At 68.0% G+C, this 225035-nt stretch carries 224 protein-coding genes, 2 tRNA genes, 1 other RNA gene, 1 pseudogene and 1 riboswitch (2 of these 229 only partly in view); of the genes and pseudogenes, 99 read left to right on the plus strand and 129 right to left on the minus strand.

All coding sequences use genetic code 11. From position 1 onward, the window contains the following. Both cysD and cysC read left to right on the plus strand, forming a co-directional pair. Positions 1-183, plus strand: partial view of a sulfate adenylyltransferase subunit CysD gene (gene cysD / locus KB221_12000; GenBank protein WIY68801.1) — the end only. It extends 723 nt beyond the left edge of the window; the window shows 183 of its 906 coding nt (coding positions 724-906); the start codon falls outside the window, past its left edge; its stop codon occupies positions 181-183. Further along, the gene (cysC, locus tag KB221_12005; protein ID WIY68802.1) at positions 183-2033 is read left to right on the plus strand and encodes an adenylyl-sulfate kinase; all 1851 of its coding nucleotides are present in this window, start codon (positions 183-185) and stop codon (positions 2031-2033) included. Before cysD ends, cysC begins: the two co-directional genes overlap by 1 nt. A 4-nt stretch (positions 2034-2037) precedes the next feature. On the opposite strand, the gene KB221_12010 is transcribed toward cysC, so the two are convergent. From KB221_12010 to KB221_12030, 5 genes are all read right to left on the minus strand, one after another. Then, a complete protein-coding gene (locus tag KB221_12010; GenBank protein WIY68803.1) occupies positions 2038-3357 on the minus strand; it encodes a tyrosinase family protein in 1320 nt (439 codons plus the stop codon). An 85-nt stretch (positions 3358-3442) separates the two neighbouring features. After that, on the minus strand, positions 3443-3718 hold the full coding sequence (locus KB221_12015) for a SemiSWEET transporter (GenBank protein ID WIY68804.1): 276 nt from the start codon (positions 3716-3718) through the stop codon (positions 3443-3445). Continuing rightward, a complete protein-coding gene (locus KB221_12020; GenBank protein WIY68805.1) occupies positions 3715-4182 on the minus strand; it encodes a low affinity iron permease family protein in 468 nt (155 codons plus the stop codon). The genes KB221_12015 and KB221_12020 overlap by 4 nt, the downstream gene beginning before the upstream one ends. A gap of 6 nt (positions 4183-4188) precedes the next feature. Further along, a complete protein-coding gene (locus KB221_12025) occupies positions 4189-5679 on the minus strand; it encodes an amidase (GenBank protein ID WIY68806.1) in 1491 nt (496 codons plus the stop codon). Between the two features lie 68 nt (positions 5680-5747). Next, on the minus strand, positions 5748-8006 hold the full coding sequence (locus tag KB221_12030; GenBank protein ID WIY68807.1) for a S9 family peptidase: 2259 nt from the start codon (positions 8004-8006) through the stop codon (positions 5748-5750). A gap of 424 nt (positions 8007-8430) precedes the next feature. Here KB221_12030 and KB221_12035 point away from each other — a divergent pair, with 424 nt between their 5' ends. Continuing rightward, a complete protein-coding gene (locus tag KB221_12035) occupies positions 8431-9246 on the plus strand; it encodes a ferredoxin--NADP reductase (GenBank protein ID WIY68808.1) in 816 nt (271 codons plus the stop codon). A gap of 43 nt (positions 9247-9289) precedes the next feature. Continuing rightward, positions 9290-9562: a chorismate mutase gene (locus tag KB221_12040; GenBank protein ID WIY70920.1), complete on the plus strand. Its 273-nt coding sequence runs from the start codon at positions 9290-9292 to the stop codon at positions 9560-9562. Here the strand turns inward: KB221_12040 and KB221_12045 are convergent. Both KB221_12045 and KB221_12050 read right to left on the minus strand, forming a co-directional pair. After that, positions 9559-9912: an Hpt domain-containing protein gene (locus KB221_12045; protein WIY68809.1), complete on the minus strand. Its 354-nt coding sequence runs from the start codon at positions 9910-9912 to the stop codon at positions 9559-9561. The genes KB221_12040 and KB221_12045 overlap by 4 nt on opposite strands. Then, positions 9912-11363: an amino acid permease gene (locus KB221_12050; protein ID WIY68810.1), complete on the minus strand. Its 1452-nt coding sequence runs from the start codon at positions 11361-11363 to the stop codon at positions 9912-9914. The genes KB221_12045 and KB221_12050 overlap by 1 nt, the downstream gene beginning before the upstream one ends. Before the next feature lie 201 nt (positions 11364-11564). Between KB221_12050 and KB221_12055 the strand changes: the two genes are divergently transcribed. Both KB221_12055 and KB221_12060 read left to right on the plus strand, forming a co-directional pair. After that, positions 11565-11640 (plus strand) — tRNA-Lys (locus KB221_12055). A gap of 164 nt (positions 11641-11804) precedes the next feature. Next, positions 11805-17528 carry a cadherin domain-containing protein gene (locus KB221_12060; protein WIY68811.1) on the plus strand — a complete coding sequence of 1908 codons (5724 nt, stop codon included), beginning with the start codon at positions 11805-11807 and terminating at the stop codon, positions 17526-17528. 6 nt (positions 17529-17534) lie between these two features. Here KB221_12060 and KB221_12065 read toward each other — a convergent pair whose 3' ends face one another. Beyond that, positions 17535-18431: a FecR domain-containing protein gene (locus KB221_12065; GenBank protein WIY68812.1), complete on the minus strand. Its 897-nt coding sequence runs from the start codon at positions 18429-18431 to the stop codon at positions 17535-17537. Positions 18432-18447: 16 nt separating this feature from the next. Beyond that, a complete protein-coding gene (locus KB221_12070) occupies positions 18448-19776 on the minus strand; it encodes a hypothetical protein (GenBank protein ID WIY68813.1) in 1329 nt (442 codons plus the stop codon). A 167-nt stretch (positions 19777-19943) separates the two neighbouring features. Between KB221_12070 and KB221_12075 the strand changes: the two genes are divergently transcribed. After that, on the plus strand, positions 19944-23282 hold the full coding sequence (locus tag KB221_12075) for an amidohydrolase family protein (GenBank protein WIY68814.1): 3339 nt from the start codon (positions 19944-19946) through the stop codon (positions 23280-23282). Between the two features lie 50 nt (positions 23283-23332). Here the strand turns inward: KB221_12075 and KB221_12080 are convergent, their stop codons facing one another. The 12 genes from KB221_12080 to KB221_12135 form a co-directional block, all read right to left on the minus strand. Further along, positions 23333-24079, minus strand: coding sequence for a peptidase (locus KB221_12080; protein ID WIY68815.1), 747 nt, complete (start codon positions 24077-24079; stop codon positions 23333-23335). A 92-nt stretch (positions 24080-24171) separates the two neighbouring features. Beyond that, positions 24172-24999, minus strand: a complete 828-nt coding sequence (locus KB221_12085; protein ID WIY68816.1) for a transglutaminase family protein — start codon at positions 24997-24999, stop codon at positions 24172-24174. Between the two features lie 3 nt (positions 25000-25002). Continuing rightward, positions 25003-25935 (minus strand): alpha-E domain-containing protein, encoded by a 933-nt coding sequence (locus tag KB221_12090; protein ID WIY68817.1) that lies wholly within the window; start codon positions 25933-25935, stop codon positions 25003-25005. Next, positions 25935-27347 (minus strand): circularly permuted type 2 ATP-grasp protein, encoded by a 1413-nt coding sequence (locus KB221_12095; GenBank protein ID WIY68818.1) that lies wholly within the window; start codon positions 27345-27347, stop codon positions 25935-25937. The genes KB221_12090 and KB221_12095 overlap by 1 nt, the downstream gene beginning before the upstream one ends. Positions 27348-27442: 95 nt before the next feature. Continuing rightward, entirely contained in the window at positions 27443-27820 is a 378-nt protein-coding gene (locus KB221_12100) for a hypothetical protein (GenBank protein ID WIY68819.1), read from the minus strand. Between the two features lie 79 nt (positions 27821-27899). Continuing rightward, positions 27900-30356 carry a prolyl oligopeptidase family serine peptidase gene (locus KB221_12105; GenBank protein ID WIY68820.1) on the minus strand — a complete coding sequence of 819 codons (2457 nt, stop codon included), beginning with the start codon at positions 30354-30356 and terminating at the stop codon, positions 27900-27902. A gap of 226 nt (positions 30357-30582) precedes the next feature. After that, the gene (locus KB221_12110; protein ID WIY68821.1) at positions 30583-31080 is read right to left on the minus strand and encodes a hypothetical protein; all 498 of its coding nucleotides are present in this window, start codon (positions 31078-31080) and stop codon (positions 30583-30585) included. Between the two features lie 15 nt (positions 31081-31095). Then, positions 31096-32502 carry an MBOAT family protein gene (locus KB221_12115; protein ID WIY68822.1) on the minus strand — a complete coding sequence of 469 codons (1407 nt, stop codon included), beginning with the start codon at positions 32500-32502 and terminating at the stop codon, positions 31096-31098. Beyond that, positions 32503-33750 carry a GDSL-type esterase/lipase family protein gene (locus tag KB221_12120; protein WIY68823.1) on the minus strand — a complete coding sequence of 416 codons (1248 nt, stop codon included), beginning with the start codon at positions 33748-33750 and terminating at the stop codon, positions 32503-32505. 2 nt (positions 33751-33752) lie between these two features. Next, entirely contained in the window at positions 33753-34649 is an 897-nt protein-coding gene (locus tag KB221_12125) for a DUF459 domain-containing protein (GenBank protein ID WIY68824.1), read from the minus strand. A 106-nt stretch (positions 34650-34755) separates the two neighbouring features. Then, positions 34756-35169 carry a DUF2177 family protein gene (locus tag KB221_12130; GenBank protein WIY68825.1) on the minus strand — a complete coding sequence of 138 codons (414 nt, stop codon included), beginning with the start codon at positions 35167-35169 and terminating at the stop codon, positions 34756-34758. Positions 35170-35181: 12 nt separating this feature from the next. Next, complete coding sequence (locus KB221_12135; protein WIY68826.1) at positions 35182-36228, minus strand: cyclopropane-fatty-acyl-phospholipid synthase family protein; 1047 nt, start codon at positions 36226-36228, stop codon at positions 35182-35184. 115 nt (positions 36229-36343) lie between these two features. Here KB221_12135 and KB221_12140 point away from each other — a divergent pair, with 115 nt between their 5' ends. The 5 genes from KB221_12140 to KB221_12160 all read left to right on the plus strand — a co-directional run bounded on the left by KB221_12140 (position 36344) and on the right by KB221_12160 (position 40213). Then, entirely contained in the window at positions 36344-37714 is a 1371-nt protein-coding gene (locus KB221_12140) for an FAD-dependent oxidoreductase (protein ID WIY68827.1), read from the plus strand. After that, complete coding sequence (locus KB221_12145; protein WIY68828.1) at positions 37711-38508, plus strand: DUF1365 family protein; 798 nt, start codon at positions 37711-37713, stop codon at positions 38506-38508. Before KB221_12140 ends, KB221_12145 begins: the two co-directional genes overlap by 4 nt. 117 nt (positions 38509-38625) lie before the next feature. Continuing rightward, entirely contained in the window at positions 38626-39330 is a 705-nt protein-coding gene (locus tag KB221_12150) for a CoA transferase subunit A (GenBank protein ID WIY68829.1), read from the plus strand. Next, positions 39330-39563, plus strand: a complete 234-nt coding sequence (locus KB221_12155; GenBank protein ID WIY68830.1) for a YdeI/OmpD-associated family protein — start codon at positions 39330-39332, stop codon at positions 39561-39563. The genes KB221_12150 and KB221_12155 overlap by 1 nt, the downstream gene beginning before the upstream one ends. Next, entirely contained in the window at positions 39563-40213 is a 651-nt protein-coding gene (locus KB221_12160; GenBank protein ID WIY68831.1) for a 3-oxoacid CoA-transferase subunit B, read from the plus strand. Before KB221_12155 ends, KB221_12160 begins: the two co-directional genes overlap by 1 nt. Positions 40214-40219: 6 nt before the next feature. Here KB221_12160 and KB221_12165 read toward each other — a convergent pair whose 3' ends face one another. Continuing rightward, positions 40220-41398, minus strand: coding sequence for an FAD-dependent oxidoreductase (locus KB221_12165; protein WIY68832.1), 1179 nt, complete (start codon positions 41396-41398; stop codon positions 40220-40222). Positions 41399-41573: 175 nt separating this feature from the next. Between KB221_12165 and KB221_12170 the strand changes: the two genes are divergently transcribed. Continuing rightward, positions 41574-42419, plus strand: coding sequence for a hypothetical protein (locus KB221_12170; GenBank protein WIY68833.1), 846 nt, complete (start codon positions 41574-41576; stop codon positions 42417-42419). A gap of 15 nt (positions 42420-42434) precedes the next feature. Here the strand turns inward: KB221_12170 and KB221_12175 are convergent, their stop codons facing one another. From KB221_12175 to flgK, 8 genes are all read right to left on the minus strand, one after another. Then, positions 42435-43049 (minus strand): ABC-type transport auxiliary lipoprotein family protein, encoded by a 615-nt coding sequence (locus tag KB221_12175; protein WIY68834.1) that lies wholly within the window; start codon positions 43047-43049, stop codon positions 42435-42437. Next, positions 43046-43984 carry an MlaD family protein gene (locus KB221_12180; protein WIY68835.1) on the minus strand — a complete coding sequence of 313 codons (939 nt, stop codon included), beginning with the start codon at positions 43982-43984 and terminating at the stop codon, positions 43046-43048. Before KB221_12180 ends, KB221_12175 begins: the two co-directional genes overlap by 4 nt. 14 nt (positions 43985-43998) lie before the next feature. Then, entirely contained in the window at positions 43999-44799 is an 801-nt protein-coding gene (locus tag KB221_12185; GenBank protein WIY68836.1) for an ABC transporter ATP-binding protein, read from the minus strand. Then, the gene (locus tag KB221_12190; protein WIY68837.1) at positions 44796-45908 is read right to left on the minus strand and encodes an ABC transporter permease; all 1113 of its coding nucleotides are present in this window, start codon (positions 45906-45908) and stop codon (positions 44796-44798) included. The genes KB221_12185 and KB221_12190 overlap by 4 nt, the downstream gene beginning before the upstream one ends. Positions 45909-46026: 118 nt before the next feature. Then, positions 46027-47457: a UdgX family uracil-DNA binding protein gene (locus KB221_12195; GenBank protein WIY68838.1), complete on the minus strand. Its 1431-nt coding sequence runs from the start codon at positions 47455-47457 to the stop codon at positions 46027-46029. Next, positions 47458-48699 (minus strand): putative DNA modification/repair radical SAM protein, encoded by a 1242-nt coding sequence (locus tag KB221_12200; protein WIY68839.1) that lies wholly within the window; start codon positions 48697-48699, stop codon positions 47458-47460. 62 nt (positions 48700-48761) lie between these two features. Continuing rightward, the gene (locus tag KB221_12205; protein ID WIY68840.1) at positions 48762-49691 is read right to left on the minus strand and encodes a flagellin; all 930 of its coding nucleotides are present in this window, start codon (positions 49689-49691) and stop codon (positions 48762-48764) included. Then, positions 49691-51805: a flagellar hook-associated protein FlgK gene (gene flgK, locus KB221_12210; GenBank protein ID WIY68841.1), complete on the minus strand. Its 2115-nt coding sequence runs from the start codon at positions 51803-51805 to the stop codon at positions 49691-49693. The genes KB221_12205 and flgK overlap by 1 nt, the downstream gene beginning before the upstream one ends. A gap of 408 nt (positions 51806-52213) precedes the next feature. Between flgK and KB221_12215 the strand changes: the two genes are divergently transcribed. The 6 genes from KB221_12215 to KB221_12240 all read left to right on the plus strand — a co-directional run bounded on the left by KB221_12215 (position 52214) and on the right by KB221_12240 (position 58101). Continuing rightward, positions 52214-53563 (plus strand): flagellar hook-length control protein FliK, encoded by a 1350-nt coding sequence (locus tag KB221_12215; protein WIY68842.1) that lies wholly within the window; start codon positions 52214-52216, stop codon positions 53561-53563. A gap of 4 nt (positions 53564-53567) precedes the next feature. Further along, entirely contained in the window at positions 53568-54329 is a 762-nt protein-coding gene (locus KB221_12220; protein WIY68843.1) for a flagellar hook capping FlgD N-terminal domain-containing protein, read from the plus strand. Between the two features lie 13 nt (positions 54330-54342). Then, positions 54343-55797 (plus strand): flagellar hook protein FlgE, encoded by a 1455-nt coding sequence (gene flgE / locus KB221_12225; protein ID WIY68844.1) that lies wholly within the window; start codon positions 54343-54345, stop codon positions 55795-55797. A gap of 163 nt (positions 55798-55960) precedes the next feature. Further along, on the plus strand, positions 55961-56248 hold the full coding sequence (locus KB221_12230) for a DUF1153 domain-containing protein (protein ID WIY68845.1): 288 nt from the start codon (positions 55961-55963) through the stop codon (positions 56246-56248). A gap of 106 nt (positions 56249-56354) precedes the next feature. Next, positions 56355-57554 (plus strand): tRNA 2-thiouridine(34) synthase MnmA, encoded by a 1200-nt coding sequence (mnmA, locus tag KB221_12235; protein WIY68846.1) that lies wholly within the window; start codon positions 56355-56357, stop codon positions 57552-57554. Next, positions 57547-58101 (plus strand): hemerythrin domain-containing protein, encoded by a 555-nt coding sequence (locus KB221_12240; protein ID WIY68847.1) that lies wholly within the window; start codon positions 57547-57549, stop codon positions 58099-58101. The genes mnmA and KB221_12240 overlap by 8 nt, the downstream gene beginning before the upstream one ends. Here KB221_12240 and KB221_12245 read toward each other — a convergent pair. Next, positions 58098-58937: a thioesterase family protein gene (locus tag KB221_12245; GenBank protein WIY68848.1), complete on the minus strand. Its 840-nt coding sequence runs from the start codon at positions 58935-58937 to the stop codon at positions 58098-58100. The genes KB221_12240 and KB221_12245 overlap by 4 nt on opposite strands. A 169-nt stretch (positions 58938-59106) precedes the next feature. On the opposite strand from KB221_12245, the gene KB221_12250 reads away from it, so the two are divergent. The 5 genes from KB221_12250 to KB221_12270 all read left to right on the plus strand — a co-directional run bounded on the left by KB221_12250 (position 59107) and on the right by KB221_12270 (position 64885). Further along, positions 59107-59610, plus strand: a complete 504-nt coding sequence (locus tag KB221_12250) for a helix-turn-helix domain-containing protein (GenBank protein ID WIY68849.1) — start codon at positions 59107-59109, stop codon at positions 59608-59610. Positions 59611-59679: 69 nt separating this feature from the next. Then, positions 59680-60861: an acetyl-CoA C-acyltransferase gene (locus KB221_12255; GenBank protein ID WIY68850.1), complete on the plus strand. Its 1182-nt coding sequence runs from the start codon at positions 59680-59682 to the stop codon at positions 60859-60861. 61 nt (positions 60862-60922) lie between these two features. Next, positions 60923-61909, plus strand: coding sequence for an alpha/beta hydrolase (locus KB221_12260; protein WIY68851.1), 987 nt, complete (start codon positions 60923-60925; stop codon positions 61907-61909). A gap of 73 nt (positions 61910-61982) precedes the next feature. Further along, positions 61983-64388 carry a M1 family metallopeptidase gene (locus KB221_12265; protein WIY68852.1) on the plus strand — a complete coding sequence of 802 codons (2406 nt, stop codon included), beginning with the start codon at positions 61983-61985 and terminating at the stop codon, positions 64386-64388. After that, entirely contained in the window at positions 64388-64885 is a 498-nt protein-coding gene (locus KB221_12270; GenBank protein ID WIY68853.1) for a hypothetical protein, read from the plus strand. The genes KB221_12265 and KB221_12270 overlap by 1 nt, the downstream gene beginning before the upstream one ends. On the opposite strand, the gene KB221_12275 is transcribed toward KB221_12270, so the two are convergent. Further along, on the minus strand, positions 64882-65118 hold the full coding sequence (locus tag KB221_12275; protein WIY68854.1) for a helix-turn-helix transcriptional regulator: 237 nt from the start codon (positions 65116-65118) through the stop codon (positions 64882-64884). The two genes, KB221_12270 and KB221_12275, sit on opposite strands and share 4 nt — an antisense overlap. Next, entirely contained in the window at positions 65118-65618 is a 501-nt protein-coding gene (locus KB221_12280; GenBank protein ID WIY68855.1) for a DUF2975 domain-containing protein, read from the minus strand. The genes KB221_12275 and KB221_12280 overlap by 1 nt, the downstream gene beginning before the upstream one ends. A gap of 104 nt (positions 65619-65722) precedes the next feature. Here KB221_12280 and KB221_12285 point away from each other — a divergent pair, with 104 nt between their 5' ends. From KB221_12285 to KB221_12295, 3 genes are all read left to right on the plus strand, one after another. Beyond that, positions 65723-66670, plus strand: coding sequence for an ABC transporter ATP-binding protein (locus KB221_12285; protein WIY68856.1), 948 nt, complete (start codon positions 65723-65725; stop codon positions 66668-66670). Continuing rightward, positions 66670-67410: an ABC transporter permease gene (locus KB221_12290; protein WIY68857.1), complete on the plus strand. Its 741-nt coding sequence runs from the start codon at positions 66670-66672 to the stop codon at positions 67408-67410. Before KB221_12285 ends, KB221_12290 begins: the two co-directional genes overlap by 1 nt. 80 nt (positions 67411-67490) lie before the next feature. Beyond that, positions 67491-67919 (plus strand): YkgJ family cysteine cluster protein, encoded by a 429-nt coding sequence (locus KB221_12295; GenBank protein ID WIY68858.1) that lies wholly within the window; start codon positions 67491-67493, stop codon positions 67917-67919. 7 nt (positions 67920-67926) lie between these two features. On the opposite strand, the gene KB221_12300 is transcribed toward KB221_12295, so the two are convergent. From KB221_12300 to thiE, 5 genes are all read right to left on the minus strand, one after another. After that, the gene (locus tag KB221_12300; protein ID WIY68859.1) at positions 67927-68943 is read right to left on the minus strand and encodes a hypothetical protein; all 1017 of its coding nucleotides are present in this window, start codon (positions 68941-68943) and stop codon (positions 67927-67929) included. A 159-nt stretch (positions 68944-69102) separates the two neighbouring features. After that, positions 69103-70137: a cytochrome d ubiquinol oxidase subunit II gene (gene cydB / locus KB221_12305; GenBank protein ID WIY70921.1), complete on the minus strand. Its 1035-nt coding sequence runs from the start codon at positions 70135-70137 to the stop codon at positions 69103-69105. After that, a complete protein-coding gene (locus KB221_12310; protein ID WIY68860.1) occupies positions 70134-71552 on the minus strand; it encodes a cytochrome ubiquinol oxidase subunit I in 1419 nt (472 codons plus the stop codon). The genes cydB and KB221_12310 overlap by 4 nt, the downstream gene beginning before the upstream one ends. A gap of 92 nt (positions 71553-71644) precedes the next feature. Beyond that, complete coding sequence (locus tag KB221_12315) at positions 71645-73327, minus strand: ATP-binding protein (protein WIY68861.1); 1683 nt, start codon at positions 73325-73327, stop codon at positions 71645-71647. Positions 73328-73394: 67 nt separating this feature from the next. Next, the gene (gene thiE / locus KB221_12320; GenBank protein WIY68862.1) at positions 73395-74054 is read right to left on the minus strand and encodes a thiamine phosphate synthase; all 660 of its coding nucleotides are present in this window, start codon (positions 74052-74054) and stop codon (positions 73395-73397) included. A 116-nt stretch (positions 74055-74170) separates the two neighbouring features. Here thiE and KB221_12325 point away from each other — a divergent pair, with 116 nt between their 5' ends. The 5 genes from KB221_12325 to KB221_12345 all read left to right on the plus strand — a co-directional run bounded on the left by KB221_12325 (position 74171) and on the right by KB221_12345 (position 77260). Then, complete coding sequence (locus KB221_12325; protein WIY68863.1) at positions 74171-74356, plus strand: (2Fe-2S)-binding protein; 186 nt, start codon at positions 74171-74173, stop codon at positions 74354-74356. Between the two features lie 159 nt (positions 74357-74515). Then, positions 74516-75016: a bacterioferritin gene (gene bfr / locus KB221_12330; protein WIY70922.1), complete on the plus strand. Its 501-nt coding sequence runs from the start codon at positions 74516-74518 to the stop codon at positions 75014-75016. 45 nt (positions 75017-75061) lie between these two features. After that, positions 75062-75607: a tryptophan-rich sensory protein gene (locus KB221_12335; GenBank protein ID WIY68864.1), complete on the plus strand. Its 546-nt coding sequence runs from the start codon at positions 75062-75064 to the stop codon at positions 75605-75607. A 105-nt stretch (positions 75608-75712) separates the two neighbouring features. Then, positions 75713-76282, plus strand: coding sequence for an elongation factor P (gene efp, locus KB221_12340; protein WIY68865.1), 570 nt, complete (start codon positions 75713-75715; stop codon positions 76280-76282). Positions 76283-76456: 174 nt separating this feature from the next. Then, positions 76457-77260, plus strand: a complete 804-nt coding sequence (locus KB221_12345; GenBank protein ID WIY68866.1) for an inositol monophosphatase family protein — start codon at positions 76457-76459, stop codon at positions 77258-77260. A 347-nt stretch (positions 77261-77607) separates the two neighbouring features. Here the strand turns inward: KB221_12345 and KB221_12350 are convergent, their stop codons facing one another. From KB221_12350 to KB221_12380, 7 genes are all read right to left on the minus strand, one after another. Next, the gene (locus tag KB221_12350) at positions 77608-78315 is read right to left on the minus strand and encodes a hypothetical protein (protein WIY68867.1); all 708 of its coding nucleotides are present in this window, start codon (positions 78313-78315) and stop codon (positions 77608-77610) included. Beyond that, positions 78312-78899: a hypothetical protein gene (locus KB221_12355; protein WIY68868.1), complete on the minus strand. Its 588-nt coding sequence runs from the start codon at positions 78897-78899 to the stop codon at positions 78312-78314. Before KB221_12355 ends, KB221_12350 begins: the two co-directional genes overlap by 4 nt. Continuing rightward, the gene (locus KB221_12360; GenBank protein ID WIY68869.1) at positions 78896-80104 is read right to left on the minus strand and encodes a 2Fe-2S iron-sulfur cluster-binding protein; all 1209 of its coding nucleotides are present in this window, start codon (positions 80102-80104) and stop codon (positions 78896-78898) included. The genes KB221_12355 and KB221_12360 overlap by 4 nt, the downstream gene beginning before the upstream one ends. Before the next feature lie 486 nt (positions 80105-80590). After that, complete coding sequence (locus KB221_12365; protein WIY68870.1) at positions 80591-81085, minus strand: thioredoxin family protein; 495 nt, start codon at positions 81083-81085, stop codon at positions 80591-80593. A gap of 195 nt (positions 81086-81280) precedes the next feature. Next, complete coding sequence (locus KB221_12370) at positions 81281-81904, minus strand: class I SAM-dependent methyltransferase (protein WIY68871.1); 624 nt, start codon at positions 81902-81904, stop codon at positions 81281-81283. Positions 81905-82023: 119 nt separating this feature from the next. Then, positions 82024-83724, minus strand: coding sequence for a DNA repair protein RecN (gene recN, locus KB221_12375; GenBank protein WIY68872.1), 1701 nt, complete (start codon positions 83722-83724; stop codon positions 82024-82026). Positions 83725-83868: 144 nt separating this feature from the next. Further along, on the minus strand, positions 83869-84714 hold the full coding sequence (locus KB221_12380; protein WIY68873.1) for an outer membrane protein assembly factor BamD: 846 nt from the start codon (positions 84712-84714) through the stop codon (positions 83869-83871). Between the two features lie 221 nt (positions 84715-84935). Here KB221_12380 and KB221_12385 point away from each other — a divergent pair, with 221 nt between their 5' ends. From KB221_12385 to ychF, 7 genes are all read left to right on the plus strand, one after another. After that, positions 84936-85871, plus strand: coding sequence for a ribose-phosphate pyrophosphokinase (locus KB221_12385; GenBank protein ID WIY68874.1), 936 nt, complete (start codon positions 84936-84938; stop codon positions 85869-85871). An 85-nt stretch (positions 85872-85956) separates the two neighbouring features. After that, positions 85957-87063, plus strand: coding sequence for a hypothetical protein (locus tag KB221_12390; protein WIY68875.1), 1107 nt, complete (start codon positions 85957-85959; stop codon positions 87061-87063). Positions 87064-87217: 154 nt separating this feature from the next. Continuing rightward, entirely contained in the window at positions 87218-87880 is a 663-nt protein-coding gene (locus tag KB221_12395) for a 50S ribosomal protein L25/general stress protein Ctc (protein ID WIY68876.1), read from the plus strand. A 78-nt stretch (positions 87881-87958) separates the two neighbouring features. Next, a complete protein-coding gene (gene pth / locus KB221_12400; GenBank protein ID WIY68877.1) occupies positions 87959-88600 on the plus strand; it encodes an aminoacyl-tRNA hydrolase in 642 nt (213 codons plus the stop codon). 73 nt (positions 88601-88673) lie between these two features. Beyond that, on the plus strand, positions 88674-89144 hold the full coding sequence (locus tag KB221_12405; GenBank protein ID WIY68878.1) for a copper chaperone PCu(A)C: 471 nt from the start codon (positions 88674-88676) through the stop codon (positions 89142-89144). Positions 89145-89162: 18 nt separating this feature from the next. After that, positions 89163-89984, plus strand: a complete 822-nt coding sequence (locus tag KB221_12410; GenBank protein ID WIY68879.1) for a DJ-1/PfpI family protein — start codon at positions 89163-89165, stop codon at positions 89982-89984. Positions 89985-90047: 63 nt separating this feature from the next. Further along, the gene (gene ychF, locus KB221_12415; protein WIY68880.1) at positions 90048-91142 is read left to right on the plus strand and encodes a redox-regulated ATPase YchF; all 1095 of its coding nucleotides are present in this window, start codon (positions 90048-90050) and stop codon (positions 91140-91142) included. Here the strand turns inward: ychF and KB221_12420 are convergent. After that, positions 91139-91630: a hypothetical protein gene (locus KB221_12420; protein WIY68881.1), complete on the minus strand. Its 492-nt coding sequence runs from the start codon at positions 91628-91630 to the stop codon at positions 91139-91141. The genes ychF and KB221_12420 overlap by 4 nt on opposite strands. Before the next feature lie 130 nt (positions 91631-91760). Between KB221_12420 and KB221_12425 the strand changes: the two genes are divergently transcribed. Then, positions 91761-92024, plus strand: a complete 264-nt coding sequence (locus tag KB221_12425) for a hypothetical protein (GenBank protein ID WIY68882.1) — start codon at positions 91761-91763, stop codon at positions 92022-92024. A gap of 78 nt (positions 92025-92102) precedes the next feature. On the opposite strand, the gene KB221_12430 is transcribed toward KB221_12425, so the two are convergent. Further along, positions 92103-92633: a porin family protein gene (locus KB221_12430; GenBank protein ID WIY68883.1), complete on the minus strand. Its 531-nt coding sequence runs from the start codon at positions 92631-92633 to the stop codon at positions 92103-92105. A gap of 183 nt (positions 92634-92816) precedes the next feature. After that, the gene (ppdK, locus tag KB221_12435) at positions 92817-95507 is read right to left on the minus strand and encodes a pyruvate, phosphate dikinase (GenBank protein WIY68884.1); all 2691 of its coding nucleotides are present in this window, start codon (positions 95505-95507) and stop codon (positions 92817-92819) included. Between the two features lie 365 nt (positions 95508-95872). On the opposite strand from ppdK, the gene KB221_12440 reads away from it, so the two are divergent. The 3 genes from KB221_12440 (at position 95873) to KB221_12450 (ending at position 100437) form a co-directional block, all read left to right on the plus strand. Then, on the plus strand, positions 95873-96952 hold the full coding sequence (locus tag KB221_12440) for a site-specific DNA-methyltransferase (GenBank protein WIY68885.1): 1080 nt from the start codon (positions 95873-95875) through the stop codon (positions 96950-96952). A gap of 134 nt (positions 96953-97086) precedes the next feature. Continuing rightward, the gene (locus KB221_12445) at positions 97087-98202 is read left to right on the plus strand and encodes a glycosyltransferase family 4 protein (protein WIY68886.1); all 1116 of its coding nucleotides are present in this window, start codon (positions 97087-97089) and stop codon (positions 98200-98202) included. Between the two features lie 87 nt (positions 98203-98289). Next, on the plus strand, positions 98290-100437 hold the full coding sequence (locus tag KB221_12450; GenBank protein ID WIY68887.1) for an amylo-alpha-1,6-glucosidase: 2148 nt from the start codon (positions 98290-98292) through the stop codon (positions 100435-100437). On the opposite strand, the gene mutY is transcribed toward KB221_12450, so the two are convergent. The 3 genes from mutY to KB221_12465 form a co-directional block, all read right to left on the minus strand. After that, positions 100434-101447, minus strand: a complete 1014-nt coding sequence (gene mutY, locus KB221_12455) for an A/G-specific adenine glycosylase (protein WIY68888.1) — start codon at positions 101445-101447, stop codon at positions 100434-100436. The two genes, KB221_12450 and mutY, sit on opposite strands and share 4 nt — an antisense overlap. 53 nt (positions 101448-101500) lie before the next feature. Continuing rightward, positions 101501-102418, minus strand: coding sequence for a hypothetical protein (locus KB221_12460; GenBank protein ID WIY68889.1), 918 nt, complete (start codon positions 102416-102418; stop codon positions 101501-101503). Between the two features lie 101 nt (positions 102419-102519). Then, on the minus strand, positions 102520-102882 hold the full coding sequence (locus KB221_12465) for a hypothetical protein (protein WIY68890.1): 363 nt from the start codon (positions 102880-102882) through the stop codon (positions 102520-102522). Positions 102883-103053: 171 nt separating this feature from the next. Here KB221_12465 and KB221_12470 point away from each other — a divergent pair, with 171 nt between their 5' ends. The 4 genes from KB221_12470 to KB221_12485 all read left to right on the plus strand — a co-directional run bounded on the left by KB221_12470 (position 103054) and on the right by KB221_12485 (position 108481). Beyond that, entirely contained in the window at positions 103054-103620 is a 567-nt protein-coding gene (locus KB221_12470) for a DciA family protein (GenBank protein ID WIY68891.1), read from the plus strand. A gap of 102 nt (positions 103621-103722) precedes the next feature. Then, complete coding sequence (locus tag KB221_12475; protein WIY68892.1) at positions 103723-104379, plus strand: thioredoxin domain-containing protein; 657 nt, start codon at positions 103723-103725, stop codon at positions 104377-104379. Between the two features lie 8 nt (positions 104380-104387). Further along, positions 104388-105026, plus strand: coding sequence for a DsbA family protein (locus KB221_12480; protein WIY68893.1), 639 nt, complete (start codon positions 104388-104390; stop codon positions 105024-105026). 14 nt (positions 105027-105040) lie between these two features. After that, entirely contained in the window at positions 105041-108481 is a 3441-nt protein-coding gene (locus KB221_12485) for an AAA family ATPase (GenBank protein WIY68894.1), read from the plus strand. Here KB221_12485 and KB221_12490 read toward each other — a convergent pair. Next, positions 108478-109203 (minus strand): WecB/TagA/CpsF family glycosyltransferase, encoded by a 726-nt coding sequence (locus KB221_12490; GenBank protein WIY68895.1) that lies wholly within the window; start codon positions 109201-109203, stop codon positions 108478-108480. The two genes, KB221_12485 and KB221_12490, sit on opposite strands and share 4 nt — an antisense overlap. A gap of 48 nt (positions 109204-109251) precedes the next feature. On the opposite strand from KB221_12490, the gene KB221_12495 reads away from it, so the two are divergent. Continuing rightward, on the plus strand, positions 109252-109698 hold the full coding sequence (locus KB221_12495) for a hypothetical protein (GenBank protein ID WIY68896.1): 447 nt from the start codon (positions 109252-109254) through the stop codon (positions 109696-109698). On the opposite strand, the gene murG is transcribed toward KB221_12495, so the two are convergent. From murG to KB221_12545, 10 genes are all read right to left on the minus strand, one after another. Further along, complete coding sequence (murG, locus tag KB221_12500) at positions 109695-110783, minus strand: undecaprenyldiphospho-muramoylpentapeptide beta-N-acetylglucosaminyltransferase (GenBank protein ID WIY68897.1); 1089 nt, start codon at positions 110781-110783, stop codon at positions 109695-109697. The two genes, KB221_12495 and murG, sit on opposite strands and share 4 nt — an antisense overlap. Before the next feature lie 227 nt (positions 110784-111010). Next, a complete protein-coding gene (gene ftsW / locus KB221_12505; GenBank protein WIY68898.1) occupies positions 111011-112192 on the minus strand; it encodes a putative lipid II flippase FtsW in 1182 nt (393 codons plus the stop codon). 6 nt (positions 112193-112198) lie between these two features. After that, the gene (gene murD / locus KB221_12510) at positions 112199-113563 is read right to left on the minus strand and encodes a UDP-N-acetylmuramoyl-L-alanine--D-glutamate ligase (GenBank protein ID WIY68899.1); all 1365 of its coding nucleotides are present in this window, start codon (positions 113561-113563) and stop codon (positions 112199-112201) included. A gap of 4 nt (positions 113564-113567) precedes the next feature. Then, the gene (mraY, locus tag KB221_12515) at positions 113568-114677 is read right to left on the minus strand and encodes a phospho-N-acetylmuramoyl-pentapeptide-transferase (GenBank protein WIY68900.1); all 1110 of its coding nucleotides are present in this window, start codon (positions 114675-114677) and stop codon (positions 113568-113570) included. Further along, positions 114677-116086, minus strand: a complete 1410-nt coding sequence (murF, locus tag KB221_12520; protein WIY68901.1) for a UDP-N-acetylmuramoyl-tripeptide--D-alanyl-D-alanine ligase — start codon at positions 116084-116086, stop codon at positions 114677-114679. The genes mraY and murF overlap by 1 nt, the downstream gene beginning before the upstream one ends. Continuing rightward, on the minus strand, positions 116079-117548 hold the full coding sequence (locus KB221_12525) for a UDP-N-acetylmuramoyl-L-alanyl-D-glutamate--2,6-diaminopimelate ligase (protein ID WIY68902.1): 1470 nt from the start codon (positions 117546-117548) through the stop codon (positions 116079-116081). The genes murF and KB221_12525 overlap by 8 nt, the downstream gene beginning before the upstream one ends. Further along, positions 117545-119188 carry a penicillin-binding protein 2 gene (locus KB221_12530; GenBank protein WIY70923.1) on the minus strand — a complete coding sequence of 548 codons (1644 nt, stop codon included), beginning with the start codon at positions 119186-119188 and terminating at the stop codon, positions 117545-117547. The genes KB221_12525 and KB221_12530 overlap by 4 nt, the downstream gene beginning before the upstream one ends. A gap of 89 nt (positions 119189-119277) precedes the next feature. Continuing rightward, positions 119278-119685 carry a cell division protein gene (locus KB221_12535; GenBank protein WIY68903.1) on the minus strand — a complete coding sequence of 136 codons (408 nt, stop codon included), beginning with the start codon at positions 119683-119685 and terminating at the stop codon, positions 119278-119280. Then, complete coding sequence (gene rsmH / locus KB221_12540; protein WIY68904.1) at positions 119682-120635, minus strand: 16S rRNA (cytosine(1402)-N(4))-methyltransferase RsmH; 954 nt, start codon at positions 120633-120635, stop codon at positions 119682-119684. Before rsmH ends, KB221_12535 begins: the two co-directional genes overlap by 4 nt. After that, on the minus strand, positions 120632-121066 hold the full coding sequence (locus KB221_12545) for a division/cell wall cluster transcriptional repressor MraZ (protein ID WIY68905.1): 435 nt from the start codon (positions 121064-121066) through the stop codon (positions 120632-120634). The genes rsmH and KB221_12545 overlap by 4 nt, the downstream gene beginning before the upstream one ends. A gap of 320 nt (positions 121067-121386) precedes the next feature. On the opposite strand from KB221_12545, the gene KB221_12550 reads away from it, so the two are divergent. Further along, positions 121387-121560, plus strand: coding sequence for a hypothetical protein (locus KB221_12550; GenBank protein WIY68906.1), 174 nt, complete (start codon positions 121387-121389; stop codon positions 121558-121560). Between the two features lie 105 nt (positions 121561-121665). Here the strand turns inward: KB221_12550 and rnpB are convergent. From rnpB to sppA, 4 genes are all read right to left on the minus strand, one after another. Beyond that, an RNA gene (gene rnpB, locus KB221_12555) (RNase P RNA component class A) lies at positions 121666-122040 on the minus strand. A 36-nt stretch (positions 122041-122076) separates the two neighbouring features. After that, a complete protein-coding gene (locus KB221_12560; protein WIY68907.1) occupies positions 122077-122838 on the minus strand; it encodes an N-acetylmuramoyl-L-alanine amidase in 762 nt (253 codons plus the stop codon). A gap of 7 nt (positions 122839-122845) precedes the next feature. Next, positions 122846-123163: a hypothetical protein gene (locus tag KB221_12565; GenBank protein WIY68908.1), complete on the minus strand. Its 318-nt coding sequence runs from the start codon at positions 123161-123163 to the stop codon at positions 122846-122848. 104 nt (positions 123164-123267) lie between these two features. Beyond that, on the minus strand, positions 123268-125058 hold the full coding sequence (gene sppA, locus KB221_12570) for a signal peptide peptidase SppA (protein ID WIY68909.1): 1791 nt from the start codon (positions 125056-125058) through the stop codon (positions 123268-123270). Between the two features lie 223 nt (positions 125059-125281). Here sppA and KB221_12575 point away from each other — a divergent pair, with 223 nt between their 5' ends. From KB221_12575 to KB221_12585, 3 genes are read left to right on the plus strand one after another with little or no spacing between them, the layout of a single operon-like run. Beyond that, the gene (locus KB221_12575) at positions 125282-125638 is read left to right on the plus strand and encodes an aspartate 1-decarboxylase (GenBank protein WIY68910.1); all 357 of its coding nucleotides are present in this window, start codon (positions 125282-125284) and stop codon (positions 125636-125638) included. A 48-nt stretch (positions 125639-125686) separates the two neighbouring features. After that, positions 125687-126433, plus strand: a complete 747-nt coding sequence (locus KB221_12580; GenBank protein ID WIY68911.1) for an SIMPL domain-containing protein — start codon at positions 125687-125689, stop codon at positions 126431-126433. A 52-nt stretch (positions 126434-126485) separates the two neighbouring features. Then, positions 126486-126761: a hypothetical protein gene (locus KB221_12585; GenBank protein WIY68912.1), complete on the plus strand. Its 276-nt coding sequence runs from the start codon at positions 126486-126488 to the stop codon at positions 126759-126761. A 103-nt stretch (positions 126762-126864) separates the two neighbouring features. Here the strand turns inward: KB221_12585 and KB221_12590 are convergent, their stop codons facing one another. Beyond that, positions 126865-127626 carry an SIMPL domain-containing protein gene (locus KB221_12590; protein ID WIY68913.1) on the minus strand — a complete coding sequence of 254 codons (762 nt, stop codon included), beginning with the start codon at positions 127624-127626 and terminating at the stop codon, positions 126865-126867. Between the two features lie 209 nt (positions 127627-127835). Here KB221_12590 and KB221_12595 point away from each other — a divergent pair. Beyond that, positions 127836-127911 (plus strand) — tRNA-Ile (locus KB221_12595). 60 nt (positions 127912-127971) lie between these two features. On the opposite strand, the gene KB221_12600 is transcribed toward KB221_12595, so the two are convergent. Together KB221_12600 and KB221_12605 are read right to left on the minus strand one after the other, a co-directional pair. After that, positions 127972-129462 (minus strand): hypothetical protein, encoded by a 1491-nt coding sequence (locus KB221_12600; GenBank protein ID WIY68914.1) that lies wholly within the window; start codon positions 129460-129462, stop codon positions 127972-127974. 13 nt (positions 129463-129475) lie between these two features. After that, positions 129476-130960, minus strand: a complete 1485-nt coding sequence (locus KB221_12605) for a tetratricopeptide repeat protein (protein ID WIY68915.1) — start codon at positions 130958-130960, stop codon at positions 129476-129478. Positions 130961-131225: 265 nt separating this feature from the next. On the opposite strand from KB221_12605, the gene KB221_12610 reads away from it, so the two are divergent. The 5 genes from KB221_12610 (at position 131226) to KB221_12630 (ending at position 135026) form a co-directional block, all read left to right on the plus strand. Then, positions 131226-131717, plus strand: a complete 492-nt coding sequence (locus KB221_12610; protein ID WIY68916.1) for a GAF domain-containing protein — start codon at positions 131226-131228, stop codon at positions 131715-131717. 93 nt (positions 131718-131810) lie between these two features. Next, the gene (locus tag KB221_12615) at positions 131811-132488 is read left to right on the plus strand and encodes an SDR family NAD(P)-dependent oxidoreductase (protein WIY68917.1); all 678 of its coding nucleotides are present in this window, start codon (positions 131811-131813) and stop codon (positions 132486-132488) included. Between the two features lie 56 nt (positions 132489-132544). Further along, positions 132545-133396 carry a CoA ester lyase gene (locus tag KB221_12620; protein ID WIY68918.1) on the plus strand — a complete coding sequence of 284 codons (852 nt, stop codon included), beginning with the start codon at positions 132545-132547 and terminating at the stop codon, positions 133394-133396. A gap of 77 nt (positions 133397-133473) precedes the next feature. Beyond that, on the plus strand, positions 133474-134595 hold the full coding sequence (locus tag KB221_12625; GenBank protein ID WIY68919.1) for a beta-ketoacyl-ACP synthase III: 1122 nt from the start codon (positions 133474-133476) through the stop codon (positions 134593-134595). Further along, complete coding sequence (locus KB221_12630) at positions 134595-135026, plus strand: hypothetical protein (protein ID WIY68920.1); 432 nt, start codon at positions 134595-134597, stop codon at positions 135024-135026. Before KB221_12625 ends, KB221_12630 begins: the two co-directional genes overlap by 1 nt. Here KB221_12630 and KB221_12635 read toward each other — a convergent pair. From KB221_12635 to petA, 8 genes are all read right to left on the minus strand, one after another. Continuing rightward, on the minus strand, positions 135010-136239 hold the full coding sequence (locus KB221_12635; protein WIY68921.1) for a M48 family metalloprotease: 1230 nt from the start codon (positions 136237-136239) through the stop codon (positions 135010-135012). The two genes, KB221_12630 and KB221_12635, sit on opposite strands and share 17 nt — an antisense overlap. Before the next feature lie 84 nt (positions 136240-136323). Beyond that, positions 136324-136752 (minus strand): thiol-disulfide oxidoreductase DCC family protein, encoded by a 429-nt coding sequence (locus KB221_12640; protein ID WIY68922.1) that lies wholly within the window; start codon positions 136750-136752, stop codon positions 136324-136326. A gap of 51 nt (positions 136753-136803) precedes the next feature. Beyond that, positions 136804-137193, minus strand: a complete 390-nt coding sequence (locus KB221_12645; GenBank protein ID WIY68923.1) for a RidA family protein — start codon at positions 137191-137193, stop codon at positions 136804-136806. Further along, positions 137190-138812 carry a M28 family peptidase gene (locus KB221_12650; GenBank protein WIY68924.1) on the minus strand — a complete coding sequence of 541 codons (1623 nt, stop codon included), beginning with the start codon at positions 138810-138812 and terminating at the stop codon, positions 137190-137192. The genes KB221_12645 and KB221_12650 overlap by 4 nt, the downstream gene beginning before the upstream one ends. Before the next feature lie 84 nt (positions 138813-138896). Further along, positions 138897-140573 (minus strand): M28 family metallopeptidase, encoded by a 1677-nt coding sequence (locus tag KB221_12655; GenBank protein WIY68925.1) that lies wholly within the window; start codon positions 140571-140573, stop codon positions 138897-138899. A 142-nt stretch (positions 140574-140715) separates the two neighbouring features. Continuing rightward, the gene (locus KB221_12660) at positions 140716-141561 is read right to left on the minus strand and encodes a cytochrome c1 (GenBank protein WIY70924.1); all 846 of its coding nucleotides are present in this window, start codon (positions 141559-141561) and stop codon (positions 140716-140718) included. 35 nt (positions 141562-141596) lie between these two features. Beyond that, positions 141597-142895: a cytochrome b N-terminal domain-containing protein gene (locus tag KB221_12665; protein WIY68926.1), complete on the minus strand. Its 1299-nt coding sequence runs from the start codon at positions 142893-142895 to the stop codon at positions 141597-141599. Positions 142896-142906: 11 nt separating this feature from the next. Then, positions 142907-143449, minus strand: a complete 543-nt coding sequence (gene petA / locus KB221_12670) for a ubiquinol-cytochrome c reductase iron-sulfur subunit (protein WIY68927.1) — start codon at positions 143447-143449, stop codon at positions 142907-142909. 195 nt (positions 143450-143644) lie between these two features. On the opposite strand from petA, the gene KB221_12675 reads away from it, so the two are divergent. Further along, positions 143645-144085, plus strand: coding sequence for a tRNA (cytidine(34)-2'-O)-methyltransferase (locus KB221_12675; GenBank protein ID WIY68928.1), 441 nt, complete (start codon positions 143645-143647; stop codon positions 144083-144085). 23 nt (positions 144086-144108) lie between these two features. On the opposite strand, the gene KB221_12680 is transcribed toward KB221_12675, so the two are convergent. Beyond that, positions 144109-145377 carry a dipeptidase gene (locus tag KB221_12680; GenBank protein ID WIY68929.1) on the minus strand — a complete coding sequence of 423 codons (1269 nt, stop codon included), beginning with the start codon at positions 145375-145377 and terminating at the stop codon, positions 144109-144111. Positions 145378-145676: 299 nt separating this feature from the next. Between KB221_12680 and hemF the strand changes: the two genes are divergently transcribed. Continuing rightward, on the plus strand, positions 145677-146555 hold the full coding sequence (gene hemF / locus KB221_12685) for an oxygen-dependent coproporphyrinogen oxidase (GenBank protein WIY68930.1): 879 nt from the start codon (positions 145677-145679) through the stop codon (positions 146553-146555). On the opposite strand, the gene KB221_12690 is transcribed toward hemF, so the two are convergent. Further along, positions 146552-146956: a DUF3052 domain-containing protein gene (locus KB221_12690; protein ID WIY68931.1), complete on the minus strand. Its 405-nt coding sequence runs from the start codon at positions 146954-146956 to the stop codon at positions 146552-146554. The two genes, hemF and KB221_12690, sit on opposite strands and share 4 nt — an antisense overlap. Before the next feature lie 12 nt (positions 146957-146968). Further along, the gene (locus KB221_12695; protein ID WIY68932.1) at positions 146969-147658 is read right to left on the minus strand and encodes a type 1 glutamine amidotransferase; all 690 of its coding nucleotides are present in this window, start codon (positions 147656-147658) and stop codon (positions 146969-146971) included. Positions 147659-147731: 73 nt separating this feature from the next. Between KB221_12695 and KB221_12700 the strand changes: the two genes are divergently transcribed. Continuing rightward, entirely contained in the window at positions 147732-148034 is a 303-nt protein-coding gene (locus tag KB221_12700; GenBank protein ID WIY68933.1) for an antibiotic biosynthesis monooxygenase, read from the plus strand. Between the two features lie 3 nt (positions 148035-148037). Here KB221_12700 and rlmJ read toward each other — a convergent pair whose 3' ends face one another. Beyond that, entirely contained in the window at positions 148038-148859 is an 822-nt protein-coding gene (rlmJ, locus tag KB221_12705) for a 23S rRNA (adenine(2030)-N(6))-methyltransferase RlmJ (protein WIY68934.1), read from the minus strand. Positions 148860-149002: 143 nt separating this feature from the next. Here rlmJ and KB221_12710 point away from each other — a divergent pair, with 143 nt between their 5' ends. Beyond that, on the plus strand, positions 149003-149389 hold the full coding sequence (locus tag KB221_12710) for a hypothetical protein (protein WIY68935.1): 387 nt from the start codon (positions 149003-149005) through the stop codon (positions 149387-149389). Between the two features lie 4 nt (positions 149390-149393). Here the strand turns inward: KB221_12710 and KB221_12715 are convergent, their stop codons facing one another. The 5 genes from KB221_12715 to ispH all read right to left on the minus strand — a co-directional run bounded on the left by KB221_12715 (position 149394) and on the right by ispH (position 154113). After that, positions 149394-149846, minus strand: a complete 453-nt coding sequence (locus tag KB221_12715; GenBank protein ID WIY68936.1) for an opioid growth factor receptor-related protein — start codon at positions 149844-149846, stop codon at positions 149394-149396. Positions 149847-149857: 11 nt separating this feature from the next. Beyond that, entirely contained in the window at positions 149858-150910 is a 1053-nt protein-coding gene (tdh, locus tag KB221_12720) for an L-threonine 3-dehydrogenase (protein ID WIY68937.1), read from the minus strand. Beyond that, entirely contained in the window at positions 150910-152100 is a 1191-nt protein-coding gene (locus KB221_12725; GenBank protein WIY68938.1) for a glycine C-acetyltransferase, read from the minus strand. The genes tdh and KB221_12725 overlap by 1 nt, the downstream gene beginning before the upstream one ends. Before the next feature lie 46 nt (positions 152101-152146). Beyond that, a complete protein-coding gene (locus KB221_12730) occupies positions 152147-153070 on the minus strand; it encodes a DUF4232 domain-containing protein (protein WIY68939.1) in 924 nt (307 codons plus the stop codon). A 71-nt stretch (positions 153071-153141) separates the two neighbouring features. After that, on the minus strand, positions 153142-154113 hold the full coding sequence (ispH, locus tag KB221_12735; GenBank protein WIY68940.1) for a 4-hydroxy-3-methylbut-2-enyl diphosphate reductase: 972 nt from the start codon (positions 154111-154113) through the stop codon (positions 153142-153144). A gap of 149 nt (positions 154114-154262) precedes the next feature. Here ispH and KB221_12740 point away from each other — a divergent pair, with 149 nt between their 5' ends. Both KB221_12740 and argS read left to right on the plus strand, forming a co-directional pair. Then, complete coding sequence (locus KB221_12740; protein ID WIY68941.1) at positions 154263-154961, plus strand: Tat pathway signal sequence domain protein; 699 nt, start codon at positions 154263-154265, stop codon at positions 154959-154961. Further along, positions 154962-156764, plus strand: coding sequence for an arginine--tRNA ligase (gene argS / locus KB221_12745; GenBank protein WIY68942.1), 1803 nt, complete (start codon positions 154962-154964; stop codon positions 156762-156764). 4 nt (positions 156765-156768) lie between these two features. Here argS and KB221_12750 read toward each other — a convergent pair whose 3' ends face one another. Beyond that, positions 156769-157365 (minus strand): CPBP family intramembrane metalloprotease, encoded by a 597-nt coding sequence (locus tag KB221_12750; protein WIY68943.1) that lies wholly within the window; start codon positions 157363-157365, stop codon positions 156769-156771. Between the two features lie 118 nt (positions 157366-157483). On the opposite strand from KB221_12750, the gene KB221_12755 reads away from it, so the two are divergent. From KB221_12755 to KB221_12780, 6 genes are all read left to right on the plus strand, one after another. Then, complete coding sequence (locus KB221_12755; protein WIY70925.1) at positions 157484-158497, plus strand: adenosine deaminase; 1014 nt, start codon at positions 157484-157486, stop codon at positions 158495-158497. Between the two features lie 29 nt (positions 158498-158526). Continuing rightward, a riboswitch (glycine riboswitch) is annotated at positions 158527-158624 on the plus strand. Between the two features lie 149 nt (positions 158625-158773). After that, the gene (gcvT, locus tag KB221_12760; protein ID WIY68944.1) at positions 158774-159889 is read left to right on the plus strand and encodes a glycine cleavage system aminomethyltransferase GcvT; all 1116 of its coding nucleotides are present in this window, start codon (positions 158774-158776) and stop codon (positions 159887-159889) included. Between the two features lie 11 nt (positions 159890-159900). After that, positions 159901-160263, plus strand: coding sequence for a glycine cleavage system protein GcvH (gene gcvH / locus KB221_12765; GenBank protein ID WIY68945.1), 363 nt, complete (start codon positions 159901-159903; stop codon positions 160261-160263). Positions 160264-160293: 30 nt separating this feature from the next. Then, positions 160294-161637: an aminomethyl-transferring glycine dehydrogenase subunit GcvPA gene (gene gcvPA, locus KB221_12770; protein WIY68946.1), complete on the plus strand. Its 1344-nt coding sequence runs from the start codon at positions 160294-160296 to the stop codon at positions 161635-161637. Between the two features lie 12 nt (positions 161638-161649). After that, positions 161650-163221 carry an aminomethyl-transferring glycine dehydrogenase subunit GcvPB gene (gene gcvPB / locus KB221_12775; protein WIY68947.1) on the plus strand — a complete coding sequence of 524 codons (1572 nt, stop codon included), beginning with the start codon at positions 161650-161652 and terminating at the stop codon, positions 163219-163221. Between the two features lie 118 nt (positions 163222-163339). Then, positions 163340-163804 (plus strand): hypothetical protein, encoded by a 465-nt coding sequence (locus KB221_12780; protein ID WIY68948.1) that lies wholly within the window; start codon positions 163340-163342, stop codon positions 163802-163804. Positions 163805-163863: 59 nt separating this feature from the next. On the opposite strand, the gene KB221_12785 is transcribed toward KB221_12780, so the two are convergent. From KB221_12785 to KB221_12845, 13 genes are all read right to left on the minus strand, one after another. Continuing rightward, positions 163864-164376 carry a F0F1 ATP synthase subunit B gene (locus KB221_12785; GenBank protein ID WIY68949.1) on the minus strand — a complete coding sequence of 171 codons (513 nt, stop codon included), beginning with the start codon at positions 164374-164376 and terminating at the stop codon, positions 163864-163866. Further along, a complete protein-coding gene (locus tag KB221_12790) occupies positions 164376-164963 on the minus strand; it encodes a hypothetical protein (protein ID WIY68950.1) in 588 nt (195 codons plus the stop codon). Before KB221_12790 ends, KB221_12785 begins: the two co-directional genes overlap by 1 nt. A gap of 94 nt (positions 164964-165057) precedes the next feature. Next, complete coding sequence (locus KB221_12795) at positions 165058-165324, minus strand: F0F1 ATP synthase subunit C (protein WIY68951.1); 267 nt, start codon at positions 165322-165324, stop codon at positions 165058-165060. 47 nt (positions 165325-165371) lie between these two features. Next, positions 165372-166163, minus strand: coding sequence for a F0F1 ATP synthase subunit A (locus KB221_12800; GenBank protein ID WIY68952.1), 792 nt, complete (start codon positions 166161-166163; stop codon positions 165372-165374). A gap of 7 nt (positions 166164-166170) precedes the next feature. Next, complete coding sequence (locus KB221_12805; protein ID WIY68953.1) at positions 166171-166530, minus strand: AtpZ/AtpI family protein; 360 nt, start codon at positions 166528-166530, stop codon at positions 166171-166173. A 149-nt stretch (positions 166531-166679) separates the two neighbouring features. Further along, positions 166680-167138 (minus strand): hypothetical protein, encoded by a 459-nt coding sequence (locus KB221_12810; protein ID WIY68954.1) that lies wholly within the window; start codon positions 167136-167138, stop codon positions 166680-166682. Positions 167139-167499: 361 nt separating this feature from the next. Beyond that, positions 167500-169410, minus strand: coding sequence for a 1-deoxy-D-xylulose-5-phosphate synthase (dxs, locus tag KB221_12815; protein ID WIY68955.1), 1911 nt, complete (start codon positions 169408-169410; stop codon positions 167500-167502). A 118-nt stretch (positions 169411-169528) separates the two neighbouring features. Further along, positions 169529-170398 (minus strand): polyprenyl synthetase family protein, encoded by an 870-nt coding sequence (locus KB221_12820; protein WIY70926.1) that lies wholly within the window; start codon positions 170396-170398, stop codon positions 169529-169531. A gap of 53 nt (positions 170399-170451) precedes the next feature. After that, the gene (locus tag KB221_12825) at positions 170452-170802 is read right to left on the minus strand and encodes a tRNA-binding protein (GenBank protein ID WIY68956.1); all 351 of its coding nucleotides are present in this window, start codon (positions 170800-170802) and stop codon (positions 170452-170454) included. Beyond that, positions 170802-171050, minus strand: coding sequence for an exodeoxyribonuclease VII small subunit (locus tag KB221_12830; protein ID WIY68957.1), 249 nt, complete (start codon positions 171048-171050; stop codon positions 170802-170804). The genes KB221_12825 and KB221_12830 overlap by 1 nt, the downstream gene beginning before the upstream one ends. 54 nt (positions 171051-171104) lie before the next feature. Continuing rightward, positions 171105-171716, minus strand: coding sequence for a peptidylprolyl isomerase (locus tag KB221_12835; protein WIY68958.1), 612 nt, complete (start codon positions 171714-171716; stop codon positions 171105-171107). 16 nt (positions 171717-171732) lie between these two features. Continuing rightward, positions 171733-172371 (minus strand): histidine phosphatase family protein, encoded by a 639-nt coding sequence (locus KB221_12840; protein ID WIY68959.1) that lies wholly within the window; start codon positions 172369-172371, stop codon positions 171733-171735. Positions 172372-172432: 61 nt separating this feature from the next. Further along, positions 172433-173353, minus strand: a complete 921-nt coding sequence (locus tag KB221_12845; protein ID WIY68960.1) for a histone deacetylase family protein — start codon at positions 173351-173353, stop codon at positions 172433-172435. 215 nt (positions 173354-173568) lie between these two features. On the opposite strand from KB221_12845, the gene KB221_12850 reads away from it, so the two are divergent. Next, positions 173569-174096 carry a GNAT family N-acetyltransferase gene (locus KB221_12850; protein ID WIY68961.1) on the plus strand — a complete coding sequence of 176 codons (528 nt, stop codon included), beginning with the start codon at positions 173569-173571 and terminating at the stop codon, positions 174094-174096. 18 nt (positions 174097-174114) lie between these two features. Here KB221_12850 and KB221_12855 read toward each other — a convergent pair whose 3' ends face one another. Further along, the gene (locus tag KB221_12855) at positions 174115-175302 is read right to left on the minus strand and encodes an aspartyl/asparaginyl beta-hydroxylase domain-containing protein (GenBank protein WIY68962.1); all 1188 of its coding nucleotides are present in this window, start codon (positions 175300-175302) and stop codon (positions 174115-174117) included. A 110-nt stretch (positions 175303-175412) separates the two neighbouring features. On the opposite strand from KB221_12855, the gene KB221_12860 reads away from it, so the two are divergent. The 3 genes from KB221_12860 to KB221_12870 all read left to right on the plus strand — a co-directional run bounded on the left by KB221_12860 (position 175413) and on the right by KB221_12870 (position 177634). Then, complete coding sequence (locus KB221_12860) at positions 175413-176591, plus strand: VWA domain-containing protein (GenBank protein WIY68963.1); 1179 nt, start codon at positions 175413-175415, stop codon at positions 176589-176591. A gap of 34 nt (positions 176592-176625) precedes the next feature. Continuing rightward, the gene (locus tag KB221_12865) at positions 176626-177147 is read left to right on the plus strand and encodes a hypothetical protein (GenBank protein WIY68964.1); all 522 of its coding nucleotides are present in this window, start codon (positions 176626-176628) and stop codon (positions 177145-177147) included. Between the two features lie 76 nt (positions 177148-177223). Beyond that, entirely contained in the window at positions 177224-177634 is a 411-nt protein-coding gene (locus tag KB221_12870) for a hypothetical protein (protein ID WIY68965.1), read from the plus strand. Positions 177635-177703: 69 nt separating this feature from the next. Here KB221_12870 and KB221_12875 read toward each other — a convergent pair whose 3' ends face one another. The 5 genes from KB221_12875 to KB221_12895 form a co-directional block, all read right to left on the minus strand. Continuing rightward, positions 177704-177889 carry a CsbD family protein gene (locus KB221_12875; protein ID WIY68966.1) on the minus strand — a complete coding sequence of 62 codons (186 nt, stop codon included), beginning with the start codon at positions 177887-177889 and terminating at the stop codon, positions 177704-177706. 89 nt (positions 177890-177978) lie between these two features. Continuing rightward, positions 177979-178431, minus strand: a complete 453-nt coding sequence (locus tag KB221_12880) for an NUDIX domain-containing protein (GenBank protein ID WIY68967.1) — start codon at positions 178429-178431, stop codon at positions 177979-177981. A gap of 2 nt (positions 178432-178433) precedes the next feature. Further along, positions 178434-179492 (minus strand): histidine kinase dimerization/phosphoacceptor domain -containing protein, encoded by a 1059-nt coding sequence (locus KB221_12885; GenBank protein WIY68968.1) that lies wholly within the window; start codon positions 179490-179492, stop codon positions 178434-178436. Then, complete coding sequence (locus tag KB221_12890) at positions 179489-179914, minus strand: response regulator (protein ID WIY68969.1); 426 nt, start codon at positions 179912-179914, stop codon at positions 179489-179491. The genes KB221_12885 and KB221_12890 overlap by 4 nt, the downstream gene beginning before the upstream one ends. Continuing rightward, positions 179911-181443: a CHASE3 domain-containing protein gene (locus KB221_12895; protein WIY68970.1), complete on the minus strand. Its 1533-nt coding sequence runs from the start codon at positions 181441-181443 to the stop codon at positions 179911-179913. The genes KB221_12890 and KB221_12895 overlap by 4 nt, the downstream gene beginning before the upstream one ends. Positions 181444-181560: 117 nt before the next feature. Between KB221_12895 and KB221_12900 the strand changes: the two genes are divergently transcribed. After that, positions 181561-182271, plus strand: coding sequence for a hypothetical protein (locus KB221_12900; GenBank protein WIY68971.1), 711 nt, complete (start codon positions 181561-181563; stop codon positions 182269-182271). Here KB221_12900 and KB221_12905 read toward each other — a convergent pair whose 3' ends face one another. The 11 genes from KB221_12905 to fliQ form a co-directional block, all read right to left on the minus strand. Then, positions 182272-182826, minus strand: a complete 555-nt coding sequence (locus KB221_12905) for an SRPBCC domain-containing protein (protein WIY68972.1) — start codon at positions 182824-182826, stop codon at positions 182272-182274. Positions 182827-182879: 53 nt separating this feature from the next. Next, on the minus strand, positions 182880-184973 hold the full coding sequence (gene flhA, locus KB221_12910) for a flagellar biosynthesis protein FlhA (GenBank protein ID WIY70927.1): 2094 nt from the start codon (positions 184971-184973) through the stop codon (positions 182880-182882). Positions 184974-184993: 20 nt separating this feature from the next. Then, the gene (gene bla / locus KB221_12915; GenBank protein ID WIY68973.1) at positions 184994-185893 is read right to left on the minus strand and encodes a class A beta-lactamase; all 900 of its coding nucleotides are present in this window, start codon (positions 185891-185893) and stop codon (positions 184994-184996) included. Between the two features lie 2 nt (positions 185894-185895). Further along, the gene (locus KB221_12920) at positions 185896-187290 is read right to left on the minus strand and encodes a sigma-54 dependent transcriptional regulator (GenBank protein ID WIY68974.1); all 1395 of its coding nucleotides are present in this window, start codon (positions 187288-187290) and stop codon (positions 185896-185898) included. Positions 187291-187331: 41 nt separating this feature from the next. Further along, complete coding sequence (gene fliN / locus KB221_12925; GenBank protein WIY68975.1) at positions 187332-187664, minus strand: flagellar motor switch protein FliN; 333 nt, start codon at positions 187662-187664, stop codon at positions 187332-187334. Continuing rightward, positions 187664-188335 carry a flagellar assembly protein FlbE gene (locus KB221_12930; GenBank protein WIY68976.1) on the minus strand — a complete coding sequence of 224 codons (672 nt, stop codon included), beginning with the start codon at positions 188333-188335 and terminating at the stop codon, positions 187664-187666. Before KB221_12930 ends, fliN begins: the two co-directional genes overlap by 1 nt. A gap of 1 nt (position 188336) precedes the next feature. Further along, positions 188337-189371 (minus strand): flagellar motor switch protein FliG, encoded by a 1035-nt coding sequence (gene fliG, locus KB221_12935; GenBank protein WIY68977.1) that lies wholly within the window; start codon positions 189369-189371, stop codon positions 188337-188339. Further along, complete coding sequence (gene fliF / locus KB221_12940; protein ID WIY68978.1) at positions 189371-191017, minus strand: flagellar basal-body MS-ring/collar protein FliF; 1647 nt, start codon at positions 191015-191017, stop codon at positions 189371-189373. Before fliF ends, fliG begins: the two co-directional genes overlap by 1 nt. 95 nt (positions 191018-191112) lie before the next feature. Then, a complete protein-coding gene (gene flhB, locus KB221_12945) occupies positions 191113-192189 on the minus strand; it encodes a flagellar biosynthesis protein FlhB (protein ID WIY68979.1) in 1077 nt (358 codons plus the stop codon). Continuing rightward, positions 192182-192952, minus strand: a complete 771-nt coding sequence (gene fliR, locus KB221_12950) for a flagellar biosynthetic protein FliR (protein ID WIY68980.1) — start codon at positions 192950-192952, stop codon at positions 192182-192184. The genes flhB and fliR overlap by 8 nt, the downstream gene beginning before the upstream one ends. Before the next feature lie 20 nt (positions 192953-192972). Then, positions 192973-193236 carry a flagellar biosynthesis protein FliQ gene (gene fliQ, locus KB221_12955; GenBank protein WIY68981.1) on the minus strand — a complete coding sequence of 88 codons (264 nt, stop codon included), beginning with the start codon at positions 193234-193236 and terminating at the stop codon, positions 192973-192975. A 265-nt stretch (positions 193237-193501) separates the two neighbouring features. On the opposite strand from fliQ, the gene folE reads away from it, so the two are divergent. The 5 genes from folE (at position 193502) to KB221_12980 (ending at position 198045) form a co-directional block, all read left to right on the plus strand. Beyond that, positions 193502-194077 carry a GTP cyclohydrolase I FolE gene (gene folE / locus KB221_12960; protein ID WIY68982.1) on the plus strand — a complete coding sequence of 192 codons (576 nt, stop codon included), beginning with the start codon at positions 193502-193504 and terminating at the stop codon, positions 194075-194077. Position 194078: 1 nt separating this feature from the next. Next, a complete protein-coding gene (locus KB221_12965) occupies positions 194079-194780 on the plus strand; it encodes a hypothetical protein (GenBank protein WIY68983.1) in 702 nt (233 codons plus the stop codon). A 65-nt stretch (positions 194781-194845) separates the two neighbouring features. After that, on the plus strand, positions 194846-195964 hold the full coding sequence (locus KB221_12970) for a pentapeptide repeat-containing protein (protein WIY68984.1): 1119 nt from the start codon (positions 194846-194848) through the stop codon (positions 195962-195964). 45 nt (positions 195965-196009) lie between these two features. Further along, positions 196010-197161: an acyltransferase gene (locus tag KB221_12975; GenBank protein ID WIY68985.1), complete on the plus strand. Its 1152-nt coding sequence runs from the start codon at positions 196010-196012 to the stop codon at positions 197159-197161. A gap of 44 nt (positions 197162-197205) precedes the next feature. After that, the gene (locus KB221_12980; protein ID WIY68986.1) at positions 197206-198045 is read left to right on the plus strand and encodes a 2OG-Fe(II) oxygenase; all 840 of its coding nucleotides are present in this window, start codon (positions 197206-197208) and stop codon (positions 198043-198045) included. A 20-nt stretch (positions 198046-198065) separates the two neighbouring features. Here KB221_12980 and KB221_12985 read toward each other — a convergent pair whose 3' ends face one another. Genes KB221_12985 through flgB form a run of 3 tightly spaced genes read right to left on the minus strand, consistent with a single transcriptional unit; the run spans position 198066 to position 199217 of the window. After that, positions 198066-198365 carry a flagellar hook-basal body complex protein FliE gene (locus KB221_12985; protein WIY68987.1) on the minus strand — a complete coding sequence of 100 codons (300 nt, stop codon included), beginning with the start codon at positions 198363-198365 and terminating at the stop codon, positions 198066-198068. Between the two features lie 10 nt (positions 198366-198375). Further along, on the minus strand, positions 198376-198795 hold the full coding sequence (gene flgC / locus KB221_12990) for a flagellar basal body rod protein FlgC (GenBank protein ID WIY68988.1): 420 nt from the start codon (positions 198793-198795) through the stop codon (positions 198376-198378). Between the two features lie 14 nt (positions 198796-198809). Beyond that, the gene (gene flgB / locus KB221_12995; protein WIY68989.1) at positions 198810-199217 is read right to left on the minus strand and encodes a flagellar basal body rod protein FlgB; all 408 of its coding nucleotides are present in this window, start codon (positions 199215-199217) and stop codon (positions 198810-198812) included. 129 nt (positions 199218-199346) lie between these two features. Between flgB and KB221_13000 the strand changes: the two genes are divergently transcribed. From KB221_13000 to KB221_13010, 3 genes are all read left to right on the plus strand, one after another. Continuing rightward, a complete protein-coding gene (locus KB221_13000) occupies positions 199347-199625 on the plus strand; it encodes a flagellar biosynthetic protein FliO (protein WIY68990.1) in 279 nt (92 codons plus the stop codon). A gap of 20 nt (positions 199626-199645) precedes the next feature. Further along, positions 199646-200446, plus strand: a complete 801-nt coding sequence (gene fliP / locus KB221_13005; GenBank protein ID WIY70928.1) for a flagellar type III secretion system pore protein FliP — start codon at positions 199646-199648, stop codon at positions 200444-200446. Between the two features lie 118 nt (positions 200447-200564). Then, entirely contained in the window at positions 200565-200843 is a 279-nt protein-coding gene (locus KB221_13010; GenBank protein ID WIY68991.1) for an HU family DNA-binding protein, read from the plus strand. Positions 200844-200872: 29 nt separating this feature from the next. On the opposite strand, the gene KB221_13015 is transcribed toward KB221_13010, so the two are convergent. After that, a complete protein-coding gene (locus KB221_13015; protein ID WIY68992.1) occupies positions 200873-203725 on the minus strand; it encodes a hypothetical protein in 2853 nt (950 codons plus the stop codon). A 112-nt stretch (positions 203726-203837) separates the two neighbouring features. On the opposite strand from KB221_13015, the gene KB221_13020 reads away from it, so the two are divergent. From KB221_13020 to KB221_13045, 6 genes are all read left to right on the plus strand, one after another. Beyond that, positions 203838-204203 (plus strand): hypothetical protein, encoded by a 366-nt coding sequence (locus tag KB221_13020; protein WIY68993.1) that lies wholly within the window; start codon positions 203838-203840, stop codon positions 204201-204203. 85 nt (positions 204204-204288) lie between these two features. Next, a complete protein-coding gene (locus tag KB221_13025; protein WIY68994.1) occupies positions 204289-204696 on the plus strand; it encodes a DUF983 domain-containing protein in 408 nt (135 codons plus the stop codon). 363 nt (positions 204697-205059) lie between these two features. Then, positions 205060-206346: an integrase arm-type DNA-binding domain-containing protein gene (locus tag KB221_13030; protein ID WIY68995.1), complete on the plus strand. Its 1287-nt coding sequence runs from the start codon at positions 205060-205062 to the stop codon at positions 206344-206346. Between the two features lie 74 nt (positions 206347-206420). Then, the gene (locus KB221_13035; GenBank protein ID WIY68996.1) at positions 206421-207209 is read left to right on the plus strand and encodes a hypothetical protein; all 789 of its coding nucleotides are present in this window, start codon (positions 206421-206423) and stop codon (positions 207207-207209) included. 100 nt (positions 207210-207309) lie between these two features. Further along, positions 207310-207516: a helix-turn-helix domain-containing protein gene (locus tag KB221_13040; GenBank protein ID WIY68997.1), complete on the plus strand. Its 207-nt coding sequence runs from the start codon at positions 207310-207312 to the stop codon at positions 207514-207516. Then, positions 207516-208142: a hypothetical protein gene (locus tag KB221_13045; protein ID WIY68998.1), complete on the plus strand. Its 627-nt coding sequence runs from the start codon at positions 207516-207518 to the stop codon at positions 208140-208142. The genes KB221_13040 and KB221_13045 overlap by 1 nt, the downstream gene beginning before the upstream one ends. Here KB221_13045 and KB221_13050 read toward each other — a convergent pair. Beyond that, the gene (locus KB221_13050) at positions 208139-208489 is read right to left on the minus strand and encodes a DUF2958 domain-containing protein (GenBank protein WIY68999.1); all 351 of its coding nucleotides are present in this window, start codon (positions 208487-208489) and stop codon (positions 208139-208141) included. The genes KB221_13045 and KB221_13050 overlap by 4 nt on opposite strands. Positions 208490-208538: 49 nt before the next feature. Between KB221_13050 and KB221_13055 the strand changes: the two genes are divergently transcribed. Genes KB221_13055 through KB221_13070 form a run of 4 tightly spaced genes read left to right on the plus strand, consistent with a single transcriptional unit; the run spans position 208539 to position 210476 of the window. Continuing rightward, a complete protein-coding gene (locus KB221_13055) occupies positions 208539-208886 on the plus strand; it encodes a hypothetical protein (protein WIY69000.1) in 348 nt (115 codons plus the stop codon). Continuing rightward, a complete protein-coding gene (locus KB221_13060) occupies positions 208886-209173 on the plus strand; it encodes a hypothetical protein (GenBank protein ID WIY69001.1) in 288 nt (95 codons plus the stop codon). The genes KB221_13055 and KB221_13060 overlap by 1 nt, the downstream gene beginning before the upstream one ends. Continuing rightward, positions 209173-209463, plus strand: coding sequence for a hypothetical protein (locus KB221_13065; GenBank protein ID WIY69002.1), 291 nt, complete (start codon positions 209173-209175; stop codon positions 209461-209463). Before KB221_13060 ends, KB221_13065 begins: the two co-directional genes overlap by 1 nt. Continuing rightward, complete coding sequence (locus KB221_13070) at positions 209460-210476, plus strand: hypothetical protein (protein WIY69003.1); 1017 nt, start codon at positions 209460-209462, stop codon at positions 210474-210476. Before KB221_13065 ends, KB221_13070 begins: the two co-directional genes overlap by 4 nt. Positions 210477-210596: 120 nt before the next feature. On the opposite strand, the gene KB221_13075 is transcribed toward KB221_13070, so the two are convergent. The 5 genes and pseudogenes from KB221_13075 to KB221_13095 form a co-directional block, all read right to left on the minus strand. Beyond that, positions 210597-210740, minus strand: a complete 144-nt coding sequence (locus KB221_13075) for a hypothetical protein (GenBank protein ID WIY69004.1) — start codon at positions 210738-210740, stop codon at positions 210597-210599. 384 nt (positions 210741-211124) lie between these two features. Then, positions 211125-212933: a DUF885 domain-containing protein gene (locus KB221_13080; GenBank protein WIY69005.1), complete on the minus strand. Its 1809-nt coding sequence runs from the start codon at positions 212931-212933 to the stop codon at positions 211125-211127. Between the two features lie 68 nt (positions 212934-213001). Further along, positions 213002-213505: pseudogene (locus tag KB221_13085) on the minus strand (NAD-binding protein). Between the two features lie 534 nt (positions 213506-214039). Further along, positions 214040-215305, minus strand: coding sequence for an SHOCT domain-containing protein (locus KB221_13090; protein ID WIY69006.1), 1266 nt, complete (start codon positions 215303-215305; stop codon positions 214040-214042). Then, positions 215302-215778 carry a hypothetical protein gene (locus KB221_13095; protein WIY69007.1) on the minus strand — a complete coding sequence of 159 codons (477 nt, stop codon included), beginning with the start codon at positions 215776-215778 and terminating at the stop codon, positions 215302-215304. Before KB221_13095 ends, KB221_13090 begins: the two co-directional genes overlap by 4 nt. A 70-nt stretch (positions 215779-215848) precedes the next feature. On the opposite strand from KB221_13095, the gene KB221_13100 reads away from it, so the two are divergent. Further along, positions 215849-216082, plus strand: a complete 234-nt coding sequence (locus tag KB221_13100; protein WIY69008.1) for a helix-turn-helix transcriptional regulator — start codon at positions 215849-215851, stop codon at positions 216080-216082. Here KB221_13100 and KB221_13105 read toward each other — a convergent pair. Beyond that, on the minus strand, positions 216031-216837 hold the full coding sequence (locus tag KB221_13105; protein WIY69009.1) for a hypothetical protein: 807 nt from the start codon (positions 216835-216837) through the stop codon (positions 216031-216033). The two genes, KB221_13100 and KB221_13105, sit on opposite strands and share 52 nt — an antisense overlap. Before the next feature lie 16 nt (positions 216838-216853). Further along, the gene (locus tag KB221_13110) at positions 216854-217786 is read right to left on the minus strand and encodes a hypothetical protein (protein WIY69010.1); all 933 of its coding nucleotides are present in this window, start codon (positions 217784-217786) and stop codon (positions 216854-216856) included. Between the two features lie 633 nt (positions 217787-218419). On the opposite strand from KB221_13110, the gene KB221_13115 reads away from it, so the two are divergent. The 5 genes from KB221_13115 to KB221_13135 form a co-directional block, all read left to right on the plus strand. Beyond that, positions 218420-219211, plus strand: coding sequence for a DNA-binding response regulator (locus KB221_13115; protein ID WIY69011.1), 792 nt, complete (start codon positions 218420-218422; stop codon positions 219209-219211). Beyond that, positions 219208-219789: a hypothetical protein gene (locus KB221_13120; protein ID WIY69012.1), complete on the plus strand. Its 582-nt coding sequence runs from the start codon at positions 219208-219210 to the stop codon at positions 219787-219789. The genes KB221_13115 and KB221_13120 overlap by 4 nt, the downstream gene beginning before the upstream one ends. Before the next feature lies 1 nt (position 219790). After that, complete coding sequence (locus KB221_13125) at positions 219791-223180, plus strand: ATP-dependent helicase (GenBank protein WIY69013.1); 3390 nt, start codon at positions 219791-219793, stop codon at positions 223178-223180. 80 nt (positions 223181-223260) lie between these two features. Continuing rightward, entirely contained in the window at positions 223261-224013 is a 753-nt protein-coding gene (locus KB221_13130) for a multiubiquitin domain-containing protein (protein ID WIY69014.1), read from the plus strand. Further along, a protein-coding gene (locus KB221_13135) for a ThiF family adenylyltransferase (GenBank protein ID WIY69015.1) crosses the window boundary here: on the plus strand, positions 223988-225035 show its 5' portion. The gene runs 146 nt beyond the window's last position; the window shows 1048 of its 1194 coding nt (coding positions 1-1048); its start codon is at positions 223988-223990; the stop codon falls past the right edge of the window. Before KB221_13130 ends, KB221_13135 begins: the two co-directional genes overlap by 26 nt.

Consider the following 225035-nt stretch of genomic DNA (forward strand, 5'->3'; position numbering starts at 1 on the left):
CGCGTCCGGTTCCGGACCCTGGGCTGCTGGCCTCTGACCGCGGCGGTCGACAGCGAAGCGGACACACTGGAGGCGGTTGTTCGCGAAGTGCGGGACGCCTCCGTGTCCGAACGGCAAGGCCGGGCCATCGACCACGATCCGTCGGCCTCGATGGAGCGGAAGAAGCGCGAGGGCTATTTCTGATGCCGCCGCTCCCCGACACCGGACCGAAGGAACTCGTCCGCCTGATCACCTGCGGTTCGGTCGACGACGGCAAGTCGACCCTGATCGGCCGCCTGCTGTTCGACGCCGGAGCCATCCCGACCGACCAGATCGCGGCCCTGCCCGATCTCGACGGTGCCCCGGATATGTCCTTTCTCGTGGACGGCCTGTCCGCCGAGCGCGAGCAGGGCATCACCATCGACGTCGCCTATCGCTTCTTCGACATCGGCGAGCGCCGCTTCGTCCTGGCCGACACCCCGGGCCACGAGCAGTACACGCGCAACATGGTCACCGCCGCCTCGACCGCGGACCTGGCCATCGTGCTGGTCGATGCGCGCAAGGGCCTGCTGACCCAGACGCGGCGGCACAGCCGGCTGCTGGCGCTGCTTGGCGTCCGCCGGGTCGTGCTGGCCGTGAACAAGATGGATCTCGTCGAAGGCTCGCAGGCGCGTTTCGACGTCATCGTCGATGACTATCGCGCTTTCGCCGGGCAGATCGGCCTGACCGATGTGACCGCCATCCCGACCTGTGCGCGCACGGGCGGCAACGTCTCTTCGGCGGATGGCCGTATGCCCTGGTACAACGGGCCCGACCTGATGACCTGTCTGCGGACGGTCCATCTGGCCGAGGCAGCGCCGGCACCGATGCGCATGACCGTCCAGGGCGTCAGCCGCCCCCACGCCGACTTCCGCGGCTTCGCGGGCCGGATCTTGGCCGGCTCGGCCCGTCCGGGCGACGCCGTACGTATTCTGCCGTCAGGCGTCAGCGCCCGGATCGAGCGCATCGTCACCCTGGACGGCGACCTCGACCAGGCCGACGCGGGCCAGTCCGTGACCCTGACCCTCACGCCAGACGTGGATGTCTCGCGCGGCAATCTGATCGCCGCCGCCGGGGCTCCCCCGGAGGTCGCGGACCAGTTCGAGGCCCATCTGGTCTGGATGTCCGAACGCCCCCTGCTGCCGGGCCGCTCCTACTGGCTCAAGCTGGGTGCCGAGACGATCGGGGCGCGGATCAGCGATCTCAAGCACAAGGTCAATGTCGATACCGGCGAGATGCTGGCCGCCCCGACCCTGGCCCTGAACGACATCGGCCTGTGCACCCTGGCGCTCGACGCCCCCGTCGCCTTCGAGCCCTATGCGCTGAACCGCGACCTCGGCGGCTTCATCCTGATCGACCGGATGACGAACGAGACCGCCGGCGCCGGCATGATCCGTTTCGCCCTGCGTCGGGCGGCAAACATTCATCCGCAGGCCCTGACCGTCAGCCGGGCCGACCGCGCAGCGCTCAAACGCCAGTCGCCGCTGGTGCTCTGGTTCACCGGCCTGTCCGGCGCGGGCAAGTCCACCATCGCCGACCGCGTCGAGCAGCGCCTGCTCGCCGAGGGCCTCCACTCGGTGATGCTGGACGGCGACAACGTGCGTCACGGGCTGAACCGGGACCTCGGCTTCACGGACGCCGACCGCGTCGAGAACATCCGACGGGTGGCCGAGGTGGCGCGGCTGATGACGGACGCGGGCCTCATCGTGCTGGTCTCCTTCATCTCGCCCTTCCGCGAGGAACGACGGATGGCGCGCGAGCGGATGGAGCCGGGCGAGTTCCTCGAGATCTTCATCGACGTCCCGCTGGAGGTCGCGGAGGCGCGGGACGTGAAGGGGCTCTACGCCAAGGCGCGGGCCGGGCAGTTGAGCCATTTCACGGGCATTGACAGCCCCTATGAGGCGCCGGAAGCGCCGGACCTGCGGATCGACGCGGCCGGCTGTTCGGTCGATGAGGCAGCGGATCGCATCATCGCCCTCGTCCATGCGGCCCAGGCGACCCGAGCCGCGGACTGAGGGGTCAGGCGGCGTACTCGGTCACTGTCATCGTCGCCTCCAGAGACACCGCCCGTACCGGCGGCCGCTGCTCTTCGGGCCGCAGGTCCTGGGCTGTCGATACGATCGCCAGCGGCCCGGTCGTCAGCCTGGCCAGCTGGACCACCGCGCTGTCGAAGGTGAAGACATGGGCGTAGTCGCCGTGCCCGCTATGGCCCGCGTGCGCGTCATCCTCGCCGCCGCCGAAATGGACGAACGTCGGGGAGACGCCCAGATCCACGCGGCCCTTCGCAGCGAACACGCTGGTGGCCATGCCGCGACCGGTCAGGTTCTCCGACCGCTCATAGGCAACGACCCCGGTCCCCTCGACCGTCACCCGGCCGGGAGCCTCGCGGAGCAGGCGGACGATCTCGGCGGGTAGCTCCAGCCGGACCGAGCCGTCCGTGGAATCAGCATCGACCCGGATGGAGACCTCGCTGGTCGACACGGGCGGTCCGCCGAGCGCCCCCGGCGGAAGGGCGAAGACCAGGGGCGCATAGAGGGCGTCGTAGCGATAACCCAGACCCCGGGTGGAGGTGATGCGCGACGCGACCCACCGTCCGGTCTGCCGGCCGTCGGGACCGGTGAAGCCCGACATGGAGACGTCCTTCCACGGCCGCGGATACGCCAGGTCGCCGTTCTTCTGGTGCCAGGTCGCCCAGACCCGGTCGACGTTGCAGTGGTGCAGCCAGAAGACGGGGTCCAGCGCCGCCGTGCGGGTGCTTCCCATATAGCCGCCGACCAGCATGTGGATGATGTTGTGGCCATAGGCCTCGACCCGGCCCGCGGCGCGCTCGCGACCGCAGAAGGCGTCGAAATTGTCGTCCGAAACACGGGCCACATCGCGGCTCTGGGCGAAGCGGGCCTTCTGGAAATCGAGGGTCTCGGCCGCCGGATCGCGCTGACGCTCATAGAGCGGCGACGTCGGGTCCAGCACCCACGGCGGCAGGAACCGGTCCACCTGCCAGTCCCAGTAGGGCATGGCGAAATTGGCGTGGCCGGTCACCTGGGCGATGATCCGCTCCATGTGGGCGACCTGCAGCCGGTGCCAGGGCAGGAAACGCCAGTTGCCGTGCTCGGCGCGCTGGGCGTGGAGGCGGTTCTGGGCCTCCCATGAGAGGGCGTCCGAGCGGCGCTTCATCAGTTTGACGCCCTCGGCGAAGGCGAGGATGTCGTCGTCGGCGGAGCTCAGGGAAGAGGCGGCCTTGCGGACGCGCCGGGCGTCCTGCGCCCAGGCCTCGCCAGTCGCCAGGGCCGTCATCAGGCCGCCTGCGCCGGCCAGCGCGCCTCGTCGGTTGAGCAACATCGATCGGCCCCCGCCTCACATAGCCGCGTTACGCTTTCAGACCCCCGCCCGTCTGTCCATCGCCATCACCCGCAGGTTGACGGGCTCAGCGCCCCGAAGCCTCGCGGAACCGCCACTTCATCACGAGGACACCCGAGGCCATAACCAGGGCGCAGGCATTGGCGACGATGATCGGCCAAGCCCCTGTCAGCACGCCGTAGGCCGTCCACAGCACGAAGCAGATCACCGTCAACGAATAGGTTTTCAGCGACACCGATGAGGCGTCGCGTTCCTTCCAGATCTTGATCATCTGCGGGGCGAAGCTGGTGATCGAACAAAGGGCCGCAAGAGTGCCCACGACATTGGCGGCCAGATCGCTCATGCGCCTGGCTTGCCGGCCTTGCGCGGACTGGCCTTCTTCGGCTGGGCCGCCTCGACCGCCTCGGGCCGGGCGCGCTTGCCGGGTAAGGCCCGCGCCGGCTTGCCCGCCTGGATGGCCAGGGCTCGGCTCTCGACCTCCATCAGAATGGCGTCCAGCTCGAGCTCGGTCAGATGTTCGATGCCGATGAACCGGTCATCCGCCTGTTTCACCGCGAACAGCAGCTCATCCAGCTTGGCCTGCATCGCCGCACCGTCACGGTTCTGGGTGTTCTGGATCAGGAACACCATCAGGAAGGTGATCACCGTCGTCCCGGTGTTGATCACCAGCTGCCAGGTCTCGCTGAATTTGAAGATCGGCCCGGTGGCTGCCCAGCCCAGGACGATCGCCAGGCAGGCGATGAAGGTCCAGGGCTTGCCGGCGACCTTGGCGGTCGCGGTGGCGAATTTGACGAACTCCCGTTCCATCTCGCCTCAACCGCCGTTCTGGGCCGAAGGTTGCACCAGCGTCGGCGGGCGTCGTTCATGGGTCCGCTGCTCATAGGCGTGGCCCAGCGACAGGATGTGGGCGTCGTCCCATTTGCCGCCAATGAAGCTGATCCCGACCGGCATGCCGCGGTCGAAGCCCATCGGCACGGTCAGGTGCGGATAGCCCGCCACCGCCGCGAGAGAGCTGGACGATCCCTGCGACCGGTCGTCATCGGCTGGATCATTGGTCCAGGCCCGCGACGTCGTCGGCGCGACCAGGGCGACCACCCTGTGCGTGGCCATCATCCGGTCGATCCCCTCCGGCCCCGCCGCCCGGAACGAACGCTCGCGCGCCTCGATATAGGCCGGGTCCTCAAGACCGGTCGTGGCCTCGGCGCGGATGAACAGCTCCTGGCCGAACAGCGGCGTCTCACGCGGCTCGGCGGCGTTGAAGGCGATCAGATCGGCCAGGGTCCGGGTCGGCACCTGCGTCGGGTCGGTCGAGGCCAGATAGGCGTTCAGATCGACCTTCAACTCGGTCATCAGCACCTGGAAACTGGCCCCGACGGCCTGCATGTCCGGGCCCTCGGTGATCTCGACCAGTTCGGCCCCCGCGTCGCGCATGGCCTGCAGGGCCCGCTCGAACTCGGCCTGGGTCTCTGCCGAATAGTTGGCGATCAGGAACCGCATGACCCCGATCCGGGCACCGCCCAGCGACCCGGCGTCCAGCGCGGCGCGATAGTCGACCTTGCGCGCATCCGCCTCGACCGTGGCGGGGTCCAGCGGGTCCGAGCCGGCGATGACGGTCAGCACGATGGCGGCGTCCTCTACCGTGGTGGTGATCGGGCCGGCGGTGTCCTGCGAGTGGCTGATCGGCACGATATGGGTGCGCGACACCAGACCAACGGTCGGCTTGAACCCGACCACGCCATTCACCGAGGCCGGACAGACGATGGAGCCGTTGGTCTCGGTGCCGATGGCGGCGGGCACCAGACCCATGGCGACCGCCGTCGCGCTGCCTGCGGATGAACCACAAGGGGTCCGCGCCGGATCATAGGGGTTCAACGTCTGGCCCCCGACCGCACTCCAGCCGCTGATGGAATTGGTCGACCGGATGTTGGCCCATTCCGACAGATTGGCCTTGCCGAGGATGGCAGCACCGGCCTCGCGCAGGCGGGTGACCAGGGGCGCATCCCGGCCGGGCGCGTTGTCGACGAGGGCCAGAGAGCCGGCCGTGGTCGGCATGTCGGCGGTTTCGATGTTGTCCTTCAGGAGGACCGGCAGGCCGCGGAGGGGGCCATCGGGGATCGGCCAATCGTCCGCCATCATGGCGGGGCTGGTTGCGATCACGGCGTTGAAGGGCTCTGGCCCGACGGTGTCCACACTGGCGATCAGGGTGAGCGACCCTTCAATGGCGGCAGCACCGGGGAAATGCCCGTCCACCACGGCGGCGGCCGTCGGCGGCTGATAGATGCGACCGCCGTCCTCGCCGGCCATAGTCCAGCTGCCGTCGCCGTTGGGCGTCGCACAGGCGCCCAACGAAAGCGCCGCAACCGCCCCCGCGATCAGTCCTGCGCGGCGGGCACCCGTGACCCGATCGTGCGGTCGAGGAAGTCCAGATAGGTTCGCCATTGCTGCAGCTGCCTTTCATTGCCCCGGACGCCGTGGCGCTGGCCGGGGAAGAGCATCAGTTCGAAGGGGATGGACGAGGCCTGCAGCGCGTCGATGACCCGCGTCGAGTTCTCGAGGATGACGTTGTCGTCGGCCATGCCGTGCATCAGCAGCAGACGGCCGGTCAGGTTCGGCAGGCGCGGAATGGCGTCCGAGGCGGCGTAGCCGGCGGCGTTCAGTTCCGGCGTCGACATGAACCGTTCGGTGTAGTGGGTGTCGTACAGGCTCCACTCGGTCGGCGGGGCACCGGCGATGGCCGAGGCCAGGCCCATATCGGGCTCGGTCAGGGCCATCAGGCTCATGAAACCGCCATAGGACCAGCCCATCATCGCGATGCGGTCGTCAGCAACATAGGGCAGCGATCTCAGATAGTTCGCCGCCAACACCTGATCTTCGATCTCAGGTTGGCCCATGCGCAGATACAGGGCCTGTTTGAAGGCCGCGGAGCGGTCGCCCTCGCCGCGGTTGTCGAGCCTGAAGACGATGTAGCCAGCCTCGGTCAACAGTTGATTGGTCGAGCCCTGCCAGCTGCGACGGACGCCGCCGCCGGACGGTCCGCCATAGACCTGCATGACCACCGGATACTGTTTCGACGGGTCGAAGCCCGGCGGCGTGGTCATCTGCCAGACCAGGGTCTCACCATGGCTTTCCAGCGTGCCGAAGGTCACTTCGCCCCGACGCGAGACATAGGGATAGATCGGGTGATCGGCGTCCAGCCGGTTCTCCTCGATCCAGCGCACGAAGGTCCCGTCGGCGCGATACAGGCCGGACTGCGTCGGCGTGTTCAGGTCGGTGTAGTTGCCGACATAGGCCGTGCCCGTCTTGTTCATCGACGCGCCCCACCAGCCGCCGCCCGGCGTTACCGCCACGGGCGTCACGGTCCGGCGAAGGCTGGCGCGGAACATCTGCTGTTCGATCGGCAGTTCCCGGCCATCGCGCATCGAGGCGGTGAAGAAGACCTCGCCGGTCTGCTGATTGACGCCATTCAGGCTCTTGACCGGATAGTCGCCCGAGGTGATCGCCCGGATGCGGCGGCCGTCACGGCTGTAGAGGTACAGGTGCTTCCAGCCGGTCTCTTCCGACGACCAGATGAAGTTGCCGTCGTCGAGCGGCTTGAAGTCGTGGGTCAGCGGAACCCAGGCGTCCGAGGTCCGCGACAGGATCACGCGCGAGGCACCCGTGGCCGGATCGACGCTCAGCAGGTCGAGCGTCTTCTGGTCGCGCGACTGGCGCTGGACATAGAGAGTCCGGCCGTCGGCCGACCAGTCGACGCGGGCCAGATAGATGTCTGCATTGGTGCCCAGATCGACCCTGGTCCGTTGTCCCGTCTCGCGGTCGTGGACATACAGGTCGACCACCGCATTGGGCCGGCCGGCGCGCGGATAGCGCTGCTCAATCACCCGGGCTCCGCCGCCGGTGATGTCCAGCCGCGGGATGATGTCGACCGTGCTTTCGTCGGTGCGCTGCAAAGCGATGTAGCGTTCGTCCGGGCTCCACCAGTAGCCGGTGTCGCGGTCCATCTCCTCCTGGGCGATGAACTCCGCCGTGGCCCAGGTGATCAGGCCGTCGCCGTCCGTGGTCACCGCCGTCTCGCGGTTTCCGTTCAGCTCGAGGACGACCAGGTCCTGATCGCGGACGAAGGAGACGAAATTGCCCCTGGGCGAGACCTTGGCGTCGATCTCGTCGGCCGGGGTTTCGGTCAGGCGGCGCACGGCCCCGCCTTCACGCTCGGCGAGGAAGATGTCGCCCTCCAGCGGGGCGAGGATGTAGCGCCCCTGCTGGTCCCAGGAATACTCGACCACGCCGCGCTGGCTGATCCGCATCCGCTCGCGCCGCGCCTTCTCGGCCTCCGACAGCTCGCCCGCGTCCGGCACCAGCGCCCGGGCATCGATCAGTTTGAACGGCTCGCCCTCACCGGTCGGCGCGGCCCACAGATCCAGCACGTCGACGTCGTCCTCGCGCGAGCGGAGGAAGGCGACCAGTTCGCCGTCGGGCGACAGGCTGACGCCCCGCGCTACGGGCCCGGCCAGCGACGGATTGGCGAACACCCGCTCGGGGGTCAGGACCGCCGGGTCCGCGGTTTGCGCCATCACGGCGGTGAACGGCGAAAGGGCCGCGAGAAACAGGGTGGAGGCGAGGAGTTTGTTGCGCATGGCGCGGACGCTAGCGGTCGTTTCGGCCGGCGTCATCCCCGATTCCGCCCCTGCGCCGACAGGGTCGAGATTACACTGTGAGGACCGGAAAAATTCGACCCGAAGGGTGCCCCGCCGGCGGGTCGCCGTTGAACAGGTCCGACGTTCCGGATCCCGATGCCCTGCTGTGTGTCGAACCGCCAAAAATCCTTGTCCCCGCCGCCACTTCACATAGAGGCACATGGGTGCGTCAGCTTTGGTCGCAGGTCCCTGAACCGGGATCGAATGAGGGCGGAGCGAGGGGTGAGAAGGCACCTTTGGGGGCGAAAAGGGATGCGATGATCAGGGGCGAAAAGACAGCTTCGGGACGGACGCCGGCGGAACATCCCCCGCGCGACATCCGCATCCCTTCCCCCCTCGCCTCTCACCCCCTAAGAAGCGCGCAATGACCGACGTCGCCGCCCCTCCGCCGCCCGCGAAAGCCTCCGCCTTCCATGAGCTGGAAGTGCTGTGGGTGCGCCACTGGACCGACCAGCTGTTCAGCTTCGCCATCGCCCGGCCCGAGGATTTCCGCTTCCGTTCGGGCGAGTTCGTGATGATCGGCCTGCCGGGAGCCGACGGCGGCAAGCCGATCCTGCGCGCCTATTCCATCGCCAGCCCCGGCTGGGCCGAGGAGCTGGAGTTCCTGTCGATCAAGGTGCCCGACGGCCCCCTGACCTCGCGCCTGCAGAAGATCCAGCCGGGCGACACTGTCCTGATGGGCAAGAAGCCGACCGGCACCCTGGTGCTGGACGCCCTGACCGGCGGCGAGCGGCTGTGGCTGATCGGAACCGGCACCGGCCTGGCCCCCTGGCTCAGCGTGGCGCGCGACCCCGACACCTACAGCCGGTTCGGCCATGTCGTGGTCTGCCATACCGTGCGCCACGCCGCCGACCTGACCTATCGCGACTTCCTGACCTCAGGCATCCACGACGATCCCCTGATCGGCGAGGAGGCAAGGGCCCAGCTGACCTACTATCCCACCGTCACCCGCGAGCCCTTCGAGCACGCCGGACGGATCACCGACCGGATCAAGTCCGGCACCCTGTTCGACGACCTGGGTCTGCCGCACGGCTTCTCGCCCGGGCGCGACCGGGTCATGCTGTGCGGCTCCATGGCCATGATCAAGGAAACCGCTGAACTGCTCGAATCCTTCGGCATGAAGGAGGGCTCGAACGCCGAGCCGGGCGACTATGTGCTGGAGCGTGCCTTTGTCGGATAGCGTCACCATCGATCCGCGCACCGCGCCGGAAGCCTGTGCCTCCATGGCCGAGGTGCGCCAGGGCGTCGACGCGCTCGACCGCGCCCTCGTCCAGCTGCTGGCCGAGCGCCAGCGCTATATGGACGCCGCCGCCCGCATCAAGCCGGACCGGTCGGTAGTGCATGACGAGGCCCGCATCGAGGATGTGGTCGCCAAGGTGCTGGCCGCCGCCGGCCCCGCCGGCCTGTCGCCGGCCATCGCCGAGCCGGTCTGGCGCACCCTGATCGACCGCTGCATCGCGCATGAATTCGGGGTCTGGGACCGCACGCGCGGCTAGGCCCTCAGCGACCTCAGCATCAGGGCATGCCGGTAGGCCGCCACATCGGCCAGGGCGATCTCCAGCGCATCCCGCACCCGGTCGAGCAGCGGCGGGGCCACTGCCTTGTCCGCTGCCTCGGCGCTCTGGCAGGCCGCCGCCAGGGTGTCGGCACCGATGCCCGCGGCCGCGCCCCGGATGGTGTGCACGCCATCACGCCAGCCGTCCTCGCGCACGTCCAGCATGGGCGACCACATCGCGGCCTGCTGGACGAACAGGCCCAGTACCTCCTCGGTGATGCCGTCGTCGCCGCCGGTCATCCGCTCCAGGACCGTGAAGTCGACGGCACCGGACAGATCGCGCAACGCCATCAGCCGGCGGTCTCCTCGCCCTTGGCCAGGCGCGAGTTCCAGGCCGACCAGCCGAAATAGACGACGAGGCCGACGGCGTTCCAGATCACGAACCACATCTGGGTCGAGGCGCGCAGGCTGAAGAAGAAGACGATGCAGCCGATGATGGTGATCGCTCCGACCAGCCACCACAGCGGTGCCTTGAAGACGCGCGGGCGGTGCGGGTCGCGGATGCGCAGGACGATCAGGCAGACGCCGACCGCGGCGAAGGCCGCCAGCGTCCCGGCATTGGCCAGCGAAGCCAGTTCGTCCAGCCGCATGACGCCGGCCAGGCCCGCCACCACGATGGCGGTGAAGACGGTCACCACCGCCGGCACGCCGCGCGCCGACACCTTGGCCAGTTTGCGCGGCAGCAGGCCGTCGCGCGCCATGCCGAGGAAGATGCGGCTCTGGCCGAACAGGAAGGCCAGCAGGACGGTCGGCAGGGCGACCACGGCCGAGACCGCGATCCACTGCGCCGCCGTCCCCTGCCCCATTTCGCGCAGGATCAGGGCCAGGGGCTCGGGGCTTTCAGCGAAGCTGGCGACCGGACGGGCACCGATCGCGGCGGCCGCCACGACCAGATACAGGGCCGTGCAGACGACCATGGAGCCGACGATGCCGATGGCCAGATCGCGCTCGGGCCGCTTCGTTTCCTCGGCCGCCGTCGAGATGGCGTCGAAGCCGTAGAAGGCGAAGAAGATGATCGCCGCCGCCGCCATGACCCCGGTCTGGACCACGGGCTGGCCGGTGATCTGCTCGGCGAACGGCAGGGCCGGCGAGCCGAAGCCATTGGGCATGAAGGGGGTGAAGTTGGCGGCGTCGAAGGCCGGCAGGGCGATGGCCACAAAGGCGATCAGGGCCACGATCTTGATGACCACGAGGATGGCGTTGAGCGTGGCGCTCTCGCGGGTGCCGAGCAGCAGCAGGCCCGTCACCACGGCGATGATGAACACTGCCGGCAGGTTGATCAGCCCGCCCTCGACGTGCGGTCCCGCCGCCAGCATGGCCGGCAGCTCGACGCCCATCCCGGCGAGGAAGCCGGTCGCATAGCCCGACCAGCCCACCGCCACGGCGGACACCACCAGCGAATATTCGAGGATCAGGCTCCAGCCGACGATCCAGGCGATCAGCTCGCCCAGCACGGCGTAGGAATAGGTATAGGCGCTGCCTGCCGCCGGCATCATGGTCGAGAGCTCGGCATAGGCCAGGGCGGCGCAGGCGCAGACCAGACCCGCCAGGGCGAAGCTGATCATCACCGCCGGACCCGCCAGGCCGGCCCCGACCCCGATCAGGGTCAGGATGCCGGTGCCGACGATCGCGCCGACGCCGAGGGCCATCAGATGCGGCCAGCCCAGCGTCTTCTTCAGCGCCGGCCCGTCGTGCGGGGCCAGCATGGCGTCGATCGAGCGCCGGCGGTTCCAGAAGGCCATGGTCGTTTCCCCCGTCGCCGCTCCCCGGCGGCTGATTCACCGGACCCTAGCCCGTCCTGCGACAAACCGAAACGGAACCGTGAATCCCCTTGCACGCGAGGGGCATTCCCATTAGGTACGCCCCCTCGCTGAAACCGGTCCAAGACCGGCGCACGCGCAGACGGCACAGGCCTTGCGAGGCTCCGTGCAGACGAATGGTCCGGGTGATTAGCTCAGTTGGTAGAGCAGCTGACTCTTAATCAGCGGGTCGTAGGTTCGAACCCTACATCACCCACCATCGTCTCAATCCCGAAAATCTGAGCCGGTCCTCGACCGCTTTCAGCGTGAACGCTGATTTCACGCGTGGGGGTTTGCCATCCGACCACGCTCGCCGCACAGTGTTCGGCGGGTTTGGGGCAGGAGCGCGCGACGGCCGCCGCAGCCAGACCGCGGGGGGACGGCATGGCCATTCGGAACACCTATACGAAACCTGGTCTGGTCGAACCCGGGCCCCGCGCCCGCTCCGCTTCGGCGCTGCAGGTCTTCGACATCGACCGCGTCGAGGGCGCTGACCATCTGCTGGACGAAACCGTAACGTCCGCACCCAGGCCCCTGACAGCCGAGGTTCTGCCGCCCGCGCCGGAGGGGACCGCCCCGCTGCGCCCGGTCGACCAGATCAGCCCCCCTGTTCTCGACGCGCCCCGACCGGTGTCCGCCGGCAATGACACGGCGAGCGCGGTCGAGGACGGCCCGGCGGTGGTCATTTCCGTGCTGAACAACGACGTCGGGGCCGCCGCAGTGGCCCGAATCAACGGCGCTGCGGTGACGGCCGGCAGCATCATCACCCTGCCCTCGGGCGCGCGGGTGATCGTCAATTCAGACGGCACCCTGTCCTATGAGGTCGGCACGGCCTTCCAGAGCCTCGGCGCCGGCCAGACGGCCCAGGACAGCTTCACCTATGCCGCGGGAGACGGCGGCGGATCGCCCCTCGCCCCGGAGGGCGTGTTCAACGCCGCGTCGATCAATGGAACGAACGGCTTCGTGATCCACGGCGCCGCCGCGGGCGACCGCAGCGGCTATTCCGTCGCGGGCATCGGCGACGTCAACGGCGACGGGCGCGACGACCTGCTGATCGGAGCCCTGTCGGCGGATCCGACCGGCCGCACGGACGCCGGTGCCAGCTATGTGGTGTACGGCCGCCAGGGCGGTTTCGGCGCATCGCTCGACCTCGCCAACCTGACCGCCGCGCAGGGCTTCGCCCTCACCGGCGTCAACGCCTTCGACTTCAGCGGCGCCAGCGTCCAGGCGGCGGGAGACGTCAACGGGGACGGGCTGGCCGACTTCCTGATCGGGGCACCGTGGGGCGAGGCCGCGCAGGGGTCCAATGCCGGCGAGACCTATCTGGTCTTCGGCCGCGCGGGCGGCTTCGGCGCCGGCCTTGACCTGTCCACACTGAACGGCACCACGGGGGTGACCTTCCGGGGTGGCGCGGCGGGAGACGGGCTCGGCTTCGCCGTCTCGTCCGCGGGCGACATCAACGGTGACGGCTTCGACGACCTGATCCTCGGCGCGCGGGAAGCGAACGGCGGTGCCGAGGCCGACGCGGGAGCCAGCTATGTGGTGTTCGGCCGGGCCGGCGGTTTCGCCGCCGAGCTCGACGTGGCCGGGCTGACCGGGGCCAACGGCTTCGCCATCCTCGGGGCCGATGCGTCCGACCGGAGCGGCTATTCCGTCGCGGCGGCGGGAGACGTCAACGGCGACGGTATCGACGATCTGATCATCGGGGCCCCCCAGGGCGATCCGGGCGGGCGGGCCAATGCCGGCGAAGCCTTTGTCGTGTTCGGGCGCGTAGGCGGTTTCGGCGCGACCCTGGACCTGGGTGCCCTGGGCGGTGCTGACGGCTTCACCATCTCTGGCGTGGACGCCGGGGATCACGCGGGCTGGTCGGTCGCCTCGGCCGGCGACCTGAACGGCGACGGGCGGGCGGATCTGGTCATCGGTGCCCTCTATGCCGATCCGGCCGGGCGCGAGAACGCCGGCGAGACCTATGTCGTGTTCGGCCGGGCGGGCGGTTTCGGGGCCAATCTGGACCTGTCGTCCATGCCCGCCGCCATGGGCTTCACCATCACCGGCACGGCCGCGCTGAACCTGACGGGGCATTCGGTGGCCTCGGCGGGGGACGTAAACGGCGACGGCATCGACGACCTGTTGATCGGTGCCCTCTACGCCGACGGGACCGGGGGAGCCGATGCCGGTGAGACCTATGTCGTCTTCGGCCGCACCACCGGCTTCGGGAATGTGCTGGATCTGGCGTCCCTGAACGGTCAGACCGGCTTCCTCATCGGCGGTGTCGCAGCGGGCGACTTCACCGGGCAGTCCGTCTCGGCGGCCGGCGATGTCAACGGCGACGGTTTCGACGACCTGATCATCGGCGCGCCCCATGCCGACCCGTCCGGCCGCGTCAACGCCGGATCAAGCTATGTCCTGTTCGGTGCGGCCAACGTCACGCGCCTTACCAATGACGCGACGGTCACGGTGACGGTGACCGGGACCAATGACGGACCGGTCATCACCTCCAACGGCGGCGGCGCGACGGGTGGCTACACCATCGTCGAGAATACGACGGGACCGAACACGGTCACCGCCTTCGACCCCGACGCCGGGTCCAACCTGACCTGGTCCATCATCGGCGGGGCCGACGCCGCCCTGTTCGCCATCAATGGCGCGGGCGTGCTCAGCCTGATCAACCCGGCCAATTTCGAGGCCCCGGCCGATCAGAACGCCGACAATATCTATCAGGTGATCATCCAGGTTTCCGATGGAACGCTGACCGACACCCAGACGCTGAACGTCACGGTGACCAACGCCAATGAAGCCCCGGTGATCTTCTCGAACGGCGGCGGGGCCGTCGGCACCTACACCATTGTCGAGAACACGCCCGGGGCCAATCCCATCGGGGCGAACGACCCGGACGCCGGGGCGAACCTGACCTATTCGATCATCGGCGGAGCGGACGCGGCCCGGTTCACGATGAACAACGGCGTCCTCAGCCTGATCAATCCACCGGATTTCGAGGCCCCGACCGACCAGAACGGCGACAATGTCTATGAGGTCATCGTCCAGGTCTCGGACGGGACGCTGACCGACACCCAGACCATCAATCTCACCGTCACCAACGCCAATGAGGCACCGGTCATCACCTCGGGCGGCGCCGGACCGTCGACCGTCATCACCGGCGTCGAAAACAGCACGACCGTGACCACGCTGGTCGCGGCGGATCCCGATGCGGGCGCCAACCTGACCTGGTCCATCATCACCGGCCGGGACGGCGCGCGGTTCGCGATCAACCCGACGACCGGCGTCCTGACCTTTGTGGCGGCCCCGGACTTCGAGGCCCCGACCGACCAGAACGCCGACGGTGTCTATGAGGTCGACGTCCAGGTGTCCGACGGCCAGGGCGGGACCGATGTGCAGACGGTCTTCGTCAACGTCGGCAATGCCAATGAAGCCCCGGTCATCACCTCCAACGGCGGCGGAGCGACGGGCGGCTACACCATCTTCGAGAACACCCTGGGTCCCAATACGGTCTCGGCATCCGATCCCGACGCAGGCTCCAACCTGACCTATTCGATCATCGGCGGGGCCGACGCCACCCTGTTCACGATGAACGGCGCCGGGGTCCTGAGCCTGATCAACCCACCCAATTTCGAGGCCCCGACCGATCAGAACGGCGACAATGTCTATGAGGTCATCGTCCAGGCGTCCGACGGAACCCTGACCGACACCCAGACCATCAGCCTGACGGTGATCAACGCCAATGAGGCACCGGTGATCACCTCAAACGGCGGCGGTGCGGTCGGCGGCTACACCATCTCGGAGAACACGACCGGTCCTACCACGATCACCGCCTTCGATCCCGACGCCGGCGCCAACCTGACCTATACCATCGTCGGAGGAGCGGACGCCGGCCTGTTCGGCATAAGCGTCGCCGGGGTCCTGAGCCTGATCAACCCGCCCGATTTCGAAGCGCCCGCCGACCAGAACGGCGACAATGTCTATCAGGTCGTCGTCCAGGTCTCCGACGGAACCCTGACCGACACCCAGACCATCAATCTGACGGTCACCAACGCCAATGAGGCACCAGTGATCACCTCGGACGGCGGCGGGACCAACGGGACCGTGTCCGTCGCCGAGGGATCCAGATCGGTGACCACCGTGTCGGCCATCGACCCCGACGCCGGGGCCACTCTCACCTACGCCATCGTCGGCGGCGCGGATGCGGCCCTGTTTTCCATCAATCCGGCGACGGGGGCGGTCGGCTTCATCACGCCGCCCGATTTCGAAAACCCGCTCGATGCCGGCGGGGACAACAACTACGACATCGTGGTCCAGGCCTCGGACGGGGTGAACAGCGACACCCAGAACCTGCGGGTCACGGTCACCGATGTCGCGGAGAACACGCTCAGCCTGACGGACGTCGTCGGCACTGTGGCGAGCAACGAGGGCGACCCCGCCGTCCAGATCGACGCGGACGTCACCTTCGTCGATTCAGGCGTCGGCTATGGCGGCGGCAATCTGAGCATCACGGGGCTGAACCCCACCGATCTCATCTCGATCCGGCACGTGGGGATCGGTTCAGGACAGATCGGCATCGAGTTCGGCGTGGTCAGTTTCGAAGGCGTCGATATCGGGACGGTCGCGAGTCCGCCGCCGACCGGGGCGTATGTCATCAACTTCAACAGCAGTGCGACGCGGGCCGCGATCGAGGCCCTGGTCGAGGCGCTGCTGTTCCAGTCGACCTCCGACATCCCGGTGTCGACCCATGCCCTGACCCTCCAGATCACCAATGCCGCCAGCGAGACGTCCGCGCCGGTGACCGTCGCGGTCCAGTTCACCGCCGACATCCTGAACGGCTCCGCGGGGAACGACATCCTGTCGGGCCTGCGCGGAAATGACGTCATCAACGGCTTCGACGGGATCGACACCCTGTCCGGCGGCGCCGGCGACGACCGCATCTTCGGCGGCCTCGGCAACGACGATCTGGACGGCGGGGACGCGGACGACGTCCTGGAAGGCGGCCAGGGGCTCGACACCCTGAGAGGCGGTGACGGGCGCGACGTCCTGCGTGGTGACGAAGCCGACGACACCCTGTTCGGCGAAACCTCCGATGATTTTCTGCAGGGGGGCGACGGCAATGACACCCTGGACGGCGGCAGCGAGGACGACAGGCTGCTCGGCGACACCGGGATCGATACGTTGTTGGGCGGCGACGGCTTCGACCGGCTCAGCGGCGGCGACGGCGATGACTTCCTGTTCGCCGGAAACGGGGAGGATATTCTCACGGGCGGGATCGGCATCGACGACATCCAGGGCGAGGACGGCGACGACCAGCTCAGCGGTGACGGCGGCGACGACCGGATCGACGGCGGGGCGGGATTCGATACGGCGATCTTCAAGGGACCGCTGACCTCCTACACGATCCAGCTCATCACCGCGGGCGTGGTCCGGGTCGTCGGTCCGGACGGCGACGATCTGGTGCTGAACTGCGAGTTCCTCCAGTTCGACGACCAGACCGTCAATCTGGTGTTCGCCAACAATGAGCCGCCGCGGATCACCTCGGACGGCGGCGGGGCGGAGATCGGCATCGACGTCGACGAGGGCCAGACCACCGTCACAACGATCGTGGCGACGGACGTCAATCTGAACACGGTCACCTACAGCATCGCCGGCGGCACGGACGCGGCCATGTTCACGATCGATCCGGCGACGGGGGTCCTGACCTTCGTCACGGCCCCGGACTTCGAGGCCCCGACGGATCTGGGCCGCGACAACACCTATGACGTCATCGTGTCGGCGTCGGACGGTCAGCTCCGCGACCTCCAGGCGGTCACGGTGACGGTGCTCGACATCGCCGGCGGTGCCACGCCTTCAACCAAGGGCGGCGGCCCCGAGATCTGCTACGGGCCCGATGACGTCGACGGCGGCGAGGCCGGGTCGCCGCAGGTTCTGCCCGGGCTGTTCGACAAGGCGGACACGCCGCCGGTGCTGGACGACCTCGGAGACCTGCGCGAAATGCCCGACATCTTCCCGCAGCAGGACCCGTTCGACCTGTCGCCGTTCCGGCTGACGGACACCCTGCCGCATGAGCCACCGCCGTTCATCGTTCGGGACGACGGCTTCTCCTGAGCGGGATCAGGGGTTGGGCTGGGTCGGCGGGAAGAAGGGGAAATTCCCCTGGTCATCCTCCGCAGGCAGCGGCTCATAGTCGTCCGCCGGATCCAGGGGCGGCAGGGTGTCGGCGAAGACAGAGGTGTCGTCGGCCTCAACCGCCGCGGCGATCTCGATCTCGGCCCCGCCCGGATCCGCGCCGGGGTCGGGCGTCGGGCTGAGCAGGTCGCCGAGCGCAGACGAAATGTCGTCCGGCACGAAGAACGGACCGAACATGCCGTCGCTGCTGACCAGCAGCGCCTGACCCGGGTGCTCCAGCGACACCGTCACCCCGTCGCGCTCGATATCGACCGCGCCCGGGGTGTCGAACGTCCGGGCGTCGCCGGCCGGACCCCGCAGGACGACCAGCAGCATGGTCTCCTCATCCCCCGTGAACGGCGGGACGTCGGGCTGGGCCCGGAGGAAGCCGAGGATATCCGGGCCGACCACCCCTTCGACGATGGTGCCACGGACGCCGATCGAGCCGACCGGGGTGGCGATCGCCTCGCGCGACGATGACCGGGCGGTCCGGCCCGAGACGAAGCGGAAGGCACCCCGTGCCACCGACACGGCCGAGCCGCCACTTTCACTGACCACGAACCGGTCGACCGTCATGCGGGCGTTGGCCCCGACGGTGAAGGTCGAGCGGTCCCGCAGCAGCACCTGGACCTGGCTCTGAGGGCCGGTCACGAACTGGTCGCCGAGGCGGACAGGCGCGCGAAGCTGGGCCGGGCGGAGCGGCCCGCTGGCCGAACTGCGCGTCTGGACAGAGTTGCGGATGGCCGCGTTGACCCCGACGGAATCCTGGGCCTCGACCGGGACGGCCAGCGCAAGCCAGCCGCAAAGGGCGAGGGCGGGAGCCAGGGACGCGAACTTCCTCATGACCGGGTTCCTGACATCAATCGCGCGCGCCGAAACGCCAGATCAGCCGAAGCTCGGCACCCCAGCCGTCAAAATCGGCCAGGGGCGGCGAGGAGCCACGGCGGCTGTAGTTCAGGGCGCCTTCGAGGGTCACATTCTCACGCACGTCGCCGGTGGCCCCTCGCGCCGTAAAGGCGCTGAGCGGCGCGCCGACGGCGAGCCGGGCGTGGGTCCTGACATCGTCGCGGGTCGCACCGCCGAGGAAGACCGCATCCGGTTCGTCATACTCGATCCAGCGCGCGGAGCCGCTGGCGAACACATAGATGCCCTTGTCGAAGCGCTGGTCCAGGCTGAGGCCGAGCCGCGGACCGGAATAGCCGAACGGCTCGTAGCCGGCGGACTTGATTTCATGGTCGAGGCTGGCGTCGAAGGTCGTGCGCGACGTGAATCGATGGCTGACACCGATCCCCACGGAATAGCGGGCACCGTCGCGGTCGCCGCCGAGAACGCCTGACAGGGCGTCGATTCCGGGCTCATCATAGTCCTGGCTGACAGCTTCGCCACGCAGTCTCAGGGTGGTGGCGTTGGTCATGCGCCAGCGCGTTTCGCCCCTCACACCGGCTTCTGTCAGCTGCGGCTCGCCCATCAGGCGGACGTGGCGCAGCACGGCGCCGAAGCGGGATTTGCTCAACCGGGTGTTCCGGGCGAGGCCGAACTCAAGCCCCGCGCGCCGGAAGTCGATCGCCGCGCCGGATTGGGCGGTATGGTCGTAAAGCAGGCCAGTCCCGTAGACCTCCCAGACCTGGCTGGTTCCGATGTCGGCGCGCCCTTCGAGGACCAGCGACACCTCGCTGGACACGCCTTCTTCCGGGGCCGGTGCACCGAGCAGTTCAAAGGCCGTGAAATAGGCACCTGCCGCGTCATCCTCATAGGCGACGCCGGCGCTGAGGCTGCCCGAGAAGGAGCGGGTCGCGAGGCCCCGGTCAATCCGCCGTGAATAGCTCTCGGCCTCTGCGCGCTGCATCGGCGTGAGTTGTACGGCCTCAAGCCGGCGCAACTCGTCCTTCGCGCCCTGCAGATCACCCAGCCGGTACAGCACCACGGCATGGAACAGCCGCGCCGAATGCCGGTTCGGCTCAAGGATCAGGATCCGTTCAAGCGCCGAGGCGGCGAGCGCCAGATTGCCGAGTGCCGCCTGTTCCCGCGCATAGGCCATGTTTAGGGCCTCGTCGTCGGGCGCGGCGAGGATGGCCTCAAAATCCTGGGCCGCGGCCGTCGTGACCGGCCCCACCAAGGCGACGGCAAGCGTCAGCGCAAGGGACGCCGCCCGGGCTGTTGACCGACGGTTACCGGACATCGCAGCCATCGAACAGCGTTCCCCAATCCTGACCGGACGGTAGGTCGGGGCCCGGCCATGGTCAAGCTGGCCGCGCGGCTGGACTTCCGCCGCGCGACAATGTTCATCTGCGCCCACCAAGGACGCAGCCGCCGACGGCGCGAGACGTCCGAAGATGTCCCCGGGGATGACACACCATGAAGCGCGCTTTTCTGACCACGGTCGCCCTGCTGGCGCTCGCCTGCCCCGCTGCCGCCCAGACGCCCGAGCCGGTGTCGCCGCTGGCGGCGCCGCCGGTGCCCGGCCCCGTTGACCCGCAGGCGGTGCCCGCTGCGGTCGTCGCGCCCGCCGCCGCTCCGGCCGAGACGCCCAAATGGGATGTGCAGAACCCGCCCGGACCGTCGCGCGACATCCCGATCGATGTGACCCGCGGCACCTGGATGTCGCTGGACGTCAGCCCGGACGGTCAGACCATCGTCTTCGACATGCTGGGTGACATCTATGTCATGCCCGTCAGCGGCGGCGAGGCCCGCGCCATCGCCTCGGGCGTGGCCTGGGACATGCAGCCGAAATGGTCGCCGGACGGGCGCTCGATCGCCTTCACGTCGGACCGGGCGGGCGGCGACAACATCTGGGTCATGGACGCCGACGGCTCCAACCCGACGCAGGTGTCGAAAGAAAGCTTCCGCCTGCTGAACCAGCCCGAATGGTCGCCCGACGGCCAGTTCATCGTGGCACGGAAGCATTTCACCTCGTCGCGCTCGCTGGGGGCGGGTGAGCTGTGGATGTACCACCGCTCGGGTGGAAGCGGCGTGCAGATGACCGAGCGCCGGACCCAGCAGAAGGACACGGGTGAACCCGCCTTCTCGCCGGACGGCCGCTACATCTACTTCAGCGACGACGCCACGCCGGGCGCGACCTTCGAATATTCCAAGGACGTCAACGACCAGATCTACATCATCCGCCGGCTGGACCGCGAAACCGGCGAGATCGATCCGTACATCACCGGCCCCGGCGGCTCGATCCGCCCGACGCCCTCGCCCGACGGCAAGTCGATCGCCTTCATCCGCCGCGTTCGCTACCAGTCGGTGCTCTACGTCATGGACATCGAGTCCGGGCGTGAGACGCCGGTGTTCTCGGGTCTCGACCGCGACCTGCAGGAAACCTGGGCCATTCACGGCGTCTATCCGGCGATCAGCTGGACGCCGGACAACCGCTCCATCGTCTTCTGGGCCGACGGCCGTATCCAGCGTGTCGACGTCGGCACCCAGGCCGTCGCCGAGATCCCCTTCCACGTCGCCGATACGCGTCGGGTGCAGGACACGGTCCGCTTCCCCGTCGAGGTCGCGCCGGACACGTTCGACGTCCGCATGATCCGCTGGGCCCGCCCCTCGCCGGACGGGACCAAGGTGGTGTTCGAGGCACTCGGCAATCTGTGGATCCGCGACCTGCCGACCGGAACCGCGCGCCGGCTGACGCGGCAGAGCGACCATTTCGAGCTCTATCCCAACTGGTCCCGCGACGGCCGGTCGATCGTCTACACCACGTGGGACGACCAGGAATTCGGCTCGATCCGCGTCGTCCCGGCCTCGGGCGGCACCGGTCGCGTCGTGACCACCAACCCCGGCCACTATATCGAGCCGACCTTCTCGCCGGACGGACGGACCATCGTCTATCGCACCGTCAGCGACGGCTTCCTGACCAGCGCCCTGTGGAGCCGCGACCCGGGAGTCTATCGCATCCCCGCCGCGGGCGGCGCGCCGGTCTTCATGACCGACGACGGCTCCAGCCCGCAATTCGGCGCCGCCAATGACCGGGTCTTCCTGCAGGGCCGCGACGGCGACAAACAGACACTGATCTCGGTCAATCTGGACGGCGAGGACGAACGCACACACCTGACCTCGGAATGGGCCAGCGAGTTCGCCGTCTCGCCCGACGGAAACTGGATCGGCTGGACCGAGCGGTTCAACGCCTATGTCGCGCCCTTCGTCATGTCGGGCCGCCCGGTCGCGATCAGCGCCGAAGGCAAGTCCCTGCCCCAGGCCCGGGTCACCCGTGACGCCGGAGAATGGCTGAGCTGGTCGGGCGACTCGCAACGCCTGCAATGGTCGCTGGGGCCCGAGCTGTTCACCCGCGACCTGAACCAGGCCTTCACCTTCGTCGACGGCGCGCCCGACGAACTGCCCCGCCCGGATGAGCACGGGATCAATATCGGGTTCACCGCCCAGGCAGACGTGCCCGAGGGCCGTATCGCCCTGACCGGCGCGCGCATCATCACCATGAACGGCGCCGAGGTGATCGAGAACGGCGTCATCGTCATCGAGGGCAACCGCATCGTTGCGGTCGGCCCGCTGGCCGCCACCACCATCCCGGCCGGGACGCCGACGCTGGACATGACCGGCAAGACCATCATGCCGGGTCTGGTCGATGCCCACTGGCACGGCTCGATGGGATCGGACGAGATCATCCCCGAACAGAGCTGGGTCGACTACGCCTCGCTCGCCTTCGGCGTGACCACGATCCACAATCCGTCGGCCGACACGAGCGAGATCTTCGCCCACAGCGAACTGGCCCGCACCGGCCGCATCATCGCGCCGCGCATCTTCTCGACCGGCACCATCCTGTACGGGGCCAGCACGGCCTTCACGGCCCAGGTCGACGACCTCGACGACGCCCTGTCGACCCTGCGGCGGATGCAGGCGGCGGGTGCCTGGAGCGTCAAGAGCTACAACCAGCCCCGTCGCGAGCAGCGTCAGCAAATCATCGAGGCGGCGCGCCAGCTGAACATGATGGTGGTGCCGGAGGGCGGTTCGCTGTTCCAGCACAACATGTCGATGATCGTCGACGGCCACACCACGATCGAACACTCGATCCCGCTGGCCCGCCTGTATGACGACGTTCACCAGCTGTGGCGGCAGACCGGCGTGGCCTACAACCCGACCCTGGTCGTGGCCTATGGCGGCAGTTACGGCGAGAACTACTGGTACCAGGAGAGCGAGGTCTGGAACAATCCGATCCTGACCCAGTACGTCCCGCGCCGCATCCTCGATTCCCGCGCGCGCCGGCCGGAAACCCTGCCCGACAACGAGTGGAACCACATCTCGATCGCGCGTGAAGCCACCCGGCTGTCCGAACAGGGCGTCAGCGTCTCCATCGGGGCCCACGGCCAGCGCGAGGGTCTGGCCGCGCACTGGGAGCTGTGGAGCCTCGCCCAGGGCGGTATGGCACCGATCGATGTGATCCGCGCCGGCACCCTGAACGGCGCACGGTCACTGGGTCTGGACCGCGACATCGGCTCGCTGGAGGTCGGCAAGCTGGCCGACATGGTGGTGATGGACGCCAACCCGCTGGACAACATCCGCAACACCACCTCGATCAGCTACACGATCGCCAACGGTCGGGTTTACGACTCCGGCATGAACGAGGTTGCGCCGCGTCAACGCGCCCGTGCGCCCTTCTGGTTCGCGCAGGCGGGCGGCGAGGGCTGGGCTGCAGGGGCGACGGAAGCCGACTCCGAGGGCGATCACGGCCACTGATCGGACGGACGATCGCGAGGCGGAACCGTTCGCGGTTCCGCCGACGCGGCTCAGCCCTCGACGGCGGTTGGCCGGGCCCGCTTCATCCAGGGCGGCTCGGGCATCGACCGGCGCGCGGCCGCCTGGGCCTGGGTCCAGCGCAGGTGCAGGTCGGCGAAATAGGAGTCGTCCTCCTCGATCCGCCGCTGGTCACCGCTGAAATAGTCCCGGCGCAGGGTCAGCACATCGAACGGCGCGCCGACCCCGACGTTCGACCGCATGGTGGTCGAGAACGAAATCAGCCCCAGCTTGACCGCTTCCGCGAGCGAACTGTCGTGCGCCAGCCCGCTCTCCAGGATGGGCTTGCCGTATTTCAGCTCGCCGATCTGGAGGTAGGGGGTGTCAGGGCCGCACTCGATGAAATTGCCCTGGCTGTAGATCAGGAACAGCCCCATCTGGCCGCCGTTGATCTGGCCACCCAGCAGCATGGAGGCCGAGGTGTTCAGGCTGTCCGCTTCCAGCGCCGGGGCGATCGACAGGCGCACGCTGCGCAGGGCGTGGCCCAGGATCTGGGCGCAGCGGAACAGGGTCGGTGCCGTCTCCAGCGTCTCGGCCGGCTCGCCGACGTTGAGATGGACTCCCTCGCGCGCCATGGCGAGGGCCGTCTGGGTGACGGACAGATTGCCGGCGGTGCAGATGCCCAGCACCCGCTCGCCCGGCCGGTCGACGACATGCAGCTTGCGATAGGTCGAGATGCTGTCGACGCCAGCATTGGTCCGGGTGTCGGCGATCATCGCCAACCCCTCTTCAACCAGCATGCCCACGCAATAGGTCATGCGGCGCGCAATCCCCGATGCCCGTCCGTCATGGCGCTCACGGTAACAGATTCCCCCGTCCGGTAACCCAAAGCCTAAGCCTGTTGCTGTCCCTGTTGCATGTCGGCATCACGCACGTTCAGCCGCACGGCCAGCCGCTCGCCCCCGCCGCCGTAGCTGGCGCCCCGCACGGGCGCCGCGCCGCGATAGTCCAGTCCGGCCGCAACCCGCACATAACGGTCGGTCGAGCAGATGCCGTTGGCCGGATCGAAACCGACCCAGCCGAGATCCGGAATCCAGGCCTCGGCCCAGGCATGGGCGGCCTCCTGATCGTCCTTGCCGTCGCGGCGCAGCAGATGGCCCGAGACATAGCGCGCCGGCGTGCCCATCTGACGGGCGCAGGCGATGAAGACGTGGGCGTGGTCCTGGCAGACGCCGCGTCCGAGCGCGAGCACCTCCGCCGCCGTGTGGGTGGGGGTCGTCACCCCGACCTCGAAGGCCACCGAGCCGTGGATGCCCGCCATCAGCCGGTGCAGCCGCTCCAGCGGCGGATGGGCCGAAAACTCCGAGGCGAAGACCGAGATCAGCTTGTCCCGCCGCGTCAGGGCGGTGTCGCGCAGGAAGACCAGCGGCGACAGCGTCTCCTGGCCCGCGGGCACGACGCCGGCGGTGTCGGTGGTGACCACCTCGCCCGAGACCCGGACGGTCAGGCTCTGGGTCGGCTGCTCGGTGTAGAGGGTGTGGACGATGTTGCCGAAGGCGTCCTCGGACTTGCGCAGGCGCGCGTCGACATCGGTCTCGACCCGCCAGTTGCGGACCTGCTGGGCCTCGGACGAGCGGGGCGTCAGCCTGAGAGTCTGGATGATGAAGCGCGCCGCCCGGTCGTAGGCATAGGTGGTCGCATGGTCGATACGGATGCGCACGCGTCAGCTCAGATACTGGTCATGGATGGCCTGTCCCAGCCGGCCGTTCTCGCCGAGGAAGGCCTGGATGTATTCGTGCAGGCCCGACTGGAAGATGTCTTCCATACGCGAGTTGTCGAAGGCGCGCATCCGGTCGGCCGCCAGCCGCTGGGCCGGGCCGCGCCGGCCGTAGTCGCTGGCCAGCCGCTCCAGATAGCGGACGATCGAGGCCTGGCAGCTGGCCAGCGACCGCGGCATCTGGCGGTTCAGCACCAGCAGGTCGGCCACCAGCCACGGCTTGACCGAGTCGCGATAGACCCAGCGATAGGCGGTCAGGGCCGAGACCTCGCGCAGCAAGGTCGTCCATTGGAAATAGTCCAGCTGACCCCCGACGCGTTCGCCCTCGGGCAGCAGCAGATGGTATTTCACGTCCAGCAGCCGCGCCGTGTTGTCGGCCCGCTCGATAGCCGCGCCGAGCCGCAGGAAATAGTAGCCGTCGTTGCGGAGCATGGTCCGCGAGGTCGCGCCCTCGACCGACAGGGTGACCGTCTTCACCCATTCGAGGAAGCGGGCGAACTCGTCGCGGCGGGTCGGCTGCCCCTGCTCTTCCAGCCCGTTCCAGGCGCCGTTGATGGCCTCCCAGAGCTCGACCGTCAGGGCCGTGCGGACCGAGCGGGCGTTGGTGCGGGCGCGGGTGATACAGGCGGTGATCGACGAGGCATTGTTCGGCGCGAAGGCCAGATATTCGCGCACCGACTTCTCGGTCGGCGACCGGCCGAGCGCCTTGGGCGCGCCGGCGGACGCGAGGGCGCTGGCCCAGACCGTCTCGGCGTCGCCGTCGCCGCGCGTCGGAATGGCGGCGAGGCGCAGCGTCGCCTCGAGGATGCGGGCGAGGAAGTCGGCCCGCTCGATATAGCGGCCGGTCCAGTAGAGGCTGTCTGCGGTACGACTAAGCATCAGACGTCCAGCACCCAGGTGTCCTTGGTCCCGCCGCCCTGGCTGGAGTTGACCACCAGCGAACCGGGCTTCAGCGCCACGCGAGTCAGGCCGCCCGGGGCGACCTTCACGCCTTCGGGGCTCGACAGCACGAACGGCCGCAGGTCGACGTGGCGACCGTGCAGCTCACCCTTGTCGAGCGTCGGCGCGGTCGACAGGTCCAGCGTCGGCTGGGCGATGAAGTCGTCGGGGTCGTTGATCAGCTTCTTCCGGAAGGCCTCGATCTCGGCCTTGGTCGAGGCCGGGCCCACCAGCATGCCATAACCGCCCGAGCCTCCGACCTCCTTGACCACCAGCTGATCCAGCTTCGACAGCACCTCCTTGAGCGCCTCCGGCTCGCGGCAGCGCCAGGTCGGGACGTTCTTCAGGATCGGCTCCTCGCCGGTGAAGAAGCGGATGATCTCGGGCATGTAGGTATAGACGGCCTTGTCGTCGGCCACGCCCGTGCCGACCGCATTGGCCAGGGTCACGGTCCCGTTCTGGTAGGCCGTCATCAGACCCGGAACGCCCAGGGTGGAGTCCGGGCGGAAGGTCAGGGGATCGAGGAAGTCGTCGTCGATCCGGCGATAGATGACATCGACCTGCTGACGGCCCTGGGTCGTGCGCATGAAGACCTTGCCGTCGTCGACGAACAGGTCGCGGCCCTCGACCAGATCGACGCCCAGTTTGTCGGCCAGGAAGGAGTGTTCGTAATAGGCCGAGTTGAACGGCCCCGGCGTCAGGACGACGATAGTCGGGTCGCCCCCCGCCGCCTCGGGCGCCGAGCCACGCAGGCTGGCCAGAAGCATGTCGGCATAGGTCTCGACCGGCCGCACCGGATAGTCGGCGAACAGGTCGGGGAACAACCGCATCATCATCTCGCGGTTCTCCAGCATGTAGGAGACCCCCGAGGGCGTACGGCAGTTGTCTTCCAGCACGTAGAAGCCGTCCTCGCCCGTGCGCACCAGATCGACGCCGGCGATGTGGACCCAGACCCCGCGCGGCGGCCGCCGGCCCTGCATCTCCGGCACATAGTGGGGATTGGTCAGGATCAGCTCGGCCGGGACGATGCCGGCCTTCAGACACTCCTGCGGGCCATAGACATCGGCCAGGAACAGGTTGATCGCCCGGACGCGCTGGGTCAGCCCGGCCTCCAGCCCCGCCCACTCGGAAGCGCCGATGATACGCGGCACGACGTCGAACGGGATCAGGCGTTCACTGGATTCGGCGTCACCATAGACGGCGAAGGTGATCCCCATGCGGCGGAAGAACAGCTCCGCCTGACGCGAGCGCGCCTGCAGCAGCCCCTCGGGGGCGTCCGCCAGCCAGCGCGCGAGTCCGCGATAGCTGTCGCGGACTCCCCCGCCGTCACCTGACATTTCGTCGAAGGCCATGCTGCTCCCGCTGCAACGATCTTGCAGCGTGGCCCGACAAGCGGCGCTGGCGCAACAGGAATGTTGCGCCGCCGCAAAGGTTCAGCGACCGCGCGCTATCGCGATTGCAGCGTGGTGGTCCGTCCGGGGACGACCGTCACCTTCGCATAGCCCTCGGTCCAGGTATTCTGGCTCAGGACCTCGCCGGCTCCCACGTCCCAGCACCCGGCGGAGAGGGTGAAGGTATAGCTGCCGCCCGGCGGGATGCTGTAGCCCGACGGCAGGCGGTTCAGACCGTAGGTGGACGCGCTGCAGTCCGAGACAAGGACGACATCGATGGAGTTGGTCCGCGAGACGTTGCGGATCTGCAGGCCGCCCGTGGGCTCGCCCGGCCGGATCAGCTCGCCGCCGGTGATCAGCGAGGCGCAACCGCCGAGCCCGCCAGCCAGGCCGATGATGCTTGCCGCAACGGCGGCCCGAAGAAGCGTTTTCATGGAATCTCCCTCCTGTTCCCGCGCGCAGATCACCACGCGCGGGACGAGTCCGGGACTTACGATTCCTGACGTACGGCGATCAGGGAGCCGCGGGAGGTGCCACCCGCGGCCCGGCGTTCTTGAGATACTGATCCAGCCAGCGAGTCATCTCCCACTGGGTGTGGCCGACCGATTCCCGCGCCCGGTAGCCGTGGGCCTCGAGCGGGAGGACGACGTAGCGGACATTGGCACCGTTGCCCTTCAGGGCAGCGTAGAACCGCTCGGACTGGACCGGGAAGGTGCCGGAGTTGTCGTCCGCCTCGCCGTGGATCAGCAGGATCGGCTCATTGACCCGGTTGGCGAAGGTGAAGGGCGACATCTCCGTATAGGTGTCGCCGGCCTCCCAGTAGGTGCGCTGCTCGGCCTGGAAGCCGAACGGGGTCAGGGTGCGGTTGTAGGCGCCCGAGCGGGCGATGCCGGTGCGGAACAGGTCGGTGTGGGCCAGCAGGTTGGCGGTCATGAAGGCACCGTAGCTGTGCCCGCCGACGGCGATCCGGTCGCGGTCGGCCACGCCCATTTCCACCACCGCATTCACCGCCGCCTCGGCGCTGGCGGTCAGCTGCTGGATGTAGGTGTCGTTGGGCTCGGCCCCGTTGACGCCGACGATCGGCATCGACGGATCGTCCAGCACGGCATAGCCCTGGGTCAGCAGGAAGAGGTGGCTGATGCCGCCCGGCCGGGTGAAGCGGTTGGCGGTGTCGACCACCTGGCCGGCCACGGCGGCGTCGGTGAACTCGGCCGGATAGGCCCACATCACCAGCGGCAGCGGTCCGTCGCGGTCCTTGTCGTAGCCGGCAGGCAGATAGAGCGTACCCGACAGCTGGACCCCGTCGGCGCGGGTGTAGCTGATCAGCTGTTTGGTCACCCCGGCCATCTGCGGGGCCGGGTCCGCGAAGGTGGTCAGGGGCGTCGCCTGGGCGTCGAGGTCGCGGACGAAGAGGTTGGGCGGATCGTTGCGGGTCTCGCGTCGCGTCACCATTCGGCGACCGTCCTCATCGAGGATGCCCACCACAGTCTCATAGGTACCGTCTTCCGCCGTCCAGACCCGCTCGGTCGCGCCGGTGGTCAGGTCCATGGTCGACAGGAAGGGATATTCCCCTGCCCGCGTCGCCCCGGCGCCGGTCATCAGCACCCGGGAGCCGTCGGCGGTGAACTGCATCACCGGGAAGCCGCTGGCGTTGGCCTCGGTCAACGGGAAGCCGGGATCGTTGTAGCGATCCTGATAGTTCCGCTCCAGCAGGACGCGGCCCTCGCCGGGGTTGGACGGGTCGACCAGATAGCGGGTCTCGCGCCGGCTGTTGAACTGCCGGCTGACCACCAGCGCGGTGTCTGCGTCACCCCAGATCATGCCGCCGTAGCGGTCCTTGAGGTCGATCAGCGAGGTTGGCGCGGCGTCGAACGGGGCCTCGAGGGTGAAGACCCGGTCGCGGACCTCGGCGGGGGTGCGCGGATCGCCGCCGTCCTGGGCCTCGACCCAGACCAGGGTCGAGGGGGCGTCGGCCCGCCACTGGGCCGAGCGCGGACCGGGCGCGACGGCGTCGAACGGGGTCGGGATGTTGTCGCGCAGCGGCAGGTCGGCGACCCGGTGCACGATCACGCCCTCCATATCCGTCACCAGAACATCGGCCGGGAACAGGGCCGCCGGGACCACGTAGCTGTAGGGCCGCCGCACCCGCGTCTGCAGGACATAGCGACCATCGGGCGAGACGCCCGAACCCAGAAAGACGGCAGGGGCCCCCAGGGTCCGCGCCTGCCCGGCCAGCGGAACCAGCGTCAGCTGGGAGGTGAAATAGTATTCGAACAGGGCCTCGTCGCCGGCGTTGGACAGCAGGTCCTGATAGGTCCGGGCGGGGGCGGTACGGCCCAGGCTCTCCTCGACGATCGGACCCTCGGGCGGACGGCTGACGTCAGGGGCCGGGCCGCGGCCCGCCGGGGTCATCCGGACCAGAAGGCCCGAGCTGTCCGGCAGCCAGTCGAAGGCACCGCCGCCCGCGGCATTGACCCGGGCGTCCGTCAGTTTGCGCGCCACACCGCTGGCCACGTCCACGGTCCAGAGCTCCAGGCCGGTCGGCGCATCCATCAGCAGGGCCACCGAGCGGCCGTCCGGCGACCAGCCCGGCGAGACGAAGCGCGCGTTGGCCGGCAGGCTGACCGTCCGGGCGGGCCCGCCCGCGACAGGCTGGAAGCTGAGGCCGGTCAGCCAGGTCACCCGGCTGTTGGCCTGGCCGTTGTTGCGCGGATTGATCCGGTATCCGGCCAGTCGCAGCATCGGCTCGGCGAGTTCGGCGATCGGCGGCAGATTGGCGCGGTCGAACAGGGCCAGGGTCGTCCGGTCCGGCGACAGGCTGGGCGTCGGGGTGGGTTTGGTGTCGAGAATATCCGCGATCGGCGCCGGCGGCTGCTGATAGGTCCGGCCTTCCTGCGCCATGACGGGTCCGGCCAGAACGGCCAGCAACACAAAGGCGGGCAGAGCCCGGCCAAGCAGACGATGACGCATGATCAATTCCCCAAACCCTCAGACCGAGCGGTGGGGAACGCTAGCGTCGGCGCTGCGCAATTCAAGCACATCCCTTTCCTCCGCTCATCCCGGCGAAAGCCGGGACCCAGTTCTGTCCAGCTTGACGCAAGTGTTTGAGGACGACCGTGATGCTACTCGGTCCACAGATTCCATCACCCAGAACACTGGGTCCCGGCTTTCGCCGGGATGAGCGGAAATACTGAAATCAGCCCGCGGGTGGCGCCGGCTCCTGGCCCACGAAGCGCGCCTCCCGCACCGCCATCCAGACCTCGCGGGCACCCTGTCGGGGGATGTCGACGCCGAACACGGCCAGCTGGCCGACCCAGACCCCGGAGATCTGCTGGACTGTGCCCTGCAGCCATGACGGGGCCTGCTGCCGCGACCAGTTGAGCGGCGAGACGGCGTTGAAGACGAGCAGGAAGGCGGTCACCACCACGATCGTGCGGCTGGTCCAGCGCCGGTCGCGGGCGGCGATGCCTTCATCGTCCAGCGGCGGGGCGGGCGGAAAGGCGAACCGTCCGAGCGCCGCCAGCCGGTTCTCGCGCGTCGGCAGGTCGTGGGCGTCCGCATTCTGGTTCCAGTCACTGTGCGGATCGGCCGGCCCCGGCGGCAGGCTTTCGTAGAGCGGCGGAAACGGCGACTCCTGCCGGTGAACCGGAAACGGCTCCAGCGGGATTTCGGGAGGATCGCGGTGGTCGTTCATCGCCGGCTCAACGCCTCAGAACTGGAAATAGATGAAGGGGGCGACGCCGTCCGGACGCACCGCCTCGATGAGCAGGAAGGCCGCTCCGATCAGCAGGCCAAGGGTGATCGACGGCGCCGCCTTGAGCCGCTCGGCCACGCCCTCGATCGCGCGCGGCGGCAGCCAGTGCATGGCCAGACCCCCGACGATCAGGGTCAGCAGCAGCGGCGTGAGCGCCGTCACCGGACCGATCCGGCCCAACCCCTGCAGCATGGCCATGGCCAGGTCGAAAGTCTCGGCCCGGAACAGGATCCAGCCGAGGCAGACGATGTGGAAGGTGACCAGCACACCGATCACCGTCGGGATCACCTTGCGGTCGCCGAAGACCGCCCGACCCAGCCGTTCAATCACCTGCACCCCGCCGTGGAGCGCCCCCCAGGCCAGGAAGGTCCAGGCCGCCCCGTGCCACAGCCCGCCCAGCACCATGGTGATGAAGACATTGATGCAGGACGCGGCCAGCCCCTTACGACCGCCCCCCAGCGGCACATAGAGGTAGTCGCGCAGCCAGCTGGACAGGCTGATATGCCAGCGTCGCCAGAAGCTCTGCATCGACGAGGCCCGGTAGGGCTGGTCGAAGTTGCGCGGGAAGGAATAGCCCAGCAGGGCGGCGATCCCGATCGCCATGTCCGAATAGGCCGAGAAGTCGCAATAGATCTGGACCGCATAGCCATAGACCGCCGCGGCGATGTCGAAGGCCCCGTAGGCGGATGGATCGAAGAACACCGGATCGACCAGGTTCACCGACAGTTCCGAGGCGATCACCGTCTTCTTGAACAGGCCCCAGACGATCAGCAGCAGGCCGTGGGTGGCCATGGCTCGCGTCAGGCGGGGGGCGCGGTCGAACTGCGGCAGCAGGTCCGAGGCCCTTACGATCGGCCCGGCCACCAGATGTGGGAAGAAGCTCATCAGCAGCATGACGTCGAGCAGGCTCTTCGCCGGCGGCGTCTTCCCGCGATGGACGTCGACGACGTAGCTAATGCCCTGGAAGGTGAAGAAGGAAATCCCCACCGGCAGCACGATCTGCAGCAGCGGCAGATCCCGCTCCCAGCCGAACCGCATCAGCAGGTCGCCGGCCTGTTCGATGAAGAAGCCATAGTATTTGAAGAAGCCGAGGATCAGCAGGTTGGCTGCAACCCCGAGGCCGACCATCCAGGCTGTCTTGCCGTCCTGTTCCCGCGCCCGGGCGATCAGCGCCCCGACGCCCCAGTTCAGCACCGCCGAGAAGATCAGCAGGGCGACGAACCGCCAGTCCCACTGGGCGTAGAAGAACCAGCTGGCCAGCAGCAGGAACAGTTTGCGCCGCCCGTTCTCGCGATCCAGCGACCAGGCGGTGAAATAGACGAACAGGAAGAAGACGCCGAAGGCGAGCGTAGGGAACAGCATCTATTGGCCTCCCCCGCGCCGGGCCGACCAGGCGTCATAGGCCGTCATCAGATCGGCATTGAGCGCTCCGCCGATCCAGTCGGCGCCGGCGGAACTGAAATGCACCCGGTCGCGCAACATGAAGGGCTCGCCCCGCGTCGCCAGCCGGTCCGCTGAACAGTCTCCGCCCATCCGCCCGTGCCAGTCCCAGAAAGCCACACCCACATCGGCAGCGACACGGCGTTGCACGTCCCGCACCACGGCGAGAGACGGCGGCGGGCTGCGTCGGCCGTCGGCGCTGCAGCCGTTGGTGACGCCATTGCGCAGGGCGTCCGGCGCGCCGAGGATCATCAGCGAAGCCCCCGGCGCCAGCCTGCGCAGGCGCACGATCTGGCCGCGCAGCAGCGCCTCATAGGCCCGCGGATCGAGGCCGTCGTCGAACCCCTCATTGGTGCCGAAGGCCAGAACGATCAGCGCCGGCTGCCAGGCCGCCAGCTCGCGCGCCACCACCCGCTGGTCGCGCGCGGCCAGATCCCGGATCGTCGCCCCGACCACCCCGAGATTGGACAGCTCCACGCCCCGATTTATGTTGCTCAGGCGGACATCGTGCAGGGACAGGACATCGTCCAGCGCGCGGAGCTGGACCTGTCGCGGGCTGCGGTTGCTGTAGAGGATTGCGCAGCGCGCCTCCCCGAAATCCACCGTCCAGCGCTCGTCATCCGCGGTCACCTCGAGGCGTCCGGGCCCCTCCCCGCACAGGCCGATCTGCACGAAGGCGGGCGAGACGGTCTCGCGACGGAATGTCAGGGCGCTACCCGGCCGCACCGTGACGGCCTGCACGCCGGAAAGACCGACACCGGCGCGGACGTAGCCCGCATTGCCGGCCAGTGGCGCGAGCGTGGTCGCCCAGCCGTCCGCCGTCACCTCGACCTGAAGGGGCGCATAGCCGGCATAGGGTATGCCGGGCGGCAGGACGCCGCGCCCGCCGTCACCGAACCGCGCCTGCAAGGCGGCCCTGAGCTTGCCGGTGATCCGGTCGCCGGCCGTGTGGCTGTCGCCGATCTGGAGGATGTGGACCGGAGCCGTCCCGAGGCCTGCCTCGGTCCGCGCGAGGGCCTCGAATACGCCGTTCAGCGCCTCGGGCTGGCACAGGCCGGAAGGACAGACGGAGGTGCCGGGCGCGGGCGCGTCGGTCGGCCCATAGGGCACCTGGGCGGCGGCCGCGGACGCCAGAACAGCCGCGACAAGGGCCCCGGCGAACGCCTTCATGGTCAGGCGGCGGGCGGTGCGGCGGGTGCCGGACGATCCAGCCCGGCGTCGCGCTTCAGCCGGGCGGCGACCGGGGCGCTCATGCGCAGATAGCCGGCCATCGACATGTGGATTCCGTCGCCGGCGCGCATCAGGACCCGGCGTCCGCCGGCGGTCGGCAGATAGGCTTCATAGCCGCCCTCGCCGTTCGAGGTCAGGCCCACGGTCTCGATATACGGCACGCCCAGCGCCCGCATCCGGGCCTCGACCACGCCGTTGATCAGCATCATCTTGTCGTCGAAGGTGTCGCGTTTCATGCGCGGCAGGCCGACCCAGTAGACCGCCACATTGCGGCTGCGCAGCAGGGCGACCAGGTCGTCGATCCGCTTGCCATAGGCGGCCTTCCAGCCTTCCGTGCCGAACATGTGCACCACGCCGCCGGTGTCGATGCCCTGGGCGTCATTGGTGCCGAACAGCATGACCGCCGCGTCGACCGGCTGCTCGTCGAGCTGGGCCTGGGTCCTGGCCTGGATGTTCACATAGTCGTAGCGGCTCAGGCCGGTCGAAACCTGCGAGAATTTGGTCACCGTGACGTTGGGCTGGTCCTGCAGGTCACGATACAGGCCCGCGTACAGGCCGTCGGCCATGGAGTCCCCGAAGACGCCGATCCGCAGCGGCCCCTGCGCCAGCCGGGCGTTCAGCGGCGTCACGCGAACCATGGCCGGCACCGGCCCGGCGGCGGGTGCCGCCACGGGGGCCGGAGCGACGGGCGCAGCAGCCGGCGGCGCGGAGGCGGCGGCCTTGTCGCCGAGCATGATGGTGGGGTTGCGCAGCCATGCCCGTCCGTCCGGCGTCAATGCCAGTCCGGCCAGAACGCCGACCACGAAGATCGCCGTCAAAGCGTTGATACCAGCGCGCAAAGCGTCCCCCGACGGAACCAGGTCCAGTCGGACCTTTTACCCTATCGCTGCGATCTGGCCACCTCGCGCCCGTGTCGCGGGAAGAAAAAGGTTAATCGCGCGGGCCTTAGCCGAACCGGCGCTCGGCCCACCGCGCGCTGAAATAGCCGCCCAGTGCCGAAACAGTCGTCAGGGTCGTGCCCCAGGCCAGGTCGATCAGCGTGAGGTGAAGCGACCAGACCTTCAGCGTCGCCTGGTTGGTCAGGTCATAGGTGGCATAGGCCACGAAGCCGAGCACCGCACCGTTGATCGCCGCCCGCTGCCAGGCCCCGTTGCGCAGGGCAGGCGCGATGGCGAGGAAGACCGTCCCGAAGATGGAGATCAGATAGAAGGCGACCGCCGCCTGCATGTCCGGCTTGTCGGCCAGGATCGGCCCCAGCACCGGCCTGTAGAGTCGGTCGGTCATGGTGGTCAGCCAGACCGCGTCGATAGCCGCAAAGCTGAGGCCGGCCCCGAGATAGGCGATGATGTATTTGATCATGTCTTCAGGTCCTCAAGCCGGTTTCAGCAGATAGTGGGTGACTGCCCAGGTGTTTCCGCCATCGTTGCCGAACAGGCCGGCCGTGGCCAGATAGAACCGCCGCCAGCGCCGGCGCCACAGGGCCGCATCGGCCCCGTAGGTCCCGCGCATCAGCTCCATCACGCGGTCGCCGTTGGCGTCCATATTGGCCAGCCAGTGGTCGGCGGTGCGTTGGTAGTTGACGCCGCTCCAGGTCCATTCGCGCTCGACCCGGAACAGGTCCGGAAACTGCCGCATCAGGCCGCGGCTGGGCATGACGCCGCCGGTGAAGAAATGCTGGGCGATGAAGTCGCCGCTGTCGGTGTGATCGAACCGGTAGGGCGCGTCGCGGTGTGTGAAAATGTGGATGAACATCCGGCCGTCAGGCTTGAGCCAGCCATGCGCCCGCGTCAGCAGCGCCCGCCAGTTGGACATATGCTCGAACATCTCCACCGAGACGATCCGGTCGTAGACCCCCTCCGCTGCCGGCTTGAAATCGTTCATGTCGCAGGTGACGACCGTCAGATTGGTCAGGCCCCGTGCCGCGGCCTGGGCTTCGATATGCCCTCGCTGGCCATGGCTGTTGGACACGGCGGTGATGGTCGAATTGGGATAGCGCTCGGCCATCCACAGGCTCAGCGAGCCCCATCCGCAGCCGAGTTCCAGCACCGTCTGGCCGTCGCTCAGTCCGGCGTGTTCGCAGGTCTCCGCCAGCGCGGCCTCCTCGGCCTGGTCCAGCGTCGTGTCAGCGGCCGGATAGAGGCAGCAGGAATATTTCAGCCGCTTGCCGAGGCAGATCTGGAAGAACTCCGGCGGCAGCTCATAGTGCTGGGCGTTGGCCGCGTCCGTATGTTCGGCGATCGCGCGTTTCGCCATGTCGCGGGCGAAGACGGCCTCGTCGTGCGGGCCCTCGCGGTCCAGCCGCCGCCGCGCCTCGCTGACCAGACTGTTGATCGCCGGCCGGGCGATGAAATCCGGGAACGGGGCATCCTGCAGCCGCCGTATGGCATCCGTGACGAGAGAGGTGGGCGCGAAAGACATGGGCGTTCCTGACAGACCTTACTATGCCATAGCTACGCCTCAGCGTAGCATCCGGATGAAGGCATCCGACGTGCGGTTTCCGCCGTAGCTCTTCTGAACCATAGTTGGAGTCGGCATGCCCCCTCACCTTGTCGCAGAGACGCCCGCCTCGCCAGCCGGACAGCGCATCGCTGTCGTCGGTTCCGGCATATCCGGGTTGTCCTGCGCCTGGCTGCTGTCACAGGCGCATGACGTCACCCTGTTCGAGGCCGACGACCGGCTGGGCGGGCACTCCAGCACCGTCGACGCGCCCTCGCCGCAGGGACCGATCGCCGTCGACACCGGCTTCATCGTCTACAATGAGGCCAACTATCCCAATCTCAAGGCCCTGTTCGCGCACCTTGAGGTGCCGACCAAGCCGGCCATGATGTCCTTCGCCGTCTCCATCGACGACGGAGCCTTCGAATATTGCAGCCAGGGCCTGGGCGCCCTGTTCGCCCAGAAGCGCAACTACGCCAGCCCCCGGTTCTGGCGCATGATCAGCGACCTGCTGCGGTTCCAGAAGCAGGCACCGCGCGATCTGGCCGAGCTTGAACGGACCGGAGAGACGCTGGAGGCCTATCTGGTCCGCGGCGGCTACGGCCCGCTGTTCAAGGAGGCCCACCTCCTGCCGCAGGCGGCCGCGATCTGGTCCTGCACCATGGGTCAGATGGCCGACTATCCGGCGGCGTCATTCGTCCGGTTCTACATGAACCACAACCTGCTCAAGCTGGATCTGAGGCCGACCTGGCGGACGGTCGATGGCGGAAGCCGGTCCTATGTGACCCGGCTGGCGGACGCCTTCCGGGGCCAGGTCGTCACCAACGCCGGCATCACCGGCGTGCTCCGCGGCCTCGATGGTGCCGCGCTGCGGTTCGAGGACGGCCGGATCGAACGGTTCGACGCCGTGGTTCTGGCGACCCATTCCGATCAGGCCCTGAACCTGCTGGAAGCGCCCTCGGCCGATGACCGCCGCCTGCTGGGTGCCATCGCCTACCGGCCCAACAAGGTGATCCTCCATCGGGACACGTCGCTGATGCCGAAGCGCCGCAAGGCCTGGGCCGCCTGGACCCACATGGGCTATTCGGAGCGCGCGGGCGAAGGCGGGGTGACCTACTGGATGAACGAGCTCCAGTCCCTGCCCGGCCCTCCCCTGTTCGTCAGCCTGAACCCGGCCAAGGCACCCGATCCGGCGCTGATCATCGGCGAGTGGGACTATGAGCATCCCGTGTTCGACCGGGCGGCGGTGGCCGCCCAGTCCGAACTCTGGTCTTTGCAGGGCCGCCGCAATGTCTGGTTCGCGGGGGCCTGGTTCGGTTCGGGCTTCCACGAGGACGGGCTGCAGGCCGGACTGGCCGTGGCCGAACAGCTGGGCGGGGTGCGCCGGCCGTGGTCGGTCGAGAACGAGAGCGGCCGGATTCAGGTGCGCGCGCCCGGGGATGCAAACCGGATGACCGAGGCGGCGTGACCACGACGCCAGCCCTCGCCTCGTCTTCGGCCCTCTATGTCGGCGAAGTCGTGCACCAGCGGTCGCGGACCTTTGACCACCGGCTGCGCTATCGGCTCTGGATGGTGCTGGCCGATCTGGATGAGCTGGACGGGCTGCAGGCGCGTCTTCGCCTGCTCGGCCGCGCGCGTTTCGGCCTGATCACCCTGCGCACCGGCGATCACGGCGACCGCTCCGGCCGCCCCCTGCGCGCCCAGGTCGAGGGCCATCTGGCGGAGGCGGGCATCGACATCGCTGGCGGGCCGATACGCCTGCTGACCATGCCGCGCATCCTTGGCTACGGCTTCAACCCGATCAGCGTCTTCTTCTGCCACACGCCCGACGGTGCCCTGGCGGCCCTGCTCTATGAGGTCACCAACACCTTCCATGAGCGCCACAGCTACCTCGTCGCGGTTCCGGCGGACCGGACCGGCGCGGTGCGCCAGACCGTGGAAAAGCAGCTGTTCGTCTCGCCCTTCATGGACCGCGATCTGACCTACGACTTCACCGTCCGACCGCCCGGCGAGGCCGTGTCCGTCGTGGTGGCGGTGCGTCGGGGCGACACGCCGATCCTGACCGCCAGCTTCGCCGGCCAGCGACGGCCCCTGACCGACCGCCAGCTGCTCCGCGCCTTCCTGACCCACCCCCTGCTCACGTGGAAGGTCACCTGGGGCATCCACTGGGAGGCGGCGAAGATGATGCTCAAGGGTGCCCGCTATCGCCATCGCGGTGCTCCGCCAGATCAGCCGGTGACCGAGGGGTCGGTCCGGGCCTGAATCAGCGGATGCTCCGGAGCGTGTTTTTTTCGGCTCGCCTTGCCCGTGTCGCAGCGCCGCGTTAGGGACGAACAAGCGCCGCCAATATTCATCAGGTGGTGAAAATATGAGGAAGCGATGCGGAAAATCTTCCCCGACGCGGCGTCCGCCCTTGAGGGCCTGACCTTCGACGGCATGACCGTCATGTCCGGTGGCTTCGGCCTGTGCGGTATTCCCGAGCATCTGATCGCCGCCCTGCGCGACAGCGGGACCAAGGGCCTGACCGTCATCTCCAACAACGCCGGCGTTGACGGCTTCGGCCTCGGCCAGCTGCTGGAGACCCGCCAGATCGCCAAGATGATCTCGTCCTACGTCGGCGAGAACAAGGAGTTCGAGCGTCAGTATCTGGCCGGCGAGCTCCAGCTCGAGTTCAACCCCCAAGGCACCCTGGCCGAGCGCATTCGTGCCGGCGGGGCGGGCATCCCCGCCTTCTTCACCGCCACCGGCGTCGGCACCCTGGTCGCCGAGGGCAAGGAAGTCCGCAACTTCAACGGCCGCGACTATGTCATGGAGACCGGCCTCATCGCCGACCTGTCGATCGTCAAGGCCTGGAAGGCCGACGGCCGCGGCAATCTCCAGTTCCGCAAGACCGCCCGCAACTTCAACCCGATGATGGCCACGGCCGGCAAGGTCACCGTCGTCGAGGTCGAACACATCGTCCCGACCGGCTCGATGGACCCCGACCAGATCCACACCCCCGGCATCTATGTCGACCGCATCGTCCTGACCGTGCCCGAGAAGCGCATCGAACAGCGGACGGTCCGCCAGCGGGAAACGGCGTGATGGCGGCGTTCCAGACCAAGAAGGGTGAGCCGGTTCCGGAAGAACTGGCGGGTGCCATCCAGGGCGACCCCCGGCTCAAGGCGCTGTGGGACATCGCACGGCCCTCGTGCCAGGCGCGGTACGCGACCCACATCGATGATGCGAAGAGCCTCGAGACCCGCTCGCGCCGGGTGAGCTCTGTTCTGACCATGATGGCCAAGACCTACGGCCCTAAACTGAGGGAGACCGCCTGATGGCCCGGACCCGCGAACAACTGGCCGCTCGCGCCGCCCACGAGCTGCAGGACGGCTTCTATGTGAACCTGGGGATCGGCATCCCGACCCTGGTCGCCAACTATATTCCGCACGGGATGGAGGTGACCCTCCAGTCCGAGAACGGCATGCTCGGCATGGGCCCCTTCCCCTATGAAGACGAGGTCGACGCCGACCTGATCAATGCCGGCAAGCAGACCATCACCGAGATTTCGGAGAGCAGCTATTTCAGCTCGGCCGACAGTTTCGCCATGATCCGCGGCGGCCACATCAACCTGTCCATCCTCGGGGCCATGGAAGTGGCCGAGAACGGCGACATCGCCAACTGGATGATCCCCGGCAAGCTGGTGAAGGGCATGGGCGGCGCCATGGACCTGGTCGCGGGCGTCAAGCGTGTGGTCGTGGTCATGGATCACGCCAACAAGCACGGCCAGTCCAAGGTGCTGAAGGCCTGCACCCTGCCCCTGACCGGAACGGGCGTCGTCAGCCGTGTCATCACCGACCTGTGCGTCTTCGATGTGAAGCCGGACGGGACCGGGCTGGAGCTCATCGAACTGGCCGAGGGGGTCACCCTTGAAGAGGTCGCGAGCAAGACCGAGGCGACCTATACGATCGCGCCCGGCCTGGCCTGACCGGCGTCAGGCGCTCGCGTACAGTGTCGCGAGCGCCGCCAGCGCCTGCTCCGCCTCGGCGCGGTCGGGCGTCTCGTCCTCGACGCCATAGCCGACCATCTGGCTCGCGCCATTGGCCTGGATGACGATGCCGTCGTGGCGCGGCACCATGCTGATTGCCCGGAAATTGACGGCGTAGGTCAGCTCGGGCTGCGGCGTCAGCCAGGCGATCTGGCCGCGGACCGGGACGACGCTCTCGTCCCCGAACAGGGCACGCGCGCCATAGCCCGTGCAATTGACCACCACCGGCTCGGCGAGGTCGGCCAGTTCCGACGGCTGGTGGAACACCCGCTGCACGATCCGCCCGCCCTCCATCAGGAAGGCCTCGGTCAGTTGCCGCGCATACTCCGCCACATTGAAGGTCATCTGCGGCACCACCCGCGCGGAGGCCACCGGGAACGGATGCTCGCCCCGCCCCAGTTCGCGTGCGTGGGGGACCAGGTCGGCCAGCCGGTCCGCGTAATGCGCGAAGCCGACCCGCCCCGGCGTCGGCGCCGGACCGACCGCACCGTTGCCACCCCGCTTGGCCGACAGATTGTACTGATCGATGAACCGCACGGGGTCGCCGTCGAGGCCCACGAAGGCATGGTGATCGACCCAGGACCGCCGCGCCATCGCCTCCCACCGCGCGGGGAAGTCTGCGGAGACCGAGGCCTCCGCTGCGATCCGCGAGTCCGGCGACCATACGCCGGTGGCCCGGGCGGACCGGGTGTAGGGCGTGCGCTCTGCGGCAAAGATAGTGACCCGCGCGCCGGCTCTCAGGATCTGAAGCGCCGCCGTGAGGCCGAGCGCACCGCAGCCGATGACGGCCACGTCCCGCTGCCCTCCGGCCAGCGCCAGATCGCGCGCGGCCGCAGCCGATCCCCAGGCCAGGGACCAGCCCGATCCGCCGTGGCCGTAGTTGTGAACCACCCGCTTGTCGCCAACCGTCTCCACCTCGATGCGCGGTCCCTGCGCCCGGAACGGCCGGGTGCAGACGGTGATGCGGCTGAGCCGGCCCGGGTCGGTCAGCAGCGGCGCGAAGGTCTGGCGCTGGAAGACAGGCCGGGTGGTCGTCGCGAGACGCGCCGGTGCCGAGGCGCAGCCAGCAAGGCCGACATAGCCCAGGCCGGCGAGGACCCTCCGACGGTGCAGCTGAACGTCCAACAGGGTTCCCTCGAGACAGTCGGCTGACCGGCCTAACATCCGGTCCCGGACGGGGCAATCCGGGCCCCGCGTCGGCCCGCCATACAACCGGGACAACCTGTACCGTTGCCGCGGGGGCGAAGTCGTAGTCATACTCTTTCACCGGTCGCAGAACCGGAGGGGTGGAGTGAGTGTGATGGCCGACGGCGCCTATCGCTGGCAGGGCAACTGGCCTGCGCCTGACGCGGCGCGCGTCGCAGAAATCGACGCCGCCTGGGATGATACCCAGGTGGAAGCGTTCGCCGAGCCCGCGAGGCTTGCCGCGGTCGAGCGTATCGAACGCGCCCTCGCCGCCGCGCGCACCGGCGATCTGACCGAGGCCTCGGCCCAGCTGACCCACGCCCGTTCGGTGCTGGATGGTCTGGACCCGGGCGCGCTGGAGCCCCGTCGCGGGCTCGCCGGCCTGTTCGACAGCCGGGGCGGAAGGCTGAAGCGCTTCCGCGAGACCTGGACCCGCGCCGCCGCCGGACTGACCGAAACCGCGAGCGAGCTGGCGGGTCGGGTCGAGGGCGCCGCCCTGCGCTCAGGCGCGCTCGACAAGGCCTGGATCGAGATCCGGGACGCGCTCGCCGACCTTGACGCCCACCTCGCCGCGGCCGCAGCCCGGCTGGGCGGTCATGCCCCCGCAGAGGGCGAGGTGCCGCATCCGCTGGTCGCGCGGCGCGCCACGCTGGACGCCTGCCGGGCCGCCGCCCTGCAGGCCCTGCCGCTGATCCGCAGCGCCCAGAACGCGGACGCCCGCGCCGCCGAGGCGCTCAAGGCCTGCGCCGACGGCCTCGCCTCATGGCGCGATGACTGGAAGGACGCGCTCGGGCTCAACGCCAAACGGCCAAAGACCGTCCGCCCCGACCGCGACCGGATGGGCAAGGTGCGCGCGGACCTCAAGGCGCGCTTAGACCGGGCCCTGGCCGAACTGACCGCGTCCCGCACCCGCCGCGCCGAGGTCGAAAGCCGGATGGCGGACCTGCGCCGCCCTCTTTGATTCAGGCCGCTCTGATCAGCCCGCGCTGGCGTCGGTCCAGGCGACGATCTGCGTATTGATATCCCGCGTCGCCAGATCGAAGGCCTCAACGATCGAGGAAACCCGATTGGCCGTCGCCGGCTGTTCCACGGTGAACACCCGTTCCGCGGAGACCGTCCGCTCCGGCAGGACGAGCATACGGGCGCGGGCCGTCACCACGATGGTGGGTGCCAGACCCGGCGCGTCATAGCGGGCCTCGAACGAGCGGATGTCGATATCGAGCGACCGCTGGCCCCGGGTCAGCTCACGGGCACCGATCAGCCGAACGCGCGTCGCCTGGGCGGCGAAGGCGTTCTCGATGCTCTCCATATAGAGGTCCGACGCCGGCGAGACCCAGCGGGCGCCGGCGATATAGGCGGCCTCGGTCCCGGTGACGCCGAGCAGCTTGTCGCCCTCGACAGCCTCGGGGAACTCGACCCGGCGCAGGGTGACCTGAACCGGGCTGGCGACCACGGCGGCGGAGGTGGCGGCAGCACCGCCTCCGAACCGGTAGGTCTGCACCGGGTCGGGCGTCGACAGCAGGGCGCAGGCCGAGAGCGCCATCATGGCCACGGTCGCCGCGAGCGGGCGGATCAGCGAGAAGCGGGTCAAGGTTGGACCTCCAGTTCCTTGGTCGGCGGGCGGCTGATGAAATCACGGGGGCTGGAGCGGACCTCGTCGATCAGTCCTTCGAGTGACCGAGTGGCGTCTTCCAGTCCCTGGATCGACTGCTGCAGCTGCGGCAGGCCCGTGGTGGCGAACTCGTTCATGGGGCCTTCGACGTTGGTGGCCGTACGGTTGATCGAGGCCACCGCCGCGCGCGCCTCTTCGGCAGCGGCGTTGATGTTGGCCACGGCCTCGCGCCCGTCGCCCTCGATGATGCCGCGGGTGCTGGCCGCCAGGGCCTCAAACTCACCCACCGCGGCATTGGCCTTGGTCAGTGCCTGTTCCAGCTGTTCCAGCATGCCCTTGCGGGCTTCCAGCTCGGTGGTCAGGGACTCGATATTCTTCAGGCTGGTGGAGAACGAACGCACATTGTCGTCCGACAGCACCCGATTAATCCGGTTCAAGGCATCCACCGTCTGTGCCAGCACCGTGCCGGAGCCGCTGAGCAGCTCGGCGATCGGCGACGGCTGGCTCTGGATCACAGGCACCACATTGTCCGGATACTGCTCCTTGAGAATGGCGCTCTGCGGATTGCCGGCGGTGATCTGGATATAGTTCAGGCCGGTAATGCCCTGCGGCTCCAGCTGGGCGCGCGAGGTGACGCGGACCGGCGTGGTCGCGTCGACGCGGATGCGGGCGATGACCTGGTCGCCCTTGTCAGGGTCGAGATTCAGATCGGTGACCTCGCCGACGCGGATGCCGTTGAAATGCACCTCGCCGCCTTCCGAGAGGCCGCGCACGGGGCCGTAGAAGACGATGTCATAGACATCGTAGTCGTTGTTGAAGGACAGGCGGGCCAGCCACATGGCGAACACCACCGCCGCCGCCAGAAGGGCGATGGTGGCGATGCCGACGGCGGCGTAGTGGGCGTCTCGTTCCATCTCGTCCGCTCTCCTCAGGCGGCCTTGTCGGCTGCGCGACCGCGCGGCCCAAGGAAATATTCCCTGATCCAGGGATGGTCTGAACGCTCGAGTTCCTGAACCGTCGCCTTGGCGACGATCCCTTTCTCGGCCAGCACCGCAACCTTGTCGGTGATGGCGTAGAGGCTGTCGAGGTCGTGGGTTATCATGAACACCGTCAGGCCGAGGTCATCTGATAGCTGACGGATGAGGGAGTCGAAGGCCGCGGCGCCGATCGGGTCGAGCCCGGCCGTGGGCTCGTCGAGGAACAGCAGCTCCGGATCCAGCGCCAGTGCGCGGGCCAGCCCGACGCGCTTGCGCATCCCGCCCGACAGTTCGGCCGGCTTCAGATGGTGGGCTTCAGGCTTCAGCCCGACCATGGCGATCTTCATCTCGGCCAGTTCACGGATCACGTCCGCCGACAGGCCGGTGTGCTCGACCAGGGGCGAGGCGACGTTGTCGATGACGCTCAGGGACGAGAACAGGGCGCCCTGCTGGAACAGGATGCCGGTGCGCCGCTGGACATCCGCCTCGTCGGCCTCCGTCATGGTCGCCCGGTCATAGCCGAGGATGCTGACCGTTCCGCCCTCGGGCTCCTTCAGGCCGATGATCGAGTTAAGGAGCACGGTCTTGCCCGTGCCCGAACCACCGACCACGCCGAGCACTTCACCGCGCTCAAGCGTCAGGTCGAGGTCCTGGTGGATGACGCGTTCGCCGAACTGGCTGAGCAGGCCGCGAACCTCGATGAGGTTTTCCGGGGCTGTGGCCGGAGCCGCCGGCGTATGGGCGGCGGTCACAGGTTCAGCTCCAGGAAGATCATGGCAAACACGGCGTCCAGGAAGATGATCGCGAAGGTCGCCTGCACCACAGCGGCTGTAACCCGCCGGCCCAGACTCTCGACGTCGCCCGCGACCGCCATGCCCTGGCGGCAGCCGATGGCAGCGATGACCACTGCGAAGACGGGTGCCTTGATCATCCCGACCATCAGATGGGTGCCCATCTTTGCGTCCTCGCCGATGCGCTGGATGAAGAACGACGGGCCGTAGTCGAGCTGTGACCAGGTCACCAGCATCCCACCAAACAGGCCCGCGACCATGCCGATGAAGGTCAGGAGCGGCATCATCAGCACCATGGCGGCGAGCCGCGGGATGACCAGCGCCTGGAACGGGTTCACCCCCATGACCTGCATGGCGTCAACTTCCTGGTTCATCCGCATCGAGCCGATCTCGGCCGCGAACGATGAGGAGGAACGACCGGCCAGGAGGATGGCGGTGATCAGGACGGCCAGCTCGCGCAGGGTCGCCACGGCCACCAGCTGCACGGTGTACACGCCGGCCCCGAACTGGGTCAGCAGGTTGGCACCGAGGTAGGCGATGACCGCCCCGATGAAGAAATTGGTCGCGGCGACGATCGGGATGGCATCCAGCCCGGCCCGTTCGCCCTGGCTGAACCAGGCGGCCCAGCGGATGCGCCCCGGGCGAAGCGCCGACCCGGCGGCAACCATCAGCCGCCCGAGGAAGGCCATGGACAGGGTCGCTTCGTCCATAATGTCGTGAACGCCCCGGCCGACCTTGCCGAACGTCCGCACCCAGCCGGGCGACCGGCGCGGCGGACCGGCGCTTTCGCGCTCCAGCTTTTCGACCATCGCATAGGTGCGCCCGGCCTCCGGGCGCTGCCTCCAGGCCGACGGAGGCAGGACGCAGTTGGAGGCCTGAACGATGGCAAGAGCACCCGCTGTGTCGAACCTGCCCAGATCTGTCAGGTCAACCGACTCGACGCACCGCTCCCGTAGTGCGTCATCAAGCCGAAGTGAGATCCGGCCCAGCTCGGTTGCTGTCCAGTCGCCGGTCAGGCGCAGGGTGAGCCCAGGCCACCCGTCCTCAATCTGGAAATCCGCTGCGGCCATTCCCCAACCTAAATCGCCCCGCCCGTTTTGCCTACGCCGGCCACACGGCAAAGGTGAAGCAGACCTCAGAACGCGGCCGTGCCGTATTCGTTCAGCCACGGTTTCAGCTGTTTACGGTTCAAAGCAGTGCCCGGATGCGCTTCAGGTCCGCAACGAAGCGGCCACGTTCCTCAATCCGGGCGGCTTCATCCGTCAGGCGGAGGAGGTAGGCGGGATGCACGGTCGCCACGACCCGGGCTCCACCGGCCTGATGCATCGGCTGTCCGCGTTCCTGCATGAGGGCGATTTTCCGGTTCAGGACCCCGAGGGCCGCCGTGGTTCCCAGCGTCACGATCACCTTCGGCTTCACCAGCCGGCGCTCCGCGTCCAGCCACCAGCGGCAGGCGCTGATCTCGCTGGCGAGCGGGGTCTTGTGGATGCGCCGCTTGCCGCGCGGCTCATGCTTGAAATGCTTCACCGCATTGGTGACGAAGGCGTCCTCCCGCCGGATGCCCGCCTCCACCAGCGCCTCATCCAGCAACTGTCCCGCCGGCCCGACGAAGGGACGACCGGACAGATCTTCCTGGTCGCCCGGCTGTTCGCCGACGATCATCAAGGGCGCGGCTTTCAAGCCGGTGCCGCAGACGCCCTGGGTCGCATCCCGCCACAGGGGGCATCGGCGGCAGGCCTGGACCGCCTGTCCGAGTTCTTCCAGCGACGACGGGACGAACCCTTCGTCGAAGGCGTGGTCGCGATTGATCCGGGACAGGGTCTTCGCAAGCCGGGCGTTGGGTTCCGACGCCGGTGCCGCGACCATTGTCTCGGTGCGGGCCAATGATTGCGCCGTCAGCTGATGGATCAGCGCCGCCTCGGGCAGGTTCTTCCAGTAGCGTTTGGGCATCTCGCCCTGCATGGTCTTCAGCTTCAGGCGCGCCGGATTGAAGGTCGAGGCGTAGTAGGTCTTCCAGAAGTCCTCGACCTCATCCTCGCCCGGAGCCATGTCGCGGGTCGCCGGCGGACCGAACGCCAGCGTATCCCCGTCCCAGATCGCTGACCCGTCCGGCGTGAGGATGGTCCAGTGCATGTTGGCAAACCGGCGGGCGAAGAAGGGTGCCGTGCGTTCCAGCACCCGATGTGCGGGCTCGAACCACGCCGCCCACCGCTCCCCGTCCGCCGCATCAATCCGCCGGAAGCGGACGAAGGCCTTCATCTTGTGGCTGGCGCGGCTGACGTTTTTGGCGCGTTCCATGGCATCGGCCACATCGACGTCGGTCACGACCCGGATCAGGTCGGGTTCGGCCTTCAACCGCCAGAGCAAGCGGTACAGCAGATCAAACCGGTCCCCGGAGCGATGCAGGATCACCGACTGCGCCAGATCGACGAAGGCGCGCGCCGTGTGAAAGCCGGTGTCCGGCGTCAGTGCAGGCAGACCGTCGTCGAACAGACCCGGCCCGCTTCCCCCGACCCGGAAAACCGCCTCCCCCGGCGCAACGCCCGCCTGACGGAACGCCCGCGCGCCGGCCCGCCAGCCATCGAAATCGGTTTCCCCGGCCAGGGTCGCGACGCGCATTCAGAACAGGCTCAGCTGGACCGGCTGGACGGTCGGCGTCATCCGGGCGCGCAGATCGGCTGCGTCCGTCAAGCCTCCCGGAGTCCAGTCCAGCGCCGTGATGAACGGCCGAACCTTGTCGATGCCCCGGCAAAGACGCCCGATGTCCTCAAGCCTCAGCGTGCGCCAGCGACGGACCTGAAGGATGCGGTTCACAGACTTCACGCCGAGGCCCGGCACCCGCAGCAGCATCTCGCGCGCGCCGGTGTTCACATCGACCGGAAACTGCGCCCGGCTGTTCAGCGCCCAGGCCAGTTTGGGGTCGATGGCGAGGTCCAGCATGCCGTCATTGGCGGCGTCGCCGATCTCTCCGGGCGAAAAGCCATAGAAACGCATCAACCAGTCCGCCTGGTAAAGCCGGTGCTCGCGCATCAGCGGCGGCTTCGACAGCGGCAGGATGCTGGACGAATCGGGGATCGGGCTGAAGGCCGAATAATAGACCCGCCGCAGGCCGTAGCCGGCGTAGAGCGAGGCGCTGCGGTCAACGATTTCGGTATCGGACGCGCCGTCGGCACCGATGATCAACTGGGTGCTCTGGCCGGCCGGGGCGAATTTCGGCGGCTTGGCCCGGTCCTTCCTGGCCGGACGCGCGGCCTCGACCTTCAGACGCACCCGGCCCATCGCCTGTTTGATGACGCCCACGTCCTTCTGTGGGGCCAGCCGCTTCAACGCCTCGTCGCGCGGCAGTTCGATATTGGCGGACAGCCGGTCGGCGTAGAGGCCGGCTTCCTCGACCAGAAGCGGATCGGCCTCGGGGATCAGCTTGAGGTGGATGTAGCCGCGGAAGTCGTGCTCTTCCCTGAGCTTCTTCGCGACCAGCACCAGCTGCTCCATGGTGTAGTCGCCCGAGCGGATGATGCCGGAGGAGAGGAACAGGCCTTCGATGTAGTTCCGCTTGTAGAAATTCAGCGTCAGCTCGACCACCTCATCGACGCTGAAGCGGGCGCGCTGGACGTTCGAGGACGCCCGGTTGATGCAGTAGACGCAGTCGTAGATGCAGAAATTCGTCAGCAGGATCTTGAGCAGGGACACACAGCGGCCGTCCGGTGTGTAGGCGTGGCAGATGCCCATACCTTCCGTGGAGCCGATCCCCTTGCCGCCGGACGAGTCGCGCTTCGACGTCCCGGACGATGCACAGGAGGCATCATATTTGGCCGCATCCGCGAGGACGGCGAGCTTGCTGCGGAGATCGAGAACGGCCATTCGTTCACTTTATGTTCTCAGCGACATGCCTGTCGAGCGTAGCCGGTGCATAAAGTGCACTGTCAGTTCAGATAGTTGAGCAGGGAGACCTGGCGCAGCTGGCTGATCACCTGGGCCGACGCCTGGATCGCCACCTGGGACAGCTGCAGATCGGTGATCGCCTCCGCCATGTCGGCATCCGTGCGGCTGGCCAGCAGTCCGTCGAGGGCGATCTTCTGCGCCTCATGGCCTTCTGTGATGTTTTCCACCTGTTTTGCGAGCGACCCGGTCCGGGCCATCTTGTCGACCACGGCCGTTCCGGCCTGCTCAAGCCGACCCAGCTGCGTCGTCAGGAAGGTCTTCTGCGTCGCGGTGAGTTTGCCGGTCAACGGACCGAGGCCGGGCGTCGCATGGTAGGTCTGGATGTCCCGCAGGACGCTCAGGATGTCCGTGCCCAGTTCATCGGCGAGGAAGCCGGTCTCCAGGGTCGTGCCTTCAGCGACGCGGCTCGCCGTCTTCAGGGTGTCATTACTGAAAAGGGAAGCCACGTCCGGCGCGGCCGCCAGTTCGGCGAGGCTGGTTGCGGCGAGGGGGGTGGTCGAGGTCGAGGCACCGGCGAACAGATAGCCGCCGTGGTGCCGCATGTTCAGCCCGCCGCGCGCCGACTGGAAATGAGAATCCAGCTCCAGCATCACCAAGGTGCCGGAATCCGTCGAAATCGCGCTGCCCAGCGAATCGCGCACGCCGGTGATGGCGTCCTTCACCTGGCCCAGCGCCAGGTCCTGCGTGGTCAAGCGGGCGCTGACGGCGGCGCTGGTGTCGATGAAGCCCTGGATCCGGTTCTGCGAACCCTTGATGGCGGTCAGGGTTTCGGACTGGCGACCGAACCCGGTCAGGTCCGTCGCCACCTTCTGGGTCGAGACCCGCTGCTGGGCGTCGGTCGCCCGGCTCTGGGCGTTCATCAGGTCCAGCAGGGCCGACTGGTAGTTTCCGAAGGTTGCGACGCGGGTCATCAGACCATCCCCATCAGCGAGTCATACATATCCTTGGCCGCCTGGATCAGCCGGGCCGAGGCGTTGAAGGCCTGCTGATAGGTCGTCATCAGCACGAGCTCCTCGTCCAGGTTGACGCCTTCATGCGCCGTCTGGCGTGAACCCGCTTCAGTGTAGAGTGCGCTCGCCGTCTCCATCCGGTTTTTGGATGCGGCCGCCTTGCCGCCGATCTCGCCGGACAGCTCCGCCGCGTAGCGGGAGACCGAGATCGCGCCGCCCGATGATCCACCGGCCGCCGCGAAATTCGCCGTGCGCTCACCGGCATCGGCGAGGACCAGCGCCCCCCGGCCGTCGCCCGTGCTCAGGGAGGGAGTCCCGACAGCGGCGGACAGGTTCAACTGGGCGAAAGCGAGTTTGGACGGGCTTTGCCGGATGTCCGCCCGCAGGGCGAAGTCGTCCGCGCGCGAGGCACGCACCCCGCCGCCGAGGCCGAACAGCTCCGTCACGGATACGCCGGAAGGCACCTGGGTGGTGCGATCCTCAAGCACGGTCAGCGTCGGAGCCGGATTGCCGTAACCGGTGAAGGACAGGGAACCGTCCGCGGCCAGCGAATAGGCCCCGAGGCGGCCAACACCGGTTGCGGGATCATTCAGTGCTGCAACCAGGTCGCCGACCGTACCGCCTGCAGGAATAACGATCTCCACATCCCGCAGCCGCGAGCCGGTCTCGCCAGTGAAACGGAGCTTCAGTGTCTCGCCGGCGGTGAAGCCGTGCGGCGAGGCGGCCGTCAGACCGTTGTCGTAGAAGGCGGGCCGATCCGAGGAGACCAGGTCGTTGAGGCCAAAATAGTGCGAGAACCCCCGACCGGCCTTTGCCGAAGGCGTCGTGGCGCTGTCCGCCACCGCGACGCCGTTGCTGCCAGTGGCCGCGATGCTCAGCCGTCCGTCGGTGAAACTGGCCGTCGCCGCTCCGCCCAGCTGGGCGTTCAGGACGCTGAGGAAGGTCGCCGGTGTCGCCGCGGCGCCGTTGACCGTCATGGTCGCGCCCGAGAAGACGATGTCGGCCCGCGTCTGGATCACCCCGGCGGCATTGGTCACGGCGACCGTGGCCTGCCCGGAGAAGCCGGCGATGGCGCTCTCGAACGACTGGCCGACATTGCGCCCGGTCAGCCTGGTCGGGGCGGGTACGGCGGAATTGGCGTTGTGCGCGCGGTTCAGTTCGTCCGCCGCATGGGCCACCAGTTCGGCCAGCCGTTCCGCCGCCGCTGGTGCCTCGATATCCCTGAGCTCAACCAAGCCCTTGATCTCGCCTGAAACCAGGCTGTCCAGCAAGGGCCGCTTCTGTCCGCCGGGTTCGGTCACGAGGACCTCACCGAAAGCGGTTGCTCCGGTGACCGTCCCGGCGCGGCCATACTCAAGGACCGCAGCACCCTGCCCGGCCAGGAGCGCACCCACGCCAGTGCGGATCGACACACCGCCCACGGGTCGCGGTGCAATCCGGATATCCATCAATTGCGCTAGCTGGCCGACCAGGGCCGACTGGGCGGTCTCTGCGCCCGAGGCGTCTCCGTCAACGGCTGTGGCGCGCGCGATCTCGAGATTGAGGCCCTCAATCTGCTCAAGCAAGCCGTTGGCCCGTTCGACGGCACTCTGAATCCGGCTGTCGGCGTCCTGGCGCACGGCCTGGATCTGGCCGGCGATGCGGCTGGCCTCGTCAAACAGGGCCTGTGTCCGGAACAGGGCGTCCTGACGTCGGGGCGAGGAGGTCGGGTCCTCGGCGCTGGCCGCGAAGGCGGAGAACACGGCGTCGACCTGGGAGAAGAAACCTGTGTCGCCGCCCGGATCGCCGAACAGGGACTGGATTCTGTCATACAATTCGTGGCGCACGCCCATGCGCGCCGACTCGGCCCCTGCGTTCAGGGTGGCCGCCTGCAGGAACCGGTCGGTGGCGAGCCGAACGCGCGCCACCTCGACGCCGGAGCCCATGCCCTGGCCGGTCAGGGTCCGCTGCTCCCCGATCTTGCGGACATAGCCGGGCGTGTTGACGTTGGAGACGTTGTCCGAAACGATACGGAGTTGGGTCTGGGCCGCCTGGAGGCCCGAACTCGCCGTGTTCATGATGGCGTTCAGGGACATCCGAAGGCCTCCAAAGTCGCGGCACCCGGCAAGCCCTGCCAGCCGACGCGCGCTTTTTGCCCGGCATCGCGCGAAGGCGGGCCGTACAAGTTACTGAAATTACGCGCTCTTGCGTTTCGCGCCTGGGTCATGAGCGGCAAGGGGCGCAAACGCCGGGCCAGTTGCGCGGCGGGCCTTCGTCAGGGCTGAACGTTCCACGCCGGGCGCCGGGCAAGAATCGTCTCCACGCGGCAAGTTTCGACTGAGGCGCCGCCACGAAGCATTCGACGGACACGATATTTTCCTATTCCTGTTCAGTGACTTATGGCCACCTGATCAGTTGGCCCGCGACTTGCGCCAGAGGTTCCGAATGTCCGGCGCAGGAAGCGCCCTCGTCCCCCTCGCTTCGGCGAACCGCTCCCCGGCACAATGTCCGCCCTCCCCCTCATGTCCGTCATCGCGCCATCCGTCGCCAGCGCCCCGCAAGGGTCGCCGGGCGAAGACGCGTCCGGATTCCAGGACCTGCTGACGGCCCTGTCGGGAGAGGACGCCGCCGCGCCTACGACCAAGGGTAGCGTCAGCGAAGCAGAGACGACCGCCGACCCGAAAGCAGAGGCGAGCGACACCGCCGGCTTCCTGGTCGCGCCAACCCAGCCCCCGGTCCCCCTGGTCCTGCCCATAGTACCGGACGCGCCGGCCGGAAGCGACGTGAAGGCCTCGACGGAAAACGGCGACGAAGAGCGTCCCGTCGTCCTGCCGCCCGTGCCAGCCGGCCCGTCCGGGACGTCGGACGATCCACCCGTCATGCCGTTGCAGCCGGTCGACAAGAACCCCGGGCCCAAGACGACCGACCCGCAGACACCGCCGGTCGTGCATGAGTTCTACCGGGACCAGGGTCACGCCCCGTTGCTTGTCACGGCCGCCCAGACGGCCGCCGCCCTGGAAGCCATCAACGCCGAGGCGCGGGCCGGTGCGCCCGCCGCCTCGTCCGCGCCCCCGGTCCCGCCTCCGGTCGTTCCTTCGCCGGCACCGATGCGCGCCCTGGCCGAGCGCACCTCCCGTCCCGTGGAACCGTCGGTCGGCAAGACCGGCGAAGAGCCCCGGGCCGCGGGTGCGTCTCCCGCAGCTCCGGCCGCCGCGACCGCGGCTCCGGCCGTCGCCTCGGGTCCCACGCCGGGCGCGGCTGACCTCCTCGCCGCCGCCGCAGCCGCCCGCGACGCCGCCGCCGACACGGGCGAAACCGGAGAGCCGACGTCCGACCTGCCGCCCCCCGGAGAAGGCGCTTCGACGCAGACCCAGGCCCCCGCCGCTGCGCGGGAGACCGGCGTGTCCCAGCTGTCCCGGGCCACCATCGAGGCGACGGCCCAGATCGCCGCCCAGATCCTGCGCCGGCTCGAGGGCCGCTCGACCCGGTTCGAAATGGCCCTGACGCCCGACGAACTCGGCCGGGTCGACGTCAAGCTGGACATCGATTCCGAGGGGCGACTGAACGCCCGCCTGGCGTTCGACAACCCCGCCGCGGCCACGGATCTGAGAGGCCGCGCCGACGAACTGCGCCGGGAGCTTGAGGATGCCGGCTTCCACCTGGCCGCCGACGCCTTCGAGTTCGCCGAGCGGGACAGCGGGTCCAGCGCCTTCGACCGCGGTCAGGATGCGCGGAATGGCTCGTCGCGCGCCTTCGCCGCCGCCTCGCGTCTCAATGACGAAATCGATGTCGCCCAGCCGCCGCGCTGGCTGGCGCTCACCCTCTCGCCTTCGGGCGTGGACATGAAGGTCTGATCCGATGGTCGACTCTGTCGCCAACACGACTGCCAGCGCCACCAACCGGATCGGTGCCGGCTCGACCATGCTGGCCTCGAATTTCGAGACCTTCCTGACCCTGCTGACCTCGCAGTTGAAGAACCAGGACCCGCTGTCGCCGGTCGATTCCAACCAGTTCACAGCCCAGCTGACGCAGATGGCCGGGGTGGAGCAGCAGCTACTGACGAACGACCTGCTCAAGGGCCTGCTGGCCGCCCAGGGCGGCGGCGACCTCGCCGGCGCCGCCACCTATATCGGCAAGGAGGCCACCGCGGTCTGGTCGGCCACCAAACTCACTGGTGGTGAGGCGACCTGGAGCTATGAACTGGCCGCCAACGCCACCTCGGCGCGGCTTGAGGTGCTGGACGGCGCGGGCAAGGTGGTCTGGTCCGGCGATGCGCCCGACCGCACGACCGGCGTCCACGACTTTACCTGGGACGGCAAGGCCACCAGCGGCAATGATGGTCAGGACGGCCAGGTCTATTCGCTGCGGGTCGTGGCCAAGGACGCCGCCGGCGGCGCTGTCGACAGCCAGGTCCTGACTCGCGGCCGGATCACCGGCGTCGAGATGTACGACGGCGAACCATATCTCACCGTCGGCAACTCCATACTGCCGCTCTCCACCGTGATCGCGCTGGAAGAGGCCCGGGCCGCCGCGACGCCGCCGCCCGCCAATGACGACAGCGAGGAAGGCCTGATGGCCGCCATCGCCTCCTCCCTCAATCCAATGAAACTGTTCTCGTAAGGAGTCTGACGCCATGAGTATCAACAGCGCCATGCTGGCCGGCGTGTCCGGCCTGACCGCCAACTCCGCCGCCCTCGCGGCGATCTCGCAGAATATCGCGAACGTGAACACCGTCGGCTACAAGCGCACAGTAGGTGAGTTCTCGACGGTAATGAACAGCAGGTCGCAAGGCGCGGGCTATTCCGCCGGCGGCGTGCTGGCCACCGCACGCCACTTCACCAGCCAGAACGGCCAGTTGCAGCGCACGACCTCGAACACAGACCTCGGCATCGCCGGCCAGGGCTTTTTCGTGGTCACCGAGCGGGCCGAGAACCTGGAAGTCACCGATACCCGCCTGTTCACCCGCGCCGGCGCCTTCAGCGTCGACAACCTGGGCTATCTCAAGAACACATCCGGGCTTTACCTGCAGGGCTGGCCGGTCGATGCGGACGGCAATATCGCCACCGACCCCTCCGACCTGAACCGCCTCCGCACGATCAACGTCGGCTCGGTCGGCGGCACGGCGGAAGCCACCACCCGCATCCAGCTGAACGCCAACATCAAGTCCAGCCAGACGGTCACCCCCGAGGCCACCGACGCCGCAGCCGTGCCCCCCGGCACCAATGCCTACGACCCCGCGACCAACTCGATGGCGATGTGGGACGTAGAGACCGGTGCGGGCGTAAAGCCCGACTTCGAACTGACAATCCCGCTGTCGGACTCCAAGGGCGGGCAGCGGACTGTGGCGGTCTCCTTCCTGAAGAGCACCGTGCCCAACCAGTGGTACGCCGAAATCCGGGCCATCCCGGCCTCTGACGTCACTACCGGAGCCGGACTCTCTAACGGCCAACTCAGAAGCGGCCTGGTCGCCTTCACCCAGGACGGCCGACTTGACGTCGCCGCCATGGCAGGCCTCGGCGCCAGCGCCCTGTTCCCCGACGTGAACAACGCCACCATCAGCTTCGGCTCATCCAACTCGGGCCCGCCTGCCGCCGGAGCGGCGGCCTGGGCTTCTGATCTCGGCATCGAGAGCCAGACACTGACCTTCGACCTGACCGCTACAACGGGTGGCCTGACGCAGTACGACAGCGGTTCGGTGGTGCAGGCCGTGCTGACCAACGGTACCGCCTTCGGCAATCTGTCCGAAATCAGTATCGACGACACCGGTTTCGTCACCGCCATCTTCGACAATGGCGTCACCCGGCAGATCGCCCAGATCGCCTTGGCCACCTTCCCCAGCCCGGACAACCTGACCCAGACCTCGGGCAACGCCTACTTTGTCGCCCAGGCCTCCGGCACCTTCAATCTGAAGACGGCCGGCACGGGCGGCGCCGGCCTGATCGGGGCCTCCCAACTGGAGGCCTCCACGGTTGACCTGTCGGCCGAGTTCACCGGCCTGATCACCACCCAACGCGCCTATTCCGCATCGTCCAAGATCATCACCACCGCGGACGAAATGCTCGCAGAACTCATCAGCATCAAACGCTGATACTTGAGTAACAAGGCGTAAACCTCAATGAATCATTCGTTGAATATTGAGATGGTGGACGGACGGCATTTTAGCCTTTCCTTCACCACGACGCTTAAACGGCCCTTAGCCGCCGACCGCTATCGTTCACTCCTAGTGGTGGTGGTCAATGAGGCATAAGCCCATGTTGCAAGAGCGACGCCTTAATAATCGAGGCGAACAATACGTGGTCGGGCCGACGGGCACTCCCCTGACGCTGCACGACCTCCCTCCGGCCAATACGGACCGTTGGGTGATCCGCCGCAAGGCAGAGGTTGTGGCCGCGGTACGCGGCGGACTGATCAGTCTGGAAGACGCGCTCGCGCGCTACCGTCTGACGGCCGAGGAATTCCTCGCCTGGCAGAAGGCGATCGACAAATGGGGCATGCAGGGCCTGCGCACGACGCGCATCCAGCACTACGGCCGCCCCTAGGGCGACCGCTCCGAAGAGATCACGGCCGCTCCCGGCGAAGGGGGCGGCCGTTTTCGTTTCCGGACGGGCCTCGAATTCGCGCCGCTTTCGCACTACATGGCCCGCCATGACCCTCACTGAGGACATCTGCCCGGTTCCGACCATCGCCCGCACCGACATGGATGCGGCGGTCGAGTCCGCGCGCGCGGCGGTCGGCCTCCCGGTCGGCTCGCGCGTCGTGGCGGCCATGTCGGGCGGGGTGGACTCCACCGTCGTCGCGGCCCTGCTGCACAAGGCCGGCTATGACGTCGTGGGCGTGACGCTGCAGCTCTATGATCACGGGGCGGCGCTCAAGAAGAAGGGGGCCTGCTGCGCCGGCCAGGACATCCACGACGCCCGTCTTGCGGCCGAGATGCTGGGCATTCCCCACTATGTCCTCGACTACGAAAGCCGGTTCCGTGACGCGGTGATCGACCAGTTCGCGGATGCCTATCTGGCCGGCCAGACGCCGGTGCCCTGCATCCGCTGCAACCAGACGGTCAAATTCCGCGACCTGCTGGACGTCGCCCGCGATCTCGGTGCCGAGGCCATGGCCACGGGCCACTATGTCCGACGCGCGGTCGTCGATGGCCGCGCCCAGATGCGCAAGGCGATCGATCATTCGCGCGACCAGTCCTATTTCCTGTTCGCCACCACGGCGCAGCAGCTCGACTATCTGCGCTTCCCGCTGGCCGATCTGGAAAAGCCGCAGGTGCGTGGCGTCGCCGCCGAACTGGGCCTGCGCATCGCCGCCAAGCCGGACAGCCAGGACATCTGTTTCGTCCCCAACGGCGACTATCGCACCCTGATCGACAAGCTGCGGCCGCAGGGGCGCGAGGCGGGCGAGATCGTGCATATGGACGGCCGGGTGCTGGGCGGCCATGCGGGCATCACCGACTATACGATCGGCCAGCGCCGCGGCCTGAACGTCGCCGTGGGCGAGCCCCTGTTCGTGACCCGGCTGGATCCGGTGAAGCGCCACGTCATCGTCGGCCCGCGCGAAGCCCTGCTGACCGCGTCCCTGACGCTGGACGAGACCAACTGGCTGGGCGATGAGGCCTCGATCGAGGCGGCGGCTGACGCCGGGGCTCCGGTGCTGGCCCGCGTGCGCTCGACCCGTCCGCCCTCCCCCGCCCGCCTGTCGATGGTCGACGGTGCCGTCGCCGTGACCTTCGCCTCGGGCGAGGAAGGCGTGGCCCCCGGCCAGGCCTGCGCCCTCTATGACCCGGCGGATCCGGACCGGCTTCTGGGCGGCGGCTTCATCAAGACGACCACCGCGGTTGTCTGAGGCCCTCGCCTCGCGGACCGGGCTGCCGTCCCGTTTCCGCTACCTGCTGGAAGAATACCCGCGCGACCGCTGGACCGCCGCCCTCGACGAGACCGCGGCCTTCTGGCTGCAGATGCACGGCAGCTTCCGCGGGCACCAGGCCCATATGGACGGCCTCGTCGGCCAGTGGCGGGCGAATGGCGACCTGACGACCCTGCATCGCCAGCTGATCCCCGCCCTCCAGTCCTTCCTTCAGCACCTCGACGGCCACCACCGGATCGAAAGCGGCCAGTATTTTCCCATGATGCGGAAGATCGAGCCGAAGATCGGCGCCGGCATCGACCTGCTCGACCGCGACCATGACGCCATCCACGAGACGCTGGAGGCCCTGTTCCAGGGCGGTCTGGCCTTTCATCAGGCGGTGACCGGCAACGCCCCGGATGCGGCGGACAAGGCCGCCCGCCTGTCCGATCTGATCGCGCGCGGGGCCCGTCCCCTGCTGCGCCATCTGGAGGATGAGGAGGACATCGTCATCCCCCTGATCCAGTTGCGTGGCCTGCACGGCTAGCCGCGCGTCGGCATCAGCTTCCTGCGTTGCCGCACCAGGGCCAGCGGCCGGCCGTCCGGAGCACGCGCCACCCCGTCCTCGACCGCCCAGCCCCCGCCGACATCCCGGCTGGTGAAGTGGAAATACGCCCAGCCTTCCGGCGAGGTATCGGGCGTCAGTTCCGTGAGCAGGTCGGCGCGAAGATCGACACTGGCCGAGACATTCGGCGGGGCCGGGAAGGCCGTGAAATAGGTCGGATAAAGCCCGTCCAGCAGGAACAGCAGCCGCGCCTCGTCCAGCGGGGCGGCGTCAAGGGTCCGCATCCAGCAGCTGAGCTCGGGCGTCCGGCCCGCGTTCTCGCCGAACAGCTTCGGGCCGGCGTCGAAACGGTGATCGATGTGGCGGGTAAACCAGGGCCCGAAGAGCGGATCCAGAGGTGTCGAATCCAGATCCTCGACCGGCGTCGGCGAGGCTGCCAGTGGCGTCAGCACCGGCCCGGCCACATCACGACCATAGGTCCCAAGCGCCTGTATCGCTGGCCGGTCGGCCTGCCCACCCGTGACCGAGGCATAGGCGACGTTGCGGCCGCCACGGTTCATCGTCGGGGTGAAGACCGCTTCCTCGAAACGGGCGGCGGCGAGATACTGAATGGTCAGCGACTGCAGCGGCGTCTCGATACCCAGCCCCTGCCGCATGGCACCGGCGGCCAGAGCGGCCATCAACCCGCCGAAGGGCGCGCCGCGTTCCTGGGGCGCGGACTGCGGCGCATTGGAAAATCCACCGGTCAGCCGGGCGGTCAGGCCGCCGGCACCATCATCGGTCAGGGCCAGGGCTTCGGCGAGGGTCTGCTCGGTCATGCGGCCTTGCTACCGTGCGGGAAAGGCGGGCGGAAGCGCTGAGGCCTCCGCCCGGAGTCAAGGGATCCGGAAACGCCGCGGCGCGTCCGTAGCTAAACAAGACTGACCTAGTCCGTTCAGATTGGCAACCCTCTTGCCAAACGGCTGACGCAGGGTCACTTTCGGCAACATGGGACGCACCGCAGACTATTCTCGACAAAGCTGTTCGATCGCCGCCACCCTTGAGGTCATCGGCGATCCCTGGACGCTGCTGGTCATCCGCGACGCCTTCAACGGCGTCAGCCGGTTCGAACAGTGGCAGGAGCGGCTGGGCGTCGCCCGCAATGTGCTGGCGGCGCGATTGAAGAGCCTCGTCCAGCACGGGGTGCTGGAACCCCAGCTCTATTCGGAGCGCCCGCCCCGCAATGAGTATGTCCTGACCGCCAAGGGCAAGGACCTGTACGGCGTGCTGGTCACCCTGCATGGCTGGGGTGCCAAACATGTCTATGGCGATGCCGATTCCGGCGTCTCCATGATCCACAAGGCCTGCGGCCACGACCTGGCGCCGCGCATCGCCTGCGGTCACTGCAACGAGATCGTCAAACCCCGCGACATCCTGCTGACCCGGGCAGAGAACCGGCCGACGGTCGGCGAGATGATGCCCCGGGAACGGACCGACGAAGAGGCCGCCTGAGCCTCTTGCCTTTCCCGGCGCAGCGGCCCATCCACCCGCGCAATTCCTCCTCCCAAGGGTAGTTTTTCCATGTCCGATCCCGTCGTCATCGTCTCCTTCGCCCGCACGCCCATGGGCGGCTTCCAGGGTGCCCTGTCCGGCGTCAAGGCGACCGAGCTGGGCGCGACGGCGGTCCGGGCCGCGGTCGAGCGTGCCGGGATCGCGGCGGACAAGGTCGAGCAGATCTACATGGGCTGCGTCCTGCCCGCCGGCCTCGGCCAGGCCCCGGCGCGCCAGGCCGCCATCGGTGCCGGCCTTGGCCAGCATGTCGAGGCGACGACCGTGAACAAGATGTGCGGCTCGGGCCTGCAGGCCGTGATGATGGCCTCTGACAGCCTGATGGCCGGCAGCGCGGATGTCATCGTCGCGGGCGGCATGGAGTCGATGTCGGGCGCGCCCTATCTGATGACCAAGCACCGCGGCGGTGCCCGGATCGGCCACGATGTCATCGTCGACAGCATGTATATGGATGGGCTGGAGGATGCCTATACGCCCGGCAAGCTGATGGGATCGTTCGCCGAGGACTCGGCGCGCACCTACCAGTTCACCCGCGAGGCCCAGGACGAATATGCGCTCGAAAGCCTGAGCCGGGCGCTGGAAGCCATTGCCTCGGGTGCCTTCAAGGCCGAGATCACCCCGGTCGAGGTCACCTCGCGCAAGGGCGTCGTCACCGTCACCGAGGACGAACAGCCCGGCAAGGCCATGCCGGAGAAGATCCCGACGCTGAAGCCCGCCTTCTCGAAGGACGGCACCATCACCGCCGCCAACGCCAGTTCGATTTCGGACGGCGCCGCGGCCTTGGTGATGACCCGCGAGAGCGTGGCCAGGGCCATGGGACTGCCCATCGTCGCGCGCGTCGTCAGCCACGCCGCCCACGCCCATGAGCCGGGCCTGTTCACCACTGCACCTGTGCCGGCCATGCAGAAGGCGCTGAAGAAGGCCGGCTGGACGGTCGACGACGTCGATCTGTGGGAGATCAACGAGGCCTTCGCCGTGGTCGCCATGATCGCCATGCGCGACCTCGGCATCGACCGGGCGAAGCTGAACGTCAACGGCGGGGCCACGGCCCTGGGTCACCCGATCGGAGCCTCGGGTGCCCGTGTCCTGACCACCCTGCTGTCGGCGCTTCAGGCGCGGGGCGGCAAGAAGGGCGTGGCCAGCCTGTGCATCGGTGGCGGCGAGGCCGTGGCCGTGGCGGTCGAACTGGTCTGATCCGGGCCGCCTTGGCGGACGACGACTGAAGGCCTAGCTTCGGCTTCAGGAGCCCCGCCTCATGACCCTCAATCGCCGAGCCGCGCTGGGCCTCGCCGCCCTGGCCGCGACAGCCCGACCTGCCGCTGCGCTGACACCGGTATCGTTGCAGGTCGCGCCCTCCGATCCGGCCGAGGTCATCCGGCTATGGCCCGGCGCGGCACCGGGCGGAGAACGGGTCACGGTGACGCCGCAGGTGACCGAGCGCTCGACCGATCCTGCGTTCCACGATCGTTTCGCCCGCTACACCACCGATCCGATCCTGACGGTGCTGCGGCCCGACCGGCCCAACGGGGCGTCGCTGCTGCTGATCCCCGGCGGCGGGTACAAATGGGCGGTCGTGGACAAGGAAGGGCTGGACTGCGCCCGGGTGTTCGCCGCGGCCGGGGTGACCTGTTTCGTCCTGCGCTACCGTCTGCCGGGCGACGGCTGGGCCGCCGGGCCCGACGCGCCGCTACAGGATGCCCAGCGCGCCCTAAGGCTGGTGCGGTCACAGGCCGCCGCCCGTGGACTGGACCCGACGCGGGTCGCGGTGCTGGGGGCATCCGCGGGTGGGCATCTGGCTGGTATGCTGACCGCACGCACGGACGCGACCTATGCCGCCGTGGACGCCGCCGACACCGTGTCGCACCGACCGGACCTGTCGATCCTGCTCTATCCGGTCGCCACCATGGCGGACTCGCATGTCCATGCCGGGTCGCGGCTGGAGCTTCTCGGCGACACGCCGACGGCGGAAATGATCGCGCGCTACTCGCTGGAGCGGATGGATTGGACCGCCCGGCCACCGACCTTCCTGCTGCACGCCATGGATGACGCGTCCGTACCCGTCGAGAACAGCCTGCAACTGCTGACAACCCTCAGGGCCGCCGGCGTGCCGGCCGAGGCGCATCTGTTCCAGGAGGGCGGCCACGGTTTCGGCATTCGGCTGATTGCGGGCCGGCCGGCCGCCGTCTGGCCCGAACTGGCGCTGGCCTGGGCCGCGCGGCACGGCTGGATTACGCAGACTTAATCTTCGCTGCCTTGTTACATTATCCGGGCGGACTAAGGTCCGCGCGGGCTTTCAGTTGGGGACGGTGTTTCGAATGCGGATCGGTATATTGCTGGCGTCGGTTGCCGGCGTCTCCCTCATGGCCACGGCCGCCCTAGCGCAGCAGAGCGTTGGCCCGGTCGACCAGTCGCGCGGCACCTTCGAGGACAAATTCCGCCAGTTCGAGGGCGAGGACTGGCCGACCCCGACCGATTACCGCAACGCCTCGGGAGCCCCCGGACACCGCTACTGGCAGCAGCAGGTCGACTATGACATCGACGTCAGCCTGAACGAGGCCAACCGCACCCTGACGGGGCGCGAGGCGGTGACCTACACCAACCATTCGCCGGACTCGCTCGGCTATCTGTGGCTGCTGCTGGATCAGCAGAACTACCGCCGCGACTCCCTGGCCGAACGCAGCCGCACCTACACCGCCTCGGACACGGTCAGCGTCAACGAGGTGCTGCGCGTGCAACGGATGCAGGGCTGGGAGGGTGGCTTCAACGACCTGAAGGTGACCGGTCCGGACGGCCGCGACCTGCCCTTCACCATCGTCGATTCCATGATGCGGGTCGAACTGCCGCGCCCGCTCGCAACCGGCGAGAGCTTCGCCTTCACGATCGACTTCAGCCTGCCCCTGCCGGAGACCAATGTGGTCGGCGGCCGCAGCGGCTATGAATGTTTCACCAAGCCCGGCGAGGACGGCAACTGCCTGTTCCTGGCGGCACAGTGGTTCCCGCGTCTGGCGGTCTATTCGGACTATGAGGGCTGGCATAACGCCCAGTTCCTGGGTGCCGGGGAGTTCACGCTCGAGTTTGGCGACTACGACGTTTCCATCACCGCACCCGCCGACCATACGGTCGCCGCGACGGGCGAACTCCAGAACACCGACATCCTCAGCGCCGAACAACGGGCCCGCCTCGCCGAGGCCCGCACCGCCGACGCCCCGGTCTATATCGTCACGCCCGCCGAGGCCGCCGCGGCCGAGTCCCGCCCGGCCCGCTCCGGCACGCGCACCTGGAATTTCAGCGCCGACAATGTGCGTGACTTCGGCTGGGCCTCGAGCCGCAAATTCATCTGGGACGCCATGGGCGTCGAACAGGAGAGCGCCGAACACCCCGTGGTCATGGCCATGTCCTTCTATCCGAAGGAGGCCCGCCCGCTGTGGGACGCCTATTCGACCCGGTCGATCGCCCACACCATCGACGTCTACAACCAGTTTGCCTTCACCTACCCCTATCCCACGGCACAGTCGGTCAACGGTCCGGTCGGCGGGATGGAATATCCGATGATCACCTTCAACGGGCCGCGCCCGGTGCGGGGTGACGACGGCCGCCTGACCTATACCGAGCGCGCCAAGAACGGCCTGATCGGCGTGGTCATCCATGAGGTCGGCCACACCTATTTCCCGATGATCGTCAATTCCGACGAGCGTCAGTGGACCTGGATGGACGAGGGGCTGAACAGCTTCCTGCAGTTCCAGGCCGAGAAGCTGTGGGATGCCGACTTCCCGGCGCGCGGCGAGCCGTCCAGCATCATCGAATACATGATCAGTCAGGACCAGGTGCCGGTCATGACCCAGTCGGACAGCCTGCTGCAGTTCGGCAACAACGCCTATGCCAAGCCGGCCACCGCCCTGGTGATCCTGCGCGAGACGGTGCTGGGCCGCGAACTGTTCGACCGCGCCTTCCGCGAATATTCGCAGCGCTGGGCCTTCAAACGTCCGACGCCCTATGACTTCTTCCGTACCATGGAGGAGAGCTCCGGCGTCGATCTCGACTGGTTCTGGCGCGGCTGGTTCTATTCGACCGACCACGTCGACATTTCGCTGGAGAGCGTCACGGCGGCGACGCTGGACTCTCCCGACCCCGAGGTCCGCAACCGCGCCGCCCGCGAGCGGTTCGAACAGGAGCCGGTCTCGCGCACGGTCGAGAACAACCGCGGCATCGAAACGGTCGTCGAACGCGATCCGGCAACGCGGGACTTCTACAACGAGACCGACCGGTTCACGACGACGGCCCAGCAGCGCCGGGACGCCGAAAGCGCCGCCCGCCGCGCCGACGCCGACCGCCGCGCGGCCCAGGGCTTCGACGACAACATCTACCGCTTCACCTTCAAGAACGTCGGCGGCCTGGTCATGCCGGTGATCCTCAAGCTGACCTATTCGGACGGCTCTGACGAGACGATCCGCATCCCCGCCGAGATCTGGCGGCGGAACAGCCAGCAGGTCATCTGGCAGCACGTGTCCTCGAAGACCCTGGTCTCGGCCGAGGTCGACCCGCTGCGGGAAACCGCCGACGCCAACCTGGCCAACAACCACTTCCCGCGCCGCATCGACGAGCGGACGCTGCGCCTGTCCCCGCCACCGCCGCCCGGCGAGAATCGCATGCGCGACTCCGACGTTGAAGTCAGCCCCGACTCGACGGCGACCCGGGTCCGTCGTCCGGCGGCGAGCCAGTGATGAAGCGGGCCCTGCTGGTCGCGGCCCTGGTCGGCGCCCTCGCCTCTCCGGCGTTGGCGCACCGCGGCCACGCAGGCCTGACCGTGGTCGAGATCGATCCCGCCTCGGGCGCGGTCAGCGTGGTGCATCGCTTCTCCGCCCATGACGTGGAGCCCGCCCTGGTCTCCATCGCCCCGGAGGCCCAGCCGAGCCTCGACGACCCCCGGGCCGTGGCCGACCTCGAGACCCATCTGCGCCAGCGGTTTCGTCTGGATATCGACGGTGCCGCCATCCCGGTGACCCACGCCGCCACCGATCTGGCCGGCGACAACGTCCGCGTCGCCTTCAGCGGCGAGACCACCGACCGGGACATCGCCGCCGTCACGATCGACCTCGACTTCTTCCCCGGCGTCCACGACGACCAGGAACAGCAGGTCAATGTGCGGATCAATGGCGTGACCCGGACCGTGGTGTTCCGGCCGGGCTCGCAGGCGCAGACGGTGACCTTCGGCGGCTAGTCCTCGTCGACGGCGGCGAGATCCGCCGGGTCGAAGTCATAGTCCAGCAAATCCCCGGGCCGGCACTCCAGCGCGGCACACAGCTTCGCCAGCGTGCGGAAGCGGATGCCCTTCACCTTGCCCGAGCGGAACAGGGACAACTGGGTCTCGCTGAGGCCGACCTCGGCGGCGAGGTCGCGGGCCTTCAGCCCCTTCTTCACGATCAGATGGTCGAGGGTGACGCGGATCGGCATCAGATCATCTCGTCCAGCTCGGCCTGGACCTTGCCGGCCTGTTCCATGACACCGCCGAGCAGGAACAGGGCCCCGCCGATCATGCCCAGGGTCATGCCCGCCACATCGAAATAGGCGAAGCCGCCCCGGCCGCCCTCGATCAGGCGGATCACATTGGTGACCCCGAACACGCTGAACAGCCCCCCCAGCCCGAGGGACAGGCCGACGCGTCGAAGGGCGTGGACAAGGATCGGCTGGATCAACCGCCCCTTCGACAGCTGCCCCATGGCCGCGCCGATCGCCCAGACGGCGAACAGGTAGAAGACGGTCGGCAGGGCCCAGACGACGTCCGAGATCCAGCCACCCGGCGTTCCGTCGTAGTCGCCGCGGGCCAGCATCACCCCGGGGGCGACGAAATGTATGAGGGTCAGCAGGGCGCCGACGCTGATGACCATGAAGACGGCCAGCCGGCGGAACCAGGCACAGCGTTGGCGGAAGCGGTCAATGTCAGTCTGGCTCACGGGTCGGTCTCCGGGGTCGGAACTCTGTCTGATCTTTAATCTTGACTTAAAGACACGAGCTTCGCAACTTTATATGCGAGTTAAACGAACCCAGAGCGCCGCCCATGTCCGCCGCCATCGAGACAACCGAACTCACCCGGCGCTTCAAACGCCATCTGGCGGTGGATGCCGTGTCGATGACCGTGCCGGAGCAGGCCGTCTACGGCTTCCTGGGCCGCAACGGGGCCGGCAAGACGACGACGCTGAAGATGCTGCTGGGCCTGATCCGGCCGAGCGGCGGCACGGCGCGGATCTGCGGCGTCGATGTCGGCGGCGACCGGCTGGGCGCGGCGCGCAAGGTCGGGGCCCTGCTGGAGGCGCACGGTTTCTACGGAAACCTGTCCGGGCGGGAGAACCTGGACCTGACCCGTTGCCTGGTCGGCCTGCCCCGGACCGAGATCGATCGCGTACTGGAGGTGGTTGAGATGTCCGAACACGCCGGGCGGCGTGTCTCCGACTATTCGCTGGGCATGCGCCAGCGGCTGGGGCTGGCCCGGGCCATGCTGGGGGCACCGCCGGTGCTGATCCTCGACGAGCCGACCAACGGGCTGGATCCGGACGGCATCGCCGACATGCGCCGCTTGCTCGGCGAACTGCCGGCCCGGACCGGGGCGACGGTGCTGCTGTCCAGCCACCTGCTGGGGGAAATCGAACAGACGGCGACCCATGTGGGCATCATCCATCAGGGCCGGCTGGTCCTGGAGGGCGAACTCGCCCGGCTCAAGGCCGAGCTGGCGCCGGAGATTGCGGTCGAGACCGACGACCCGGCGCGCGCGGCCGAACTGGCTGCGTCGCGGGGGTTCACCGTGGCGCGGTCAACCGACCGGGTCGTGGCCAGCCTCAAGCCCGGCGAGGACGCCCGCGCAGCCGCCGCCGCCCTGAACCGCGCCCTCGTCGAAGCCGACATCGCCGTCTTCGCCATCGGACCGCGCGCCCGGACGCTTGAGGGGATTTATCGCGACGTCTCCGCCCCGCCCCCTGCCCAACCCCTCATGCAGCCGGAGCACATCTGATGTCCGCCGCCCCCTTTTTCGCGCCCTTCGCGGTCGAGGCCCGCAAGCTGAACCGTTCGCTGGCGGCCCTGCTCGCGGTCGCCGCACCGTCCCTGATTGCCGTGTTCGGCTTCTTCATGCTTCTGCGGTCCGGCCGGTCGGCGACCTGGGACATGTGGATGACCAGCGCGGCGGGCGTCTGGGCCTTCTTCATGTTGCCGATGAGCGTGACGGCCCTGACCGCCCTGGTCGCCCATATGGAGCACGGGCCGCGCAGCTGGGACCATCTGCGCGCCCTGCCCGCACCGCGCTGGCGTCTGTACGCGGCCAAGGCCGTCGCCGTACTGGCTGTCGTGGCCCTGATGAGCGTCGCCACACTGGCGATGAACTGGGCGGCGATCAGCCTGGCCGGCGCCATCAAGCCGGAGTTCGCCGCCACGGGCCCCTTCAACCTGGCGACCTATGCGGAACTGATGGGGAAGATCTTCCTCGCCAGCCTGCTGATGATCGCCCTGCAGCTCTGGACCGCCCTGCGCTTCGCCAGCTTCGTGCCCGGGCTGGTGCTGGGCATCGGCGGGACCTTCTTCGCCGTCGTCGCCACCTCGGCGAAGGAGGGCGTGTTCCTGCCGTGGCAGATGCCCGTGAACATGATGGCGTCAGACGCCTGGCGGGTTAACACCGCCCTTGGACTGGGCTGCGGGCTCGGCCTGGTCGCCCTGATCCTGATGACGATCCACCTGTCCCGGCGGGAAGTGCTGTGACGATCCATCCCGCCGCATGAGGCGGGCCAGCGACACCCGGCCCGTGGTAGGCAGGATCATGGACGTTCGGAGCCTCCCCCATGCGTGAAGACGGCCCGGCCCCCGCCAGGAGCTGCGGCGATTGCGGCCTGTGCTGCAAGCTGATGGGCGTGACCGCGCTGGACAAGCCGTCGGGCAAATGGTGCAGGCATTTCAGCAAGTCCGCCGGCTGCGCCATCTATGAAGACCGGCCTGCCGACTGCCGCGTCTTCAACTGCCTGTGGCTGCTGACCGATGCGCTGGACGAAAGCTGGAAGCCGACCACCGCCGGCTTCGTCCTGCACAGCGAACAGGGCGGTGCGCGGCTGGTGGTGGAATGCGACGCCGCCCGGCCGCACGACTGGCGGCGCGAGCCCTATCAGGCGACGCTGCGCCGCTGGGCCGCCGCGCCCGGGCAGGAGGTGCTGGTCTTCGTCGGCGCGCGCGGCGTGCGTCTGGGTGACCCGGACACAGTGGTCCGCCGGGTCTGAGGTCGCGCTAGCGGACGTCGACCGACTGGGCGATCTGTTCGGCCAGGTCGCGATCGGCGCCGTCCAGACTCATGGTCCAGACGTGGACTTCGCGCGGCGTGGCCGTCCGCTGGAACAGGTGCTCCACCGCATGGCGAACGCCGTCCTCGGTCGAGAGGATGGAGGCGCGTCCGGCGGCCTCGACCATCTGGCCGCTGTAGATCGGGAACTGCGACGCCGGGCCGGCATAGACCATCACGAACGACTGGCCCCCGCGCCGGATCGTATAGATGCGGAAGTCCGGACCCGGACGGCCGGTGACGATCTCGAAGCCCGGCGGCAGGTCGGCGGTGAACGGCAGGGCCGCACGGGCGGCGCTGTCCAGAACGGTGACGGCCGGAGCGGCGGGAGCAGCGGGCGGCGCGGTGACGACCTCCAGAGGGACCGTAGGCGCCGGAGCCGGGGGCGCGCCCGGCGGCGTGAAAGGCGCAGAAGGCGGCAAGACAGGGCTGGGCAGGGAAGATCCCGGCGGCGTGATCGGCGCCATCCTCGGCTGGGGCGCGGGTGTGGTGGGTATCGGGGTCAACCGCGGTGTGATCCCGCCGGGCGGAGGGGTGAAGGGTGCTGACGGCGGCAGGACCGGGGTCGGCGCGACGGAACGCACTGGCGGCGCAGGCGTCGGTGCGGGAACCGGGGCAGGCGCGGCAGCAGGCGGCGCGACCGTCGTCGCCGACGCCGGAGCAGTCTCGGGAGCCGGAGCGGGCGCCGGGGCCAGATAGACCGCCGGGGCCGGCGGACCGCTGTTCAGGTCACGGGTCAGGCTGCTGACGGGCGGTGCGGGCGCGGCCGGAGTCTGGGCCGGTGGAGTCTGGGCCGGTGGAGTCTGGGCCGGTGGAGTCTGGGCCGGTGGAGTCTGGGCCGGTGGAGTCTGGGCCGGTGGAGTCTGGGCCGGTGGAGTCTGGGCCGGTGGAGTCTGGGCCGGTGGAGTCTGGGCGTGCGCGGCTCCGGCGAGCAGCAGGGCGGCGGCGGCAACGAGCATTTTCATGGGACGACAATCCCCCCTCAACCCGCGAACGGCAAGGCCCTGAGCACATAGGCGACGATGGCCGTCACGGTCGAGGCGGCCACGGCCAGCCCCGCGAACCAGGCCAGCCGCTTCCACAACGGGCCGGGCGCCTCTTCGGTTTCAGGCGGAGGTACGGGCTCAATGATGATAGCCGGACTCCGTGTCGACCTTGCCGCGGAACACCCAGTAGACCCAGGCCGTGTAGCCGAGGATGGCCGGCAGGATCGCGACCGTGCCCACCAGCATCAGGCCCAGCGCGTTGTCCGGCGCCGCCGCCTGACGGAAGTCGAGGGCGTAGGGCACGACATAGGGCATGAAGCTGACGGCCAGGCCGAAATAGCCGGACAGGAAGACGACGAGCGCGCCGATGAACGGCCAGAGATGCGAGCCCTTGCGCGCCATGACGAAGATCGCCGCTAGGCCCGCCAGACCCAGCGCCGGAATGGCCAGGCGCGGCAGGAGCATGTCCCAGGCGATCTGCACCTCGGCCGTATCGATCCCCCAGCGCATGCCGATGCGGTGGTGAACCAGCAGGGTGGCGACACTCACCGCAGCCAGCAGGAAGGCCACCGCGGCCGCCGATATCAGGCTCCAGCGACGGGCGTCGCCGTGCAGGTTGTCCCTGGTCTTCATCATCAGCCAGGTCCCGCCGAGCAGGGCGTAGCCCGCGACGATCCCCGCCGAGACCAGCAGGGTGTAGGGCGTAAGCCAGTCGAACGGCCCGCCGGCGAAGCGGTCGTTCTCGACCGTCACCCCCTGGATGAAGCCGCCGAGGATCAGGCCCTGGGCGACCGCGGTCAGGATGGAGCCGCCGGCGAACATCTGGGTCCAGAATTTGCGGCCGCGATTGCGGGCGCGGAAGCGGAACTCGAACGCCACGCCGCGCAGGATCAGCCCGGCCAGCATCAGCAGGACCGGCAGGTAGAAGGCGGGCATCAGCACTGAATAGGCCACCGGGAAGGCCGCCAGCAGGCCGCCGCCGCCCAGCACCAGCCAGGTCTCGTTGCCGTCCCAGACGGGCGCGACCGTATTCATCATCACGTCCCGGTCTTCCTTCGATCTCGCGAAGGGAAACAGGATGCCGATGCCCAGGTCGAAGCCATCAAGGGTGACATAGAGCAGGACGGCTGTGGCGATCAGCCCGGCCCAGATCAGTGGCAGGTCCAGCATCAGGCGTCTCCCGGCGTGGTGTCTTCGGGAGCCTTGGCCAGCGGCGATCCCGGTGCCCGATCTCCGCGCGGTGCGTGTTCGGCCAGGGCCGCAACCGGCCCCTCGGCCATGAGCCGGAGGATGAAGAGAGCCCCGGCCGTGAACACAACCGAATAGACCACGACATAGGCGATGAGACTGGTCGCGACCTCGCCGGCGGTGACGGGCGAAACGGCATCCCGCGTCTTCAGCACGCCATAGACAACCCACGGCTGGCGACCGACCTCGGTGACCATCCAGCCGGCGAGCACGGCGATGAAACCGGACGGGCCCATGGCCACGCAGAAGCGCAGGAACCACGGCGTCTCGAACAGTTTGCGACGCCAGATCAGGAACGCGCCCGCCGTCCCGAGGACGATCATCAGCAGGCCCAGGCCCACCATGATGCGGAAGCCGAAGAAGGGAATGAAGGGCGGCGGCTGATCCTCGCGCGGCCAGGCGTCCAGACCCTGGATCACCTCGTCGCGCGGCAGGTTCTGGACGGCGTTGCCCAGCCCCGGGATCGAGACCTCGAAATGGTTCTTCTGCGCATCCCGATCGGGGATGCCGAACAGATGCAGCGGCTGGTCGGACCGGGTCTCCCAATAGCCTTCGATCGCCGCCGTCTTGGACGGCTGGTATTTGTGCGTCACCTCGCCGGACAGGTGGCCGGCGACCAGTTGCAGGGGTGCGAGGACCGCGACCAGCCCGACCGCCATGACGAGCGCGATCCGGCTCTCGGTCCAGCCCGTGACGGCACCCTTCGCCCGGTCCTTGAGCACATGGAAGGCCGAAACCGCCCCGACCACCAGACCGGTGGTCAGGAAGGCCGCCAGCAGCATGTGGGCCAGCCGGGTGGGCAGGCTGGGATTGAAGATGACGGCCATGAAATCCGTGGCGCGAAGCGTGCCGTCGGCCAGGGTCTCGAACCCCTGCGGCGTCTGCATCCAGCTGTTGGCCGACAGGATCCAGAAGGCCGAAATGGTGGTGCCGACCGCGACCAGAACCGTGGCGAGGAAATGCAGCCTCGGCCCGACCTTCTTCCAGCCGAACAGCATGACGCCCAGGAAGGACGCTTCAAGGAAGAAGGCGGTCAGGACCTCATAGGCGAGCAGGGGTCCGATGACCCCGCCGGTCAGGCGGATGAACTCCGACCAGTTGGTGCCGAACTGGTAGCTGAGCACCACGCCGGAGACGACGCCCATGCCGAAGCTGAGAGCGAAGATCTTGACCCAGAACAGGTAGAGGACCTTGAAGGCATCGCGCTTCGTCCAGAGCCACAGCCCCTCGAGCACGGCCAGAAAAGCCGCCAGCCCGATGGTGAAGGCCGGGAACAGGATGTGGAAGGCGATGGTGAAAGCGAACTGCAATCGCGAAAGCAGCAGTGCGTCGAGTTCCACAGCGGTTGGTCCTCACAGGGTCGGGGGGCTTGTCCTGCGCCCCGGTCCGGCCCGTGTCCATGCACCATCCGCCGCGCGGCGGAACGCCGCGATCAGGCCGCCGGAAGTTCGACCCAGAAGGTGGCACCCTCGCCGGGTGCCGAGGTCACGCCGATGGAACCACCCTGCAACTCGACCAGCCGCTTGGCCAGGGCCAGGCCGATGCCGTGCCCCTCGACCGTCGAACGTTCGAGGCCGAGCCGATTGAAGGGTTCGAACAACTGGGTCTGCTTTTCGGCCGACAGGCCGCCGCCTCGGTCGATAACCTCAATCCGGACGCCGTCGTAGACCTTGCTGGCGCGGAAGATGACCACCCCGCCGGCACCCCCGTATTTGACGGCATTGGAGGCGAGGTTGGCGATCACCTGGGTCAGGCGCTGGGAGTCTGCGAGCGCGACCAGGCCGTCGCCTTCGCTGATCACGTCCAGCCGGATTCCGTGGGCGTCCGCCCGGAGCGCCGTCGTCCGGCGGACATCCTCGAGCACGCCGGGCACATCGGTCGGCCGCAGCTCGACCTTGACCGCGCCGGACTCGGCGCGGGCGACGTCCAGCAGGTCATGCGCCAGGGCCTCGACCTGCCGGGCGGTCTTGACCAGCATGTCCGCCATCTCGGCCTGGGTCTCCGAGACGGGGCCCAGTTGACCGGCCTTCCACAGCTCGCCGATGCCGATCACACCGCCGACGGGGCTCTTGATCTCATGGGCGACGTTGGCGAGCAGGCGCGACTTGGCCTCGGACGCCTTTTCGGCACGGACCCGACCCAACCGGGCCCGGTCGGCGAAGCGGTCGCGCTCTTCCAGCAGGGCGGCGACGAGCATGATCGGCAAATAGCCGAACAGCACGAGCAGCTGGGCCATCAGGGCCCGGTCGGCGCCCTCGAACGCCACGGCATAAGGACCGAAGCCTCGCATGCTGCCGCCGACAGCCAGTATGGAAATGATGATCAGCGCCGCAGTCACCCCGAGCATGCGGAGTCTGACGGCGATCAGCAGCAGCACCGGCATGGTGACGAAGCCGATCGGCAGAAGCTGCTGCGAGAAGACGGCGTAGCAAAGGCCTGTCAGCCCGCCCAGCAGGACCACGGCCTCGATGGCCCGGGCAGGGACGCGGTAGCGGGCGATTTCCCGCCTGTTCAGAGCCAGGCCAAAGCTCGACAGAACGGCGATGCTGAGCGCATGACCGAACCACCAGGTCTGGGCGGAGGCCATAAAATCAGCACCGGTCATCCACCACAGCATGCCGCTGGCGAACACCGCCGCGGGGATGGGGGCGATGACGGCGGCCGCCAGCAGGAAGCGGCAGGCGCCCTGCACAGAAGCCAGATTCAGGGTCGGGGCGAACCGCCGCGCCAGCAGAACGGCGAGGCAGATCTCCAGCATGTTGGCGACGGTGAACATCACCGTCAGCCCGATGGAGTTGCCAGCCAGCAACTCGCCGGCCGCGATCCCGGCAGCAATCAAACCGCCGAAAGACAGGTCATAGAGCTGGCCCCGCGACGTTCGCAGCCAGACAGCGACCGCGACCCCGGCCGCTCCCCAGAGCGCCGCCACTACGCCGGCGGACCGCGCAAATGTCAGGGACAGAACCACCAGAACCAGGACGGCCATGGCTGTGAAGATGGGTGCCATCGGCTGACCGAGGCCCGCCGGGCGCCCGGCGGCGCGCGCTATCGTCTTCGCCGCAACTTCGGCGCCGACGACGGGCTCAAGCGGGTCGAGCGCGCGGCTCATGGTCATCTACGGGTCCGAGCGGCGGGATGTCAGCGGACTTCCTAACCCGTCGCATCCTAATATCCCCTGAAGGTCAACCGGCTGTGGCGATAGACTGACACAACTCCCGGGCACCCGCCGCAGGTCCGTCCGGATGGTTCCAGACGGCGGCGCTCACCGCGACAAAGTCGGCCCCGGCCCGCGCCAGGTCCCCGGCAGTGGCAGCGGTGATCCCGCCGATGGCGACACAGGGGATCTCGACCGTCTCCTGCCAGATGGTCAGGATTTCCGGATCGGGTCGGTGGATCGTCTCCTTGGTCGCGGTCGGGAAGAAGGCCCCGAAGGCAACATAGTCCGCGCCCGCCTCGGCCGCGTCCATGGCCAGTTCCCGGCTGTCATGACAGGTCACGCCGATCATGGCGTCCCGACCCATCATGGTCCGCGCCGCACTGACCGTGCCGTCGGACTGCCCCAGATGGACGCCGTCGCAGCCCGATCGCGCCGCCAGATCGGCCCGGTCGTTGAGGATCACGGCCACGCCCCGCGACTGCGCCAGGGGCTTCAGTACCGCGACAGCGGCCAGCACGGCCGCATCGTCCGCGTCCTTGAGCCGGATCTGCAGCGCCGCCACGTCACCCGCGTCCAGGGCCGCCTCGAGGTCGCGCGCAAAGGCGGCGAGATCCGGGATGACCGGGGGTGTGATCAGATAAAGCCGGCAGGGCGGGCGCTCGGGAATGACGGGGGGTCTGGCCATGGCCCGGAAGTGCGACGGATGGACCGATCGGTCAACCGCACACTGCGAACGACTTGCATTCTCCACACGCCAACTGCTATAGCGAACCATTCGCAATCAGTCGGGTCCGCCCTTCCGTGTACGTCTGCAACTGCAACGGCCTTCGCAAACGTGACGTCGCCGCCGCCATCGAGGCAGGCGCGACGCGGCCGCGTGATGTCTTCGCCCGCAACCAGTGCGCCGTGCAATGCGCCCGCTGTGTCTGCGAAATGCGCGAGATGATCCAGGAAACGCGCCAGTCCTTCGCCATGGCTGCTGAATAGTCCCTGCCCTCCCTCACGGGAGATTCATTCGCATTTTCAATGTCGTGAGAAGTGTTCGCAGGTGAACATTTCCCGGTTTTGCGTGTTAAGACAGGCGCTCACAGACGGTGATTCATGACGGTCGGGCTGACCGCCGCGCCGCTGACGGAAAGAATGACGATGAAGGGCGATCCCGCGATCATCCGCACGCTCAACGCGGTGCTGACCAACGAACTGACGGCCGTGAACCAGTATTTCCTGCACGCCCGGATGTTCGAGAGCTGGGGCCTGAAACATCTCGGCCAGATCATCTACGACGAATCGATCGGCGAGATGAAACACGCCGACATGCTGATCAAGCGGGTGCTGTTCCTCGACGGCCTGCCCAACCTGCAGGACCTGCACAAGCTGAAGATCGGCGAGACCGCCGTGGAATGCCTCGGCGCCGACCTGCAGCTGGAGCTGGGCGGGCGCGAGACGGTGAAGGCCGGCGTGGCCCAGTGCGAGGCCGCCCAGGACTTCGTCAGCCGCGACCTCCTGATGCGCATCCTCAACGACACCGAGGAACACATCGACTTCCTCGAGGCGCAGTTCAAACTGATCGAACAGCTGGGCGAGCAGAACTATCTGCAGTCGGCCATGACCGAAATCGCTCCGGACAAGAGCGCGACCGGGAACTGACGACCGGGCCCGCTCATTCCGCTCCCGCTACGTGAGGGAGCCGGAATGACCACGATCGACGACGCACTCGATGACGTCCAGAACGCCGCGACCGACTTTCTCAACATCGGCGAGCGCAACGCCGGCCATGTGGCGCTGGGCGTGGCGGTGACCGTCGGCTTTGCGCTGGCGGCGACCCTGTTCGCGAGCCGGACCGTGCAGCCCCGCCCGCAGACGCTCGCCGATGATGACGCCCCCATCACCGAACGGCCGCGCGGGCCGTTGAGCCTGATCCTGCCGGCGGTGTTCTCGGTCACCACCCTGTCGGCCGTCCGTGTCTGGAACGCGCCATCGAGGCCTGAGCGTACGGCCGCGCTGGGCCTCTGGGCCGCGGCCCAGGCGTTGAATGCGGTGTGGATCGCCATGCGGCCTGCCAGCCGGGGCCTGCAGATCGCGGCGGCCATGTCCTCGGCGGGGCTGGCGGCGGCCTTCGCCCACGAGGCCCGCAAGCTGGACGAGGGTGCGGGCAAGCTGGCCTCTCCAACCGGCGGCCGCGTCCGCTTCGCCAACTTCATCCAGCGCAGGACCGAGCACCGTCCGACGGTCCATTGAGCGCCCGCATACGGCCCACGCCTTGCCGGATGACGCGGCTTCCTCTAGGGACTGCGCCCGTTCGCGCGCCGTCGCAGGCTGCGCCCAATCCCTTCCGAGACACCCATGGCGAAGATCAACGGCAACACCATCAAGCCCGGCATGGTCCTTGAGCACAACAAGGGCCTGTGGGTCGTGACCAAGGCCAGCCACGTCAAGCCCGGCAAGGGCGGCGCCTTCGCCAACGTCGAGGCCAAGAACCTCGAGACCGGCAACAAGCTGAACGAACGCTTCCGGTCGGAAGACAAGGTCGAGCGCGTCACGCTGGAGCAGAAGGAGTTCTCCTATCTTTACGAGCAGGGCGACGCCCTGGTCTTCATGGACGACGCTACCTACGAGCAGACCGAGCTGCAGAAGGACTGGGTCGGTGAGGACCGCGTCGCCTACCTCCAGGACGGCATGAAGGTCGTCATCGAAATGCACGAGGACCGGCCGATCGGCCTGACCCTGCCCGACCAGGTCACGCTGGAAGTCGTCGAGACCGAGCCCACCGTGAAGGGCCAGACCGCCTCGTCGTCCTACAAGCCCGCCATCGCCAACAACGGCGTCCGCATCATGATCCCGCCTTACATGGGCGTGGGTGAGCGGATCATCGTCGACACGACGACGGGCGAGTACGTTCGCCGCGCCGAGTAGCCGCTACGCGGGTGGTTGGTGATTGGTGGTTGGTGGTTGGTTGCGTCCTCGGCGGCGCCTGACCTGCAATCACCAATCACCAATCACCAACCACTCGGCCCCATCCGGGGCCGTTGAACTTCTCCGCATCTCCGGGCTGAGCGCCTTTCAGGACATGCGGACCAGGAGATCCCCATGGCCCTCGCCTCTGCCCTCGTTTCCGTCATGATCGACGCGGTCCGCAAGACCGCCCGGCCGATGCTGCGCGACTTCGGCGAGGTCGCCCAGCTGCAGGTGTCGCGCAAGGGGCCCGGCGACTTCGTCACGGCCGCCGACATCAAGGCCGAGGACACCCTCTACGAACTGCTGATGAAGGCCCGCCCCGGCTACGGCTTCCTGGGCGAGGAACGCGGCATGATCGAGGGGACCGACAAGTCCCACCTGTGGATCGTCGATCCGATCGACGGCACCACCAACTTCATGCACGCCATGCCGCATTTCGCGATCACGGTCGGGCTGCAGCGGACCGCGCCGGACGGCAGTTCCGAGATCGTCGCGGGCGTGACCTACAACCCCGTCATGAACGAGCTGTTCTGGGCCGAAAAGGGCAAGGGCTGCTATCTGAACGACCAGCGCATCCGCGTCGCGGCGCGCCGCGACCTGTCGGAAAGCCTGATCGCCACCGGCCTGCCCTTCATCGGCAAGACCGGCCACGCCCAGGCCATCAAGGACATCCACGCCATCGGCCAGCGCGTCGCCGGCATCCGCCGTCTGGGCTCGGCGGCGCTGGACTTCGCCTGGGTCGCGGCGGGGCGGTACGACGCCTACTATGAGCGCAACCTCCAGCCTTGGGACGTGGCGGCGGGCATCCTGTTCGTCACCGAGGCCGGCGGCATCGTCACCACCATCGACGGCGAGGGCCGCCCCGAGACGGGGGCCCAGATCCTGGCCACGAACTCGGACCTGCACCCGCAGCTGCTGAAGGTCCTGCGGGGCTAGTTCGCGGGGGGCGATAGTCTCGCTTTCCCGACAAAAAAGTCGCCGACAATCCCTGCCGGACCGGCCGGGCCTGTGAGACAGGGTTCGCCGGCCCCTGGACGGTGGCGGCGGCGGGTTCGGCAATGTCAAAGACCCAGGCCCGGCGGGCATTTCACCACTATGCACGCGCCTGCGTCAGAAACGGTCGTCGGGGCGGTTCCGGCGCGGTGATCGCACGCCCCCAAGGGTCGAAAGTCGACGATCACGGTCCTCAAGGGGCGAGAAGACACGGGGCGAGAAGACACACCCGGACGGTGGGGTTGCGGACGCAAGCCCTGGAGCCGGCGATGGCCTGGCCGACCCGGCGATCAGTCGTCGTCCTCGCCTCCCACTGACCGTCCCCCCCGGTGGCAGCGCGCACAATCGCTGATGTCGCGGATGCCCTCGTTCCTGTGTTCAGCCAGAATCTGGTCGGGCCGATGCTCATGGCAGCTGAAGCAGGTGTAGCGGCTGAGATCTCCGCCCGTATGGCAGGTCGCACAGCGCACATTGTGCGGGCCGGTCAGGGGGAAGAAGCGCTGGTGATCGAAGGTGGCGGGGGTCCAGGCGTCCGGCGTGTGACACGACGCGCAATTGCCCTGCACCGTGCGGTGAAAATCGTTGGCGGGCGGAACATGGCAGGTTGCGCACCGCGGACGAATGTCCGCCTTCAGCAGGTCATGGGAAAAGCGCGGCCGGCTCGGGTGACTGAGCTGAGGTTGGGCATGCACCGTGTGGCAGGCCAGGCAGTCCGTTGTGGCCAGGGCCTGGTGGAAGGGCGTCCTCGCGCGGGGCTGCATCAGGGTCTCGCCGGCGCTGGTCGACACGCCGATCGCCGCGACCGCGTGGCAGCCTGTGCAGCTTTCGGCGGGCACGGCCCGAAACGGCAGGTGGCAGGCCGCGCAGGCGACGGGTGGGTCTGAATGTCCCGCAGACAGCCGGCCGGGGCTGATCATGGCGTCCGGATAGAGGAATATGAGGGCGATCAGCACCGCAAGGTTGGCCGCGATGATCGCCAGTATCCATGGCCGCTTCATCGCCAGTTCCAATGCCAGAAGACGGCCAGGATATGGGCCAGGGCAAGCACCGCGAAGGCCAGCGTGACCGGATAGTGGACCGCCCGCCACCGCTTGACGACGTCAAACGTCAGGGTGTCCCAGTGGAGGCTCTGTTCCAGTTCCACGTCGGAAAGCCCCTGCGCCTGCAGCCGGGCACGCGCTGCCTCAAGCCGTGACCGCGCACGCTTCATGAGGAATTTGCCGGTCAGGCCGCTGGCGATGTTGATCAGCATGGCCCACACGGCCAACCAGGCGAGGATGGCGTTGAAATGGATGCCCGCGTGGACCAGCACCAGCAAGGAACCGGCCCAGGCCATCCGTTCGTGCAGCCGGAGCAGTCCTGCGGGCGAGGCGACCTTGATCCATTTCCGGCGGGCCGCTGAGTAGCCGAACGACCCGATGATCAGCAGCGTCCCCGGAATGCCCAGCCACCGACCGATCCATACCAGGTGGAGAAGATGCAGCAGGGCATCGATGAGAAGCGCCCCGCCACCCAGCATCAGCAGGGCAAGGTAGAAGGGCAGCACCTCGCGGCTGACCAGATGCGCGCGCCAGCCGGTCATGCGTCCAGCTCCAGGGCCGAGGACGGGGCGCAGACGCAGGGCAGGCAGTAGCCCTGCGCCACCTCCCAGTCCGGACGTTGATGGTAGCTGACCTCGCCCGAGACGAGGCGGGTCTCGCAACTGCCGCACTGGCCCGCCCGACAACCGGCGTCGATGGCGATACCGTTGCTCTCCGCAAACTCCAGCAAGGTGCCGGCCTGGCCGGTCCAGTCCACCGTGCGGCCCGACCGCAGGAAGCGCACCGGCAGGCGGACGACCGGGAGGCCCCCCGCGTCAGCCGGGATGTGGGCCGGGCGCGGCACCGAGGCCGGGCCAAAGGCCTCATAGTGCAGGTCGGCCTCGGCGACCCCGGCACGGCGCAGGGCGGGGACCAGGGCTTCCATCATCGGCGGCGGACCGCAAACATAGACGGCGCAGCGGCCAAGGGTCTGCAGGACCGGCTCTACCAGCGCCTGATCGACAAAGCCTTTCCGGTCGTAATCCTGACCCTCCACATCGCCTGGCAGGGGCCGGGCATAGACGACGGTCTGATCAAGGGCCGGACAGGACTGGAACAGCGTGCGGAGTTCCAGCCGGAAGGCGTGCACGGCGCTGTTCTGGACAGCATAGAAGAGATGGGCCCGGCGCTGCGGCGTCGTGCTGGCCAGCCAGCGCAACATGCTGACCATCGGCGTGACCCCGATGCCGCCCGCGATCATCACCACCGGCAGGTCGGGGTCCGGGTCGAGGTAAAAGGCACCTGAAGGCCCTCGCACCCGGATCGTGTCGCCGACCTGGACATGGTCATGAAAATAGCCGGAGCACCGACCCGGCGGCAGATCCGGTCGCTCCGGGGGAGACGGGACACGCTTGATCGTGATCCGATAGAGACCGGGTTCCGGCCGGTCCGACAGCGAGTAGCACCGGACCACCGGACACGCCTCGCCCGGAGGGGTCAGGGACACCGTCAGGAACTGACCGGGGTGAAAATCCGGCAGGGGTCGACCGTCGACCGGAGCGAGGTGAAAGGAGCACTGGGACCCGTCCGGGTCCTCAAGGGTTCGTCGCACGATCCGGAATGCGCGCCATGGCGGCCCCGCAGCGGGTTCCGGCGATGCCCGGGGGCTGACCTGCCGACGGCTCAACCAGGCCCCGAGACCGCCCCAGATGATGATCTGGATCAGCGCCGCCCAGCCAATATATCCGAGCAGCTGGGACGCGGTCATCGGTGGTCGGGAACCACCGGCAGGCCAGTGAGAGACCCGTCAGCCGCGGAACAGCCAGTCACTGGATAGCCGTGAACCGGCCGGCGCGGTTCTGATCGGGCTCGGAAACGGAACCGGACGGGCATGGGTGCACGGTGCCTCCGGAACCGGCCTGACGCCTTGTTCTGGCGCAATGCTGCGGGTTCGGCCCGTGCGGGACCGCCGGAGTCAGCCCCTCAGGCCATTGGCCGCTTCCGACCCGAAGCGGACCTCCTGACTATTGCTCGTCCTCGGGTCGTAGTGGCGACCGATGCCAATCAAACTCAGCCAGGAGGCTTGCTGCCTCTCCATCGTATTCCGGTCGATCATGATGGATGTGGTTGGCGAGTGGCTGCAAGACGCCTTCCTCAAATCCCTGCTGACGAAACGTGCCGGCCAGTTTTCGCTGCCGCGCCAGCTCACTGGCCACTGCCAGCAGCTGTCGCCTGGTCGGCGGGTCTTACCGGTTCAGAGTTGCAGGTCGGCCAAGGCTGCCAACTCATCGTAGATTGCGTCGCCCGTGCGACTCCCGGCGTTCCCCCAACGGGTTGCCGTCGTCGGGTTCACCAGAACACCGTCACCTGTCAGCACCAGCACATTCGGCAGACCCGGCAACTCCTGAATGCCGAACCGGGTGGCGATGCCCAGATTGTGTCCATCACCGCTGCTTGGCATTCCGATATTCACGAAGACCAGTTCGTACTTGCGTTCGATCAGTTCGGCGAAGCGATCGGTAGCCAGCCAACCGGCGAGGGCGCGGCTGTCGCCGCACCAGTTGGCTCCCATCACCAACAGGACCCGTTTGCCCGACTGCCTGGCCCGCGCCAACGCAGCGTCCACGTCGGCCGACGCGTTCTCGCTCACGAGATAGGAGCGGGCTTCCGGCTTGCTCGCAGTGTCAGGCGCGGACGCACAAGCCGCCACGGCCAACGCCGCCGAGACGATCAGCGCAACTCGTTTCACCGGGCAATCTCCTGTGGAAGGCGCGCTCAGCGGTGATCAGGCACGCGGTGTCGCCGTCTAGGCGGCCCGGTTCGCCACGAATTCCAGGATGGGTCAAGCTGCGGCCGCGTCCCGGGCACCCTTCCGCGACGGATCGGCACACGGTGCGCCCCGTTTCAGCGAACGACGGATCGGGGGGCGGTGGCTGAAGGACCGTCAGCCCGGGCGGGCCTCGCCCCATTCACACCAGCCGAACGCACGGGGAGTCCCGGGCAGATACATCGTCTCGACTTGCTCGATGACGAGGCCCGCCGCTTCAATCGAGGCGGTTACCGGACGGGTCAGGTGACAGCCGCCGGCCAGGGGGTGCCAGAAGGGCTCGATGCGCCGCTGCCACCGCTGCACCCCGGGATCGGGCGACAGGCCATGCTCGCTGTAGAGAAAGGTGCCCGACGTCTTGAGGACCCGGCGGGCCTCGGCCAGGACCGCAGCCGGGTTCTGGACCGAGCAAAGCGTGAAGGTGCAGACGACCGTGTCGAAACTCCGGCTGTCGAACGGCAGCGCCTCGGCCCGTCCCGCGACGATCTCGACCGTCAGGCCTGCCGGTCGAGGGGCGTCCTCGGCCAGGTCCCGCAGACCTTCAGAGGGATCGACGCCCGTGACGCTCTCCACCCGGTCGGGATCGTAGAAGGCCAGGTTGAGGCCGCCGCCGATGCCGAGCTCCAGCACCCGTCCGCGCGCGCGGGGCACGATCTTCGCCCTCTGCCTGCGGATGGGCTTCGCACCGCAGGCACAGCCGATCAGACGCGGCAGGATCTGTCGATCATAGAAGCTGCTCACGCTGCCCCCCCCTCAAGCCATCGCCGTGACAAGCCAGGCCGAGCCGGCCATCATCACACCCTGACCGGGCCTGTGCCCGGCGGTGAAAAGCGACAGCAGATCGTCCCCGGCGCTTCCCGTCACCCGATCAGCGATCTCGCCGCCGCCCGCGCCTCGTCCGTGACCACCGCCCCCGAGAGCATCCGCGCGATCTCTTCCCGCCGCGCTTCATCGTCCAGCGCATCCACCGTCGTCATGGTCATCCCGCCCGTGTCGGCCTTGCGGACCTTCCAGTGAGCGTGGCCGCGGGCGGCGACCTGGGGGCTGTGGGTGACGACCAGGACCTGGGCGCCGCGCGAGAGGCGCTCCAGGCGGGCACCGACGGCGGAGGCCACGGCACCGCCGACGCCCTGGTCGACCTCGTCGAAGATCATCACCGGCTGGCGCTGGTCCTCGCGGCCGGCCAGGGCCGCCTTCATGGCAAGGGCGAAGCGGGCCAGTTCGCCGCCCGAGGCGATGGCGTCCAGCGGGCCGAAGGGGGTGCCGGCGTTGGTGGCGATCTCGAAGCGGACCGTCTCGACGCCCAGGGGGCCGCGACGACCCTCGGTCACCGGCTCGAAGCCGACGCGGAAGCGGGCGCGCTCCAGTTTCAGCGGCGCCAGTTCTTCCATGACGGCGGCGGTCAGCCGGTCGGCGGCGGCCTCACGGGCGGAGGTCAACAGGATGGCGGCGACGTCATAGGCCTCGCGCGCGGCGGAGGCGGCGCGTTCGGCGGCGCTGATGGCCTCGGCCCCGTCCTCGATCAGGCGCAGCTGTTCGCGGAAGCGGAGACGCAAGGTCGGCAGGCTGTCGACCGAGGTGTTCAGCTTGCGGGCGGCGGCGCGCAGGGCGAACAGCCGCTCCTCGGCCTTGTCCAGACGGCCGGGCTCGAAGTCGAAGGCGTTGGCGGCGGCGTCGACGCAGGCGATGGCCTCTTCCGCCTCGACCATGGTGCGGTCGATGGCCTCGGCAGCGGCGGCCAGTTTCTGCAGCAGGGGGTGTTCGGGGTCGGTACCCGCCTGTCCGGCCCGGGTCCGGGCATGTTCGACCGCGCGCAGGGCCGCCGACAGCTTCTGGGACAGCTTGTCACCGCCCAGGGAGGCGCGGGCGTCGGCAAGGTCGGCCACGGCCTTCTCGGCGGCGCCGAGGATGGCGCGTTCGCCGGCCAGTTCGGTCTCCTCGTCGGCGCGCGGGTCGAGGTCGTCGAGGTCGGCGAGGTTCTGCGTCAGTTCCTCGGCCCGCGAGGCGGCGTCGGCGGCGGCGGCCTTGAGGTCGGCGACGGTGCGTTCGGCCGTCTTGAGCTTCTCGGCGGCGGCGGCGACGCCGTCCAGCTGGGGCTGCAGGCCGCCGTAGTTGTCGAGCAGGGCGCGGTGGGTCTTCCAGTCCAGCAGGCCGACGGTCTCGTGCTGGCCATGCACCTCGACCAGGGCCTGGCCGATCTCGCGCAGGGCGGTGACCCCCGCCGGCTGGTCGTTGACGAAGGCGCGGCTGCGGCCGTCGGCGGCGAGGGTGCGGCGCAGGATCAGCTCCTCACCCGGGGCGACGTCGAAGCCCCGCTCGCTGATCATGGCGATCAGGGCCGGGTCGTCGGGAGCGGTGAAGACGGCGGTGGCCGAGGCCTGTTTGGCGCCGGCGCGAACAAGGCCGGCGTCGGCCCGGGCACCGAGCGCCAGGCCGAGGGCATCAAGGATGATCGACTTGCCGGCCCCGGTCTCGCCGGTCAGCACGGTCAGGCCGCCATGGACCTCGAGGTCGAGCGCATCGACCAGCACGATGTCGCGGATGGAGAGGGCGGTCAGCATGGACGCGGTCCGTCGAGGGTCACGGGGCCGGAAACGCAGGGATCAGGATGAGGCAAAGCGAATCGGTCTCTCGGGCGACGCCGGAGAATGCTGGCCATTCGCGCCCCGGGTAAAGCCCGAGACTAGCGGAACATATCGGAAACGTCAGCCCGGAATGATGCGGCGCAGCCAGCTTTCGCGCTGGGCGGTCGGGGCGACGTCGGGGGTCCGGCCCTCTTCGGACAGCAGGGCATAGGCTTCGGCATACCAGGGGCTGCCCGGATAGTTGAAGCCGAGCACGGCACCGTTGCGGGTGGCCTCTTCCTTCAGGCCCAGTTCGAGGTTGACCTCGACCAGGCGGTAGAGGGCCTCGGGCGTGTGCGAGGTACGCTGGTAGGCTTCGTTGTCGATCACCGCCTTGTAGCGGTTGATCGCGGCCAGCGGCTGGCCGGCGCGCTGGTAGTAACGGCCGATGGCCATTTCCTTGCCGGCCAGCTGGTCGTTGACCATGTCGATCTTGACCGTGGCGTCGATGGCGTAGGAGGTGCCGGGGTAACGGCGCTGCACATCCTTCAGCCCGTCCAGCGCCGCCTGGGCATAGCCCTGGTCGCGGCCCACGTCGGTGATCTGTTCGAAATTGCACAGGGCCTTCATGTAGAAGGCGTACGGGGCCGAAGGATTGCCCGGGAACAGCTGGATGAAGCGGTCCGAGGCCGCGATGGCCTCAACGTAATTGTTGTTCTGATAGTAGGCGTAGATCTGCATCAGGATCGAGCGACGCGACCACTCCGAATAGGGGTGCTGGCGTTCGACTTCCTGGAAATAGTCGATCGCATCGGCCCAGCGGTTGCTCTGCAGGCGCTGGTAGCCGGTGTTGTAGAGCGCCTCGACGGGCCGTTCTTCATAGGCCAGGCGCGGCCGCTCGGGGCGGGTGCCGCAGGCGGAGATCGTCAGGGCCGAAGCCGCCACGGTGGCCAGGATCAGGCCGGCGCGGAATTTGGAAGCAGGCAAGGACGACCTCAACTTGAAATGCCGGCGGGTGCGGACCCCGTCGGCGCCCCCGAAAAACGAGACGCGATCTCTACACCAGCGAACCTGCCCACGCCAATGCACGAAGAAGAGCACCTAATTGAAGCGCTGCGCCTTGTGGCCGGGCCGTCCGCTGGTATGTAGCGCGCCAGCGCCGCGGAAGCATTCTCAGCCGGGCGATGACGGCGAAAGGATGACCGGACATGAAGCTGCTCTCTGGCAACTCCAACCGGATTCTGTCCCAGGCCATTGCGGCCCACCTCGACATGCCCCTGACCAAGGCCCAGGTGAAGCGGTTCGCCGACAACGAGGTCTTTGCGGTCATTGAGGAAAATGTCCGCGGCGAGGACGTCTTCGTCCTCCAGTCGACCAGCTATCCGGCCAATGACAATCTGATGGAACTGCTGATCATGACCGATGCCCTGGTGCGGGCGTCGGCGCGGCGGATCACGGCGGTCATGCCCTATTTCGGCTATGCGCGGCAGGACCGGAAGACCGGCGGCCGGACACCGATCTCGGCCAAGCTGGTGGCGAACATGATCACCCGGGCCGGGGCGCACCGGGTGCTGACGATGGATCTGCACGCCGGCCAGATCCAGGGCTTCTTCGACATTCCGACCGACAACCTCGTCGCCACCCCCGTGCTGGCCCAGGACATCAAGGATCACTATCCGCGCGGCGACGACCTGATGATCGTCTCGCCCGATGTCGGCGGCGTCGTGCGGGCGCGGTCGCTCGCCTCCCGTCTCAACGCCGATCTGGCCATCGTCGACAAGCGCCGGGCCCGGGCCGGCGAGAGCGAGGTCATGAACATCATCGGCGACGTCCAGGGCCGGCGCTGCATCCTGTTCGACGATATCGTCGACTCCGGCGGCACCCTGGTTAACGCCGCCAAGGCCTTGATGGACAAGGGCGCGACCGAGGTGTCGGCCTATATCAGCCACGGGGTGCTTTCGGGTCCGGCCGTGCAGCGGATCACCGACGGACCGCTGAAGGAACTGGTGATCACCAACTCGATCGAGCAACCGCACGAAGTTTTGAACTGCGGGAAAATCCGCACGGTTTCCGTGGCACCGCTGATCGGAGAGGCTATCCGGCGGATCGCCAACGAGGAATCGGTCTCCAAGCTGTTCGATTAACGGTCGGAAAACGGTTCTCCGCGCGTTATAAGCCCTTCAAACTTTCGGCGCCTCGACGCGCCGTGCGTCCTTGTGGGGATTTCGCATGTTCAAGGCACTTTCGCGTCGCGGCCTTTCGTTGGCTGCCGCAGCCGCCGCCGCCGTTCTGGCCAGTTGCGCGACCCCGGAGCCTGAACCGGCTCCCGCGCCGCCGCCTCCGGCCCCGGTCTATGCCCCCCTGCCGGCCGTCAGTCTGAACGAGGGCGTGGCCCAGGCCGCCTCCATCTATGTCGCCTTCATGCGCGAGGCGAGCACCATCCAGGCCGGCTTCACCAGCGCCGAGGCGATCCAGGCCGCCATCCGCCGCGGGGCCTCCTATGAGCCGGCCCAGCTGTCGCGCGGCATGATCGCCTACGGTTCGATCCTGGCGCTGCAGTCGCCGGAGTTCGTCCAGGGCGTGCGTGCGATCGCCGCCGACCCCGCGAACCGTCGCCAGATGATCGACCGCATCGTGGCGGACCCCGCCTATGCCGCCACCCTGCCGGGCGCCGATGCGGCCGCCGGCCTGATCATCGGCACCATTGGCCGCGATTCGGCGGCCATGCTGGTCATCGCCGACGCCGTCGAGGCCGACGCCTACACCATCCAGGCCCGCAACGACCCGCGCCGTCGCTGGGCCGTCGCCCACATCACCGACCGAGTGACGCGACTTGAAGGCGCCAAGGCCCTGTCGGCGGTGCAGATGCTGCCGTCGGCCGAGGAATCCGCCCGCCTGTTCGCCGCCGCCAACTCGGGGGCCGGCCTGTCGCTGAACCCGTCGCGCTCGGGCCCGCCCTATACGCCGGCCATCGCCCGGTCGCTGTCCATCGCCGCCCTGGCCGCGCTCGGGGCCGGTGGCGAGGACGCCCGGGCCAATACGGAGGCCCTGACGGTCGAGCAGAACAGCGAGTTCTGCCTCAACATGTCCAAGCTGATGCTGTTCCAGTGCCTGGCGGCGTCACGCCCCAGCTACGAGGACATGTTCTGCGTCGGCCGCCATGTGGCCCGCGACCTGGCCACCTGTACGGCCCAGAACATCACCCCCGCGCCCGTGGAAGCCTCGGAGACAGCCGTGGCCGGCGCGGCGGATTCCGCCCCCGTTCAGACGCCCGTGGCCGAGGCCGCGGCGGCGGCTTCGGCGTCCGCCACCGCGGCCCTGAACAGCGGGCGCTGACGCTCGTTTCCATTCTGGCGTCGCAATGACGCCTGGGGCGGTTGCGTCAGCCCCGGTTGGCGTGTAATGACCCGCGCTCTTGAATTCAGGGTCCGGAGACCCCGCCGCGAGGGCTGACTGGTCAGCGCGGCGTTTGTGTTGTTGAGGCGAGGCGATGGCCGAGATCATTCTGAACGTGGACGTCCGTAGCGGCGTCGGCACTGGTGGCGCTCGCGCCGCGCGCCGCGCGGGCATGGTCCCGGGCGTGCTGTACGGCGGCGACAAGGCCCCCGTGGCTATCTCGGTGAACGAGCGCGACTTCCGCAAGTCGCTCTACACCGGCAAGCTGCTGGGTCACCTGGTGACGCTGAAGTACGGCACGGAATCGCAGCCGGTCATCGCACGCGATGTCCAGTTCGACCCGGTCACCGACCGTCCGCTGCACTTCGACCTCATGCGGGTCGACGAAACGCAGACGATCAAGATCGAAGTGCCGGTGCACTTCATCAACCAGGACAAGTGCGAAGCCTTCCGTCAGGGCGCGACCCTGGAAGTCGTCCGTCACTCTGTCGAGGTGAAGGTCCGCGCGGATCACATCCCGGAAGACCTGATCGTCGACCTGGCCGGCCACAAGATGGGCGACACCATCCGCTGGACCGACCTCAAGGGCACCAAGGACGTCGAGCCGACCATCACCGACCGCGATTTCGTGATCGCCGCGATCAAGACGTCTTCGGCCGCCATCTCGGCCGCTGCTGACGATGCTCACGACGCCGAAGTCGAAGCGACCGAACAGGCCGCCAGCGAAGCTGCCGCGGAAGACACCGCCGAGGGCTGATCGCCTTTCGACAAACTGCTACTGGAACGGCCCCTTCCGGAAACGGACGGGGCCGTTTCCTTATCCGGACCTCGCGCCATGATCATCATCGCCGGCCTGGGCAATCCGGGCCCCAAATACCAGGGCAACCGCCACAACATCGGTTTCATGGCCGCCGATGAGATCGCGCGCCGCTGGTCGTTCGGTCCCGAGCGGGCAAAATTCCAGTCGGTGATCCGCGAGGGCGAGGTCGCGACGGCCGGCGGTCCTGTGCGCATCCTGCTGATGAAGCCGCAGACCTATATGAACGAGAGCGGCCGGGCCGTGGCCGAGGCGGCGCGCTTCTACAAGGTCCAGCCCGCCTCGGTGATCATCTTCCATGACGAGATCGACCTGGCCCCCGGCCGTTTCCGGATGAAGACCGGTGGCGGGGCGGCCGGCCAGAACGGCGTGCGCAGCCTGATCAGCCAGCTCGGCCCCGACTTCCGCCGTGCCCGCATGGGCGTGGGCCACCCCGGCGCGCCGGAACTGGTGCACGGCCATGTGCTGAGCGACTTCCACAAGGCCGACCGGACCTGGCTGGAACCGATGCTGGACGCCGTCGCCAACGCCCTGCCCTTCGCCCTTGCCGGTGACGACGACCGCTACCAGGCCGAGGTCATGCGCCTGGCCCCCGCTCCCAAATTCAGCCCCCGTCAGGCGGCTGAGAAGGCGGCCCGGGACGCCGACCGGGGCGATTAACCGCCCTTCCCTCGCCGCCGGCCCGGCTGTACGGCCGGGACCACATTGTCTGCCGCCGCAAAGGCCTGATCTGATGACCCGCTCCCCGCTTCTCGCTCTCGCCCTGCTGTCCCTGACCGCCTGTAACAACTCGGGCAGCTACGACGGCGGCGAGCCGGCGACGGTGCAGGTCTCGGGAGCCGTCTGCCGTCCGACGCCGGTGGGCCGCCAGATGACCGGCTGCTATCTGACCCTGACCAGTGCGACCGCAGACCGGCTGGTCAGCGTCGCCAGCCCTGACGCCAATCTGGTCCAGATCCACGAGAGCCGGATCGAGAGCGGCATGATGATGATGCGCGAACTCCGCGAGGGCCTGCCCCTTCCCGCGGGTGAGACCGTGGCCCTTGCGCCGGGCGGCAATCACCTGATGCTGCTGGGGGTCAAGGAGCCGCTGGTGGCAGGAGATACAGTCGCCCTGACCCTGACGTTCGAGGCGTCACCGGCCGTCGAGGTGACCGCGACCGTCGGTCAACCTGCCCCGGCCGCTTCATCTGCACAGCCATAGAATAGAGAGGATATCAGCGTGCTTGTTTCGAACCGTCGAACCGCCTTGCTGATGGGCTTTCTGGCCGCCCTCTATCCGGCCTCGGCCATCGCACAGGACTCCCGCGAGCCCGTCGAACCCGACCACACCATGGACGACATTCCCCCCTCCTGGTCGAAACCCGACCAGATCGCGATGCTGGCCTATCCGGGGATGACCCTGCTCGACCTCGTCGGGCCCCAGTACATGTTCGCCTCGCTGCTGGGAGCGACAGTTCACATTGTCGGCCGGAACCTTGAGCCGGTGACCACCGACACCGGGGTCACCATCCTGCCGACAACGACCTTCGACGCCTGTCCCGCCGATCTGACAGTCCTGTTCGCGCCGGGAGGGACGGCAGGGACACTTCAGGCCATGGCCGATCCTGCCACCCGGGCCTTTGTCTCCGATCGCGGCTCGCGCGCGGCCTGGGTGACGTCCGTCTGCACCGGATCAATGATCCTGGGGGCCGCAGGCCTCCTTGACGGCTTCCGGGCGACATCACACTGGATCGCCAAGCCCCATCTGGCGACCTTCGGGGCGGTGCCGACGGACGGTCGCGTCGTGCGGGACAGAAACCGGATCACGGGGGGCGGTGTGACCGCAGGGCTGGATTTCGGGCTGGAGCTGATCGCCCTGCTCCGCGATCCGACCTATGCCCAGGCCGTACAGTTGATGTGCGAATATGACCCCGACCCGCCGTTCCGGTCCGGCTCGCCCGCGACCGCAGACCCGGCGGTCGTCCAGATCGTATCGGGCATGTTCGAGGGATTTTCGCAGCAACTGGGCAATGTTGCGACCGGGTTGGCTGCACGGACCTGACAAACGCGTCCTGAGGGTCTAAAGGCTCGCGCCTCACGAAGCCCCGCCGGATTCCAGAACCCCATGGCCCTGAAAGTCGCGATCGTCGGCCTGCCCAACGTCGGCAAGTCCACCCTGTTCAACGCCCTGACCAAGACGGCGGCGGCGCAGGCCGCCAACTATCCGTTCTGCACCATCGAGCCCAATACGGGTGACGTGGCCGTGCCCGAGCCCCGGCTGGAGGCCCTGGCGGCCATCGCGGGCTCGAAGGAGATCATCCCGTCGCGGATCACCTTCGTCGACATCGCCGGCCTGGTGCGTGGCGCATCCAAGGGCGAGGGCCTGGGCAACCAGTTCCTGGCCAACATCCGCGACTGCGACGCCGTGGCCTTCGTGGCCCGTTGCTTCGTCGATGACGACATCACCCACGTCGAGAACCGCATCGACCCGATCTCGGACCTCGAGATCATCGAGACCGAACTGATGCTGGCCGACCTCGAAAGCCTCGAGAAGCGCGTCGTCAACGTCGAGAAGAAGGCCAAGGGCGGCGACAAGGACGCCCAGCAGACCCTGCGCCTGATCAACATGGCCCTGGCACCCCTGCGCGCCGGCAAGCCCGCGCGCGTGGTCCAGGTCGACAAGGAGGATCAGAAGGCCTGGCACATGCTGCAACTGCTGACCTCCCTGCCCGCCCTCTATGTCTCCAATGTCGACGAGAACTCGGCCGACAAGGGCAATGAACTGTCCGACGCGGTCGCCGCCCGCGCCGCCCAGGACAATGCCAAGGCCGTGGTCATCTCGGCCAAGATCGATTCCGAACTGGCCGTGCTGGACGAGGCCGAACAGGCCGAATTCCTTGAGAGCCTCGGTCTGGCCGAACCGGGCCTGAACCGCCTGATCCGCGAGGCCTACGCCCTGCTGGGCCTACAGTCCTATTTCACCGTGGGCCCCAAGGAGGCGCGCGCCTGGACCATTCCGATCGGCGCCACGGCCCCTCAGGCGGCGGGCGTGATCCATACCGATTTCGAGAAGGGCTTCATCCGCGCAGAGACCATCGCCTTCGAGGACTTCGTCGAGCTCAAGGGCGAGGCCGGTGCCCGCGCGGCGGGCAAGCTGCGCGCCGAGGGCAAGCCCTATGTCGTCAAGGACGGCGACGTGATGAACTTCCTGTTCAACTAGGGAGCCGGCACCGGGAGTGTAGCGGCGGCCGGCGTGGGACACCGCGCCAGGCTGATAACCGCATTGTTCCGGTTCAGCCAGGTCAGGCGCATGCTGTCACCCTGCACCGCCATCCGGATCCGTTCGCTCGAGGTCTGGCCTTCAGAGGCGCAGGCCAGCACCGCCTCATAGCCGTCCGCGACCTGGCTGATCGACAGGATACCGCAACTGTTCTCATAGCCCTCGAACCGGGTGGTGGTGATCTCGATGGGCCGTTCGGGTCCCTGAGGGTTGGCGCACCAGGCCGCATTGGCGGCCCAGCGGCCGACGAAGGTCTGCGGCCCTGACCCCGGCATGATGGAGCCGACGCCCGGCGGAGGTGTCGGTGCAGGGGCTTCAGCCTCCGGCGTGTCGATCGGCGCGGCCGGATCGGTCGGCGCATTGATCTCCGACTGCCCGCAGCCGGCGAGGACAAAAACGACAAGGATGAGGAAGCGAAATGAGGTCATCGAACAGGAACGCCGTTCGGCCGTCGCGGCTCCGAACTTTCCCCCTCATCACGAATTCGCGGTCACGCTTGCATCGTCCGCGAGATTTTGCGACCGGTTCGCTTGTGTCGAGAACAAGGGGGCGTCCCGCATGACTCAGAACACCAATCCATGGGCGAAACAGATCGATCCGCTGGCGCAGGACATCGCCGCGGTGCTCAGAAGCATGGGCGGTTCAGCTCACCAGCGCGACGTCGTCCAGTGCATCGCCGCCATGAAGCGACAGCGCGGCGAGACCGTCGCCCAGGACCTCGCCCACAAGATCGTCGAGGCCTTCGAACGCTATCGCGACCTGTTCTTCAGACCCTTCGGCGAGGGCTCGATGCGCTGGGCCCTGCACCCCGGCGTCGCCTGACCCCTTGCTGAAACCGGCCAACGAAAAGGCGCGCACCCCGCGAGGGATGCGCGCCTTCGTCATTCAGGCCATCCGGTCCTAGAAGCGGCGGACGTAGCTCAGGCCGTAGGTGTCCAGCTCACCGCCGTTGTCGTCGGTGAAGTCGCGACGGGTCCAGTCGGCGCGGACTCCGTTCTGGTTGTCGAAGAAATAGTTGGCACCGGCGCCGTAGTTGACGCTCTCGCCGTCTTCGGTCGCGGTGAAACCCGCAACGTCAGCCTTGATCTGGGTCGTGCCGTAGCCGACGCGACCGAACAGTTCGAAATTCGGGCTGATCGGCAGGGTGGCGACGCCATAGGCCGCGACGTCGTACTCATGGGACAGGTCGCCGGTCACGGCACCGACGGTGACGTCGTCGTCCTTGACGCCGAACGAGGCTTCACCCTCGACGCCGAAATACGGGGACATTTTGGCGGTCACCCGGCCGGTGATCGCGCCCAGGTCGGCGTCGTCGCCGTCCAGCACGGTGTAGCCCACCGAACCCGAAACCTGCGGGGAAGAGATGCTCTGGGCCATGGCCGGCGCGGCAATCAGAGTAAGCGCGGCGGTGGCGAGAAGAATGTTACGCATTGTTTCTTGTATCCTCTAGATGTGGTGACCGTCAGTCACCAGCCCCATCCAGCGAAACCCAAATGGGCCCTGAAAGGCGGCGTTCCAGAGGCGCGCTTTTACATAACTACGACTGTGTGGCGCGAAGCACAGACCGCGTTACTTCAAGGATGACAGTTTTGTGGCGAGCCGGACAACGTTCGCCTAGCGATCCTTCTCGCGCGCCTCGCCGCCCCGGGACACCAGCGCCGCCTGGGCCGCCGCCAGCCGGGCGATCGGCACGCGGTAGGGCGAGCAACTGACGTAGTCGAGGCCGACCTCTTCGCAGAAGGCGATCGACGACGGATCGCCGCCGTGTTCGCCGCAGATACCCATCTTGATGCCCGGGCGCGCGGCCCCGCCGCGCTCGGCGGCGATGCGGATCAGGTCGCCGACACCGTCCTGGTCAAGCCGGACGAAGGGGTCGGTCTCGAAGATGCCCTTGTCCATATAGGCCTGCAGGAAGCGGCCGGAGTCGTCGCGGCTGATGCCGAAGGTGGTCTGGGTCAGGTCGTTGGTGCCGAAGCTGAAGAACTCGGCATATTCGGCCAGGTCGGCGGCGCGCAGGGCGGCGCGGGGCAGTTCGATCATGGTGCCGACGAGGTATTCGACCCGGTCGCCGGCCTCGGCGAAGACGGCCTCGGCGGTGCGGTCGGTCAGCTCGCGCAGATATTTCATCTCCAGCCCGAGAGCGACCAGCGGGTGCATGATCTCGGGGATGGGGGCCTGGGTCGCCGTCTGCTTCACCTGCAGCGCCGCTTCGAGAATGGCGCGGACCTGCATCTCATAGATCTCGGGATAGGCGACGCCGAGGCGGCAGCCGCGGTGGCCGAGCATGGGGTTGGTCTCGTGCAGCTCCCTTGCCCGGCGCTTCAGCTTGGCGGCGTCGAGGCCCTGGGTGACAGCGAGCGCATCGATCTCGGCGTCGGTGTGCGGGATGAATTCGTGCAGCGGCGGGTCGAGCAGACGCACGGTCACCGGCAGGCCGGCCATGATGGTGAACAGCTCGACGAAGTCGGCCTTCTGGAACGGCGCGATCTTGCCCAGGGCCAGACGGCGACCGGCCTCGTCGTCGGCGAGGATCATCTCGCGCACGGCGGCAATGCGGGCGTCGTCGAAGAACATGTGCTCGGTGCGGCACAGGCCGATGCCCTCGGCGCCGAAGCCGCGCGCGGTCTTCGCATCCAGCGGCGTCTCGGCATTGGCGCGGACCTTGAGGCGTCGGACCTTGTCGGCCCAGGCCATCAGGGTCTGGAAGTCGCCGGTCAGCTCGGGCTCGATCATGGCCACGGCGCCGTCCAGCACCTCGCCCTTGGAGCCGTCGATGGTGATGATCTCGCCGGCCCGGAACGTCCGGCCGCGGGCAGTGAAGGTCCCCGCCTTGTCGTCGATCGACAGCTCATTGATGCCGCAGACGCAGGGGCGACCCATGCCGCGGGCGACGACGGCGGCGTGGCTGGTCATGCCGCCCCGGGCCGTGACGATGCCGCGCGCGGCGTGCATGCCGTGGATGTCCTCGGGCGAGGTCTCCTCGCGCACCAGGATAACGGCGTCGCCGAGCTGGCTCATCCGCTCGGCCTCGTCGGCGTCGAAGACGATCTTGCCGGTGGCGGCGCCGGGCGAAGCCGGCAGACCGGCGGCGACCACCGAGCGGTTGGCCTTCGGATCCAGCGTGGGGTGAAGCAACTGGTCCAGCGCCGACGGCTCGACGCGCGACACGGCCTCCTCCTCGGAGATCACGCCCTCGGCCGCGAGATCGACAGCGATCTTCAGCGCCGACTTGGCGGTGCGCTTGCCGTTGCGGGTCTGCAGCATCCAGAGCCGGCCCTGTTCGACCGTGAACTCGATGTCCTGCATGTCGCGGTAGTGGCTCTCCAGCCGCCCGACGACGTCGACGAATTCGGCGAAGACGACCGGCATGGCCTCTTCCATCGAGGGGGCGGTCTCGCCCATCTCCTCGCGCCCGGCCTTCGTCAGCGACTGCGGCGTGCGGATGCCGGCGACGACGTCCTCGCCCTGGGCGTTGATCAGGAACTCGCCGTACAGCTTGGCCTCGCCCGTCGACGGATTGCGGGTGAAGGCCACACCGGTGGCCGAGGTCTCGCCCATGTTGCCGAAGACCATGGACTGCACATTGACCGCCGTGCCCCAACTCTCGGGGATGTCGTGCATGCGGCGATAGAATTTCGCCCGGTCGTTCATCCAGCTGGCGAAGACGGCCGAGACGGCACCCCACAGCTGGTCATGCGGGTCCTGCGGGAAGGGCTGGCCCAGCCGGTCCTCGACCACGGCCTTGTAGTCGGCGACGACCTTCTCCCAGTCACCGGCCGACAGGTCGGTGTCGATGGTGACGCCCAGACGGTCCTTGTGGTCGTCCAGCACCTCCTCGAAGTCATCATGCGACAGGCCGAGGACGACGCTGGAATACATGGTGATGAAGCGGCGGTAGCTGTCGAAGGCAAAGCGCCGGTCGCCGGACAGGGCGGCCAGGCCCTCGACCGTCTCATCGTTGAGGCCGAGGTTGAGGACGGTGTCCATCATCCCCGGCATGGAGGCGCGCGCGCCAGAGCGGACCGAGACCAGCAGGGGGTTCGTCGCGTCGCCGAAGGTCTTGCCGACGACGGTCTCGACCTTCTTCAGCCCGGCGGCGACCTGGTCCGCCAGGGCGGCGGGGTAGGTCTGGCCGTTGGAATAGTAGTGGACGCAGGCTTCCGTGGTGATGGTGAAGCCCGGAGGGACCGGCAGGCCGAGCGAGGACATCTCGGCAAGGTTCGCGCCCTTGCCGCCGAGCAGGTTCTTCATCGACGCATCGCCGTCGGCGGAGCCTCCGCCGAAGCCGTACACCCACTGAGTCATCGCCTGATCCCTGAAGTCTCGTCTTGTCAGGCCTGACTAACGTGCTGCGCCCGCGAAGGCGAGGCCGGGGCTGTAACAAAGCGTGAGCGGATGTGGCGGTTCCGGGCTGCGGGGCATGAAGGCACCGCTGGTCGCTCCGTCTCCTCCCTGTTCGCGCAGCGAATGGGGAGGGGGACCGCGAAGCGGTGGAGGGGTGCCAAACGCGCTCCCTGCTTCGGCCCCTCCACCCCCCGCGCTGAGTCGCGCGGGCGGTCCCCCTCCCCATCGCCTGCGGCGACGGGGAGGAGACAGTTCGTTCAAGCTAACCCCGCCTTAACCGCGATGATTCACCACTCGGTCTTCAAGCTGTACGGGGCCGCGTTTCCATGTCCGAGTTCAAGACCGACGTCATTCATCGCGGCGACTGCATCGAGGTGTTGCGGTCCATGCCCGACGCCTGTGTGGACATGGTCTTCGCCGACCCGCCCTATAACCTCCAGCTGGGCGGCGACCTGCTGCGACCGGACAATTCCAAGGTCGATGCGGTCGACGACGACTGGGACAAGTTCGACAGCTTCGCCGCCTATGACGCCTTCACCCGCGAGTGGATGACGGAATGCCGGCGCATCCTGAAGCCCGAGGGTTCGATCTGGGTGATCGGCAGCTATCACAACGTCTTCCGCCTCGGCGCGGCGATCCAGGACCTCGGCTTCTGGGTGCTGAACGACATCATCTGGCGCAAGTCCAACCCGATGCCGAACTTCAAGGGTACGCGGTTCACCAACGCCCATGAGACGCTGATCTGGGCCGCTCGGAGCCGCGACCAGAAGCGCTACACCTTCAACTACGACGCCCTGAAGGCCTTCAACGAGGACGTCCAGATGCGGTCCGACTGGACCCTGGCCCTGTGCACGGGCGAGGAGCGGATCAAGGACGCCGAAGGCAAGAAGGCCCACCCGACCCAGAAACCCGAGGGCCTGCTGCACCGCGTGCTGATGGCCGCGACCCGGCCCGGCGACGTGGTGCTGGACCCCTTCTTCGGCACCGGCACCACCGGGGCGGCGGCCAAGCGGCTGGGCCGCCACTGGATCGGCATCGAGCGCGACGAGACCTATGCCAAGGTGGCCGAGAAGCGGATCAAGGCCGTCATCCCCGCCGCGCCCGAGGACCTGGTGGTCATGGGCTCGCGCAAGGCCGAGGTGAAGGTGCCGTTCGGCGCGCTCGTCGAGGCCGGTCTGCTGGCACCCGGCGACAAGCTGTACTGCCCGCGCGGCACCCGCGAGGCCCGCGTCCGCGCCGACGGTTCGCTGGTCGCCGGCGAACTGACCGGCTCGATCCACAAGCTCGGTGCCCTGTTCGAGAACGCCCCGGCCTGCAACGGCTGGACCTACTGGCGCTTCAAGACCGACCAGGGCCTGCGCTCGATCGACGCCCTGCGGGCCGAGGTCCGCGCCGGGATGCAGTGACCGGAAACGGACACTGAAGCCCCTGTAAGGGTCCGGTTTTTCACGGGAAAAATCCCCGTTCCGGGAACTTCGCGCCCATCAAACGGTTGCTGATCCGGCGCCTCGCCTCCCCGCGAGCGCCGGGAGCCTCGACCATGAAGATCGCGCAAGTCACGCCGCTGTACGAAGCCGTGCCGCCGAAACTCTACGGGGGGACCGAGCGGGTTGTCGCCCATCTGACCGACGCCCTCGTCGATCTGGGCCACGACGTCACCCTCTTCGCCAGCGCCGACGCCCGGACCCGGGCGCGGCTGGTGCCGGTCCGGGATCAGGCGATCCGGCTGGACCCGGCTCCGCTGAAGTCCGACCTCGCGGCCCACATGACCCTGCTGTCGGAGGTGCTGAAACGCGCCGACGACTTCGATGTGATCCATTTCCACACCGACATGGTCCATTTCCCGTTCTTCTCGCGCTGCGCCGACAAGACCATCACGACCCTGCACGGGCGGCTGGACATGAAGGACATCGGCGAGGTCTACGGGCGCTGGCCCGACTTCGGCCTCGTCTCGATCTCCGACGACCAGCGCAGGCCCCTGCCGCTGGTCAACTGGAAGGCCACGGTACACCACGGCATGCCCGGCGAGCTGTACCAGTTCTCCCCGAAGTCGGCGGGCTATCTCGCCTTCCTCGGTCGCATCTCGCCGGAGAAGCGGCCCGACCGCGCCATCGAGATCGCCACCAAACTGAACCGGCCCCTCAAGATCGCGGCCAAGGTCGATGCGGCGGACAAGGTCTATTGGGAGACGGTGATCCGCCCCCTGGTCGAAGGCAATCCGCTGATCGAATTCGTCGGCGAGATCGGCGACCACCAGAAGTCCGCCTTCCTGGGCGGCGCGGATGCCCTGCTGTTCCCAATCGACTGGCCCGAGCCCTTCGGCCTGGTGATGATCGAGGCCATGGCCTGCGGCACGCCCGTGGTGGCCTTCCGCTGCGGCTCGACGCCCGAGGTGATCGAGGACGGCGAGACCGGCTTCCTCGTGGACACGCTGGAACAGGCCGTTGCCGCGGCCGGTCGCGCGCACCTGCTGGATCGACATGCGATCCGCGCCCGGTTCGACCTGCGTTTCTCGGCCACGGCCATGGCGCGGCGCTATCTGGACGTCTACGGCGACCTGCTGGCGCGCCGTCCGTTCGCGGAAGAGGCGATCGCCGATGTGGTGACATCCCTGCGTCCTGCCGAGGACCGGAGCTTCGCGGCCGCCAATCTCTGATCGCCCCCGGATGAACGGGTTGCGGCTCTCAAGCGTTCGCATCTGCACGCCAGCCTGACGCCGTCACGCCCGCCATCCGGAGCTCTCATGGACGACGCCTATTCGGTCCACACCACCGCCACCGAATCCGGTGAGGCGGACGGCCTCGAAAGGCTATTGGCCCTGAAAGACGGCGACACCTTCCTGGTGGCGGACGGCTGGGGCGACCTGAAGGGCGGGGCCGACGGCCTGTTCGTCAACGACACGCGAGTCCTCTCGCGCCTTGTCCTGACCGTCGGGAAGGCGCGGCCGTCCTTGCTGAGTTCGGGCGTCAGCCAGGACAACGTCTACTTCACCTGCCACTCGACCAACCGGCCGCTGCCGCCGATGGGCGGGCGCTCGGCACCGGCGGGCGTGCTGCACATCGAGCGGCGCCGGTTCGTGCGTGAGCAACGAATGTTCGAGCGGGTCCGCATGGCCAACCACGGCGTCGAGGACGTGCTGCTGCCCCTGTCCTTCGACTTCGGCGCCGACTTCGCCGACATCTTCCAGGTCCGCGGCACCTTGCGCGAGAAGCGGGGGACCGCCGAAGCGCCCGCACACGACGGCCGCCGCGTGACCTTCGCCTATACCGGACTGGACGGGGTCCGGCGCACCAGTTGCCTCGCCTTTTCCGAACCGCCCGCGCGGCTGACGGGGTCGCACGCCGACTTCATGTTCAGCCTGCCCAGGGGCAAGCGCTGCGACCTGTACATCGAGTGCGGCCCGGATCGCTGCGAGCAACCCGAAGAGGCGCATTACCGGCTGAATGCCTTGCAGGCGCGGCTGGCCATGCGCAACCGCCGGCGGCGCGGTGCCTCGCTCAGGGGCCCACGCAGCCCGCGCTTCAACGACTGGCTGGACCAGAGCCGCGCCGACGTGGCCCTGCTGACCACCGACCTGCCGACCGGCCCCTATCCCTATGCCGGCGTGCCGTGGTTCTCGACGCCGTTCGGCCGGGACGGGATCATCACCGCCTGGCAGATGCTGTGGCTGGACCCGTCCCTCGCCAAGGGTGTGCTGACCTATCTCGCCCTGCGACAGGCGACCGGGGTCTCGGCCTTCCAGGATTCCGCCCCGGGCAAGATCATGCACGAGACCCGCGGCGGCGAGATGAGCGCCCTCGGCGAGGTACCGTTCGGCCTCTACTACGGGGGTGTCGACACCACCTGCCTGTTCGTGGCCCTGGCCGGGGCCTATGCGCGGCGCACCGGCGATTTCGCGCTGATCCGCCGCCTCTGGCCCAATCTGATCGCCGCGGTCGGCTGGATGAAGACCCACGGCGATTTCAACGGCGACGGCCTGATCAGCTATCAGCGCGGGGCCGAAACGGGCCTGTCCAACCAGGGCTGGAAGGACTCCGAGGACTCCATCTTCCACACCGACGGTCGCTTCCCGAAGGGGCCGATCGCCCTGCTGGAGGTGCAGGGCTACGCCTATGCCGCCTGGCAGGCGATGGCCGAACTGGCGGCGGCGACGGGCGATGACCGGCAGGCGGAATGGGCGGCGCAGGCCGAGCGGGTCCGCGTCCTCGTCGAGGACCGGTTCTGGATGGAGGAGGAAGGTTTCTACGCCATTGCCCTGGACGGTGACGGGGCCCAATGCCGGTCGATCGGCTCCAACGCGGGCCATCTGCTGTTCACCGGCCTGCCGTCGGCGGAGCGGGCGAAGCGGGTGACCAAACGGCTGCTGGGAGCCGAGTTCCGCTCGGGCTGGGGCATCCGGACCCTCGCGACCGGCCAGGCCCGGTTCAATCCGATGAGCTATCACAACGGCTCGGTCTGGCCGCACGACACAGCCATGGCGGCGGCGGGCATGGCCCGCTACGGCGAACGCCGCGCCGTGTCCCTGCTGCTGGGCGAAATCTATGCCTCCGCCACACATTTCCACATGCGTCTGCCCGAACTGTTCTGCGGCTTCGAGCGCCTGCCAGGTGAGCCGCCGATCGCCTATCCGGTCGCCTGCCTGCCCCAGGCCTGGGCGGCGGGGTCCGTGTTCCTGATGCTGCAGTCGGCGCTGGGCATCCGCATCGATGCGGTCGCGGGGACGGTGGAGATCGACGACCCGATCCTGCCCGCGGGCATCGACCGGTTGAACGTCACCAATCTGCAGGTCGGCGACGGGGTCGTGGATCTGGCGTTCCAGCAGGTGGGGAAGCACACGGTGGTCATCCCTCAGCGCCGCCAGGGAACGGTCTCGGTACGGACCGTCGGCTAGCCCAGCCCGCGCTCCAGCGCCTTGCGGAAGACGGTCGGGAGCGCACCCAGCGCCACCTCCGGATCGGACCAGACGAAATCGCCGTCACCCTTCCCGACGCGCACGGTCAGCGTCAGCGAGAAATGGGTGAAGACATGCTCGATCGCCCCCGCTTCGCGCCAGTCCGCGGCGACCGGCGGATCGGCGTCTGCCGGCGTCACACTCCACCCCGACGTCGGCAGCCCCAGCATGCCGCCCAGCAATCCCTTGTCGGGGCGTCGCACCAGCGCCACCCGCCCCTGCCCGTCCCGCAGGACCCAGGCGACGCCGGTGCGATGGGGACGGTCCGCCTTCTTCGTCTTCAGGGGCCACCGCTCCGGATGGCCCGAGGCATGGGCCGCGCACCAGCCGGTCAGCGGGCAGGCCTCGCACAGCGGCCTGCCGGGCCGGCAGACCGTGGCGCCCAGATCCATCAGGGCCTGCGGCCAGTCGGCGGGCCGGTCGTCGGCGACCAGGGTCGCGGCCAGCCGCTTCAGCTCCGGCTTCGCCGCCGGCAGCGGCGTCTCGACGGCGAAGAGCCGCGCCATCACCCGCTCGACATTGCCGTCCACGACATTGGCCGGGCGACCGAAGGCGATGGCCGCCACGGCGGCGGCGGTATAGGCGCCGACCCCGGGCAGGGCCAGCAGGCCGGCTTCGGTATCGGGGAAGACGCCGCCGTGATCGTTCGCGACCGCGCGGGCGCAGGCCAGAAGATTGCGGGCGCGGGCGTAATAGCCGAGCCCCGCCCAGGCAGCCATGACATCGCTGTCTTCCGCTGCGGCGAGGTCTGAAACCGTGGGCCAGCGGGCGGTGAACGCCTCGAAATAGGGGGTCGCATGCGGCGTGGTGGTCTGCTGCAGCATCACCTCGGACAGCCAGACCCGATAGGGGTCGGGGCGCGGCGAACCGGGCGGCGCGCGCCAGGCCAGCGCCCGCCCATGGGCGTCGTACCAGTGCAGCAGGGCGGCGCGGAGGGCGGCGGAAGGCATCGGCCCTGCATAGACGCGCCGGGCGCGGGCGCCCACCGCCGATGTCGCGCCGCTCAGTCGGCCGTCGGAACAACGCCCGTCGTCGTCAGGCGCCAGATCAACTGTCGCGCATTGGCCTCGGCCCGCTTCTGGAAATTCCGCCAGACCGGCACAGAGGCCGCGTCAAGGACCACGTCATAGCCGCCCGGGCCGCGACACAGATAACCCTCCGCCACCAACTGCTTCAGATGCCGTCGGACGGTTTCCTCCGGCAGGCCGAGGCTGGCCGCGACGAAGGTACCGCGCACAGCGCCGAAGGTCGGTCCCAGCGCCGCCAGCGCGCCACCGCGGGCCGGCATCTGCGCCGGAAGACGCAACTGCGCCCCGACGGTATGACACACGGACTGCAGGATGAAGCAGGCGGTCAGATTCATTCCGGGCGTCAGGGCCCGGGTGTAGGCCGTCTCGCGCAGCACATGGGCCGTGCTGAGCCGCATCGCGGCCCAGGCGACCGGCCAGACCGGATGGGCCAGGCGATTGCCGGGCATCAGGCCGAAGGCGCGGATCAGACCCAGTCCGCTGATGAAGGCGTCGAGCGCATCGAGATAGCGCGGTATGGCCGGCAGGAACCGGTCCGAGATCAGGCTTGAGGTCGGAAGGATGTAGCCCGTCGGCGTCCGCTGAAGCATGCCGTTGGCCACCATGCCCGCCAATTTGGCCCGCGCCGTCTCCCTCGGAAGGTCCAGAAACTGGGCGATGCTCAGGGCGTTGGCCGGCCGCCGCGCCGCGTCCGGATAGGCCGCGTCCAGCGCCTGGTGGCGACGGCTGATGTCAGGATCCGCGTCGAGATGCCCGACGTTGGCCTCGAGGATGGCCGGCAGCAGCAGGCTGCAGACCAGGTCCCCGTCCACCAGACCGCGGGTGATCTCGACATAGGCCAGTTGCAGTCGCGTGCACAGCCAGGCCACCTGGGCCCGCTGTATGCGCGACATCGCGTCAGTGCGGCCTGTCGCCCAGCCGGATCCCGGAAGACCTTCCGGGTCCGCCGGCCCGGGCAGGAACCGGGTGGACGGGTTCTCGCCGCCGACGCCGGTCAGCGGACCATACGCGCGGCGGCCGTTGCGGACTGGAACAGACGCTTGCCGGCATCGGTCAGGGCCCAGCGGTAGCTGCCCTCCCCCAGCGGGCGCTCAAGCAGCGGCGCGGCTTTGCGGGGTGCCGCCCAGGCGAGGTAGGCGTCGAATGCGGCGTAGATCTCGTTTCGCGCCGCGACCTCCGCCGGGCAGGGCCGGCCGCTGCGTCGCTGGGCGATCTGATCCGCCACCACCTGCCGGTGAGCACAACCACCAAGAACCAGCAGGGCTTCGAGAATCTCGGCGATCACCGGATCAATATGCAGCGCTTTTCCGCCCCTCGCGCGCCGCTTGTGATCGAAATAACTGACGACGGTACCCACGCCCAAACCCCCACACACCGGTCCGGTAACCGATAAATCGACTAAGAAAGCTTCACTGTAACCGGTCAATATCAGGGGTACCGAGAATGACGGTTTGCGCTCGCGCAACCGCTGACGTTCAGGATGCGAAGACCCCGTGCGGAGGCCCGCTGGATCGACTAGGATGCGCGGATGCGCCGCCCCCTTCCCACCGAGGCCGAAGCCCGCGAAATCCTTTCGCGCCGGCGTACGCGCCCGGCACCGCGCCCGACGCCGAAGGCGGGTCGGGCCTTGCAGGGCCTGATCAAGGAGCTGGACGGCAAGTTCGGCCGCGGGGCAACGGCGCTGGAGCCGCGCTGGCGCGAGATCGTCGGCGACCGGCTGGCGCGGGTGACGCGACCGCAGAAACTGACCAAGGGCAAGGGCGGTGCCGGCGGTACGCTGGAGCTGCGCGTGGCCGGGCCCGCCGCCCTGCTCGTGCAGCATCAGTCGGAAGACATACTGGCGCGGATCAACCTGTTCCTCGGCCCCGGCAGCGTCGACCGGCTGCGGATCGCCCAGGGACCGGTCAAGCCACCGTCCGACATCGCCGCCGCCCCCAAGCGACGCCCGGCCGCCCAGCCCCTGGCGGCCCATGAAGAGGCCGACCTGAAGGCGTCCATCGCGGCGGCCCCGGACGCGCTCAAGGGGCCCCTGGAACGGCTGGGACGAGCGGTTCTGGGCGACCCGGAAAAAGGCCGCGACCGTTCTGGCCGTTGACAAAACTTCGCCGTTTCTGTTCTCGAAAGTGCTGAAGCGCGCGTATCAGCGGGGAATCGCGCAATCCTTCCCAAAACCCCGCATCCAGTTGAGGACGACGCCATGAGCGCCCAGACCAAATACGCCGCCATGAGCCGCCGCGCGGCGATGACCGCCGCGGCCCTGGCCGCCATGGCTACGCTGGCCGGTTGCGGCGGCGGCGGCGCGAACTCCGCTGCAGAGGGCGATATGGCCATGGGCGCGGCCGAAGGCGCCAAGGTCACAGTGATCGAATACGCCTCCGTCACCTGCCACGTCTGCGCTGCCTGGCAGAAGGAGAACTGGGCCGCGTTCAAGGCCGCCTATGTCGACACCAACAAGGTCCGCTACGTCTTCCGTGAACTGCCGACCGGCCCCGTCAATGTCGCCGTGGCCGGCTTCATGATCGCCCGCTGCGCCGGCGACGACAAATATTTCGACGTTGTCCACAACATCCTGGCCAGCCAGGACGAGTGGCAGGCCGGCGTCAATCCGCGTGACACCCTGTTCCGCATCGGCAACGGCGCCGGTCTCAGCAACCAGCAGATCGAGGCCTGCATCAAGAACCCGGACAACATCAAGGCTGCGGACGAACGCGCCCGCGCCTCCCAGACCGCCGGCGTGTCCGGTACGCCGGCCTTCTTCGTGAACGGCGTACCGGTCGTCTCGCCCGGCTCGGCCAGCGGCCCGACCATGGCCGACCTGTCGCGCGCCATCGACGCCGAACTGGCCAAGGGCTGATCGTCGCGGTGACCCACCGGCGGCGATCCCTGCTGATCCTGACGCTGGCGCTGCTGGCGCCCGCTGTCGCGGCTTCCGTGTCAGGGTCGGATGCCGCCCTGGCCCGGCAGACGCTCGCCCCGGTGACCGCGGCGGACCGCAGCATCGGCCGCGCCGACGCTCCGGTCACGGTGGTCGAATACGCCTCCTTCGCCTGTCACCACTGCGCGGACTGGCATGAGTTCGTCTATCCCGGCTTCAAGGCGCGTTTCATCGACACCGGTCAGGTGCGGTTCGTGTTCCGCAACCTTCCGACCGATCCTCAGGAAATCTCGCTTCCGGGGGCCGCCCTGGCCCGTTGCGCCGCGCCCGAGCGCTTCTTCGACGTTGCCGCGGCCCTGATGCATGGCCAGGCGGCGGTGCTTCGCGGCGGAAACCGTGAGGATTGGTACGGCCCGGCGATCGCCGTCAGCGGCCGGACCCAGGCCCAGATCGAGGCCTGCGCCGTGACCCCCGCGGTCCAGGCGGCCCTCAACCGTGACCTCGAAAGCGCCGAGGCGGCCGGCGTCGATTCCACCCCGTCCTTCTTCGTCAACGGACGCCGGGTGACGGACCGCTCGCTGGGCGGGCTGGAGGTCGCAATCCGGGCGGCCGCAGCGGCTCGTTGACCGCGTAGGGAACGATGCAGTTCCAGCGCCTCCGGCTCGTGGGCTTCAAGTCCTTCGTCGACCCCGCCGAGGTGCATATCGAGCCGGGCCTGACCGGCGTGGTCGGCCCCAACGGCTGCGGCAAGTCCAATGTGCTGGAAGGCCTGCGCTGGGTCATGGGGGCCAACTCGGCCAAGGCCATGCGCGGCCAGGGCATGGACGACGTCATCTTCGCGGGTGCCGCCGACCGTCCGCCGCGCAACCATGCCGAAGTCCAGCTGACCATCGACAACGCCCAGCGCCGGGCACCCCAGCCGTTCACCGACAGCCCCATGCTGGAGGTGTCGCGCCGCATCGACCGCGGCCAGGGCTCGACCTATCGCATCAACGGCAAGGAGGTCCGCGCGCGCGACGTCCAGTTGCTGTTCGCCGACGCCTCGACGGGTGCCAACTCCCCGGCCCTCGTCCGCCAGGGCCAGATCAGCGAACTGATCGCCGCCAAGCCGCAGAACCGCCGCCGCATCCTCGAGGAGGCGGGCGGCGTCGCCGGCCTGCACACCCGGCGGCACGAGGCCGAGCTGCGCCTGAAGGCGGCCGAGGCCAACCTCGACCGTCTGGACGACATCGGCCGCGAGCTCGAGACGGCTCTGACCCGGCTGAAGCGCGAGGCGCGGCAGGCCGAGCGCTACAAGAAGATCTCCGCCGAGATCCGCGCCCTGCAGGCGGCCCTGCTGTTCGTGCGCTGGAACGACGCCCGTGTGGCCGCGGAAGCCGCGGCGCAGGAACTGGCCGACGCTGAGCGGGCCGTCGGCGATGCGACAACCGCCTCCAGCCGGGCCCAGACGGCGGCGCTGGCAGCGCAGGAGGCGCTGAAGCCTGCCCGCGAGGAAGACGCCGTCGCCGGCGCCCTGCTGCACCGCGCCAGCCTTGAACGCGACCGGCTCGACATGGCCGAACAGGCCGCGCGGGCCGAGGTCGACCGCCTGACCGCCGAGGCCGCCCGCATCGCCGCCGACATTGAGCGCGAGACGGCCATGGCCGGCGACGCCTCGGAAGAACTGTCGCGCCTGGGCGCAGCGCTGGAGACCCTGACCGCAGAGATCGCCGGGGCCCCGACGCGCGGCCCCGAACTGGAAGCCGCCCTCGCCGCCGCCGAGGACGCCCGCAAGGCCGCCGACGCCGAGGTCGAGCGCGTCGCCGGTGCCGCGGCCTCGGTCGAGGCCCGGGTCAACGCCGAAAGCGCCCGCAAGCGCGACGCCGAGGCCCGTGTCGCCCGGGCGGAGGCCCAGCTGGCCTCGGCCCAGGCCGAACGCGCCGCCCTGGGGCCGCTTGAGACGCCGGAGGTCGAGGCGGCCAAGACCGCGCTGGAGGCGGCCCAGGCCGAACTGGCCGCTGCGCGCGCGGCGGTCGAGGCGGCCGAGTCAGACCGGGGCGACCGCGCCCGCGCCGAGGCCGAGGCCCGCACGGCGGCCCGCGCCGCGGAAGACCGGCTCGGCCGGCTGCAGACCGAGGCGCGCGGCCTCGCCCAGCTGCTGGTCCACGGCAAGCGCGAGCACGCGCCGGCGCTGGACAGTGTCGAGGCCGGCAAGGGCTATGAGGCAGCGCTGGCCGCGGCGCTCGGCGACGATCTGGACGCGGCGCTGGACAGGAAGGCGGCGGCCTACTGGGCCGGAGCCGAGGTTCCCGCCCCCGCCTGGCCGGCCGGCGTCGAACCCCTGGCCGCCCATGTCTCCGCGCCCGACCAGCTGAAGGCGCGTCTGGCCCTGTGCGGCCTGGCACCCGCGGGCGAGATCGAGCGGCTGGCGAAATCCCTGCCCATCGGAGCCCGGCTGGTCACCCGCGAAGGTGACCTGTGGCGCTGGGACGGCTTCGTCCAGCGCGCCGAGGCCCCTCGCCCCGCCGCCGTCCGTCTGGCCCAGCGCACCCGCCTGTCCGAGCTGGAAACCGAGATCGACGCCGGCAAGCCGGCGCTGGAGAGCGCGCAGGCCGCGCTCAAGGCGGCGACCGAGGCCTTCCGCGCCGCCGAGGAGACGGTGAAGACCGCCCGCGCCGCGCCCTTCCCGCTCGACAAGGCCGTCACCGCCGCGCGCGACCGGCTTGAGAGCCTCGGCCGCGATCAGGCGCGCAAGGAGGCCAGGGCCCTGGCGCTGGACGAGACGGCCGCCCGCCTGACCGCCGAGGTCGAGGCCGCACAGACGGCGCTGGCCGAGGCGCAGGGCACCGACGCCCCGTCCGAGACCCTCGACGGCCTGCGCGCCGAACTGGCGACGGCGCGGACGACGGCGGATGCGGCCCGTGGCGCGGCGGCCACGGCCCGGGTCGAGCGCGACGCCGAGGCGCGCGAGGTCGCGGGCCGTCAGGCGCGGCTGGATGGCCTGACCCGCGAACGCGACGGCTGGGCCGCGCGGGCGAAGGACGCCACGGCGCGGATCACGGCGCTGGAGAAGGATGCGGAGAAGACGGCGGCGCGGCTGAAGACGGCCTCTGCGGCACCGGAACAGCTGGCAACGCAGCGCTCGTCCCTGCTCGACGCCCTGACCGCCGCCGAGACCCGCCGCAAGGCGGCCGGCGACGCCCTGGCCGTGGCCGAAGGCGCGGCGACCGAGGCGGACCGGGCCGCGCGGGCAGCGGAAGCCACGGCGTCCACGGCGCGCGAGGCACGGGCCGGGCTGGCGGCGCGCGCCGAGGCGGTCGCCGAACGGCTGGCCGAGACCGAGGCCAATGTCCGCGAAACCGCCCAGATGTCGCCCGAGGCGCTGGGCCAGAAGCTGACTGACGACGCCATCGCCCGCCCGCCCGACGCCGCCGGTGCCGAGAGCCTGCTCTACGGGCTGGAGCGCGAGCGCGAGCAGCTTGGTGCGGTCAATCTGCTGGCCGAGGAAGAGGCCATCGAATACGGCGACCGGCTGCAGACCATGAAGGTCGAGCGCTCGGACCTGACCTCGGCCATCGCCAAACTGCGCGACGGCATCGACGAGCTCAACGCCGAGGGCCGAGAGCGGCTGGTGGCCGCGTTCGACGTCATCAACGACAATTTCAAGAGCCTGTTCGAGGCCCTGTTCGGCGGCGGCCAGGCCGAGCTGAAACTGGTCGAGAGTGATGATCCGCTCGAGGCCGGGCTGGAAATCTACGCCTGCCCGCCCGGCAAGCGGCTGGCGGTGATGAGCCTGATGTCGGGCGGCGAACAGGCCCTGACCGCCGCAGCCCTGATCTTTGCCGTCTTCCTCGCCAATCCGGCCCCCGTCTGTGTGCTCGATGAGGTCGACGCCCCGCTGGACGACGCCAACGTCGACCGCTTCTGCCGCATGCTGGACGAGATGCGGAACCGGACCGACACCCGCTTCATCGTCATCACCCACAACCCGGTGACCATGAGCCGGATGGACCGCCTCTACGGCGTGACCATGCCGGAGCGGGGGGTGAGCCAACTGGTGAGCGTGGACCTGAGCCAGGCGGAACAGATCGTGGCGGCCTAGCGGGCCTTCAGCACTTCCGTCCGCACAAACCAGCCGAAGATCGCCGGGCCCTCGATGACATAGCGGCGGAACATGCGGCGCGGCTGGCTCAGCAGCCGGTGCAGCCACTCAAGCGAGAGCCTCTGGAAGATACGCGGCGCCCTTTGCTGGCGGCCGGTCAGGAAGTCCACGGACGCCCCGACGCACAGGGTCACACCCGTCGTCCGGCCCGCCGCACGCAGGGCATGGGCGAACAGTTCCTGTTTGGGGAAGGAGACGCAGGCCAGCAGCACGTCCCACTCGGCCCCGGCGGCATGGCCGACAGCGGCGCGCCAGCCGAGGGTGCCAGGGACCAGCATCGGCGCCTCGAGGTATTTCAGGGTCTGGCGCGGATAGCGGGCGGCCAGGTCGTTGAAGGCGGCGCGGTCGGGGCCGAAGACGGCGATGGTCAGGCCCTCCGCGGCCGGCGACGCCAGAAGGTCGGCGGTCATGTCCGAGCCCGGATAGACCGGCAGGGTCACCCCCCGCAGGCGCGCCAGATGGCTGAGGATACGGCTGTCGCAGATCTTCAGATCCGCCTCGGCATAGACCTCGCGCCCGACCCGGCCGTCCATCAGCTTGACCACATGGTCGACATTGGGGGTCACGACATAGCCATACGCCCCGCGCGCCATGCCGATCACCCGGGCCAGCATCTGCGGCCGGTCACCGTCGGCGAAATCGAGGGTCATGAAGCGAGCCATGGCGGCACTGTAGTCGCGCCGCGGTCAATGGACGGTTACGATGGCCGCATGTTCCTGACGCTTCTTTCGCTGCTGGTCACGCAGCCCGCCCAGACGCCCCACCGGTTCGTCTTCCTCGGCGCGGGCCGGTTCGCGCAATACGCCGACATGGCCAGCCTTCAGCCGGAAGGTTCAGGGGGTCGGATCCGCGTGTTCCAGGTGGTCGAGCCGGACTTCCGGGCCGGCGGCGCGGCTTACTGGGGCGGCTGGTCGTGGTGGCGGTTCGACTGCGGCGCGAGCGGCAAGGTCGACCGGCTGGACTTCGCCTCGGTCCGCGAGGGCGGCGCGGAAGGCCCGGCCACGCCCGACGAGGCGCCGGCCTTTGAGGCCGTACAGGGCGGCGACGCCTTCGAAATGCTGGTCGCCGCCTGCAATCCCGAGGACTACGACACCGACGCCACGACGCTGGAGGCGGCTGTCGCCCACGGCCGGATGAACCTGGCCGCGGGCGGCTAGACCACCGCCGCTTCCACCATGTCCGCCAGTTCCACGGTGGCGTCCGGCAGGGCCGCGGACCTTGCGCCCGCGCTCATGGTCGTGAGCAGGCCCGGGTCGGACAGCAGGGCCTGAAGCACCACCGCCAGCCGCTCGGCCGTTGCCTCATCCTCCAGCACCACCTGCGCGCCGCCGGCGTCGGCCAGGCTGGCGGCGTTGAAGCGCTGGTGGTCGTCCATGGCGATCTTCAGGGGGATCAGCAGCGACGGCAGGGCGGCCACCGCCAGCTCCGAACAGGTCGAGGCCCCGGCCCGGCCGATCACCAGATGGGTCGTCGCCAGCCGCCGGGCCATGTCGCCGAAGAAGGGCGCCACCTCGGCCTCGATCCCGGCGGCGGCATAGATGGCCCGCGCCGTCTCCAGCATCTCGGGCCGCGACTGCTGCTGCACCCGCAGCCGCTTGCGCAGGGGTGCCGGCAGGGCGGCCAAGGCCTGCGGCACCGCCTCGGACAGGATGCGCGCGCCCTGGCTGCCGCCGGTGACCAGCACATGGATCGGCCCGCGCGCCTTCGGGGCGGCATACGGCCGGTCGAACAGCGCGCGGATGTCCGGCCGCACCGGATTGCCGATCAGGCTGACGCGCGCCTCGACGCCCGACGGCACCAGCCGCAGGTTGGGGAACGATGCCGCCACCGCGCCGACATAGGGGCTGAGCCAGCGGTTGGTCCGCCCCAGCACCGAGTTCTGCTCATGCAACAGGGTCGGCCGCCCCTGGCTCAGCGCCGCCAGCAGGGCCGGCGCCGACGGATAGCCGCCGAAGCCAACCACCACTGCCGCATCCAGCCGCTTCAGCGCCTTGCGCGCCTTGAACAGGCCGCGCGCAATGGCGACACCGGCCTTGGCCATGCCGATCGGCCCGCGCCCGGTGGCGGCGTCCAGCGCGATCCGCTCCTCGGCCGGAAAGGCTTGGGCATAGGCCTCGCCGCGGTGATCGGTGGCCAGCACGATCCGCCAGCCGCGCCGCGTCAGCTCGCGCGCCAGCGCCTCGGCCGGGAACATATGCCCGCCGGTGCCCCCGGCGGCGACGACGCAGACCCTGGATTTCATACGGTGTGTTTGCCCGATGACGCCGGCTCTCGCCACTCCCTTCCTTTCGTCATCCCCCGGCGAGCGCAGCGAGACCGGGGGACCCAGCGGCGCCGAAGGCGATCTTTGCAGGCAGGCTGTGTGACGCAGCGGCGTGCTCGACAGCTTCGCGCTCTCGCGCGCCGCTGGGTCCCCCGGTCTGCGCCGCGAAGCCGCGGCTTGCCGGAGGATGACGAAAGCAGTTGAACCTAAGGCAGGATGCGCCCGCGATCCGGCAGGCTGGTCCCCGGCTCGTAGGCGCCGGGGCGGCGTCTGGTCAAGGCGAGGGCCAGACCCATGGTCAGCCCCATGGCCAGCATCGACGAGCCGCCATAGCTGATGAAGGGCAGGGTCATCCCCTTGGTCGGGATCAGGTTCAGGTTCACCGCGATGTTGATACAGGCCTGCAGCCCGATCAGCATGAACAGGCCCGCCGCCGCCGTCTGCTCGAACGGATCGGTCAGCTTCATCGCCCGCCGCATGCCGCGCACCACGATGAAGGCGTAGAGGGCGATCATGGCCAGCGACAGGACGAGGCCGAACTCCTCAGCCCCGACCGAATAGATGAAATCCGTGTGCAGGTCGGGCACCGACCGCTTCATGACCCCCTCGCCGACGCCACGGCCGACCAGACCGCCGGCGCGGATGGCCTCGGAGGCGCGGTCGATCTGGTGGGTGTCGGTGGTCTCGGGCGACAGGAAACGGCTCAGGCGATCGCGCATGTGGCTGAAGGCGAAATACAGGCCCACGACCCCGGCCGCGCCCGCCGCCGCCAGCGCCGCGACCCATTTCAGCGGCACGCCCGCCATGAAGAAGACGGCCATGAAGGTGGTGGTGATCAGCAGGGTCTGGCCGATGTCGGGCTGGATCAGCAGCAGGCCGACGGTCAGGGCCCATGCTCCGAAGGCGATCGACACGCCGGGCACCCCCTGCCCCTTCTGCGCCTCGGAGAACATCCAGGCGGCGAAGACGATCAGACCGGGCTTGGCGAACTCGGACGGCTGCAGGCTGAACGGCCCCAGATTGATCCAGCGCGCCGCGCCCTTCACCTCATTGCCGATGAACGGCAGGGCGGCCATGACCACGATGGCACCGAGCAGGGCCAGCAGGGCGATCCGGCGCACGCCGCGCGGCGACAGCAGGGAAATCACCAGCATGACCGCGGTCCCGCCCGAGGCCCAGACGATCATCCGCCACGAATAGTGGAAGGGGTCCGAGATGGATTCATCGGCCAGAATGGCGGCAGGGCTGGAGGCGAAACTCAGCGCCACGCCCAGCGCGATCAGAGTCAGGGCCGCGGCCAGCAGGCCGCGATCAACCGTCCAGAACCATTTGGCGATCGGGCTCTGGTCGTTGCGCGAAAAGGCGGGGCTGTAGTTGTGCGCGGTCATGGTTCGCTAACCATGCCCTGAAGGGGTAGCGCCGAGGTTAAGGACGGCAGCGCGGAACGCCTCGCCCCGCGCCTCGAAGTCCGGATACTGGTCGAAACTGGCCGCGGCGGGGCTGAGCAGTACCACCTCCTCGCGCCCGGTGGCGGCGGCGGCCTCGGCGGCCGCCTTCACGGCAGAGGCCATATCGCCGCTGATCCGGTGTGGAGTCTCGCCCAGCCGGGCGGCGAACGGTCCGGCCGACTCGCCGATCAGGAAGGCCTCGACCACACGGGGGAACAACTCCTCGAGATCGTCGATCCCGCCCTGTTTGGCCCGCCCGCCGGCGATCCAGAAGCTGCGTTCATAGGACGACAGCGCCTGCCGCGCGGCATCGGCGTTGGTGGCCTTGGAGTCGTTGATGAAGCGGACCTTGCCGAGACGGGCGACCTCTTCCATCCGGTGGGCGAGACCGGGGAAGGTCATCAGGCCCTCGACGGCGGCGTCATGCGAGACGCCGACGGCGCGGGCGGCGGCCCAGGCGAAGGCGGCGTTCTGGGCGTTGTGGCGGCCGGGGAGCGAGCGGGCGGCGGAGAGATCGATCGTCTCGCCCTCCACCGTCAGCCGCCTGTCGGAGGCGCTGATGTCCGCGGGCGTTCCCCCTGTCGAGACGGTCCGGGCGGCGACCAGGGCGGCGGCGATGCCCTTGCCCCAGTCCTCGTCCACTCCGACGAGGGACAGGTCCGCATGAGCGAAGATCCGCGCCTTGGCCGCGACATACCCCTCCATCCCGCCATGCCGATCCAGATGGTCGGGGCTGACGTTCGTCAGGATCGCCACATCCGGCGCGAAGGAGGTCGTCAGGTCCAGCTGGTAGCTCGACACCTCGATCACATAGACCCCGACCTCGGCCGGTGCCGGCAGGGCGAGTACGCCGATGCCGATATTGCCGCCGACGGCGACCTTCAGCCCGGCCTGTTTCAGCACCCAGCCGATCAGGGCCGTGGTGGTGGACTTCCCGTTCGTGCCGGTAATGGCGATGACCTTCGGCCGCACCGTCCCGGGCGTCCGGGCCATGGCGCGGGCGAACAGCTCGATGTCGCCGATGATCTCGACCGAAGCCGCCTTCGCCTTGTCGACGGTCCAGTGCGGTTTCGGGTGGGTCAGGGGCGCGCCGGGGGACAGGACCAGGGCGGCGAACTGCGACCACTCGGCCCGGCTCAGGTCCTCAACGGCGAAGCCTTCGGCCTCGGCCTGCATCCGCCCCGAGACGCCGTCATCCCAAAGGATGGGGATGGCACCCCCGGCGTGCAGCGCGCGGGCCGCGGTGATCCCCGACCGTCCGAGGCCAAAGACGGCGACGCGACGCCCTTCAAATCCGGGGACGGGGATCATGCGCCTAGCGCAGCTTCAGCGTGGCGAGGCCGATCAGGGCCAGCATGGCGGAGACGATCCAGAAGCGGATCACCACCGTCGATTCCGGCCAGCCCATCTTCTCGAAATGATGGTGGATCGGGGCCATCAGGAAGATGCGCTTCTTCGTGGCCTTGAAATAGGCGACCTGGATCATGACCGAGGCGGCCTCGATGACGAACAGGCCGCCGACGATGCCCAGCACCAGCTCATGTTTGGTGGCCACGGCGATGGCACCCAGCGCGCCGCCGAGGGCCAGCGACCCGGTGTCGCCCATGAAGATCTTGGCCGGCGGGGCATTGTACCAGAGGAAGCCCGTGCCGCCGCCGATGATGGCCGCGCAGAAGATGGCCAGCTCGCCCGAGCCGGGCACATGGTGGACGCCCAGATAGTCCGAGAAGATGAAGTTGCCGACGAGGTAGCTGATGATACCGAAGGCACCCGCCGCCATCATCACCGGCACGATGGCCAGCCCGTCCAGCCCGTCCGTCAGATTCACCGCATTGGAAAACCCGACCATGGTGAAGGCCGCGAACACCACATAGAACCAGCCGACATTGAGCAGCACGGCCTTGAAGAAGGGGAAGGCGATCGACGTCTCTAGGTTGGGCGTGGTCGGCGAGGCCGTCATCCACAACACCGTCAGAATCCCTGCGATGACCGAGACCACGACCTGGGCCAGCAGCTTCTGTTTCGAGGTCAGGCCGGCCGAGGTCTGTTTCGACACCTTGGCGTAGTCGTCGACGAAGCCGAGCAGGCCGAAGGCCGCCGTCACGCCCGAGACGATCCAGATATAGGGATTGGTCAGGTCGCCCCACAGGAAGACCGCCACGGCGATGCCCGCCAGGATCATCAGCCCGCCCATGGTCGGGGTGCCGACCTTGGACAGGTGCGAGATCGGTCCGTCCGACCGGATAGGCTGGCCCTTGCCCTGTTTGACCCGCATCCAGGCGATGAAACGGCTGCCCATGGCGACCGCCACTATCATGGCCGTGGCCATGGCCAGGGCCACCCGCACCGTCTGGTACTGGACCAGGTTGAGCAGCGGATAGTCCTGCGCGATGTCCGCGTAGTGGAGATACAACAGGTAAAACATCAGCCGGCCCCTCCCGAGCCTTCTCCCAGTGCCGCCAGGGCCTTGGCCACCAGCGATGCCTTCGATCCGTTGGAACCCTTGACCATGACGATGTCGCCCTTGCCGACCAGCATGGCGGCCTCGGCGGCCAGTTCGGCGGCGGTCTCGCGCCACAGGCCCTGACGCGAGCCCGGCAGGTCGTCATAGAGCCGCTTCATCTCCGGCCCGGCGGCGTGGACGAGGTCCAGTCCCGCCGCGTCGATCGGCCCGGACAGGCCCTCATGCAGCGCCTCGGACTGGTCGCCCAGCTCCAGCATGTCGGTCAGCACCACCACCCGGCGGCCACCGGTCGCGGGCAGAGGCCGGGCGCCGAGGCTGCGGAAGCCGGCGGCCATGGACAGCGGATTGGCGTTGTAGCTCTCGTCGATCAGGGTGAAGTCCCCGCCCGGCGCATGGACGGTCAGCGTCTGTCCGCGGCCCGCCAACGGCTGGAACTCCGACAGGGCCGCCAGGCCGATGTCCAGCGGCACGTCCAGGGCGTCCAGCATCAGCAGGACGCACAGGCTGTTGAGCCCCCAGTGGAATCCGGACTGGGCCAGTTCGAACTCGATCGTCCGCCCGAACAGCTCGGCCCGGACGCGCGCGCCTGTGTCATGCGGCTGGAAGTCGATCAGCCGCGCATCGCAGCCGGCCGCCGATCCGAAGGTCGCGATCCGCGCCCCGGCACGCCGCGCGCCGGCGTCCAGCACAGCGGCGAAGGCCACGTCGGCATTGAACACGGCCACGCCGTCCTCAACCAGTCCCTCGAAGATCGCCGCCTTTTCCGCCGCCACCCCGGCCTCGCCGTCGGCGAAGGCCTCGATGTGCACCGGACCGACCGTCGTCACGCAGGCCGCATGGGGCCGCACCATCTTCGACAGCGGGGCGATCTCGCCCGGCGCATTCATGCCGATCTCGAACACGGCGCGCTCGGTCATGCGCGGCATCCGCGACAGGGTCAGGGGTACGCCGATGTGGTTGTTGTAGCTCTTGATCGAGGCATGCGACGGCCCCGCCAGGTCCAGGCCCGCCTTGATGGCCTGGGTCACGCTGGTTTTGCCGACCGAGCCGGTGACAGCGCCCCGGCGGGCCTTCGTCCGGTCGCGCGCCGCCATGCCGAGTGCCTCGAGCGCGCGCAGGGTGTCGGCGACGACCACCGATGGGCCGCCCTCGACCGGATGTTCGGTGATCGCCCCGGCCGCGCCTGCGGCGAAGGCCGCAGCGGCGAAATCATGTCCGTCCCGCGCGCCCTTCAGCGCCAGGAAGAGGTCCCCCGGAACGATCTCGCGGCTGTTATAGGTCATGCCCCGCGCCTCGAAGGCCGCGCCGGACAGGGTTCCACCCGTGGCGGCGGCGATCTCGGCAGAGGTCCAGAGCGGTCTGTCAGGCATGGAGGCGCAGGGCTTCAGCGGCTTCGGTGGCGTCGTCGAAGGGATGGGTCACCCCGCCGACAATCTGACCCTGCTCATGCCCTTTTCCGGCGATGACCACCACATCTCCGTCGCCCATCATGTCGATGGCCTCGCGGATGGCGGCGCGGCGGTCGCCGATCTCGCGGGCGGAGGGGCAGGCGGCGCGCACGGCCTTACGGATGGCGGCGGGGTCTTCGGAGCGGGGATTGTCGTCCGTCACGATCGCGACATCCGCCAGCAGCCCGGCGATCTCGCCCATCATCGGCCGCTTGGCCCGATCCCGGTCGCCGCCGGCACCGAACACCACGATCAGCCGCCCCGTCGCATGGGGGCGCAGCGCCTTCAGCACCGTCTCAAGACCGTCGGGCGTGTGGGCGTAGTCGACATAGACCTCACCGCGGCCCGACCCTGGAATGCGTTGCAGCCGCCCCTGGGCACCGGTGATTTTCTCCAGCCCGGCCAGCACCCGCTCGGGTGTCTCTCCGGCGGCGATGCACAGGCCGGCGGCGACCAGGGCGTTCGAGGCCTGGAAGGCACCGGCGAGGGGCAGCAGCACCTCATGCAGCGACCCGCGCGCATCGATCGTCAGGCGCTGGCCCTCGGGCGTGGCGCGGCGTCCGATCAGCGACAGGTCCCGGCCCCGCTCGCCGACGGCCATCACGCCCAGCCCGGACATGATCGAGGCGGCGGCGAAGTGGGAATAGGCGTCGCTGTCGGCGTTCAGCACCGCGGTCCGGCCCCGCGGCAGCAGGGTCTCGAACAGGCGAAGCTTGGCGGCGCGATAGGCGGCCATGTCACCGTGATAGTCGAGGTGGTCCTGGCTCAGATTGGTGAAGGCCGCCGCCTGCAGGGTCACCCCGTCCAGCCGGCGCTGGTCGATGCCGTGCGACGAGGCCTCGAGCGCCAGGTGGGTGACGCCGCTGACGGCCAGATCGGCCAGCATCCGCGCCGCGTCGGCGGCGTCCGGACTGGTCAGGCCGGGGCCTGTCAACTCGCGGTTAACGTTACCATTTTGGGCCAAAACCCCGAGGGTTCCCATGCTCGCGGCATGCAGACCGAGGGCGGCCCAGATCTGGCGGCAGAAGGCGGCGACCGAGGTCTTGCCGTTGGTGCCGGTGACAGCGACGCAGGTGGCCGGCTGGGTTCCATAGAAGCCCCGCGCGGCGATCGCATAGGCCCGGCGCACATCGCCCGAGGTGATCAGCACCGGGGCCAGACGCGCGTCGGTGTCGGACGGAGCCAGCACGGCGGCGGCGCCCTGCGACAGGGCCTGCGGAATGAAGGCGCGGCCGTCGGCGGCGCTGCCCGGCAGGGCCACGAACAACGACCCCGGGGCGACCTTGCGGCTGTCCGAGGTGACGCCGGTGATCATCGGATCGGCCGCCACGTCGCGGCGCAGCAGTTCCGACAGCTTGATCGGGCCGGGCCGGGACGCGCTCATCGTCCGTCGCCTTCCAGGTCCTCGAAGGCCGGGATGCGGTCGCCGAGGGCGGTGCGATAGGGGTCGGCCCGGCGCGCCACGCCGACGAAGCCGGCGATCCGGTCGGCGATCCGGCCGACCGCCGGAGCAGCGACGAAACCGCCGGTGCGCGGATAGGTCTGGGGTTCGTCGATCAGGACGAGGATCTGGTAGCGGCGGGCGTTGACCGGGCCGTCGGCCGGGAAGACCGCGGCAAAGGTGCCGACCGCATGGGCGGTGCTGTAGCGGCCGTTGACCGACTTGTTGGCGGAACCCGTCTTGCCGCCGACGCGCAGGCCCGGCGCCTCGGCCCGGCCACCCGAACCGCGCACGACGTTGCGGCGCATCAGGTCCAGCATGGTCAGGGAGGTTTCGGGCGAGACAATCTGGCGGCCCCGGATATCCGGCCGGCCGCCCTTGCGCAGGGTCAGGGGAATGAACCGCCCGCCATTGGTCAGGGCCCCCATGGCCGCGGCCATCTGCATCGGCGTGATGGAGATGCCGTATCCGAACGACAGCGAGGCCAGCGTCGAGTCCGACCATTCGTTCGGCACGATCGGCGACTCCGACGGAATCTCGAACGGCGCCCGCGACATCATCCCGAAGCGTTCGAAATAGTCGCGCATCACCCGCGGCCCCATCTCGGTCGACAGGCGTGAGGTGCCGATGTTGGACGAGTGCAGATACACCTCCTCCAGCGTCATCACCTTGTTCTGGGCGTGGAAGTCGGTGATGCGGCGGCTGCCGATCTGCAGCGCCTCAGAGGCGTCCAGCAGGGTGTTCATGTCGGCCCGGCCGGTGTCGATGGCGGCGGCGACGGTGAAGGTCTTGAACACCGACCCCATCTCATAGGTCGCGGCGGTGGCCAGGTTGCGCGAGTTGGACGCCGGCCAGCTGGCCATGCCCAGGACCTCGCCCGTCTGGACGTCGGTGATGATGCCCACGGCGCCCTTGGCCTGGGTCGCCTCGGCGGCGGCGGCCAGCTCATTCTCCAGCACGCCCTGGACGCGCAGGTCGATGGAGATCTGGAAGCTCTCGCCCCGCGCCCCGGCGGCGCGGATCTCGTCATTGAAGGCGCGCTCGGCAGCGGACAGGCCGACGCCGCCGGTATCCACGCTGCCGACCACATGGCGGGCAGACTCGCCGAGCGGATGGACGCGGACGTCCTCGGGCTCGAAGCTGACGCCGCCCAGCGCCAGATTGTGGATGGCCACCTTTTCTCGCGGGGTCAGCCGGTTGACCACCAGCAGGCGGCGATCACCGTACAGGGCGTTCTGCAGGCGGGTCCGCGACACGCGCGGCAGGGTGCGGCGGATCTGCGCCGCGGCGGCCCGGCGATCCCAGACCTGGGCCGGGTCGATATAGAGGCCATAGTGCACGATGTTGGTGGCCAGCAGGGCTCCGTTGCGGTCGACCATGTCGGCGCGCACCACCGCATTGGGGTGGGTCTGTGCGCCATTACCGGCCCCCGCCGTCAGCAGGGCCGCGTGCACGGCACCGAGCGTCAGGCACACGAACACCGCGGAAAACACCGACAGGATGACGAAGATGCGGACGCGCGTGTCCTCTTCCGGACGCGCATTGGCGTGGGCCCGCCCGAAGGCGTGCTCGACCCACCACATGGCCTCGGTCAGCCAGCGCCACGACGGCGTGAAACGCCGCACGCCCCAGGACGGCGCCGGCCGAGGTCCGACGTGCGGATCGTGCGCGCTCATCGCTCGACCTCGACGGCGGGCGTTTCGACGGGCGCGGCGGGCGTCGGCGCGATGACCACCGGACGGGGCTCCGGGATCGGAGCCAGGCCGGGCAGGTTCCCGACCGTCGCCTGACGGTGCACATCGACGGGCCCCAGGCCCGCGCCACGCGACAGGGCCTCGAGCCGGTTGGGCTGTTCCAGCCGGGCAACCTCGGCCCGCAGCAGGCGCACCCGCTGGCCGTTGTCGCTGATCTGCCGCTCAAGGTCGGAAATGCGGGCGCTTTCGCGCGCCGCCGCCGCCTTGGCCACATAGACCGAGAAGACCATGGCCCCGACCAGCAGCACGCCGATGATCTCGACCCAGCGGATGCCGCGGATCTTCCAGGCGAACAGGCGGTTCAGGGTCGCGACAGCCGTATTCATGCGGCAACCCTCCCCCATGGGGCGGCGTCGGTGCGGATGGCCGCGCGCAGCTTGGCGGACCGGGCGCGGGGGTTGTCAGCCCGCTCGGCGTCGCCGGCCTCGCGCGCACCCTTGAACGACAGGGTGAAGCTGGGCTTGCGGGTCTCGATCGCCACCGGGGCGTGACGCGAGCCACCGGGGGCGTTGCCGGTCCGCTCGGTCAGGAAGGCCTTGACGATCCGGTCCTCCAGCGAATGGAAGGTGACCACCACCAGACGTCCGCCCGGCGACAGGGCAGCCTCGGCGGCCTCCAGTCCCTGACGCAGCTGGCCCAGTTCGTCGTTCACGGCGATGCGCAGGGCCTGGAACACGCGCGTAGCCGGATGGATCGGCGCGCCGCGACGGCCGCCCAGCGCCTTTTCGACCACGGCAGCGAGATCGAGCGTGCGCTCGAACGGCTGTTCCACCCGGCGACGCAGGATGGCGGTAGCGACGCGGCCCGACTGGCGCTCGTCGCCGTACAGTTTGAAGATATGGGCCATCGGCCCGTGGTCCCAGCCGTTGACGATGTCGGCGGCGGTTTCGCCCTCATCGCCCATCCGCATATCCAGCGGACCGTCGCGCATGAAGGAGAAGCCGCGCTCGGCCTGGTCCAGCTGCATCGACGATACGCCGATGTCGAACACCACTCCGTCCAGCCGCGCCTCACCGCTGTCGGCGAAGGCTTCGGCCAGGCCCGAGAACGGTGTGCGCACCAGCCGGAACCGGCCGGGATAGTCGTTGGCGACCGCGTCGGCATGCGGCTGCACCGTCGGATCACGATCGAGGGCGATGACCGTCGCCCCGGTCGCCAGGATGGCGCGGGTGTAGCCGCCGGCACCGAAGGTGGCGTCGATGATGACGTCGCCGGACTGCGGGGCCAGGGCCTCGATCACTTCGGCCAGCAGGACGGGGGCATGGGGCGAGGTCATGCGCCCTCCCCGTTCATGACCTGCCGCGCCAGGGCCCGGCGGGCATCCTTGCGGGCGTTCCAGCGTGCGCGGTCCCAGATCTGGAAGCGCGGCCCGAGGCCGACGATGACCACATCCTCGCCCAGACCGGCGTCCTGGCACAGGCTTTCCGGCAGGGTGATGCGGCCGCCACCGTCGTACGACAGGGGGCGCTGGCCAGCGTAGAAGGTCTCTTCAAGGGCGGTGCGCTTGTCACTGCCGAACGGCAGGGCCTCGATCCGGGCGACATATTCGGCCATCAGCCGGTCACCGCCGGCCTCGAGGCAATCGTCAGCGAGAGCAAAGAAGCAGAAGACACCGTGCTCGGCGCCATTGTCGGCGGTGCGGAACTCCTGCGGGATCAGCAGGCGCCGCTTGCCGTCCAATTGTTTCTCGTAGGTCGAGAGAAACACGCCCTGCCCCAAACTCGGATCCTTGGATCCGCCCCTCTGATCCCCGTGAACACCCACGCGGCGCAAACCAACCCCGCGCCAGGCGTCTGGGATAGCATGGGATCAAATGGGTCTCAATGGGATTAGTTGACGCCGGTTAACCTCGAATGTGGCGGGAGAGCCTGTATAGGCGTGAACATACACAGAACATCGACAGTATAAACAGGCTGTGGACCAATCCTGCGCCGCATTGAGGGCCAAAGGGTTAACGCGAAACGGGGCACGGGGGCCGCGCCGGACAGCGTTCCGGAACCCTCTGCAGGCGCGCGGGTTTTCATCCCATGCCGAACAAACCTGCCCCGGACCCGACCAAACCCCTGTCCCCGCGGGCGGTGGACGGCGCTGTGGTCGTCAAGGACCCGCCCGAAGCGGCCATGGACCTGACAGCGGATGCGGCGGAAATCTCGGGCCTCCGCCTGATCGACGCCGCCGACAAGGCCCGCAAACGCTACTAGCCAGCCGCGCGCTCAAGCAGTGAGCCGCCGCGCGGCGAGCGTCAGCGCCCCCAGGGCCTCAAACAGCGAGCGACCGCGTCGCGAGCGTTAGGCCCCCAAAAAGATAATGTCAGACGGCCTGTAAGCCGGGTTCTGTACCGCCCGAAAGCGGTGACGATCATTCCTCTGGACCGCCCGTTGCCGGACGGTTCTCGCGACCTACCCGGACGCCTCGGGCGGTGAACCCTGCGAGCAAGCTCGCGCGACATCCCTATTCGGTCTTGCTCCAGGCGGGGCTTGCCATGCCGTCCCTGTTGCCAGGCACGCGGTGGGCTCTTACCCCACCCTTTCACCCTTCCCTGCCCCGAGGGGCAGGCGGTTTGCTTTCTGTGGCGCTATCCCTCGGGTCGCCCCGGGCGGGAGTTACCCGCCGCCTCTTCACCGTGGAGCCCGGACTTTCCTCGACGGAGCAAGCCCCGCCGCGACCGCCCGGCCGTCTGACGGGGGCGTGATGCGCGTTACCCCAACCAACGTCAACTAGTTCAACACCCCGGTCACGCTCTCCGCCGTCGCCAGCTGGAGCACGCCCATGAGTGTCGCGCGCGTCTCGCCGTCGGCCACGCCGTCCACCTGTCCCGGCCGCCAGTGGCGCTGGAAGGCCTCGACGGTCAGGCGGGTCGCCTCGTCGTAGGAACCGCCGGGGGTCAGGGCGTAACCGAGCCGGTGCAGGCCGGCGCGCAGGACGATGACGCCCAGCCCTTCGTCGCCGACGGCCAGGGGAACGCCCAGGGCCGCGATCCGCTCGGGTGCCGGCTCGAACCAGAGGCCGTGACCGACCGAGGCCAGCCGCTTCCACGGGAAGCGCTCGCCGGGATCCTGTTTCCGCTCCGGCGCCAGGTCCGAATGGCCGATGATGCGGGCGTCGGGAATGGTCCAGCGGCTGCGGATGTCGCTGACCAGGCTGATCACCGCGTCGATCTGGGCATCCGGGAAGTCGCGATAGCCGAACTCATGGCCCGGATTGACGATCTCGATGCCGATGGAGGCGGCGTTGCAGTCGGTCTCGCCCTGCCAGGCCCCCTTGCCCGCATGCCAGGCGCGGCGCTCCTCGGCCACCAGCCGCAGGATGGATCCGTCCTCATCGACGACATAGTGGGCCGAGACCTTCGCCTCGGCGTCGCGCAGGCGGGCGACGGCCTCATCGGCGGTGCGCATGCCGGTATAGTGCAGCACCAGCATATCGGGCGGGCCGCGGCGGGCGTCGAAATTGGGGGACGGAAGGTCCTTCACGGTCAGCACGGCGCGCTTACCGGCCCGGCCGCTCCCAGCCGTAGGCGACCCAGGCGCCGTCGACCTTGCGGGCCTCAATGACGTCATCGGCACGGCGGGTACGGACGACGGACTTGCGGCGCGCGCCCATGGCCAGGCCGGCGAAGAAGACCAGAACGGCGGCGAACAGGGCGATCACGGCCACGGCCACGGCGGTGAACACCGCCAGCACGGCACCAACCGTCATGGCGACGAGCGTGGCGATGACGCCGGCCAGCCACATGACGGGCGCGAGCAGTCCGTTCGACGGACGGCGCGCTGACGGGCCGAAGATCAGACGGTCGGACTCGGTCATCAAATCACCTTCAGGGACGCTGTAACAACAACGTCGGACGCTCAATGTCGGTCCGCTCGGGTGAACGGTCAATGACCGGCCCCTTCACAGGCGAGTGTTCAGCCTCAGTAAGGCTGGTCGGCGAGCACGGAAGCGCCCGCGCCCCGGGCCCGGTCGGTCTGGATGCGGCGAACGGTCGCCTCGGCGACGGGGTCGTTCATGACCCCGCCGATCCCGACCAGCACCCGCGCCGCCTCGCCCGAGACGCCGAACGCCTGCGACAGGGCCTCGAACGGCGACCGGGCTTCCGGATAGCGTTTGAACCGCACCGAATCCCCGGTCGGGATACGGGCCAGTTCGCGGGCCTTGGCGACGGCCTCTTCCAGTCCGCCCAGCTGATCGACGAGGCCGATCTGACGGGCCTGGGCACCGGTCCAGACGCGGCCGCGTGCGATCTCGCGCACCCGGGCGGGCGGCAGGCGACGGCCGGCCGCGACGCGGGCGATGAACTCTTCATAGGTGCGGTCGATCTGGGCCGCGAAGGCTGCGCGCTGCGCCGGGCTGAAGTCCTGCGCCGGCGAGAAGGACTCGGCATAGTCGCCGCCGACCGACAGGTTGCGCATGTCGACACCGAACCGGCCGAGCGCATCGGCCAGCACGAACTTGCCGCCATAGACGCCGATCGAGCCGGTCAGGGTCGAGGGCTGGGCCACGATCCAGCTGGCTTCCGAGCTGATCCAGTAGCCGCCCGAGGCGGCATAGTCGCCCATCGACACCACCACCGGCTTGCCCGCCGCCTTGGCCGCGCGCACCGCCGCCAGGATCTGCTCGGACGCTTCCGGCGAACCGCCCGGTGAGGAGACACGGAAGACAATGGCCTTGACGCTGTCGTCCTCGATGGCGGCGTAAAGGGCCTCGGCCAGATCGTCCGACATGATTGAGGAACCGCCGCCGAACGGGTCGGCGCTGCCGCCCGTGCCGGTCATGATCGCGCCTTCGCCGCCGACGATGGCGATGGCGTTGCGGCCGGAGCCGTCGCGCGAACCCTGCGCCGCGGCGTAGTCGGCGAATTCCATGATCCCGGCGTTGCGGCCGGCCCGGCGCTTCGCCTCGGCCTCGGCCTCTTCAACCTGGCCGATCTTGTCGATCAGACGCCGTTGCAGCGCCTGGGCCGACGAATACGGACCGGCCTCGATAGTCGTGCGCATTGCCGCCGGGGTCATCCGCCGGTCCTGCGCCGCATTGGCCAGGGCCGAGGTGTAGATCGACGTCATCCACGCCGTCATCGCCTCGCGGTGCGCCGGGGTGTAGTCGCTCTCGGTGTATTCGTTGACGGCGTTCTTGTACTCGTAGCGCTGCTCGAACTCGGCGTTGACGCCGTACCTGTCGAAGGCCCGCCCCAGGAAGACGCTTTCGGCCGAGAAGCCGGTCATCTGGAAGGCGGCAGTGTTCTGCATCCACAGTTCGGAGGCCGAAGCGCCGATCATATAGCTGGAAACCGTCGCCCCGACCGGCTGGAAGCCCTGGCTGTGTGCGATGACGACCTTGCCCGAGGCGCGGAAGCGGCGAATCGCCTGGCGGATCTCGTCGGCCGCGGCGGGCGTGATGCCAGCCTCCGGCAGGCGGACCAGCAGAACCTTGACCCGGTCGTCTTCCCCGGCCTGGGCCAGGGTGTCGACGATCTGCAGCGTGGACAGACCCGAGCCGCCGAAGATGGCGAACGGATTGTTCGGGGCCTGGTCCGTGACGCCTTCGCGCAGGTCCAGTTCCAGCACCGTGTTATGCGGTGCCGGCTCCGAGGAGGAGGCCGAGCTGATCGCCGCGCCGATGAATCCGAACAGGATCACGATGCCGATCAGGAAGAAGGCCAGCAGACCGGCGAAAACGCCGAGCATGGTCAGGAAAAACTGCTTCATGGCGAGGGGAGTCGTCCGGAGCACGGGCCGGGTCATGGCCACATCCGGACCATAGGGCGGCGGACGTCACCGTCAAATGAACGTCCCGTAACGGGCGAGCCGCGTCGCAACATCCCATGCTGCGTTGCAACGACAACGATTGATGGCGGGTTCTGAAGCCCCTATATGAGCGGTCTGCGAGCGGGGGCCGAACGCCCCGCGTCACATCCGGACCGCACTCCCCATGCTGGTCACCCTGATGAAGGCCAAGCTGCACCGCGCGACGGTGACCCAGGCCGACCTCGACTATGAGGGCTCGATCGCCATCGACGCCGACCTGCTCGACGCTGCGGGCATCTTTCCGCACGAACAGGTCGATGTGCTGAACATCACCAATGGCGCGCGCTTCACCACCTACGCCATCGAGGCTCCGCGGGGATCCAAGGTCATCGGCGTCAACGGTGCCGCCGCCCGACTGGTCCAGAAGAACGACAAGGTCATCGTCGTGACCTATGGCCAGATGCCGGAAGAAGAAGCCCGCCAGTGGTCACCGACCGTGGTGCTGCTGGACGACCGCAACGAGATCAAGCGCGCCGCTTGACGCTTCGGGTCTGACGCCTTCTCCTGGTTCAACCAGGAGGAGAACACCATGAAGACGCTCGCATGCATCGCCGTCGCCGCGACCGCACTCGCCGCGCCCGCGGCGGCACAGGACAGTTTCGCCAATCGCCCGACCATCGTGGTGACCGGGAACGGGCGCGCGTCTGCCCAGCCGGACACCTTCACCGTCGACGCCAGCGTGCGGGGACGCGGGGCGACCCAAAACGAAGCGCTTCGCTCGCTGGCCGAGGCCCAGGGACGCCTTATCGAGGCCTGGCCGAAGCTTGAGGGCCTTGCGCGCGGACGCGTGACCACGGGCAACATCGCCCTCGATACACTCCATGATCCCGAGTGCGAGCAGAACGCCCGGCGGGACGAGGAGTGTCCGGTCCTCGCGTGGTTCGCGACGTCGGAACTCAAGCTGGAAGGCATGCCCGCCGAACGGGCGGGCGACGCGATCTCGCTGGCCTCCGAGCTCGGGGCCACGACGGCGCGGCTGGATGACTACAGCCTGTCCAGCCCCGAGGCGTTGCGAGCGGAGGCCAATCGAGCGGCGTTCGCAGACGCGCAGGTTCAGGCCGAGAGGCTTTCGCAGGCCTCAGGACGTCGACTGGTCGGCATCCTGCGCATTCAGGATCCATCGGCCCCGCGCTATGGCGACAACGTGGGCGAAGCCATGGATATCGATGAGGTTGTGGTAACGGGCAGCCGCATCCGACAGGCCGTGTCCATCGCGGTCGCGCCTGAGCCCGTTGAGACCACGGCCCGGGTCATTGTCGTCTTCGAGATAGAGTGACTGCTTGACGGCGGCCGGGTTCCGGCCTCCCCTCCGCGTCCGGAGGATGATCATGGAACGCACCATTCGCGCCGTCCGCTGGCCCCTGTACGGGGCCTTCGTGCTCGCCTCCGTCGTCGCGACCATGCTGGCCTTTCCGATCGGGCTGACGGCGCTCGGCCTGGAGCCGAACGACGTGACCTTCCTGCCTCTCTCCATCACCGGCCTGCCCTGGAGCGGGCCGCTGTTCTGGATGGAGCTGGATTCCGTCACCCGCCTGGCCATCGCCCTGGTCGCCAATGTGTTGAACCTGGCCCTTGGCCTGATGCTGGCGCGCGGGAGCGATTGAGCGGTGACTGGTGATTGGTGATTGGTGATTGGTGATTGGGATCCGGCGGCAAACGCCGTTGCGTCAACCACCCGCCACCAACCACCAACCACCCGCTTCACCCTCAGCGGTTCAGATCGTACACGCCCGTGATGTCGATCCGCACCGTCAGTTGGCCGGCCGCGACCGGCGTCGAGCCGCCCGAATCCATGGCCATCTCTGCGCGGGCGAACATGACCTGCGGCTGGGGCGAATAGCCGCCGCCTTCCGTCAGCGAGCGGATGCCGCCCAGTTGCACGCCCAGCGCCTGGGCGTAGAGCGAAGCCTTGGCCTGCAGATTGCGCACGGCGATCTGCCGGGCCTGGTTTTCGGCCGCCGACGGGTCTTTCAGGCCGAAGCCGATGCCGTTGATCTGGTTGACGCCCGCCGCGACCACGGCGTCGGCCGTCGTCCCGACCTTGGTCAGATCATTGATGATCACGGTCACCTGGTTGGAGGCCTGATAGCCCCGCAGCCGCGGCGGCTCGTTCTGGACGTAGTCATACTGGGCCGACAGGTTCAGGCCGGACGTCTGGACGTCGCGCGCCTCGATCCCGGCGCGGCGCAGGGCGGCCATGACCTGGTTCATCCGCGTGGCGTTCATCTGCATCGCCTCGGCGGCGGTGGTCGCTTCGGTGACCACGCCGAAGCTGATGGTGGCCATGTCCGGCGCGATCCTGACCTCGCCATAGGCCGACAGGTTCAGGGCGGGCTGGCTGGCCATGGCGTGGACCATCATCGGCGCGCCGCCCTCGGGCTGCGACTGGGCCATGGCGGCCGGGGCGCTCATCGCGACGGCGGCCATCAGGGCACCGCCGAGCATCAGGGCGCGGGTGTTGCGGGTCATGGGGTAGTCTCCAGTGAACAAGGACGATCCGTCGGCACCGATCATGTCGGCTGGCCGTGGCCGAACCTTGGCGGTTTGCACCTGAATGAACGCGCGCGCCCCCCTGGCAGGTTCCGTTCATCGGCATGAAATCGGCGACAGGCTGGCGTCGCGACCATGGCGCTTGGCAATGCGCGGGCCGTCCTGCTAGGCGGTTGGCGCGGCCCGGAGGGCGCGTAGCTCAATGGTTAGAGCCGACCGCTCATAACGGTCTGGTTGGGGGTTCGAGTCCCTCCGCGCCTACCACCACATGAAAACGGCCCCGACGCGATGCGCCGGGGCCGTTCTCGTATCGATGTTCCGACGTCAGCGGTTGAAGAAGCCGCCGCCGCCGCGCCAGCGGTTGTCGCCACGGTTGCGCTCGTCGCGAACGTAGCGACCGTCGCGGGTGTAGTAGCCGATGCCGCTCTGGTAATCGCGATAGCCATCCAGCTGATAGCCGTCGTCCTGGTAGGGCAGACCCAGCAGGCCGTCCTCGTCGTCCCACCAGTTCTGCGGATAGGCGCCGTACATGCACTGCCAGCCGTCGCCGTCGCGCCAGTAGGGTTCGTAGCGGCCGCGATAGCGGTCGCGGAACTGGGCGCTGCACAGATAGCGCGACCAGACCCGGTTGCCGCTGGCTTCCACCGAGGCGCGGCTCTCGGCGTAGATCACCTCGCGCACGCCCGAGAAGACGTTGTTGGCGACCACCGCATGTCCGGAGGCGGCGGCGACGCCGACCTCGCTCGCACGGATGCGGCTGTCGGTCAGGCGCAGTTCGCCGTTGTAGAGCACCACGCCCTTGTCCGAGCGGCCGACGCGGCTGTTGGTGATGTTGACCGAGGCACCCTCGATGGCCACGCCCTCGACATAGCCGAGGATGGCGGTGTTCTCGATCTCGACCCGGCCGTATTCCCGGCCGGAGCGAATGACGATGCCGATCGACCGCGGTCCGAAGGCATTGGGCGCGCCCGTGCCCTTCAGTGTGACGTTCGTCAGGCGCGAGGTCTGTCCACCCGCCGGTGCCAGTTCGAGCCCGGACTGGGCACCGGTGACCGCCAGCTCCCAGGCGTTCAGCACCGCGCCGTCGGCGACGATCGCCGGCGCGATGGTCTGGGCGTCGATGATGGCGTTGCGGAGGTCGATCAGGCCCCCGTCGGCATAGATGGCCGCTTCGTCGCCGCCGTGGCGGAAGGCGACCCGGTTCATGACGATCTCGGCGCCGTAGCTGACGATGCAGGCGGCGTCGCCGGCGCGCGGCGAGGCGAAGATCATGTCGCGGATCTCGACCCGCACGCCCTGCGACACCGTCATGCAGGGCAGGCCGTCCGGAGCCATCAGGGTCGGCTCGGGATTGCTGCCCCAGTCACGCGGATCGAAGCCGCCCTCGCCGATGATGGTCAGCGGCTTGTCGATGTTCAGCCAGCCGACGCAGGCACCGCCGCGGGCGCGGATCACCAGGGTGCCGCCCGGGCGCACCCGGCGCACGGCGTCCTCGACCGCCCCGGTGCCGGGATTGCCGCCGCAGTCGATCAGCACGATCTCCTCGCCGCCCGGCCGCAGGGGCCCCGGCCGCCAGTCAGGCCGGTGCTGGCCGTAGTCGTAGCGACGATGCTGCGAGCGCCGGTTGCGCGAGCTGCGAGTCGGCGGGTCCAGCAGCACGCCGAAATTCGGGCGGGTCTGGCTCTCGACCTTGGCGGCGACCTGGGCGTGGGCCGGCCCGTCCCCCATGGCGAAGGCGGTGACGGCCACGGCGATCGCCGCGGCTCCGCCGATCAGGCTGAGGATGGTGCGGTTAGAGGTGCGGTGGGTGATCATGCTTCCGCCCTCCTTAGCGGCGCTGCTGCGAACGGGAGACCTGGGCCAGCACCGCCTGCAGGCGGCCGGCCGAGGGGCCGAAGCCGGACAGGGCGGAGTCGATTCGAAGGGCCACGGCCTGGGCCTTGTCCTGGTCCGCCACCCCCGCGACGCCGAGCGCGAAATAGCTCGACATGGCGAATTTGGCTTCGGGGCTGCCCTGACGCGCGGCCTCCTCGAACCATTTGAAGGCGCGGGCGTAGTCGGCGGGCAGGCCGACACCCTCGGCATACATCACCGCCAGCACCAGCTGGGCTTCCGACGAGCCGTTGATGGCGGCCAGCTGGATGGCGCGGACGCGTTCCAGATGTGAGAGCCGGCCCTCCATCGGATGGCCCAGCATGGCTTCCAGCGTCTCGACCTGACGCTTGGACAGGTCCTCAGGCCGCAGGGCGACCGTTTCGCTGACGCCGAGATACCGCATGGCGCGGCCGACGTGCAGGAACGGCAATTCGGTGCCCATCCGGCCCAGAGCATATTCATAGGCGTCGCCGCGCGGACGGCTTTCGTCCGAGAAGGGCACACCCGACTGCGGCGCGGTGTTGGGGTAGAATTCGAAGGGCGGCGTCCACTGCCGCGCCTTGGTCTCGACGAACCGCTGATAGGTGTCGCGGCTCGGGGCGGAGCGCTCGAAATCCCTCAGCAGGACATAGGCCCCGACATCGCCGGTCTGCACTGCGAGGTAGTTGTACAGATAGGCGTCGACGTCGTTGCGCTGGAACAGGTTGGTCGCCGCATAGTAGCCGCGCCGGTTGCGGTCGCGGCTGTTGCCGCCGGGGTTGCGGCCCCAGGCCTCGCGGGCCTCGCGGTTGTCCTCGGGCTCACCGAACGGGCCGTACAGGCCGTCGTGCAGCCGCGCCAGGGTGCGGTAGCCGTAGGCGTCCTGGGTCGAGAGCACATAGATGACGCGGTCGCGGACCGCCTCCTGCTCTTCGCGCGTCATCTGGCCCAGCTGGCGGTCCAGCTTCTGGTAGGCCGTGTGACGTTCCCAGGCGCGGCAGTCGTCGTATTTCGACAGCGGCCGCCAGCCGCCGAACCCGCCGCGGTCGACGCGGTTGATCGGGGCGTAGCCCTCGTTGTTGGCCAGCGCCATGGCGTACCAGGTGGCGCTTTCGATCGGATCCTCGATGTTCTTGTCGGTCGCCCGGATCGCGGCATAGCGCCCGCCCAGCTCGAGCTGGGCGAAGAAGTCGCCACGGAAGGCGGCGCGGCGCAGCGCCCGCAAGCCGGTTTCCTGGGCGTTGAACTCGGACCCGGTCAGCGACGCGGGGCGCGGGCAGGCGTTGGAGGCGGCGTCATTGCGTTGCCAGAACTGCACGCCATTGCCGCCGCTGTTGCCGCACGAGACCATGCCGACAGCGGTCAGCGCGAGCACGCCCGCGACCGCGGCGATGGCGACGGGACCGCGGCCCCGACCGAAACGGGAGCCGCCTTCCTGGTTGGATCGACCCTCGCTCATACTCCCCCTCGTACGACTAAAGCGGGCAGCCACGTGCCCATTGCGCCTACTTCGCGCAAGCGGGACAGTCCGGCCCCGTTAACCATCTGTCAAGGTAAACGCCGGTTTGCGATAAAGCGTTGCCGCATAGCGGCCTTTTTGTGACCCGCAGATAGTTTTCCACGGGAATCAGCAGCTTGGTCACTCGCCTGTCAGGGGAAACGTCCCGCTCGCCAGCCGGCGGAAGGCTTCCTATATGGGGCATCCGGACCCCTGGAGCACCCTGATGGCCTATGCCGCCCGCGACGATCGACCCGCCGACAAGGCCGCCCGCTATGCCGAGGTCGAGGCCGAGATCCTGGCCGTCCTGGACGGCGAGCCCAACCGCACCGCGCGCATGGCCACCGTCGCCTCCATGCTGGCCGACGCCTTTCCCGTCTTCTTCTGGACCGGCTTCTACGTGGTCGACCCGGACAAGACCCAGGAACTGGTGGTCGGTCCCTACCAGGGCACCCTGGGCTGTCTGAGAATCGCCTTCGGCCGCGGCGTCTGCGGGACGGCGGCACAGGATCGCGCGACGCAGATCGTCGCCGACGTCCATGCCTTCCCCGGCCACATCGCCTGCGACAGCCGCTCGGCCAGCGAGATTGTGGTGCCGGTGTTCGACGCTTCGGGTGCGCTGATCGCCGTGTTTGATGTCGACGCGACCGAGACGTCCGCTTTTGACGCCTTGGACGCCCATGCGCTCGAAGGTTTGATGGCCCGGGTATTCGGCTGAGTCAGGCAAACGACGCGGACGCTTCGCGGCGTGTTTTTTCATCGGCAGCCGGACGCTATGGAGTGATCGGGCTGCAATTTTCAGGAGTGGGCCATGTCTGATCGGGTGATCGCAATCACGGGCGGCCACGGCGTCCTGGGCCGGGCCGTGGTCGAGGCGGCCCTGGCCGACGGGCTGAGGGTCGCGGTCATCGACCATGCCTCGGGTCAGTCCGCGCCCGACGGCGTGCTCGAACTGGGCGGCGTCGACCTGACCGACGCGAACGCGGCGAAGACCGCCATCGACGCCGTGGTCGCGCATTTCGGCCGACTGGACGCCCTGCTCAACATCGCCGGCGGCTTCGTATGGCAGACCACCGACGACGCCGAGCCCGCCTGGGCAAAGATGTTCGCGCTCAACCTGACCACGGCCCTGAACGCCAGCCGCGCCGCCCTGCCCCATCTCAAGGCCTCGGCTGAGGGCCGGATCGTCAATGTCGGGGCCAATGCGGCGCTGAAGAGCGCGGCCGGCATGGGAGCCTACGCCGCCTCCAAGGCCGGCGTCCACCGCCTGACCGAAAGTCTGGCCGAGGAGCTCAAGGACACGTCTGTGACCGTCAACGCCGTCCTGCCCTCGATCCTCGACACCGCCCAGAACCGCAAGGACATGCCCGACGCCGACCCGACGAAATGGGTCGCTCCGTCAGACCTCGCCCACGTCATGCTGTTCCTGGCCGCCCCGGGCAGCCGGGCCATCACCGGGGCGCTGATCCCGGTCACGGGCAAGGTCTGATGCCGGCCGCGTCGGATCGGGAGATCCCGCAGGGTCGACGAGCGCGGCCAATCGAGTTGACCCGCTCTGTTCTCTATCTGCCCGCCAGCAATTCAAGAGCGATCGAGAAGGCGCGCGGCCTGAACGCCGACGCCGTGATCCTCGACCTCGAGGACGCCGTCGCGCCCGACGCCAAGGCCGAGGCGCGTCAGGCCGCCGTCGCCGCGCTCAGGGCGGGCGGGTTCAGCGCGCGCGTCGGGGTTCGCATCAACGGCCTCGACACGGTCTGGGGTGCCGACGACCTCGCCGCCCTCGCCGGTCTGAAGCCGGACTTCGTGGTCGCGCCCAAGATCGAGAGCCCGGAGGCCGTCCGCGAAGTGGCCGCCCGCCTGCCCGCCGGCGTTGGCCTGTGGATCATGGTCGAGACGCCGCTGTCGGTGCTGCGGCTAGACGCCATCGCCGGGGCCGGTGCCCCGCTGGCGGCCCTGATGCTCGGCATCAACGATTTCGGCGAGCGGATGAACCTGGTCCTCGGCCCGGACCGCGAGCCGCTCAAGCCCTGGCTCGCCGCCGTGGTCGCCGCCGCGCGCGGTCACGGTCTGCTGGCCATCGACGGCGTGGTCAACGCCACCGACGACGCCGACCGGCTGGGCACCGAATGCCGGCAGGGCCGCGCCTTCGGCTTCGACGGCAAGAGCCTGATCCACCCCGCCCAGATCGACGCCGCCAACGCCGCCTTCTCCCCGTCGTCCGAGGAGGTGGTCCGGGCCCGCGAGGTCGTCGATGCCTTCGCCTCCGCCGACGCCGAGGGCAAGGGTGCGATCCGCGTCGGCTACCGCATGGTCGAGCGCCTCCACCTCGACGCCGCCCACCGCCTTCTGGCCCGCCACGAGGCGGCCTCGACGCGGCCCGGAGACAGGCCTATCTAGTCCGTCCAGAAACAGAACGCGGCCCCTGCCCTCAAGCAGCGAGCGGCCGCGCCGCGAGCGTCAGGGCCCCACGTCTCATGTCTCATGCCGTCATTGCCGCCACCGGCCTGTTCACCCCCGAACAGTCGATCTCCAACGCCGAGCTGGTCGCCGCCTACAACGCCTATGCCGAGCGGTTCAACGCCGACCACGCCGCCGAAATCGCCGAGGGCGACGTCGCCGAACTGACCCCCTCCTCGGTCGAGTTCATCGAGAAGGCCTCCGGCATCAAGTCGCGCTTCGTGCTCGACAAGGCGGGGGTCCTCGATCCCGCCCGCATGGCCCCGAACATTCCCGAGCGCTCCAACGACGACCTGTCGATCATGGCCGAGATGGCCGTCGCCGCCGCGCGTCAGGCCATCGCCGCCTGGGGCAAGCCGGTCAGCGAGATCGGCGCGGTCCTGTGCGCCGCCTCCAACATGCCGCGCCCCTATCCGGCCCTGTCCATAGAGGTGCAGCAGGCTCTCGGCATCGAGGGCTTCGCCTTCGACATGAACGTGGCCTGCTCTTCCGCCACCTTCGGCATCAAGACCGCCGCCGACTTCATCGCCTCGGGCTCGGTCAAGGCCGTGCTGATGGTCAACCCCGAGGTCTGCTCGGCTCACCTGAACTTCAAGGACCGCGACAGCCATTTCATCTTTGGCGACGTCGCCACCGCCGTCATCGTCGAGGCCTCGGACCAGGCTGGCCCCGGCGGCTGGGACGTGATTGGCACCCGGCTGAAGACCATCTACTCCAACAACATCCGCAACAATTTCGGCTTCCTGAACAACGCCGCCCCCGAGGGTATCGGCGCGGCCGACAAACTGTTCATCCAGCAGGGCCGAAAGGTCTTCAAGGACGTGGTGCCGATGGTCTCGGACATGATCGTCGACCACGCCCGGGACCTCGGCATCGACCCCGCGACCCTCAAGCGGATGTGGCTGCACCAGGCCAACATCAACATGAACCAGTTCATCGGCCGCAAGGTGCTGGGCCGCGAGCCGACGCCGGAAGAGAACGTCATCATCCTCGATGAATACGCCAACACCTCCTCGGCCGGCTCGATCATCGCCTTCCACCTGCGCCAGCAGGACATGGCCCCCGGCGATACCGGCCTGATCTGCAGCTTCGGGGCCGGCTATTCCGCCGGGACCGTCTTCGTGCGGAAGCGCGGCTGATGGTCGACCGCAGCGACATCGGTGCCGTCGTCGACGCCATGTACGCCTGCATCTCCGGCCCCGCCGGGCCGCGCGACTGGACCACCCAGCGCGAGATCTTTCACCCCGACAGCCGTCAGGCCCGCACCGGCCTCGACGCCGAAGGCCGCCCGACCATGATCGTCATGGGCCGGGAGGAGTATCAGGCAAACGTCACGCCCTTCTTCGCGGAAAACGGCTTCTTCGAGGTCGAGATCAGCCGCCGGATCAGCGAGTTCGGCAACATGGCCCACGTCTGGTCGATCTACGAGGCCCGCACCCGGCCGGAGGATGCCGAGCCCGAGCGCCGCGGGATCAATTCGATCCAGCTTTGCCGGGGCCCGGACGGCCTGTGGTCCATCCTGCACATGATCTGGGACAACGAGCGTCCCGGCCTCACGGCGTCGGCGTAGGCGCCGCAGCCGCCGGGGCCACGGCCGCCGGGGCCGGTGCATTGGCCGGATGCGTCGCCTTCCACTCCATGCCCATGCGGATACGGTTCTCGACCGAGGGATGGTCGTAGAACAGGATCTCCTCGATCGCCGACGGTGACGGGGCCCGATATTCCGCGGTCTTGATCAATGCCTTCGACAGCCCGTCCGGCTCATTGGCGTGGGTCAGGGAGAACTGGTCGGCGTCCTGCTCAATCACCCGGATCATGGTGTTGGTCACCGGCGTCAGCAGCAGGCCGATGACCGCCCCGATCGCCGCCAGCACAGGCAGGCCCGCGGGGTCCGAAATGTCGCCCACCCGGCCCGCACCCAGCAGCCGCTTCGCGACCGGGAACAGCCGGTCGATCAGCCAGAAGGCCAGCCCCGCCAGCAGGATCATGATCCCGGCCATCCACAGCGAGTGCATGTGGACATAGTGGCCCATCTCATGGCCCACGACCCCGCGCACCTCGGCCAGGTCGGCACCCTTGGCGAACATCACATCGCTCATCGCGACCCGCGCCGAGCCGAACAGGCCCGAGACATTGGCGGTGTAGCGGTCTGACTGTTTCGAGCCGTCATAGATGTAGATCTTGTCGTCCGGCGTGCCGGTCGCATGCGCCAGCTCGACCACGGCGTCGCGCATCGGCCCGTCCGGGGCCGGGGTGTAGTCGTTGAACAGGGGCTCGAACAGGATCGGCGAGACGATCATCATGAAGACCACGGCCACCGCCGTCAGCCCCGCGCCCCACGCCCACCACAGCCGCCGCGCATGCCGGATGATCGCGTAGAGACCGACGATCAGCAGGCCGAGCAAGACGACCGTGATCGCGGTTTCCATCAACGCCTCGGTCAGCCAGCCCGCCAGCGGCTGCTCCGTCAGTCCGTACTGCGTCTCGCGCCACCAGGCCTGATAGATCGCCCAGGGCAGGGTCAGGACGAAATCCATCAGTATCCAGACCACCCCCACGACCAGCGAGACCAGCTTCGGCCGCTTGCGACGGCGCTCCATCCGGTCGCGGATGCCGCTGAGGACGCCCGTACGGATGATGATCCAGGCCACGACGATCGCGACGATCGCCCCCCATAACAGCAGCCAGTGGCCGCCGCGGGTGTAGGCCACGGCCCGCTCCAGGTCCTCCGGCGAAATGGTCGCCAGCCAGCGCGCGGTCTCGGCCGCGGGGTCGATGCTCATGACGGTGTCCTCCCTGACGTGCGGAGATGACGCCCGGACGGGTCAGCTGTCAGCTTAAATCGCGGTCATGTGGTCCCGACCGGGTCACCCCAGGAAGCGCGACCGGTCCTCCGGCGCAGGGATCATACAGGCGTCTGTTCGCCCGAAGAGGCGGTAGCGGTTGCGCGCGATGAGGTCATAGGCCGGGTCACGCACCAGCCTCGGCACGGCCTTCAGCCATCCCAGCGGCCGCGTCGCCCGCAACTGGCCAAGGACGGTCAGGGCGGCGTCCGACTTGAAGAAGATGCGCCCGCCCCGGACCACGGCATTGGTCTGCGGTGACTCCGGATCGATGCCGAACCGCGCCGCCAGGGCCCGGCCCGGCTCCGACTGGATCGCCAGGAACCGGAATCTTCGCTCCGGATCGCGCTCGATCACGAACCGCACCCAGCGCGAGCAGAAGACGCACACCCCGTCGAACAGGATCAGGCCGTCAGGCTCATCGGGGGCGGGCTGCGGCGACCAGCGGGTCATGGGCCGAGAGTGCGGCGGTTGATGCCGGCAGGCAACGCGGCATTCCGCGCCTCAGGCCGCCGCCACGGCCTCGATCTCGACCAGCCAGGCCTCGTCGAAGAGGCCGGTGATGATCACCGTCAGCGCCGGCTGACGCCCTGCGAGCCGACGGATACGAACCTCGCGGTTCTCCAGCGCATATGCCCGGTCCGACAGGAAGGTCGTGACCTTGACGAGGTTGTCCAGCGTCATGCCCGCCGCGGCCAGCTGGGTCTCGACATTGTCCCAGACCTGATCGCACTGGCCGGTGAAATCCGCCGCCAGCGCGCCGTCGGGCGCGACCGGAATCTGGCCCGACAGATACAGCCAGCGGGTTGGGCCCGTGACCTCGACGGCCTGCGGATACGACCCCTCGACCGGCGGCGAGCCGTCGCCGGTCAGGGGGCGGATCGTCACGCTCACTGGCGAGCGGCGTCCGAGCGGGCGCGGACCACGGCGAACTCCGAGGTCGGCTTCCAGCCGGGCCAGTCGCTGCTGTTCGCGAGGTCCAGACCCAGGTGATACAGCAGGGTCAGGTTCTCGACCGCCGAGGTGAAGTCGAGATCGGCCGACCATTCGTCGCTGGACTTGTGATAGTCGGCCGCGAATTTGGCGCGCCAGGCGGCCTCGCCGGCTTCACGCCCGCCCTCGACCCAGTCCCAGCCGTGCCATGGCATGATCGCCGGCACGCCCATGCGGGCGAAGGGGAAGTGGTCGGACCGATAGTAGAAGCCCTGCTCCGGCATGCCGTCGTCCGAAACGTAGCGGCCCAGCGGCTCGGCCAGCGCCTGGAGCCGGTCCTCGAGATCGTTCTGGCCCTTGCCGAAGATTGGAATGTCGCGGGTCGAGCCCGACAGGGGCAGCATGTCGATATTGATGTCGGCCACCGTCGTCTCGAGCGGCCAGACCGGATTGGCGGCATAGCCATAGGCGCCCAGCAGCCCCATCTCCTCGGCCGCCATATGGGCGAAGACGAAGGAGCGTTTCGGCCGCGGCGCGGCGCTCAGCTGACGGGCCATCTCGACCACGCCGATGGTGCCCGAGGCATTGTCCCAGGCGCCGTTCCAGATCTGGTCGCCGGTCACCGTCGGATGCTGCTCGACGCCACCGACGTGATCCCAGTGGGCCGAATAGATGATGGTCTCGTCCGGATGCTCGGTCCCCGGGATGCGGGCCAGCAGGTTGTGGGTGACCAGGGTCTCGATGGTCTCGGACGCCTCGACCGACAGGGTGACGCCGTCCAGCGCCACGGCCTTGAAGGTGCCGTCGGCGATGTTGGGCAGGCGGGCGATGTCGAGGCCCGCCGCCGCCGCCCAGAGACCCGCCACGTCGTGATTGATGGCACCCGAGAACTCCAGGTTGGCCGCGCCGGGCGTCAGGGTCCGGGTCCGGCCGTTGCCGCGCAGCGCGCCCTGCCACATGGGCGAGGCGGCGTCGCCCATGACCAGGGTGATGACGCCCACGGCACCGCGGCGGAAGGCCTCGTCCGCCTTGTAGGCGCCGGACTGGTAGTTGGTGGCGTACTGGCCGTTGAACAGTTCGCCCTCCGGCTCGCCGCCGACCAGGATGACGACCTTGCCGCGCACATCGAGGTCGCCGTAGTCGTTCCAGTTCCGCTCGGGGGCGTAGATCCCGTGGCCCGCGAAGACCAGGGGGGCGTTCTGGATGGCGGCGCGGCCGTCGTTGGTGACCGCGCGCACGGTGATGTCGGTGCCGACGGTCAGGGTATGGCTCGTCCCGTCCGGGCCGGTCCAGGCGGCGGTGGCACCCGCGACCGGCGAATAGCGTTTGAGCGAGACGGGCTGCAGCCACTGGCCGTTCGGCCCGCCGGGCTCCAGCCCCATGGCCTCGTACTGGGCCTGCAGCCAGGCCAGCACCATCCGCTCGCCCTCGGTGCCGGGATAGCGGCCCTGGTACTCATCGGCGCTGATGGTGCGGATGTTGTCGCTGATCCGCGCGGCGGAGAAGTCCTGCGCCGAAGCCATGCCGGCAGACAGCAGCACGGCGGCGACGGCGACGCCGCCCATCATCTTGCGAAACATACGGAAGGCTCCATCCCCGGATTGATGGCGCGCACTCTAGGGCGGCCCCGCAGGACCGCCCATTAAGTTTTGGTCATGTGGACCCTACCGCCGCTGGCTCGCGCTCGGCGCGCGCGCCGGGCCGAACTCCGAGCCCGGCATCCATTCCGGCCAGTCGCGGCTGTTGGCGAGGTCGCGGCCGATGTTGAAGATCAGCTGCAGGTCCTCGACCTGGCCGCTCAGGTCCCACGACGGCGACCATTCATCGTCGGCCTGGTGATAGCGGCGCGAGCCGTATTCTGAACGGGCGGCATCGCGCGCGGCGATCGGCTCGTCCCGGAAGGCTCCGCCGCCGTCGACATAGGCCATGGGCACGCCGCGCTTGGCGAGCGGGAAATGGTCCGAGCGGAAATAGCTGCCCGAGGCCGGATTGCCGTCGGGCTTGGCGGTCCGGCCCTGCGCCGTCGCCTCGGCGGTGACGCGGGCGTCGAGGTCCGACTGGCCCGAGCCAATGATGTCGACGTCGGCGACGCGGCCATAGACGTTCATGGCGTCGATGTTGAAGCCCGCGACCGTCGTGGCCAGCGGATAGACCGGATTGGCGGCGTAGAATTCCGAGCCCAACAGGCCGCTCTCCTCCGCCGTGAAGCTGATCATGACGATCGACCGCTCGGGACGCGGGCCCGCGCCCCAGACCCGGGCCAGTTCCAGCAGGCCGGCGGTGCCTGTGGCGTTGTCGACCGCGCCGTTGAAGATGGCGTCGCCATTGGCGTCAGGCTCGCCGACGCCAATGTGATCCCAATGGCCGGTGTAGAGGATGGTCTCGTCCGGATGGGTCGAACCCGGCAGGCGGGCGATGACATTGTGGGTGACGACGCGGCTGGTGGCGACGTCGAACATGCCGCTGAACGTCACGCCGGTCAGGGCCACCGGGCGGAAGTCGCGGCTGCGCGCGGCGACCTTCAGGGCCTCGAAATCCAGGCCAGAACGGCGGAACAGGTCGACCGCGACATCGCGCTGCAACCAGGCCTCCATACCAACCCGCTCGGCGGCGGCGTTGGCGCGGACGATGTCGAACTGCGGAGCCGACCAGCTGTTCTGGACCGTGGCCCAGCCGTAGGAGGCCGGAGCCGTCTCGTGGACGATGATCACGCCGGCCGCGCCCTGGCGGGCTGCCTCCTCGTATTTGTAGGTCCAGCGGCCGTAATAGGTCATGGCCCGACCGTTGAAGGTGTTCAGCGCCGGCTCCTCGAAGTCGGCGTCATTGACCAGCACGACGATGACCTTGCCGCGGACGTCGACGTCCTTGAAGTCGTCCCAGTTCCGCTCGGGCGCCTTGATACCGTAGCCGACGAAGACCAGCGGCGCGTCCGTCAGCATGACGTGGTCGCCCGGCAGGCGGGTCGAGATGGTGATCTGCTGGCCCTGGGTCAGCGGGATGGCCTCGCCGCCGACGTTCAGGCGAACGCCCCGGAAATTGGAGGCGGTGAAGCGGTTCAGCGCCACGTCCTGGGTCCAGGAGCCGTTCACGCCGCCCGGCTGGAAGCCCGCTGCGGCGTACTGTTCGCTGAGGTAGCGGATGGTCATGTCCTCGGCCGGGGTGGCGATACCCCGACCCTGGAAGCTGTCATCGGCTAGCACCCGCACATGCTCGGACAGGCGGGCGGCTTCAAACGTCGCGGCCGGGGCGATCGGAGCGGCGTCGCCCCCCATGCCCATGGCGCCGCAGCCGGAAATCAGGGTGCCGGCGGCAAGCACGGCGGCGGTCGAAAACAGACGCATGAACGGAAACACCCTCAGCCGAAATCAGAGGCCCGGACGTTAGGGCGCCGTCCGCCGGGTGTCGATGCGGCGGGCGCAGACGAAAAACCCGCCGGCGCTGGTGCGCCGGCGGGTCATCCATTCAGGTTCGGAGCGGCAGGCCCTAGTGGGCGACGCCCTTCCAGATCCGGCGGTAGCTCAGATAGGTGATCCCCGCGAAGATGAAGAGGAAGATCAGCACACCCAGACCGCTCTGCTTGCGCTGGACCTGACGCGGGTCAGAGGCCCAGGCGATATAGGCGGCCACGTCCTTGGCCATCTGGTCGACCGAGGCGACGGTTTCGTCGTCATAGGTCACCTGACCGGCGGTCAGCGGGTTCGGCATGGCGATGAAGCCACCCGGCGGCACATGGGAACCCTCGGGCATGAACGGCGTCAGGTCGCCGGCCATATAGACGTTGTAGTACTGGCCCGGACGGATCTGCAGGCCCTGCGGCACGGCGGCGTAGCCGGTCAGCAGCGAGTAGATGTAGTTGGCGCCGCCGTGGCGGGCCTTGGCCATGACCGACAGATCGGGCGGAGCCGCCCCGCCGTTCGCAGCCGCCGCGGCGGTGGCGTTCGGATAGGGGTTGGGGAAGCGGTCGGCGGCGGTGCCGTCGCGCATCACCGGCTCACCGGTCTCGGTGTCGATGTCCGCGATCTGGGCCTCTTTGGCGATGGCCTTGACCCAACGGTTCTCGGCCGGGCTGGCCTGATGCGCGTCGAAGAACGGACCGCCCGGCTCGGCCAGGGTGCGGAAATGCATCAGGTCCATGCTGTGGCACGAGGCGCAGACCTCGCGATACACCTTGTAGCCCCGCTGCAGCTGGCCCTGGTTGAAGCTGCCGAACGGCCCTTCGAAGCTGAAGCCGCCGTTGCGCAGGGCGTGGCCCTCGCCGGCCGCCAGCGCGGGCTGGGCCGCGAAGGTGAGGCCGGCGGTAGCGGCGATCAGGACCAGGGTCTTCTTCATGGCGCGGATATTCGTCTTGAGGGTCATGGTCCCGCTCAGCCCTTCGTCTCTTCGGTGCCCGACAGGACCGGCTCCGAGATCGTCGCCGGGATCGTTTGCGGCGTCTCGCGCAGGCCCACCAGGGGCATGATGATGAGGAAGAAGGCGAAATAGTAGGCCGTCGCGAACCGGGTCAGCCACAGATAGCTGTTCAGGTCCCCGTCGATCAGGATGAAGGTCTTGAAGTCGCCGATCACCGGCGCGTCGGGCAGTTGGGCACCGCACCAGCCGAGGATCAGACCCACGATCACGAACAGGATGAAGAAGGTCCGCATCGTCGGGCGGTAGCGCATCGAGCGCACCTTGGACGTATCCAGCCAGGGCAGGACGAACAGCACGCCGATGGCGCCGAACATCGCCATCACGCCGCCGAACTTGTCCGGGATGGCGCGAAGGATCGCGTAGAACGGCAGCATGTACCACTCGGGCACGATGTGCGCCGGCGTGACCAGCGGATTGGCCGGGATGTAGTTGTCGGCGTGACCCAGGGCGTTCGGCATGAAGAAGACGAACACGGCGAACAGGATCAGGAACAGGATGATCGCGAAGCCGTCCTTGACCGTATAGTACGGGTGGAACGGCACCGTGTCCTTGGCCTGACGGTCCTTCGGGATCAGGATCCCGACCGGATTGTTCTGGCCCGCCGTGTGCAGGGCCCACAGGTGCAACACCACGCAGCCGGCGATAACGAACGGCAGCAGATAGTGAAGCGAGAAGAAGCGGTTCAGGGTGGCGTTGTCGATCGCCGGACCGCCGCGCAGCCAGATCAGGATCGGCTCGCCGACGACCGGGATGGCCCCGATCAGATTGGTGATCACCTCTGCGCCCCAGTAGGACATCTGGCCCCAGGGCAGGACGTAGCCGAGGAAGGCGGTGGCGATCATCAGGAAGAAGATCAGGCAGCCGACGATCCAGATCATCTCGCGCGGCGCCTTGTAGGAGCCGTAGTAGAGGCCGCGCAGCATGTGCAGATAGACCGCGATGAAGAACATCGAGGCGCCGTTGGCGTGGGTGTAGCGGATCAGGTCGCCGCCGTTGACGTCGCGCATGATCCGCTCGACCGAGGCGAAGGCCATTTCCGTGTTGGGCACATAGTGCATGGCCAGGATGACGCCGGTGGCGATCTGGATCACCAGGCAGAGGGCCAGGATGGCACCGAAGGTGTACCAGTAGTTCAGATTCCGGGGCGTCGGCAGCGCCAGATAGTCAGCGCCGAAGCGGACGATCGGCAGACGGGTGTCGAGCCATTTCTCGATGCCGGTCTTCGGGACGTAGGTGGATTCGTGGTCGCTCATCGGTCTCGCCCTCAGCCGATCTTGATGCGGGTGTCGGAGAGGTAGGCGTACTCCGGCACGACAAGGTTCTTGGGTGCCGGACCCTTACGGATGCGGCCCGAGGTGTCGTAGTGCGAGCCGTGGCAGGGGCAGAACCAGCCGCCGAAATCGCCCGAGCCGAAGGTCGGGATACAGCCGAGGTGGGTGCAGTTGCCCAGAACGACCAGATACTGCGAATGGCCGTCCTTGACGCGGTCGGCGTCGGCCTGGGGGTCCTTCAGCGCCGACAGCGGCGTCGAAGTGGCCTCCTGAAGCTCGCGCGGGGTGCGGTAGCGCACGAACACCGGCTTGCCCTGCCATTTGATGACGATCTGCTGGCCTTCCTGGACCTTGGTCATGTCGAATTCGATCGACGCCAGCGCCAGCGTATCGGCGGCCGGGTTCATCGAATTGATCAAAGGCCAGGCCAGCATGGCCCCGGCGCCCACAGCCGCGGCACCGGCCGCGATATGGATGAAGTCCCGACGGGTGGCGTCGCCGCCTTCACCGTTCTCAGTCACGACCGATTCGGCCACGTCTTACTCCTCGTACGCCGCAGCCCGGGACCGTGAGGGCCCGATCAATCGCGGCATGGATGCTTTAGCGCCTTCCCGTTGGTCTGACCCGGCCCGGCGTTGCGGCTCATCGCCGCAAACAGTACCGCCCCTTTGAGAAACGGTCGCATTTCGAGCCGCGACAAGCCCCCGGGCCGCGCGTATGAGGGCCTTAGAATGCGTCTCGCCCTTTTTCAACCGGCCATTCCCCAGAACGTCGGCGCCTGCATCCGATTGAGCGCCTGTTTCGGGATGGAATTGCACATCATCGAGCCCGCCGGCTTCCGTTTCGACGACCGGGCGATGAAGCGCGCCGCGCTGGATTACGGCCCGCTGGGCCATATGACGCGGCACGCCGACTGGGACGCCTTCCAGCGCAACCGCGAGCCGGGTCGGCTGGTCCTGTTCACGACGAAGGGCGCGACGCCGCTGAACGAATTCGTCTTCCGCCCCGACGACGTCCTGCTGTTCGGCAGCGAACCGTCCGGCGCACCGGACTTCGTGCACGAAGCCGCGGACGCCCGCGTGGTGATTCCCATCCAGCCGGAAGCGCGGTCGCTGAATCTGTCAGTCAGCGCGGGGATCGCCCTGTGGGAGGGGTTGCGGCAGCAACCCTGATCCTTCTCCCGGTGGGGCGGTTCCTATTCCGGTGCCGCAGCCGCCGGCAGCTGCGCGAGGCCCGGCCGCTCGCCCCGCTTGCTCGCCGCCACCGCCTCCACCGCCCGCATGACGCGCAGCACATTCTCGCCGGCCAGTTTGCGGATGTCTGCCTCGGTCCAGCCATTGGCCATCAGGGCGGCCAGCAGGCGGGGATAGGCGTCCACCCCCTCCAGCCCGACCGGCAGGGAATCGACGCCGTCATAGTCGCCGCCGAGGCCGACATGGTCGACGCCCGCCACGTCGCGGACATGCTGGACGTGGGCGACCACGTCAGCGATCGTGGCGACCGGCTGCGGATGCGCCGTCGTCCAGGCCGCCAGACCGGCCGTCACCGCCGCGGGATCGCCGGGGTTCAGCGATTTCAGCCGCGCGTCCTCGGCCGAGCGGGCGCTGTTCCAGGTCCGCACCGCTTCCGAGACAAAGCCCGGCACGAAGGTCACCATCACCACTCCGCCGTCGGCGGGCATCTGCCGCAGGACGCTGTCGGGCACATTGCGCGGATGGGCGGTCACGGCCCGGGCCGAGGAGTGGGAGAAGATCACCGGCGCGTCGGAGACCCGCATGGCGTCGAGCATGGTCTCTTCCGAGACATGGCTCAGATCGACCATCATCCCCAGCCGGTTCATCTCGCGGACCACGTCCTCGCCGAAGGACGACAGCCCGCCCCATTTCGGCGCGTCGGTGGCGCTGTCCGCCCAGGTGGTCGTCTTCGAGTGGGTCAGGGTGATGTAGCGGGCACCGGAGTCATAGAACTCGCGCAGCAGGCCGAGCGAGTCGTCGATCGAATAGCCGCCTTCCATGCCGATCAGGCTGGCGATCCGGCCGCGACGGTGGATGCGCTGGATGTCGTCGGCGGTGGTGGCCAGCTCGAACACCTCGGGGTGGGCAGCGACCAGCCGCTTGACCGTATCGATCTGTTCAAAGGTCGCCACGGCCGCATCGGGCGGGGTCATCGAGGCCGGCACATAGACCGACCAGAACTGCCCGCCCATGCCGCCGGCGCGCAGCCGGGGAATGTCGGTGTGCAAAGGGGTCGAGGCGTCGAGGTTGGTCGTCAGGTCCACCGCATGGGGATCATTGCCGTGGTTCTGGCGCAGCGCCCAGGGCAGGTCATTGTGCCCGTCGATCAACGGCGTCCGCTCCAGAATCCGCCGTACCTGCGCCTCGCCCGCGGCGTCTGCGCTCTGCGCGAGAACGGGCCCGGCCATGAGGGCGGCGGCGACGGTGGTCAGAAGGACGGTGCGGATCATGGCGGGCTCCCGGAGATGCGACGGCGGACAGTGGCAGAGGCGGCGGCGAAGGCAAGGCCGGCGACCGGGGTCGCTCCCACTGCTATCGCCATTCCGGGCGAAGCGCAGCGAAGACCCGGAACCCGGCGGCGCGCGAGAGCGCGAACCTGTCGGGAGCGCAGTCCTCTGGAATGACGCACACACGTCCACCGCCGGTGTTTCGCCGCCGTCGCGGCGCCGCTGGGTTCCGGGTCTCCGAGCCGCTGCGCGACTCTCCGCCCGGAATGACGAAAGCAGAAAAGCCAACTACAGGACGCCCCATGACCACCTCCGACGACCTGACCCTCGATCAGAAGAAGTCCGAAGCGCGCGCCTGGTTCGAGACCCTGCGCGACCGCATCCACGCCGGTTTCGAGGCGCTGGAGGATGCGGCCCCCGCCGACCTGTTCCCGGGCGAGCCGGGCCGTTTCGTCCGCACGCCCTGGGAGCGGCCCGAGGGCGGCGGCGGCGTCATGGGGATGATGCACGGCCGGCTGTTCGAAAAGGTCGGGGTCCATGTCTCGACCGTCCACGGCACCTTCCCGGCCGACTATGCGAAGTCGGTGCCCGGTGCCGCCGAGGACCCGCGCTTCTTCGCCACCGGCATCAGCCTGATCGCCCATCCGGTCAGCCCGCGCGTGCCGGCGGTGCATATGAACACCCGCTTCATCGCCACGACGAAAAGCTGGTTCGGCGGCGGCGGCGATCTGACGCCTGTCCTCGACGTCGACCGGCGGCAGGACCACCCGGACACCCTCGCCTTCCACGCCGCCATGAAGGCCGCCTGCGACGCCCATGACCCGGCGTGGCACGGGAAGTTCAAGGCATGGTGCGACGAGTATTTCTTCCTGCCCCACCGCAATGAGCCGCGCGGCACGGGCGGCATCTTCTACGACCACCACGACAGCGGCGACTGGAGCCGCGACTTCACCTTTACCCGCGACGTCGGCGTGAATTTCCTCGACGCCTATTCAGCCATCGTGCGCGGGCGGATGAGCGAGCCGTGGACCGCCGACGAACGCGAGGAACAGCTGATCCGCCGCGGCCGCTATGTCGAGTTCAACCTGCTCTACGACCGCGGCACCATGTTCGGGCTCAAGACCGGCGGCAACGTCGAGTCCATCCTCAGCTCGATGCCGCCGATGGTGAAGTGGCCCTAGGCCTTCCGCTTCAGGAATTTCAGGCCGGACCAGTCGGCGCTGACCGCGCAGACCTTCACATCGACCCAGCCCGTCGGCAGCAGGACCTCGCGCAGCCCGTCCTCGGTCAGGTCGCGGAACAGGGGCGAGGTCTTCTTCGGCCAGGACACCCACAGCATGCCGCCCGGCCTGACCGCCGCCAGCGCCGGGGCGGCGCCGCGCTCCAGACCGTCGCGGTCACTGACGAACAGATGCACGAGGTCGGCCACGGCGGCATCGACATCGACCACCGCGCCCAGCGGTAGCGGCTCGATCCATTCGGCATAGGCCGCCGGTGCCCCGACCGGCTTCAGGGTTTGACCGTCCTTCAGACCCAGCTTCTGGATCAGCGGCTTGCCGGAATAGCCGACGGGAGCAGGCATGGCGGGAATTCCTCAGGCCGTCAGGAAATGGCGGATCCAGCCGCCGACGACACCACGATCATCCGCCGCCTTCAGACTGTCCACCGCCCGCGCCACCAGCGCCGGATCGATCCGGTCGTGCCGTCCCGCCGTCAGTTCGGTCGCGAAGACCGGGGTGAACTCGGGGTGCGGCTGCATCGAAATGGCGTCCTCGCCCCAGGCCAGTCCGGCGAACGGCGTGAAGTCGCTGCGCAGGATGACGCGCGCGTCCGCCGGTGCCTCGACCACCTGATCCTGATGCGAGGCGGGGATGGCGACCGTCGCGGCCGCCGGGGTCATCCACGGCTCGGGCGAGGCGACCTGATAGCGGTGCAGGCCCACGCCCCAGCCCTTGTCCGACTTCTCGACCCGTCCGCCCAGGGCCTGGGCCATGGCCTGATGACCGAAACAGACGCCGACCAGCTTCGTCCGGCCCTTCGCGGCCCTGATCCAGTCCAGCAGGCCGGCGATCCAGCCGTCGGTCTCATAGACCCCCGCGGAAGACCCCGTGATGATCGCCGCGTCGAAGGCCGCCGGGTCCGGCGTCTCTCCCGCCTGTACGTCGAAGACCTCGAAGTCGAAGCCGTCGCCGAGCAGGTCCCGGAACATCGCCGGATAGTCGCCGTGCGCCGCCTTCAGGGCGGGCGGCGGGGCACCGGTCTCCAGAATTGCGATGCGGGTCATTCGGGGCTCCTCGACACAAAAGATATGGGCGATGGCGCAAGACGGGGGAAGAGCGGTCGGCTATGGGCGCGCCATGACCGAAGCTGCTCCCGTCGTCCTGATCAATGTCTACCGCTGCGAGCCGGAGCGGATGGACACGCTGATGGAGCTGATCGGCGTCATGGTGCGGGCCCAGCGCGACGCGGACGGCTTCATCTCGGCCACCGTGCACCGCGGTCTGAACGGCAAGGTGGCGGCGGTGCACGCCGTCTGGCGCTCGGCCGGCGACTGGAAGGTCATGGCCCGAAGCGCCGCCGTCAATGCGGCCATGGAGCCGATCATGGCCATCGCCACCTTCGAGCCCCACCTCTATGAGGCGGGCGAGGTCATCGAATAGCGGTCAGCCCGTCATCCAGACCTCGGACCGGGCTGCATCGCCGCCCAGCGTCGCGGCGACCCAGCCGCAGATCTCGTCCGCCGCCGCCTCGGCACCGGACGGCGGGTTCAGCACCACCACCGCGCAGCCGTTCATCTTCATCGGGTCGGTCAGCGGCTTCAGCCGGGCCTCAGCCACCAGCATCCGCTTGATGCCGGCCTGATCCAGCCGGCGCAGGAAGCCGTCGAAGGTCTCCATGTCCTTGAGGGGCGTCCAGATCGCCACCGTCGCCCGCGGATCGGCCCGGGCGATGGCGGCGGCCGTGTCGGCGGCGCGGTTGTAGTCGTCGGGCTGTTCGAACGGTGGATCGATGAGGACGAAGGCCCCCGTCGCCTCCGCCGCCCAGGTCCGTGCCTGGTCGAAGCCGTCGCCGCCCTGGGCCATGGCCTGCGGAAACGCCTCCAGCGCCCCGGTCAGCAGGTCCAGCACCGGCGGGTTCAGCTCGAAGCCGACATAGCGGTCCTCCTCCCCCAGTCGCCCGGCGATCAGCAGGGGCGAGCCCGGATAGAAGGTCACGCCACCCGCCGGATTGAGCCGGGCCACCTCGGCCGCGAGCGCCTCGATCAGCGGCGGCCGGTCCGCGGCGGCCATCAGCCGGGCGATGCCGGCCTCGGCTTCCTTCGACCGGGCGGCGTCGCCGGTCAGGTCGTACAGGCCGGCCCCGGCGTGGGTGTCGATCACGCTCACCGGTCCCTGCGCCCGCCGCCGCTCCAGCAGCCAGAGCAGCAGGGCGTGTTTGACGATGTCGGCGAAATTTCCGGCGTGGAAGCTGTGGCGATAGTTCATCGCCCTGCCCTCTCGCGGCCCGGCGCGCGGGTCAAGGGGAACCGCCCCCTCTCGCCCCGTTTGCGCCCCGGAACTGGATGGGATGTAACTTGATCCCCGGGGAGAACGACGGTTTACGACCGCCTTTTTCGGAGGATTCCGCGATGTTCGTATCCAATAATTTCCTGCGCCTCGGCGCGCTGTCGGCGCTTGTCGGGATGGCGCTGGGCGTCTGGATGGGAGCCAACCAGGACTTCGTACTGAGGCCGGTGCACGCCCACATCAACCTGCTGGGCTTTGCCTCGATGATGCTGTTCGGCCTGTTCTACCGCGCCTTCCCGGCCGCCGGTCGGGGCTGGCTGCCGATGGGGCATTTCATCCTGTCGGTCATCGGCTTCCTGATCCTGATGCCGTCCCTGACCCTGATGCTGCTGGCCAGGCCGCTGTTCATTCCGGGCATGATCGCGTCGGAGATCATGCTGGTGGCGTCGATGGCCCTGTTCGTCATCATCGTGTTCAAGGCGACGATGGCGAAGGAGCCGGTCGCCTGATCGCTCAGGCCGTCGCCCAGTAGCCGCGGCTGCGGGCGCTGATCGGCGCTCGCGTCGCCTCGACCCGCTCCAGGATAAGGGCATGGAAGGCGTCCGCCTCGAGGTCGCCGACCAGCAACCGCAGTGAGCGGATGATCCGGGTGATGCGCCGATGGTGGTGGTCGTTCGGCATCAGCCACTCGTGGGTCGTCTGGTAGAAGGCGGCCATGCGATCGGTGGCACCGGCGAGGGCGATCGGCGCCAGCTCGGAGACACGAATGTCCTGGATGTCCTGCGGCGTCAGCACCGGCGAGTCCGGTATGGCGGCCGACGGCTCGGGCAGGGGAAACAGCCACTGGATGAAATCGTGCGTGCGCTCGATGGCCACGTCGTTCATCGAGATGACGTCGAACACCGAGCGACCGCGGGCGTCCGTGCCCTCGCCTTCCAGAAACATCACGACAGGGCGGGCGGCCAAGGTCGTGGCCCTCAGGCCGCCTTGTCCCAGTTGAGCACGACCTTGCCCGACTGGCCGGAGCGCATCGCCTCGAAGCCTTCCTCGAAGCGCTCATAGCCCATCTGGTGGGTGATCAACGGGGTCAGGTCGAGACCCGCCTTGAGCAGGCCCAGCATCTTGCGCCAGGTCGTGAACATCTCGCGGCCGTAGACGCCCTTGATGGTCAGGGCCTTGAGGATGATCGCGCCCCAGTCGGTCTCCATCGGCTTCGACGGAATGCCCAGCATGGCCATGCCGCCGCCCATGATCAGGGTGTCGACGCACTGTTTGAAGGCGATCGGCGAGCCCGACATCTCCAGCGCCACGTCGAAGCCAACCTTGAGGCCGAGCTCGTGCATGACGTCCTTCAGGTCCTCACGGGTCGTGTTCACCGTGCGAACGCCCGGCGCGACCTTCTGGGCCAGCTCGAGACGGAAGTCGTTGATGTCGGTCAGGACGACGGTGCGGGCACCGGCATGGCGGGCGACCGCGGCGGCCATCATGCCGATCGGACCGGCACCCGTGACCAGCACATCCTCGCCCAGCAGGTCGAATTGCTGCGCCGTGTGCACGGCGTTGCCGAACGGGTCGAGGATCGAACCGATCTCCCACGGCACGTCGTCCGGCAGCTCGATGACGTTGAAGGCCGGGGCCACGACGAATTCGGCGAAGGCCCCCTGACGGTTTACACCGATGCCGCGGGTGTCGGGGTCGAGGTGGAAGTGGCCGGCGCGGGCCGCTTCGGAATTCAGGTCGATGACGTGACCCTCGGCCGAGACGCGCTGGCCGACCTTCAGGCGGCGATCGACGTCCTTGCCGATGGCGACGATCTCGCCCGAGAACTCATGACCGGTGATCATCGGCACCGGCACGTTCTTCTGGCTCCACTCGTCCCAGTTCCAGATGTGGATGTCGGTGCCGCAGACGGCCGTACGTTTGACCCGGATCAGCACGTCCTCGGGACCGGCGACCGGAATCGGCGCGTCGATCAGCTCAAGGCCGATTTCGGGCCGGGTCTTGGCCAGGGCCTTCATGGTGTCAGCCATCAGATAACTCCCAATTCCTTGCCGGCCGTCGTGAATGCCGCGACCGTTTGATCAATCTGTTCGAAGGTGTGCGCCGCCGACATCTGGGTGCGGATGCGGGCCTGGCCGCGCGGCACGACGGGGAAGCTGAAGCCGATGACATAGACGCCGAGTTCCAGGGCCCGGGCGGCGAAGTCCTGGGCCAGTCTGGCGTCGCCCAGCATCACCGGAATGATCGGATGCTCGCCGGGCAGCAGGGTGAAGCCGGCCTCGGTCATGGCGGCGCGATAGCGGACGGCGTTGGCAAACAACTGCTTGCGCAGGGCGTCGCCCTCGTCGCCGGCGGCAATGCGGATCGCCTCAAGGCTGGAGCCGCAGACCGCGGGGGCCAGGGCGTTTGAGAACAGATAGGGCCTGGCGCGCTGCTTCAGCAGGGACACCACTTCGGCGGTCGCGCAGATGAAGCCGCCCATGGCCCCGCCCAGCGCCTTGCCGAAGGTGCCGGTCAGGAAGTCGATCTCGACCCCGTGGTGGGCATAGGAGCCTCGGCCCTGCGGACCGAGGAAGCCCGTGGCGTGGCAATCGTCGACCATGATCAGGGCGCTGTATTTGTCGGCCAGCGCCCGCATGTCCTTCAGCTTCGCGATATAGCCGTCCATCGAGAAGGCACCGTCGGTGGCGATGACGATTTCCCGCGCGCCGTCCGCCCGGGCCTGTTTCAGCTGGGTCTCAAGGTCGTCCATGTCCGAGGTGGCGAAGCGATAGCGTTTGGCCTTGCACAGCCGGACGCCGTCGATGATCGAGGCATGGTTCAGGCTGTCCGAGACAATGGCGTCCTCGGCCCCGAACAAGGGCTCGAAGATACCGCCGTTGGCGTCGAAGGCCGCGGCGAACAGGATGGTGTCCTCGAAGCCGAGATAGTCGGCGACGGCGCGCTCCAGCTCCTTGTGGATTTCCAGCGTGCCGCAGATGAAGCGGACCGAGGCGGTGCCGGCCCCCCATTTCTGCTGCGCCGCGATCCCCGCCTGGGTCACCCGCTCGTCGCCGGCGAGGCCGAGATAGTTGTTGGCGCAGAAATTGAGGACGTCGCGGCCACCGACCTTGATCACCGGTCCCTGACGGGAGGCGATGATGCGTTCGGGCTTGGTCAGGCCCTGGGCGTCGATATCGGCGAGTTCCGCGCGGACGCGGTCGTGGAAACTGGCTGTCATGCGCGCTCCGCTACGCCGTTTCAGGCCCCGTTTGAACCCCCCGGCGTCAAGTCGTAGCGGCAGGGGCCGGTTCCGGGGCGGGCTCGGCGACCGGCCGGAACGGGCTGACCCGGATGCGACCACCGCAGGGCGTGAAGGCCTGGGCCAGCGTCACCGGCGAGGTATCGCCGGGGGCCGTCATTCGAATGCGCGTCGCGGACGGGCAGGTTGTCTCGCCATTTCCTTCGTTCGGAACCACATTCCAGGCGATATCGAAGAAGGCCTTGCCCTGCGGCGCCAGTTCGACCGGCGTCGGTGCCTGACCCTGCCGGAAATAGCTGCCCAGGGTCTGGTCGGCGCGAACCGCCGTCAGATTGCGACCCTGCCGGTCCTGGAGCACCACCGTCGGATAGCCCGTCAGACTGCAGGCCTGGGTCCCGACATTCTGGACGCCAAGGATGGAGACCCGGTTCCCCGCCCCCGCGTCGCCGCCGTCGGCGGACAGTTTCAGCTGCGGTCCGCGGCAGGGCGCGGCGACGGGCAGCACGCCGCCCGGCGCGGGCTGCGGTCCGGGGAGCGGACCGGGCGCGACAGGACCGGATGACGGTCGGCTGCAGCGTTCCAGCACGGCCACGCCCACATCCTCATTGGGGCCGAGACGGCTGAGGGTGGCGCTCTCCGAGCCGTCGCGGGTGGCACTCCACCACTCCAGACCCGTCCCGGCGTACCGGGCGCCGGACGCCGACTGTACCGTGCGCAGGGTGTAGCTCTGGCCCTTGTAGGTCAGCTGGGCCGTCGCGGTGTCGGGATAGGCGACGGTGACCGACTGGCCGCTTTCGCACGCATAGCTCACCGGTGGTGCCGACGCTGTGGCCGGTGCCGGCGACGGGGTGACGGGCGCCGGCGGTGCCTCGGCTTCGGGCGAACAGGCCGCCGCTGCGAACAGGGCGAAGGCCGAAACGGAGGCGAAGACAGGGCGAATGCGGCGCATGGAGAGGTCCCGGGGTGAGCAGCTTCAACGCCAGCGAACGGCAAAGGCTCCGCTTGCGCAACCCTGCTGATTCAGGCGGTCAGGACACGCGGCAATTTGAAGGTCACGGTTTCACGCTCGCCCGCGTCCTCGATCACCTCGGCGTCGAAACGCGACCGTACGGCGTCGACCAGTTCCTCGATCAGCCGCTCCGGCGCAGAGGCCCCGGCGGTGATCCCGAGCGTCGAGACGCCGTCCAGCCACGACCAGTCGACCTGACCGGCATCGTCCACCAGTCGCGCATCTTTCGCCCCGGCCCGCATCGCCACCTCGACCAGCCGCACCGAGTTCGAGGAGTTCTTCGATCCGACGACGAGCACCAGGTCGCAGCCGTCGCCCAGCCGCTTGACCGCCTCCTGGCGGTTGGTGGTGGCGTAGCAGATGTCTTCCTTGTGGGGGTCCGGCAGTTCGGGGAAGCGGCGCTTCAGGGTGGCGAGCACCTCGGCCGTATCGTCGACCGAGAGGGTGGTCTGGGTGGCGTAGGCCAGCGGCGTATCGCCCGGCCGCTGAAAGGCCTCGGCGTCGGCGACCGTCTCGATCAGGCTGATGGCTCCCGCCGGCAACTGACCCATGGTGCCGACCACCTCGGGGTGACCGGCATGGCCGATGAGGACGATGTGGCGGCCGGCGGCATGATGGCGCTCCGCCTCCACATGAACCTTGGAGACCAGCGGGCAGGTGGCGTCGAGATAGAGCATCTCGCGCGCCCGGGCCGTCGCCGGCACCGACTTGGGCACGCCATGGGCGGAAAAAACCACCGGACGGTCGTCGGGGCAGTCGTCCAGTTCCTTGACGAAGATCGCGCCCATCGCCTTGAGCCGTTCGACCACATGGCGGTTGTGGACGATCTCGTGCCGCACATAGACGGGCGCGCCGTATTTCTCGATCGCCCGTTCGACGATCTGGATCGCCCGGTCGACGCCGGCACAGAAGCCGCGCGGCGTAGCCAGACGGACGGTGAGAGGGGGCTTCGCGGTCGGCCGGACGGGCGCGTGGACGGTCATGGGCGGAACCTAGTCGTTCGGGGGCGTCATCGCTACCGCGCTTTAGGTTCGCGCGGGTTTGCCGCGCCTCTGTTTAGCCGCTATCAGCAACCAGCGTGCGCCCCGCGTCGGGCTGTCGCCGCACCTCCTCGTTTCCGGAAGAATATTCGATGCGTCGCGTCCTCAAGGTTTCCCTGGCCTCGGCCCTCGCCGCCGCAGCTGTCTCGGTGATGGTCGTCCCGACCGCCGCCAGCGCCCAGTATCCGCAGGGCCAGCAGGGTCGCCCCGGCCAGAGCCCCGGGCAGCGGGAACAGGAAGACGGCTCGACCTCGGACCGCCCGCGTCCGCCCCGCATCGCGCCGCTGCGCCGCAACGCCGCCGCCGGTCCCTGCCCCTATGTGAAGGTGCTGTACGACGCCGCCCGCTATGTCGAACTGACCGGCGACCGGGTGACCATGGCCAACGTCGGCTTCACCGGCGAAATCGAGGGCCTCGTTTCGGACTGCGCCTACCAGTCTGACCAGCCGATCACGGTTCACACCCGGGTCCAATTCAACCTCGGCCGCGGCCCGCAGGCGCAGGGCGACGGCCGCACCTATCGCTACTGGATCGCCGTGACGGAGCGGAACCGCGCCGTCCTCGCCAAGGAATATTTCGACCTGCCCGTCGACTTTGACGGCGCGACCAGCACGACCGTCACCCAGGACCAGACCATCGTCATCCCGCGCGCCGAAGCGACCACCAGCGGCGACCATTTTGAAGTCCTGGTCGGCTTCGACGTCACGCCCGCGATGGCCGAGTTCAATCGCAACGGCAACCGCTTCCGCGCCAACGCCGGAACCGGTGCCGCCCAGCCGCCGGCGCAGTAAATGACCGATCTCAGGACTGTTCTGGGCGAAGCGGTCGGAGCCGCCTTCGCCGCCGAAGGCGTGGACGCCGCGCTGGCCCGCGTGACCACCTCAGACCGTCCAGACCTGGCCGACTTCCAGTCCAACGGGGCGCTGGCCGCCGCCAAGGCGCTGAAGGCCAACCCACGCGAACTGGCGACCCGTGTCGCTGAACGGCTGACGAACGATCCGCGTCTGGCTTCGGTCGAGGTGGCCGGGCCGGGTTTCATCAACCTCAAGCTGGCCGACAGCGCCCTGTCGAGCCGCGCCGCCGAAGTCGCCGCGGACAGCGCCCACGCCGGGGCCTCGATGGTCGATGCGCCGCGCAAGGTGGTGATCGACTTCGCCGGCCCGAACGTGGCCAAGCCGATGCACGTCGGCCATCTGCGCAGCTCGATCATCGGCGAGAGCCTGAAGCGCATCTTCCGCTTCCGGGGCGACACTGTCTGGGGCGACGCCCATTTCGGCGACTGGGGCTTCCAGATGGGTCTGCTGATCGTCGCCGTCGGCGACGAGGGCAAGGCCGACGGCTTCCTGATCGAGGGCGACGGCCCCTTCCCGGCCGAAAGCCCGGTGTCGCTCGAGGATCTTGAGCGCCTCTATCCGGCCGCCGCCGCCATGGCCAAGGAAGACCCTGTGTTCCGCGACCGCGCCCGCAAGGCGACGGCGGAGCTGCAGGGCGGCCGCCCCGGCTACCGCGCGCTGTGGGCCCATTTCGTCGCCGTGAGCCGCACCGCGCTGGAACGCGAGTTCGGTGCCCTCGGCGTGACCTTCGACCTGTGGAACGGCGAGAGCGATGCCGATCCGGTGATGGCCGAGATGATCGCTCATCTGGAAGCGAAGGGCCTGCTGGTCGAGGATGACGGCGCCCGGGTGGTCCACGTCGCCCGCCCCGGTGAGACACGGAAGAAGAAGCTGGCCGATGGCTCGGTCATCGAGGCACCCAGCCCGCCGCCGCTGCTGGTCATCTCGTCGGAAGGCTCGGCCATGTACGGCACGACCGACCTCGCCACGATCCTGGACCGCCGCAAGGCCATCGATCCCGACCTGATCCTCTATGTCGTCGACGAGCGGCAGGCCGAGCATTTCGAACAGGTGTTCCGCGCGGCCTGCCTGGCGGGCTACGCCGCCGAAGGGTCGCTGGATCACCTCGGCTTCGGCACCATGAACGGCCCGGACGGCAAGCCCTTCAAGACCCGGGCGGGCGGCGTCCTGAAGCTGCACGACCTGATCACCATGGCCGTCGACAAGGCGCGTGAGCGGCTTCACGAGGCGAAACTGGGCGACGACCTGCCCGAGGCCGAGTTCGAGGCCATCGCCCACAAGGTCGCGGTCGCGGCGCTGAAATTCGCCGACCTGTCGAACAGCCGGACCACCAGCTACGTCTTCGACCTCGATCGCTTCATGAGCTTCGAGGGCAAGACGGGCCCGTATCTGCTGTACCAGGCCGTCCGCATCAAATCCCTGCTGCGCAAGGGCGCGGACCAGGGCGTGATGGCGGGCCCGATCGTCATCGTCGAAGCGGCCGAACGCGATCTGGCCCTGACGCTGGACGCCTTCTCCCAGGCCGTGACCGAGGCCTATGACAAGCGGATGCCGCACGTCATCGCCGAGCACGCCTATCGGCTGGCGCAGGGCTTCTCGAAATTCTACGCCGCCTGCCCGGTGCTCATCGCCCCGGACGAGGCGACCCGGGGTTCCCGCATGGCCCTGTCGAAGGCTGCGCTGGATCAGCTGGAAACAGCGCTGACCCTGCTCGGGATCGACACGCCGGAGCGGATGTAGCGCGTCAGGCCAGCGCTATCATCAGATAAGCCGTCACATTCCCGCCCGCGTGGGCGCCCCACCCTGGCAAGATAGAGCCGCGACCGGGGTTTTCGTTGAGCCAACCGCAGACCCAACCCACGACCGTCGTAAAGGCTACCAGTCCCAGAACGGTGGTCAGGCTCGCGCCGGGAACAAGAAGCAACACCAGGTGGACGGCACCGAACAACAGAGCCTGGACTGCATTTCCGGCCTGAAAGCCGAAGGCCGCGATCAGACGTTTGCCGATCAGTCCCCGGAACAACAATTCTTCAGCAAAGGCGGTCTTGACCGCGCCGAGCAATATCAGACTGAAGATCAGCTCCGGTCCGGAACCAGTCGCTCCAGCGGCCACCGTCCCTTCTCCGGAAGCCAGTTCCTGCGCGGCGGGCAGTTGTAGCAAGGCGACCGCCACCGCAGCGCCGCCAGCCGCCGCAGCCGCAATCAGCCAGAACCGTGCGCCGGTGAGGCCGACGTAAGGTGCGAAGCGAGATGACTTCCGGCCCCATATCGCCCAGACGATAAGGCCAGCGAGAAAGACAATCCCGACCTGCAGGACCGTATTCAGAACGGTGTTGATCACGCGCGCTCCCCCGGGTTCCAAAACGTAACGCATCAAATCGGCGCGTCGCAAGACGGTGGACATTCCAGCCGGGATGGAGAACTTCCAACTTGCCCAGCCCTCGTTTCAAAGATTCATGATGTCCCTCGACGCCTTTATCGCCGGCCTGCCCAAGGCGGAGCTTCATCTTCATATCGAGGGCAGCCTCGAGCCCGAGCTGATGTTCGAACTGGCGCAGCGAAACGGCGTGGCCATCCCCTTCGACAGCGTCGAGGCCGTGCGCGCAGCCTATGATTTCTCCAACCTGCAGGACTTCCTCGACATCTATTACGCCGGGGCCAATGTCCTGCTGACGCGCCGCGATTTCGAGGACCTGGCCTTCGCCTATTTCCAGCGCGCCGCGGCGGACAACGTCCGGCACGCCGAGATCTTCTTCGACCCACAGACCCATACCGACCGGGGCGTGCCCTTCGCCGTGGTAGTCGAGGGCCTGATCGCCGGCATGGAGCGGGCCAGGGCGGAGCTCGGCGTCAGCTCGGGCCTGATCCTCAGCTTCCTGCGCCACCTCAGCGAGGCGGAGGCCTTCGCCACGCTCGAGGCCGCGAAGCCGTACCGGCATCATTTCATCGGCGTCGGCCTGGATTCGTCCGAGGTCGGCCACCCGCCGTCCAAATTCGAGAGAGTTTTCGCCGCCGCCGGCGAACTGGGCCTCAAGCTCTGCGCCCACGCCGGCGAGGAGGGGCCGCCCGCCTATGTCTATGAGGCGCTGGACCTGCTGCATATCGACCGGATGGACCACGGCAACCGGTCCATGGAGGACGAGGCCCTGATCGAGCGGCTGGCCGCGTCGCAGATGACCCTGACCGTCTGCCCGCTGTCGAACCTGAAACTCTGCGTGGTCAAGGACCTGAAAGATCACCCCGTGCCCGAGATGCTGCGCCGCGGCCTGCACGTGACCCTGAACTCGGACGATCCGGCCTATTTCGGTGGCTATGTGAACGAGAACTACCGCCAGCTGGCGGCGGCGGTCGGCCTGACGCGCGAGCAGCTGACGCAGTTGGCCCGCAACAGTTTCGAGGGATCGTTCCTGGCCGAAGTCGACAAGGCCGCCCGGATCGCCGAAGTCGAGGCCTGGGCCGCCCGTTCCGCTTGACTCACGGCCAGAGTCGGGGCCTAGGTCCGATCGCTCTCGCGGGAGAGATCGGAGCCCTTTCGGGGGGTCCGGAGCCGAAGGCGCAACCGCCCCGGAAACGCTCAGGCAAACGGACCGCGAGGACACACGGACGCTGGAAAGTCGCTCCCCGTTTTCGGGATCCATGAGCGCGCCGACGGAGCAAGCGGGGAACCGCGGAATCTCTCAGGCTTCAGGACAGCGGGGGCGCGAGGACGGCGGAGCTTTCCGCCCCAGTACGCGACTCTGAAGGCCGACATGACCGACGAAATCCTCAAGACCACCCCCCTCAACGCTGCGCACCGCGCCCTCGGCGCCCGCATGGTCGGCTTCGGCGGCTATGACATGCCGGTGCAGTACGAAGGCGTGCTGGCCGAGCACCGCTGGACCCGCGAGCACGCCGGCCTGTTCGACGTCTCGCACATGGGCCAGTGCCGGATCACCGGTGAGGACGCCACGGCGCAGTTCGAGCGCTTCGTTCCCGGCGACTATGCCATCCTCAAGGCCGGCCGCCAGAAATACAGCCTGCTGCTGAACGCCGAGGGCGGCATCATGGACGACCTGATGGCCGGCCGCCCCGACCATGACGGCCTCTACGTCGTGGTCAACGCCGGCAACAAGGACGCCGACTTCGCCTTCCTCGAAGCGAACCTTGCCGGCGACGCGAAACTGAACGTCCTGGTCGACCGCGCCCTGATCGCCATCCAGGGCCCCGAGGCCGCCGAGGTCATGGCCGCGCATGAACCGCTGCTGGCCGAGATGGGCTTCATGGATTGCGCGCGCCTGATCCTGTTCGGCTGCGACTGTTTCATCTCCCGCTCGGGCTACACCGGCGAGGACGGCTACGAGATTTCCGTGCCCGCCGACCAGGCCGAGCGCGTCTGGACCACCATCCTCAAGGACGCCCGCGTCAAGCCGATCGGCCTCGGCGCGCGCGACAGCCTGCGTCTCGAAGCCGGCCTGCCGCTGCACGGCCACGACATCGACCCCTCGACCAGCCCGGTCGAGGGTGCCCTGACCTTTGCCCTGTCGAAGTCGCGCAAGGAGCGCGCCGATTTCAATGGTGCCGCCCGCATCCTGAAGGAACTGGCCGAAGGCCCGTCGCGCGTTCGCGTCGGCCTCAGCGTCAAGGAAGGCGCCCCGGCCCGTGAAGGCGCCGAGATCGCCGACATGGACGGAAACGTCATCGGCAATGTCACCTCGGGCGGGCCCTCGCCGACGCTGGGCCGCAACATCGCCATGGGCTATGTCCCGCCGAAATTCGCCGATCTGGGCACGGAACTGAAGGTCATTGTGCGCGGCAAGCCTGCCGCCGCCGAGGTCGTCGCCATGCCCTTCGTCGCCCAACGCTACTATCGCAAACCGAAAGCCTGAGGATCGGACCGATGCATTTCTCCAAGGATCATGAGTGGGTTCGCTTCGAGGGCGACGTCGCCACCGTCGGAATCACCAAACACGCCGCTGACGCCCTCGGCGACGTGGTGTTCGTCGAGACGCCGGACGCCGGCAAGACCGTCTCGAAGGGCGACAGCTTCGCCGTCGTGGAAAGCGTCAAGGCGGCTTCGGACGTCTACGCCCCGGTCTCGGGTGAAGTGATCGAAGGCAATGCCGCCCTCGCCTCCGCTCCGGAAACCGTCAACGCCGACCCTGAAGGCGAAGGCTGGTTCGCGAAGATCAAGGTGTCGGACACCTCGACCGACGGCCTGATGGACCGAGCCGCCTACGACGCCTTCCTCGCCTCTCTCTAAGCCCTTCCCTCCCGCACGGATCTCCCCGCCATGCGCTACCTGCCGCTGACGCCCGACGACCGCTCCGCCATGCTGGCGGCTATCGGGGCCAAATCCATCGACGACCTCTTCGTGGACGTGCCCGAAGCGGCGCGGCGCGACGGCTTCGTCGACCTGCCGCGCGTGGCGGGTGAACTGGAGGTCGAGCGGGCGCTGGGGGCCATGGCGGCGAAGAACGCCTCGGCCGGTTCCGTGCCCTTCTTCTGCGGCGCGGGTGCCTACAAGCACCATGTGCCGGCGACGGTGGACCATGTGATCCAGCGGTCGGAGTTCCTGACCAGCTACACGCCCTACCAGCCGGAAATCGCACAGGGCACGCTGCAGTATCTGTACGAGTTCCAGACCCAGGTCGCGAACCTGACCGGCATGCCGGTGGCCAACGCCAGCCTCTATGACGGCTCGACCGCCATGGCCGAGGGCGTGCTGATGGCGACCCGCGTGACCCGCCGGAACAAGGCGGTGATCTCGGGCGGGGTGCATCCCCACTATGTCCGGGCGACCGAGACCGTGGTCCACGCCGTCGGCGTCGAGACCGAGGTCCTGCCCGCGGCGGTGGACGCCGAAGCGGCCGTCATCGCGCAGATCGGGCCGGACACCGCCTGCGTCGTGGTCCAGACGCCCAACGTTTTCGGTACGGCGACCGACGTGACGAAGATCGCCGAGGCGGCCCATGCCGCCGGTGCCCTGCTGATCGTCGTGGTCACCGAGGCCGTGTCGATGGGCCTGCTGAAATCGCCGGGCGAAATGGGGGCCGACATCGTCGCCGCCGAGGGCCAGTCGATCGGCAATGCCCTGAATTTCGGCGGCCCCTACGTCGGCCTGTTTGCCACGCGCGACAAACTGGTGCGCCAGATGCCGGGCCGCCTGTGCGGTGAAACGGTGGATGCCGACGGGACGCGCGGCTTTGTCCTGACCCTGTCGACCCGCGAGCAGCACATCCGCCGCGACAAGGCGACGTCGAACATCTGCACCAACTCGGGCCTCTGCACCCTGGCCTTCACCATCCACATGAGCCTGCTGGGCGAGACGGGGCTGCGCAAGATGGCCCTGCTGAACCACGAAAAGGCGCTGGCGACGCGCGACGCCCTTGCGGCCATCCCCGGCGTGGAAGTGTTGACCCCGCGCTTCTTCAACGAGTTCGCGGTCAAGCTGCCGAAACCCGCGGCCGAGGTGGTCGAGCAACTGGCGCAACACCGCATCCTCGCGGGCGTGCCCTACAGCCGCCTCGCCCCCGACGCCGGTATGGATGACGTCCTGCTCGTTGCAGCGACCGAGATGACCATGGACGGCGACATCAAAATCCTGGCGAGCGCGCTCGCCAAGGTCTGCGCGTAAGGAGCCGGCACCATGAGCACGATGAACACCGTCGGCCGCCCGACCACTCCGAACCGCGTCGAGAGCAAGCCCGCCACCCTGACGGGCGGCCGCGGCCTGCTGCAGAACGAGCACCTGATCTTCGAGGGTGACGGCTGGGGCAAGACCGGCGTCGACCTGCCGGAGCCGAAGTCCGACGGCTCCGATCTCGGCGATCTGGTCCGCCGCGATCCGATCGGCCTGCCGGGCCTGAGCGAGCCCGAGACGATGCGCCACTATGTGCGGCTGTCGCAGAAGAACCACGCCATCGACCTGGCCATCTATCCGCTGGGTTCGTGCACGATGAAGCACAACCCGCGCCTCAACGAGAAGATGGCGCGCCTGCCGGGCTTCTCGGACATCCACCCGCTGCAGCCGACCTCGACGGTGCAGGGCGCGCTGGAGCTGATGGATACGCTGGCGCACTGGCTCAAGACCCTGACCGGCATGCCCGCCGTCGCCCTGTCGCCGAAAGCCGGTGCCCATGGCGAACTGTGCGGCCTGATGGCCATTCGCGCCGCCCACGAGGCCTCGGGCCAGCACGAGAAGCGCCGCAAGGTGCTGGTGCCGACCTCGGCCCACGGCACCAATCCGGCCACCGCCGCCTTCGTCGGCTACACGGTCGTGGAAGTGGCCCAGACGGACGACGGTCGCGTCGACGTGGCTGATCTGGCGTCCAAGCTGGGCGACGACGTCGCCGCCATCATGGTGACCAATCCGAACACCTGCGGCCTGTTCGAGCGCGACATCCTCGAGATCAGCCGGCTGACGCACGAGGCCGGCGCGTATTTCTACTGCGACGGCGCCAACTTCAACGCCATCGTCGGGCGCGTGCGGCCGGGTGATCTCGGCGTCGACGCCATGCACATCAACCTGCACAAGACCTTCTCGACGCCCCACGGCGGCGGCGGTCCCGGCTCGGGTCCGGTCGTGCTGTCAGCCGCCCTGGCCCCGTTCGCCCCGGCCCCCTGGGTCGTGCATGACGCGGATGGCTATCGCCTCATCGAGCGCGAGGAAGACGAGGCGGCCCAGGCCTTCGGCCGGATGTGCGCCTTCCAGGGCCAGATGGGGATGTACACCCGCGCCCTCAGCTACATGATGAGCCACGGCTCCGACGGCCTGCGCCAGGTCGCCGAGGACGCCGTGCTCAACGCCAACTACATCAAGGCCCGACTGTCGGACGTCATGTCTGCGGCCTTCCCGGACGGCCCCTGCATGCACGAGGCCCTGTTCGACGACGAATGGCTGAAAGGCACGGAGATCACGACGCTCGACTTCGCCAAGGCGATGATCGACGAGGGCTTCCACCCGATGACCATGTATTTCCCGCTGGTCGTCCACGGTGCCATGCTGATCGAGCCGACCGAGACGGAGTCCAAGCAGGAGCTGGATCGCTTCATCCACGCCATGCGGGCGCTGGCAGAAGCGGCCAAGGCCGGCGACGTCGACCGGTTCAAAGGCGCGCCGTTCCATGCGCCGATGAAGCGTCTGGACGAGACCCGTGCCGCCCGCTCGCCGGTGCTGCGCTGGACGGCACCGGAAGGGTCGAACATCGCCGCCGAATAGGCGACGCCCTCCCGCACCTGCGAAGCACGGCAAAGTGAACCCCGCCTGTTCCAGCAGGCGTATGCTCCTCCCTGCGTAGTCTGAGCCACAACAAGCGTTGGGAGGCGCTGCGGTCATGATGTCACGCGTACAAAAGGGTCTGGTCGCCGGTTTCGCGGCCACGGCCGTCGTCTCGATTGTTGAGGCGATCAATATGTCGATCGGCCACTGGGCCGTCGCTTTTCCCCAGCTTCTCGCGGTGATTCTGCAAAACCCCGAGCAGTCACCGATCGGGTGGGTCGCCCACATTGTGGCCGGCGTGGCGCTCGGGGCACTGTTCGGGGTCCTGTGTCCAAGGCTGCCGACGGATACGCCCGAGTCGAAGGGCATCCTGTTCGCCGTCGGTGCCTTCATCCTGATGGGGCTGTTCATTGCACCCATCGGCGGGGCGGGCATGTTCTTCATGCGGGCCGGGTTCGGCACCCTCGCCTGGATGGTCGCCAGCCATGCGGTCTTCGGCATTGTGCTGGGGAGCGTCTACGGGCGTCTGGTGGAGCGCGAGAAACGCCTCCGTGTTCCGGTCGACGGCGCTCCGGCGCACTGAAATGAAAAAGCCCCGCTTCGCAGCGGGGCTTTTTTGATTCCGGGCTGACGAAGCCCGGCCTAGTTCAGGCGCGTGCTGATCTGGGCGATGGCGGCGTCGAGCAGGGGGTCGGAGGTCTGGCCGGCCAAGCGGGCGGCGAGGATCTGTTCGGCGGCGCGGGCGGCGAGGTCGGCGGCGGCGGTCTTCACTTCCGCGGTGGCCTGGGCCTCGGCCTGGGCGATGCGGCGCTCGGCGAGGGCCTCACGGCGGGCCAGGGTCTCTTCCAGCTTGGCCTTGGCCTCGACTTCCATGAGGCGGGCATCGGCTTCGGCGGCGGCGAGCATTTCAGCGGCCTGGGCCTCGGCTTCGGCCTTTTCGGCGCGGATCTGGGCCAGCAGGGCCTCGGCTTCGGCGCGCAGGCGGGCGGCCTCGTCGAGCTCGGACTGGATCTTTGCAGCCTTGGCGTCGAGCTGACCGGCGATCAGCTTGGGCACGCCGACGAAGACGCACAGGCCGAGGAACAGGAACAGGCCGGCGGCGACCCATAGTTCCGGGTTGGCCAGGTCGTAGAGGTGCGGGTTGAAGAATTCCATCAGGCGGCGCCCTTCACGGCGGCAGCGGCTTCGGCGGCGGTCGGCGCCTTGCCGGTGAGACGTTCGACGATGGCGGCGGCGGTGTCCGACGCGATCGAGGCGACATTGGTCATGGCGGCGTCACGGGTCTTGCCGATGGCGGTCTCGGCCTCGGCGATGCGGGCGTTGACGACGGCTTCTTCCTCAGCGGCGCGGGCGTTGGCGGCGTCGGTGACGCGCGCCTTGGCGGCAGCGGCCGTCGCGCGGGACGAGGCACGGGCGGCCTCGACCTCGGCCTTGGCGGCGGCAGCCTGACCGGCGGCTTCGGCCTGGACCTGACGGGCGGTCTGGACGGCGTCCGCGATGGTGGCGGCGCGCTGATCGATGACGCCGCGCAGACGCGGCACGAAGACCTTGGCCATCAGCCAGTAGAGGACGGCGAACAGGAAGATCAGATAGACGATCTGACCGAACCAGTGCTGGAACTCGAACTGCGGCAGGCCGCCCCCGCCTTCGCCGTGCGCGGCTTCGGTCGAGGCGTGCGTGTCCGCAACGGCCACCGAGGGGGGCGCGTCGTGAGTCACTGCGGGTTGAGCGGATACGGTCATCTGTCGCCTGATGTTTGAGCGGTCGATACGTCAGTCAGAAACGAGGCGGCGACCCGGCCGGAACCGGGCCGCCCCATCGATCAGAAGGACGAAATCAGCTCGCCGACGTCCAGAGCAGGATGCCGATGACGAACGACAGGATGCCCAGGGCTTCGGCCAGGGCCGCGCCGACGAACAGGTTGCCGATTTGCGAGCCGGCAGCCGACGGGTTGCGCAGGGCACCCGAGAGGAAGTTGCCGAAGATGTTGCCCACGCCGATGCCGGCGCCGATCATGCCGGTCATGGCCAGGCCGGCGCCGATGGCGTTGCCGGCCGAGACGATGGCGGCGGCGTTGGCGGCGGCGATTTGCGGATCAACCATGGTGTTCAGTCCTGTGAGAGTTGGTTGGTTGGAAGAAGAAGGGGTGGTTAGTGATGGTCGCCCAGATTGACCACGTCATTCAGGTAGACGCAGGTCAGGACGGCGAAGACGAAGGCCTGGAGGAAGGCCACGAGGAACTCCAGGGCGGTCAGGGCGGTGACCAGGCTCAGCGAGAGGGCGGCACCCGGCAGGCCGAGGTAGCCCCAGCCGCCGGCGGCGGCCATGCCGCCCAGCGACACCACGAAGCCGGCGAAGACCTTCAGGGCGACGTGGCCGCCCATCATGTTGCCGAACAGACGAAGGGTGAGCGTCAGGGGGCGCAGCAGGAAGGAGAAGAACTCGATCAGGCCGACCACCGGGCGCATCAGCAGCGGCGCGCCGGTCGGCCAGAACAGGCCGAGGAATTTGAAGCCGTTCTTCCAGATCCCGACCACGACGACCAGGGCGAAGGTGATGACGCCGAAGGTGGCGGTCACGGCCAGCTGGGAGGTGGCGGTGAAGCTGAGGAACAGGCCCAGCAGGTTCATGGCCAGAACGAAGGTGAAGACCGTGAAGACGAACGGGAAATATTTCTTGCCGTCATGGCCGATGATCGACTCGGCGATGCCGTCGATCATGCCGAACAGGGTCTCGCCGGCGGCCTGGCCGCGGCCCGGAACGACCTTGGCGCCCGAGGTGACGAGCTGGAAGAAGCCGACGACCAGCAGGAAGGCGATGGTCATCGCCAGGTGCGAGTTGGTGAAGGCCAGGTGCACCGTGCCGACGACGGGCAGAGTCACTTCGCCGAAGTCGAGACCCGGAAGGGGCGTAACCTGGAACTGGTGTAGCGGATCGGCCATCGGGCGATCAGACTCCCTGGTCTTCGTCGTCGAAAGGAACCGACTCAGGTTCCCCATACTGTTTGGCTTCGGCCATCAGACGTTGCGCCGTGCGCCACGCCATCCACACCGAAACGGCGAAGCCCAGAAGGACGCCGCCGATAATTCCTGCCGGCGAGGTGCCAGCGAAGTGGTCGACCCCGAAACCGATCCCGAGGCCAACGAAGACGCCGCCGAACAGGTCAGCGAGAATCTTCCAAGCCTGTCCCGCCGCCGCCTGACCGGCAGCCTCGTGAGAGATCTGACGGGCGGTGCGCGCCTCCAGATCGGATGCGCTGGTGTGGAGGCGTTTGATCGCCTCTTCGCGCGATTCCGGAGGAAGGGACATAGGGGCCTCAGCGCCTCTCCGCTGACGTCGAAAGACGGGCGTCGAGGAGGGTCTGAATTCGGCGCGGAACCTATAGGGGCGACCCCCGCAGGTCAAGGCGGTGCGACATTCTGTTAAGGCGTTGTATCGGCTGGAAAAACCGAACGGCCTTAGCCGCCGGGAACGACCGGCACCGATGCCGGGGCGGCGGGGGCCGTCGCAGCGGGCAGCACGGCGGGTGCGTTCATGCAGTCGCGCCCTGCATACAGGCCATTGAGGTAGTACCAGCGGTGCCGGACGGCGGCAGCCTCGGCTTCCTTGCGCTCACGCTCCGGCGCGGTGAGGGCGTCGGTTCCCGCCATGACGAGCCCGGCACCGGGAATCACCATGGACGCACCGGCGCGGGCGACACCGCCCAGACGACCGAAGAGTCCGCCCCCGGGCGCGGCCCCCATGGTCTCGCTCAGCCGGGCGGCTTCATCCGCCATGGCGGCGCAGGTCAGGGCCGTGTCGCCGGCCTGGATGACGGCAGGCGTTCGGGGCGGCTCAGCGGCCGGTGCGTCCTGGGCGATGGCGGAAGGGGCGGCGCAAAGCCCCAGTGCGAAGGCGACGGCGATGGCGGTCTTCATGGTGGTCCTCCCGGCAGCCCCCGGAAAGAACGGCGTCCTGTTCCCGAAGTTGCGTCCGGCGGCCGTTGGGAGCGTCCAGAGGGTCGAAAAGACACCTTTGCCGCCGGAAAATTGGCGGTGCCTTTCAGGATGTCCGCCCCGGGGCCTGGGCAGTCCCGAAGCCGGCCCTTTGGCGGGTCCGGCGATGGGTGGTTGATTGTCAAAGACCCCGTCCCGTGGGGACACGACCATCAACCACAGGCCTGCGTCAAAAGCGGACGTGTGCGGCCGGATGAGGCCCCGGACTGGTCAGGACAGGGGTTGAAAGGGCTCGATCGGGGTCGCGAAGGGGCGAGAAGACACGGGGCGAGAAGGAACGGCTTCAGGCGCGGACGGCGCGGGTCGCCTCGACCCCGAGCGCCTGAAGGGCGGCGGCGGCGATGTGGTCGGCGTTGAGGCCGGCGGTGGCGTACATGGCGGCCGGATTGTCCTGGTCCTGGAAGACGTCGGGCAGGCACAGGGTGCGGATCTTCAGGCCGGCGTCGAGCGCGCCCTTGTCCGACAGGAGCTGGAGCACGAAGGCACCGAAGCCGCCCATGGCCCCCTCCTCCACCGTGATCAGGCACTCGTGCTCGCGGGCGAGGCGCAGGATCATGTCGGCGTCCAGCGGCTTGGCAAAGCGGGCGTCAGCGACGGTGGCCGAGACGCCGCGGGCTGCCAGGACGTCGGCGGCCTTGAGCGACTCCTGCAGGCGGGTGCCGAGCGAGAGGATGGCGACGGTCGTGCCTTCGCGGACGATGCGGCCCTTGCCGATCTCCAGCGGGGCGGCGAGTTCCGGGATCTCGATCCCGACGCCGTCGCCGCGCGGATAGCGGAAGGCGGACGGGCGGTCGTCGATCTCGAGGCTGGTGGCGATCATGGCGGCCAGATCGGCCTCGTCCGCGGCGGCCATCAGCACCATGCCGGGAAGCGCGCCCATGAAGCCGATGTCGAACGAACCGGCATGGGTGCAGCCGTCGGCGCCGACGAGACCGGCGCGGTCCATGGCGAAGCGAACGGGCAGCGACTGGATGGCCACGTCGTGGACAACCTGGTCATAGCCGCGCTGCAGGAAGGTCGAATAGATGGCGCACACCGGCTTCATGCCGTCGGCGGCGAGGCCGGCGGCGAAGGTGACGGCGTGCTGTTCGGCGATGCCGACGTCATAGGTGCGCGTCGGGAAAGCCTGACCGAACAGGTCCAGTCCGGTGCCCGAAGGCATGGCGGCGGTAATGGCCACGATGGTCGGATCGAGATGCGCCCGCTTGATCAGCTCGGTCCCGAAGACCTTGGTGTAGCTGGGGGCGTTGGACGCGGCCTTGGCCTGTTTGCCCGAGATCACATCGAATTTGGCGACGGCGTGCAGCTTGTCGGCGCTGGATTCAGCGGGGGCGTAGCCCTTGCCCTTCTGGGTCACGACATGGACCACCACCGGGCGGTCGGTGATGGCGGCGGCGTTCCGGAGGATGGGGACCAGATTGTCCATGTCATGCCCGTCGACCGGCCCGACATAGTAGAAGCCCAGCTCCTCAAAGAAGGTGCCGCCGACGATCATGCCGCGGGCATATTCCTCGGCCTTGCGGGCGGCGTTGCGGAACGGGCGCGGCAGGTGTTCGGCGACCGACTTTCCGAAGCGGCGGAAATTGCGATAGGCGCCGCCCGAGACCTGTTTGGCCAGATAGGCGCTCATGCCGCCGACCGGCGGGGCGATCGACATGTCATTGTCGTTGAGGATGACCATCAGCTGGCCATTGGTCGTCTCGGCCGCGTTGTTCATGGCCTCATAGGCCATGCCGGCGGACATGGAGCCGTCGCCAATGACGGCCACGACGCGGTTCTTCTCGCCCTTCTGGTCGCGGGCGGCCGCGAAGCCGAGCGCGGCGCTGATCGAGGTGGAGGCGTGGGCGGCGCCGAAGGGGTCGTATTCGCTCTCGCTGCGCTTGGTGAAGCCCGACAGGCCGCCGGGCTGGCGCAGGGTGCGGATGCGGTCGCGGCGACCGGTCAGGATCTTGTGCGGATAGCACTGGTGGCCGACGTCCCAGATCAGGATGTCCTTCGGCGTCTCGAACACATGGTGCAGGGCGACGGTCAGTTCGACCACGCCCAGACCGGCCCCGAGGTGGCCGCCAGTGACGGAGACCGCGTCGATAGTCTCGGCCCGCACCTCGTCAGCCAGCTGACGCAGCTGGGGGATATCGAACCCACGCGTGTCAGCGGGGATATGGACCTGGTCGAGGAGCGGGGTGTCGGGCATGCGGGCGGTTTGTACCTAAGCCTTTGGTCTTCCAACATGCTGTAGCGCATTTCGCTGCAATGCGGGCCGACGTGATCTGATTTTTCGCAGCGGAACCGGTCCAGGCTGCCGTAGCGACTCAGGACCGGCGCTGCAGGACATAATCCACACTGGCCTTGAGGATATCAGCGTCGGGCCCGAACAGATCGAGGTGGCCGCGGGCCTGATCGGCCAGATGCGCGACCCTGTGCCGCGCCTGGTCGACGCCCAGCAGGGTGACGAAATTGGTCTTGCCGCGGGCGGCGTCCTTGTTGGCCGCCTTGCCGAGAAGGTCCTCGTCGCCCTCGACGTCCAGCAGGTCGTCGACGATCTGGTAGGCCAGGCCGATATCGTGGGCGAAGCTGGTCAGGGCCTGACGGTGGACCTCGCGGGCCCCGGCGATGATCAGGGGAATCTCGAAGGCATAGGTGAACAGGGCGCCGGTCTTGAGCCGCTGCATGCGGGCCACGCCGCCGAGGTCGTCGCGGACGCCGAGCAGGTCGATCATCTGGCCGCCGGCCATGCCGCGCGCGCCGCTGGCCAGCGACAGCCGGGCCGCCAGTTCGCAGCGGACGGCGGGATCGTCGTGGGTGTCCTCGTGCAGCAGGATGTCGAAGGCGGCGGTCTGCAGTGCGTCGCCGGCGAGGACCGCGGTGGCCTCGTCATAGGCCTTGTGGACCGTGGGCCGGCCGCGGCGGACGTCGTCGTCATCCATACAGGGCAGGTCGTCGTGGACCAGGCTGTAGGCGTGGACGCATTCCAGGGCACAGGCGGCGCGCAGCACCGGCCGTTCCTCGATGTCGAACAGATTGGCCGCTTCCAGCGCAAAGAAGGGCCGCAGCCGCTTGCCGGGACCGAGGGCGGCGTAGCGCATGGCCTCAGTCAGGCGCGATTCGGGGCCATCGGCGCGCGGCAGGAGTTCGTCGAGGGCGACGGTGACCAGATCAGCGATCTCGGCCACCCGGTCGATGACGCCCTGCTCCGGCGAATTGGCGGCGAGCACCGTCTCGGGAGGGGGGGCGGTCAGAGCAGCCTCCCGCCGAGGGGGACGTCGCGGTCGACGCCGATCAGGACGACCTCGCCCGCCGCATCGGGAAAGCCGAGGGTCAGGACTTCGGACATGAAGGGACCGATCTGGCGCGGCGGGAAGTTGACGACGGCGGCGACCTTGCGGCCGAGCAGTTGCTCGCGCGTGTAGTGGATAGTGATCTGGGCCGAGGACTTCTTCACCCCGATGTCGGGGCCGAAGTCGATGGTCAGCTTCCAGGCCGGCTTGCGCGCCTCGGGGAAGGGGTCGACGGCGAGGACCTCACCCACGCGGACATCGACCTTCATGAAGTCATCGAAGGCGATCTGCGCGGCGGGCGCCGGCATCAGCTGAACTCGGCCGGTTCGGCGCCCTTCGCCTGGCCGTCGGGACCGACCACGATCTTCTCGACGCGCAGCTGGGCCGCCTTGAGGCGGTTCTCGCAATGGGCCTTCAGACGCGCGCCCTCCTCATAGAGGGCAATCGACTCCTCCAGCGGGGCCTGGCCGGACTCGAGTTTGGAGACGATGGCCTCGAGACGCTGGAGGGCGTCCTCGAAGCTGAGGTCGGCGGGGATGGCAGCTGTGTCGGTCATGGCGCGCGACCCTAGAGGGGGTGGAGGCGGGTCTCAAGCGCCGAGCGGCAATTGCTAGCCGGCCGGTTCGACGCGGCGAGCCGAGACGATGCGGACGCGGGGGTCGAGCATCTGGCCGCGCATGAAGCCTTCGCCCTCAGTGGGTGATTTGGGAGCGGCGAGGATGGCGCGCACGACCTCCATGCCCTCGATGACCCGGCCGAAGACGGCGAAGCCGGGATCGGGCGGGGCGGCCCGGGCGTCGAAGCCGGGCAGATTGCCGACGATGATGAAGAAGTCGCCGTCGGCGGTGCCGGGGTCGAAGCGGGCCATGGACAGGGCACCGTCGACGTGGCGCAGGCCGGTCTGGCTGGTCGGCTCATGGGCGATGGGCGGCAGGATGCGGTCGGGCGCATTGGCGGTCCCGCCCTGGACGACGCCCGTTCCGGCCCCCAGTTCCATGCCGCGGTAGAAGTCGGTGCCGTTGAACCGGCCCTCGTCGACATAGCGCAGGAAGTTGGCGGCCGTGATCGGGGCGCGGGGGTCGGTCTCGACGAGGATGGTCCCCGCGGAGGTTTCGAACTGGACCCGAACCGCGGCGGCAGGGGCCGGCGCGGCATCCTGGGCGAGGGCGGGGGCCGACAGGGTGGCGGCGAGGCAGAGGGCGAGCAGGGAGCGTCGGATCATGGTCCTCTCCTCGCGGTCAGCGCTTCTCGTAGCGGCGCTGGGACCAGTATTTGAAGCCCTGGTTGTGGACCAGCGACCAGCCGTCGGCGCGCAGGCGGCGGCCGACCATGTGGTTGAAATAGCCGTGGGCGAGGACCAGCACGTCCTGGCCGCTCTCGGCGCGGGCGATCAGGGCCCGGGCGGCGGTCTCGGAGCGGGCCTCCGCCTCGCGCCGCGTCTCCTGCCCCTCGTGGTGGTTGAAAACGTGCCACCAGAAACGGGCGACGGCGCCCCAGTATTTGGGCGGCAGCTTGAACCAGCTGGGGAAGTGCGGCGGCGGCAGGGGCGCCTCGATGAACAGGGCGTCCGACATGACCTCGCGGCCGGCGGCGATGGCGGCGGCGGTTTCCTGGGCGCGGGGACGGGTCGAGGCGTAGATGGCCCCGGCGCCCTCGGCGGTGGCCAGCAGTTCGGGCGGCGGGGTCTGGCCGGCGCGCAGGCCGCCGACCTCATATTTGGCCCACCAGTCCCGGTACTGGTCCGAGGTCAGGTAGCATTTGCGTGACAGGGCCGGCTCGCCGTGACGGGCCAGGACGATGGCACCCGGACGCACCGAGACCAGGGCGGCGCGCGACGGCGCGGGCTCTGCCTTCGACGGCGCAGGGGCGTCAGCCATCAGTGAGTCTCTGGCGGGGGCGGGCATGATTTCCGGACGTAAGCGATTGGCGAAACGTCCTTTATTCCTCCCCCAAGGCCTGAACGTGGGCGACGGCCGAACGGCCCAGCCCTTCTAGGTCGTAACCGCCCTCGAGCGAGGACACAACCTTGCCGCCACAGCACGATCGCGCGATCTCGAGCACGGCGCGGGTCGCCCAGGCGAAATCCTCCGCCTCCAGTGACTGGTGGGCGAGCGGATCGCGGCGATGGGCGTCGAAGCCGGCGGAGATCAGGATCAGGTCGGGATTGAAGCTCTGCAGCGCCGGCATCAGCCCGCCGGCGAAGGCACCGCGCCAGGCCTCGCGGGCGGCGTGGGGCGGGACGGGGACGTTGACGATATTGCCCACGCCGGTCTCGGACGCCGCGCCCGTGCCCGGATAGAGGGGCGACTGATGGATGGAGCCGAGGAACAGGCTGTCGTCGGACTCAAAGGCGGCCTGGGTGCCGTTGCCGTGGTGGACGTCGAAATCGATGACGGCGACGCGGGCCATGCCCTCGGCCTGGGCCACGCGGGCGGCGACGGCGACGTTGGAGAACAGGCAGAAGCCCATGCTCTGGTCCGGCTCGGCATGGTGGCCGGGTGGGCGGACGGCAGCGAAGGCCCGGGCCGTCTCGCCGCGGACCACGGCGCGGACGGCATCGACCACGGCCCCGGCGGCGAGACGGGCGGCGCGGATGCTGCCCGGCGACAGGACGGTGTCGGCATCAAGCTGGCGGAAGCCGCTCTCGGGCGCAGCGGCGAGCAGGCGGGCGACGTGATCGGCGGGGTGCAGGCGTTCGAGGTCGACCACGGCGGCCTCGGTCGCGGCGCGACGGTCGAGCCCGAGGCGGGCGGCGTCGAGCGCGTCCAGCACGGCCTGCAGCCTTTCGGGGCTTTCCGGGTGGCCGACACCGGGGCGGTGGGCCAGCATGTCGGGGTGGGTGAAGAGGGCAACGCTCATCGGATGAGTTCTAGCGAGTAAGATCACAAACATCATCCGCTCATCCCGGCGAAAGCCGGGACCCAGTTCTGTCCAGCTTGACGCCGACATTTCAGGACAACCCGGCGAGCCTGACCGGAACCGCATCATCACCCACAGCACTGGGTCCCGGCTTTCGCCGGGATGAGCGGAATTGAGGGGTTGAGTCGCCCGGGCCGCCGGGCGAAAGCGATCTTATGACCAACGCCGTGATCCGCCCCGCCGTAGACGCCGACGCCGCCGCCCTGGGCGTGCTGGGACGGCAGACCTTCCTCGATACCTTCGTGGAGGGGTTCGGCATCCCCTATCCGGCCGACGATCTGACGGCCTTCCTCGACGAGAGTTTCAGCCCGGAGACGATCCGCGCGAAGCTGAAAGAGCCCGGCGCGGCCTGGTGGGTGGCCGAGCGGGACGGCGAGCTGCTGGCCTTCGCCAACACGGGGCCGAACACCCTGCCCCACCCGGATGGCCGAGCCAGCCATGCCGAGCTCCGCCGGCTCTATGTGTCGAAGGCGGCGCAGGGCCTGGGGCTGGGCACGAAGCTGCTGGCCGTGGCGCTGGACTGGATGGAGGCCAACACCGACGGGCCGCTGTGGATCGGGGTCTGGAGCGGGAACCTGAAGGCGCAGAAACTGTACGCGGCCTACGGGTTCGAGATCGCGGGCGAGTACCAGTATCCCGTCGGGGCCTGGCTGGATGACGAGTTCATCCTGCGGCGGGGGTAGGCAGGGCGGCGATCCGCCTCAGGACCAGACCGCGACCGTAGGCGAATAGGCGTCCATCGCCTCAAGGGCCGCGGTGACCAGCACCCGCTCCTCGTCATTGAGTTCCGGCCGCCAGATATCGAAGATCAGCACGACGCGCGTCCGGTCGCTGGTGTTGATCGCCTCATGTTCGATGGTGTCGTCGAATACCCAGGCCTTGCCCTTTTCCCAGCTGCGGACATCGTTGCCCACGCGGAATTTGCAGCCCGGCGGGGTGATCAGCGGCAGGTGGCAGACGAGCCGGGTGTTGACGAAGCCTGTGTGGGACAGGATGTGCGCCCCGGCCTTGAGCTGCGAGAACATGATCTGCGGCGAGCGGGCAGCGATCTGGCACAGGGGCGCGTCGGCAAGGGCCGCCATCGTCTGTGGGCAGCGGTCGGCGTTCGGCGTGGCCTGACCGTCCTTCCACAGGAAGCTGGTGCTCCAGTCCATGCTGTCGACCAACGGATAGTCGGTCCGGCTGGGGAGGTGTGGCACAGTCTGGAGATAGGGACTGAAGCCGCGGTCCTGTTCCAGCAGGGCCTCCAGTTCGCCGGTGATGGCGTCGGTTGCCGCCTCGACCCTGTCCATCCACGGAAACATCTCGCGCGGATAGAACTGCGCGTTCGGGAGCTCCGGAAAATAGAAGGCCTTGGGCTGCTGGAAATAGGCCTGTTTGCGGCCCGTCGCGAGATCGAGGGCGTGGGTGAACCGGGCGCTGGACCGGCCCTCGACATAGCCGGCCCGGTCGAGTTCCTCGCGGACGTGGTCGAAGATGCCCGCGGCGAGCCGGTCGCGGAGCGCGCGGGCGCGGGCGACGCCCGGGGCGAGATCGGCCGGCACTGCGGCACCGGACTCGGCGAGACTGACGAGCGCCCGGTAGTAGAGGTTGGCCTCCCGCTTTGCGCCAAGGGCGGAGAGCATGTCGCCCTTCACCAGCAAGGTTCTCGCATCCTGACCGTCCAGCTCCAGGGCGCGATTGATGACGACTTCCGCCGACCGGTCGTCCTCCAGCTTGTGATGGCTCCATGCCAGCATGGCGAGGTGGGCGGGCCCGGCCGCGCCGGCGGCATCAACGCGCGCCAGCGCCTCGCGGGCCTCTTGCCAGCGCCCCGCGAGGAAGGCGATGACCGCCGCTGGAGCATCGACGGGAACGGACTGGGACGCAGGCACTGGGAACTCGGACATCCGGCTGGATTGCCCCTGCCCGGTGGCCGAAACGGGGCAGGGGCGTTACGTGAATTTCATGTCCACGGGCCGGCTGGTATTCTCCCCGCCAGGGCGGGATAATCGCTCCCATGCTCCTCCCCTTCTTCACCGCCCTGCGCGACGCCAAGGTTCCCGTGTCGATGAAGGAATGGCTCCATCTGATGGAGGCCATGGATCGCGATGTGGCCGGTCGGAAGGTCGATGACTTCTACCATCTGTCGCGCGCGGTGCTGGTCAAGGACGAGAAACACTACGACCGGTTCGACCAGGTGTTCGGCAAGGTGTTCGCCGGGATCGAGAGCCTCGGCGCGGGCGAGGAGCCCTCGCTGGACGTGCCCGAGGACTGGCTGAAGCTGCTCAACGAGAAATATCTGACCGACGAGGAGAAGGCGCAGATCGAGGCGCTGGGCGGGTTCGACAAGCTGATGGAGACGCTGAAACAGCGGCTCGAGGAACAGCAGGGTCGGCACGAGGGCGGTAACAAATGGGTCGGCACGGGGGGCACCAGCCCGTTCGGGCACGGCGGCTATAATCCCGAGGGCGTGCGCATCGGCGGGCCCGGCAAGCACGGCCGGGCGGTCAAGGTCTGGGAGAAGCGCGAATACCGGAACCTGGACGACCAGGTCGAACTGGGCACCCGCAACATCAAGGTCGCCCTGCGCCGCCTGCGCCGGTTCGCCCGGCAGGGCGCGCTCGACGAGCTGGACATGGACGCCACCATCGACGGCACGGCGCGTCAGGGCTGGCTGGACATCCACATGCGGGCGGAGCGGCGCAATACGATCAAGGTGCTGCTGTTCCTCGACATCGGCGGCTCGATGGATGCCCATGTGAAGATGTGCGAGGAGCTGTTCTCGGCCGCGAAGACCGAGTTCAAACACCTCGAATTCTTCTACTTCCATAACTGCCTCTACGAGGGCGTGTGGAAGGACAACCGGCGTCGGCACGAGCAGAAGATCCCGACCTGGGAGGTGCTGAACAAATACCCCGGCGACTGGCGCGCCATCTTCGTCGGCGACGCCACCATGAGCCCCTATGAGGTGACCATGCCGGGCGGCTCGGTCGAGCACTGGAACGAGGAGGCGGGGGCCGTCTGGATGAAGCGGGCCACGCAGCAGTGGGACAAGGTGGCGTGGCTGAACCCGTCGCCGGAACGCTACTGGAGCTATTCCGCCTCGGTCGGGATGGTGCGCGAACTCGTCGATGAGCGGATGTATCCGCTGACGCTGGAAGGGCTGGAGAAGGCGATGCGGGCGCTGGCCAAATAGGCTAGGGTTTCCGGGTCGTCCGAGGAGTACCCCCATGCTCGCCGTCGTCTTCGCCGCCATGCTGCAACAGGCCGCCCCCCTCCCCGTCGCCGCGGGTCAGGTGGTGTGGGAGACGCCGGTGCCCGTCGAGGCCGCCCAGCCCGTCCCGGTCGTCGAACTCCCACCCATTCCCGATTCCGCCCGCACCGACCCGTATGGCTATGAGCGGGCCGAATGCAGCCCGCTGATCCGGTCCCGTGCGGAGACGCTGGAAGCCTGTCAGGCGCGGGTTCGGGTCACGCTCGCCGCCCATCTGGGGGCCGCCCTGCCGGCGGGCCTGGCCCCGGCCGGTGCCCTGGACGCCTGCCGGCAGGAAGCCGCCGGCGATCGCTACGCCCTTCAATGCGGTGCCCCCGCCCGCGCGGATCGCCCGACCGCCGTGCTGGAAGAGCGGAACTGCGAGACCCGCCCCCGCGCCCAAGCCCAGGGCGGTGTCGCCTGGACCGAGGAATGCCGTCCGGCCAGCGGCCGCCGCGAGGACGACGGATTGCGCATCCGGGTGGGCGGCAACGACTAGAAACCGGCGGCCGTCAGGTCCCGAAAGGTGACCGCCGGTTCGTCGTCTGCGCCTTCTGCTTGCGGGAGGACAGGCGATGCTTCTGACGATGATGGCGATGGCGATCCAGCTGGCGACGCCGGCGGGCGATCCACAGATCGAGATCCCGGATTCCGCGCTGCGCGACCCCTATGGCTTCGTGCTGTCGCATTGCAGCCCGCTGGTGCGGCGGTCGAGCGAGTCGCTGGAAGCCTGTGAAAACCGGGTCGGCACCGCGCTGCGGGCGCGCCTGCCGGACTTCCGCCCCCGACCGCTGGCAACGACTGTGGCCTCGGCCTCTGACGATCCGCCGACCGCGGCGACCGGCAGCGCCTTCGGCGGGCGGTGTACGACCCGGCAGGAAAGCCAGCAGGGTGAGGACAGCTCGTCCTCGTCCGGTACGATCGTCTGCGGCGACCGGTCCGGCGCGGCGGCGCGGGCGCTGGAAGACGTGCTGCGACCTCGCTGAGCCGATACGTTCCGACATGACAGCGCCGCGCCCGGTGTGCGGACGCGGCGCCGGGTCGGATCGCAGACCCTAGTTACGCTTGTCGTCGCGCAGGGTGTCCTTCAGGCCGCCGACGGCGTTCTGGACCTTGCCCTCGACCTGCTCGGCGCGGCCTTCGGCCTTGAGTTTTTCATCGCCGGTCACCTTGCCGACGGCTTCCTTGATGTTGCCGCCGAGGTTTTTGGCGGCGCCTTCGACTCGATCATGATCGGGCATGGGACTCTCCTTGCAGGGACGTCGCCGGATTGACGACGCCTTGTGCGAGAAGAGCGAACCAGTGCCGGTTCGCGTTCCGTATTGTGCCGCTAGGCGTTTCGCCGCAGCCAGGTCGCCACGGCCCAGGCATGGGCCTCGTGGCGGAGCAGGGTCAGTGCCTCGGCCGGCGCGAGCCAGACCAGTTCGTGATCGGCCTCGACCCTGGCACCGGGGTCCAGCGCCAGCTGTTCGGCGATCCAGAAGCCGCCGATGTTGTTGAGCGGCTCGCCGTCGGACTTGTGGAAATACTGGGCGGCGTGGGCGATGCGGGCCAGCGGGCGCACCGTCATGCCGGTCTCCTCGAGGAACTCGCGGACGACGGCCTGTTCCTCGGTCTCGTCCCCGTCAACGGCTCCGCCCGGCAGGTCGAAATAGCTGCCTTCGCCGCGGTCGACGCGGACGCAGGCAAGTCGGCCGTCCTCGACGACCAGACCGAAGGCGGTGACGCGCAGGCGGTAGTCGAGGCCGGGCCGGGCGGTGCCGAACTGGAGGGCGGCCGACATGGTCAGAGGTCGAACGCCAGGCGGGCGCGGACGCCCTTGTGCGCCTTGTCGATCTCGACCGCCGACCGCAGGCCCGAGGCCATGGCGGAGATGATCTTGCCGCCCAGACCGGTGCCCCTGACCGCGCCGTCGCCCATGCCGGGGCCGTCGTCCTCGACCGTCAGTATGGCGCGTCCCATGGGGTCCCGGCCCAGGCTGACGCGAATCTGGCCCGGCTTGCCCGGCTCATAGGCGTATTTGACGGCGTTGGTGACCAGTTCGGTGACCACCACGCCGAGCGACACCGCCTGATCAGTCGTGACCCGCATGGGCGTCGCCTCGAGATGGATGGTGCAGCCGTCCTTGTCGGGGCAGAGCGACTGGGACAGTTCGCCGATCAGGCCCTCGAGATATTCGTCCATGGCCACCGAGGACATGTCGCCCGAGGTGTAGAGGCGGCGGTGAACATGGGCGACGGCCTCGATCCGGGCCTGGGATTCCTTGAGCGCGGCGCGGGCGCCTTCATCGGCCAGATGGCGCAGTTGCAGCGACATGAAGCTGGAGACCAGCTGCAGGGAGTTTCCGACCCGGTGATTGACCTCGCGCAGCATGGCCTCGGCGCGGTCGCGGGCGATGCGGACCTCTTCCTGGGAGGCGTCGTGTTCGCGCTGCAGCCGGCGGCGATGCAGGGCGTCCTCGAGGGCATTGCGCAGCAGGGCGGTGAAGTCCTCGGACACGTCCTTGATGACATAGTCGGCGGCACCCGCGCGCAGGGCGGCGACGGCGATCCGGCCTTCCTGGGCCCCGGTCACATAGACCACCGGCGGGGGGTTCGGCAGGGCGATGATCTCGGGCAGGACGTCCAGACCTTCACGGCCCGGCATGTAGTGGTCGAGGGCCACGACGTCGAAATCGCCAGGCCGGGTCACGAGGGTGTCGAGACCGGCATCGCCGTCCAGCGCGCAGGTGACGGCATAGCCGTGCCGGCCCAGCTCCTTTTCGACCAGCCGCGAGAGGCCGCGGTCATCGTCGATGTAGAGCAGGCGAATAACGTCGCCTTCGGGCGTCCGGGAGACGGTCACTCGATGTCCGGAGCCTGCATGACCGACAGGAACAGCCCGAGCTGGCGAATGGCGCCCGCGAAGCTTTCATAGTCGACAGGCTTGGTGATGTAGACGTTGCAGCCGAGGTCGTAGCAGCGCTGGATTTCCTGCTTGTCGTCCGTCGTGGTCAGGATCACCACGGGCGCGCGCCGGAGCCGCTCGTCATTCTTGACCCGGACCAGGATGTCGGTGCCCGACATGTCCGGCAGATTGAGGTCCAGCAGGATAAGCATCGGCCCGTTGAGACGAACCTCCTCGCTGAACAGATAGTCCATGGCCGAGCCGCCGTCGGCGAAATGCGCGATCTCGTTGGAGATGTTGGCGCGGCGGATGTTCTTTTCGATCAGCTTGGCGTGACCGAGGTCATCCTCGACCATCACGATCTTGACGGCGTGGCTCATGGGTACTCTCCGGCGTCCGGCAGGATGAGGCGTGTGGGGAATTTCAGGATAAATGTCGAGCCCTTGCCAAGCTCTGACTCGACGCTGATGTCGCCGCCGAGGCGGCGAACGCTGTTCCGGACAAAGGCCAGTCCCAGCCCCTCGCCGGGTCGGTCCTGCCGGCCCGCGCGGCGGAACAGTTCGAAGATCCGCTCATGGTCGCGGTCGGAGATGCCGCGGCCGTTGTCGGCGATGCGGTAGACGATCCAGCCGCCCGGAGCCGCCTCTCCGGTGACGACGATCCGGCCGGGGCGGCCAGCGTCGAGGTATTTGACGGCGTTGTCGATCAGATTGCCGAAAATCTGTTCGACCGAGAGCCGGTCGCTGTCGAGCCCCGGCAACGGCTCGACCACGATTTCGGACCCTGAGGCCTGGGTCTGGTGACGGACGCTGTCGGCGATGTTCCGGACCATGGCGGTCATGTCGAGTTGTTCGGGGACCAGGTTTCGCCGGCCCTCGCGCGACAGTTTGAGGATGGCGTTGATCAGCCGGTCCATCTTTTCGGTAGAGGCCCGGATGAAGCCGATGGCCTCGGGCACGTCGTCGCGCACGGCGGTGAGGGCGTCCTGTTCGACCAGTTTTGGGGCCTTGGTCTCGACGGCCGTCATCTGTTTGTCGATGATCCGCCCGGCCTGTTCCAGCTCGGCGGTGTAGCCCATGACATTGACCAGGGGCGCGCGCAGGTCGTGGCTGACGATATAGGCAAAGCGCTGGATTTCCTCATTGGCCCGGGTGAGTTCGAACGTCCGGACGCGAACCTGGTTCTCCAGACCGGCATTGAGGCTGTCGAGGGCGTCCCGCGCGCCCTGGATCTCGAGGACGTAGCGACGGATCAGCCAGGCGCTGACACCGGCGAGCACCAGGATCATCACCGCCCCGAGGGCGTTGGCCGTGACCGTGATATTGCCCGCCCATTCCGACTGGCGGGTGCGGAACTGCAGGCGCGTGGCCTGGATTTCGTCGATCGCGGCGATTTCGACCCGCATGGCGTCCATGAGCCGCTTGCCCTCGCCGCTGCGCAGGAGGGCGATGCCCTCGTCGACGCGGCCCATCCGGGCGAGGGCAACGCTGCGTTTCATGAAGGCAAGGCGCTGGTCTGAAAGTTCCGAGAGGCGTTCGACCCTCGGCGCGAGGTCGGGATCTCCAAGCGTCAGGGCATTCAACTCCTCCAACAGTTCGGGGAGCCGCTGGATCGCCTCGTCGTGGACGGAGAGGTACTCCGGCAGGGTCGTGAGCAGGAAGCCGCGCTGGCCGGTTTCGGCGTCAACGAGCCGGGTCAGGACCTCGCGCGAGACCAGGCGGACCTGCTGGGCCTCCTCGACCGTGTCGTTGAACGAGACCGTGCGTTGGATGAGGACGAAGACCGAGAGGTTGAGCACCAGCATGAGCACGAGCGCCAGCGCCAGCAGGCCGGCCACGCGCCGTCCGAGCGTCGGGGTGCGGACGAAGCGGCTGAAGGCCAACAGCGTGGGTCGAAGAGCCAGGTTCATCGCGCGCGAGCATTAGCGGGGGGTTTGGCCCTGTCCAGTCGCGTAACGGGAGAAACCCTCGCGGTTCTGCGGATTTAGGGTATTCATTGCCGCCCGTCGGGATCGGTGGAGTGTGACATGGTTTGGTGGTGGTGGATCGCTCCGGCGGTCGTTGGCCTGATCGGCGTCATCCTGCTGATCCGCGGCCTGATGGCCCTGTTCAGCGGGCGGGTTTTCAGTGGCCTGCTGGTCGGCGTGGGCGGCGCCGGCTTCATGGCGGCGGCGGCGATCGCGGGCCTGCTGGCGCTGGACGTCCAGACCTATGGCCGGCTGACCTATGAGCGCCCCGTGGCGACGATCCAGACCCGCCAGCTGGGACCGCAGTATTTCGAGGCCACGGTGATGCAGCCCGGCATGGGCGAGGACGCGCCCGGGGTCAGCAACCTGTATCCGCTGCACGGCGACGAATGGCGCATCGAGGCGCAGGTGCTGAAGTGGAAGCCGTGGGCCAATGTCCTCGGGCTGGACACCCAGTACCGGCTGGACCGGCTGTCGGGCCGCTATCATTCGATCGAGCAGGAAATCAACGCGACCCGCAGCGTGCATCCGCTGACCGGCGGCGACGCCGGTCCGGACTGGCTGCCCTGGCGGATCAGCGCCTGGGACACGGCGCGGAAATACCGGAAATACGTCGATGCGGTCGACACCCTGTACGGCGGCGGTGCCTATATGCCGATGGCCGACGGCGCGAAATACGAGGTCTGGATCACCCAGTCCGGACTGGTGGCCCGCCCGGCCAATGACGCGGCGCGGAATGCGTCGGCGGGGGGCTGGACGGAAGTGGAGTAGTCAGTCGGCCGCGAAACTGTTCCGCAGGGCCTCCAGCGTCATCCCGTTGCCCTGCAGGAAGAAGCCGTAGAGCGTGTCAAAGGCCGGCTCCGGTGCAAAGCCGGTGGCCGTCAGGGTGATGCGGGTGCGCCCGCCGTCAGCGGGTTCGAGTTCCATCACCGTGGCTGTTTCGCCGAACTCGACGGCGTGCGGAAATCCCGGCGGAGCCTGGACATTCCGGATGGCGAGCATGCGCCCCGGCACATAGGCCGTGATCTGGTTGCGGATGTTGCCCGCTGCCCCCGCGACGGCATCGGCCGCGTAGCCGGTCTCGATGATCCCGCCGGTCCGGAAGTCGACGCTGGCGAAACTGACCCCCAGACGACGCCAGCCCTCCGATGTCGTCAGGGCCGTCCAGACCTCTGACGGCGGTGCCGGTATCTCGAGCGAGAGCTGGATGATCCGGTGGCCGTTGGCCTCGACGCTCGAGGTGTCGTGAAGCTGACTTGCTGACTGGGCCGCTGCGGGTCCCCCCGACAGCAAGGCCGCGACGGCGACGATAACCAGAATGCGCATGGGCCCCTCTCCTTGAGTGCGGCAAACCTTTTAGCGCCGACGGAGCCTTTGCCCTAGACCGTCCCGATCGTCCGCAGGCGGGCCCGCGGGTGGACCTCGTTCTGGCTCATGACGACCGTCTGGCCGCGGAAGCGTTCGATGATCGAGCGGACATAGGGGCGGATCTGCGGGCCGGTCAGCAGGACAGCGGTCTCGCCGGCCATGGCGGCGCGTTCGAAGACGTCGCGGACGGCCCGGATGAAGTCCTGCAACCGTGACGGGGCCATGGCCAACTGGCGGTCCTCGCCCTGGCCGACCAGGGCATCGGCAAAGGCGGCTTCCCACTCGGGCGACAGGGTGACGATGGGCAGGGCACCGTCGTCGCCCTTGTGCTGCCAGCACAGCTGACGGGCCAGACGGCCGCGGACGTGTTCGACCAGGGTGGTGACAGAGCTGGTATGCGGCGCGGCCTCGGCGAGGCCTTCAAGGATGGCACCGAGATCGCGGATCGAAACCTTCTCGCGCAGCAGGGTCTGGAGCACTCTTTGCAGGGTGGTGACGGTGACGACGGACGGGATCAGTTCGTCGACCAGCTTCTTCTCTTCGGTGCCCAGCTCCTTCAGCAGCTTCTGCACCTCGGCATAGGAGAGCAGGTCGGCCATGTTCTCCTTGAGGATCTCGGTCAGGTGGGTGGTCAGCACCGTCGAGGGGTCGACGATGGTGTAGCCGCGGAAGGTCGCCTCCTCGCGCAGGCTTTCATCGATCCAGGTGGCGGGCAGGCCGAAGGCGGGTTCCTTGGTGTGCTCGCCCGGCAGTTCGACCTGACGGCCGGCGGGGTCCATGGCCATCAGCGAGCCGAGGCGGACCTCGCCCTGCCCGGCCTCCATCTCCTTGATGCGGATGGCATAGCCCTGGGTGCCCAGGCGCATGTTGTCGAGGATGCGCACCGACGGCATGACGAAGCCGTACTCCTGCGCCAGCGAGCGGCGCAGGGCGCGGACCTGGTCGGTCAGGCGGCGGCCCTCCAGATCGTTGATCAGGGACAGCAGCGAATAGCCCAGCTCGATCTTGACCTCGTCGATGGTCAGGGCGGTGCTGATGGGCTCCTCGACATCCTCCTTGGGACCGGAGGCGGTGGCGGCCATCTCGGCCTCGGTCGGCTTCGGTTTGAGCCGCTGGCGGCCCAGGCGCCAGGCCATGAAGCCGGTGCCGAGGGCGAGGGCCGCGAAGGGGAGCAGCGGCATGCCGGGGATCAGACCGATCAGGCCGGCGGCGGCCGAGACGACGCCGAGGCTGACGGGGTTGGTGGCCAGCTGGGCGACCAGGGCCTTGTCGGCCGTGCCCTCGACGCCCGCCTTGGAGACGAGGAAGCCGGCGGCGATCGAGATGATGATGGCGGGGACCTGGGTCACCAGACCGTCACCGATGGTCAGGGCGACATAGGAGTTGGCCGCGTCGCCAATGCCCATGCCGTGCTGGAGCGTCCCGATCAGGATGCCGCCGATGGCGTTGATGAAGACGATGATCAGGCCGGCCACGGCGTCGCCGCGGACGAATTTCGAGGCACCGTCCATGGCCCCGAAGAAGGTCGATTCCTGCTCCAGTTCCTTGCGGCGCAGCTTGGCCTGGTCCTCGGTGATCAGGCCGGACGACAGGTCGGCGTCGATGGCCATCTGCTTGCCCGGCATGGAGTCCAGGGTGAAGCGGGCCGAGACCTCGGCGATGCGGGTCGAGCCCTTGGTGATGACGACAAAGTTCACCACCAGGATGATGGCGAAGATGATGATGCCGATAATGAAGCTGCCGCCCATCATCAGGGCGCCGAAGGCCTCGATGACCTGACCGGCGCCGCCCGGACCCTCGTGGCCGTGGCTCAGAACCAGTCGCGTCGAGGCCAGGTTCAGGCCCAGCCGGAACAGAGTGGAGACCAGCAACACGGTCGGGAAGATGGCGAAGTCCAGCGGCCGCTTCATCATTACGGCGGTCATCAGGATCAGCACGCTGGAGACGAGCGAAACCGCCAGCAGCACATCCATCAGGAAGACCGGGATCGGCAGGATCAGCAGCAGGATGACGCCAATAACGCCGATGGCCATGGCCACCTCGCCGCGCGCGATCCAGCCCAGCATGTCGCGACCGGTCGGACGGGCCATGCCGTCGCGCATCATGGTCGAGGCGGGGATGTCGGTCATGCGTAGCCCAGCGCCGAAAGGGTCTGGCGTGTGGCGTCGGCGATGACAGCCTCATTCTCGGCGTCCGAGGAAGTACGGACGCCGTGGTAGTAGACGGCGAGCGTGATCGGGGCACCCGTTGGCGGATAAAGCAGACCGATGTCGTTCGTGGGTCCGTAGCCGCCTGTGCCGGTCTTGTGCGCCACCCGCCATCCTGCCGGGACGCCTGCCTTGATCCGTGCGGTCCCGGTCGGCGACGCAAACATCCAGCCGAGAAGTTTTTCCTTTGAGGAGGGAGACAAGGGCGTCCCGGAATCCTCGAACAGCCGGTGCAGATTGATCCGGGACTGCGCCGGCTGAATGGTGTCCTTGTCGCCGTCGAGACGGTTCATCTCGGGCTCGAAGCGGTCAGCGGTTGTCGTCTGGTCACCGATGCCCCGATAGAAGGCCTGCATCGGGGCGATGCCGCCCATGGCCTTGAGCAGAAGGTTGGCGGCGGGATTGTCGGAGACCTCGACCACCGCCTGCATCAAGCGCTCGACCGACAGGCTCGAACCAACAGAGGGCTCGGTCACCGGGGCGTGGTTGACCATATCGTCGCGGGTGATGGGGACCTGGCGATCCAGGCTCTCCTCGCCGCCCTGCACCCTCAGGAAGGTCGCGGCGGCCAGGTACATTTTGAACGTCGAGCAGTAGACGAAGCGTTCGCGGCCCCGCCAGGAGACGGCTCCCTGTTCGCTCCACGCGTCGATGCCGATACGGCCGCCATGACGGGCTTCGAGGCCGCTGAAATCAACCCTGAGCGTCGGCACGACCTTCAACGGTGGCGTCCGTTGAGGCGTCTGCTGGTCGCAGCCCATCACCCCCAGCGCGCCGAGGCCGGTCAGGACGCTTCTGCGGTCCGTCCCCATGGTCATGATCAGGCGGCCGCGTAGCCGCTGGCGGCGACGCCCGACTGCGGGGCGATGATCTGGACGCCCTCGTCGGCGTATTCGTTCAGCTTGTTGCGCAGGGTGCGGATCGAGATGCCGAGGATGTTGGCCGCATGGGTGCGGTTGCCGAGGCAGTGCGACAGGGTGTCGAGGATCAGCGTCTTCTCCATCTGCGCCACCGTCTGACCGACGTGGGCGCGGGTGACGGCGTCGGCGGTCTGGGCGGCGCGGGCGGCCGGGTTGTCATAGCCGGCGGCACCGTGGGAGCCGGCGCTGAGCGGCTGGCCGTCCGGCAGGCGGATGGCCTCGACGTCGATCTCGGCACCGACCGCCAGCAGCACGGCGCGGTGCATGGCGTTTTCCAGCTCGCGGACGTTGCCGTTCCAGCGATGCGAAACCAGGGCCCGGCGGGCTTCGAGCGAGATCGGACGCACCGGCACGCCGTTGGCGGCGGCGTATTTCTTGACGAAATGGTCGGCCAGAACGGAGATGTCGCCGGGCCGTTCGCGCAGGGCGGGCAGGCGCAGGTTCACGACGTTCAGGCGGTAGAGCAGGTCTTCGCGGAACGTGCCCTCGGCCACCGACTTGGCGAGGTCGCGGTTCGAGGTCGCGATGATGCGGATGTTGACCGGCACCGGCTTGGTCCCGCCCACGCGGTCGATGACCCGCTCCTGGATGGCGCGCAGCAGCTTGGCCTGCAGGCGGACGTCCATCTCGGAGATTTCGTCCAGCAGCAGGGTGCCGCCGTCGGCCTCCTCGAACTTGCCGATACGGCGGGCCATGGCGCCGGTGAAGGCCCCCTTCTCGTGGCCGAACAGCTCGGATTCCAGCAGGTTGTCGGGGATGGCCGCGCAGTTGACGCTGATGAAGGGGCGCTCGGCGCGCTTGGAGCCGGCGTGGAGGTAACGGGCCATCACCTCCTTACCGACGCCGCTTTCCCCGGTGATCAGGATGGAGGCCTCGGACCGGGCGACCTGGTCGGCCAGCATGATGACCGCCTTCATCGACGGGTCGGCGGAGATCAGCGGGCGATCGTCGTCGGCGACGGCGGACAGGACCGCGGCGATCAGATCGGCTTCCGGCGGCAGGGGGATGAATTCCTTCGCGCCGGCCCGGATCGCGGCGGCGGCGTCATTGGCGTCGGCGTCGACGCCGCAGGCCACCACTGTCACATGGATCCGCTCGGCCTCATTGGCCGCGATCAGGGCGGCGATGTCGATGCGATAATCGACCATCAGCAGGTCGGCACCCTGCCCTCGACGGAGCTGTTCCGTCGCCTGATCGCCGCGCTCGACATGGCTGACCTTGGCGCCGTGCGCCATGGCCATCTTCACCGCCGTCGCCAGCTGTCCGCTGAGCCTGCCCACTACCAGAAGCCGCATCGGTCTTCTCCTCTAATCTCTACGCACGAACCGGCCGCCGATCAGGCGCCGGAGTCCTCGGTCTTGATGATTTCCGTCATGGTCACGCCGAGCCGGTCCTCGACGACGACGACCTCCCCGCGGGCGACCAGACGGTTGTTGACGAAGATGTCGATGGCCTCGCCGACCTTGCGGTCCAGCTCCAGCACGCTGCCGCGGTTGAGCTTGAGCAGCTGGGCCACGGACATGTGGGCCTTGCCCAGAACGGCCGAGATGTTCACCGGCACGTCGAAGACGGGCGTCAGATCGTGCGCCGTCTTGTCGTTCGGGTCATCGCTGACAGTGATCGCGACGGAGTCCGGAAACTCCTCCAGGGCCATGGTGTCGGACGCCATTACGGCCTCCCTTCCATCGAGGTTTCGGGGGTGAGGTTTTCGGCATGCCCGGCCTCGGCGGCGAGGGCGGAGTTCAGGGCCTCGCTCATGCGGGCGAAGGCTTCTTCGGGATCAAAGGCGGCGCGGCCATCCGACCATTCCAGCTGGAAGGCGGCCGCGGCCATGGTCGGGTCCGTGCGGAAGGCGACGATGCCGGAGAAGCCGGCGTCGGCGCACAGCTGCTGGATACGCGCATGGGTCGCCTCGGTGAGATCACCGGTGCGGATGACCAGCCGCGGCGAAGCGTCGATCTCCTGCCCCAGGGCTTCCAGCGCGGCCTGCAGCGGCGCTTCGGGATAGCGGTCGAGGGCGGAGGCGCTGACCACCCGGGCGGCGGTCAGGGCCAGCTCGGCCGCCTGCTGGCGGTGCTGCTGGGCGACCTGGGCCAGGGTGGGAGCGGCGGCGGTCAGGGCCTGGGCGATGGCGGACAGGGCCATGGCCTGGATGCTTTCGACCTCGGACAAGGCCTCGTTGCGGGCGTCGAGACGCGCCTGGGCAACCATGGCCTCGACCTCGGCCGGGCCGTAGGCGCGCTTCATCGGGCGGAAGGCAGCGGCCGCGTTCACGACGACGCCCGCGGCGTCGAACTCGGTGTCGAAAGCGAAGGGGGTGCTGAGGGGCTGATGGGTCATGTCAGTAGATCAACTCGTCGTCGCCGCCCTGGCCGACCAGCATGATCTCGCCCTTGGCGGCGAGATCCTTGGCGACCTGGACCATGGCCATCTGGGCCTGGTCGACGTCCTTGAGGCGGACCGGCCCCATCGACTCCATGTCCTCGCGCATGATCTTGGCGGCACGTTCGGACATGTTGGAGAAGAACAGCTCGCGCAGGGACTCCGACGAGCCCTTGAGGGCCAGGCCGAGGGAGTCCTTCTCGACCGCGCGCAGCAGGGTCTGGATACCGCCGGGGTCCAGCTTGGCCAGATCCTCGAACACGAACATCAGGGCGCGGATACGCTCGGCGGCCTCACGGTTGCGCTCTTCGAGGGCACCGATGAAGCGGGCCTCGGTCTGGCGGTCGAAGCTGTTGAAGATGTCAGCCATCATCTCGTGGCTGTCGCGCTTGGACGTGCGCGCCAGGTTGGACATGAATTCGGTGCGCAGGGTCTGTTCGATCTTGTCGAGGATCTCTCGCTGCACCGGCTCCATACGCAGCATCCGCTGGACGCATTCGAGCGCGAAGTCCTCGGGCAGGCTGGTCAGGACGCGGGAGGCGTGATCCGGCTTCACCTTGGACAGGACCACGGCGACGGTCTGGGGGTATTCGTTCTTCAGATAGTTGGCGAGGACGGCCTCGTTCACATTGCCGAGCTTGTCCCACATGGTGCGACCGGCGGGGCCGCGGATTTCCTCCATCAGGCCTTCGACGCGATCGCCGGGCATGAAGGCGGCCAGCAGGCGCTGGGTCTGTTCGAAGCTGCCCATGACCGAGCCGGAGCCGGTCATGCCCGAGACAAACTCGATCAGCAGTTCCTCGACGACCTGGGCGCTGACCGTGCCCAGGGAGGCCATGGCCTGGGAGATCTCCTTGATCTCGTCCTCGTCCAGCCCCTGCCACAGGCGGGTGTGATCCTCGCCCAGGGACAGCAGAATGACGGCGGCCTTTTCAGGCCCCGTCAGCTTCCTGGCGTCCTCGACCGCCGGCTTTTTGTTGGTCAGGCGTGCCATCAGTCCTGATGGACCCAGCTGCGCAGGATGGCGGTGGATTCGTCAGGATGTTTCTCGACGAACTCCGCGACCTTCTTGACCGAGGAGGCCTTCACCTGACCCTCGATGCGGGCGATGTCGAGCCGCTGGTCCATCTCGGACGGACCGGACAGCTGGGGCATGACGCCGCCGGCACCGCCCATGATGGTGGTCTGCAGCGAGGTCACGCCGCCGCCGCCGCCCGCGCCGGCGAGCTGCAACTGGCCCGCGCCGCCGCCGCCTCCGCCGGTCGCCGTCTTCAGCAGCGGGCGCAGCACGAAGAAGATCAGCAGCAGGCCGGTGACCAGCAGCACCAGCAGCTCGACGCCGCGCATGATGTCGTTCTTGGTGAAGTCCAGCAGGGGCGAGGCCGCCTCCTCGCCGCCGACCACGGCCAGGTCGCGGTTGAAGCGGACGTTCAGGACCTCGATCTTGTCGCCGCGCGCGGCGTCGATGCCGACGGCGGCGGCGACCAGCGCCTTGATCTGCTCAATCTCCGCCGGCGTGCGCGCGGCATAGGTCGGGGCCGCGCCATTGGCGCCGGGCGTCCATTTGCCGTCGACGGCGACCGAGACGGCCAGTCGCTTGATCTCGCCGGCCTCTTTCACCGTGGTCGTGGTGGTGTTGGAGATTTCGTAGTTGGTGGTTTCCGTGCTGTCGGTCGTGCGCGAGCCGGCCGGGGTCGTCGCGGGTGCCTCGCCGCCGGGGATGTTGTTGGTCGCGGTCGCTCCGCCGTCGGCGACCCCGGTGGTATCGGCGCTTTCCGAGCCGTTGGTCGAGGTCGAACGCACCACCTGGCCGTCCGGATCATAGCGCTGCTCCTGGGTGGTGGAGCGGCTGTGGTCGATGTCGGCCGTGACCTGGACGCGCGCGCCGCCGACGCCGACGACGCCCTCGACGATGTCCATGATGCGGGCCTGCAGCTGGGCCTCGGTGGAGTCGCGCGCCTCCTGCGCCGAGGCGGCGCTGAAGCCTTCGGAGTCCGAGCCGGCCGCGAGGGTGCGGTTGGAGGTGTCGGTCAGGGTGACCTTCTCGGGCTTCAGGTTCGGCACCGAGGAGGCGATGACGTTGCGGATGGCCTGGACCTGGGCGCCCGACAGCTGACCGCCGGTGACGCCGACGACCACCGAGGCGGTGGGCTCGGCGGCGTCGGCCTGGAACAGCTCGCGGCGCGGCAGGGCGATCATGACGCGGGCGGAGGTGATGCCGCGCATGGACAGGATGGTGCGGGCCAGTTCGCCCTCGAGGGCGCGCTTTTCGTTGAGGTTCTGCTGGAACTCGGTCTGGCCCAGCACCGACTGGTTGTCGAAGATCTCGTAGCCGACCGAGCCGGAGGTCACGAGGCCCTTGCCGGCGACCAGCATGCGCGCCTCACCGACCTCGTCGCGGCTGACGAAGATGGTCGAGCCGTCGCCCTTCGAGGAATATTTGATGCCGGCGCTGTCCAGCGCCGTGGTGACCTCGGAGGCTTCCTGCAGGTCGAGGTTGGAATACAGCAGGGCGTCCGGGGCCTGGCCGATGCGCAGCATGACGGCGACCAGCACGGCCGCGACGCCGGCGGCAACGCCCAGCACCACGGTCAGCCGACCGATTCCGAATCTCTGCAACGCCGCCGTGAAGCCGCCCACGCGTCCTGCCCCGAATACTCACGGGTCCTTACAGACGCCCGCTAGGCAGAAACTGCCGCCTTCGTGGTAAATGCGGAGTTAAGACCTTTGGTGGATCAACGTTTTTTGCGCTTCTGGAGCACAAAGCCGATGACCTTGGCGGCCGCCTCGAAATGCTCGCGGGGGATGGTCTCGTCGATGTCGACCGCGGCGTAGAGGGCCCGGGCCAGGGGCACGTTCTCGACGATCGGGACATTGTGTTCGCGCCCCACCTCCCGGATGCGCATGGCCAAGGCGTCGACGCCCTTGGCGACGCAGATCGGTGCCGCATCGCCCTCGCCGGGTTCATAGCGAAGCGCGACGGAATAGTGGGTCGGGTTGGTGACGATGACCGTGGCCTTCGGCACGTTCTGCATCATCCGCTGGCGGCTGCGCTGGGCCCGGATCTGCCGGAGCTTGGCCTTGACGTGCGGATCACCCTCGGACTGTTTGTAGTCCTCCTTCAGCTCTTCCTTGGTCATCTTCATCCGCTCGGCGAAGCGGTAGCGCTGCCAGAGGAAATCGGCGCCGGCAGTAAAGGCGAGGAAGATGATGGTCGCCATCATCAGGGCCAGGGCCAGATCCCGCGCCATGGGCAGGATCATCGCCGGCGGCATGGCGGCCATGTTCTCGAGTTCGCGCAGGTGCGGCTTCAGCACCAGCCAGCAGATGACGCCGACCGCGATCAGCTTGAGAAAGGTCTTGATGAACTGAACCAGGCCGTCGGGGCCGAAGATGCGCTTGAACCCCGCCATGGGATTCACCTTCGACCAGTCGGGCTTCAGCTTCTCGGCGGTGAAGATCAGGCCGGACTGGGCGACATTGCCGCCGACGCCGCCGAGAATGGTGGCCAGCATGACCACGCCGAGGAAGGGCGCAACCGCCCACAGGGCGATGGCCCCGATCTCGACACCGGCTCCGGTCTCGAGGCCGCCGAGCATGGTGTGGGGCGCCGCGATGAAGGGCAGAAGCTGCTCGGCCATCGAGTTGGCGAACCAGCCGCCCGACATCAGCACCACGGCGGCGGCACCCGCCAGGGACAGGGCCGCCGCGACATCCGGAGACTTGGCGACGTCGCCCTTCTTGCGTGCTTCCGCAAGTTTTCGCGGTGTTGCCTCTTCTGTCTTCGACTCGGGATCGGTGCCTTCAGCCACCGGCGCCTCCCACGAAGAGTCGGGCCAGGGTGCGGTAGCGGTCGATGAAGACCGTACCGACCACGCCGAGACTGAGGGCAAAGACCGACAGGCCCAGCAGGATGCTGAGCGGGGCGGCGGCGAAGAAGACCTGGAAGGACGGCATCACCCGGCCGACGAGGCCCGAGGCGAGGTTGAAGATCAGGGAGAAGACGAGCAGCGGCGCCGACAGCTGGACGCCCAGCATGAAGGCGTCGCCGAGGGTGCGGATGGCCAGTTCGACGAAGTCGCCCGTGACCAAGGGGGCCATGGGACTGATCAGCTCATAGGAGCCGACCAGGCCCGCGATGAACAGGTGATGGGTGTTGGTCGCGAAGATCAGGGTGGTGCCCAGCAGCATCAGAAAGGCACCGATGGTCGAGCCCGGCTGCGTCTGCATCGGATTGGCGGTCTGGGCGAAGGCCAGGGTGGTCTGCAGGGCGACGATCTCACCCGCGGTGGCCAGGGCGGTCAGGAAGGACCGGAGCAGGCCACCGATCATCAGGCCGACGATCACCTCGCGGATGATCCAGCCCGTCATGCCGCCGATGGTCGCGGGCAGGGCCGGCAGGACGCCGGCGATCACCGGCCAGAGGGCCAGGCTGACGACCAGGGCCAGCGACAGTCGGATGCGCGGCGAGACATAGCTTTCGCCGATGCCCGGCAGCATCAGCAGCACAGCGCCGATCCGCGCGAAGATCAGCGCCCCCTGCCAGACCTGGTCCGATGTCGCCCAGGGCTCCACCTAACGACGTCCCATGCCGGTCACATACCGGCGATGCGCGCCGCGATCGTCCGCATGAAACCGCCCAGCAGCGCTCCCATCAGCGGCAGGAACAGCAGCAGGCTGATGAAGATGGCGATGATCTTGGGGGCGTAGATCAGGGTCTGCTCCTGGATCTGGGTCAGGGCCTGGAACAGGCCGATGACCACGCCGACGACCAGGCCGACCAGCAGAACCGGCGCGCACAGCTGGATCGTCAGCCAAAGGGCGTCGCGCCCCACATCCATCACTTCCGCGCCGTTCATTCTACGCTCCACACTATTCGGTGGCCTGACGGCCTTCGGCCTGCTTGAGGCCGCACCGGGCAGAAAATGCCGGGAGCGTGGTTAACGAGGGGTTAGTGCGGTGGCGGGTGGTTGGTGATGGGTGGCTGGTGCAAGGCCGGACGGACGCCGATCGACCGCGAGGTGGCTTGCGACGGAGCGCTATCGGCATGTGCGACCATCAACCACCAGTCGCCAACCACCCCTCCGCTCGACCCCCGACCATCGACCTTCTATGTCAGGCCTCATGACCAAGCCCCCCGTCTCCCAGTCCGACGCCGAAGCCGCCGTGCGCACCCTGATCGAATGGGCCGGGGACAACCCCGACCGGGAGGGTCTGCTGGACACGCCGGCGCGGGTGGTCCGTAGCTACAAGGAGCTGTTCGCCGGCTATGAGGTCGAACCGCGCCAGTATCTGGAGCGGACCTTCGAGGAGGTCGGCGGCTACAACCAGTTGGTCGTGCTGAAGGACATCCGGTTCGTCAGCTTCTGCGAACACCATATGCTGCCGGTCGTGGGCGTGGCCCATGTCGGCTATCTGCCGACGGACCGGGTGGTCGGCATCTCCAAACTGGCGCGGGTGGTGCGCGGCTATGCCCGCCGTCTGCAGATCCAGGAGAAGATGACCTCCGAGATCGCCAACGCCATCGACGAGGTTCTGAAGCCCCAGGGCGTCGGCGTGGTCATCGAGGCCGAGCACAGCTGCATGACGCTGCGCGGGGTCGACGTGCCGGGTGCCAGCCTGACCACCAGTGCCCTGCTGGGCGTGGTGCGCGACGACGCCCGGACACGGGAAGAGTTTCTCCGGCTGGTCAGGGGCTGAGATGGGTCGGCTGATCGAGGAACTGGACTATCGCGCCACCGCCATGGGGCCGTTGATCCTGCGGCGACGCTGGGTGGCGGCGATCGACGCGGATGTGGTCGAGGTCATCCTCGGTGAAGAGCATCTGATGTCGAGCCTGTTCACGGTCGGCGAGACAGAACTGGCCGTGCGCGGTCTGGCCGCAGCGAAAGGCACGTCGCTCAAGGTTCTCGTGGGCGGGCTGGGGCTGGGCTATACGGCGCGCGCCGCGCTGGCCGATGATCGGGTGACGTCGGTGGACGTCGTCGACGCCCTGGCACCGGTGATCGAATGGCATGAAGCCGGGCTGGTGCCGCTGGGCGAAAGCCTGGGGCAGGAGCCGCGCTGCCATCTGAAGCACGGCGACTTCTTCGGCTGGTTCGACGCGGCCCGGGCGGTGGCGGATCGATACGACGTCGTGCTGCTCGACATCGACCACTCCCCCCGCGCCCTGCTTCACCCCGAACACGCGCGCTTCTATTCGGTCGAGGGGCTGGGGCGACTGCGCGACGGGATCGCCGCCGGCGGAGTTTTCGCCATGTGGTCGGACGAGGGGCCGGACGAGGCCTTCATCGCCGTGCTCGAGGCCGTGTTCGTGAACATCCGGGCCGAGGTGGTCGCCTTCGACAATCCCCTGACCGGCGGGGCCTCGACCTGCACGATCTACCTCTGCGACCGGGACTGAAGCCCAGCGGAAATTAACGGGAGATTCTTTTTCTAGGCGTAGGCCCCCGCCTGAAGGGACCGCCGTTGAGCCGCTCGAAACCCGCCAAGCACCGCCTGCTGTTGAGTCCGGACGCACTGGCCGCGAGTCTGCAGAAGCACCAGCGCTATGTGCGCCGGCAGTCCGGCGGCATGCGCGCCTTCCTGCGGTTCGCCGAACTGCCCGGCCAAGTCCTGACGGCCCGGATCCTCGACGAGATCGACCTGACCGGTGCCAATCTGCGGGGTGCCAACCTGCGACAGGCCAGCGCCGCCAACGCCTCCTTCTTCGCGGCTGACCTGTCCGGCGCGGACCTGACGCTGATCCGGGCCCCGCAGGCCGACTTCCGCGGGGCGGTCCTGTCCGGCGCGCGGCTGAACAGCGCCGTGCTGGACGGCGCAGACATGCGCCGGGCGGTCCTCGCCACGGCGCATGAAGGCTTCCAGCTGGTCCGTGTGAACGGAGCCGCCGCCAGCCTGAACGGCACGGACCTCTCCGAGGCCAAGGCCGGCAAGGTCGACTTTTCAAACTGCTCCCTCAAGGGCGCCAAGCTGCGGGGCACCAACCTGCGGGGCGCCGTCTTCGCCGACGCGATCATGACCGGCGCTGACCTGGCCGGCGCCCAGCTGGGCGGGGCAACCTTCCATGGTGCCGTCCTGACCGGAATCGATGTGACCAAGCTGGGCCTGCCGCCCGAGAGCCTGGCCGGCTGCCTGCTCGATCCAGGCCCGGAGGCGCTGGCCGCGCGTGACGAAATGCTCGAGATGCTGGACCTGGCCGAGCGCTGGGCGGAGACCAATGGCCGCGAGGGCCAGCCCGCCAATCTCGATGGTCGGGACCTTCGGGTGCTGGACGGCCGGCTGAGCGGGCGGACCCTGCCCGCGCTCTCGGCGCGCGGAGCCATCGCGGCGGGTGTCAGCTTCCAGGGCAGCCAGCTTCAGGGTGCCGTGTTCGACTCTGCCGACCTGCGCGACGTCAGCTTCGCCGACGCCGACCTGCGCGGGGCCGGGTTCCGGGCGGCGCGACTGGCCTATGCCGACCTCGACACCGCCGATCTGGCCCCGCTCTCGCTGGCGGGAGGCGGGGGCAAGCCGGTCGATTTCGGGGAGGCCGAGCTGACCAACGTCCGCCGCTTCCAGCGCCGGCCGGTCATGACCGCCGCCTGATACGGCCCGCTCCTTGCGGAATTCGCCTCAGACGAGGTGAATTCCATGGCCTGGACCGCAATTTCGACCCGAAACGAGACACCGCCCATCGTGCGCGGTGGATGGCTGGACGCGCTGCGCTTCATTGTCGCCGCCCTGATCATCCTGCATCACTTCCAGGGGGCCGGGCCGATCGCCCTGGCCGAGGGTCTGCATCCGGTGTTCGAGCGGGGCGGCTTCCTGCTCACCAACTTCTTCCTGATCGACAGCGGCTATGTGCTGATGCGGGTCTACGGCGGCTCGCTCGCCGGAGGGCGGATGTCGGCCGGCGACTTCTTCGCCAAGCGGTTCCTGCGGGTCTGGCCCGCGCACATCATCATGGGACTGAGCCTGGTTGCCCTCGTCGTCGGGGGGACGGCGATCGGGGTCGGGCCGCGGGCCCCGGAATGGTTCGCCTGGGACCAGCTCTGGGCCCAGCTGGGCCTGGTGCAGGCGTTCGGGGTTCCCGGCGGCTACGGCTGGAACGCGCCGAGCTGGTCGATCTCGGCCCTGATCGGCTGCTACCTGGCCTTCCCGTGGATCCTGAAGGGTCTGGTCCGGCTGGGGCCGTGGAGCGTGCTGGCCCTCGGCGTCGGCCTGTATCTGGTCGCCAACCAGCTGACCTGGAGCCTGTTGGGCTATCCCGTCTACCAGATGCCGATGGGCTACGGCTTTTTCCGCGCCCTGCCGCTGTTCTTCCTCGGCATGGCCCTGGCCTGGTTCGCCCAGAAGGTCTGGATCGCGCCGAAGCTGGCGGGCTGGGCCGGGATCGTTGCGGCCGTGGCGCTGGCCTTCGTGCAGTATTTCGACAAACACGCGCTGATCTCGCTGGTCTGTATCTCGACCATCATCCTCGCGGCCGGCGCCACGCCGACGCCGCGCCCCTCGAAATGGGTGGAGAAGGCCGCGCAGGTCTCGTTCTCGATGTTCATCACCAATGAGGTGGTGCGGATCGCCTGGTTCGGCGTGGCCAATGTGATGATCGCGAAACTCGCCCTGCCCGTCGCCGCCCAGTGGGCGCTGTGGGGGATGGGCGTGACGGCGGCCTTCGTCTTCGCCTGGCTGTTCCACGTCCTGATCGACACCCCGATCCAGGACCGCATCCGCGCCTGGCTGAAGGGCCGGTCGAGGTCGCGGCCGCGGGTGGTCGCCCGGCCGGTCGTCTCGCTGGAAGGATAGGGCCTCGCACCGGGCCGGAATTGGGCTAGAACAGGCGGGTGAGCATGCCTGACCCCCACGATCCTGACGCCCTCGCCAGGGCGGCCGACGCCGGCGACCCCGAGTCCGCGCATCGGCTGGCGGTTCTGGCCGCCATGGGACTGGGCCTGCCACAGGACTGGCGGGTCGCCATGGAGCGGCTGACGCAGGCGGCGAGGCTGGGACACCCTACCGCGGCGCGGCAACTGGCCCTGCTGTCGAACGGCGCGGGGATCGACCTGGCCGCCTGGCTGACCCCGCCCCCGCCCCGCAGGCTGAGTCAGGGACCGGCCATCTTCGCCATCGACGGCTTCCTGCCGGAGGCGGTCTGCGACTGGGTGAAGGCGCAGGCCGGGGCCGTGACCGAGCCGGCGCTGGTCTATGATCCCGAGACCGGAGAAGGCCGGCGCGAGAGCGTCCGCACCAATGACGCCGCCCTGTTCGATCTGACCCGGATGGACGTGGTGCTGACTGTGGTGCGCGAGCGGATCGCGCGGGCGGCGGGGCTGCCCGTTCCGGGTCTCGAGTGGACGCAGGTGCTGCACTATGCGGTCGGTCAGACCTTCGACTGGCACGTCGACTGGCTGGACCCCGCCACGCCCGGCCATGCCGGCGACCTGGTCGAGCGAGGCCAGCGGATCGCCACCTGTCTGGTGTTTCTCAATGATGATTTCGAGGGCGGGGAGACGGCGTTCGAGGCCGGCGGTCTGAGGCACCGCGGCCGCAAGGGCGACGCCCTGTTGTGGGCCAACACCCTGCCCGACGGTTCCATCGACCGGCGCACGCGCCATGCCGGCCTGCCGCCGACCTCAGGGGAAAAATGGGTGCTGTCGCAGTGGCTGCGCGCACGGGCACCGAACAGCTGAGGCCTGGCGGCCGGGAGCCGTCAGATCGGCATCCGCATGATCTCCTGATAGGCCTGGATCACCTGGTCGCGCACGGCCATGACGGTTTCCAGCGAGGCCTCGGCCGAGGAGACGGCGGTGACCACGTCGATCAGACTGCCCTGCCCCTGGACGGCGGACGCCATCTGGGTTTCGGCGGCGCGCGAGGCCTGGGTCATATCGCCCATGACGCTGGTGAGCATGTCGGCGAAGCCGGACTGGCCCGCGCCGCCGACGGGCGACGCCGGCATCTCCGTGCCCTGGATCGCCGAATAGGCACGCGCCGCGGCCAAGGGGTTCATCGCTCAGATCCTATTTCTTCAGCAGATCGAGGGTGCGGGCGTCCATGGCCCGCGCGGTCTCGATGATGTTCAGGTTGGCCTCGTAGGCGCGCTGGGCCTCGCGCATGTCCATGGCCTCGACGAGGGTGTCGACGTTGGGCCGCAGCACATAGCCCTCGGCGTTGGCCGCCGGATGCGTCGGGTCGTACTCGGTCTTGAAGTCGCCCATGTCGGGCCGGACCTCAGCGAGGACGACGCCGGTGGAGCCGTTGATCTCGCGCGCCTGGAAGACCGGGATCTGGCGGCGATAGGGCTGGCCGCCCGCGGTCGGGGCGGTCGACTGGGCGTTGGCGATGTTCTCGGCGATGATCCGCATGCGCGACTGCTGCGCCTGCAGGGCGCTGGCCGCGACGGCCATGGCGGAGTTACGGGGCGGGATCGGGTCAGGCATGGGCTATTCCTCGATCAGCGGCCGGGCGGCCGGGCGGCCGTGCGCAGCATCTGCATGGACTTCTGGTAGAAGCCGATGGCCGCGTCATAGGCCATGCGGCTCTCGGCCATCTTGAGCATCTGTTCCTCGACGACGACCGAATTGCCGTCGAGCGTGGTTTCCGAATCGGGCGCGGCCCGGGTGTCGAACCGGGCCGTCTGGCCGGCCGGAGCGATATGCATGGCGCTGGTCCGGACCATGCGAACGCCGCCGCCGCCTTCAGCCAGGGCGCGGGCGAAATCGGTCGGCTGGTTGAGGTCACGACTGGCGTAGCCGGGCGTATCCGCATTGGCGACATTCTGGGCGATGACGCGCTGGCGCTCGTCCAGCCAGGACAGGCGGCCCTTGATCTGGCTGAGCAGCGGCAGGTCGGTGAAGCCCACGGGAGCCTCCCAGTTCTAAACGTCAGAGCGCGGATCGCCCGCATTGAGATGGGCAGAAACTGCCGCCTGCATGGTTAACGGGGGGTTATCTCAATGCGGCGTTAACCATGATCACCGAAGGCTGGGGGCATGAATTTTTTCCTCGACCTCGCCAGGGGGATATTCGCCCTCGCCTTTACCCTCGGCATCATCGGCCTCGCCGCCTGGGCGTCACGGCGATACCTGCCGCAGCTGCTGGCCCGGCTCAGCGCCGAGCGGGGCGAGCGGCGCATGACCGTGGTCGAGACCCTGGTGCTGGATCCCGCGCGCCGGCTGGTGCTGGTCCGCATCGATGACGAGGAGCGGCTGCTGATTCTCGGCGAGGGCCGCGAACTGATCGAGCCGCGCGGACCGGAGGCCGGGAAGTGACTCTCAAGGGCGTCTTCGTCATGCCCACCCGCGCCGAGCTGAAGCGCGCGGCATTCCTCTCTCTGATCACCACCGGCTTCTGCCTGCTGTGGCCGTTGGCGGCCCTGGCCCAGGACATCGCGGCGGCGGGCGGCCCCGGCGCGGCGATCAATGTCGACCTCGGCACCGGCTCTGGCCTGACCGAACGGGTCGTGCAGCTGGTCGGACTGATGACCGTGCTGTCGCTGGCGCCGTCGATCGTGATCATGACGACCAGCTTCGTCCGGATCATCGTGGTGCTGTCGTTGTTGCGCACCGCGCTGGGCATGCAGCAGTCGCCGCCGAACGCCGTGCTGGTGTCGCTGGCCCTGTTCCTGAGCGCCATCGTCATGGCCCCGACCTGGCAGGACGCCTATGATTCGGGCATCCGCCCCCTGCTGGATCAGCAGATGGAGCTGCCCCAGGCCTTCGATGCGGCCTCGGAACCTGTGAAGACTTTCATGCTGGGTCAGGTGGACAGGGACGACCTCGCGCTGTTCGTCCGCCTGTCCAATCTGGAGGCCCCGACGGCCGCCGCAGACCTGCCCCTGAGAGTGGTCACTCCGGCCTTCATGATCAGTGAGTTGAAGCGGGCCTTCGAAATCGGATTTCTCCTTTTCGTTCCGTTCCTTGTGATCGATCTGGTGGTCGCCAGCGTGCTCATGTCCATGGGTATGATGATGCTGCCTCCGGTGGTGATTTCACTGCCGTTCAAGCTGATCTTTTTCGTGCTCGTGGACGGCTGGAGACTGGTCGCCGGAAGCCTGGTCGAGAGCTTCCAGCGAGCGTCCGGTACCGGATAAATCCCCACGCCGTGGGGGTTACAGCGGCGAAGTCGCTTGCCAAGGGAAGAAAAAGCGGCGTCAATCCGCCCGTCATCGTCCCTGAATCGGGACGAGCTTTCATCGGGAAACGACCCATATGACCACCCAAGCAGAACTCATTGCCGCCGTCGCCAAGGACGCCGGTGTCAGCCAGGCTGACGCTGGCCGGATGCTCGACGCCCTCGTCAAGAACATCCACAAGTCGCTGATCGGCGGCGGCGACGTGCGCATCTCGAACCTCGGCGTGTTCGACACCGCCGCCCGCGCTGCCCGTGAAGGCCGCAACCCGGCCACCGGCGCGACGATCAAGATCGCCGCCTCCAAGGCCGTGCGCTTCCGCGTGTCGAAGCCGCTCAAGGATGCGGTGAACAAGTAAGAACCGGTCCCCTCTGACGGGGGGATGGCTTACGCAGGACGGGCGGGCGCCGCGGGTCGGTTCCCGCCCGTTTTCGTTCTGAGATCGGCCTTCATGGCCGCGACCCAGCCGGCGAAGGTGTCGGCCGAGGCGGCCAGGCCGGCGAAATCGCCGGGCGAGGCACCGCCGCTGACGCCGTCGTCGAGGGCGATCGAGAGGGCGGTCTTCGCCCGCGCTCCGGCCACGAACGGTCGATAGTTGCGTGACAGCCGGCTCAGGGCCGCAGCGTCATTGCCCAGGGAATAGCCGACGCCGGCGCGGATCAGCCGGGCCTCCTCAACGACCGACAAGGCCGCCGGATTGCGGTTGCGGTCGCCCAGCAGGCTCTCGTAGAGGGCGGCGGCCGACGCCCAGTTGCTCTGCTTCCAGAAGATCTCGGCGCGGACCTCACGTGCCTCAGGCGTGGTGTCGGCACCCAGCACCTCCAGCGCATGGTCGAAGCGGCCGAGATCCATCAGGGCGCGGGCCTCGAGCGCACGACGCTCGGTGTTCAGGGCCATCGGCAGGATGGTAGTGCGCGAGTTCCAGATGGCCTGCAGCGCCGGCTCGGGCTGGCGGTCCATCAGATAGACAGTGGCGAGGTCGGTCGCGACCTGGGCCTTGGCCACGCCCTCCAGCCGGTTCTCGACCTGGTATTTGAGCAGTTCGGCGGCCTGGTCGAGCAGGTCGACATCCACCAGACGGCGCGACAGGCGGCGGACCATTTCGTCGCCGTCAGCGCCGATGGGGGTCAGCTCGCGGAAGTCATAGAAGAGGCCGAGCGCCTGCACGGGCTGGAGCCCATCGGCCCCGCCCTCGAGGAACAACATGCGGAAGGCGGCGCCCAGATCGGCCTGGATTTCGGCGGCACCCTCGAGGCGGTGCATATTGGGGCCGGCCCCCTTCAGGGCGGTCAGGGCCTCGCGGTAGAGGCCCTGCGACAGATAGAGCTGGCCCAGCTGGCGGATGACCGCCAGTTCGGTGGCGTCGCCGCGCCAACGCCAGCGCAGGCCTTCCAGTTCACTGGCCGCCGCATCCGCCTTCATCGTGCCCTTGGCGAGAGACAGGCGAACGACACCCAGTTTGGCGGGCACGGAGACGGCGTCCAGCGGCGCGCGGCCGATGGCGGTGTAGACCGCCAGCGCGCGGTCGGACTGGCCGTCCAGCTCGAACAATCTGGCCTGCACCAGCCGGGCGGTCAGCTGGTCGGCGGCGGGGGCGTTCTGGCTGAAGCTGTAGGCCAGCAGGGCGCGGGCGGCGTCGAGGTCGCCGGTCTCCAGTGCGGCCATGGCGTGGGCGGCGCCGAAGCGCGCGCGCCAGGGGGCCGGGAACTCGTCCACCGCCGAGGCGCCGGCGGCGAAGGCCTGACGGGCGGATTCCCAGTCGCCCTGGGTCGAGGCGATATAGCCGCGCCAGACAGCCGAAGCCGGATCCGATGCAACGGCCGCCGAGGCGAAGTCGCCCTGGGCCTCCGCCATCCGGCCGATCGAGGCGCGGGCCGCGCCGCGCAGGCCACGCAGCTCCGGCTCGCCGGCCATACTGGGGGCCTGGGCGACGATACTGTTGAGCACGCCGACAGCCTCATAGCCGAGGCTGGAGCCGACCAGGAAACGGGCCAGGGCGAAGCGGGCCTCGGCGGGGGCGCGCGGGTCGTCGCCGGCCGCCATGGACTCCCGGGCGGCCGCGTCCTGGAGCGCCCGGTAGCGGGCCGAGAAGCCGTCGTGGCCGGGCTCGCCCCATTCGGCCAGGATCAGGCCCGGGTGTTTGGCGCGGCGGGGCGCGCCGTCCTCGGCCGAGGCAGCGTCGAGGGCGGCCGACGGCGGCGACAGGGTCAGGCCACCGGGCCGGCTGAGGGTGACCAGATCGCCGTCGGCCTGGATGGCAAGGTCGCTGGCCAGAGTCTCGACCGCCAGGCCGTGGGCGGTCGGCAGCAGGGCGAGGTCGACGGTGCGGCGGCGGTCGGCAAAGCCCTTCCCGGGGGCCAGGGCGGTGACCGCGGCGAAACGGTCGCCGGCCAGGGGGTCGGTCAGCCAGACGGCGCGGGTCGCGCCGGCCATGCGGGCGACGAGCGCCGGTTCGCCGTCGTCCTGACGGTCGATGGCGACGCCCTCGACGGCGATGGGCTGGCCGCCGATGGTGACCGTCCAGGTCGCGCCCTGGGCCGCCGCCGAAACGGCGAGGCCTTCAGGCGCGGCGATGCGGATGGCGACGTGGTCCGGGCCGGCGGTCCAGCGCGCGTCGGAGACGGGACCCAGCTGACCGGTGCCGGGCATCTCCAGGCGGGCGGGGTTGTCGAATACCACCCAGACGGCCTCGCCGCGGCGGAAGACGGCGGCGCCGACCGGGGCGGCCCAGGCGAAGGACAGGCTGACCTTGGCGGGGGTGGCCACCGCCGTGACGGCAACGGACTGAACCGCGGTGGCGGCCGTCTCGACCGGGGCGGCTTCCGGGGGCGTGGCGTAGAGGTTCAGCCAGACCGCGCCATCGGCCGAGCCGGTGCGGGCGTCGGCCCCCTCGGCGAGGGTCAGGACCAGTTCGGTGGCGCCGCGAACAGCCCGGGTCTCGACCTTTTCGACGCCGCGTGGCGGATTGACCTTCAGGCGCGACACATCGGGCGCGGCGGTCGAGCCGATGCGGACGACGACCTCGCGGCCCTCGCGGCGGACCTGCGACCGGGCGCCGATGACGCCCGCGAACTCGATGCGGGTGAATTCGGTGTTGGAGCCGATACGGATCGACACCGGATCGAGGGGCGCGCCGACCTCCTGGGCCAGCGGTGCCAGGGGCGCGAACAGGACGGCCCCCGCCGCGGCGGCGGCCACGGAGGTCTTGAGGATGCGTTTTCTGGCGGAGGCCCCGGACATGCGCGCGCACCCTCGCGCGAACGGCCTTTCAGCGCAGTTAACAGGGCGTGACCGATGACCGGCATCCGGGTGCCTGATCAAAGCGTAGCTGTGGCCGGAATCCGGAGGTCCCATGTCCCTGCTGTCCCTGTTCGCCGCCACCGTTCTGCAAGCCACGGCGCCGACGCCTGAGGCCATGAACGGTGCCTGGTCGGTCGACCTGTCGACCGATCCGGCGCAGCCCTATGTGAAGGCCATGCACCTGACGCTGGCGGCGGACGGCACGGTCAGCGGCGACTTCTACGACAGCACGATCGAGGCCGGGCGCTGGAAGGCCCAGAACGGGCGGGTGTGCGTGTCCTTCCGCACCACCGACGGGGTCGGGCCCTACCACACCGCCGCCTGTCTGACGGACGACCGGATCGAGGGTCAGACCTGGGCGGAGCAGCGGTCATTTGTCTTCGTCTGGAACGCCACGCGGGGCGAGCCGACGCCCTGACGAACGGGCCCGCGACATCACGACCGGTTGCGGGAGCGGTCCCGCGCACCGACATGCGGTGCGGCCTTCCCGTCAGGATTCCGTTGTGACCGAGCCCCAGTATCCCCGTCTGAACACCCTCTCGACCGGCCTTCGCTGCCGCTGTCCGCGCTGCGGCGAGGGGCCTTTGTTGACGGGCTTCCTGACGATCCGCGACGCCTGCCCCGCCTGCGGCCTCGACTACAGTTTCGCCGAGCCTGCCGACGGCCCCGCCTTCTTCGGCATGAGCGCGGTGGGGATCGTGGGCATGGCGCTGTTCATGTGGTTCGAGTTCTCCGTCCACCCGCCGATCTGGGTGCATCTGGTCGTGACCATGCCCCTGCTGGTGATCGGCTGTCTGGCCGTGCTGCGGCCGCTGAAGGGCTGGCTGGTGTCGGAGCAGTTCATCCACAAGGCCGCGCCGCCGGTGTTCGAAAGCAACGGCAAACACGGCGAAGGCTCGAAATGGCGCTGAACAGCGCCGTTTGACTTCCGGGCCGGGGACGCGCCCCTTGCGCCCGTCCCGGGGAGGGGCGCGCCATGGACATCGAACGTATTCTGTCGTGGCTGCTGATCCTCGTGCCCGCCGTCATCCTGACGATGGCGGCGGTGATGATCTTCAAACGCAAGCGGTGAGTGGCGACCCCGGAGGGACTCGAACCCCCGACCTCTGCTTTAGGAAACCTTCAAGGCCCCGTCCGAGGTGGTCCAGATAGGTACAGTTTTTGCAACCTTATCAGAAACTTGGTGGACAAGCCCGTCCGAGGCGCTACATCGAAATCCAGCCAAATCCTGGCATTTTGTGCCCCATGGGCGGTCTGGGGCACAGGGAGAATCGATGCCGAAACTGCTTCTCACCGACAAGCTTGTGGCCGGCGCAAAAGCACTACCCGGCCAACGTCTCGAGCTCTGGGATCTGAAGGCCCCGGGCCTTTGCCTGCGCGTAACCGACCGCGGGCTGAAAACGTTTGTCATCCGATATCGGGGGGTCGATGGCGCTCAGCCAAGGTTGAAGCTGGGTCAGTTTCCTCAGTTGTCATTGAGGTCGGCCAGGATCGAAGCGGGACGTATCCGCAGCGAGGTTGAGGCCGGGAATGACCCAGCTGCGCTGAAGCGTCAGGCCAAGAAGCCGGTCGAGGCGCCGCTCACCTTTACCCAGCTGTACGACCAGTATGTCCAGGCGAGCCGTGCCGGGGAGTGGAAGCCGAAAGGCAAGAGAAAGCGCGAAGTCACCTTTGACTACGAAGAGGGCATCATAAGACGCCACATAAAGCCCGTTCTGGGCGACCTGCCCCTTGTTTCGATCACTCGGAAGACGATCAAGGAACTGCTCAGGGGAATGGTCGCCAAAGGCATCGGCCCCCAAACGAACCGCTGCCAGGCCGTCATTCGCCAAGTGTTTGCCTATGGCATTTCGGAGGACCTGGTGCAGATCAACCCTGCAACCGGCTTTGCACCGTTTGTGGACCAGGAGCCACGGCGCCGGGTCTGGTCAAACGACGAACTGAGGGCGCTGTGGGTCGCTCTCAACACCGAGGGTCCGCTGACCGACAAGCAGGGACGGAAATGTTTCGTCGGCCGCCAGCCACGCATCGCCATCATGCTCTGCGCCCTGCTTCTGCAACGCAGGTCAGAGATCGCCGGAATGACGTTCGCTGAGGTGAACCTTGACGATGCAGTCTGGCTGATCCCTGGACCCCGAATGAAAGCCGGCCGGCCGCACACCGTGCCCCTGCCGCCTCAGTCGATCGCACTGATCAAAGAGGCGATGGAACTGTCGAAAAAGGTCGGTGGCGAAGATGCAAGTCTGGTCTTCCCCAACGCGCGCCATAAGGAGGTCGCCATCGATCCGATGAGCCTGTCTCGCGCCCTTGCCCGACTTTGCGCCAGCGCGGGCGTAGAGGGAGCCACGCTGCATGATCTGCGGCGAACCGGTGCTACGGCGCTGACCAGCGAGCGGTTGGGCATCAGCCCTTTCATCCGGTCAAAGGTCCTGGGACACACGACCGACGCCGGTGGAGGCGCGGCGGTATCGATGGTTCACTACGACACCAACGAGTACCTTGGCGAAAGGCGAAAGGCGCTCGAGTTGTGGGAAAAGCGCTTGATCGAAATCGTAGGGTAGACCGTCCAGGCGCCGAGGCTAACTTGATTGCCACAAGATCATTCCGCGAATTTGTTCGTGACGCGAGTTGTTAGATGAGCGAGCGCAAAACACTTCTCTCGTTCTTGCAGAGCGGGGCAGTTAGAGACGTTGAGGCAGATCTGCCACGCCGTTACGACCCTGCGTGCGACTTGCTCCGAGACCCAAGATGCAGGGAACGGATCGACCGCGCGATGGTCGCCGAGACCTGGTCGGCTGCCTTTGCAGCGCTGCTGCTCCATGGATTCCTGCTTGAAGGCCCACAAGCGGAACGGGCGATTGAGAGGTTCACCCTTGACCAGTTCTATCTCGGGGATGAACTGCCTGAGCTTGCAAGCATAGTCAGACTGCACAAAGCTTTAGCCTCTGACCGGAGGACATTGCGTCAGGGTAAACACTGCTCGTTGAAGCCGAAAGTCGTGTTCGAAATCGCCGAAAGTACCGGAACTTCAGGCGCAACATTAGTTCAAGGCCTCTTCATTCACCGATACGAGGCGCTCACCCTGCTGGTAGGCAAGCAGGCAACTCGCATAGGTGATCTCGAGCTCGAACTTCAGGCGCTGAGAGAAAGCCGTGAACGTGTCTCGCCTAAGCAGGTCAATGCTCTCAAGTCCTTGCTATATTTGGTTGCGAGGCGACAGTCATTGCGGCCGAAATCCGCCATATCGCAGCCGGAAAACAAATCGGATGAAGCCTTGGCAAATTGGCTGCACACAGAGAGCCTAGCAGCCCTAGAGGGTACGACTATTCGTCCTCCAGCGCAGTTCGAAGCCATCAAGAACTACGTTGGAAGCGGACGAAATTTCCTCGGATTCAGAAAACCCTCGTCAAGTCAAGGCGAATAGAGTCGAAAAGTCGGGTCCAGGACAATTTTGATGAATCCTTCTGGTCGCGCGGGATGCCTTCCACCACTCGGGGCCTCCCCCAACCGCACTCGAGGTTTTCATGTCGCCTTCTCACCACCCCTTTGTCACCCGCAATCCCTACATGCGCCTAGCCGACCTGATGGCTTGGCTCCGCATCTCCCGCTCGACCGCTTATTCCTGGATCGCGCAGGGTCGCATTCCGCGGGGCATCCGCATCGGTGGCGTCACCCTGTACGATCCGCGCGCCGTTAGCGAAGCGCTCGGTCTCGACCTGGAGGCCCGCTAGTGTCGAAGCAAAGCCTCGACAGCTTGCTGACCTCAAGCCTCGACAAGCGCCCCGGCGCAGACCGCCGTCACCAGCTTCAGCTGGCTGCCAGCCACTCAGTCATCTCCCAGCAGTTCGCATGCGATCGTCGTCCGGGCGCGGGGCCCGCGCCAGAGTTCTGCCGCGGCTGCCCGCTCGACGATAGCGAGCCGCTGCAGCAGCCTGACCCCGACCGCCTGTTCGGGGAGTTCGTGCTGAGCGGCTACGCCGCGATCGACGAGCTGAAGCACATGCCGCTGCCGGACGAGATCCGGAAAGGGGTCGACTTTCCGGTCGGGCCCCACCGCCTCATCCACCCCTGCTGGCGCGACCTCCACGACGACATTCAGTCGCCGACCGTCCTGTCGACGGCGCTGTACGTTAACGAGATCCGCCCGTCGTGCGCCGGCATTCGTCTGTTTTTCGACCAGGCCGACCGCGAGTTCTTCGCTGGCTTGATGCTGCAGTACCTGGAGACGCCGCCCGTAACCCCGCCGGCGAAGACGCGATGGCGCCGGCCCACGGCACGCACGAAGGTCTCACGCGCGCAGCCGCCGACGCCGCCGCCGGGAGTCGACCTGTTCGGCGCGTTCGACGCCCCGGGCTAGGCGACGATGCGGCCCGCCTCGCGCGCGGCCGCAGCGTAGGCGGACAGGGGCTTGTCGGCTCGAAAGTAGCGATCAAGTTCGACCGGCAAGCCCAAGCCGCCGCGTACCGCGCCGAGTTCGGTCAGGCTGACGTAGCCCAACTCCGGACTGCCGAAGCCGTGGTCAGCCAGACCGAAGGCGATGTCGGTGTTGTCCGGGTCGATCTCCGTCAGCAGCCAGGTCGCCGCACCGTCCGGACTGAACAGCTTCACCACCGGCGTCAGATCCATCGACCGGCCCTCCGACTCCCGCTGCAGACGACCATTGGCCAGCAGGGCCGCACGAACTGCATCGGACATTTTCAGCATCAGCTCGGTTCGCCCGGGCACCGACTTACTCAACCCAAGGAGACGTTCTGTGAAACTCACCCCGACCAAGACCCCGCGGCTGGCCTTCAAGCCGATGGAACACCCGAAAACAGCCGAAGAGCAGCAGAAGTACGCCGAGAGCCTGCCGATGCCGAAGACTCCCGTATGGGTCATTCGGCAATATTACGCCGACTGCCCAGTCAAGGGCACACCCCGCCGCAAACTCCGCCAGCCCAAGAAGGTGGCGCACAAAGGGTTGACCCCTCCGGACTCTGCCAAACCGACGCAGGCCGGGCCCGCCGGGATCACGTGGGACTGGACGAGCGCCGCCTCGCCCGCCGAAGTCGCTCCGACCCCTGTGGCCGCCGACGAAGCCCGCAAGACGGAGGGCTCGTAATGAAGATCAAAGATCTCACCCGCAGCGATCAGCAGCCGGACCGCGACGAGGACGAGGCGCGCTATAGCCGGCACGAAGAACGGGAATTGGACCGCCGCCATCAGCGCGATCGGGAACGTCTGTGTCTGCCGTTCGAGGACTGGCCGGTGGAGTATCAACGCGACCTCGAGAACGAAGCCGAAAAGGCCACCCGCCTGCAGCAGACCGAAGACCAGAGCGCTGGGTCGGTCGTAGGTGCCGTCAACCCGTTCTGGCCGACAGACGCCGTGTCCCAGGAGCCGGCGTGATGAAGGCCATGTTGACCTATGTCTTGTCGGCGTTGAGCGGCCTTGTCGCACGGGCAGCCGGCATCCTGATCAACGCGCCGTCCAAGGCCGCCCCGCCGGCGTTCCCGTCGGCGGGCGGCGAGCCGCCATCGGGCATCGCCGCCCCGTTGTTTGATGCGCACCATGACTGTCTTGTTGCGGCCAACGAGCCCTGCCCGGACTGCGCCAGCACCAGGGCCCTGTGGACCTATTTCCAGCTTGATGACCTGCCGGCCTGGGCCCTGCGCGAAATCGAACAGGGCCTCAGGTGATGACGCCGTCGCATCCTGGCAGCCCCTGCATCGAGGTCGATTTCGACACCTGCTTCCTGAAGCCAGAACGCCTCGCCGGCTCCCTGCCCGGCGAGGTGCTTTTGCCCGGCGAGAAGCTGCATTGTCTGACGCACGGACTGACGGTCGTGCAGCACCAGCCGAGCTACTTCCAGGCCCTGGAAACATGCATGCTGGTGGCTATGGCCAGCCCCGGTCAGCGACCGCGCCGCGCCACGCGTCAGACGACCTGTCTTACCGCCGACGACATCGTGAAGCTGTACCTGGCGGTTCTGCGCGCGAATCTGCTGGGTATGCCGTTGACCTATTTCGCGACCATCTCCTGGACGACCTTGGGCATGGCGAGCGACGCCGAGATCCAGGCGGTTACCCAAGCCCTGTTCGCCCGCCTCAGGGAGTGGTCGCAGCGCAAGCGGGATCCGGCGACCGGCGCCAGCGCACCGATCCCACTCTCGTGGATCTGGTGTCATGAGCGTGGCGCTCACTTGGGCTTGCACACCCATCTGTTGATGCACGCGCCCCAGCGGAACCGCCCACAGCTCGGCAAGATCATCTGCCGGTTTCTGGAGCGACATACCGGCCACGCCCTGGTTCAGCGCAATAAAGAGGGACGGTCGACGTTCAGGGCCATTGAGCCGCGGGCGCCGAGATCGGTACCCGGGCGGGGAGCGGTGGTCCGTTTCCAGCGCCGGCTCACGCGCTATCTGATGAAGGACCTGGACCCCAAGGCTGTTGTACCCGAGGCGGTCGTACGTCAGCGCGGCCAGCACCTCCGCGCGGCCCTGCGGGTCAAAAAGCACGAATCCTCCGGGCCGATTCAAGGCAAGCGGTGCGGCTATTCCGTACATAACCTGGGCAAGGCAGCCTTCTCACAGGCCGCCGGGTCTCTGGGTCCCGCCGCCGATCAGGCGGAACTCATCCTGGCCCGCAGCGGCTTCGCTTTCGACGACGAGGCGCTGGTGATGCATGACGCTTCGCGTCTGCGCCCGCGTTAAAACTGAGACTCCAATAAAGGTCTTGAATCCCGCAAATAGCACCAAGGCAAAAGCGACCAGTACGCGTTGAATATGCAGAATTAATTCTACCTATTTTGGTCCCCTCCTGCCCACGGCCTTCTAACGTCCAGGCACCTGCCCGTCGCTCGAGCAGCGGTAGTAGGTCGTCACCTCGCCGCCGCGCGTCAGCCGAAACGCGTCCGTGCTGATCATCTCGATGAAGCCGCCAAGGTCTTCGAAGGGGCCGGGCAGGTCAGTGTCCATGCCATAGGTCCGCAGCCGCGGGACCAGGCTCGATGCCGTTGCGCCATCTGATCTTCCGCCGCCGCGGTGATCGCCCGCCCGTCTTCGCCCAGAACGTACGTCCCGCAGCCTGTGGTCCGCCATGAGCCGGAGGGTGTCGGATTGAACTCGCCCGTGACGCCCTGGGGAGAGCGCCAAGGTTCGATCTCGCCGATACACCGACGATACCGCGTCATCATTCCATCTGGACCGCTCAGCTGGAACTCGTCCGCGCTGGTGAATCGGACGAACCCGCCGATCTCCTCGAGCGGCCCGAGCACCTCATCCATGCCGATCGATTGAGCCGGACAAAAGGACGTAAACCCCTGTTTGATAACGGCTCGCAACCCAACGCAGGCTAACGGTTCAGGCTGCGGCCCAGGCGCGCACACGCTCCTCCAGCACCGCCAGGGGAAGGGCGCCGGCGCCCAGCACCGCTTCATGGAAGCCCTTGATGTCGAAGCGGTCGCCCATCGTCGCCCGGGCCTCGTCCCGCAGCGCCAAGATTTTCAATTGGCCGACCTTGTAGCTGGTCGCCTGACCTGGGTCGGAGATGTAGCGTTCCACCTCGCGACGGATGTTCAGTTCCGACATCATGGTGTTTTCGGTGAAGTAGCTGATCGCCTGCTCGCGGGTCCAGCGACGGGTGTGGATACCCGTGTCGACCACCATGCGGATTGCCCGCCACAGCTCCAGCGACAGACGGCCGAAGTCCGAATACGGATCGGTATAGAAGCCCATCTCCTTGGCCAGCTTTTCGGCGTACAGGCCCCAGCCCTCGATATAGGCACCGTAGAAGGCGAACTTCCTGAACATCGGCAGGCTCTCCTGCTCCTGCGCCCGCGCCAGCTGGAAGTGATGCCCAGGCGCGCCCTCATGATAGGCGATCGCTTCGGCCTGCGGCTTTGACACCTGGGTCATGTCGGCGAGGTTCACATAGTAGATGCCGGGCCGCGCCCCATCCGCCGAGGGCGGGTTGTAGAAGGCGACCGAGGCCGTGGCCTGCCTCCATTCCTCGACCGCACGGACCTCAAGCGCCGTGCGCGGCAGCTGGCTGAACCACTGCGGCGCGGCTTGCATGGCCTGGGCGATATAGGCACGGCTGTCGGCCAGGAACCGCTCCCGGCCCTCGGCGGTGTTCGGATACTGGTACTGCGGATCGGTGCGCAGATGCTGGAAGAAGTCCTGCAGAGTGCCCGCGAAACCGACCTGATTGCGGATCACGTCCATCTCGCCATGCAGGCGCGTGACTTCGGACAGACCGGTCTCATGGATCCAGTCGGCGGTGTCGTCGGTCGAGTTGTAGAATTTCAGCGACGATTGGTAGAATGCCGCACCGTCCGGCAGGGCCCAGACCCCGTCATTGCGGTCGTGCGTCGCGCCGACGCGCTCGACCTCGGACAGCATACGTTCATAGCCGCGTTTGAAGGGTCCGGTCAGGGCTGCGCGTCCCGCCTCCAGCAGGCGCGTCTTCTCCCCAGCGCTGATTTCGAGCGCATTCACCTTGGCCTGGAAGTCGGCCCAGACAGGCGAGTCCTCACCCTCGCCGAAGGGCGCGCCGGTGATCACGTTGCGCCCGTCGCGCACGACAGGCTCATAAGTGAAGGCCGGCGGCGTCAGCCCATCGGCAACGCGGGCGGCGAATTCGGCCGCGACCTCGTTCATGACCCGCTCGACGGCGTTGAGACGCGAGACGTAGGCCTCGGCATCTTCGACACTCGAGACACCGTGGGCGTTGATCAGCATGACCGGCAGCTGCCCCATCACGCTGCCGTTGGTCGAGACCAGATACTGATGGCGACGCCAGCGGAACATCTCACGCTGCTGGGCGAAGGCGTCGCGATAGAGCCGAAGCGACAGCTGGCCCTGCTCCGACAGTTGAGCCCCGCCGAAGCGCGCCTGGATATTCGCCAGTTGACGCTCGCCCAGCGCCAACCGCGCCGCCGCCGCCCGGGGGGTATAATCGTCCAGCTCGCTGTAGCGTTCCTTCATACCCAGCTGCGTCATGGTTTCGGGCGAAGCGCGCACGCCTTCCATGAAGGCGGCGTCCAGGGCCTCGATCAGCGCGGCGTCGTCAGCGCCCTCGGCGGCTTGTCCAAGGGCCGAGCGGGCGAGTGCAGCAGGCGCGACAGCGGACAGGCCAAGGCCAAGGATTACTGAGCGGCGGTCAAACATGCGGTTTCTCCAGATTGCTCCCGAACCTAGGTCTGCCGTCGCGGGTGTCACGTTACAGATTGATTAGGTTAGGCCGTGGGCAGCCCATCCAGCTGACCACGCAGCATCTGCAGGATGGCCGAGAAGTCGCGACCGCCATAGCCAAGGCCGTTGAACATCTGGAACAGGGCCTCGGTCTGGGCACCCAGGGGCATCGAGGCGCCAACCTTGGCTGCCGCGTCCTGGGCCAGCTTCAAATCCTTGAGCATCATGGCTGTAGCGAAGCCGCCGCCGTAGTTGCGGTTCGACGGCGCGGTCGGCACCGGGCCAGGCCAGGGGTAGTAGGTCGTCGTCGACCAGCTCTGGCCCGACGACTTGGCGACGATGTCGAACATCTTCACCGGATCCAGCCCCAGCCTCTCGGCCAGCCCGACCGCCTCGCAGGTGCCCAGCATGGTGATGCCGAGGATCATGTTGTTGCAGATCTTGGCCGCCTGCCCCGCTCCGTGATCACTGGCGCGAAAGGTCGCGCGGCTCATGGGCTCCAGCGCCGCCTCGATGCGGGCGAAGTCAGGTTCGTCGCAGCCGACCATGCGCGAAGCCGCGGCGACCGCCACGCTTGGCCTGACTACCCGAAGCGATCATGGATCGTGGATCTGCGGGGCTTGGGCGGCCGCCAGTTCCGTATCTGAACTTGAACATCCTGCCGAGTAGACAAGGCCAGCGGTTCTGCCGCTGGCCTTTTTCTTTGCCCGCGCGGGCCGTCTGTAGAATGGCGCTAAGGACGCTCTGAAATGGCGCTAACGCGCAGCTAATATGGCCGCACGACGCCGCCCAGACCGTGCCTCGAATTGATGACTGGGCGTCTGTGGAGGCCGTCCTGCTAAAGCTCTCCGGCCAGATCGCCGTCTTGAATATTGCTTCCGAAGGGGCCGGCATGTTCGCCGGCCCCTCTTGCTTTGTCTTGGCCTCGGAAAGGCGGTTGCCGGACCCATTGAAAGGTGACGAACGGACAGATGGAAGGGGCCGGATGGGAGGTCGTAGGTCCCGCGAGGCAAGGACTGGAGGCGCATACAGGCCTTTCATAGCGTCTATCGGGGCGGACTCTCACGAGTCCCGGTTTGTCATCACCAAGGCTCGGTGCCATCGGCGTTGCACCGCCTGTAGCGTCTCATTGGCCCGTTTCCAGTTAGATGAAACTCGTTGGGACCCACCAGCTGCACCACGCCGGTGTATTCATAAGCCGGACCCACGGGCTGCTCGGTGTCCATGTCGACTTCCTGGGTCGTCATGGTCAGGCTCCCAGCGGACAGCAACCAACTGCCCTGCACCCCGAAGGCTAGCAGGCGTCCGCCCTCCTCCAACTCGAACGCCGCGTCGCTCGCGCAGCCACCGCCTTCATCGACCCAAACACCAACTATGGCTTGCGGCGACTGCAAGGGGATCAACTCACCGCCCGGCGCTGCAGTGGCAACATTCGGTGCGGCGGGCATAGGCGCATTGGCAGCAGGGGTGACCATTGGCCTAGCCGCGAGTTCGTTGTCCCGCGTACTCCACCAGAACCAGATGCCGCCGATCAGGAAGAGCCCGAGCCAGCCCAAGGCGATCCAGCCGATGATCTTGCGGGTCGGCGCAGACGTCGCCCGACCGCGCGCCCAGGCGTCCTTCCAGCTGGGGGCCTCTGCCGGGGCAGGGTTGCCAGCGACAGGTCGCCGGCCCGCCAGCCAGAAGGCACCCCGGGCTACTCCGATCAGATACCAAAGCGCGAGGGCCGCCAAACCGCCGCTGCCGAGCTTCGCCGCTAGCTTCATTGGCTCCGGCGACATGAAGGGCCAGACGACGGCGCTGACTGTCATCACTGCGAGGATGACCACGCCGACACGGCTGGCCCGGCGTGCGATCCAGAGGCTGAGCAAACCCACCACGACGGTGCTCACGCTCAGGCTGAGGGCGCTCGTCAGCAGCTCGTCGCCCATCGACACGGTGGAGGTCCAGGAGCGGCCCGCCAAGCTTTGGTTGACGCGACCGACCTCCGAGACGAACTCCCCCGCGATCAAGAGCGCGGCTGTCGCCCACACGCGCCCAACCTGCTGCGATGCGTCGGGCACGCCATTGATGGGACGAAGGGTCGACGTCAGGTCGTTGGCGACGGCGTTCTCGGGCGTTTCGACGAAGGGTGTGGCGGCGGCATCAGACGCAGTCCGGTCGGGCTGGCCGGTGTGACCGCCAGCAGGCTCGGAAGATGCAGGCGTCGCCGCGTCAGCGGTCGGGGCGGAGTTCGCTTCCTTGCCGGCGAGCAGTAAGGCCTTCTCGCGTGTGAACTCCTCGTCGGTGAGCAGGCCTTGGTCGCGCAGGCGACCCAGACGCTCCAGCCTGTCCAGGCGGTCCGTCATTGGACGAACTCCAGGGTGTAGCCACCCCCGTTCCTGAACGGCGTCCAAATGCCGTCGTGTCGCGTTCCATACATGTGGAGGCCGAACATCTGGGCCTTGAGCGGACCCACAGGCTGCTCCTCACCATCCACGTCCAGAAGCACGGGCTCGTAGTAACCTTGGCAATAGGGCGCCTGCACCACCGGCTGGACCACCGGGGCAAACAACAGCGAGACCACAGTGGTCGTGCCGTTAAGCGGGTTGGCCTTTTCAACACGGAAAATGACGTCCTCGCCGTCGGTGGTCTGCCACGACGTCACGTGGCGGCCCATGAGCGGTTTCACCCACTCAGGCGCGTAAAGCACCTCTTGGCCCGTCGAAACGCAGGCCCGGGCGATCACAGCTGGCGGCTCTGCGGTCGGCTGGTTGCCGCAAGCCGCGAGCGCGAGTGTGAGGGCGGCCGCGATCAGGCCGCCAGCGCGCGTGTGTTTCATGAAGCCTCCCTAGACCGAATAACAATTATAGTTGTTACCGCGAACCCGCGGCGACCGCCACGCTTGGCGGATGGATATTCGCGTTTTGGTGGGTCGAAACGTCCGCCGCGCGCGGATCGAGAAGGGCCTGACTCAGGAAGAGCTGGCCGAGCGCGCGGGCACGAGCCAGTTCTATGTTTCATCGCTCGAGGCCGGCCGTCGAAACCCAACGGTGGTGACGGTCTTCGAGTTGGCCCAGGCTCTCGGCGTCGATCACCTGGACCTGCTGCGGCCCAATGGCGAGTCAGCCGTCATGGACGCCTGAAGCAGTCGCTGCGCCAGGATCCCCAGCTCCTCGTCGTCCTCCCCCGGCGGTAGGCGGCTGAAGGGTTTGAGCCCGTTGAGCGCGCCGAGCAGCATGCCGGTGATGATGAAGGCGGCCGGGCGGGCGTTGACGGCGGCCAAGGCCTGGATGGCGACCGGCCAGCTGACTTCGGCGCATACCGCGGCCCGGGCCTGGTCGAGCGCGGCGGCGAGGCTGTGGCGTTCGGTGAGGCCTAGACTTTCGCCCGAGGCGACACGGGCGACGAAGGAGTCGCCGAGCCAGGCGATAGGCTCGAAGGTGATGCGGCGGCTGTAACCGAGGAGCGCGCGCCCGATGAAGCGGCCGGCGACCTCCAGGGCTTCGACATCGGCGGGCGGCTGCTGGAACACCATGCCCAGCGCATGAAGGTCACGTTGGGCGTCGCCGCTGCGCCCCCGGGCCCGCAGGCAGATGGGGGCGACGGCTGCGATGAAGCCTGACGACTGACGGGGCATGACATGGGTCACGTCGCGCAGGACGCTTTGGCCGGGCCCGTGATGAACGGCCCAATCCGCCACCAGCCTGCGGATCAGGTCCTGGCTAATGAAGCGGCCGTGTTCCATGCAGCCGCGGGCGGCGTGCAGAAGCACCGTCTCCGGGTCCGGCCAGGCGAGGAAGGCGGGATCACCCCTCCCCCGCGCGGCCGCGGCCCCGGCGCTGGCTCCGATGATGAGGCCCTCCGCCCGCTGTGACTGTCGCGGCAGGAAGTCCAACAAAGGAAGGGCCCCCACGTCAGATCAGCTGATGAACGGGCGTCATGTCGATGTATCGCTTGGTCAGCGCGACCGCATGATCTGGCGCGCCGGCCAACGCCAGGGCGGCGATGGCGTCCTCGAGCGGCAAGTTGGCGAAGCTGGCCTGGCCTGACCCAGCTGACGCGAGGTGCTCGCGGTATTGGCTGACGGCGCGCTGAACCTGGTCGTTCAGCCTGGGCGCGACAACGAAGATGCGAGCGGCGTCATAGAGACCGCATGCGACCATGGCTTGGCCGAGCAGATGAAGTCTCCAGCATTGCTGAACCGGGTTTCGACGCAGGGCCGGGTCGTCGGCGTCGATGAAGAGATCGCTCTCGCGGGCGAGGTCATCATAGCGCTCGCGCATGCGGGGCTCGGCCTCAGCGCAGGTCTCGGAGTATTTGGTTTCGACGCCGATGAAGGTGCGTTTGCCGTCGTCCTGTCGGATGGAGATGGCGACGTCGAAGGCCGTGCCGTCGGCCAGGAAATGGGGATCGCCCCGGCCCGGACTGTGTTCGAAAGTCACCGTGCAAACCCGGCCCGCCAAATCCGGCGCGATCTCGCGGACGAAGGCTTCTGCCAGGTCGCGGTCCAGCTTGATGGGGCCGAATAGGTTCAGGGCCATAGGGGTGGATGACAGCATGTTCGAGTACAGCCGCGTCTCGTCCCAGACCGCGCCCGGCTCACGGTAGGCGAGCTCGCGGCGCGCCAGGCGATGAACCTCTGGCGACAGGAAGTTGCCGCCGGCCGCGCCTTCGTAGGTCGCGAGCAGGTGGCCCATCTTGCGCTTCTGGCCCCGTGGATTGACGTGACTGCCCATGGTCCAGCCGGCTGCCTCTCGATGAAGGGCCTGGAGCAGACGGGCGCAGGCGCGGAACCGGCTGTCGTTGGGGCTGTAAACCTTGTGCGCCTTCAGGAGCGCTTCGGGCACGAGGGGCAGTCGGTCAGGCGGGAACAGGTCCAAGGGAGGCTCTCATCTGCATGGTTGATGCAGAGAGATTCACCGGTCCAGCGATCTAGTTGACCTGATCCCTATTCCACCGGTCCCCGGCTCCGGAGCCTTCTGAATATTCCACCCCGGCGGAGCGCAGCTTCAAGGGAGGCGAAGGGGAAGCGAATGACTGTTTGTTGGGGGAAGTGGGGATGGGGGGAGGAAGAATATATGGATGTAGTGCCGACCAGTGGTGTCAGCCATCGGTCTGACACCGACTGGTGCAGGGATCAGCGGTAGCCATCCCGCCCCCTCGTCCAGGAGGAAGTCGCCTTTTGACTCATAGCGGCGGTTTAGAACGTCCGGATTACGGGTCTTGATCTGGCCGGCACGTCGCACGCTAACGCTTGCACGAGCTTCGCCATGTCTGCGCTCATCAACAAAACGTCGATAACCTTTGTTCAGAGGCGGTCGTCTTCACAAGTCCTTTTCGTGCCAGTCGGATCGGCTTCGGGGCCCAAGAAGGGCACACGCTCTACTGGTATTTCCGGTTGTGTTTTGTCGCAAAGCTCAACATAACCGCGATGTTTAGGTGAAAAGAGCGGCCGGAAAGGCCGGGTCGGGACAACGCCCTTGATCGAACCATTGCGTAAGACGACGCTGGACGGGCAGCCCTATGCTCGCCCGACTCTGATACAGAGCCGACTGGGCGACCTTCTCAAGCAGCCGCGCGAAAAGATACTCGAAGTCGCCAGGATCCGTGACCGAAATACGCCCGGCTACGTCCCTAGCGAATGTCTGGTCTATCTCCTCCGGGCCGCACGGAGGGACAATCAGGAACAGTGGTTCAACGTTTTGTATGGCGAGCTGCTCGAACGTATTCTTCGGCGATTGCCGAAGGCCGATAGTTCGGATGGCATCACCCGCTCGCTCAAGAACGAAGCGATCCGGGACGGCGTTCTTGGCAGGATGGGTGAGCTAATCGCCGCGGACAGGTCCGACTACTCCTTGGCGCTGGATTATTTCGAGATCCGCTTCGACAGCGCGCTCGCCAACCTGAAGAAGGACGCCCAGAACAGGGCTTGGCGCCAAGAAAACCGCAATGAAACCTTGGAGTTCGACGATCGTACGGGCGAACTTCCCCACGATGTCGAGCGCGCGGCTGGATCGTTCGATCCGCTGGATACCGACCGTTTGGATGACACGGCTTACCGGTCCCGGCTCTACGAAGCGATTGATGCTTTACCAAAGGAACAAAGCAGGATCATTCACATGTTGCTCGAGGGCTTCCCGATCGACTCCAAAGAACCCGGTGTCGTCACGATTTCCAGTACGCTTGATCGGGTAGAGAAAACGATCAGAACGTATAGAGACAAAGCCTACGCGACGCTGCGGGAATTGTTGGGCGACGGAGCGGATAAATGACCGACGGACAAACGCGGCCTTCGCGCGAAGACGTCACATTTGCCTTCGCGGTAGAGCCGCTCCACGACAGGGCGACCCTTGAACGCTATTTGAGGGATTATCCCGAATACGCCGGGGATCTAGTCGACCTCGGTCGCGAACTAAGCCGTGTCGTGGTGGAGTGGACTGAACCGCTCTCGGCTGACGAGCGTTCCGTGATTGAGGCTGCCGTCGCCGCGCGGAGCCGCGACCTACAGATGGCTCGCGATCTTTTTGCGCCTCTTTCAGTTGCGACGCTGAAGGAGATCGCCGCTCACCTGGCAGTCCCCCGGCAGGTGATCACAGCGTTTCGTGAACGCCGGGTTCGACTGGATACCGTGCCGGGCCATTTCCTGAGCGTGCTGGCTCGCGAGCTAGGCGGCACCTTGCAGGATTTCCGGATTTACTACCTCAACTTGGGCTCCTCGAGCGGAGCCGTGGCGGCATACAAGTCCAAGGTCAAACCTTCGGCGCCTGACCCGGTGAGCTTCGAACAGCTCCTCATAGAGGCAGCCGTGCCGAAGCCTGAACGAGAGCGCCTGCTAGCTGACGATCGCTGACATGGACGCGGTCGAAATCGCTCGTCAGCGAGCTGCGGAACTCCACAGCCAGGCCGTACTCGCGGGTGAGGACCCTTGGCGTCCGTATCTTTTCGCTGTCGCCGAAGCGAAGCGAAGAGGCTTTGATGTGGAAGCCGCTGGCCCGGCTATGCTGGACGGGAGCCAGGCCAAGATCAACTTCCAAGAGGAACTGATCCTGCACGAGCAGGGTGGGACCGACTTCGAGAAGGCCTTTCTGGTCGCCCATGAGATCGGACACCTTGAACTTGGCGATGGCTTTGACCCTATCAACGGCGCTCAGTCCCCGACGTCCAGCGAGCCTTGGGATCCCGCCCGATCAGCCGAGCCTTCTCCCACCGGTTTTGATCTGGTCGTCGACTACGGCCAACGACAGAGACGAGAGGTTCAGATGGACCTCTTCGCGCGCGAGCTCCTTCTTCCGCGCCACGTCGTTCGTGCGCTTCACCTCGAAGATGGCCTGACGGCGTCAGAGATTGCAGGGAAGTTGGGCGCGCCTTTTGCCGTAGTCGCGCAGCAGCTTCTGGATGCCCTGCTGTTGCCTGCGGTCGTCACCGCAGCAGCCGAGGGCAAACCCGACAAGAAGCTCAACGCCCTTCAGCGCGAGGCCGCAGATCATCGCGGATGCGCCTACCTGTTGGAAGCGGGTCCCGGCACAGGCAAGACTCAAACGCTCGTCGCGAGAGTGGAGGGCCTGCTGGATGAAGGCGCCGATCCACGGCGCATTCTCGTGCTGACGTTTTCCAACAAGGCCGCGGCTGAAATGGCCGATCGGATCGCGGACAAGCGAAAGGCTGACGCTGCCGCGATGTGGATCGGCACTTTCCACGCGTTCGGTCTTGATGTGATCCGTCGGTTCCATGCGGAACTGGGGCTTCCGAAGGATCCCAAGATGATGGATCGGACGGAAGCTGTGGAGCTGATCGAGAACGAGTTTCCGCGGCTGGGTCTGCTCCACTATCGAAACATCTTCGATCCGACTCAGGTGATTGCGAACATGCTGAGCGCGATTTCCCGCGCAAAGGACGAAGTGATCGACCAGGCCGAGTACGCTGAGCTGGCGGCCAAGATGGAAGGTGAAGCTGGCGTAAGGGCTGTCGAAGTCGGGCGCGTCTATGCCGTCTACGAACGGTTGAAGCGCGCTAGGGACCGGATCGATTTCGGCGATCTAATTTCACTGCCCGTCCGGCTTCTGGAAACCAACCCCCCGATCAGGGAGCATTTCCAGAGCCAGTACGACCATGTCCTGGTCGACGAGTATCAGGACGTGAACCGCAGCAGCATCCGACTGCTCACGGCGCTCAAACCCAGTGGGATCAACTTCTGGGCCGTGGGCGACGCCAAGCAGTCGATCTACCGCTTTCGGGGCGCGTCGTCGTTCAACATGTCACGTTTCGGCAAGGAGGATTTCGCTGGTGGCAAATGCGGTCGCCTGAAACGGAACTATCGATCAACTGACAATATCGTCCAGGCGTTCTCCGCCTTTGCCGTCGAAATGACCACGGGCGATGCAGAAGCGGGTTTGGAGGCCGACCGTCCCGCCGGTGAGCCGGTAGAACTGCGCAAGATGCTCAGCGCCGAACAGCAATCGGCGGCGGTCGCCGAGGCGATCGAACAAATGCGGGCGACCGGGTGGACGTATCGGGATCAGGCTGTGGTCTGCACCGGGAACGAGAAACTGGCTCGCCTCGGCAGCGATCTGGAGAGGCTGGGCATCCCCGTGCTGTTTCTGGGCAGTCTTTTCGAGCGTCCGGAAGTGAAGGATCTGCTCTCGCTGCTGTCGATCCTCGTGGATCGCAGGGCCATGGGCATATACCGCATCGGCTGTTGGCCGGATTTCCGCATGGCGCTCGCAGACGTCGCCGCCCTGACGGACCATCTCCGCGGCGCGGAGGGTCAGCCTGCAAGCTGGATGGGGGCTGCGGACCGTATCCCGGGGCTTTCCGCGGATGGTCAGACCTCAATCCGCGCACTCGCGACGGCGTTGAACGGCTTCACCGAGAGCGCGGATCCGTGGACCATGCTCGCAGTGCTGCTGCTGGACCGGACGCGCATAGCAGCCCGCGTCAGCGCCTCGGCCGATCCTATCGATCGCACAAGAGGCATTGCGGTGTGGCAGTTCCTGAACTTCGTGAGAGCGCAGCCGGCAGGCAAGGGACTGCCGATCACCCGCCTTCTGGATCGCGTGCGGAGGTTGCTCCGGCTCGGCGACGACCGTGACCTTCGCCAACTGCCGGCGGCCGCGCAGGGGCTCGACGCGGTCCGGCTCATGACCATCCACGGCTCCAAAGGCCTGGAGTTCCCCGTCGTGCATGTCCCGGGCATCAACGCTGATACAATCCCTCGTCGGGTGCCGGACCCGCCCTGTCCGGCCCCTGACGGGATGATCGCGGGTGTGGCGGGGACATTCACGGACGCTTTTCATCGGGGGCAGGCGGATGAGCAGGAGTGTCTGTTCTTCGTCGCGTTGTCCCGCGCGCGCGATCGCCTCTTCTTCTATGCGCCAACCCAGAAATCCAATGGCCACGCTCGACAACTCTCTCCCTTCCTGAGCCGGCTGGGCAACGGCCTGATTTCGAAGGAGGTCGCGCCTGTCCTGCCGATCCCGCCAGCGGAAGGGGCCGAGAGCCTGACGATCAGGTTCGAGACGTCGCTAAGGTTCAGCGCCTCCCAAATCGCCCTGTACGAGCGGTGTCCGCGGCGGTTCCTGTACACCCACATTCTCCAGGTCGGCGGACGCAGGACGATGACCGCCTACATGCAGCTGCATGAGGCGGTGCGCAGCGTTGTGCAGAGCCTCGCGGCGGCGGCCGAGCCCTTGCCATCGAACGAGATGGCGACAATGATCGAAGCGGCGATCACGATGCATGATCTTCATGAGCACGGCTATCGCGACGACTTCATGCAACTGGCCGAGACACTGGTCGGCTATTTCGCGGCCAGCCGTTCGGGACTCGAGCCAGAGCCCGCAACGCCGATCTGTGTGCAGGTGGTTGGAGGCGAGGTCTTCGCTCTGCCGGATGACGTGCTGGTCGGACCGGACGGACAGAGGATCGTTCGCAGCATCAGGACCGGCCATCGACGGTCCAAGGCCGGGAAAGACGTAGGCTCAGCCGCCTTCCTGCTGGCCGCCCGGTCAGCGTTCCCTGGCGCACAGGTCCATCTCGTGCACCTGGCCGACGGCAGCGCGGAGCCTGTGCCCCTGACCGACAAGGAAGTTGCCAACCGCAAAACCAAGCTGGAGGGCTTCCTTGAGCACGTCCGCCAAGGTCGCTTTCCCATGGAACGGTCCGAGTTCACGTGCCCGAACTGCCCCGCCTTTTTCATCTGCGGTCCGGTGCCGGACGGGGAAATGACGAAAAAGTTCGCCTGACCTTACCGGTCGAGGCAAGTCGCATCGATTGACTCCTTAGAGCCGTGCTTTCGCCCGGACCAACCTAAGGAAATCAAGAAATGAATGACGAACCCATCGAAATCGAGGACATCGGCGAGGCGATCCGCGAGGCCCGCCCGTTCCGCCTCGCCAAGGCCTACCGCTTCCTGATCGCGGAAGACAGCCTCGACTTCAAACCGGCCGACGTGGCCGACCCGGTGCCCCTCGGGCACCAACTCCTCGAAGCGGGCGGGCTGGACCCGCGCGGCGACTACAGCCTTTCCGGCATCCTGCCGTCGGGCGATTTCGAGGACGTGCGTCTCGACGAACCCTTCGATCTGCGCGCGGTGGGTGCCGAGCGGTTCATCGCATCGCGCACCGACCGTGAGTTCAAGCTGACGCTGGACGACGACCAGATCCGCTGGGGCAAGGCCGTTCTCAGCGGCGCCGTTCTCTACGGGCTGGCGAAGCCCGCCGAGGGCATCGGCGTCTTCCTGCGCGTGCCTGGCGGGCAAGACCGCCTCATCGAGTCGGCCGAACTGATCGATCTCGCCCAACCCGGCGTGGAGCACTTCATCACCGCGCCGAAGCCCAGGCCGGCGTTCGAGATCCTGGTCAACTCCCGCGTCAAGGTCGTGCCGGACGAGCGCGTGACCTTCGAGCAGGTGGTTCAGCTGGCCTTCCCCGGTCCGCACGCGCCGAACGTCGAGTTCTCGATGACCTACCGCCACGCCGCCTCCAAACCGCACGCCGGCGAACTGGCCGCCGGCGGCTTCGTCATCGTCAAGCAGAAGGGCACGGTCTTCAATGTCACGCGAACTGTTCAATCGTAGTCCCGACCTTAAGCGGCTTCGCGACGAGGGCTACTTAGTCCAAGTCAGGGGCGGGGTCCTCATCATGAGGGATGTGCCCTACGTCGACGCCAACAAGCAGGTCCGTTTCGGGACCCTGATCTCCAGCCTTACGCTGGCTGGAGATCAGACCCGCCGGCCGGACACCCACGTGATCCACTTCGACGGTGACTATCCCTGTCGCGCGGACGGGAGTCGGATCTCGGGGCTGTCGCATCAAACCGACATCCAGCTCGACTTCGGCACCGGCGTGACAGCGCGGCACTCCTTCTCCAGCAAACCCGACCAAGGGTACGCCGACTACTACGAGAAGATGACCAGCTATGCCGGCATCATCTCGGGGCCAGCCGCTGTGCTGGACCCCGAGATGACCGCGCGGGTCCTGCGCGCGCAGGACGACGACGAGGATGGGGGGGGCGACGACCAGCCGTTCCTGTATGTGGAATCCGCGTCTGACCGGGTCGGGCTCGGTGCCTTGTCGAGCGTCTTCAAGACCGAGGTCGTCGCGATCATTGGCTTGGGCGGCACCGGTTCCTACATTCTCGATCAGGTCGCCAAGACCCCGGTGCCGGAAATCCGCATCTTCGACGCGGATGAGTTTCTCCAGCACAACGCCTTCAGAGCCCCGGGCGCGCCCACGCTCGACCAGCTCCGTGAAGTGCCCATGAAGGTCGACTACCTGAAGGCCATCTACGAACGTATGCATCGTGGGATTGTCGCTCACCCGGTAGCTATGACCGCCGAGACGCTGCATCTGCTGGACGGGGTCACCTTCGCCTTCCTGAGTATGGATGCGGGGGAAGAGAAACGGTTGGTCGTCGAAAAGCTGGAGGCGATCGGCGCGTCATTCGTCGATGTCGGGATGGGTCTCGAACTCGACGACGGTTCGCTGGGCGGCATCCTGCGGGTTACGGCCAGCACGCCGAAGAAGCGGGATCATGTGCATGCCGGCCGCATCTCGTTCGCCGACGGTGGCGGAAACGACATCTACGCCTCGAACATCC

Source organism: Aquidulcibacter paucihalophilus, assembly GCA_030285985.1.
Taxonomy (GTDB): Bacteria; Pseudomonadota; Alphaproteobacteria; order Caulobacterales; family Caulobacteraceae; genus Brevundimonas.

Coding starts and splice junctions, on each gene's coding strand:
- cysC (WIY68802.1), top strand. CDS start 183: ATGCCGCCGCTCCCCGACACCGGACCGAAGGAACTCGTCCGCCTGATC.
- KB221_12010 (WIY68803.1), bottom strand. CDS start 3,357: ATGTTGCTCAACCGACGAGGCGCGCTGGCCGGCGCAGGCGGCCTGATG.
- KB221_12015 (WIY68804.1), bottom strand. CDS start 3,718: ATGAGCGATCTGGCCGCCAATGTCGTGGGCACTCTTGCGGCCCTTTGT.
- KB221_12020 (WIY68805.1), bottom strand. CDS start 4,182: ATGGAACGGGAGTTCGTCAAATTCGCCACCGCGACCGCCAAGGTCGCC.
- KB221_12025 (WIY68806.1), bottom strand. CDS start 5,679: ATGGCCGGCGAGGACGGCGGTCGCATCTATCAGCCGCCGACGGCCGCC.
- KB221_12030 (WIY68807.1), bottom strand. CDS start 8,006: ATGCGCAACAAACTCCTCGCCTCCACCCTGTTTCTCGCGGCCCTTTCG.
- KB221_12035 (WIY68808.1), top strand. CDS start 8,431: ATGACCGACGTCGCCGCCCCTCCGCCGCCCGCGAAAGCCTCCGCCTTC.
- KB221_12040 (WIY70920.1), top strand. CDS start 9,290: ATGGCCGAGGTGCGCCAGGGCGTCGACGCGCTCGACCGCGCCCTCGTC.
- KB221_12045 (WIY68809.1), bottom strand. CDS start 9,912: ATGGCGTTGCGCGATCTGTCCGGTGCCGTCGACTTCACGGTCCTGGAG.
- KB221_12050 (WIY68810.1), bottom strand. CDS start 11,363: ATGGCCTTCTGGAACCGCCGGCGCTCGATCGACGCCATGCTGGCCCCG.
- KB221_12060 (WIY68811.1), top strand. CDS start 11,805: ATGGCCATTCGGAACACCTATACGAAACCTGGTCTGGTCGAACCCGGG.
- KB221_12065 (WIY68812.1), bottom strand. CDS start 18,431: ATGAGGAAGTTCGCGTCCCTGGCTCCCGCCCTCGCCCTTTGCGGCTGG.
- KB221_12070 (WIY68813.1), bottom strand. CDS start 19,776: ATGGCTGCGATGTCCGGTAACCGTCGGTCAACAGCCCGGGCGGCGTCC.
- KB221_12075 (WIY68814.1), top strand. CDS start 19,944: ATGAAGCGCGCTTTTCTGACCACGGTCGCCCTGCTGGCGCTCGCCTGC.
- KB221_12080 (WIY68815.1), bottom strand. CDS start 24,079: ATGCTGGTTGAAGAGGGGTTGGCGATGATCGCCGACACCCGGACCAAT.
- KB221_12090 (WIY68817.1), bottom strand. CDS start 25,935: ATGCTTAGTCGTACCGCAGACAGCCTCTACTGGACCGGCCGCTATATC.
- KB221_12095 (WIY68818.1), bottom strand. CDS start 27,347: ATGGCCTTCGACGAAATGTCAGGTGACGGCGGGGGAGTCCGCGACAGC.
- KB221_12100 (WIY68819.1), bottom strand. CDS start 27,820: ATGAAAACGCTTCTTCGGGCCGCCGTTGCGGCAAGCATCATCGGCCTG.
- KB221_12105 (WIY68820.1), bottom strand. CDS start 30,356: ATGCGTCATCGTCTGCTTGGCCGGGCTCTGCCCGCCTTTGTGTTGCTG.
- KB221_12110 (WIY68821.1), bottom strand. CDS start 31,080: ATGAACGACCACCGCGATCCTCCCGAAATCCCGCTGGAGCCGTTTCCG.
- KB221_12115 (WIY68822.1), bottom strand. CDS start 32,502: ATGCTGTTCCCTACGCTCGCCTTCGGCGTCTTCTTCCTGTTCGTCTAT.
- KB221_12120 (WIY68823.1), bottom strand. CDS start 33,750: ATGAAGGCGTTCGCCGGGGCCCTTGTCGCGGCTGTTCTGGCGTCCGCG.
- KB221_12130 (WIY68825.1), bottom strand. CDS start 35,169: ATGATCAAATACATCATCGCCTATCTCGGGGCCGGCCTCAGCTTTGCG.
- KB221_12135 (WIY68826.1), bottom strand. CDS start 36,228: ATGTCTTTCGCGCCCACCTCTCTCGTCACGGATGCCATACGGCGGCTG.
- KB221_12140 (WIY68827.1), top strand. CDS start 36,344: ATGCCCCCTCACCTTGTCGCAGAGACGCCCGCCTCGCCAGCCGGACAG.
- KB221_12150 (WIY68829.1), top strand. CDS start 38,626: ATGCGGAAAATCTTCCCCGACGCGGCGTCCGCCCTTGAGGGCCTGACC.
- KB221_12155 (WIY68830.1), top strand. CDS start 39,330: ATGGCGGCGTTCCAGACCAAGAAGGGTGAGCCGGTTCCGGAAGAACTG.
- KB221_12160 (WIY68831.1), top strand. CDS start 39,563: ATGGCCCGGACCCGCGAACAACTGGCCGCTCGCGCCGCCCACGAGCTG.
- KB221_12170 (WIY68833.1), top strand. CDS start 41,574: ATGGCCGACGGCGCCTATCGCTGGCAGGGCAACTGGCCTGCGCCTGAC.
- KB221_12180 (WIY68835.1), bottom strand. CDS start 43,984: ATGGAACGAGACGCCCACTACGCCGCCGTCGGCATCGCCACCATCGCC.
- KB221_12190 (WIY68837.1), bottom strand. CDS start 45,908: ATGGCCGCAGCGGATTTCCAGATTGAGGACGGGTGGCCTGGGCTCACC.
- KB221_12195 (WIY68838.1), bottom strand. CDS start 47,457: ATGCGCGTCGCGACCCTGGCCGGGGAAACCGATTTCGATGGCTGGCGG.
- KB221_12200 (WIY68839.1), bottom strand. CDS start 48,699: ATGGCCGTTCTCGATCTCCGCAGCAAGCTCGCCGTCCTCGCGGATGCG.
- KB221_12205 (WIY68840.1), bottom strand. CDS start 49,691: ATGACCCGCGTCGCAACCTTCGGAAACTACCAGTCGGCCCTGCTGGAC.
- flgK (WIY68841.1), bottom strand. CDS start 51,805: ATGTCCCTGAACGCCATCATGAACACGGCGAGTTCGGGCCTCCAGGCG.
- KB221_12215 (WIY68842.1), top strand. CDS start 52,214: ATGTCCGCCCTCCCCCTCATGTCCGTCATCGCGCCATCCGTCGCCAGC.
- KB221_12220 (WIY68843.1), top strand. CDS start 53,568: ATGGTCGACTCTGTCGCCAACACGACTGCCAGCGCCACCAACCGGATC.
- flgE (WIY68844.1), top strand. CDS start 54,343: ATGAGTATCAACAGCGCCATGCTGGCCGGCGTGTCCGGCCTGACCGCC.
- KB221_12230 (WIY68845.1), top strand. CDS start 55,961: ATGTTGCAAGAGCGACGCCTTAATAATCGAGGCGAACAATACGTGGTC.
- mnmA (WIY68846.1), top strand. CDS start 56,355: ATGACCCTCACTGAGGACATCTGCCCGGTTCCGACCATCGCCCGCACC.
- KB221_12245 (WIY68848.1), bottom strand. CDS start 58,937: ATGACCGAGCAGACCCTCGCCGAAGCCCTGGCCCTGACCGATGATGGT.
- KB221_12250 (WIY68849.1), top strand. CDS start 59,107: ATGGGACGCACCGCAGACTATTCTCGACAAAGCTGTTCGATCGCCGCC.
- KB221_12255 (WIY68850.1), top strand. CDS start 59,680: ATGTCCGATCCCGTCGTCATCGTCTCCTTCGCCCGCACGCCCATGGGC.
- KB221_12260 (WIY68851.1), top strand. CDS start 60,923: ATGACCCTCAATCGCCGAGCCGCGCTGGGCCTCGCCGCCCTGGCCGCG.
- KB221_12265 (WIY68852.1), top strand. CDS start 61,983: ATGCGGATCGGTATATTGCTGGCGTCGGTTGCCGGCGTCTCCCTCATG.
- KB221_12270 (WIY68853.1), top strand. CDS start 64,388: ATGAAGCGGGCCCTGCTGGTCGCGGCCCTGGTCGGCGCCCTCGCCTCT.
- KB221_12275 (WIY68854.1), bottom strand. CDS start 65,118: ATGCCGATCCGCGTCACCCTCGACCATCTGATCGTGAAGAAGGGGCTG.
- KB221_12285 (WIY68856.1), top strand. CDS start 65,723: ATGTCCGCCGCCATCGAGACAACCGAACTCACCCGGCGCTTCAAACGC.
- KB221_12290 (WIY68857.1), top strand. CDS start 66,670: ATGTCCGCCGCCCCCTTTTTCGCGCCCTTCGCGGTCGAGGCCCGCAAG.
- KB221_12295 (WIY68858.1), top strand. CDS start 67,491: ATGCGTGAAGACGGCCCGGCCCCCGCCAGGAGCTGCGGCGATTGCGGC.
- KB221_12300 (WIY68859.1), bottom strand. CDS start 68,943: ATGAAAATGCTCGTTGCCGCCGCCGCCCTGCTGCTCGCCGGAGCCGCG.
- KB221_12315 (WIY68861.1), bottom strand. CDS start 73,327: ATGACCATGAGCCGCGCGCTCGACCCGCTTGAGCCCGTCGTCGGCGCC.
- thiE (WIY68862.1), bottom strand. CDS start 74,054: ATGGCCAGACCCCCCGTCATTCCCGAGCGCCCGCCCTGCCGGCTTTAT.
- bfr (WIY70922.1), top strand. CDS start 74,516: ATGAAGGGCGATCCCGCGATCATCCGCACGCTCAACGCGGTGCTGACC.
- KB221_12335 (WIY68864.1), top strand. CDS start 75,062: ATGACCACGATCGACGACGCACTCGATGACGTCCAGAACGCCGCGACC.
- efp (WIY68865.1), top strand. CDS start 75,713: ATGGCGAAGATCAACGGCAACACCATCAAGCCCGGCATGGTCCTTGAG.
- KB221_12345 (WIY68866.1), top strand. CDS start 76,457: ATGGCCCTCGCCTCTGCCCTCGTTTCCGTCATGATCGACGCGGTCCGC.
- KB221_12350 (WIY68867.1), bottom strand. CDS start 78,315: ATGAAGCGGCCATGGATACTGGCGATCATCGCGGCCAACCTTGCGGTG.
- KB221_12355 (WIY68868.1), bottom strand. CDS start 78,899: ATGACCGGCTGGCGCGCGCATCTGGTCAGCCGCGAGGTGCTGCCCTTC.
- KB221_12360 (WIY68869.1), bottom strand. CDS start 80,104: ATGACCGCGTCCCAGCTGCTCGGATATATTGGCTGGGCGGCGCTGATC.
- recN (WIY68872.1), bottom strand. CDS start 83,724: ATGCTGACCGCCCTCTCCATCCGCGACATCGTGCTGGTCGATGCGCTC.
- KB221_12385 (WIY68874.1), top strand. CDS start 84,936: ATGAAGCTGCTCTCTGGCAACTCCAACCGGATTCTGTCCCAGGCCATT.
- KB221_12390 (WIY68875.1), top strand. CDS start 85,957: ATGTTCAAGGCACTTTCGCGTCGCGGCCTTTCGTTGGCTGCCGCAGCC.
- KB221_12395 (WIY68876.1), top strand. CDS start 87,218: ATGGCCGAGATCATTCTGAACGTGGACGTCCGTAGCGGCGTCGGCACT.
- pth (WIY68877.1), top strand. CDS start 87,959: ATGATCATCATCGCCGGCCTGGGCAATCCGGGCCCCAAATACCAGGGC.
- KB221_12405 (WIY68878.1), top strand. CDS start 88,674: ATGACCCGCTCCCCGCTTCTCGCTCTCGCCCTGCTGTCCCTGACCGCC.
- ychF (WIY68880.1), top strand. CDS start 90,048: ATGGCCCTGAAAGTCGCGATCGTCGGCCTGCCCAACGTCGGCAAGTCC.
- KB221_12420 (WIY68881.1), bottom strand. CDS start 91,630: ATGACCTCATTTCGCTTCCTCATCCTTGTCGTTTTTGTCCTCGCCGGC.
- KB221_12425 (WIY68882.1), top strand. CDS start 91,761: ATGACTCAGAACACCAATCCATGGGCGAAACAGATCGATCCGCTGGCG.
- KB221_12430 (WIY68883.1), bottom strand. CDS start 92,633: ATGCGTAACATTCTTCTCGCCACCGCCGCGCTTACTCTGATTGCCGCG.
- ppdK (WIY68884.1), bottom strand. CDS start 95,507: ATGACTCAGTGGGTGTACGGCTTCGGCGGAGGCTCCGCCGACGGCGAT.
- KB221_12440 (WIY68885.1), top strand. CDS start 95,873: ATGTCCGAGTTCAAGACCGACGTCATTCATCGCGGCGACTGCATCGAG.
- KB221_12445 (WIY68886.1), top strand. CDS start 97,087: ATGAAGATCGCGCAAGTCACGCCGCTGTACGAAGCCGTGCCGCCGAAA.
- KB221_12450 (WIY68887.1), top strand. CDS start 98,290: ATGGACGACGCCTATTCGGTCCACACCACCGCCACCGAATCCGGTGAG.
- mutY (WIY68888.1), bottom strand. CDS start 101,447: ATGCCTTCCGCCGCCCTCCGCGCCGCCCTGCTGCACTGGTACGACGCC.
- KB221_12460 (WIY68889.1), bottom strand. CDS start 102,418: ATGTCGCGCATACAGCGGGCCCAGGTGGCCTGGCTGTGCACGCGACTG.
- KB221_12470 (WIY68891.1), top strand. CDS start 103,054: ATGCGCCGCCCCCTTCCCACCGAGGCCGAAGCCCGCGAAATCCTTTCG.
- KB221_12475 (WIY68892.1), top strand. CDS start 103,723: ATGAGCGCCCAGACCAAATACGCCGCCATGAGCCGCCGCGCGGCGATG.
- KB221_12485 (WIY68894.1), top strand. CDS start 105,041: ATGCAGTTCCAGCGCCTCCGGCTCGTGGGCTTCAAGTCCTTCGTCGAC.
- KB221_12490 (WIY68895.1), bottom strand. CDS start 109,203: ATGGCTCGCTTCATGACCCTCGATTTCGCCGACGGTGACCGGCCGCAG.
- KB221_12495 (WIY68896.1), top strand. CDS start 109,252: ATGTTCCTGACGCTTCTTTCGCTGCTGGTCACGCAGCCCGCCCAGACG.
- murG (WIY68897.1), bottom strand. CDS start 110,783: ATGAAATCCAGGGTCTGCGTCGTCGCCGCCGGGGGCACCGGCGGGCAT.
- ftsW (WIY68898.1), bottom strand. CDS start 112,192: ATGACCGCGCACAACTACAGCCCCGCCTTTTCGCGCAACGACCAGAGC.
- murD (WIY68899.1), bottom strand. CDS start 113,563: ATGATCCCCGTCCCCGGATTTGAAGGGCGTCGCGTCGCCGTCTTTGGC.
- mraY (WIY68900.1), bottom strand. CDS start 114,677: ATGTTTTACCTGTTGTATCTCCACTACGCGGACATCGCGCAGGACTAT.
- murF (WIY68901.1), bottom strand. CDS start 116,086: ATGCCTGACAGACCGCTCTGGACCTCTGCCGAGATCGCCGCCGCCACG.
- KB221_12525 (WIY68902.1), bottom strand. CDS start 117,548: ATGAGCGCGTCCCGGCCCGGCCCGATCAAGCTGTCGGAACTGCTGCGC.
- KB221_12530 (WIY70923.1), bottom strand. CDS start 119,188: ATGTGGTGGGTCGAGCACGCCTTCGGGCGGGCCCACGCCAATGCGCGT.
- KB221_12535 (WIY68903.1), bottom strand. CDS start 119,685: ATGAATACGGCTGTCGCGACCCTGAACCGCCTGTTCGCCTGGAAGATC.
- rsmH (WIY68904.1), bottom strand. CDS start 120,635: ATGACCTCGCCCCATGCCCCCGTCCTGCTGGCCGAAGTGATCGAGGCC.
- KB221_12550 (WIY68906.1), top strand. CDS start 121,387: ATGCCGAACAAACCTGCCCCGGACCCGACCAAACCCCTGTCCCCGCGG.
- KB221_12565 (WIY68908.1), bottom strand. CDS start 123,163: ATGACCGAGTCCGACCGTCTGATCTTCGGCCCGTCAGCGCGCCGTCCG.
- sppA (WIY68909.1), bottom strand. CDS start 125,058: ATGAAGCAGTTTTTCCTGACCATGCTCGGCGTTTTCGCCGGTCTGCTG.
- KB221_12575 (WIY68910.1), top strand. CDS start 125,282: ATGCTGGTCACCCTGATGAAGGCCAAGCTGCACCGCGCGACGGTGACC.
- KB221_12580 (WIY68911.1), top strand. CDS start 125,687: ATGAAGACGCTCGCATGCATCGCCGTCGCCGCGACCGCACTCGCCGCG.
- KB221_12585 (WIY68912.1), top strand. CDS start 126,486: ATGGAACGCACCATTCGCGCCGTCCGCTGGCCCCTGTACGGGGCCTTC.
- KB221_12590 (WIY68913.1), bottom strand. CDS start 127,626: ATGACCCGCAACACCCGCGCCCTGATGCTCGGCGGTGCCCTGATGGCC.
- KB221_12600 (WIY68914.1), bottom strand. CDS start 129,462: ATGATCACCCACCGCACCTCTAACCGCACCATCCTCAGCCTGATCGGC.
- KB221_12605 (WIY68915.1), bottom strand. CDS start 130,960: ATGAGCGAGGGTCGATCCAACCAGGAAGGCGGCTCCCGTTTCGGTCGG.
- KB221_12610 (WIY68916.1), top strand. CDS start 131,226: ATGGCCTATGCCGCCCGCGACGATCGACCCGCCGACAAGGCCGCCCGC.
- KB221_12615 (WIY68917.1), top strand. CDS start 131,811: ATGTCTGATCGGGTGATCGCAATCACGGGCGGCCACGGCGTCCTGGGC.
- KB221_12625 (WIY68919.1), top strand. CDS start 133,474: ATGTCTCATGCCGTCATTGCCGCCACCGGCCTGTTCACCCCCGAACAG.
- KB221_12630 (WIY68920.1), top strand. CDS start 134,595: ATGGTCGACCGCAGCGACATCGGTGCCGTCGTCGACGCCATGTACGCC.
- KB221_12635 (WIY68921.1), bottom strand. CDS start 136,239: ATGAGCATCGACCCCGCGGCCGAGACCGCGCGCTGGCTGGCGACCATT.
- KB221_12640 (WIY68922.1), bottom strand. CDS start 136,752: ATGACCCGCTGGTCGCCGCAGCCCGCCCCCGATGAGCCTGACGGCCTG.
- KB221_12650 (WIY68924.1), bottom strand. CDS start 138,812: ATGTTTCGCAAGATGATGGGCGGCGTCGCCGTCGCCGCCGTGCTGCTG.
- KB221_12655 (WIY68925.1), bottom strand. CDS start 140,573: ATGCGTCTGTTTTCGACCGCCGCCGTGCTTGCCGCCGGCACCCTGATT.
- KB221_12660 (WIY70924.1), bottom strand. CDS start 141,561: ATGAAGAAGACCCTGGTCCTGATCGCCGCTACCGCCGGCCTCACCTTC.
- KB221_12665 (WIY68926.1), bottom strand. CDS start 142,895: ATGAGCGACCACGAATCCACCTACGTCCCGAAGACCGGCATCGAGAAA.
- KB221_12675 (WIY68928.1), top strand. CDS start 143,645: ATGCGTCTCGCCCTTTTTCAACCGGCCATTCCCCAGAACGTCGGCGCC.
- KB221_12680 (WIY68929.1), bottom strand. CDS start 145,377: ATGATCCGCACCGTCCTTCTGACCACCGTCGCCGCCGCCCTCATGGCC.
- hemF (WIY68930.1), top strand. CDS start 145,677: ATGACCACCTCCGACGACCTGACCCTCGATCAGAAGAAGTCCGAAGCG.
- KB221_12690 (WIY68931.1), bottom strand. CDS start 146,956: ATGCCTGCTCCCGTCGGCTATTCCGGCAAGCCGCTGATCCAGAAGCTG.
- KB221_12695 (WIY68932.1), bottom strand. CDS start 147,658: ATGACCCGCATCGCAATTCTGGAGACCGGTGCCCCGCCGCCCGCCCTG.
- KB221_12700 (WIY68933.1), top strand. CDS start 147,732: ATGACCGAAGCTGCTCCCGTCGTCCTGATCAATGTCTACCGCTGCGAG.
- rlmJ (WIY68934.1), bottom strand. CDS start 148,859: ATGAACTATCGCCACAGCTTCCACGCCGGAAATTTCGCCGACATCGTC.
- KB221_12710 (WIY68935.1), top strand. CDS start 149,003: ATGTTCGTATCCAATAATTTCCTGCGCCTCGGCGCGCTGTCGGCGCTT.
- tdh (WIY68937.1), bottom strand. CDS start 150,910: ATGGCTGACACCATGAAGGCCCTGGCCAAGACCCGGCCCGAAATCGGC.
- KB221_12725 (WIY68938.1), bottom strand. CDS start 152,100: ATGACAGCCAGTTTCCACGACCGCGTCCGCGCGGAACTCGCCGATATC.
- KB221_12730 (WIY68939.1), bottom strand. CDS start 153,070: ATGCGCCGCATTCGCCCTGTCTTCGCCTCCGTTTCGGCCTTCGCCCTG.
- ispH (WIY68940.1), bottom strand. CDS start 154,113: ATGACCGTCCACGCGCCCGTCCGGCCGACCGCGAAGCCCCCTCTCACC.
- KB221_12740 (WIY68941.1), top strand. CDS start 154,263: ATGCGTCGCGTCCTCAAGGTTTCCCTGGCCTCGGCCCTCGCCGCCGCA.
- argS (WIY68942.1), top strand. CDS start 154,962: ATGACCGATCTCAGGACTGTTCTGGGCGAAGCGGTCGGAGCCGCCTTC.
- KB221_12755 (WIY70925.1), top strand. CDS start 157,484: ATGTCCCTCGACGCCTTTATCGCCGGCCTGCCCAAGGCGGAGCTTCAT.
- gcvT (WIY68944.1), top strand. CDS start 158,774: ATGACCGACGAAATCCTCAAGACCACCCCCCTCAACGCTGCGCACCGC.
- gcvH (WIY68945.1), top strand. CDS start 159,901: ATGCATTTCTCCAAGGATCATGAGTGGGTTCGCTTCGAGGGCGACGTC.
- gcvPA (WIY68946.1), top strand. CDS start 160,294: ATGCGCTACCTGCCGCTGACGCCCGACGACCGCTCCGCCATGCTGGCG.
- gcvPB (WIY68947.1), top strand. CDS start 161,650: ATGAGCACGATGAACACCGTCGGCCGCCCGACCACTCCGAACCGCGTC.
- KB221_12780 (WIY68948.1), top strand. CDS start 163,340: ATGTCACGCGTACAAAAGGGTCTGGTCGCCGGTTTCGCGGCCACGGCC.
- KB221_12785 (WIY68949.1), bottom strand. CDS start 164,376: ATGGAATTCTTCAACCCGCACCTCTACGACCTGGCCAACCCGGAACTA.
- KB221_12790 (WIY68950.1), bottom strand. CDS start 164,963: ATGACCGTATCCGCTCAACCCGCAGTGACTCACGACGCGCCCCCCTCG.
- KB221_12795 (WIY68951.1), bottom strand. CDS start 165,324: ATGGTTGATCCGCAAATCGCCGCCGCCAACGCCGCCGCCATCGTCTCG.
- KB221_12800 (WIY68952.1), bottom strand. CDS start 166,163: ATGGCCGATCCGCTACACCAGTTCCAGGTTACGCCCCTTCCGGGTCTC.
- KB221_12805 (WIY68953.1), bottom strand. CDS start 166,530: ATGTCCCTTCCTCCGGAATCGCGCGAAGAGGCGATCAAACGCCTCCAC.
- KB221_12810 (WIY68954.1), bottom strand. CDS start 167,138: ATGAAGACCGCCATCGCCGTCGCCTTCGCACTGGGGCTTTGCGCCGCC.
- dxs (WIY68955.1), bottom strand. CDS start 169,410: ATGCCCGACACCCCGCTCCTCGACCAGGTCCATATCCCCGCTGACACG.
- KB221_12825 (WIY68956.1), bottom strand. CDS start 170,802: ATGCCGGCGCCCGCCGCGCAGATCGCCTTCGATGACTTCATGAAGGTC.
- KB221_12830 (WIY68957.1), bottom strand. CDS start 171,050: ATGACCGACACAGCTGCCATCCCCGCCGACCTCAGCTTCGAGGACGCC.
- KB221_12835 (WIY68958.1), bottom strand. CDS start 171,716: ATGATCCGACGCTCCCTGCTCGCCCTCTGCCTCGCCGCCACCCTGTCG.
- KB221_12840 (WIY68959.1), bottom strand. CDS start 172,371: ATGGCTGACGCCCCTGCGCCGTCGAAGGCAGAGCCCGCGCCGTCGCGC.
- KB221_12845 (WIY68960.1), bottom strand. CDS start 173,353: ATGAGCGTTGCCCTCTTCACCCACCCCGACATGCTGGCCCACCGCCCC.
- KB221_12850 (WIY68961.1), top strand. CDS start 173,569: ATGACCAACGCCGTGATCCGCCCCGCCGTAGACGCCGACGCCGCCGCC.
- KB221_12855 (WIY68962.1), bottom strand. CDS start 175,302: ATGTCCGAGTTCCCAGTGCCTGCGTCCCAGTCCGTTCCCGTCGATGCT.
- KB221_12860 (WIY68963.1), top strand. CDS start 175,413: ATGCTCCTCCCCTTCTTCACCGCCCTGCGCGACGCCAAGGTTCCCGTG.
- KB221_12865 (WIY68964.1), top strand. CDS start 176,626: ATGCTCGCCGTCGTCTTCGCCGCCATGCTGCAACAGGCCGCCCCCCTC.
- KB221_12870 (WIY68965.1), top strand. CDS start 177,224: ATGCTTCTGACGATGATGGCGATGGCGATCCAGCTGGCGACGCCGGCG.
- KB221_12875 (WIY68966.1), bottom strand. CDS start 177,889: ATGCCCGATCATGATCGAGTCGAAGGCGCCGCCAAAAACCTCGGCGGC.
- KB221_12880 (WIY68967.1), bottom strand. CDS start 178,431: ATGTCGGCCGCCCTCCAGTTCGGCACCGCCCGGCCCGGCCTCGACTAC.
- KB221_12890 (WIY68969.1), bottom strand. CDS start 179,914: ATGAGCCACGCCGTCAAGATCGTGATGGTCGAGGATGACCTCGGTCAC.
- KB221_12895 (WIY68970.1), bottom strand. CDS start 181,443: ATGAACCTGGCTCTTCGACCCACGCTGTTGGCCTTCAGCCGCTTCGTC.
- KB221_12900 (WIY68971.1), top strand. CDS start 181,561: ATGGTTTGGTGGTGGTGGATCGCTCCGGCGGTCGTTGGCCTGATCGGC.
- KB221_12905 (WIY68972.1), bottom strand. CDS start 182,826: ATGCGCATTCTGGTTATCGTCGCCGTCGCGGCCTTGCTGTCGGGGGGA.
- flhA (WIY70927.1), bottom strand. CDS start 184,973: ATGATGCGCGACGGCATGGCCCGTCCGACCGGTCGCGACATGCTGGGC.
- bla (WIY68973.1), bottom strand. CDS start 185,893: ATGACCATGGGGACGGACCGCAGAAGCGTCCTGACCGGCCTCGGCGCG.
- KB221_12920 (WIY68974.1), bottom strand. CDS start 187,290: ATGCGGCTTCTGGTAGTGGGCAGGCTCAGCGGACAGCTGGCGACGGCG.
- fliN (WIY68975.1), bottom strand. CDS start 187,664: ATGGCGTCCGACACCATGGCCCTGGAGGAGTTTCCGGACTCCGTCGCG.
- KB221_12930 (WIY68976.1), bottom strand. CDS start 188,335: ATGACCCATCAGCCCCTCAGCACCCCCTTCGCTTTCGACACCGAGTTC.
- fliG (WIY68977.1), bottom strand. CDS start 189,371: ATGGCACGCCTGACCAACAAAAAGCCGGCGGTCGAGGACGCCAGGAAG.
- fliQ (WIY68981.1), bottom strand. CDS start 193,236: ATGAACGGCGCGGAAGTGATGGATGTGGGGCGCGACGCCCTTTGGCTG.
- folE (WIY68982.1), top strand. CDS start 193,502: ATGACCAAGCCCCCCGTCTCCCAGTCCGACGCCGAAGCCGCCGTGCGC.
- KB221_12965 (WIY68983.1), top strand. CDS start 194,079: ATGGGTCGGCTGATCGAGGAACTGGACTATCGCGCCACCGCCATGGGG.
- KB221_12975 (WIY68985.1), top strand. CDS start 196,010: ATGGCCTGGACCGCAATTTCGACCCGAAACGAGACACCGCCCATCGTG.
- KB221_12980 (WIY68986.1), top strand. CDS start 197,206: ATGCCTGACCCCCACGATCCTGACGCCCTCGCCAGGGCGGCCGACGCC.
- KB221_12985 (WIY68987.1), bottom strand. CDS start 198,365: ATGAACCCCTTGGCCGCGGCGCGTGCCTATTCGGCGATCCAGGGCACG.
- flgC (WIY68988.1), bottom strand. CDS start 198,795: ATGCCTGACCCGATCCCGCCCCGTAACTCCGCCATGGCCGTCGCGGCC.
- KB221_13000 (WIY68990.1), top strand. CDS start 199,347: ATGAATTTTTTCCTCGACCTCGCCAGGGGGATATTCGCCCTCGCCTTT.
- fliP (WIY70928.1), top strand. CDS start 199,646: ATGCCCACCCGCGCCGAGCTGAAGCGCGCGGCATTCCTCTCTCTGATC.
- KB221_13010 (WIY68991.1), top strand. CDS start 200,565: ATGACCACCCAAGCAGAACTCATTGCCGCCGTCGCCAAGGACGCCGGT.
- KB221_13015 (WIY68992.1), bottom strand. CDS start 203,725: ATGTCCGGGGCCTCCGCCAGAAAACGCATCCTCAAGACCTCCGTGGCC.
- KB221_13020 (WIY68993.1), top strand. CDS start 203,838: ATGTCCCTGCTGTCCCTGTTCGCCGCCACCGTTCTGCAAGCCACGGCG.
- KB221_13030 (WIY68995.1), top strand. CDS start 205,060: ATGCCGAAACTGCTTCTCACCGACAAGCTTGTGGCCGGCGCAAAAGCA.
- KB221_13035 (WIY68996.1), top strand. CDS start 206,421: ATGAGCGAGCGCAAAACACTTCTCTCGTTCTTGCAGAGCGGGGCAGTT.
- KB221_13040 (WIY68997.1), top strand. CDS start 207,310: ATGTCGCCTTCTCACCACCCCTTTGTCACCCGCAATCCCTACATGCGC.
- KB221_13050 (WIY68999.1), bottom strand. CDS start 208,489: ATGCTGAAAATGTCCGATGCAGTTCGTGCGGCCCTGCTGGCCAATGGT.
- KB221_13060 (WIY69001.1), top strand. CDS start 208,886: ATGAAGATCAAAGATCTCACCCGCAGCGATCAGCAGCCGGACCGCGAC.
- KB221_13065 (WIY69002.1), top strand. CDS start 209,173: ATGAAGGCCATGTTGACCTATGTCTTGTCGGCGTTGAGCGGCCTTGTC.
- KB221_13075 (WIY69004.1), bottom strand. CDS start 210,740: ATGGACACTGACCTGCCCGGCCCCTTCGAAGACCTTGGCGGCTTCATC.
- KB221_13080 (WIY69005.1), bottom strand. CDS start 212,933: ATGTTTGACCGCCGCTCAGTAATCCTTGGCCTTGGCCTGTCCGCTGTC.
- KB221_13090 (WIY69006.1), bottom strand. CDS start 215,305: ATGACGGACCGCCTGGACAGGCTGGAGCGTCTGGGTCGCCTGCGCGAC.
- KB221_13095 (WIY69007.1), bottom strand. CDS start 215,778: ATGAAACACACGCGCGCTGGCGGCCTGATCGCGGCCGCCCTCACACTC.
- KB221_13100 (WIY69008.1), top strand. CDS start 215,849: ATGGATATTCGCGTTTTGGTGGGTCGAAACGTCCGCCGCGCGCGGATC.
- KB221_13120 (WIY69012.1), top strand. CDS start 219,208: ATGACCGACGGACAAACGCGGCCTTCGCGCGAAGACGTCACATTTGCC.
- KB221_13125 (WIY69013.1), top strand. CDS start 219,791: ATGGACGCGGTCGAAATCGCTCGTCAGCGAGCTGCGGAACTCCACAGC.
- KB221_13130 (WIY69014.1), top strand. CDS start 223,261: ATGAATGACGAACCCATCGAAATCGAGGACATCGGCGAGGCGATCCGC.